Source organism: Mucilaginibacter pedocola (genome assembly GCF_002013915.1).
Lineage (GTDB): Bacteria > Bacteroidota > Bacteroidia > Sphingobacteriales > Sphingobacteriaceae > Mucilaginibacter > Mucilaginibacter pedocola.
Genome location: NZ_MBTF01000012.1, coordinates 345,843 through 576,528, shown reverse-complemented (window position 1 = coordinate 576,528; position 230,686 = coordinate 345,843). Strand labels below are relative to the sequence as shown.

The window sequence follows — 230,686 nt, the reverse complement described above, 5'->3', positions numbered from 1 at the left end:
TTTTTACATAGCTCAGGTCGCCCATATCGGTTACAGGTACTTGGTAAATACCGTTGGATAGCGCGAAGTACAGGTTGTTATGATAAAAAGCACTTGCATACCCGGCGGCATCGTTAAAAATGCCGGGGCTAATGTGCTTAACGGCATTGTTGTAACTGATGAAATCGATACCATTATCCAGCCCCAACCAAACATTGTGGTTGGCATCGTTAAAAATGGTGCGTACAAATACGTTTTGCAACCCTTCTTTTTTGGCAATGTTCTCTATCACCTGCCCGTTACGGTCCACCTGGTAAACGCCGTTTAAAAAGGTGCTGAACAGGTAGGTGCCATCATCCAAGGGTAGCGCGGCCGAAAAATGCTGGTGATTATCTATCCCGATAAGGTTAAAATTCCGCAGTGTATTGCCGCTTAGCAGATATATCCCATCCTTAGAGGTGGTGACGATGCTGAAGGATGTACTGTATTTGGATATCGAGGTAACGTAAAACCCATTGGGCAAGTCTTTTTTATCGATAAAGGGTTGCCAATTGTTGTTCACGTACTCTACTAATCCTTTTTGCTCATCGTGCGCCAGCAGTTTGTTTTGATATAATCCCAAAAACAACCACGAGCGGGTGTGGTAAACGGCCATTTTACCTTTACTGTATTTAAATATCTTATCGTTAGAGCGGAAGAATATATCGTCGCCATAGCTTATGATATCCCATAGGTCGGAGAATATCTGGTCGGCTTTTGGTATCAAACCCTTCAGGGAGGTAAATACTAACGAGCCATTACTGCCCGGCGAGAAGTAGCCTATCTCGTCCTGCCCGCCTACGTATAATTTCTTATCGGCACCAAACTCCAGCGAGCGCACAATGGTGCGGTTGGGTAGGGGATACAGCTGCCAGGCCGAGCCATCGAACACCAAAACCCCCTCGTTATTGGCAAAGTACATACGCCCCTGTGCATCCTGCCTTATTTTCCAGTTTTGAGTACCTGCGTTGTACTGCCGTTTCTCGTAATTAACGGTTTTGCGTTGCGCAATATAGGCTTGCGGCAGGGCTTTGTTTGCTACTATACTACACAATGTAATAAATAAAATCCTTAAATACAGGTAGTTAGTAAAATTGCGCAGCATGGTTACTTAGGGTATAAATTGGTAAATCAAATATCGCTTTTTTATTGGCTTTTTTGAGGCTTGTTGTAGTAGTGATGTAGTGCATTATTTGTTTAATGGCTGCTTTGGGGCATACTTTTGAACCCATAAACCAGGCGCCTCTTGCGCTTTTTTATAAACCAATTTAACCCGTACTAAAAACTTATGGACAAAATGTAACCATGTGCATTGGCATGCGCATTAAAACCTAATTATGGAGAAACCTTTACAACCAACCCCGGGCAAAGCCCCAATTCAATTAATTATAAACTAATCATCCAATCCTTATGCAATTCAAACTCAAGTTTCTTGCGTGCATTGCTTTGCTGTTTTGTTTGGTGAGCTCAGCCTACGCGCAATCGCTCCGCATTACAGGTAAAGTAACACAAAAGTCCGACGGGCAGGGCGTCCCCGGCGCCACCGTTGCCCTCAAAGGCACAACCATTGGCACCGTTACCGATATTAACGGTAATTATACCTTAACCCTTAACCAAAATACAAGCGCTACCCTGGTAGTATCTTTTATTGGTATGGTAACCGTTGAGCGCACTGTAAGCGCTACTGGTGTACAAAATTTTGTTTTAGACGACGCCTCCAAAGCGCTGGAAGAAGTTGTGGTAGTAGGTTACGGCACACAAAAAGTAACCAACATATCGGGCGCTATATCAGTAGTAAAAGCATCCGACATTAAAAAGCTGAACGCCGTACGTACCGAGGAAGCCCTGCAGGGCCAGGTATCGGGTGTTACGGTGGTTCAATCAGGTTCACCGGGTGCAAAGCCAACCGTATTGGTAAGGGGTATCCCTTCTTTCTCGGGTAACGACCCTACCGTGGTTGTTGACGGTTCTATCCAATCGCTGGATGACCTTAATTCGATAAACCCTAACGATATCGAATCCATCAACGTACTTAAAGACCCTGCTACAACCGCTATTTACGGTTTGAAGGGTGGTAACGGCGTTATTGTGGTAACCACCAAAGCCGGCCGCCCAAATCAAAAAACCGAGTTTTCTATCAACAGCAACTATGGTGTTCAGGATGTATCGCGCAGAATGGGCGTGCTTAACGCATCGGAGTATGGCGCTATGGTAAACGAAGGTAGCGTAGCTGCAGGTGGTAATATCATTTTCCCCGATCTTTCTATACTGGGTACCGGTACCGATTGGCAGAAAGAGATATTCCACACTGCGCCTATGCAGTCGCACAACCTGTCGGCACGTGGTGGCAGCGAAAAAATGTCATACTTCCTATCGGCAGGCTACCTTAGCCAGGGCGGTATAGTTGGCGGTTACGATAAATCGCACTTCAACCGTGGTACATTTACAGCTAACTTAACTTACGACCTTACCCCGAAACTGAAGTTCATTATGAACACTACCGGTGTTCTGCTGAACAATAAAGGCGTAGCCGAAAACTCGTTCAACAGTATAATAGGTAATGCACTTAACTTTGACCCAACCGTACCGGTTTACAATACCGATCCATCGGTAAACACCAAATATGGTTACAGCAACCTGTTGCTATCAGAGATATTTAACCCGATAAACAGGTTAGATAATACCTTCAATACCAACACCGGCAGCAAAATATACGGTAAATTTGAGGCGCAATACACCGTTATAAAAGGCCTAAAGCTGAACAGCCGTTTTGGTTACACCAAATACGACGACCGCTCTAAAAGCTTCACCCCGTTGATGTTTTACGGTCCGCTTAACGTAGAGAACAGCCAGGATGCAGCAGGCAACCAGATCACCGGCAGGCACAATAGTGTTAACCAAAGCAAAAGCAGCAACTTTAATTACACCTGGGAAAACTTTGCCAACTACAACTTCAGCGTAGCAAAAGACCACAACTTTGAAACCGTTGTAGGTTTTTCGATGGCGAAAATAAGTGGTAATGGCATGAACGTTGGCCGCCAGGATGTTCCGTTTAACTCATGGGAGTTTGCAGATTACAGCGCAGCTACCGGTACAAATACAGCCGATAACCCTAACGCGCAAACCGGTGGTGCATACCAGTACTTCCGCAGAAACCTATCGTACTTTGGCCGTGTTAACTACGATTACAAAAACAAATACCTGGCATCGTTCTCAGCACGCCGCGATGGTTCTTACGCCTTCGGTGTAAACAATAAGTTTGGTAACTTCTACGCAGGTTCCTTAGGCTGGGTAGTTACGCAGGAAGATTTCTTCAAACCGGCTTTCATCGATTACCTGAAAATTCGCGGTAGCTATGGTGTTACCGGTAATGAGAATGTGTCGCCGCAGTACAACAAAATTGCCACCGGCGGGCCTGATTATGGCTCAATGGCCAACAGTAATGGTTACAACTTCGGCAACGTGTTCTATACCGGCTCAACCCTTGCTTCGTTACGTAACGATGACCTGGCATGGGAAAAGCAAAAACAAGGCAACTTCGGTTTCGACCTTACGATGGCTCATAACAAGATATCCATCTCGGCCGATTATTACCAAAAACGCGTAAGCGGCTTGTTGTTCACCCCAACCGCACCGTTGGTTATGGGTACCATCCCGGTTCCGGTTTACAACATCGGTTCTACCAAAAGCAGCGGTTTTGATATTACCGTTAGCTACAACGAACGTATAGGCGGGTTTAAATTGAACAACAGTTTCAATGTAACCACCATCAAAAACATGGTAAGGGCCACCAACTCCGATGGTACTGCACGTATCTTGGGTGGTGGTTTCTTCAACGGCCAATCACAAACGGTTACCGTGTTCGAGAAAGGCCAAACGCCTGCTTACTTCTACGGTTACAAAACAGCAGGCTTGTTCCAAAATGCAGCAGAAATTGCAGCAGCCCCAACACAGGCAGGTGCGCAACCCGGCGATATACGCTTTGTTGACGTAAATGGCGATGGCGTAATTACCGCTGCCGACCAAACCAAAATTGGCGACCCGTTCCCTAACGTAACTTTAGGCTGGAACCTGGGCATGTCTTACAAAGGCTTCGACTTTAGTGCGCTTACTTACGCTTCACTTGGCGGCGATATTTACCGCGCTTACGAGCGTAACGCCAACTTTAGCAACAAATACCGTGGCGTGTTGGCCCGCTGGACCGGCGAAGGCACCACTAACGATGCCCGCTACCCACGTTATTCTTTCCTGGATCCTAACAGCAATATCCGCGTATCTGACCGCTACGTAGAGGATGGCTCATTTGTAAAAGTGAAGAACATTCAATTAGGCTATACTTTCTCTAAAGCCATGCTGAAGAACGTATTCAAATCGGTACGTATATACGCGCAGGTTAAAAACGCATTCACCTTTACCAAATACACCGGTTACGACCCTGAGATATCGGGCGGCAGCAACCTGCTGGAAACCGGCGTTGACCGCGGCGCATACCCGCAGGCACGTATTTACTCGGTAGGGTTGGATATAAACTTGTAATAACACAAAAACAGGAAAACAATGAAAAAGATATATATAAAGATGGTGGGCCTGGCAGTTGTTGCAACGCTGATGGGCTCATGCAAAAAATTTATCGATTATAACCCGCACGAGGATTTCGTGACTACGGACCTCGATTACTTTAAATCGGAAACAGATTACCGCACTATAGTGGTTAGTGCCTACTCACCTGTGCAATGGCTAAACCAGGTAACCGCAATTGGCGATATCGCATCGGATAACTCGGCTGCAGGCGGCGAAAGCGCATCAGATGTGCTGGCACTACAGCAAATGGACGATTTTACGCTTACACCGGTAAACTCTACCCTTGAGGACCTTTACCGCGTGGCTTATGAAGGCGTGAACCGTACCAACTACCTGATGCAGTATAAGGATAAGAACCCCGCAGGCGAAACCATCAGCTTCAATGGCAAAGATGCCTTGTATGGCGAAGTTTACTTCCTGCGTGCCTACTATTACTTCACATTAGTGAAAATGTGGGGCGATGTGCCGTTTTTCTTAGATAAACGCATCAGCTTAACAGAAGGCCGCGCACTGGCACGTTCGCCTAAAGCCGAAGTTTATGCACAGATAGAGAAAGACCTTCAGGCTGCAGTTGCTGTATTGCCAACTACCAGCACACAGCCGGGCCGCATTACCAAATATGCTGCACAAGGTTTATTGGGTAAAGTTTATTTGTACGAAAATAAGTTTGCCGAAGCTGATGCAGTGTTAGAACCCATCATTACATCAGGCGCGTTTACACTGGTGGCAGATTACGCTTCTATCTACCTGGCATCGGGCGAGAACGGTACCGAATCGTTATTCGAGGTGCAGTACACCAATGGTTCGCCATACTACAACTGGGGCGGTGCAACCCGTGGCCAGGGGAACTATGCTGTACAGCAAAATGGTATAAGGGGTATTAGCGGCAGTGGCGCTATGCCATACGCAGCAGGCTGGAGCACCAACCTGCCTACGCAAAACCTCGCCAATGCCTATGCAGCGGGCGACCAGCGTAAAGATGTTACCTGCTTCAACATAGAGGCTTACAAAACCGCGCACCCCGAATACGGCATTCAATACCAGGTTGCGCCTTACAAAAATAGCGGGCTTTACAACGGTAAATACCTGCCGCGCAAAGGCGAATCATCGGGCCAAATAGAGCTGAACTACCTTAACAATATCCGCGTAATGCGCTATTCTGAAGTATTGCTGATGGCTGCAGAAGCCCTTACCCGTGGAGCTGGCGATGTTACCAAAGCGCAAAACTACCTTAACCAGGTGCGCCGCCGTGCATTTAAAGATAATGCCCATGATATTACGGCAACAGGCGATGCCCTCAAAACCGCTATTTGGGACGAGCGCAGGCTGGAACTGGCCATGGATGGCGACCGCTTCTTTGATTTGGTGCGTACCGGGCAGGCAGCCTCTAAACTTACCGGCTTTACTACCGGCAAGCACGAGGTGTTCCCTATACCGCAGCAAGAAGTTACCATTACAGGTATTACACAAAACCCCGGCTATTAACCTTTTATCATTCATAAAAATATGAAGGCAATAAAATATTACTTAGGATTAACCCTTGTACTTGCCGCAGCAGCGGGTTGTAAGAAGGATTATATAGATACATCTTTTGTAAGCCAGGCCGCAGCGCCGGGCAAACTGGGTGTACTGTTCAGCATTACGCAGGACAATACCGGCATGGTAACCATTACGCCAAACGGCGAAGGCGTTACCAGCTACGATGTTTATTTTGGCGACGGCGGCGACACCTACAACAAAGTAGGCGCAGGCAAAAGCATTGAGCATAAATATGCAGAAGGCATTTACACCGTAAAACTGGTGGGGCACAACATTGGCGGCAAAACCGTTGAGTTTACCCAGCAGCTTACGGTATCGTTCCGCGCGCCGGAAAACCTTACACCGGCCATCAGCACCAACGGCTTAACGGTTACCGTAGATGCCAAAGCCGATTACGAAACCATGTACCACGTGTACTATGGCGACGAAGCGGGCACCACGCCCGAGCCTTTCGATACCTTTATTGAAGGCGTGCCGGCATCGCATATTTACAAAACTGCCGGTACTTATATCGTGCGCGTAGTAGCGCTAAGCGGGGGCGCAGCAACTACAACAGCTACGCAAACTATAAAAGTGGGTAAGCAGATAGACCTGCCCCTTACTTTTGACGACCCTAATTACGATTACACTACCAGCGATTTTGGCAACAACCAAAGCGGCGTAGCGGTTGACCCTGCCGACCCTGCCAATAAAGTGCTAAAAGTTACCAAACCAGGCGGTGCCGAAGTTTGGGCCGGTACCACTTTAGGTACAGCTACCGGCTTTGCAACAAAAGTGGGCATCAGCGCGGCTAACTCAAAAATGACTGCAAGGGTTTACTCGCCTGCGGCAGGCCTTACCATTAAACTAAAACTGGAAGACCACACCAATGGCAACAACGCCGTTGAAACCGATGCGGTAACTACCAAAGCCAACCAATGGGAAACGCTTACTTTCGATTTCAACAACAACTCGGCAGGTACACCGGCGCTTAACCCGGCCTTTACTTACGATAAAGCTTCGATGTTCTTCGACTTTGGTAACGGTGGCAGTGGCAAGGTGTTTTATATGGACGACCTGAAAATGACCACGCCGATACAGGCCATAAGCCTGCCGGTAACATTTGATGCACCGAATACCGACTACACCGTAACCGATTTTGGTAACAACGCCACAGTTGACGCGGTTGACCCTACCAACCCGGCCAACAAGGTTAAAAAGACCACCAAGCAAAACGGTGCCGAAACCTGGGCCGGTACCACAGTAGGTACTGCGGCAGGCTTTGCAACACCGGTGCCTGTTACGGCCGATTTTGCGCAGATGTCGTTACGCGTATACTCTCCTGCAGCAGGCCTAACCATCAAACTGAAATTGGAAGACCATACCAATGGCGCCAAATCTGTTGAAACCGATGCAGTAACTACCGTTGCCAATGGTTGGGAAACCTTAACCTTCAACTTCCTGAATAACTCGGCAGGTACGCCGGCATTTAATGCTGCTACGGTTTACGACAAAGCTTCGATATTCTTCGACTTTGGCGCGGGTGGCACAGGTAAGGTATTCTACTGGGACGACCTGAAAATGGTTCCGGCTCCATCATCGGTGTTGAACATCCCGTTAACCTTCCAGTCATCAACCCTGAATTATGCATTCACTGATTTTGAAGGCGGTAACGTTACCGTGGTTAACAACCCGGCAGCGGGCGGTATAAACACCAGCACCAAAGTTGCCAAAATGGTTAAGAACCCGGGCGCAACCTACGGTGGTAGCTTTATAGCGCTTGATGGCCCTATTGATTTCAGTAAGAAGATCTTCAAAATGAAAGTTTACTCGCCAAGGGTAGGAGCCAAAGTATTGCTGAAAGTTGAGAACCTTACCAACGGCGGTATCAGCTTCGAAAAAGAAGTTGCTACCACAAAAGCCGGCGAATGGGAAGAGCTAACTTTCGATTACAGCGCCATCAATCCAGCAAACTCTTACCAAAAAGTGGTGCTGATATTTGATAACGGCACTTCGGGCGATGGCTCGGCCAACTACACCTTCTATTTTGATGATATAACCCTTAACTAATTAACAGCAATGAAAACCAATATAAAAATATCGATAGCTGCTTTTATGGCAGCGGTTATAGCGGTGGCGAGCTGCAAAAAGCCCGAATATACTTTCGGGGAGATAAAAACCCCTACTGATGTAACCCTTACCACCACTATTGAAGGCGCCGATGCTGCAAACCCTGCGGGGGGCGGCAGCGGCAACGTAGCCATTGCGGCAACGGCCAACAACGTAGTGTCGTATAAAATAGACTATGGCGACGGCAGTACCGAAGTGGTGCCTACCGGCAAAATAACCCACAAGTATACTAACCCGGGCACTGCCGATTATACCGTAATTGTAAGTGCCATAGGTACCGGTGGTGTAACATCAACTACATCTAAAAAGATAACTGTTTTTGTTGCCTTCGAGATACCGGCTGAGATAATGGCCAACCTCACAGGCGGAAGCTCTAAAACCTGGGTTATAGCCCGCGAAACCCCCGGCCACGTAGGTGTAGGCCCTAATAATACCTATGCATCAGACTATTACAGTGCCGACCCCAATCAGCGCGACCCCTGTTTATATGATGATGAGGTTACCTTCACTAAAGATGGCAGCAGCATTAGCATGGTTGTTAATAACAAAGGCCAATCGTTCTCTATCGGTGCAGCTACTACATTTTACGGTGCATCAGGCCCCGATGGTTGCTACAACCTGGACCTGAGTGCAGCACGTAAGCTTGTTTTCATGAATGCTACCTCGGGCTCTACCACTGCAAACTCTACCCGTATACAATTCGTAGTTCCGGGTAATGGCTTAATTAGCTTTGGTACAGGTGGTAACACTTATGAGATACTGGCCATAACCGCCAGCACCATCACCCTGCGTAACATAGGTATAGATGGTTTGGCCTGGTACCAAAAATTTACAGTTAAATAATGAAAGATATGAGACATTTAGGCACCTATATCATTATAGCGCTTGTAGCACTGCTGGCAAGCTGCACTAAGGACGAGAACAAGTCGGACCCGAATAAGCCGTCCAACATCGAGATAAAATACGTATCAAGCACAGATAACAGCGGCAACGTAAGCTTTACGGTTACGGCCACCAACGCGGCCTCGTACGAGTTCGATTTTGGTAACGGCGTATACCAAACATCAACCACCGGCACCGTTACCTACAAATACCCGGTTGCCGGCGTTTATACCGTAAAAGTTACTGCCAAAAGCAGCACAGGCTCTGTAACTACCCAGTCGGCACAAGTTAATGTATCTGCCAGTGAGACGCTGGTATGGTCAGACGAGTTTGAGAAAGCCGGCGCACCCGACCCGGGCAACTGGGGTTACGATTTGGGTAATAACAACGGCTGGGGCAATAACGAGCTGGAGTACTACACCAACAGCAGCAATAATGTTATTGTGGCCGATGGTAAGCTAAAAATAACCCTGAAGAAAGAAGCAATGGCTGGCTTTAACTACACCTCGTCGCGTTTGCTATCGAAAGGTAAATTCAACTTTAAGTATGGCCGTGTAGAGTTCAAGGCAAAACTGCCTTCGGGGCGTGGCACCTGGCCTGCATTGTGGGCCTTAGGCAGCAATGTTGATACTACGCCTTGGCCAGCCTGCGGCGAGATTGACATTATGGAGCACGTGGGTAACCAACAGAACAAGATATTTTCTACACTGCATTACCCCGGCCACTCGGGTGGCAACGGTGTAAGCCAAACCGTAATGAACCCTACGGCTTCTACCGAGTTCCACGTTTACAGCCTGGAATGGACAGATAAGCAACTGAAGTTTGCGGTTGACGGCGTGGTGTACCACACCTTTGCTAACGATGCCAGCACACCATTCAATGCCAATTTCTTCCTTATCATGAACGTGGCTATGGGCGGTAATTTTGGCGGCGAGGTAGACCCAAGCATCACCAGCGCAACCATGGAAGTGGAGTACGTGAGAGTTTACAGATAATCTATAATGAAAAAGAGTGTCCGCTAAGGTGGGCGCTCTTTTATTACAATCCCCTACGGAGTTTATGCACTCAAAAAAAACTTTTTTTGCTGCCGCAATGGCCGCAATGCTGGCATTGCCTGCTTTTGCGCAAACCAAAAAAGCCCCCACAAAGCAAACCGGCAAGGTTATCTTTTTTGATGACTTCTCCACCGGCAAGCTCGACCGTACCAAATGGACGCCCATAGTAACCGGCTTCCATACCAATGGCGAACTGCAGGCCTATGTAGATTCAGCCAATGTAATATCCTTTGCCAAAGGTGCAGCTGCCGAAGGCGCAAGCAATGGCGCACTGGTGTTGAGCCCAAGGTATTCGCCGGGTTTTAAAACCTTCGATAACCAAACTTTCGATTTTATTTCGGGCAGGATAACCACCGTTAATAAATTCGATTTTACTTACGGAACCGCCGAGGCACGTATAAAAGTTGTTGCTGCCGATGGGCTTTGGCCTGCCTGGTGGATGCTGGGCTACCCCGAATGGCCCGCAGGAGGCGAAACTGATATTATGGAATTTATTGGCGAGGCAGATTGGGTAAGCGCAGCCGTACACGGCCCGGGATATAGCGGCGAAACACCATTTGTGAACCGCCTGTACATGCCCAAAAACAACGACGCGACCAAATGGCATACCTACGCCGTAGAATGGACACCCGATGCCCTCAATTTTAAGTACGACGGCGTATTGATGTTCCGCGTAACCAAAACCATGGCAGAACATTACGGCAAATGGATATTTAACGATAAGCAATACCTGCTGCTCAATTTTGCAGTTGGAGGCATTTACCCCTACAAAATAAACCAGATCAAAAAGCCTTACTACGGTTTATCAGAAAAAGCTTTGGACCTTATCAAAACCAATAAAGCCAAAATGCTGGTAGATTGGGTGAGGGTTACCCAAAATAGCAAATAAATTAAGTTTTAGGTTTTAATTAAATGTTGAGAAGCTTCGGGCAAATTGCCCGGGGCTTTTTTTGTTTTAAGGTAGAGGCAACAAGCCTTCCATATTTATTTTTTTATTTCAAATAAAAGCCTAATATTGCATTCGTGTACGTACACGAATGCAATAAACCATGAAAGCTGCCGCTTTAAAAAACACCATATCCTTGCTCATCATCTGCGTGGTGTTTTTTGTATTCGGGTTTGCCACCTGGATAAATGCCGTGCTGATACCGTATTTTAAGCTGGCCTGTGAGCTTACTAATTTCAAGGCCTACCTGGTAACCTTTGCTTTTTACATATCCTATTTTGTTATCTCGGTACCGGCATCGTTCCTGCTCAAAAAAATAGGGCTGAAGAACGGCATGACGGTGGGTTTCTTCATAATGGCCACCGGTGCCTTTATCTTTATACCTGCCGCCAACTACCGTTCGTACCCCATATTTTTAACGGGCCTGTTTATCATCGGCACCGGGCTCGCCTTACTGCAAACAGCTGCCAACCCTTTTGTTACCACCTTAGGCCCCGAGGAAAGCGCTGCCCGGCGTATCAGCATCATGGGTATCTGCAACAAAACTGCCGGCATTATTGCGCCCCTGTTGCTGGCCGCCTTCATCATCAAACCAACCGATGGCCAGCTTTTCAAGGATGTTCAGCTGATGGATGAAGCACACAAAACCATGGTGCTGGATGAACTCATTAAGCGAGTGATCACTCCTTATACTGCTGTAGGCTGCGTGCTGATATTAATGGGCCTGCTCATCCGCCTGTTGCCTCCGCCTGATATTGATAAACTGGATGCCACTGCGTCGAAAGATAAAGCCGAAACCTGCATCTTTCAATATCCGCATTTGATATTGGGAGCAGTAGCTATTTTCTTCCATGTGGGTTCGCAGGTTATTGCTATTGATAGCATTATACCCTATGCACAAAGTATGGGGCTGTCGTTACCCGAGGCGAAGGTTTTTCCGTCGTACACGCTGTTCGCCACCATTTGCGGGTACTTGCTGGGCATTAGTTTAATACCCTGGGCCATTTCGCAACGCACGGCATTGCGTATTTGCACGGTGTTGGGTATTACTTTTTCGCTGTTGGTGATCATGAGTAAAGGTTGGGTTACTTTGTTGGGCCACCATACCGATATTTCGCTGTGGTTTATGGTGCTGCTGGGGTTTGCCAACTCTATGATATGGGCAGGCATATGGCCTTTGGCATTGCACAATTTAGGCCGCCATCTTAAGCTGGGGGCATCTCTGCTCATCATGGGCCTTTGCGGTAATGCCATATTGCCATTGTTTTACGGCTACTTTGCCGACCACCTGGGGCTGCGCGAGGGGTATTGGGTTTTACTACCCTGCTACTTTTACCTAAGCTACTATGCGTTTTACGGGCATAAGGTTAAAACATGGCGCTTTAAATTAAAAACTGTTTAGGATGGATGCATCATCGCTCAAAATAATAAAGGCGCGGGCCATTACACCACAAGGGATACTGGATAACGCTACGGTGGTTGTTAAGGATGGTAAAATAGCTTCGGTAGGGGTGGATGACCTGTATGAAACTGCTACTATCATTGATGCCGTTGGTAAATACCTATCGCCGGGGTTTATTGATATACATGTGCATGGCGGCGGCGGGCACGATTTTATGGATAACACCATAGAAGCCTACCTGGAGATAGCCAAATTACACGCGAGCTACGGCACCACTGCCTTTACGCCAACTACCCTAAGCTGCGAGCACGAGGAACTATTGAAAACGCTCGCCTTATATGAAGAAGCTGAGCCTTTGAATGCGGATGGGGCACGTTTTATAGGGATGCACATAGAGGGCCCATATTTTTCGATGGAGCAACGCGGTGCGCAGGATCCGCGCTTTATCCGTAAGGCTGATGCCGCCGAGTATACCGATGTACTGAACAAGAGCAAAATCATCACCCGCTGGAGTGCTGCCCCAGAGGTGGAAGGCGCCATAGAACTGGGCTGCTACCTTACCGAGCGTGGCATATTACCATCTATAGCGCATACCAATGCCGTTTACGATGATGTGGTTACTGCTTATGAAGTGGGGTATACGCATATGACGCATTTTTACTCGTGCATGTCGGGCGTTACTCGTAAAAACGCGTTCAGGTACGCCGGGGTGGTGGAGAGCGGGTATCTGCTGGATGGCATGACGGTAGAGATAATAGCTGACGGCAGGCATTTGCCGCCATCGCTACTGAAACTGGTATACAAAATAAAGGGTGCCGATAAAATAGCCTTAGTTACCGATGCCATGCGCGCGGCCGGTATGCCCCCGGGCGAAAGCGTATTAGGCAGGCTAACCGACGGACTAAAAGTAATTGTAGAGGATGATGTAGCCAAATTACCTGATCGCTCTGCCTTTGCAGGCAGCGTGGCCACCACCATACAGCTGGTAAAAAATATGGTAACACTGGCCGAAGTACCGCTTACCGATGCTATAAAAATGATGACGGCAACCCCTGCAAAGATCGCCGGCGTGGCCGATAAGATGGGTACGCTTGAAGTTGGAAAATATGCCGATATGGTATTGTTTGATGATGATATAAACCTGCACACCACCATTATTGGCGGCAAAGTAGTGCACACTGTTTAATAAGATATTTATAAAATGTTACAACAAATAAAGAAAGATAAACTGGACGTATTGGTGGCCGAAAACCGCGCCGCATTGGGGCACCTTGCCGCCGGTATGGCTGCCAATAAAATTAAGGAGTTATTACCGGTTAAGCCCGAGTTGAACATCATCTTCGCCGCGGCACCATCGCAGAACGAATTTTTAGCGGCGCTGGTAGCCGATGAAAGCATAGAGTGGAGGAGGATAAACGCCTTCCACATGGATGAGTATTTGGGCCTGTCCGAAGGTGCTCCGCAATTGTTCAGCAGTTTTTTAAAAGAAAGCATATTTGATAAGGTGCCCTTTAAATCCGTTAACTGTATAAACGGTAGCAGCGCCGATGCTTTGGACGAGTGCGAACGCTACGCTGCTTTGCTAAAGACAAACCCTGCCGATATAGTTTGCATGGGCATTGGCGAGAACACCCACATTGCGTTTAACGACCCGCACGTGGCCAACTTTAAGGATTCACAATTGGTAAAGATAGTAGAACTCGACACAGCCTGTCGCCGGCAGCAAGTGAACGATGGCTGCTTTGCCACCCTGGCCGACGTACCGCAATATGCACTTACGTTGACCGTGCCTGCATTGATCGCTGCACCTTACATCTTCTGTATGGTGCCGGGCAAAAACAAAGCACGTGCTATAGCCCACACGTTAAGCACTCCTGTTACCGAATTATACCCATCTACCATATTAAGGCAACATCCTAATGCGGTTTTATTTACCGATGCGGATAGCTTTAGTTTGATGGATTAAATTAATAGGTAAGCGAGGGGGAAACTTCGCTCCGCTGATTGTTTCAGTTGTTTTAATATGATCAGCGCCGCTATAGGTGGCGTATTACTAAATAACATTGCTAATGAAAAACTATTTTAAAACACAGGTGCTGCTACTACTTTTATTGGTAAGTGTTACCGCAAAAGCTTGGGCAAGCCAGGTGCCACCGGCAGATTCGGTGGCCGTGAAAGGGTTCCATTTAGATATGCGGATACAGGTAATGCAGTTGCCTGCGCTCAAAAAATTTGCGGCCAAACTTGCCGGCAAGGGCATCAATACCATTGTGATGGAATGGGAGGGCAGTTACCCGTTTAAGAACGAACCCTTGATTGCAAACCGCTACGCCTATACACCCGCGCAGGTGGCCGAGTTCATCAGCTATTGCAAGCAGCTGAAAATACAGGTGATACCGCTGCAGCAAAGCTTCGGGCATGTGGAGTACATTCTGCGCAACTACAAATACGCCGCCCAGAGAGAAGACCAAAAAGATTTTAGCCAGGTATGCCCCAGCGAACCCGAACTGAATAAAAAACTGTTTACCACGCTGTTTGCCGAACTGATAGCCACACACAACTCGCCCTACCTGCACATCGGCGGCGACGAAACTTACCTGCTTGGCCATTGCGAAAAATGTAAAAAGAGGGCTGCCGAAATTGGTTTATCCCGCCTTTACTTCGACCATATAAAAATGCTTTGCGATATTGTGGTGAGCATGGGCAAACGCCCCATTGTTTGGGCGGATATTGCGCTAAAATACCCCGACTACATCAACCTGCTGCCCAAACAAACCATTTTTATTGATTGGAACTATGGCTGGGATGTAAACCACTTTGGCGACCATGCCAAGCTGCTTAAATCGGGTTACGAGATATGGGGTTCGCCATCTATCCGCAGTTATCCTGACAATTTCTTCTTAACCGATTGGCAGAAGCATTTTAAAAACATTCACGATTTTATTCCGCTATCGAGAAGCCTGAATTATAAAGGAATTGTAATGACCTCCTGGTCAACCTCCGGCGTTTACTCTTCGCTCTTCGAGTCGGAAGGCGATTTAATAGACCTTTATGCCATTCGCCATGTTTACCCGCTGAGCGGTTTTAATATTTTAGTTGACTATTACCTGCAAACGCTCGGTACTAATAAAGTGAAGCCGGTTGATGACTTTATAGCAGATTATTGCCACGATACTTTTGGCTTTGATAAGAGCAAGGCAGAGCAATTTAAAAAGACACTGTTTGCCGCGCCGTATAGTGTACAGCGGGGCAAAGTGGTATCCAACACGCCGCTTACTGTAAGTAACCTGCTGGATACTGCCGAGAATACGTTGAAGGTGTTCAAATCACTCGCGCCTGCTAAGGGTGCGCAGGAGTATAGGCATTTTTTGCTGATGGCGAGGATACGGGTTTATTATTTAACCTTTATGGAGATAGAAGCGGAAGTAAATGCGCCGACTTTTACGCTGGATAAAGCCCCTGCTTATGCGGCAAAAGTAAAGAAGCTGATGGCAGATGAACACGCACTGAGCGCTGAATTTAATGCTTTGAACGGTGGTTTTATACACCCCGCCGCTATTGCCGAGGAGAACCTTTTGCGCAGCCAGAAAGTGCATGTGATGTATGATAGATTAGCCAAGATAAAATGACGCTGCTGAACATTCCGTATATACCGTTAAGCCAACCAACTGATACCGCGCCGCCCCATAAAATTGAAAACGAACCCTGGGCGAAGGGCGGTGTGCTATCATGCTCTGCAGCATTCGCTGTTTCGCATTTTGATGAGGGTATACGCTTGCGTTTCGTGGTGAATGAGCCGCACCTGAATGCCCGTAAAAGGCCCATCAACAGCGATGTGCATAACGATAACTGCGTAGAGTTTTTTATTGCCTTTGGCGATGAGGAGGGTTACTACAATATCGAATTCAATTGCCTTGGCTCTATCAAAGCTGCTTATGGCAAAAACCGGTTTGGCCGCGAATTTGTCCCCGCGGAACTGCTTAATCCCATAGTGGAAACCATGGTGCTGGACCTGAATAACAACGTGCCTAAAGGCGGAATCAGCTGGGATATATCCGCGGTGCTTCCCCTTTCAGTATTTTGCTACAGCAGCCTGCCAACGTTGAGTGGCACGGAGTGTGCAGTAAACTTTACCAAATGCGGCGACCAACTGCCCGTGCCTCATTTTTTAAGCTGGGTGAAACTCGACGGCGATACACCCGATTTTCATCAGCCCCAATGTTTCGCCAAAGTAGTTTTCGACAGGAAACCTGTATTAGTGTCTGTATAAATCATGAAAAGATATTTGTTGGCCTTTGCTATGCTGCCTCATGGCAAACCCGATGGGCAGGATTAACCATTGTAGAACTGGTAGTTCTCTTTGGTGATGATATCGATAGGCATATAGACAAAACGCTCCACCTCGCTCACGTTGTAGAGGTGTTTATACAGCGCCATAATGCCCAGATAGCCTTGTTCTTTCGGGCGTTGGCATATCAGGTATTTTATCTGCCCGCTTTTGAGGTAATCGATGTTCTTCTCCAAAAAGTCGTAACCAACCAATAGGTCATTACGTCTGTGTTTCTTCAATATTTCGGCAACAATATTTACGCGCGAGTTGGTTACAAAAATGGCTTTGATAGTGTTGTCGGCATTCAGCGTCCTTGTTAGCGCCTCTTCCACAACGCATACTTTGGTTTCGCTGATGTTGAGGGTGGATATATGCGTGGCGCTCCTTGTTTCTTCAAAGAATTTCTTAAAGCCATGTTCTTTGCGTACCAAATGGTGGTCGTTGCGCAGGTCGGCAGATATATTGATGATCAAAACCTTATCCAGCGGTTTCAGCGAAAAACTCACGAGCTGTGCCGCCAACCGGCCGCTTTGATACAGGTCAGGCCCAATGTAGGTAAGGTTATCCTGCCCGGCAAGGTCCGAGTTGATGAAGGCAAGGGGTAAGCCCAGTTCATTAATTCTCTTTGCTAACACCTGCGAATCTTCCACAAATGATGGTGCCAGCAATACGGCATGCGGCTCATCCTTCAGCATTTCTTCGGCAACCCTATTAAAGCTTTCTTTCGAATCAAGCGCGTAGAAATAAGGCTTTACCGTAACGCCAAACTGGTTGGTTTCGGCAGCGGCCTGGTTAATGCCGTTGAGCGGGTAGCTCCAGTAGTCGGTTTCTTCCGACACGGCGGGTATCAGCACTGCAAAATTCATGTTTTTGCGCGTGGCCAACAGGCTGGCCATTTTATTGGGCTGAAAGTTCAGTTCCTTAATAATGGCCTCTATCTTCAGCCGCGTAGCGTCAGACACGCCCTTACGGTTATGCATCACCCTATCCACCGTACCGATAGATACATTTGCCCTGCGCGCTATTTCCTTAACGCCGTTTAGTTCGCTTGCTGTTTTCTTCATCTGGGTAGACGCCAAAGATAGAACATTTTGTATGAGGTGGGGGCGCAAAAAAGAGCAGGGGAAGTGCGATTCCTTCCCTTGGGAAGGGGGAGGAAGGGGTTAATGGATATGCAAGGCCACAAGGCATATCGGCTAAACCCCTCCCTGCATTTGCGCACACCCTGCCGCACCCCTCCCCAAGAAGGGAATTTTAAAGGCCTGCAAAGAAGAGCGAGGGGAATGTGTGATTCCTTCCCTGGGGAAGGAGGAGGAAAGGGCTAAAAACGAACAAGCCGCCTGCGGGCGCAGGACGGCTTGAAGCAACTGATTTAACCAACAAAATTTAATCAGCGTATTTGTTTGGGTGGTTGGCCATATTGTCTTTATAATTCGGTCCTTTCGGGAAAACCTGGTGCGAGTTGGCCCAATCCTGCCATTTTTTGTCTAATGCGGTTACTATATCTGCGTGTTCCGCGGCCAGGTTGTGGCGTTCGGTGCGGTCGGCATCCAGGTCGTACAGTTCCCATTTATTGGCGAGGGCGGCTTTTACTATCTTCCAATTTTTGTAGATAACGGCGCAGTGCCCCTCGTGTTCCCAATAAAAGTACTCATGCGTTTCGCCCTTGCCGGCTTTTAATGCAGGTAACATGCTTAGCCCCTCGGTAGGCGTTATTTGCCTGCCATTGTAGTTGGTAGGGTAGGTAGCTTTCGCCGCATCTGCCACGGTAGCCATCAGGTCGGTAATGTGGAAGGGTGTACCGTTAAACTTACCCGACTGCCCCTTGAACATAGCCGGCCAGTAAGCCACCAATGGTGCCGCTATGCCACCCTCAAAGGTTTGGTTCTTGTATTTTTTGAAGGGCGTGTTAGATACATTGGCCCAACCCATCCCGTAGGAAATGGCGCCATATTTCAGCCCGTCGTTGATAGATGCCATTGGTCCGCCGCCCAATTCCTGGTACGGTTCGGCACAGGCGCCGTTATCGCTCATGAACATAATGAGCGTGTTATCCAGTTTCTTTTGCTGTTTCAAGGTGGCTAATACCTTTCCTATATTCAGGTCCATGCGGTAAACCATGGCGGCATAAACCGTCATGCGGTAGCTTACATCCTTTTGTTGTTGCTCGGTTAGCTGGTTCCAGGGGCGCATTTCGCGTTCGGCGGTTGCCCAGCCGGGTTTGGCAAGCCCCATGGCAACTTGTTTTTTCACCCGCTCGTACCGTATCGAATCCCATCCTTTTTGGTATTTACCTTCCATTAGCTTAATGTCCTGCTGGCGAGCCTGCAAAGGCCAGTGCGGTGCATTAAAGGCCAGGTACAAAAAGAATGGTTTGGCATCGCGCTGCTCGCTGATGAATTTTACGGCATTGTCGCCAAAGGCATCGGTAGTATAATAATCATCCGGGAAATCGTATTGCGTATCGCCGTTATCGGTCGTAATGCCGCGCGGCGGGAAGGGATGCAGGTAGCTCGATGCGCCCGAAAGAATACCATAATACCGCTCAAACCCGCGCTGCAATGGCCATTTCTCTTTCCCATGCATACCTACGTGCCATTTACCCGTCATGTAGGTGTGGTAGCCGGCCGTCTTCAATACTTCGGCCATGGTTACGGTGTTGGGCGTTAAAAAGCCGCGGTAGCCGGGCACACCCTCTTCGTTCACGCCGTTATCATTCGGGTCTTCCGACATATCGCCTATGCCCGCCTGGTGCGGGTACAAACCCGTTAGTAACGATGCACGGCTTGGGCAGCAGCGGCTGTTGTTATAAAAACTGCTAAGCCTTACACCATTTTTGGCCAGCATATCAATATTGGGCGTGGGTATTTCGCCGCCGTAGCAGCCAACATCCGAAAAGCCCATATCATCTGCCAGTATAATAATGATGTTTGGCTTCTTGCCTGTTGCAGCACGTATTTTTACGGGCGATTGTGCAAGAGTTTGCAAGCTTTGGGTAGCTAATACAGCGCAGGCGAGCAGCGCTAATGTACCTTTTCTCATAAGTATAGTTTTGAAAGGGGCGACATGCATCGCCCCCTTAGGTTATTAATAGCCGGTATTTTGCACCAGTTTTTTATTAGCATCCACTTCCGATTGCGGGAAGGGGAACCGCACCTGGAAGTCTTTAGCAGGCAGGCCACGGTCGGTAGCGTTTTTCAGGAACAGGCCGTTGCGCAGCAGGTCCTCGCGGCGTTTGCCTTCACTGTAAAATTCCCAGCCGCGTTCTTTAACCAAGGCAGTGATGAAGGTGTTTTTATCGGGCAGGTCGGTAAGGGTAAAGGCGGTTAGGCCGGCGCGGGTGTGTACCATGTTCAGCAGGTCTACGGCTTCTTGTGTAACGGCACCTTCCTGCACCAATGCTTCGGCGCGGCTCAGTAATATATCGGCATAGCGTATCAGCGGGAAATCGTTACCGTGGTGGCGCTCATCCGCAGCAGGGTCTGTGGGGTATTTCAGGCTGCGCGGATTTTGATATTCCACGCCCGTTGTTAGGTCGATAAGCGCCCCTGTAGTGCTGGTGTACGATGTCAGTATCAAATTGCGGCGCTTATCTGCAGCGGCAAAGGTTTTGTAAAATGCCAACGGCATACATACCTGTGTTGCGGTGTTAAATACGGTGGTTGGGTATTGCGGCGGTAAAGCATTAGCCGTCCACACGTTACCGAAGCCTATTTTATTAAGCGCAGGGTAAACAAATATCATCTCGGGGTTACCCTTGTTGGCCCTATCGAACAGCGCCACATAATCTGTTTGCAGTTTGTAGATGTTCATATCCATTACCTGTTTGGCCGTTGCTGTTGCTTTTTGCCAGTTTTTGGTTTGCAGGTAAAACTTGGTGAGTACCCCCAATGCAGCACCTTTTGTGGCTTTGCCTGTAGTGATAATGGTACCGGGCAGGTCGTTAGCCGAGGCTATCAGTTCACTCTCAATGAAATTTAGCAGCTCGGTTTCTTCTGCTTTTGGTACGTTAAAATCGTCGGTAGCGCTGGTGAAGGGCTTGGTTATCATGGGCACGGGGCCAAACCAGCCGTAGAGGTAGTAATACGCCAATCCGCGTAAAAAGCGGGCTTCTGCGGTCATTAACTTTTTCTCATCGGCACTAAGCTCCGGGTTGTTAGGGATGTTCGATAACAGGATATTGGCGTCCCTGATGGTAGTATAGTTTTTGCTGTAGAATTGCGACAGGAACGGCGCGGTAGGCAACCAGTTGAAGCTCTGGAATGGCAGAACATCAATATTCAGAGCACCGCGGTAATTCACCAGCACGTCGGTAACAGCTTCTTCAACATATATACGGTTTACGCCGGCATCAGCAATAAACTGACCGTCGGCATAAACGCCGTTCAGCAGGGCAGTTGCGCCCTTTTTGGTGAGCAGGAAAGAATCGGATAACTCGGAAGCAGGCGCTATATCAAGCCCTTTTTTGCATCCCGTACCCAGCACCAGTGCAAGGCAAAGTATCCAAAATTTATAATAGGTTTTCATTGTTGTTGATGGTTAAAGTTTCACATTAAGCCCTAAAGAGAATATCCTTGCCGAAGGATAGGAGTTACGGTCTACCCTGATGATGGACGAACTTGTGGAGTTTACATCAGGGTCGTAACCGGCGTATTTGCTAAACGTTTTGAGGTTTTGCCCGCTCACAAAAATGCTTGCCGAACGCAGGAACTTTACGTTTTTAACCGGCAGTCGGTACGATAGCATCACGTTTTTAATACGCACGAAGGAGGCATCGGTAACGGTATAAGAGTTAACCATGCCGCCGCCATACTTGGTAAAATCAATGCTCGATGGCCATGCATTGCTGTTGTTATCGGCCGTCCAGCGGTTTAGTAATGGCTCGGCAAGGCGGTTGCGGTATGGGTCGTTAGGGTAAAGGGCATCAACCACGCCGTAATTAAATAGCGAGAAATTTTGCGCACCATCAATAAATACGCTCAGGTCAAGCGGGCCGTAGCTAAAGGTGTTATTGATACCGAAGGTGTAGTCGGGGAAGGTTTTGCCTAATACCACACGGTCGTTAGCATCAATTTTGCCATCGTTGTTCACATCCTTCCAGCGCGGTGCACCGGGTACGGCCACGCCTTTTTGTGCCGATGCGGCTACTTCTTCGGCAGTTTGGAAGATGCCGGTACTTTGGTAACCGAAGTAGGCGAACAGCGGGTCGCCGGGGCGGGCAATGGCCGATGTAGAATACAGGCTGCTGATTATAGATGGAACCGGCCCTGTGCTTATCACCTCGTTTTTAAGCGTGGCGATGTTGAAGGTGGTGTTCCATTTGAATTTGCCTGTGAGGTTGGCCGATTGCAACAGCAACTCAAAACCGCTGTTGCGCACCTTACCCACGTTGGTGGTAATAGCGCCAAAACCTGTAGAAATAGGGATAGGCAGGCTAATGAGCAGGTCGCGGGTGTTTTTAACAAAGTATTCTGCCGAACCGCTCAACCTTCCGCCGAAGAAACCGAAATCTAAACCTACGTTATATTGCTCCGTAGTTTCCCATTTCAGATCGGGGTTAGGTATGCGGGTAGGGGCTACGGTCGATGTTTGGGTGTTGCCGAAATTCACCAATGCGCCGCTGCCGTAGGTTGCAAAGGCATTACCCACACCAATATCATCGTTACCTATCTGGCCGTAACCGAGGCGCAGTTTCAGGTCGGAGAATACGCCGGTGTTTTTAATGAAATCTTCCTGCACCATGCGCCATGCTGCCGAAAACGACGGGAAGTAACCATAAGGATGGTTTTGCCCGAAGTTAGACGAGCCATCGGCACGGAAGGATGCAGTAAGTAAATACTTTTCGGCATAGTTGTAGTTCACACGGCCGAGGTACGATATCAGCCTGCGTTTGGTGGTTAGGCTATTCAGGTCATCCAGGTTGGTATCACCTAATTGCAAGCTATTGGTTTCGGTAAGGTCCGAAGGAAAGCCCCTGATGCTGCCGTTAAAGCGGCGCAGGTCGAACTGCTGGTAAGTATAACCACCCACAGCGCTGATGCTGCTTTTACCGAATGATTTTTGATAGTTCAGCAAGCCCTCTACCAGCGAGGTATTCAGTTCGCCGGTAAGGATACTGGCGCCGCCGTTAAAGCTTTTGCCGCGTTGGGTAATGGTGCTTTGGTAAACATCGCGCCGGGTAGTGCTACGGTCGGAACCCAGGGTAACTTTTGCCGATAGCCCCGGAGCCAGCGTATACTCGCCGAAGATGTTACCGAAGGTGCGGTTGTTTACGCCTTTAGCTGTTGTACCGCGCAGCAAGGCCAGCGGGTTATCAACCGTTACCGAAACTATTTGGCCACTCTCCGGCCTCACATACGTACCATCGGTATTATACACCTGGAAAACGGGCGGGATAACAATGGCCGAGTTAATAACGTCGGCATCCTGGTTTATCACATCGCTGCCGGTGGGTACCTGCTGGTCGTTTATGGTGGAGGTGTTAAAGTTCAGCCCCAGTTTAAATTTATCGCTGGCTTTGTGCTCTAAATTTACACGGCCCTGGTAACGCTTAAAGTAAGTGTTGCGCAATACGCCATCCTGGTTGTTGTAGTTGAAGGAGGTAAAGAAAGTTGTTTTACCCGAACCGCCCGACATGGACAGGTTATGGTCCTGCGTAAAGGCGCGGCGGTAAATAACATCCTGCCAGTCGGTACCGGCACCAATAGCGCTGATGGCCGAGGCCGAGAAGGGCTGTACCGCATTACGCGATGCAGCCAGTTGGTTCATTACGTTAATATAATCTTGCGTGCCCAGCAGTTTCAGCTTCTTCTGTACGGTGGCCTGCGAGGCAGTAACATTGTACTCCACGTTCAGCCTGCCATCCTTGCCTTTTTTGGTGGTGATAAGCACCACGCCGTTGGCACCACGAGAACCGTAAATGGCCGTTGCCGATGCATCTTTCAGTATCTCTATCGATTCGATGTCAGCAGGGTTCATGGCATTCAGCGGGTTGGCCGGAGGTGGCGCGCCGCCAAAACCAATACCGTTGGCTACTACCGGCGCAGCGTTATTGATAGGGAAGCCATCTATCACATACAAAGGCTCGTTACCGGCATTGATAGAGCCCGAACCCCTGATGCGGATAGAAACGCCGCCACCAGGTGCCGCACTCGATTGGGTTACCTGCACGCCCGGCGCATGCCCCTGTATCAGTTGCGCTACCGAAGTATTGGTACCGCCCTTGTTAAAATCGGCACTCTTGAGCGATACTACCGAACCTGTTAAGTCGCTTTTGCGCTGGGTACCGTAGCCGATAACCACTACGCTGTTCAGGTCCTGAATAATTTCTTTCAGTACAATGGTGACTTCCGCTCTACCATCCAGGCTTATTTCCTGCGTAGAAAAACCGGTGAACGAAACGACCAGCACCGCGTTTTTATCGATACCGTTGAGGCTGAAATCGCCGTTGGCATCCGTCATTACGCCTTTGGTGGTGCCTTTTACCAATATGCTGGCACCGGGCAGTGGCTGGTTGCGGCTGTCGCGGATGTGGCCTTTTACATCGGCAAGCTGGGCTGCATCTTTTGAGCCGCCGTTCGGCGATGCATTGGTTTCGGCATTGACCGTGGTTACAATAATTACCTTATTCTTTATCTCGTAATTGAGGTGGTATTGTTTGCAAATAGCGGGCAGTACCGTTTTCAGGTCCTGGTTAGTAAAGTGCGCTTCTACCGACTGGGTTTGGGCCACCACGCTGCGGTCGTACAGGAAATAATAGCCTGTTTGGCGGCGCATCTCGTTCAGTAGTTCTTTTAAACTGCCGCTTTTTATATTGATGGTTACGTTTTGCGCATAGGTTGATGCGCTTACCTTAAACGTAAGAGCCAACAATATGATGCAGGTTAATTTCATGAGCAGCAGGTATCTAAGAAGCTGTTTTTTAATTTCGGGGAGCGCATAAGCATTCCCCCACTGCAAAGGCAGTGCTTTGCAATGTATAGTTACTTTCATACATTTGATCGTTTAATGGTTGGTTATAATTGGCGGGATGTTTACCATCCCCATTCGCTTTTAGCCCCGGCCAAAACATTATGGCTTGCCGGCTGGTACCCGGCGAGCTTATTTTTTATGGGGCGATGTGTGGGTAGGGGTATCGCTTTATCTCATAGTTTACTTCTTTTTAAATTCGGGTTTATAGTTGAAATTGGTTAATTAGCTTTTTCAATAATGATGGTTTCGCCATCGGCACGGCACTTCAATACGCGGGTGCTGGATAGCCAGTCGAGCACGGTTTGTATATCGCTGCTGCGCGGCAATACGCCCGTGAAGCCCGTTGCAGGGATAGAACCCTTATACACAACTTTGGCATTGTACCAACGCGCTATATCTTTCATGGCCGAAGATATATCCGTGTTATCGAATGAGAACAACCCGTCCTTCCAGGCCATTACGTTCTCAATGTTGGCTTTGCCCACCAGTATGCCTGCATTGCCGCCGGCCATGGTTGCCTGCTGCCCCGGCACTATACGGGCCGACCTACCACCGCGGCTTACCTTAACGGCACCTTCTAACAGGGTAACCTCGTGGCTGCCATTATCGGCATAGGCCGAAACGTTAAAATGCGTGCCCAATACTTCTACTTTAGAGGCTCCTGCATTAACAATAAATGGCAGCCTGCCGGTAGCAGTGGTTTTCTTTGCTACTTCAAAATAAGCCTCGCCGGTCAGTTTCACATTGCGGCTTGTATTATCAAAGCGGGTAGGGAAGGTGATGGACGATGCTGCATTGAGCCAAACCTTAGTGCCATCGGGCAGGGTAAGCTGATAGGTGCCACCGTTGGGTGTTGCTACGGTGTTGTAGGCAAGTGCTGTGGCATTAGCATCGCCACCTGCATACTGTAACTGCCCATCGCCGGTTTTGGTGATGCGGGTATTGCCTTGCAGCGCCACCAATCCATTGCCGGCACTATCCAATACTACTACGCTGCCATCGGCAAGGGTAAGCGAGGCTTTGTTGCCACCAGCATGCAATTTCTTTTGGGCAGATGTTGTTGCAATAGTAGGTGTTTGAGGTTTTCCGGGCTGTTTGTAAAATATAGCGGTAAGGCCAATAAACACAAGTAGTATGGCCGCGGCTGCCCATTTATAGTTAAGCCTGAATACTTTGCGCTGCGGCGGCTCAGCATATGCCATCAAGTTGCTCAGCATACGCTCACGCAGTTCGTCGCGCTCGGTATCGGTCATATCGGGTTCGCCTGCAGTGCTTTCGTAGCTATCCAGCAGTCGTTTTACCAGTTCGTCCTCTTCGGCGGTTGCCTGCCCCGAGGTGTACTTTTCCAGTAAGGCTTTAAATTCGGTCGGTTCCAATTGGTCGGTTTTAGGGATAAGAGTAAAAAAGAGGCCCTATCCCTACCTCCGTTCGAAAATTATTTTTTCAGCAGGTAAAAAAATATTTCAATGGTAACCAGGTCGCGTAGGTTGAGGCGCAATACGCGCAGCGCTTTGGTGAGGTGTTTTTCTACCGCTTTGGTGGATATGTGCAATTGCTCGGCAATTTGCTTGTGCGAAAGGTGTTCTTCGCGGCTTAGCTTATAAACGGTTTTGCATTGCGGCGGCAGTTGCTCTACCACATCTTCAATGCGGTTTTTTAGTTCGCGCAGTTCAAAATCCTGCAGGGCAGGGGTGGTAAGCAAATGGTGGTAAAGTTCGTCGAAGATATCCTCGTGCAGCCGTCTGTCTTTAATGGTGCGGAAGGCCTGGAACCTTACCGATGCATAAAGGTAAGCGTTAAGGGAATGCCCAATGCTCAGCCGCCCGCGCAGGTTCCAAAGCTGCATAAATACTTCCTGTACTACATCTTCGGCAAGTTCTTTCGATTTGAGGAGCGCCCAGGCACTTTTATAAAGTTTATACCAATAGGCCTCATAAATAGCAGCCAGTGCGCCGGTATCGCCGTCGTTCAAACGGCCCACCAGTGACTCATCGTCCTGAAGAAGGGCAGCGCACATAGTTTATTAAATTGGTTGGGGCTAATATAATAAGTTTTATGTGCTTGTCAAGTTGCGGCGTGCTGTGGTTAGCACGCACTTCGTGTATCGGAGGTATAGCTGAGCTTAGTCCGAATCGGGGTTTCCCTTATTACGCCGGCATTTATCCGAACAGTATTTTACCTCGTCCCAATGCCTTTCCCATTTTTTGCGCCAGCTGAATGGCCGCCCGCAAGCCACACAAGTTTTTTGCGGCAAATGTTGTTTTTTAATGCCTTGCACTTGTGTGGTTTGCCGGGTACCTAAATTTAGCTGACAATGGCATCGGCCGCAGGTTTGGTAATATCTTTTGATACACCTGTTTTTCTGCTGATGAAGTTAGCTGCCAGGTCTTTGCCTTTTTCTTTCAGGCTTGTTTTCCAGCCATCTAATACATTAGCGCCGCTATCTGTGAAAAATAGCCAGGCCAAACCGCCTGCTACAGCTACACCCGCTACACTTGCGCCTATAATTACGCTGTTGTCTTTTTTTACAAATGGATTTTTCATACTTATTTAACTCATAAACAAGCCTGATGTTTAATAAAATTGAATTATTAGGGTTGAGTAAGTGTATGTTGCGGACCGGTTAAGCTGTCACTTTATGCTCCCTGCGGCTCTGAATGATCGTTTTTGAATACGATATGGATAGATACGCCTTCGGTGTGCGTAAAGTTGAAAGTGCCGCTAAGTTGTTTGGTTAAGCCCCGCATTAAACTCATCCCCATTGATTTGTTTGCAACCGTACCGCTTATACCCACACCTTCATCTTCAATTACCAATTCATTTTTGCCCTCGGCCTTATTACTAAAAGTAACCCTGATGTTGCCCTGCCCGCCGTTAGGGTAAGCATATTTTATGGCGTTGGTAACGGCTTCGTTTATAATAAGCCCCAGCGGAACCGCCTGTGCTACATGCAGGTATATATTATCGATCTCTTTTATAAAAACTATATGGCTGTCGGCATCGGTAGTGTCTTTCAGGTGCAAAAGCAGTTCTTCGATATACTCGCGCATGTTTATCAGTGCCAGGCCTTCCGATTGATAGAGTTTTTGATGGATCAGCGCAATAGCATGTATACGGTGCTCGCTGTTACGTATGGCCTTTAGGGCGGCGGTATTGCTGATGTATGACGACTGGCGCTGCAGCAGCCCCATTACAATTTGCAGGTTATTTTTTACCCTGTGGTGTACTTCTTTCATCAGCCATTCTTTTTCCTCCAGCAATGCACTTAACGAAAGGTTCTTTTCGTTTATCTCCCGGGTTTTGCCTATGCTAATGCGGTAGCTGTTATAAAGTAAAGCAATGGCCGCTATGAGCAGTACAACACCACCAAATGTGAGGTTGCGGATATGTTCCGACTGTTTAAGCTGGTTCTTTTGCAATTGTGCATTCTTCTTCAGCATCTTAATGTCGGCCTCTTTTTGTGCCGTTTCGTATTTCAACTGCAGTTCGGCTATTTCTTTCGATTTTGATTCATTAAAAAGCGAATCTTTTGCCCGTTGCGAATTGCCGTAATGAATTAATGCCGAGCGGTAATTACCCAGGGCGGAATCTATCTGAAATTGGAGATGCTCGTAATTTTTATACGTGTCTAACGACGTTTTTCGTAATTTGGAAGCATATTGTTGCGCTTTTATTGCCATTCCGTTTTTTATATAAAACGCGCTGATATCATAATAAGCCGAGCCTTCGATCTCGTCATTATTTATGCCGATCACCAGTTCAACCGCCTGCTTATAAAACTTTTCGGCGTTAGTGTAATCATTCAATGCCTCGTAGCAATAGGCTTTATTTTGGGCGCAAAAGCCTTTCCCTTCCCTGGTTGTTGGCGGGTGGTGGGCCTCGTAAGCTATCGTTTCGGCCAGCCCCTCTTTCGCGCGGCCTAATTTGATAAGGCCTTTTATGATAAAGCCGAGCGTACGAAACCGAAAGCGGTCCTGCATTAACATCCTGTCGCGTGCGGCAAGCGTTTTCCGGAAATAAAATATGCTTTGCTCCGTACTCCCTAACGCTTGATATATCAATGCCAACTCTCCATAAGTATTATGGCTTTCAACAGTATCGTGGAATGCCTCAATATCTTTTAATGATAGTAATGCATACTTAAGCGCGGTTTTAAGGTCGCCCTTATATCTGCTTGGCCCGGCCGCGTTAAAATAAGCCCTGGCAAGGTTTTGATGTTTGTTTTTGTAATAGGCAATGATGTTTGCATTTTCCCTAAGGGCCGTTTCGTCGTCACCCATATCAACGGTAGCCAACACTATCGTCATTTTTAAGGGGACATCGTAGGTGCTTATTTTATAAGTTTTTGCCGCATTTAGCCCCTTGCGGGCGAAATTGATGCTAATAGCATTATGGCTCCAGCGGTAAGCTGCACGGGCAAAATAAAGGTAGGTGGCAAGCTGTTTCTCAAAAGCCTTTTGTCCTTGCCTGTAAGCAAGTACTTTGTTTATGGCGGTAACGGCATTTACGGTATCGTTCAAGGCCAAATAGGTGTAGGCACTCACCTTTATACTCTCAAACTTATATTCGTTATTTTTTGCAGTTTCGGCAAGTTGAATGCATTGGCCAAGGGTTTCCAGCGCTTTATGCAGGTTAGTTTTATTCGAATCGATATAAAACTTGTTGTTGTAATACTGGGCAACTTTATTAAGCGCAGCTATCTTTTCGGTATCCACCCGGGCGATTCGTACTTCGCGCAGCAATGCCTTAAAATACGCCGAATCGATACGTTGTGCATTTGCGGGCATAGTAGCCAGCATCACAAAAAAACAAATAAGGTAGCTTAGCTTTCTCAAACCGTCCGCTTTAACATGGTATACTAAGCTAATTATTTTAACCAAAACATCTAAATGGCATTTATGCCGCACCTATCCGGCCAACCCCCGCTAAATATAGTGCCTGAATTGTTCCGGCGGGATATTTAGTGCGTTATAGCGGCTTATTACTACTAAAACCGCTATTAATTTTTTAGGCAACGAAATATCGTTGCCTAAAAACAACGGTATTTCGTTGCATCGTTGCCCCAATGATCTGTAAGCACGGCCAAAGATGGCGCTTGCGGAGTGCTGAAGCTATAACAAAGGCGAAAGGAAGGCCTTTTATCAATTTGGCAATATTATAGATATCAAAATCCCTTATCGCAATTATTGCTGCGCTGCAAACATGGCGGCGGCAATACCCGATCCAATAAACCATATATGATCAATTTAAAAGCCTGGGCTATTTTGATTGTTTTGGCAGCCCCCTGCCTTTGTTTTGGCCAAACCTTGCCCGGCCCTAAAACTATAGATAGTTTGCGGCGCATTTGCGAAGGCGCCCGGGAGGATACCGCGTGCCTTAATGCGCTGGGCCAAATGGGCCGGTATTATTTGCTAAGGCGCTTTAAAGCCGATAGTGCAGATGTTGATACAGCGGGGCTTTATTTTAATAAACAATTGGCCCTTGGGCAAAAGATGGGCGCAGCAGGCAGGATCGGCCGGGCCGAAGCCTGGTGTAATTTGGGCGAAGTTACCTTTGCTCGTAAGAGTTTTGCGGGCGGGAAAGTTTACTTTATGCAAGCGGTTAATTACTACAATACTACGGGTAATAAAATAATGGCCGGCCGGATGCTGCTGAGGTTTGGTAAAACCGCCGCCGAAAATAAATGGGGCCTTTTTCCGGATGCCTTACTGGCCGATGTAACCGAAGCATATAACAAAGCCCTTGCACTTTTTGCCGCAGCCGGCGCGGTGGGCGACCAGGTGGTTGCCTACACCAACTTTGCCATGCTGCATTTTACCTATGGCCAATATGCACAGGCCGAAGAAGACTGCATGGCGGCCATAAAGAAATTCCCGACGGAGGGGCACCCCGAATTTGTAAAGCTGTACTACGTGCTTGCGCACATACAGCGGTACCATGGCAACCTCAACAAGGCCCTTAGGTATAGTTTAGAAAGCTTGCGGTTGATGGAACAGGCTACCCTCATGCCCGATAAACTTTATCTGAAATCGATGTTGTTTGGCGAGATAGCTTTGATATACGATGCTATGGGCCAAACAGAAAATAGTATAGTATGGTACAAAAGAACATTGGCACTACGCGAGGGTATGCACATAAAACTGGAGTTTAAATACCGCACGGCCGGTTTTATAGCGCAGGGCCTGATAAAGCAAAAGAAGGTAAAAGAGGCCATTAGCATTGTACTTGGTGTAGAAAAGCGGCACCCGACCGATAATGATTATAACAAGGCCATTATGAGCCAGATAAAGGCCTATTGCTACGACGCCGTGGGTAACAACGCTAAAGCTGAAGAAATGTACTTGTTGGCCCTGAAACTTTTTGGAAAACAAAAAACCGACGAAATTATATCGTTGGCTAAGTACGATATGGCCAAATTCTATATCAAAAGAAATGACTTTAAAAAAGCTGCCTTTTATTTTGACGAAGGAATAATTGCCGGTATGGCCGTTACACGGTCCCGGGACTGGAATATGATCGCCTACAAGATTGATTCGGCGAGGGGGAATTACCTTACTGCATTGCAGCACCATATTCAATACAAGGCCTTTAACGATTCTATCTTCAATATCGAAAAGAATAAGCAATTGCAGGAGCTACAGGTAAGTTACGAAACCGATCAAAAAGAAAGCGATATACGCTCCTTGAAAAAAGACAGCGCCTTTGAGCACGAAAAAACAATACAGGCAAATAATATGCGTAATTTAACGCTTGCGGCCTGTGCCTTGTTGGTAATATTATTAATGTTGATATTTAATAACTACAAGGCCAAGCAACGCAGCAATGTAGTGCTTAACGCACTGGTGGCCGAAAAAGATGAACTACTGATAGAGAAAGAGTGGTTGATTAAAGAGATACACCACCGGGTAAAAAACAACCTGCAGATAGTAATGGGTTTGCTGCAGCGCCAATCGGCCTATATCGATAACGAAGCTGCCCTGCAGGCCATACAAATAAGCGAGGCCCGCATGCACTCTATTGCCCTTATTCATCAAAAGCTATATCAGTCGGAAAGCCTTGGGCTGATAAGTATGCCCGATTATATTGAAGAGATGGCAAGGTATTTAAAAGAGAGCAGCGATTTGGGCAGCCGCATATTATTTGAAAAACATGTGGATGAGATAAGTTTAGATGTAGGGCAGGCCGTGCCGCTTGGCCTTATACTTAACGAGGCCGTTACCAATGCTATTAAATATGCTTACACGCCTTACGAAAACGGCGTAATTTATATTACACTTGTAGAGAATGAGGCAGGCCATAACCAGTTGATCATAGCTGACGATGGCCCGGGTTTGCCGGAAGGCTTCAAGACAGAGAAGGTAGAAACCTTGGGCATTAACTTAATGCGCGGGCTGGCCAAACAGCTGTGCGGAACATTTGAAATAACCAGCGACCAAGGTTGCACCATTTGTGTAACCTTTAAAACAGAGATATTTAATAAGGGCAAAGCGTAACCGGTAATTGTTAAAGTAATGGGTAGTAAAAAGATACTTATTGTAGAAGATGAATTTATTATTGCCGATGTTTTAAGCAATATACTCGAAACGGCCGGTTATGAAGTTTGCGGCATTGCAGATAGTGTTGCCGAGGCCCTGGGCATGATAACCAGGTTTAAACCCGATTTTGTACTGCTGGATATTTACCTTAAAGGCAGGCAAACGGGCATAGACCTGGCAAAGCGCCTTGGCCAAATGAATATCCCGTTCATCTACATATCGGCAAACAGCAACCAAAAGGTGCTTGATGATGCCAAGCTAACCAACCCTTATGGCTTTGTGGTGAAACCGTTTAGGGAAAAGGATGTGCTTGTTGCGCTTGATATTGCCATATACAGGCACCAAAACCAGTTAGAGCAGGGCGTACGACAGAATGCCCTGCTGCAAAAGAAAGCCGCAGAGATATTAGCTTCGGCACAGGGCTGGGAGCAAAAATTGCTGCAAATGGGCAAAACCCTGCAGCCATACATACCATTCGAGTTTTTAACGGTAGGGCAGCAGCAAACGGCAGAACAGGCCTTTTACGAGATATGCTTTTTGCGTGTTGGTTTCGACGAATACCAACTGATACGCCCAACAGAACTGATGGTGATAACCAACAGGAAGCAAAACGAACTGGCAGCGTTAAAAATTGCGGAGAACGAAAGCGTGATGGCCACCTGGTACGACGAGCAGGAGTTTAATGAGTTGGTGAAAAGGAGCCCGCTAAAAAAACTGCTGGCCGATACGTACGGATTGCGCTCGCACCTGCAATTACCTGTACCGGCGGCCGATGGCAAAATATGCCATTTTAATTTCTACAGCCGCCGCCCTGATGTTTACCAACCCGAGCATTTAGCACAATGCGGGAATTTACTGCCGCCATTGGCTGCCTTTACTGAAGCTATGCTGCGCCAGGCTGATAGCCCCTTGCAAGGCGCAGGCAATAATTATGCTGTTGTAAGGGAAGTTTCGGCGAGGGAGGCCTCAAACCCCTTTAACGGGATCATTGGCAACAGTAATTTATTACTCACGGTTTTTGACCATGTGATGCAGGTGGCCCCGGCCGATTGCTCGGTGCTGATATTGGGAGAAAGTGGTACCGGTAAAGAGAGGATAGGCGAGCGCATACACGCACTATCGCCCCGGCGCGATAAGCCATACATACGTATCAATTGCGCAGCATTGCCCACTACACTGATAGATTCAGAATTATTCGGGCACGAGAAAGGAGCTTTTACGGGTGCACACGAACGTAAAATTGGTAAGTTCGAACAGGCTCACGGGGGCACCATATTTTTAGATGAGATAGGCGAGTTGCCGCTCGAGTCGCAATCGAAATTACTACGGGTTTTGCAGGAAAAAGAGATAGAGCGCATTGGCGGGCGCAGTACCATTAAAACCGATGTGCGCATAATTGCCGCTACCAACCGTAATTTGGATAAGGAAGTGGCCGAAGGGCGTTTTCGGCTCGATCTTTTTTACCGTATTAATGTATTCCCCATACACATGCCCCCGCTGCGCGACAGGATAGAAGATATACCCGCGCTTGCCGACCACTTCCTGAAGATATATGCGCGGAAATCGGGGAAGGACATCATCGGCATAACGCCTGCTGTGCTGGAGAGCATGATGCATTACCACTGGCCCGGCAACATTCGCGAACTGGAGAATATGATAGAGCGCAATGTATTGCTCACCCGTGATAATTTGATAAGCAACATGGCGCTGCCCACACAGTTAGAGCAGCCTGTAGTGGCTATGCCGGCTACGGTAAGCGCTATAACCATGCGCGACGGAGAGCGAGCGCATATACTGGCCGCCTTGAAAAAATGCAACGGCAAAATATGGGGCGAGGGTGGCGCCGCCAGTTTATTGAACCTGCCACCCACCACGCTAAACTCTAAAATGAAAAAATTGGGTATACGCAAAGACTACGGTGTGTAGCGCGATGTACTTGTTGAACCACCCCATCGGGGTGAAAGGTCGGTAGCGATACAATCAACAACATAAGGCCGCGCCGTCAGGTGCGAAACTAACAAAGTTGCATACCTGACGGCATGCCAAAGAGTTTTCCTTTTTTTATCTACCAACCTGTTGCACCGCTGGCGCAAGATGTGCTTGTCCTAAATAGCGTCAAACCTCTTAAAACCTAAGCGTAGCTGTAGTCCCTGCCATAAAAATATTTTTGCCCGGGCCAGCCTGTTTTAAATAATCTGCTGCCATAAACCAGGTGAACTCCTGCCTGAAGGATAGGTATTTATTGGGCGTGTAATTCAGTTCAGTGCCCAATTGCCCGCCTATCTTTTTGGCATTGCCATCTTTGGCGGGGTAAAGTATCCTTCCGTTTACCGCATATAGTCCGTCGTTACGGTTCATGCGCCAAAACAGGTCATAATCTGTACTCAGTAATAATTTCTTGCTGAGGCTTAGTTCTAAATAAGGGTGTATATCCAGTAAGTTGTAAGGTCCTATCAATGCGGCTAAACCAAAATATGCTCCTTTAGGAAACAGCGGATTAAAAGTGTTGAGGCGGCCGTCGCCGGGGTGCTTGTCGCCACTGATGGCTTCGGTCTTTATGCCCAGTTTGGGTTGAAGCGCAGCCTGCCTAAATATGTAAGAAACGTTCGCAGATGCCGTCCATGCCCTGATGACAGAACCCGCTAAATCGCCGAATTGGTAAAGCCCCTCAATATCATACTGAAACGGCGCTGTGGTTTTCCAAACCCTTGCCCCAACAGAATGCCGGGTTTCTAACCCTTTACCATCATCAAATACGGCTGTTTTTTTTCGGAATCCTAAATAATATAGGTCTATGTTTTGCAGTAGAGGGATATTATTGATCACCGCATAAGTACCCCATAGCTTGGTGCCGCTGTTTACTCCATCATCAAATATCCCGGGCCTCGCAGGTACGTAATAAGAATAGAAGGCATCGAGCTTGAGCCGTTTGTTACCATACATCAGTTTGGCAGCATCGAAGGCCTGACGGTTATTTGGCGCCTCGCGGACGGCGATGAGGCGTTGCGAACCGTAAGAAAGTTCCTGCCGGCCAAACCTGAAAGTAAGCTGCGTGCCGGGTTTGGTGGAGAAAGCATAGTCCATAAAAGCCTGGTGTAATTCCAGCGGGTTTTGGTCAACCGGCGATGGCGTTTCGGCCTGGCCGTCGGCCAGGCTGCTTTGTAGCTGCACAAACGTGCGGAAGTGGCTGCCCAGGTGCAGGTCGGCATGCGCTAAAAAACGGTTGAGTATAAAGCCGTCCTTGTCAGCAGGTGCCTCGCCCCAATCCTGGTTACGGAAACGGAAGTATTGGTAACGCACTTCGCCGCCAATGCTGATGTAATTGGCCTTGTTGTGGGATAGTGGTGTAAACTTCAATTGGTGGTACCAGTCGGCCGCAGTATCGTGCCCAAGGTTGGCGTAGTTCTCATCGTACCTAAGCGGTTTAAAAGATGGGCTTTGTGCAAGGCTGCTGCCGCAAGCCATTATAGCGATAAGGGTAAGGATATGTTTCACAGAGTTGAATTTTCAACCGCACATTCAATAGCCATGCCCGCCCCGATATTGCCTTGTTTTTGACGTGTTTACGGCATTTCGCCAAAAAAAGGCTTCGTAATTTCGGGGTACCAGAAAGTTGTATCACGAAATAACGTTGTATGTCACGTTATAAAAGCCTTTTCTGCCAATGGTTCTGCCTTTGGAACGGCGCTTGCCAATGCCTGCCCAAACTTTATCGGCATGGAACAATATCAAACTAAAAAAGTTAACAGCTGCCTTACCCGGCGGGTGATAGGGCTGCACCAGGCAGGCTACACCGAAGATTTTTATGTAGCAACCAACGGCAACATACGATGCCTGCAAAACGGCGAATGCTTTAACCTTGATGCTCTGCAGATATGCCTGGTTGATTGCGACTACGACCTGCTCACCAACACCTATAAATACATCCACACCATTGATACCGAAACCGGTTGCAGGGGCCTGCTTGTCATCAATGGCATATTGCCGCTCAGCGCTTCGGCAACGGTAAACAGCAACTTCATTTCGTTGCCGGTTATACTTCCTTCAACGAAATACAGCGAGCGAAAAATAGCCTTATCTATTTAATGTATTGATAGTTAGTTGTTTGTGATATGTGGCTTGCCGCTTGCCAATAGCATTTGCAAATAACCTTACAACATGGCACGATTAACACAACTCACAACTCTTATTACCGGCGGTAATAGCGGCATTGGCTACGCAACGGCTAAAAAATTTAAAGAAGAAGGCGCAGTGGTCATCATAACCGGCCGCAATGCCCATGCGGTAGCACAGGCAGCCGAAGAACTTGATGCCGTAGGGCTGATATCCGACCAAGCGGACCTCAGTTCGCTCGACGGCCTGGTAGCGGCCTTGAATGTAGCAGAATCCAAGCTGGATGCCATTTTCCTGAATGCGGGTATAGCCACCTTTGCGCCCTTTGAGCAAATGACAGAGGCGCATTACGACGAAATAATGAATGTGAACGTAAAAGGCGTGCTGTTCACCTTGCAAAAGCTGCTGCCGTTGCTCAACAACGGCGGCTCTATCATTTTCAATACGTCGGTAAATGCTACGCTGGGTATGCCCAACTCGGGCGTTTACGCCGCCAGTAAAGCCGCGCTTATTGCACTAAGCCGTGTTTTGGCTACCGAGCTTGCCCCAAGGCAGATAAGGGTAAACTGCATATCACCGGGGCCTGTAGAAACGCCTGTTTACGAAAAGCTGGGTATGGATAGCGAGCAGATAGCCGGTTTCAGCAAACTGTTGAGCGAGAAAATATTACTGAAACGCTTTGCCCAGGCCGAAGAGATAGCCCAACTGGCGGTTTTCCTGGCGGGGAAAGAATCATCATTTATTACCGGGACCGAGATAGTAGTAGACGGCGGCATCACCGTAAATGCAGTACTCAATTAAAACAAAAACCTAAACCATGGAAACTTCAAAACCCAAAACCATTGTTTTTATTACAGGAGCCTTTGTAAGCAGCGATTGCTGGAACCCATGGCGCGCCTATTTTGAAGAGCACGGCTACACCACGCTGGCGCCCGCCTGGCCTTATAAAGATGCACCCGCCTGCACGCTGCGCCAAAGGCACCCCGATGCCGATGTAGCAGGCATACGCCTCGAAAAATTAACGGCCCACTTTTCGGCCATAGTGGCGGGGCTGCCCGATAAGCCTATTTTGATAGGGCATTCCATGGGCGGGCTTATCACGCAATTGCTGGTGCAGAAAGGGCAGGCGCTGATGGGGGTAGCTATCCACTCCCTGCAGCCAAAGGGGATATTCACCTTTAAATTCTCTTTCTACAAGGCGGGTTGGAAGGCACTGGGCTTTTTTACCGACGCTAAGAAAACCTACCTGATGTCGTTCCCCGAATGGCAATATGCTTTTACCAATGGTATGCCTTACGAAGAACAAAAGGAGGCATACTACAAACTGCTGATACCCGAATCGAAACTTGTGGTGCGCGATGCCACAACCGATGCCGCCAAGATAGATTTTACGCAACCGCACGCGCCATTACTTTTTATCGCTGGTAGTACCGACCGCTTTATCCCCGCCTCGCTCAATTACAGCAATTACAAAAAATACAGCCACGAAGGCTCGGTAACTACCTACCGCGAGTTTGCAGGCCGTAACCACTTTGTGCTTGGCCAGCCCGGCTGGGAAGAAATTGCGGGCTACATATCGGCTTGGCTTTCTAAACATTAAACCCTACCAAACCCTATGAAAACCTTTGAAATGATATTTAAGCGGCTGCTATTTTTGCTCTGCCTTGCGAGCGTCTACGTGGCATCTGCCCAGCAAAAGGCCGACCTTATTATTTACAATGCCAAAATTGCCACTATGGTCAATGCCGGCGAGTTTAAGCAGGCCATTGCCATGCAGAACGGATTGATACTGGCCACGGGCGACTCTAAAAGCATCCTGAAAACCTACAAAAGCGCTGCTACTAAACTTGTTGATGCAGGTGGCAAAACCGTTATCCCCGGGCTGAACGATAGCCACATGCACGCCATCCGCGAGGGGCTTAACTTTAATATGGAGTTACGCTGGGACGGCGTTAAAACCCTGAAACGCGCCATGGAGATGCTGAAAGAGCAAGCCGCGCGCACACCGCCCGGTGCCTGGGTAAAAGTTGTAGGCGGCTGGAATGAGTTTCAGTTCGAGGAAAAGCGGCAACCTACTATTGATGAAATAAACGCCGCCGTGCCCGATAAGCCTGTGTTTATCACCTACCTGTATGGCAAAGCCTTTGTGAACCAAAAGGGCATTGAGGTGCTGGGGTACGATAAAAATACCAATTACCCCGGCAGCCTGATAGAGTTGGATAAGGATGGCAAACCCACCGGGCTTTTGTACGCCAAAGAAACGCCCATGGCCATTTACCGCACGCTGGCACTTACAGGCAAGCTAACGCCGGAGGAGCGCATTAACAGTTCGGAACATTTTTACCGCGAGATAAACAGCTTTGGCATTACCAGCGTGGTTGATGCGGCGGGTGGCTCTCAAAATTATGATGCCGATTACCAGGCTTCGTTGGCGCTGGCCAAGTCCGGGAAGCTGACCGTGCGCACTGCCTATTACCTTTTTGCCCAACAGAAGGGGAAAGAGCTGACCGATTACGAGAAATGGGTAACACAAACGCATCCCAATAAAAACGACCACCTGCTGATGGCTAACGGTTATGCCATGGAAGGAGCGGGAGAGAACCTGATAGCCACCGGTGCCGATTTTGAGAACTTTTTGGAGCCACGCATTGTGCTGCCATCCGAAATGGAAACCGATCTGGAACCCATCATCAGGCTGCTGGTGAAAAACCGCTGGCCCTTTCGCCTGCATGCTACCTACGGCGAATCGATAGACAGGATGCTGAACGTTTTTGAAAAGGTGAATAAAGACACGCCTTTTAACGGTCTGCGCTGGTTTTTCGACCATGCCGAAACCATTACCGATGCCGAACTGGCTCGGGTAAAGGCTTTGGGAGGGGGCGTGGCAGTGCAGTTCAGGATGTATTACCAGGGCGAACTTTATACCAAAATGTACGGGCAACCCAAAACGCAGCTGCCGCCTATTAAAAAGATGCTGGCCATGGGTATACCTGTGGGTATGGGTACCGATGCGCCGCGTATATCTACCTACAACCCATGGATGGCCTTGCATTGGCTGCTAACCGGCCAAACCATTGGCGGGCTACAGTTTTGGCCTAAAGAAGAGGTGCTGGATAAGTTTACTGCTCTGCAACTATATACCTCAGGTAGTGCCTGGTGCTCGGGCGAGCAGGATGTGAAAGGGAAGCTGGTAAAAGGCATGTATGCGGATATGGCCATCCTGTCCGACGATTATTTTACCGCTGTGCCCGACGATGTGAAAAAGATAACATCTGTAATGACTATTGTAAACGGCAAGGTGGTGTATGCCGCCGGACCTTACGCCGCGCAATGTCCGCCAATTGATGAGCCAATACCGGCATGGTCGCCGGTGAAGTGTTATGGCGGATACCAGAAATAAAAACATCAACCCCTATATCTAACCTTTAACCAAATGAAAAACTATTATTTAAAACTGGCTGGTATTTGCCTGTTGCTGCAAAGTTTTTGCACGGTGGCCTTGGCCCAAATGCCAATGCCCCCGCAGGTGCCCATTTGGGACGCCAACAAGGTAACCTTAGGCCTCAAAAAAGTAAGCGAAGATGTTTATGCCATTATCCCCACTACGGCAGATGCGGAAACCACCAAAGGCATTCCGCAGGCTACCACGGGCGGCTTCATTGTAGGCGATAAAGGCGTGCTACTCATCGAAGTAATGATGGCCAAACAGCTTTACGACCAGGAGGTAAAACTCATTCGCTCGGTAACCGATAAGCCCATTATTTATGCCGTAAACACCAGCGACCACGGCGACCATTGCTTTAGCAATTACCTGCTGCCGCCATCGACTGTAATTATCCAGAACCAATTCGCAAAGGAAAACCTCGCCAAAAATTACGAGGGGATAAAGCAGTTTATGGTAATGCTGTTCGGCGCGGGCCGGGGTATCGAGCCTTCGGTATACCGCCCTGCCGATATTACTATCCCCAAAAATGGCAGCCTGCAGATAGATATGGGCGGCGGTAAGGTGGTGGAATTAATGAACATTTCGCCCGCACAATCCATGGCGGACCTTTTTGTATGGATGCCTAAGCAAAAGGTGTTTTGGGCGGGCAACCCCTTTATTGCCGAAAGCCCCGCTATTCCCTGGCTGTTCGATGGCGTTTTTTTGGAGCCTGTAGCCAACCTCAGGAAGGTGTACGATTTTCTGCCCGATGATTCCATCGTTATCCCCGGGCACGGGCGTATCACCAACAAGGCGGGCATCAAATATACAATTGACTATGTTGATGAGCTGAAGAAGGAAGTACAGGCGGCTGTGGATAAAGGGCTAACGCTGGAGCAAGCCAAGTCTGCGGTAACTATGAAGAACTTCGATAAAGGCTATGTGCTATTCAACTGGCTGCATTATGGTTTTAACCTGCCCAATGCCTACAAGGATATCAGCGCCGCTAAAAAGAACTAATTATTAACACTTTAAAAGATAAAACATGAAAACAAAACAACTATTTATTGCCCTGCTACTCACGCTGTATGCAGGTAGCCTTTTTGCAGCAACGCCGGCCAATCCGCCCGCCAATTTTAAACACCAATATGCTACGGTACATGGCGTAAAACTACATTACGTAATAGGTGGCAAGGGCGAACCATTGCTGTTGGTGCACGGCTTCGGCCAAAATTGGTACATGTGGAATCGCCTGCTGCCCGAACTGTCAAAACATTTTACCGTAATAGCGCCCGACATGCGCGGCGTGGGAGAATCGCAAAAAACGCCCGCAGGTTACGATAAAAAGAATATGGCCGTTGATATGCACGAACTGATGAGGAAACTGGGTTATCAAAAGGTAAACATAGCCGGGCACGATATTGGCCTGATGGTGGCTTATGCCTACGCGGCGCAGTTCCCGGGCGAAGTGAAGAAACTGGCGCTGATGGATGCCTTATTGCCGGGGATAGAACCTGTTTGGAGCCAGGTAAAAGCACAGGCATGGTGGTTCGGCTTTTTTGCGCAGCCCCACGCCGGCGAACTGGTATCGGGCAAAGTGAACCTTTTCTTTACCGATTTTTGGCCGGTAGTAGGCTTTAAAAAAGATGCCTTTTCGGCTGCGGAGCGTAACGAATTTATCCGTGCATATTCGGTGCCGGGCGCTACCACAGGTGCTTTCCACTGGTTCGGTTATTTTGAGCAGGATGCTAAAGATAACCTGGAGTTTGCCAAACACAAACTTCCTATGCCGGTACTGGCTATGGGTTCCGACCATTTTGCAGGTGCCTTCCTGGCAGCCCACACCAAATTGGTTGCCAACGATGTTTCAGAATCTATCATCAAAGATTCGGGGCACTGGGTGGTGCAGGAAAATACGCCGCAGGTACAAAAAGACCTGTTGGCCTTCTTTTTAAAATAACCAATGGCCACGGTTTTTATTTGTACACACTTGCTCATGGCGGGGTGTATGGCCATTATAGCTTCGGCGTGGACGAGGCGGAGAAAAACTTAATACTGATCTGAAAAAACGGTTTCTGCAGAAATGCGGAAGCCGTTTATTTATTAAACCGAACGTGCCGATTTTGCCCGCAGTTTGGCGATTAGCGAACCGGTAAGCAATATGGTAAGGGTGCCAATTACAATGATCATGTTTTTATGGAAAGGGCTTCGCAGAAAGCAGAAACGGTCGGGGATGAAGGATGGGAGAGTCATCCAAAGTATTACAAGGGTGCCTATCAATGTGGCTGTTATGGCATCGGCATTGCGGCTGGTTTTAGAGATAAGCCCTAACAGGAACAACCCCAGCATACCACCTGCAAATATGCCCGATAGTTCCCACCAAATATCCAGCACGCTTTTAGCGCCTATCATGGCCAGCCCTGTACACATCCCCAGCAAACCGAAAGCAACGGTGGCTATGTAAAGTACTTTCATGTCTTTCTTCCCGGTGGTGTTTGGTTGTATGTAGCGTTTAAAGATATCTTCGGTAAATACCGTTGCCGATGAGTTCATGCTTGAGCTTATGGAACTCATGGCTGCTGATAGTATCGCCGAAATGATCAATCCCAACAGTCCCGCCGGTATTTTGCGCACCATAAAATCGGGCATTACTTTATCGCCGTATTCGTTGGGTTTTAACGAGGTGGCAATATCAGCAACCGATCCCGCCACATGCCCGGCATTATGTTTTTCTGCCGCTGCCAGTTGGCGTATATCATTCAACATGCCGGGGTGCAAATTGTAGTAGGCATAAAGCGATGTGCCTATGAAAAAGAACAGGAGCGAGGCGGGTACGTAAATATAAACACAAAGCCAAACTGAGCGGCGTGCCTGTTTTTCGGATGGGGCGGCATGGTAGCGCTGCACGTAGTTTTGGTCCATGCCGAAGTTGTTGAGGTTGATGAAAAAGCCATAGAACAGCACTACCCAAAAACTCGACTCGGTAAAGTTGAGGCTGAGGGTGCCCAGGCTGAATTTATGGTCGGTAGTACCTACACTAATAACATCCCGAAAGCCGCCGGGCAGGTCGCGCACAATAAGGTACAGGATAAGCCCCGCGCCGAAGGTTTTGATAACGCCTTGTACCACCTCCGTCCATATCACAGCCTCAATGCCACCCATTACCGTGTAAATAATAATGCAGATACCCATCAAGATCATGATTGTTGACATAGGAACCTGCGTTAACGCCTGCAAACTAATGGCTATGCCGAAGAATACCGAACCCATGCGCGCCAGTTGGGTAAGCAGAAAGCAAACAACGGCATAAGTGCGTGCCCAGGTACCAAAACGTTGCTCGAGGTTGGTATAGGCGGAAACTGCCCCCTGGCTGCGGTAAAAGGGCACAAAGTATTTGGAGGCTATCCATGCGGCTAACGGCATGGAGAGGCTGAACACATAAGCGTTCCAGTTACTGCCGAAGGCTTTGCCTGGTACGCCCAAAAAGGTGTTGCTGCTTAAAAACGTAGCATAAAGCGATAGGCCCAGCGCCCATCCCGGTATTTTGCCCGAAGCTTTGGTGAACTGGCTGGCGGTTTTATTTTTTCGGGAAAAGTAAAAACCAACACCTATCATCCCAACGAGGTAAATAAAAATAATTACAATATCGGGTAAGTGCAGGTTGCTCACGTTTAATTATCAGGGTTATAATGGTTGGTTCGTAACTTCAAACATATTTTAAATAAGGCAATGTTGCTTCCTTACTCTTAACATAGTTTTATATGAATTTATCAGGAAATTAACATTGCAGGCTTGGTTAACAGGCAATGTTGCTATGTTTTAGTTTAAAATCGGCTGGTAAATATCGGTAAGTTTTTTCTCTAAATACTGCTTTTTAAATTCGGCAGGGGTAGTGTTTTTAATGCGGACGAAGTAGCGGTAAAAGTTAGATACGTTCCCAAAACCGCACTCGTAGCAAATAGCGTTTATTGATAGGTTATCCTCAATTAGTAACCTGCAGGCATGGCTTATCCTTATCTCCATCAAAAACTCATGGTACGATTTGTTGGTCATCATTTTAAAATAGCGGCAAAACGAGGTTACACTCAGGTTGGCCACCTTTGCTATCTCTTCCAGCGGCAAGGCCTCTTTAAAATTGGCCATAGTATGGGCATATATCCTGTTTAACCGCACCGATTCTGCCTCGTTCGACTTGTAAAAATTGGTGGAATTGGCAATATAGCTCACATCATTACTTTGCGAGAGCACATTCAGGATGGATAACAGCGAAAGTATCCGGCTCATGCCTGTTTCCTCAATCACTTTCAGCATCAGCTCGTGTACGATGGTTTTGGTTTTGCCGGTGATGAGCAATCCCCGTTTGGCTTTATCGAAGAGCAAACGGATGGGCAAAGCTTCGGGTATGGAGAGGAAGGGTTTACCCAAAAACTCGGGAAGAAATTGTATCACTATTGCTTCGGTATTGTCCTCCTTGTCCTCGGTATACAGGTCTTCGCGGCAGCGCCAGGTGTGCGGCAGGTTCTCGCCAAGTAATACCAATTCGGTTTCCTCAAAGTTGCCAATGCTGTCGCCCACAAAGCGTACGCCCTGGCCTTTTACTACATAATGCAATTCCAGTTCGGGATGGTAGTGCCATAGTTTGCCAAAATTTGGCTGTATGCGTACGCCCGCGCTGAACGAGTTTTCGTCTTTTACAATGATCTTATAAAAATGAGGTTTCATGGCGCCTGGGTTTACAGCTATTGCCGGTTTATAATAAATGGCTTAAGGCAATTATAAGTAAAAATTATGCAAAAGTTTTCATGGTGGTTTTTTGGTGCCGATGCGAAGCCTCTGTATGAGAGAGGTATTAGTAATTGGATTTTACCTCTATTGGAGTTGTTTTATTAATTATTGAGATAATTATTGCTTATTAATTGTAATGGTTGGCGCGTTTTATAGGTGCCGGGCAATTATTTCCTTAATATGGCTGAAGTTATATATGATAAGAACGTATAATACTCAGGTAAAAACCGACAAGCATTAGTGGCTCTGCAAAGGCATTTTTGGGCTTCCTGTTTTAAGCTTTAAACCCTGTTCATATGTCCTCATCGCAAAAAATAAACAAAGTTATCCTTGTGGCCAGCGGCGATTCGCGCTTGCCCGCTAACCAGCAATGCTGGGATGCGCAGCAAAATATGGAAAGCCTGCTTGGTGCCGCCTTTGAGAAGTTCGGTGTAAAAGTAGAGCGTGCGCATCAATACAATCCTACGCTTGGGCATGGCTTCATCGATTCGCAGAAGATGGGCTTAGACGTGTTCCGCAACATCGATCCCGATACTCCGCTTGTTGTTGCCGAAAACGTTTGGCAGTATTCGCACCACGTGTTGCCGGGTATGACGACCCACCGTGCGCCTATACTGACCGTAGCCAATTGGGATGGCACCTGGCCCGGGCTGGTGGGTATGCTCAACCTCAACGGATCGCTTACCAAAGCAGGCGTAAAATACAGCACGCTGTGGAGCGAGAATTTTGATGATGAGTTTTTTCTTAATAAGCTGGAAGAATGGCTTTTTACGGGAGATATAGCGCATGATAAGTCGCACGTGCGAAGCTATGAGCAGGTGAACATCCCTTTTGAACTGCGTAGTGCGGGTGCTGCATTCGCCAAAAAGTTCCGTGCGGATAAAGCTATTATGGGTGTTTTTGATGAAGGATGTATGGGGATGTATAATGCCATTCTTCCCGATCATTTGTTGCACGCTACGGGGCTGTTCAAAGAGAGGCTGAGCCAGTCGGCTTTGTATGCCGCTATGCTACAGGTTACTAACGAGGAGGCCGAAGAGGTGTTTGATTGGCTGCTGAACCAGGGTATGGCCTTTGACTGGGGCACCAACCCGGCAACAGAACTAACACGCGAACAAACCCTGGAGCAATGCAAAATGTACATAGCTGCCGGCCGCATGGCCGACGATTTTGGCTGCAGCACCATAGGCATACAATACCAGCAGGGTCTTAAAGAACTTACTGCGGTAAGCGATTTGGCAGAGGGCTTACTGAATGCCACGCATCGACCGCCTATATACAACAAAACGGGCTCCGAGCTATTTGCAGGCCGAGCAATCCCTCATTTTAACGAGGTGGATGAATGTGCCGGCCTGGATGGCCTGCTTACTTACCAGTTGTGGCAGGAGCTGGGGATGGAAGGCGATAATACGCTGCATGATATCCGCTGGGGCGAGCATTATAAAGGGGATGGAATTGACGAGTTCGTTTGGGTTTTCATGATATCGGGCGCAGTACCGGCCTCGCATTTAAAAGGTGGCTACAAAGGAGCCAAAAGTATGCGGCAGCCGCCCATGTTCTTCCCGAAGGGTGGTGGCACGTTGCGCGGCGTAAGCAAGGCCGGCGATTTGGTTTGGAGCCGCGTTTACGTAAAGGATAATGCCGTGCACTGCGACCTTGGTATAGGCAAAGCTGTTGAACTGCCCGAAGAAGAAACCAACCGCCGCTGGGCCAAAACCAATATGCAATGGCCCATGATGCACGGCGTACTAAGTGGCGTAACCCGCGATCAGTTGATGGCGCAACACCAGTCGAACCATATACATGTGGTGTATGCCACCAATAAGGAAGCCGCTATAAAAGCCTGCTTTACCAAAGCCGCTGCCTTTAACGAGCTGGGTTTGCAGGTACATTTTTGTGGCGATCTGCAATAGTCCTGTAAATGGCTAAGAGTGTGGGTTTGGCGAGATAAAGCCCGTGTTAAGTTTATGATAATTTTGTATAAAACATTGGCTATTTCATACAAATAATAACCATGGCTATTATTTAAGTTTGTATAAATGAGGGAGATGAAGTACTCGTGCTCTGAATGTAGTATGGAAACTTCGCATCGCTTAAATTAATAAAACTGAAACTTAATTTTAGTTAATGATATAAAACTTTACTAAAAATCAAATAGAACTTATTTACAAAACCTGGCATATGCCTTTGGTGCTTTTGTTGAAAAAGCAACCAAAAGTATGTGGGTTGGCAAATATTGCCCAAAGTTATCCTGCACTTAACCGATGCAGGTAACACCAAAATACTACTAATGATAACTACTGATAAAAAATTTATACCCGTAATGTTAACGCCCTTTGATGAAAAGGGAGCTATTGATAAAGATGCCCTGGCAAGGCTTACCGAATATTACATCCAAAGCGGTGCTAAAGGTTTGTTCGCCAATTGCCTCTCCAGCGAGATGTATGAGCTGACGCCCGATGAGCGCGTAATGGCCACCCGCCTTATTACTCAAACCGTGAACGGCCGCGTACCGGTGGTAGCAACAGGCATATTTGAGCGGGATGCGGCGGCCAATGTGGAGTTTATAAAACGCATACACGATACCGGGGTAGATAGCGTGATACTCACCACCAGCCTGCTTGCTGATGAAGAGCAGCCCGATAGCGTTTTAGAAGCGGCCTTTGATGAGATATTGAACAGAACGGAAGGCATAAACTTTGGCTTTTATGAGTGCCCGTTGCCTTATAAGCGCATTGTATCGCCGGCCTTGTTGGGGCGCCTGTTGCAGTGGGGCAGGGTGACATATTTTAAAGATACCTCGCTCAATTTGGAGCAGGTGACGGAGAAGATAGCAGTGGGCGAGGGGTACCAATTCGGGCTGTACGATGCCTACATGGTGAACGCGGTGGCTTCGCTTAGGGCGGGTGCTGCGGGGTTATCGTGCATACAGGGTAATTACTTCCCGGAGCTGGTGGCCTGGCTGTGCGAGAATTATAACAAACCGCGTTTGGCACCGCAGGTATTGCGTGCGCAACAGTTCTTTACTGATAATATGGACATTATGCACGACTATTACCCCACCAGCGCCAAAGAGATGCTGGAGCTGCGCGGTTTTGCCATCAATACCTTTTCGCGTAAAGGCACGCCACGCCCAAGCCCGGAAGATGCGCAGAAATTCGCACAGCTTTACCGCGCATACCGCGAGATAGAAGAAGAACTATTACTAAACACTGTGCTATAACCTAATTATTATTTAAACATTCAAAACCCCATGATATGATAAAAACGATACTCGAACAGTAAACCTACCATCCGCGCCATCCCACAGGCTCGGATGCCTGAAAAATTAAACCTTTTATTAACCAAATTTCAATGTGCAAAAAGAATGAGATCTTATTGTAACGGAAGGAGTACGTCCTTTTCCCAAACCTTAAAACGAGGCAAAATGCAACTGGCTACAAAGCAGTTGGCCGTTTTGCTGGCATTTACCGCGCTGCTGGCCGGTACAAATGCCGGGGCTTATGCCGCCCCCCTGGCCCATGCCACACATGCGGCAGAAATTAAAATTCATGGTACCATTACCGACTCGAAAGGCAACACGCTTCCCGGCGTAAGCATACGGGTTAAGGGCAGCACCAAAGGCACCATATCCGATCTTAACGGTAACTACACACTGGCCGTTACCACGCCTGCTGTGGTAGTTTACTCTTTTGTGGGTTTTACCACACAAGAAGTGAACGTTACCGACCAAACTACCGTGAATGTTAAATTACTGGAAGGTGCCAACGCGCTTAGCCAGGTAGTCGTAGTAGGTTACGGTACACAATCTAAACGTAACGTAACCGGTTCAGTAGCCAAGGTAGACCTTTCGCAAACGCGCGATTTGCCCAACACCAACGTTACCGAGTCTATCCGTGGCCGTGTGCCGGGTGTGCAGTTCAATTCTAACGGCAGGCCGGGGCAAAACGGTACCATTTTGGTACGTGGTGCGCGCTCGCTGGGCGGTAATAACAACCCGCTTATTGTGGTTGATGGCGTTTTCTTCAACGGTAGCCTGAGCGATATCAACCCTAACGATATCGAATCGATAGACATTTTGAAGGATGCCAGCGCGGCAGCCATTTACGGTTCGCGCGCAGCTAACGGCGTTTTGCTCATTACTTCTAAAAAAGGTACTACCGAAAAGCCCATCATCAGGTTTAACTTATACACCGGCGTATCTGATGCGGCACATACTATCAAATTATTATCGGCAGATAGGTATTTAGAAAAAACGCTTGATTACCAGAAAGAGATAGCTACAGCTACCAGTCCTGCTATAAAAACGGCGCCGGAGTATTTAACCACTGCCGAGAAAGCCAACTACGATGCAGGCAAGGTGATAGACCCATGGAAAGAGGCCTCGCAAAACGCCATATTCTCATCAGCCGATGTGAGCGTATCTGCAAAGGCGGGTAAAACATCGTTCTATAACTCTGCATCGTACACCAACGAGAAAGGTATTTTATATAACGATAACCAAAAACGTGTAACCCTGCGCTCGAACATCGAAACCTCGGTTACCGATTGGCTGAAGATAGGTATGGCCAGCACCTTTGTAAACCGCGACCTATCGGGTATAGCCTCCGACCTGAACAGCCTTTACTACAGCAGCCCTTACGGCACCTGGCGCTACGCCGATGGCGAGCCTACGCAGTTCTCGGTACCTACCGAAACTATTTCGGGTAACCCCATACGCTCATCCATATTAACCAAAAACGAAGAGATCGCACGTAACCTGTTCGCTAACTTCTATGGCATCTTGAATATTCCGCAGGTGCCGGGTTTGGCTTACCGTGTTAACTTCTCGCCAAACTACCGTTGGGATCATACCTACAATGCTACCCGCCAGGATCTGCATTTGGCAAACAATACCAAATCGGCCAGCAAATTTAATCAGGAGAGCTACGATTACGTGATAGAAAACATCCTGACCTACAACAAATACATCGGCACCGATCATTACTTTGATGTTACCTTGTTGTACGGCCGTAACCGCAGCGGTTTCGAGAGCACTACTGCCAGCGGCGCACAATTAACCAGTGATGCCCTGGGTTGGAACAGCCTGCAATTTGCCGGTACGCCAACCATAGCATCAAGCGCGCAATTGGTAAACGGTATATCGTCAATGGCAAGGTTAAATTACCGCTTTAAAGAGCGTTACCTGTTAACCCTCACCGCCCGCCGCGATGGTAGCTCAGTATTTGCCAAAAATAATAAGTACGCAACCTTCCCATCGGCATCGTTAGCCTGGATAATTTCGGATGAACCATTCCTGAAGAACAACGAGACACTCAGTTCGTTAAAATTGCGCCTTTCGTATGGTTCGGTGGGTAACCAGGCTATCAGCCCATACCAATCGTTAAGTTTATCAAACACCAACAACTATGTTTATGGCAACCCGGGTGTTACCGCTTTGGGTGTATTCCCTGCAAATATTGCTAATGACAACCTGAAATGGGAAACCACTTATACTACCAACCTTGGTTTAGAGTTCGGTTTATTTAAAAACCGCATTACCGGTACGTTGGAGCTTTATAACAGCAAAACCAAAGACCTGCTGGTTACCCGTGCCATACCTGTTATGACGGGCTTCACCAGTGTACTTACCAACCTTGGCGAAACCAACAATAAGGGTATAGAGCTTGCCCTGAATATCGAAAACATTAAAGGCCGCAAATTCACCTGGACAACCAACATTACCGCATCAGCAAATGCCAATAAGATTGTTCACCTATACGGTTCGGACGTTAACAACGACGGTAAAGAAGACGACGATGTAGCCAACAACTGGTTCATTGGTAAGCCTATCACTTCGTTCTACGGCTACCAGTTCGATGGTATTTACCAGCAGGGCGATGTTATCCCCGCAGGCTCACAACCGGGCTTTATCCGCTTTAAAGATTTGAACGGCGACGGCGTTATCAACGCATCTGACCGTTCGGTAGTGGCATCGGGCGGCTTGCCAAAATTTATGGGCGGTTTGGGTAACACCTTCACCTATGGCGGTTTTTCGTTGAACATTTTTGTGAACACCATGCTGGGCTGGAAAACGCCTTTCATCCTGTTGGATCCCAACTCGTCTATCAGCGAGAACTCGCCGGGGCGTGCGCTTAACCAGATTGATGCCGGCTGGTGGACACCAGAGAACAAATCTACCACCCGCCCGTCGCTGGTTTACACCAACCCATTGGGTTACCAATACTACGTAAGCCGCAATTTTGTAAGGATACAGGATGTAACACTGGGTTACAATATACCAAAAAGCATAGTAGAGAAACTAAAAATGGCCAACCTGAGGGTGTATGTAAGCGGCAAAAACCTGCATACGTTCACCAACTACCCGGGCTCGGACCCTGAGATAAACCCCGGCACTTCGGCGGCTACCATCAAATCCAATATGTATCCGCTGGTGCGCACTATTTCGTTCGGCGTAAATGCGGGTTTTTAATAAACAGTAAATCATTGTTAGATAAAACGATATGAAAAGAATTAATAAAAGGATCTTTGCAGCCGCACTGCTGATAGCAGTAGCTGCAGGGGCCTGCAAAAAATCTGTTTTGGATGAAACAGCTTTGGCAAGGCTTTCCTCGGATGTGAATTTTAAAACCAAAACCGGTTTTGATAACGCCGCCACCGCCCTCATTTTTGCCGCCCGCGACGAGTTCAACGGCGAAGACCTGGGCCGCTGGTACGATATGGACTTGGGTACCGACCTGGGCACAACAGGGCAGGAGCAAACCGTTAACTTCCGTAATTACACCACCTTCCTTACACCAACAGCATCGGCAACATCAAGCTACTGGAACTGGGCGTACACGCAAATGGTATTAAGGGCCAACACGATCATCGAGTATGCCTCTAAGCCTGAGTCGGCTGCATTGTTCGCCAACGAGGCCGAGCAAAATGCCTACATAGCCGAGGCCCGTTTTTTCCGGGCGTACACTTACAATACGCTTGCTGAATTGTATGGTGGCGTGCCTATTGTTGACCGTACTTACCAATCCCCTAAAACGGATTTTACCAGATCGACGCGTGAGCAAACCTACGATTTTGCCCGCCAGGATGCCGAGTTTGCATCGCAATGGCTGCCTGCAACCGTTGCTAATGATAAACAGGGGCATATTGTAAAAGGCGCCGCCGACCATTTGCTTACCGAGATATACATCAACCTTAAGCAATACGATAAGGCCATAGCCAGTGCATCGGCAGTAATTAACAGTGGTTTGTATAGGCTCATGACCACACGCTTTGGTGTGAATGCAGCCCAACCCGGCGATGTGTATTCGGACTTGTTTTTAGAAGGCAATCAAAACCGTAGCACAGGCAACCAGGAATCTATCTACGTATGGCAATTTGAGAACCTCATCACCGGTGGTGGCGGCTCTACAGGCCGTAACAACCTTATCCGCGGCTGGACACCCGCGCTGTGGAACCTGTTGGCACCCGATAGTAAAAGCGGTATGGCCATTACCGATAGCCTTGGCCGTGGTGTAGCGTACTCGCGCCCAACCACCTGGTATTTGTTCGACTTGTTCCGCGATGATTGGAACAACGATATCCGTAACTCTAAATACAATATCCGCCGCACGTTTTACTATAACAATACCGGCACAACGTATTTTGGTAAGCAGGTAGAAAAACGTACCACGCAGGAGGATACCATGCGTAACGTTTACCCGTACTTGCGCAAGGTAGAAGGTAAACCGTGGAACGGCGATGCAACATCGGGCGGTACCGGGAAGGATTTTGTAGTATATCGCTTGGCTGAAACCTACCTGCTACGCGCCGAGGCATACCTTGGCAAAGGCGACCTGGCCAATGCTGCCGCAGATATTAACGCCGTACGCGCCCGCTCTAACGCAAAACCGGTTGATGCTTCAGCTGTAAATATCGACTATATATTAGATGAGCGCGCCCGCGAGCTGATCACTGAGGAACGCAGACGGTTAACGCTAAGCCGCCTTGGTAAACTGGTAGAACGCGTAGGCAAATACCAAACAAGGGCCGATGTAAAGGCAACCATAAAAAGCTACCATGAATTGTACCCTATACCACAATCGGCAATTGATGCTAACTTTGGTGCCAAGCTCGAACAAAACCCCGGTTACTAAGAATAATGTACATGATAAAAAGAACTGTTATTTGTTTGCTACTTGCCGCAGGCAGCTATAAGGCCGTTGCGCAAAGCAAATGGACCAAATTACACGAGGGGCTGGTGTTTGCCGATGCCCCGTTTAAAAATTGCCATGCATCAACCATTGTAGAGGCTAAAACAGGCGAGCTTTTGCTCGCTTGTTTTGGCGGCTCGCAGGAGGGAAAGAATGATGTGGTGATATGGGCAGGCAAAATAAATGCTGAAGGTAAAGTTGCCCCGGTACAAGTGGCCGATGGCAAGGGTAAAGACAGTACCCAATTCCCCTGCTGGAACCCCGTGTTGCTGAAAAAGAAAGACGGGCAGATGGTGCTTTTCTACAAAATTGGCCCTAACCCGCGTGAGTGGTGGGGGATGTACAAAACATCTAACGACGAGGGCGCTACCTGGTCGGCAGCTACGCGATTGCCCGATGGCATATTGGGGCCTATTAAAAACAAGGCTGTGCAGTTGAAGAATGGTACCATACTATGCCCATCGAGCGTAGAGCTGGCCAACGGGCATTGGAAGGTGCTGATGGAGCAAACAGATGCTGATTTTAAAAAATGGATTTCTACCCCGGTAGATACAGCCTCTAAATTTGATGTGATACAACCCAGCGTATTGTTCTACGGTGGCCGAAAATTGCAGATACTTTGCCGCAGTAAGCAGGGCACGGTGGTGCAGGCATGGTCTAAAAACAATGGCAAGGCGTGGTCGGCATTAGCTAAGACTACTTTGCTTAACCCCAACTCGGGTACGGATGCCGTTACCCTGAAGAATGGCAAACAGCTTATAGTTTATAACCCTGATGTACCCGGGAAAGACTGGTGGAACGGGCGCGCTAACCTCCGCGTAGCCATATCATCCGACGGGCAAAAATGGGAAGACATTATGGAGCTGGAGCACGGCACAAAAGAAGAATACAGTTACCCGGCCATCATCCAAACTAAGGATGGGCTGGTGCATATCACCTACACTTACGACCGTAAGAATATCAAATACGTTGTTATCAAAGAGGGGTAACAGAAATAGTTGATTCGGGGGCTGCTTCATTTGAGGCAGCCTTTTTTGTTTTAAGGCCGTACGGACGAGCTTCTGCAATTAATGAGCCTTTAAACAAAGTTAATTGAGCTTGTGAACAAAGTGCGGGGGCTTAAAGCCATATAGTTTTGCATAAAAAAAGTAATTATGTCGAAAATATGGTTTATAACAGGCGCGTCCCGCGGATTGGGCCGCAGCCTTACCGAAGCGGTATTGGCCACAGGCGATAAAGTAGCCGCAACTGCACGTAATATTGATAGTTTTAAAAGCCTGCGAGAGCAGTATAAGGATACATTATACCCCTTGCAACTTGACGTTACCGATTATGCAGGCGTACACCAAGCGGTAGCAGATGCGGTTGCGCATTTTGGCGGTATTGATGTTTTGGTTAACAATGCCGGTTTTGGTATTACCGGGGCGGTCGAGGCTTTTAGCGATGAACAGGTACGCGGCCAGTTAGAAACAAACTTGTATGCGCCTATAGAAATTACCCGCGCGGTATTGCCTTACATGCGTAAACAACGCTCGGGCCACATTTTGCAGATAAGTTCAATAGGTGGGCGCGTAGGCAGTGGCGGCGTTACCGTTTACCAGGCGGCAAAATTTGGCCTGAGCGGTTTTAGCGAAGGGCTTGCCATAGAAGTTGCCGATTTTAACATTAAAGTTACCTGTATAGAACCGGGCGGTTTCCGTACAGATTGGGCTGGCGATTCGATGACCTACGCACCTGCAATAGATGGGTACGATACCGTTAACAAGCGGATGGAGCTATTCCAATCAGGCTCGTTTAAACCCATTGGCGACCCCGATAAGGCAGCTAAAGTAATGATAGATGTAGTAGGCCAAACCGAACCGCCTCTACACTTGTTATTGGGCAGCGAGGCTGTAGGTATTGTAAAGTATTCGGAAGCTGCTAAGCTGCGCGAACTGGAGAAATGGGAAGAGGTAAGCATGTCGACAGACAGTGATGATGCCGAAAATTTCTTTGAATCGGAAGCCGGCAAACGTTTCCTTAACCTTAAAAAATAAAGCAACCGGGCGGCAGGGTAAAATGCCCTGCCGTTTTGTTTAAATACTAATTTTGTAATCATGACCACCGGGGAAAGGCCACACATCGCTTATTCGTGCTATCACACGCGCAGCAGGGGAGGCGAGCAATTTGTTGCCGAGCATGTATTCAGTTTACAAATATCGGGCAGGCTTACCATTACTGATGGCCAGCAAACCAACGTTTTTAACGAGGGTGACCTGAGGCTGATCAAGCGCAATAACCTGGTGAAATATGTAAAGGAGCCCCCGGCAATAGGCGGCGTGTTTAAATCGGTATCGGTATACCTCGATCAGCAATCGTTACGCAATTTTGCTATGCAGCATGGTTATCCGCAAGCTGTGCATCAGCGCTCGCCTGCCATCCTCAGTTTGCGGCCGCATGTGCTTTACAAAAGCTTTATGGAGTCGATACTACCCTACGTACAAAACGATTTAGATGTAGGCGAAGAGCTGCAGCAGCTTAAAGTAAACGAGGCCATATTGCTGTTGTTGCAGGTTCAACCCTCGCTGGCCGATATTCTTTTTGATTTTAGCGAACCCGGCAAAATAGACCTGGAGAGTTTTATGGAGAAGAACTTTCATTTTAACGTACAGATGAAACGCTTTGCCTACCTCACCGGCCGCAGCCTTGCCACCTTTAAACGCGATTTTGAAAAGATATTTAATACCTCTCCCGGCAATTGGCTTTTGCAACGCCGCTTGCAGGAAGCTTACTATCTCATCAAAGAAAAAGGCTGCGCGGTTTCTGATGTTTACCTGGATGTGGGGTTTGAAGACCTCTCGCACTTTTCGTACGCTTTCAAAAATAAATTTGGGTCGGCTCCTTCTAAATTAACTGCGCAGGTTAAATAAGTGGCTGTAAACTACAGCCATGTGCCCATCCGCCGGAGCCTTCCAAATTAGATGTTTAAATATGGAATAACTTAACAGCTTGTTAATATGGCTATATCCCGGGCTTGCTACCTTTGGCATGTTTCATATATAACAATATGCCATTGCAACAGTATACCGACCAGCAACTCTTAGCGCAATGGAAGAAGGGCAGCAAACGTGCTTTTGATGTATTGTTTAACCGCTATTTTTATAAACTTCATCAATACACGCTAAAGCGCTTAAATAACCGCGAACTGGCGGAGGAACTGGTTATGGATGTGCTGTTGCGGTTATGGCAGCATAAGGATAACCTGAGCGAGGATAACTCCCTTAATGCTTATTTGTTCCGCTCGGTGATGAACGCCATAGTAGACCATTTGCGGAAGAACGCCATTCAAACTTTAACAATGGAAGGCCTGAACCTCGATCATTTGAGCGTTCCGGGCCACGAAGATCATCTCCATCAACAAGACCTTAACAATATTTACCTCGAAACACTTAATGGCCTTAGTACTAAACGCAAACGCTCGTTTGAGCTTAGCAGGCACGAGGGCATGAGCCATAAAGAAATTGCTGCGGAGATGGATATATCTGTAAGTACCGTTAAACAGCATATTAACGCCACGCTTGGCGTATTAAGAGAAACCATGAAAGAACATACCGACGTTGCTTTCACGCTTTTCTTTGCCGTTTTTATTTTCTGACACCCATCCCCGGGCACTTTTTAAAAAGAATTTCTTTTCTGATTAGTACCATGCACCGCTGCTTACGTATTAGATAGTAAGACAACAGGCATGCAGGACACAGAAGCTAAAGTTTTATTAAAAAAATACATCAACGGACAATGCTCTGCAGAAGAACTTGCCTTTGTGTTGAAGTATATTCAGCTTCCTGAAGGAAAGCAAGCGCTGGAAAACCTGTTGCTGGAAGATTGGAATGAATTTGAAAGTACAGAAACCGCGCCCACCGATTCCGCACTTTGGTACGAGCGGTTTAATAACCGGGCCGGTACACAGCCGACAATTCCTATTTTACGCAGGTACAGCTGGCTAAAATATGCCGCCATATTATTATTGGTTACCGGTATTGGTGCTGGTTTGCTACTCAGGCAACCATCCGGTAAAACAACCTTGCAACCTGCCATGGCAGAAAAGTATAATTTACGCGGAAGCCGCACGCGCATTATGTTGCAGGATAGCTCGGTTGTTTACCTCGGCCCTGATAGCAAGTTGCGTTACCCCGAACAACTGAACGGAGCCACCCGCGAAATTTACCTTGAAGGCGAAGCTTTTTTTGAGGTGAAGCACGAGAGCAAACGCCCGTTTATTGTGCATACCGGCAATGCGCAGACACAGGTACTGGGAACATCCTTTAAAATTGAGGCATTTGCTAACCAACAGCTTGCAGTGGCCGTGGCAACCGGTAAAGTAAGCGTGGGTTATCGCGGGCAAAATCATCAAATAAAATCGATAGCCGTACTTACACCCGGTAAAAAAGTGAACTGGGACCCAGTGACCCACCAATCTGGAATAACAACATTAGCCACGGGGGATATAAATGGCTGGAAAGACGGCAATCTGGCTTTCACGGATGCCCGGCTTGATGATATAGCCCTTTGCCTGGAAAGGTGGTACAATGCAAAAATTATTATTAAGGGCGATAAGCCTAAAGCCTATAGTTTAAGCCTGAATGTTAACGGTAAAGCGCCAATAAACCTGGCGTTGGATGCTATTACCGGCGCCACGGGCTTAAAGTACAGCATCAACCAAAATCAAATCATCATATCTAAAAAGTAAAACCTGTAACGGAGGGAGTATATGCAAAAGTAGGTTTACTTAAAAAAAGAAATCCACTCCCGGAAGCCGGGAGCAGATCTGATCAGATTAACCTTAAGCCAAAAGTTTTCGACGACGCAGGCTTAAAGCAATCAACCCGCAGGTTTTAAACCGGCGGCATTAACATAATTATGCCTTTACAGACACAAAACATCAATGTTCAAATTTATGCAAAAATCAGCAGAACCCTGTTTTGCTGACAGAATTATATTAACCCCTTGTCATGGTCAACGTATATCATTACTGCCCAATACTACCAAACAAGAACGTAAACCCGGATTTAATTGGCGTTTCCTGATGAAATGCTCGTTTATTGCGCTTGTTATACAAATCACTTTCGCGGGGCTGCTTTTAGCTTTTACCGTTAAAGGGCAAAACCTTAACGAAGTTAAAGTGGCGCTTAACCTAAACAACGCCACCGTAAAAGAAAGCTTGCTACAGCTGCAAAAGAACAGCGCTATAAAGTTTACGCTCTTTAACCAGCTATTAGCACAGGAAGAAAAGAAAGTAACATTAAACACACCCGATATATCGGTAGCCGATGCGCTGAAAAAGATATTGGCCGGTACCCGGTTAAGCTACAAGCTTGTTAACGAATTTATTGTTATAGAGGCAAAGGCAGTGCCACCAAAGCCCGGCCGTGTTTTGGGTAAAATTGTAGATGAGAAGGGGTTGCCATTACCCGGCGCATCTGTTAGGGTAATAGAAACGGGCAGCGGCGTTATGAGTGCTGTTGATGGTACTTACGCCCTAAGCTTGCCTCCCGGCACTTATACCATCGAGGTTAGTTTCGTATCGTTCCAAACCCAACGGGTTACCGGTGTTTTGGTTACGGAAAATAAAAGTACGCCGTTGGATATTGCCCTTAAAACCGATGCAAAGGGTTTAAAAGAAGTAGTGGTTACCACGGGTTACAGAAAGGCTTCTGTTGCAGGTTTATATGCACAGCAAAAAAATACATCAAACCTTTCGGATGGTATCTCTGGCGACCAGATAGGTGCCACACCGGATAAGCATGTGGGCGAAACACTGAAGCGAATAGCAGGCGTATCTACAAACGAAAACAGGAAAGTAGTTATACGCGGTATTGCCGAGCGCTACAACGTATCGCTGCTAAACGGAAGCTCGTTGCCAAGTACAGATGTGCAGGAACGCGATTTTGAGTTTAACCTTATCCCCACCAACCTGGTAGAAAACATTGTTGTGGCTAAATCAATCACCCCGGATATGCCTTATGGCTTTGCAGGTGGGCTTGTCCAGATAACCACCAAATCGGTTCCCGAAAGTGATTTTATTTCTATCACCGTAGGTAACTCGTTCAATAGCCGCACCACCGGGAAGGATTTTTTAGGCTACGGGCGCGGTAAATACGATTATTTAGGCTTTGATGATGGCACCCGTAACCACTTCCCAAGTGGGTTGCTGAACCTGATTGGCCAATTTGACCCTACAAAAACCGACGAACAGAATAAAATTACGGCAGCACAGGTTGGCGAACAAAACAAACGCATTGGTGGTACAGAGCGCTTGGGCGCGCGCGTTTTTCAATCATTGCCATCGCAAAATTACCAGTTGAGTTTAGGAAGGGCGTATTCGCTCAGCGCCGATAAAGTGCGTAAGCTTGGCTTTGTAGGCTCGTTGAGTTACCGTAATACCCAAACTAATGATTATGTGCCGAACATGCGCCGGGGCGATTGGTCGCACGAGCCTGCCCGCGCGAACGATCCTACTGACGTAAATACCGGTAATATATATGGTTTTAACACCACGTTAGGGTTATTGTTAAACGGTGGCTTTAAAACAGAAAAACATCAAATAAACACGTATAACCTGTATACCCGCATATTTGATAACCGGTTTAGCCGATACACCGGGTGGACGTTTGAAAGCCCGAAGAATGATGCGGATATGAAATACCCAAGCATACAGGAGGATGACAGGCCTAAATTTATAGACTTGCTGCAAAACAAAGTAAGCGGTACGCATCGTTTAAATTCATTCACTATTGAATGGGGCCTGGCGCGCACCGCTTTAAATTCGATAGAAAGGGATGCCGTGTCGGCCTCGCAAACATCCAAAGAAATTTCGAACACGGTACTTTATACTTATAATACCGGTACCATAAGCGACCCAGGATCTGGCCCATTGCACCGCGACGAGTACATTTATAAAGAAAAAAATATAGATGCCGTGTTTAGCACTGCCTATGACTTTAAACTCGGCGAAACCAGGCACACCTTTAAAACCGGGGCCAACTATTTAAAAAAGCATGCTTTTTACGATTGGCAAATATTGCCTATAGCCAAAGGCCCAAATTCTACCGTGCCTATAGAAACCATCCCGGTACAAGAGTGGGGCAACTATATGGGTATGGAAGACCCGGGGCATAGTTTGTTCTATTTTAAGCAGGATTATACCTCCAACCAGTTTGAGGCTAAAAGCATAAACGGCGGCGCATTTATTATGTTAGATCATAAGCTGCTGCCGGGGCTGCGCATAGTATGGGGCGGCAGGGCCGAATATTTTAAACTGGATACTATAAAAAACTCAGCCAGTTTGCTGAGAGACAAAAACAGCAGGATATTTTTTGCAGAAAAGAAGGATTGGTATTTCCTGCCATCGGCAAATATTACTTACTCGCCGGTTAAGGATGTTAATGTGCGTGCTTCTTATGCAAAAGCTGCTGTGCGCCCCGGCATGATGGAAAATTCGAGGTTCTCGCGTTTCAACCCCAACTACGGCTCGTTGGTAAGGAGCCAGGGCGTTAGCAGCACTCTTATTGATAATATCGACGCCAAAATAGAGCTGTTTCCGGGTGCCGGTGAGTTATTGTCGGTAGCTTACTTTTATAAATATTTTGATAAGCCTGCCGAGTTTTACCGGATAGATAACGAAAACAATGGCAGAGGGTACATTACCATCTCTAATTCTGATTGGGCCAAGGTAAAAGGCTGGGAGTTTCAGCTTCGTAAAAGTTTAGGTTTTGTATATAGCGGGCTTCCTTTTTTAAAGGATGTGTATGTAAGCGGTAACCTTACCCTGCAAAATTCGCAGGTGAGGGCGCGCGAATTACAGTACGAAAAAACAGCCGCGGGTGCCGATACCGTGTATTATAAATACCTGAAATACCCACGCGCCCTATACGGCCAGGTGCCGTTATTGTACAATGCCGGCATACAATACGCCGGCAAAAAACTTGGCGTGAACATTACGCTGAACCATGCAGGCAACAAAACCTTTATCACAGGGATAGAGCCCTTGTTTGTTGAATACGAGAGGCCCCGCACGCAAATGGATGCCCAGGTAAGTTACAGGTTCCTAAAAAGCAAAATGGAAGCGAAATTGAATATGAGTAACCTGCTCGATGCGCCTTTCCGCTACTTCATTAACGACCCAACAACCTATGAGTTGAAGCCCGGGAACGAAGGCAAACTAAACCTGGAGTGGAACGATAAATATGCCTACAAATTTGGTTTCTCGGAAAAGTTTGAAGAAGGGTACATAGACCCCGCCACCAACAGGCTGGTGGGCGACAGGCAAACAGCTACCCGCTACGTTGGCCGCACATTCAGCCTTTCTTTATCCTATAACTTTTAACGCATGCATATCATGATAAAAACATATAAAATAATTTACCTGGCAGCAATATTACCCATATTACTATTGTATAGCTGCCAAAAGGATGGTGTACACATTACGCCAACTATAAAAGCCATCAACAAAAACTTCAGCATCAGTGGGTTTGTGTTGGGCGATACGCTTGAACAATACTTTGATGGTGTTAAAATGCGCGACTATTACGGGCAGGTAAGGGTAACGTATAACCAAAATCAAATGGCCTTTGTGACAGACGAAGTAAATATGGAGCTGCGGAAAAAGAGTACAGGTGAAACTGTTTACAGGCAGAAGTTCAGCATCAAGGATGAAGAAAACGTGGTGCCCAAATTTTATTTCAACGGGTTGCAGTTTAGTAATGGGTACACTTACCCGGCGCCGCAAGGGGATGATTATACGGCTAATTTTTATGTAGATAAAAAAGGAGGCGCTGGCCTTGTAGACATAAACATTGAGGTGCTTGAATATTACTACGATAGCACCAAGCCCGACCCGATAGTGGTTGTAAATACTACCGTTTTGCCACTGGCACAAAATGTTAAGCCCGGGGAATGGACACCTTACGTAAAAATGCCGGTACCTGTTGCAACACCACAACAAAGCGGTACCGACCTGTACCCCATTGTAGTGGTGAGAGACGCACAAACTAAAGAGTACTACGTAAACAAAAACAGGGATTACAGTACCATTAATATGGAGCTTCCGTATGACGGCGTTTCTCCGGGTAAAGTGCAAAGTATGTACATGAACAAGAAGCCTGCTGATGCCAATAGTTTCTTCCTGGAGTACCTTGATCTTGTACAGTTGTTTCCGCAATAGTAAACAGCTTACAGCGTGTTCATAATGTGTTTTTTTTCAGGAGGGCGGTGTTTTTGCACCGCCTTTTTATTCAAACTCATGTACAATTCTAAAAACGAACCCGAGTATCAAAGAGGGCTGCTTACGCTTGGCTTAATTACTGCCACTGCCGGCTTGCTTATCTTCTTTGTTTTGTGGTGGCAATTATTGGGGCCTTTAGTTTCATAAGCTATCGGTATGCCCGGCATTCTGATGAGTACACTTTTCTGTATTTTTTTAAAAAGGAGCACACATAAAAATAATTGATGAGCAGATGGCTTTTTGGTTGCCCCTAAACCAAACGCAAGGGGCGAATAACTTTTACTATTTCAATATTCTAAACTTAAGCGGAAAGTATTGCAATTCTATTCTCTTTTCAGCGATCGCATAAATTGCAGTGGCGACTTACCATATTCTTTTTTAAATGCCCGCGAAAAGTTGGAATTGCTTTGTAAACCTATTCTGTCGGCAACTTCGTTCATGGCAACATCTTCATGTGTCATTATCTGGATGGCTTTTTTGAGGCGGATAGTCCGGATGAACTCTGCTACCGATTGATCGGAGATGCTTTTTATTTTTTGATAAAGTTTTGTGCGGCTGATGTATAAATGGTCGCACAGGAAATCTACATCAAGGTCCACGTCCTGTATGTTATCCTCAATAACCTTCAATAACTTATTCAGAAACTCTTTATCTTTTTCGGAATGAACTAATTCGGTAGCTTCAGACAGGTAATCTTTTGCGTACCGCTGCTTCATTTTTTCGCCCTGTTCAAAGATATTGTTAACGGTTAAAAGCAATAGGTCAACGCTAAGTGGTTTTGCAAAATAGTAGTCAGCGCCCGATTCCATTCCCTCTATTTTTGTATCGAGCGCATCTTTGGCCGATAGTATCACGAAAGGTATATGGCAGGTTTCAAACTGCTCTTTAACCAGTTTGCAAAACTCTATACCATTCATGCCGGGCATCATTACATCGCTGATGATCAGGTCGGGTACTTTATCTATGGCCAATTCGAGGCCCTGCTGCCCGTCTTCGGCTTCATAAATAGTGTAATAATTTTCGAAGGCTTGCTTTAAAAACAGGCGCAGTTCCTGGTTATCCTCTACCAATAAAATGCGTTTGCGTGTTTTTGGCGTGGTATTAACAGCCGTGTTTTCCGGCTCGGGGAGGGGCAATAAAGTGGCATTATCTATCACCTCCAGTTGTGTTTCTACTGCAGCCCCAGAGGTGTTCTTTTCAGTATCGCTGTAGTTTTCTTCGCCCCAGGGGATGCCGATGATGATCTCGGTACCTTTATAGCGATCGCTGTACACATAAATGTCGCCTTTATGCAGTTCGGTAAGGCTTTTTACAATGGATAACCCCACGCCCGAGCCAAGGTGGTTTTTGCTGATGCGGTAATAGCGGTCGAATATGCGGGTGATAGATTCGCTGCTGATGCCTATGCCGGTATCTGCCACCCTGAAATAGATGTACTTTTTCGCCCTGTATTCCTTGTTCAAGAGTTCGAAACCTGTGTTGAACGATGGCTTGAACTGTTCCATATCAAAAAACAGATCGAAGGAGATGCTGCCCCCCGTGTTGGTGTATTTAAACGAGTTGTTTAGCAGGTTGAAGAGTATTTTTTCCAGTATCTGCACATCAAAATAGCCGGTGAGAGGTTGCCCGTCGGTATTTGCAGTATTATCATTCAGTTCGAAGCTGATGCGTTTGCTTACCGCCATGTTTTGAAACTCCCAGGCCAAATCTTTACAAAATTTATTGATGCCCAACGGCTGCACTTGCAGGCGTATAATGCTATCGGCCACCTTCTTAAAGTTCATCAATTCGCCAATGAGGTTGATAAGACGTTTGGCGTTGCGGTACATCAATTGGTATGAGTAATCGAGCGCGGTATTCTTATTTTGGCTGATCAGGCTTTCCAGCGGCCCCAATATCAGGGTAAGCGGTGTGCGGAACTCATGCGAAACATTGGTAAAGAACATCAGTTGCTGCTGGTAAAGTTCCTCGCGCTGTTTGTGCATTTCCTCCCGTTTCTTTTCGTTTACGGCGCCAACGGCCAGCTCTCTTTTTAGCCTGTACCACCTGGCCTGGTAAATGTATACACCCGCCAAAGCCGAAAGCACGAGCAGCACATAAAACAATTTTGCCGCTGCAGATTTCCACCAGGGCGGGGTAATAATAATGGAGGTTTGTGCTTGTGCCTTGCTCCATATGCCATCATTATTGGTGCCCTCTACCACAAACTGGTAACTATTATAATCAAGGTTGTTATAGGCCGCCGTAGGGTTTTTGCCGTCGGTATACTTCCAGTCTTTATCAAAACCGATAAGCTTATAGCGGTATTTGCATTTTAGAGGGTTGGCAAAATGCATGGACGAAAACGAGATGACGAAATTGTTTTGCAGGTAATTGAGCGTAAGGTTGGTGCAGTAGCCAATAGCTTCTTTGATAGTGTTTTGCGATGTGCCCGCCTCGCCAAATTGGGGCTTTTGATTGTTAATGAGGATATCTGTAAGCACGGGGCTGGCTGCAATTGCGTTAGCCCTTATTTGGGCCGGGTAAAAGTAGTTTAGCCCGCTTATGCCACCAAAAAACAGCCGTCCATCATCGCCCTTGCTTGATGAACCTACTTTAAAGCTGTTGCCCTGCAATCCGTCGTTCTTATCATACCTGATGAGTTTGCCCGTTGCGGTATTGAGGCATTCCAGCCCGTTGCCGCCCATCCAGATGTTGCCAGCATCATCTATCTCCATGCTTTCCACATCTTTAAAAACGCCATAGCTATCGGCGTAAGTTTTAAAGCTGTAGGCATTGGTTTGCGTGTTTAGCGTGAACTTATCCAACCCGCCGCCAATGGTGCCTATCCAGTACGTGCTATCGTTTTGTTTTACAATAGGGTAGGTGTAATTGCTGCTAAGCGCATTTGGCTTTGTAGATGCATTATACTGAAAGCTTTGGGTGATATTGCCGGTTTTATCAAATATCATCCGTTTTAGCCCATGCGTGCTGGAGATGAGCAGTTGCGGTTTATCCTTATCGGCAAAAATAAAAAAGCCTTCGCCATAGTATTTTACCTGGTAGCGGCCTTTATCGTCTTTCCATATCACGCCAAATTTATCGGAGTGGTTGCCAAACCAAATGTTGCCATAGTAGTCTTTCACAAAAGTGTCTATCACATAATTGGGGAAGTTCTCATAACCGGGCGGACGCCACAGGCTTTTACCATCGGCACGCAGTATCTCTATCCCGGCCGAGCTGCCTATCCATAAATTATGCTCATCATCAAATACAAGGGCGGTAATTACATCGTTTTTTAACCTTACCGGGGTGTTGTAGGTGTTATAGTAGCTAAAAGCTTGCGTTTTAATGTTATACTTATTAAGCCCGTTAGCTGTTGTACCTATCCATACATTATGGCCATCGGCTAATACCGAGCGGATATGATTGCCGCTGAGTGAGTTTGAGTTCGCAGGATCTTTCTGCAGCGTGTAAAAAAGCTTTTCGTTCAGGTCGCAATAATTAATGCCACCGCCAAAGGTGCATACCCACAGGCAGTCGGTACGGTCAATAAAAACTCTGCTTAATGCGTTGGAATTTAGGCCATGAGGCGAACTGTGCGGCTTTTCGGCCTGTATAAAATTTAAGTCCTTATCCAGCCTAAATAATGCCGAGCCGGTATTGAGCCAGTAATTCTGTTTGCTATCGCACAAAATATCCCTTACCGACTGATAGCCCGTGCAAGCGAAACTTTTGCCTACTGCTAACAATACGCCATTGCTGCCCTGTTTTTTATCTATCCGCAATACGCTGTTGCCGCTGCTTAAAAGCATATTATTGAACCGGTCGAAGCAAACACGTGCTACGTCGCGCCCTCCAAGCCCGGCAATGCTAAGTGCTTTGAATCTGCCTTGCCTATCGAGCGTATAAACGCCTTTGCTACTTGCAATATGCAGCAAACCATTTCTATCTGCCTCCATCGACGAAAACTGCGCCCCCGCGGGCGGCGTTAACGGCAGCTCTTTTATGGTATTACCACTTAGCCTGTACATTTTAACCTGGCGGTTAGCATAGGTATAAATAATATCGCCGGCCGGCTTATATAGTTTCCAAAAAAAACTGGTGCTGGCTTTGCCGTTCTCAATAATATCGGTATAGGTTTCTGTACGGGTGTTAAAGCGTTGCAGGCCACCCTCGCTGCCTATCCATATGTTGCCATCGCTATCGGGGTAAATGCAGCCAATGCGGTTTTTAAAAGCATTGTTTAGCGGGGTGTTGGTGTTGTAGTATTTTTTTACCGAGTAGCCGTCGTACCTGTCGAGCCCGAAGTAGGTGCCCGCCCAAATATAGCCTTGCTTATCCTGTGCAATATCGTTGGCATCGGTGTGCGATAGGCCCTCATCAACCGTGAGGTAACTGAATTTGTAGGGGTAAGCCTGCCCGGCGGCAATTTGCGGCTTTATAAAATTCGCTGCCATTACCAGCAACACGGCCGTAAGCCGGTAGTTCGGTAAACATCCAATAATGCCCTTAATTGTCATCAGAACAAGATCAAAATTAATATTAGTAAAAAAATGGCAGGCACGTGGCGTGTAACGCTGCAGGCCTATAATATACCGGTTTAATAATTGGTGAGCAGGCAATTACAGAAGAAAATACCCGCATGTTTTTAAACAATAACAAAAATGGTTTTATATGCCGGATAACAGCAATGTACAATTATTAAATGTACGGCAGGCCAACTAATATGTACAATTTGGCAAAGCATTTCAATGGAGCAAGCATGGCGCTTTAACCCGCGCATGTTCTAATGCTGCTATATACTATAATTTCTCGCGGTTAGCATCGCCTCATCCTTTTTCTGAAGGGAAGGCCTGATATGTATTATATGTCAAAAAGTATGTATGCTGTGGCAACCTCCCGCCTCAATTAAGCAAGTCTTTTGTACCAGCCAATTACTGAACTGAATAACGCATAAAACTGCGGCTTTTGCCAACAATGCTTAACGTACCATTTACCGGCCTAACCGGTAATGTAATGCCCACGCCATTGTAAAAGCTGCGGCGCGGCCACACATGTAAACCAATAACAAACCAAGTATAAACCTAAAAACGCAATTGCTAAGAAACAGACAAAAACCTATTAACCTCCATTAAATCAACCTCTAATTATGTGTAATTAAAAGTTTAATTATGAAAAAGACTTTACTCAAAAAAAAATCTATTGTTATAAAGCCCCAGTTTTACCTGGGCAGTATTGCTCTTTTACTTTTCCCCGGCCTAAGTTCTGCTAACAATTTAATCGGCGCCGCCAATAACCACCCTTATGCGGTTATTAAGGCAGCCAAACAAAATGTAGTAACTATAAAAGGCAAGGTTACCGACCAAGCCGACGGGCAAAGCCTGCCGGGTGTTTCGGTAAAAGTAAAAGGCACGGCAATTGCCACCGTTACCGACCTTAATGGTAACTTCACCATACAGGCAGATGATAATGCAGTGCTTGTGTTTTCGTACATAGGTTACGACGCTGCGGAAGTTTCGGTAGGCGGCAAAACAAGTATTAACGTTAGCCTGCGATCGGCCTCCAAAAACCTAAACGAGGTAGTTGTTGTAGGTTACGGTACGCAAAAGAAAACATCTACCACGTCGGCAGTATCAACGCTGGCGGTAAAGGATATAGCACAAAAACCGGTGGTAAACTTAACCAACTCGCTGGTTGGCCGTGTATCTGGTATCATAGCACGCCAGGGTAACGGCGAACCCGGACAGGATGCTTCGCAAATCACCATAAGGGGTGCTGCCACCACCGGCCGTACAGGTGCCCTTACTATTGTTGATGGTGTACCACGCGATTTTAGCCGTTTAGACCCTAACTCGATTGCTACTTTAACGGTATTAAAAGATGCTGCCGCGGTAGCCCCTTATGGTGTGGCCGGTGCTAACGGTGTAATACTCATTACCACAAAGCAAGGTAAATCGGGTAAGCCTCAATTAACTTATAATGGGTACTACGGTTTTCAGAACCCTACCATCATTCCCAAATTTGTTGATGCCGTGCAATACGCCAGGCTGAAGAATGAAGCCGCCGTTAACGATGCTGCTATAGGCGCAACCGTTAACCTGCCGTATACCGAGCGGGATATTGAGTTATACGGCAACGGACAGGACCCCGACGGGCACGCCAATGTGCAGCCGCTTGAAGGTATCATCCGCAAAAACTCGCCGATGCAATACCACAACTTAACGTTATCGGGTGGTACCGATGACATTAAGTACTTTGCCTCTGTTGGCTATAACCGGCAAGATGGTATGTGGCGTACCACTTACGTTAATAAATTTAACGGGTCGTTGGGTTTAACGGCTAAGGCTACACAGTCAACCACGGTAGATCTTAAAGTAAACGGGTATCAGGAAGACCAGCATTACCCTGCTCAGGGAGCCGGTACCATATTCAGGCAGGCATACAGGCAGCCGCCAATTAGCCCTGTGCGCTACAGCAATGGCTTAGCAGCGGCTTACATTGGCCAATCGTTATACGGCGAGATCTACGATAGCGGCTATCAACTCAATAAAAATAACGCCTTGTTAACGCAGTTATCTATTGATCAGAAATTACCGATCAAAGGTTTAAGCGTAAAAGGTATAGTGAGTTACGATAAAGGGCCCGATCCGTTGGGTTTTAGCCCGGTTCAGAATACCATTACCCGTAAATACGACAAACCTATTGCTTTTGCTACTGTACAGTTGCCTCCGGGTGTTACGCAATACGGCCCGGGTGTAGATTACCTGTATCCTATAAGCTACCAGGGGCAGGCCAAGCCGCTGTTCAGGCAAACATCCAGCGAGAACGTGATGACCACCTATCAGGGTATATTAAATTACAATAACACTTTTGGTAAAAGCGAAATTACAGGCCTTTTTGTAACAGAGTACCGCAAGGTAAGATGGCAGAGCTTTTATGCAGAACGCGTAAACTATGACCTGAGCTTTGATGAGTTGGATTATGGTGGTACAGCCCCTGCAGATTCACGTGTTGGTGGTTCTTCGGGTGGCCAAAAGCAACTGGGCTATGTATACAAGTTTATTTACGGCTATGCAGGCAAATATTTTGCAGAAGCCGCAGGCCGTTACGATGGTAGTTACGTGTTTGCTCCGGGGCACCGTTTTGGTTTCTTCCCGGCGTTCTCGGTTGCATGGCGCTTATCCGAAGAGAAATTCATCAAAAATAATTTTAGCTGGATAGATAACTTAAAGCTTCGTGCCTCATACGGCCAGGTGGGTAACTATCCTAACGGTGGCCAGTACCAATATTTAAGCCAGTTTGGTGTTAATGCCAACTCTGCTGTACTTGGCAATAGCACAACACAAGGCGTATCGGAAAACTTACAGGGTAACCCTGCCATTACATGGGAAAGAGCTAAGAAAACAGACGTTGGTATCGAAGGTACTTTCTGGAATGGCGCTTTAGGTATAGAGGCTGATTACTTTTACGAGAAACGCTCTAACTTCCTGGTTAACCAGTCGGGCGTTATACCGTCGGAGTATGGTGTTACTTTAGGCCAGGTAAACGGTGGTATATTATCTAACCAGGGTGTCGACCTAACGCTTTCAACGTTCAAGCAATTCGAGAATGGCTTGCGTTTAGATGTACGAGGCACTTTCACCTTTGCAAAGAGCAAGGTTATACAGAAGTTTGAGAACGCTTCTACATTCAACAACCCTAACAGGAGGGAAACAGGCCGCCCATTGGGTGAGCAGTTCGGTTTGATCTCTGAGGGTTATTACACTATCGACGATTTTGTTGACCCCACGCTTAAAAGCCTAACTTTAAAACCGGGCATACCTGTGCCTAACTACGGAGCCGTTAAGCCGGGCGATATAAAATATGCCGACATAAACAGTGCTTCTTTTGATGGCAAGCCCGATGGTAAGGTTGATGCGAATGACAGAACAGATATAGGTAACCCCGAAGTGCCGCAAATTATTTATTCACTTGCGCCGCACATCACTTACAAAAACTTCGACTTGGATCTGCTTTTCCAGGGTACTGCCAGAAGTAACCTTCAACTTGGCGGCTTTTTCTCGTTCCCGTTCAACGAGTCGGGTTCTGCAAGCCAGGCAGTGTATCTTGACCATTGGACACCCTCTACGCCAAACGCTACCTATCCGCGCATACAGGCTACGCCAAGTGCAAATAACACGCAGTTCTCAACACATTGGATGAGGAATAACTCATACATCCGCCTGAAGAGTGCAGAGCTGGGGTACACTTTCTCTAAAAACTTGTTAGGCAAGGCCTTCAGTTCGCTGAGGATATACACCGCGGGCCAAAACCTGTTTTTATGGACCCCATGGATGAAAGAGAAGATAGACCCTGAGAACTCCGGGAATTTCCAGAATTACTTCCAGCAAAAAGTAATAACGTTCGGACTTAATGCAACCTTTTAAACTTTAAGAACATGAAATTTAAATACAGTAAAAATATAGCAAAGATCTTTTTGGCTGTGCTGGTTGTAAGTACTGGTGCTTGTAAAAAAGATAACTTTCTGGATGTACCTGCAAGCGGTACGTTAACCAGCAAGTCGACCTTTGAAACACAGGCCAACGCCAACCTTTTTATAAACGATATATACGATCGTTTGCCCGATGGTAATAACGCGACCGACCAAACCCTTGAAGGCTGGACAGATAACAATAACTGTACAGCAACGGGCCACACCGGGCAGGCCGTAATACGCAATAACGGCCTTAGCGCAGGCAACTCTACCGACGGGCCTTCGGGCCAATTAGGCTGGGTGCGCAATTTTGAGCAGATAAGAAGATGCAATGTGTTTTTGAAAGAAGGCGAGGCCAACAAAGCCGCCTACGATGCTACCTGGTATGCCCAGCGCGTTGCAGAGGTAAGAACCCTTAGAGCGTTCTTCTACTCCATCTTATTTAGGAATTATGGCGGCGTGCCCATCATCACTACGCCTTTGAATAATTTAGATGGAAGCGATATTTTATATCCCCGATCTACAATTGAGCAAACGGTTGCCTTTATAGAAGCAGAGTGCGATGCGGCGGCTGCAGTTTTGCCTACCACACAAACCGGTGCAAATACCGGCAGGATGACAAAAGGCGCCGCTTTGATGATAAAAGGCGACGTGCAGCTATTTGCTGCCAGCCCTTTGGTTAATAAAGCCAACGATGCTGCCAAATGGGCAAAGGCTGCCGCTACTTTTAAGGCCATAACAGATCTGAACGTGTACAGCCTGTTCAAGACTTCGAACGGGCCTACTACTGGCCCGGGTCCTTTGGCTATCAACTCTACCACAGGTTCGGGTACTACATCTACCGCTTACCGCGACCAGTTTTTAGCGATAAACAACTGGAACTCTGAAACCATTATGGCTCGTGGTTATGCCATGCCAAGCAAAGGCCACAGGAGAGAAGGCTTTATGGGCCCCGTTGTGGTTAACGGCGGCACGCAGGCTTGGGGAGGTTTTTCGCCTACGCAAACCCTGGTTGATGATTATGATATGGATAACGGTTTGCCAATAACCGATCCGGCATCTGGTTACGATCCGCAACATCCTTATATGCACAGGAGTTCGAGGTTCGAGCAATCTATTATTTACGATGGCTCTTACTGGCAGGGGTACCTGATCACCACCAGGGTGGGCGGTAACAACGCTATCGACCTTGGTTCGGCGGGTGATATTTCAAATACAGGCTATTATGGCCGTAAAACACTGGACGAATCTATTAAAGGGCAGGCCAGCTTTGGTGCTATCAATACCTCTAACTACATATTTTACCGTTATGCCGAAACATTGTTAAGCTATGCCGAGGCACAAAATGAGGCCGTTGGCCCCGATGCAAGCGTTTACGATGCTATGAAGCAGGTTAGGGCGCGTGTTTTATTACCCGCGCTTACCCCCGGCATGTCACAGGCTACTATGCGGGCAACTATCCGCAGGGAGCGCCACGTAGAGCTTGCCTTTGAAGACAGGCGCTGGTACGATATCCGCAGGTGGGAAATTACCACTAAAGGTGACGCCGTTTTAACCAAACCAATGATGGGTATGAAGATAACCGGTACCGATGGCAGTTTGGTGTACACCCCGGTTGCCGGTTTCCAAAACAAGTATTCCGACTACATGAACTGGTTACCTATACCTGCAGATGTTTTGACCAAAAACTCTAAACTGGTACAAAACCCCGGTTACTGATCCACTTGAACCGGTTGTTTTATCACAGCTCGCGGCTTTGCCGGGGCTGTGATTTTTTCGTTTTTGAAGTTTTGTGCAGATCATACCCCTAATTATTAAACTTATTGAAATGAGACTAAAGCACAGCATACACCTATTGTCCATCCCCGCGCTGTTGGCAGCCATATTGGCCACGGGCTGCGGCTCCGCCGGTACGGGTGGTGCATCGGGCCAGGCAACAGATACTTTGTTTAAACTGCTGCCTGCAGCGCAAACGCACATTGACTTTAGCAACACACTAACCGAAGGGCTGAATACCAACGTGCTGATGTACGAGTACTTTTATAACGGCGGCGGCGTAGCTATTGGCGACCTGAATAACGATGGCTTGCAGGATGTTTATTTCACCGGCAATATGGTGGATAATAAGTTGTACCTCAACCGCGGCCAAATGCGATTTGATGATATTACCGCCGAAGCAGGTGCAGCGGGCCGCCCCGGCCCATGGAAAACGGGGGTGAGCATAGCCGATGTAAATGGCGATGGCAAGCTTGATATCTATATATGTTACTCGGGCAAGCTGCGGGGCGAAAAGCGCATTAACCAATTGCTGATAAACCAGGGTAACAATAGCAGGGGCGTACCGCTTTTTAAGGATATGGCTGCAGAATATGGGCTGGCTTTCCCATCCTACAGTACGCAAGCTTATTTTTTTGACCACGACCGCGATGGCGACCTGGACCTGTTGCTTGTTAACCATAACCCCGCCCGCATCAGCAACGTAGATGATATATCGGTAAAAGAGATGATGGGCAAACCGGATGCCGAAGCGGGTATACGGCTGTTGCAAAACAACAAAGGACATTTTGATGATATCACAGCAAAGGCGGGCATCATCAACACCTCGTTCTCCTACGGGTTGGCAGCGGGTATTGCCGATATCAACGGCGATGGCTGGCCGGATATTTACGTATCGAACGATTATAGCGCGCCCGACAGGCTGTACATTAATAACGGCAGGGGGGGCTATACCGACCAACTGCAGAAACAGATAGGGCACACTTCTTTTTACTCGATGGGTAACGATGTTGCCGATATCAATAACGATGGCAAACCCGATATCTACACGCTGGATATGCTGCCCGAGGATAACAAACGGCAGAAATTGCTATTCGGGGCGGATAATTACGACGCCTTCGACCTTAACCTGCGCGTGGGGTTTTACTATCAGTATATGCGCAATATGCTGCACATCAATAATGGCAACAATACTTTTAGCGAGGTTGGCCAAATGGCGGGCATCTCTAATACCGATTGGAGCTGGGCGCCTTTATTTGCCGACTATGATAACGATGGCTGGAAAGACCTTTTTGTGACTAACGGTTACACGCGCGATTACACCAATATGGATTTCCTGAAATACATGGGCGATAACCTGCGCAACCGCAATGTGATGCGCGAGGACCTGCTGAACATTGTGAGCCAGATGCCGTCCTCAGAAATGAAGAGCTACTTTTTTAGGAACAACGGGGACGCCAATTTTACCAATACCAGCGCCGGCTGGGGCATCAGCCAAACATCTAACAGCAACGGTGCCGCCTACGCCGACCTGGACAACGATGGCGATCTGGACCTGGTGGTGAACAACATAAACCAACCTGCCTTTGTATACCAAAACCGGGCTGACAAGCAAAGCAATAACCACTACTTATCAATCAAACTAAATGGCAGCGATGCCAATACACAGGGAATAGGCGCAAAGCTCATCCTTTATAAAGGCAACAAAACGCAATACCTGGAGCAGATGCCTACGCGCGGTTTCCAATCGGGTGTATCGCCTGTTTTGCACTTTGGGCTGGGGAAAGATAAGGAGGCAGACTCGTTACGAATAACATGGCAGCGGGGTGCATCGCAATTACTAAAAAATATAAAAGCCGACCAAACTATCACGTTAAATGAAAAAGATGCTGCTTTAATAAGCGCCCCGAAAATATTACAGAAACCAATTTTTACTGAGGTAACTTCGCCCATCTCCTCCGGCGGAAGTGAGGATACCAATAACGATTTTAAGCGCCAGCCGCTAATGGCCAATTCTATATCGTTCGCCGGCTCCTGCCTGGCAAAAGGCGATGTGAACGGCGATGGTTTAGAAGATGTTTACTTGGGTGGGCACGATGGCGTAGCGGCCACTTTGTATTTGCAGCAAAAAGGCGGCAAATTCATTAGAAAGCCCAACGCGGCCTTCGATGCAGATAAAGCCTGTACCGATGCCGCCGCGATATTTTTTGATGCCAACGGCGATGGTAAAGCCGACCTATACGTGGCTTCGGGTGGCTACGCCGATTTGTTGCCCGACGACCCAAAACTGCAGGACAGGTTATACCTTAACGATGGTAAAGGCAATTTTACCAAAGCAAAACAAGCCCTGCCCGCAATGCTGAGCAGCAAAAGTTGTGTAAAGGCTGCCGATATAAACGGCGATGGCTTTGCCGACTTGTTTGTAGGCGGCAGAGTAATACCCGGCCGTTACCCCGAAACACCCGAAAGTTATCTATTGATAAACGACGGTAAAGGGCATTTTACTGATGTTACCGCACGATACAACCCCGCGCTGAAAAACATAGGAATGGTAACCGATGCCACCTGGGCAGATATGAATGGCGATAAAAAGCCTGACCTTATTTTGGCAGGCGAGTGGATGCCGATATGCGTTTTTGAGAACGTCAACGGTAAACTGGTGGATGCCACGCTGAAATACTTTGATAAAAAATACAGCGGCTGGTGGAACAGCTTGAGCGTTGCCGACCTTAACCACGATGGCCGCCCGGATATTATTGCGGGCAACCTGGGCCTCAACAGCCAGTGCCGGGCAAGCGATGCCGAACCCATAGAAATGCTTTATAAAGATTTTGATGATAACGGCTCTGTGGATCCCATCCTGTGCATGTACATCCAACACCAAACCTATCCTTATGTAACCCGCGATGAACTGCTCGACCAGATTAGCATGATGCGCACACGTTTCCCTGATTATAAAAGTTATGCCGATGCCACTTTGGATAAAGTTTTTACTCCCGAAGAACTGAAGGATGCCAAACACCTTAGCGCAACCCATTTGGCAACAAACCTTTTCATCAGCAACGCAAGCGGTAAACTACACCAAACTAAATTACCGCTTCAGGCTCAATATGCGCCGGTGCATACCATCACCGTGGCTGATCTTAACCACGACGGTAATACCGACTTGCTTTTGTGTGGCAACAGCAACCATAGCCGCATACGCTTTGGTAAATACGATGCTAACTATGGCGTGCTGCTGGTTGGCGATGGCAAGGGCGGCTTCGCGTATGTGGGTCAGCAGCGGTCGGGTTTTAATTTATGGGGCGATGTAAGGGCGGTGCTGCCGCTTAATGATCAATTGCTTTTTAGTATGGATAAAGGCAGTATAAAAGCCTATAAACAACAAGGAAAATGAGAAAGGGCCTGATAACCATATTAACGATAATAAGCCTGTTGCTGGTAGTACGCTGTGCCGAAAACAAGCGGCAGCCGGTATTGCGCGACACGGATATTAGCAAGGTAATAGCCCGCATGACGGATGTAATGGTGCATGATGTTACCAACCCGCCGCTGGCCTCCCGCTTTTTTGCCTACACCTGCCTGGCGGGTTACGAAGTAATGGCGCAAAACGATAAGCAGGTAAAAAGCATGCATGCCGTTTTGAACCAATATCCCACTATAAGTAAGCCCGGGAAGAATGACAAATACGACACGCAATTGAGCGCCGTACTGGCCATGTACCTAACAGCCGCCAAACTGCAACCATCAGGTACTTTGATGACTAAATACAAGGATACGTTTTTAGATTCGTGCCGTAAGATAGGCTTCGATGATGAAGTAATAGATAGTTCGCAAAATTATGCGCAGTTCATCAGCAAGCAGATATTAGCTTATGCCAAGGCGGACGGGTACCGTAAAATAAATAACTATCCGCGTTATAAGCTTAAAACCACTCCCGGCAGTTGGGACCTAACCCCGCCGGCTTACATGGTGCCCGTTGAGCCTTATTTTAACACGGTGCGCACTTTGGCGGTCGATTCTGCCTCGCAATTTGTGCCCGATGAGCCGATACCTTTTTCTACCGACAAAAATTCGGCGTTCTACAAATTCCTGCAGATGAATTACAATAAAAGTGGCGATAGGCTTACGCAGCAGGAAAAAGATGTGGCCAATTTTTGGGATTGTAACCCTTTCGCCGTGCAAAACGACGGGCATATGCTTATCGGCCTCAAAAAAATATCGCCCGGTGCGCATTGGATGGGGATAACTGCCATCGCCTGCAAAAGATCGAACGCAAGCTTCGCCAAAACCATTGAAGTGAACACTGCAGTGGCCATCGGCCTGATGGATGCCTTTATTTGCTGCTGGGACGATAAGTACCGCACCAACCGCATCCGCCCCGAAACTGCCATCCGCAGGTATATCGATCCGCATTGGAAGCCCCTGCTGCAAACCCCGCCCTTCCCCGAATATATCAGCGGGCATTCGGTAATTTCTTCCACTTCGGCTGTTATACTCACGCATTACTTCGGTAATAACTTTAGTTATACTGATGATGTAGAAACAACATTTGGCGTACCGCCAAGGCAATTCAACTCGTTTACACAGGCCGCAAAAGAGGCTGCCATCTCGCGTTTTTGGGGCGGTATTCACTTTATGGATGCTATTGATAACGGCGTTTTGCAGGGCAACAAGGTAGGCAACTGGGTGGTTGATAAAGTAAGCGCGCGCAAACAACAACGGTAGGTGAAAGAAGCTTATGCACAGCATACATTTCTCTTTCCAAATAGCAATAAACGGCCATTTACAGCACGCTACGCCAATAAATATGCATGTATTGGCAATTTGCCGGGCCAAAAATTATAGTCCTTTGCCGTAGTGCGCAGCCAATGCACGCGCACCCTCGGCATTTTAATTTATGATAACGATATATGAATAAAACCTTATTTGGTAAAAAAACGGCCTGTGCTTTATTAGGCTTGTTTTTTGTTTTTAGCTACAGAACAAGTTCGGCGCAGCAGGACGCGGAAAACTTCCTTTCGAAGAATGACACCGCATCTGTGCCGAAAGAAATAGAAGACCCCGAGAATATCGGCATAAACAAAGAGGCCAGCCATGCTACGCTGATGCCCTATGGCAGCCTGAAGGAAGCACTGGCCGCTAACCGTGGCGCATCTTCGTTCAGCCGTAGCTTAAACGGCTTGTGGAAGTTTAATTGGGTAGACTGGCCGCAGAAACGCCCGGTGAATTTTTACAAACCGGATTACGATGTATCTAAGTGGAAGGATATTAAAGTGCCATCGAATTTTCAGGTAGAGGGTTACGGAACGCCTTATTACAGCAATTTTAATTTCATCTTTCAGAAAGATTTCCCGCGCATAATGAGCACCCCGCCCGAAAAGTTCACGGCTTACAAAGAGCGCAACCCGGTGGGCAGTTACCGCAGAGATTTTACGGTGCCGGCAGACTGGAGCGGCCGCCGCATATTCATCACTTTTGATGGGGTAGATGCAGGCTTTTTCATATGGGTGAATGGCAAAAAAGTAGGTTACAGCGTAAACAGCCGCAACGCTGCCGAATTCGACCTGACCAAATATGTAAAACCGGGCAAGAACACGCTTGCCGTAGAGGTGTATCGTTTTACATCGGGCAGTTACCTGGAAGACCAGGATATGTGGCGCCTGAGCGGTATCTTCCGCAATGTAACGCTGTGGAGTAGCCCGCAACAACACATCAGGGACTATTTTATTAAAACCGACCTTGATGATCAATACAAAAATGCTGATGTAACGGTTACCGCCAAAGTGAAAAATTACGGTACGGTAATAGTAAAAGCCCGCGAACTGGAAGTTTGCTTATTTAACGGTGCGGTGCTGGTACCGGGTGCGGTTGCCAAAAAGGCCATCCCGGCGTTAAAACCCGGCGAGGAGGTTGTGGTAGATGCTACCTTCCATGTAAATAACCCGCAAAAATGGACCGCAGAAACACCTAAACTTTATACCACAGTTATTAATATAAAAGATGGGGCTAAAACCCTGGAAACGCTATCCTCGCGCACCGGTATCCGCGAGATCGAGATAAAAGGGCGTTTGTTTTTGGTAAATGGCGTGCCGATAAAGCTAAAAGGTGTGAACCGCCACGAAAACTGGCCTGACGACGGTCACGCCGTTACCGAAGCGCAAATGATACGCGACCTGGTACTGATAAAACAAACCAACAGCAACCATGTGCGTACCTGCCACTATTCCGACGATCCGCGCTGGTACGAGCTGTGCGACCTTTACGGCATCTATCTGGTTGCCGAGGCTAACGTAGAGTGCCATGGCGCCATGAATGAATTTAACGATGAACCGCGTATTAAAGCTGCCATTGTTGACCGTAACGTAGCCAATACCGAAAACTTCAAAAACCATCCCTCGGTTGTGATATGGTCTTTAGGTAATGAGAATGGCAGTGGCGGCGGCAACTTTAGGGCGGCGCTGAAAGCTATAAAAGAAATTGACCCTACAAGGCCTTCGCATTACGAAGGCTTCGGTACAGGCAACGACCGCAACCCCGCCGATATGGATAGCCAGATGTACACCAACGTAAAAAGCCTTGAAAATGCTGCGCTGGATACTAAACTTACCAAGCCTTTCTATTTGTGCGAATATGCGCACGCCATGTTCAATTCAATGGGTTCGGTAGATATTTACAACGAACTGTTCGATAAGTACCCGGCCCTGCTGGGCGGCGCTATATGGGAATGGCAAGATCAGGGGATATACAATAACCGCGACCCCAAACATCCCATTACGGCCTTTGGCGGCGGTTTTGGCGAGTACCCTAACGACCGTTATTTTATTCATAAAGGCGTCGTATTTTCTGATAGGTCGCCCAAGCCTCATTTCCCGGAGTTAAAGCATGCTTACCAGTGGATAACCATTAAAGCCAAGGATATTAAAAGCCAAACCTTCAGCGTAAAAAACCGCTACCAGTTTACTAACCTAAGCAGCTTTACAGGCAAATGGGAGTTAAGCGAGAACGGCGTAAACATAGCATCAGGTAATTTAACGGTAGGCTCAATTACGCCGTTTGCCGAAAAGGAAATTAAGCTTCCGTATAAAATAACACCGAAACCCGGTGCAGAATATTTTGTGCGCGTGTCGTTCCAACTGGGGGCAGATAAGCTTTGGGCCAAAAAAGGTTTCGAGGTAGCCTCGCAGCAATTTGCATTAGGAATACCTGTGCCTGCGGTTACAGACAAGTCGCAGGGCGGTAGCTTGACGCTTAGCCAGTCGAAAAATATTATCGATATAAAAGGCAGCGACTTTGATATCAGCTTCGATAAAGAAAAAGGCACATTCACCAAACTACAAAAGGGCGGCGAAAATATGCTGCGCGGCGATGGCGGGCCAAAGCTGCATTTGTGGCGTGCGCCGCACCAAAAAGATGATATGTGGGCCTATGAGAACTGGGATAAATACGGGCTGCAGAACATTGCCTGGGTTGCCGATAGCGTGAACGCAAAACAGGTAGCCGCCAACGTGGTAGAGATAGGCGTACGCCTGACCGGTACCGGGAAACAAAATTTCAAAGTTCACCATAAAGCGGTTTATACAATTAACGGCAATGGTTTAATAACTGCCGTTAACAACATCACCTTTGATAACCCCGACCCTAAGTTGATACTGGCCAGGATAGGGGTACGTATGTTCCTTGATAAGGATATGGACCGGTTCGATTACCTGGGCCGTGGCCCCATGGAAAATTATGCCGACCGTAAAAGCGGCTTTGATGTAGGGCATTATGCCAGCAGCGTTGCGCAACAACTAACCCCGTACGAAAAACCGATGGAATGCGGTAACCACGAGGACGTACGCTGGGCAAACGTAAACTCGGCTAAAGGCCCGGGGCTTTGTGTAAAAAAGGTAGACTCGATGCTACAGGTAGCTGCCTTGCCTTACAGCGATGAAGAAATGACGCCGGTAGAGTACAAAATAGATCTGCCGAAAAGCAAAGGTACCGTACTGTGCATCAGTAGCAAAACGTTAGGCGTAGGTTCTAACGGTTGCGGGCCAAGGCCATTGGAGCCTTATATGGTGCATGCCGCTGCTACTACTTTTTGCTACCAGCTGCAGCTTACTAAAAAGAAGTAAAAAGACAATTTAGTTGGTAAATTGGTTCGAAGAAGCCTGATGGGGGGCGCAGTACGTGCCGCAAGGGCCCGTAGCCCCCTGCCTGCGCTTTTTAGATAAGCCGGTTAGCAACAATATCAATACAAATTAGGCCGGTGAGTTTTTTATTGGCTTGTTTTAAAACCTATTGTGTAGTTTTAGTTGACGAGTATTAAACAGCTCCGCCTGTTTACATTTACCACCAAACGCCTGCCATAAATATGAAAAAACTACTGCTGCAACTATTGTTGTTATCGGCCTGCGCCGATGCATTTTCCCAACAAACCATTACAAGATACCTATCCGGTACAGATAAGGACCATACAGTGCAATGGGATTTTTATTGTACCGAGGGCAGAAAGAGCGGCAGCTGGACAAAAATTGCCGTGCCTTCTAACTGGGAGCAGCAAGGCTTTGGTACCTACAATTACGGGCACGATAAAGTGAAAGCCAACGAGCAGGGGCTTTATAAATTTCAATTTGCTTCGCCGGCTTTGACCGGTAAAAAAGTATTCATCGTTTTTGAGGGCTCCATGACCGATACCAAGGTTGTTATAAATGGTAAGCAAGCGGGGCCTGTGCACCAGGGCTCTTTTTACCGTTTCAAATACGATGTAACCGATCTGCTTAAGCCCGGCGGCAAAAACCTGCTGGAGGTTACGGTTGATAAAACATCAGCAAATTCATCTGTAAACGATGCGGAGAGAAGGAATAGCGATTTTTGGGTGCTTGGCGGTATTTTCCGCCCGGTTTACCTGGAGATAGTACCCGAAACCTTTATCGATCGTACATCTATAAACGCCAAAGCCGATGGCTCCTTTTTGCTGAACGTATTTGCCCGAAACCTGAAAGGGAACGAAACCATTACAGCGCAGGTACAAAAACTGAACGGTCAAAATGTGGGGGCAGCAATAACAGTTAAGGCCAACCCAACTGCCGACAGCCTCCAATTGAAAGGCAATTTTAATAAGCCTTTACTGTGGAGTGCCGAGTTCCCTAATTTATACAAGGTCATCGTCAGCATTAAAAACAAGCAGGGGGTAGTTCACCGCATTCAGCAAAAGTTCGGTTTCCGTACGGTGGAATTGCGGGTTAATGATGGTTTTTATGTTAATGGTGCCAAAGTGATCTTAAAGGGCACCAACCGCCACAGCTTTTGGCCCGAAACCGGGCGTACGCTAAGCAAGTCCGTTCATTTGATGGATGCCCGCTTGATGAAGGAGATGAACAACAACGCGGTACGCATGTCGCATTACCCGCCCGATCAGGAGTTTTTGAACGTTTGCGACTCCATTGGGCTTTATGTGTTGGATGAACTTACCGGCTGGCAGGCAAAATACGATACCATTGTAGGGCACAAGCTGGTAAAAGAATTGGTGCTGCGCGATGTGAACCACCCATCCATTGTTTTTTGGGATAACGGTAACGAGGGAGGATGGAACCGAGGGCTGGATAACGATTATGCCCTTTACGATCCGCAGAAGCGCACCGTAATACATCCCTGGGAAAAGTTCAACGGCACCGATACCAAGCATTACCCCGACTATAACTACATGGTTAAAGCAGCAGCTACCGGGCAGGAAGTATTCTTCCCAACCGAGTTTATGCACGGGCTTTACGATGGCGGTGCGGGAGCTGCCCTCGATGATTTTTGGGCGGCCAGCATGAAGCATCCTCATAGTGCAGGCGGCTTTATCTGGGCTTTTTTAGATGAGGCTATCATCCGTACCGATAAGAATGGTGCTTATGATGCCGACGGTAACCATGCTCCCGATGGTATTGTTGGACCGCACAGAGAAAAGGAGGCAAGCTTTTATACCATTAAAGAAATATGGTCGCCGGTGTATATTGATGCTAAGCCAATTGATGAGAGCTTTGATGGGAAGATACCCGTAGAGAACAGGTATGCTTTTACCAATTTTAACCAGTGCAGCTTTAAATGGAAGCTGGTTAAATTCCCATCTGCAAAAAGCAAAACTACGGCAGCAGTGGTACAAGCGGCAGGCAGCCCGGCAGTTTTGAACCTTAAACCCGGCGAAAAAGGCGCACTTAACTTAGGCTTACCCGCCTCATGGAAACAAAATGATGCTCTTTACCTGAGCGCTTATGGTCCCGATAAAAAAGAAATATTCACCTGGAGCTGGGCCATTCAGTCGCCTGTAGCACCTCATAATAACACGGCACCAGCAAATGCTGATGCAGTAAAAATTACCGAGACCGCTAATTCGTTAGCCGTTAAATGCGATGGCGTCAGCTATTATTTTGATAAAGCTACAGGCTATATTCAACAGGTAGTTAAACCGGCGGGTACCGTTTCGCTTTCGGGCGGACCTGTGTTGGCGGGTGTTCATACCTCGTTAAAGCAATTCGCGCACAAGGCGGATAAGGCCGGGTATGTTGTGGAAGCCAATTACGAGGGCGATGCACCGCTACACATTAAATGGACCTTTACGCCCGGCCAACCGGTAAAGCTGGAATACAACTACGCGCAACAAGGCGACGTGAGCTTTATGGGCATCACCTTTAATTACCCCGAAGAAAAAGTAACCGGATTGAAATGGCTTGGGCGCGGCCCTTTCCGTGTGTGGAAGAACCGCTTAAAAGGGCAGCAATTCGGCGTATGGCACAAGGCATATAACAACACCATAACCGGCGAAACCTGGGGCTATCCCGAGTTTAAAGGCTACCATGCCGAGTTGAACTGGGCGGTTATCGAAAATAAAGAAGCTCCATTCACGGTTTATACCAGCGATAAAAACATATACCTGCAAATGTACCGCCCGGCAAGGGAACAGGCCGCATTATCCAACAATAATGTGGAGCCAGCCTTCCCCGATGGCAGCATAGGGTTCATGACGGCCATTGCACCTATCGGCACCAAATTCCAGTCGGCAGATGTAATGGGCCCGCAAAGCCAAAAGAACCATGCCGATGGCAAGCCGGTAAGCGGCACGCTTTGGTTCGATTTTACCAACTGATACTATAAAAACTAAACCCAATACAAACCACAGAATGAAAATTAGAAGCAGTTTTAACACTTTGCCAGTCCTGTTCGGCACCTTGTTCTCTTTGGGTTTTGCCGCCTTGCTATTCTTATCCTTTACTAATGCCGCAACCGGTGGCGACGCCGGTATGCCGGTAGTTACGGCAAAAGTTAGTGTAATTGCTAATGGCTTACATTCGCCAACAGCTATCACTTTTCCGGGGAACGGCGATGTTTGGGTAACTGAACAAACCGGGTTTATACGCGTTATAAAAAACGGCAAACTGCTGGCCGACCCACTATTAGACCTTAGGGATAAGATGATAAAGGTGAACGGTGGTTACGAGGAGCGTGGTTTGCTCGGTATTGCCCTTCATCCAAAATTTAAACAGAACAAAAAATTTTACGTGTTTTACAGCGCGCCGGCCGCCAAAGGTTTAGACCATAAGGGCGTAGTTGCTGAGTACAAGCTAAGTGCTAACGGATCGGTTAACCCGGGTAGCGGCCGCGTTATTCTGAGTATCGACGAACCCGAAGGCAACCACAACGGTGGATGCATTCAGTTCGGCCCCGATGGGTATTTATACATTTCGTCGGGAGATGGTGGTGGCCAGGGCGATAAGCACGGTGAGTTTGGCAACGGGCAAAATTTAAATACCTGGTTGGGTAAAATACTGCGGGTTGATGTTAATACCGCAAACGGTTATTTGGTGCCGAAAAGTAATCCGTTTGTAGGTAAGGCCGATAGAAAGCCCGAGATATGGGCCTATGGCTTCCGCAACCCTTACCGTTTGTCTTTCGATAAACTAACCGGGCAATTGTTTGCAGGCGACGTTGGGCAAGACCAATGGGAAGAGGTGGATCTTATTACAAAAGGTGCCAACTATGGCTGGAAGATAGTAGAGGCTGAGCAATGCTACAGTCCTGCAACAGGCTGCGATATTAAAGGCATAACCATGCCCATAAGCGCCTACAGCCATAAAGAGGGGATAAGCGTAATTGGCGGTTATGTTTACAACGGAAAAACGGTTACAGCCCTAAAACGCAAATACCTTTTTGCTGATTGGGTAGGCAAAGTTTATTATTTGCAAAAGGCCGGTAAAGCCTGGCAACGGGGCGATGTTAAATTACAGGGCCTGCCGGAAAACATCAGGATACTGGGTTTTGGCGAAGACCCTGCCGGTGAGTTATACATGCTCACTAACGAAGAGATGGGGCCGGCAAACGCCAAAGGAACCGTTTATAAAGTGCAAAAGAATTAATTATACATATAGCTAAACTACATTAATATGAGAGGTCCACTCAGAAAAATTGTAGGTATTGCAGCCGTGTTTTTTGTTGCGATACCGCTGGCCAAAAGCCAGCCAAAACCCGTTTATACAAAGTTTGTAAATACTTTTATAGGCACCGCCCCGCTTAACGATCCCAAAATACTGGGTTACGAATTGCCTAAGGGATGGCGTTCGTGGGCCGGTTTAACCTTCCCCGGTAGCTCGGTACCCAATGCCATGGTGCAGCTGAGCCCGATGACGGCCTACGGTTCGGGCGCGGGTTACCAGTACGAAGATTCGGTTATTTTAGGCTTTACACATACAAATAAAGGGCACTGGAATTTGTGCAACATCCCCATTCTTCCGGTCTCGGGCGGAAGCGATAAGTTTGGCTCGCGGTTCTCTCACAAAAAAGAAAGCTCGGCACCGGGCTTTTACCAGGTGTATCTGGATGATTACCATGTTGACGTGAGGCTAACCTCTACCTTGCGCAGCGGGTATCATCAATATAAATTTCAAAACAATACCAACAGGCAGGTCCTCTTCGATCTGGGCAAGGCCAACAGCCGCGTATCAACCTGGAATATAAAACAAGTTGGCGATAACGCCGTGGAGGGTTTTCAGGGTGGCGAAAATGTATACTTCTACGCCGTACTGAATACCAAGATCGCAAAGTTGGTTAATACCGATGAAGGCAAGCGCACCGGTTATTCGCTTATTACTTTGGCCGATGGCGGTACCGGACCGGTAGAACTTAAAATTGGCTTATCATTCGTAAGCGCCGAAAACGCTAAGCAAAACCTGGAGACGGAAATAGGCGGGAAGTCGTTCGAGGCCATCCGTTCGGCAGCTACACAAACCTGGGAGAAACTGTTATCATCTATACAGGTAAAAGGCGGCACGGCGAAGCAAAAACAAATGTTTTATTCCTGCCTTTACCGCTCATTTTTATGGCCGGCCCTACGTAGCGATGTGAACGGCGAATTTACAGATGCTAAGAAGAACGTGGTAAAAACCGGCTTTAACTACTATACCGAGCCTTCGTTATGGGATACCTACCGTAATAAAGATGTGCTGTTGGGTTTAGTAAGCCCGCAGGTTACGCTTGATGTGATCAAGTCGATGAAGGATGTGGGGGAGAAGAAGGGCTTTATTCCCACCTTTTTTCATGGCGACCATGGTGCGTCGTCCATCGCCGGGGCCTACCTCAGGGGAATTGACGATTTCGATATAAAGGCGACTTATCAAATACTGCTCAGAAATGCGAATGTTGAAGGCGGCGCAAGGCCGTACGTTAAAGAGTATATCGAGAAAGGTTATATATCCGACCCCGATATTCCCAACCCTCAGGTAGAAACCAAGGCCAAAGCGGGAGTATCTAAAACACTGGAATATTCTTATGATGATTATTCGGTAGCACAGATAGCAAAAAAACTGGGCGATACAGCTAATTACCGCATCCTGATGGCACGGTCTAAAAACTATAAAAACATGTTCGACCCTGCCACTCGTTTTATGCGTGGCCGGCTGGAGAACGGTGAATGGATAAAACCTTTCAATCCGCAATTTCCCTATTACGAATATATGTACCGGGAGGCCAACGCCTGGCAGGTATCCTTTTTCGCCCCGCACGATATGCCGGGCTTAATTCAGCTTTACGGCGGTCCAAAAGGCTTCGAGTCTAAACTCGATTCGTTGTTCACTCTGCCCTGGAACCCTACTTACATAGCCCGTAACGTAGAGACCATGATAGGCCAGTATTGCCAGGGCAACCAGCCCGACCACGAGGCGCCTTTCGCATACATATTCATCAATAAACCCGAGAAGTCGCAGAAGATCTTAGACCATATCATGAATGATCTTTATGGCATAGGCGACGAAGGTTTGGAGCTTAGTGGTATGGATGACGCCGGTGAGATGTCGGCCTGGTATGTATTTAGCTCGCTGGGTTTATATCCCTTCTCCGCTACCGACCCCGAGTATATTGTAACCGCACCGCTTTTTGATGAGGTAAAATGGCGTACCAGTAACGGCAAATTCATAACCATTACCAAACCCGGAAAAGGCCGTGCCATAACCTCCGTTAACGTGAACGGGAAAAAATTAAAGGGCTATTTTGTGAAACACGATCTGTTTAAGCAGGGTGGGAACATAGCCATAGTAACAAAATAATAGGATAGTACTGAAATTATGACTTTAAAAAATAACGTGTTCAAGTTGTTGCTTTTATTTCTGGCGTTTTCAACAAAGGGGTATGCGCAAAACAAACCCATAGAATTGGTATCGCCCAACGGGCAGGTAAAAGTGGCCATTAATTTGCGCGACAAGATCTACTATTCGGTAAGCGGCGGCAACCGCGAATTATTATCAAATAACCATTTAGGCTTAACGCTTGGTAATGGCTCCCTCGGCGCAAACCCTAAATTGATCTCCGCCAAAAGATCAAAGGTTGATGAACAAATAAAGCCTTACATCACATTGAAGTTCGCCGATGTGAAAAATAGCTACAATGATCTGCTGCTTAAATTTAAAGGAGATTATTCCGTAGAGTTTCGCGCTTTCGATGATGGTATCGCCTATCGTTTTATAACCGGCAAAAAAGGCGACGTGGAGGTAATGAACGAGGATATCTCCATCAATTTCCCATCGGAGTATTTATTACATTTTCAGCTCAATGGCGATTTTAAAACCTCTTATGAGGAGCCATATCAGCATATTGCCTCTACGGCCTGGAAAGAGGCCGATAAGATGGCTAATCTACCGGTGTTGATAGATACAAAAGATCAATACAAGATCCTCGTCAGCGAATCAGATTTAGCTGATTATCCCGGCATATTCTTAAAAGGCACCGGAAGCGGTGCTTTCGGCACCTTTCCTAAAGCCCCTCTCGAAGCAGTTCCGGATGGCGATCGTAGTCAGAATATCATAAAGTCAGCGGAGTATATCGCTAAAACAAAGGGCACCCGCAGTTTCCCGTGGCGCTACTTTGTTGTCACTAAAGATGATAAACAGCTTTTAGAAAATACCATGACCCTGAGGCTTGCCTCCAAGAGCGAAATTCAGGACCCCTCCTGGATAAAACCCGGGCAGGCAAGCTGGGAATGGTGGAACGATGCTACACCTTACGGCGATGACGTGAACTTTGTATCGGGTTATAACCTGGATACTTATAAATACTATATCGACTTTGCTTCCAAATTCGGCATCAAATATATCGTAATGGATGAAGGCTGGGCTAAAAGCACTACCGACCCTTATACGCCTAATCCGAAAGTAGATGTTAAAGAACTGATCCGCTATGGTAAAACTAAGAATGTGAACATTATTCTCTGGCTCACTTGGCTTACCGTGCACAACAATATGGATCTTTTCAAAACCTTCCGCGAATGGGGCATTAAAGGGGTTAAGATCGATTTTATGGATCGCAGCGATCAGTGGATGGTCAATTTTTATGAGAACGTAATTAAGGAAGCGGCTAAGAACCAGATCTTCGTTGATTATCATGGGGCGTTCAAACCATCGGGCTTAGAATACAAATACCCCAATCTCCTTTCGTACGAGGGCGTTCGCGGGCTGGAACAAATGGGCGGCTGTACGCCAGATAACAGTATTTACCTGCCATTTATACGGAATGCTGTTGGCCCGATGGATTTTACGCCGGGGGCCATGATCAATATGCAGCCTAACGTGAACAGGGCCGCACGGCCCAATGCCTCGGGGGTAGGTACCAGGGCCTATCAGCTTGCACTGTATGTAGTATTTGAGAGCGGATTGCAAATGCTGGCCGATAACCCCACCCTTTATTACCGCAACCCCGATTGCACAAGCTTTATCGCAAGTGTGCCCACCACCTGGGACGATACAAAAGTATTAGCAGCTACTGTGGGCGAATTAGCAGTTGTGGCCAAACGAAAAGGTGCCCAATGGTTTATAGGCGGCATAACCAATGGTAAAGAGCAAACCAGGAATGTAGAACTGAATTTCGACTTTTTAGAGAAAGGCAAAACCTACACCATGACCTATTTTGAAGATGGAATAAACGCCGGTAAACAAGCAATGGACTACCGTAAGAAAACTATGCAGGTTAAAGCCGGTGATAAGTTAAACATCAAAATGGTGCGCAACGGTGGCTGGGCAGCAGTGTTGAACTAAGTAACCAATGTTTGTATGCCCGCGCAGGCTTATTTAACATATCTGTAAGTTCGTATACACCCTAAATTCCCCGCTATAACAGAAAGAGGCTGTTCTCGCACTTAGGAGACAGCCTCTTTCTGTTACACTTAATTGTGCTGGGGGCATTATCTATGGGTGTGATGCCGCAGCAACGCCGTAAGTTTTGCCGGGTTTTGAACCCATGTAGAAAACCAGGTTACCGCCCGCTACCAGTTTTTTGTGCAAAATATAGGTGTAGGGGTAAGGCTTGCCATTTAATTCAACTTTTTGGATGTATTTATTTTGCCTGCTGTTGTTTTTTGCCGTGATGGTGAAGGTTTTGTTGTTCTCCAATTTCAGCGTGGCCTTATCAAACAAAGGCGAGCCAAACACATACTTTCCTTCCATTGGGTTTACCGAATATAGGCCCAGAGAGCTAAATGCATACCAGGCACTCATTTGCCCCACATCTTCGTTGCCCGGAAGCCCGTCGGTTTTGGTGGAGTAAAACTTGTCGAATACCTCGCGTACGCGGTCGGCAGTTTTCCAGGGCTGGCCAAGGTAGTTGTATAAGTAGGCAATGTGGTGGCTTGGTTCGTTACCATGTGCGTATTGGCCAATTAAACCTGCTACATCCGGTGCTGTACCCTCGCGCAGTTCTGATGAAATGCTAAATAAGCTATCCAGCCTTTTGGTAAAGGTTTGCTGGCCGCCAAGTAAGTTTATAAGGCCGTGTACATCCTGCGGTGCCAGGAAAAGGTATTGCCATGCGTTACCCTCGGTGTAATCAGATGTTTCCGGCTTAGAAAATACCGGGTCGAATGGGCGGTGGTACTGCCCGTTGGCTAAGCGGCCGTTAAAAAAGCCCACTTGTTTATCGTAATACAATTGGTATAATTTACTGCGTTTGGTAAAGTATTCGGCATCTGCTTTTTTACCAAGCTGCGCTGCTACTTTAGCTATGCCTCCATCGGCAATGGCATACTCCATAGCCCAGGCAACAGATTCGTGCATTTTATCGGCAGGTATGTAGCTGAGTTTTTGAAGGTATTGCAAGCCCGATGAATCGCGCATAGCGGTATGCTTCATGGCCTGGTAAATTTCTTCGGCTTGTTTAGGGTCAATAAGCCCTTTGCCAAATGCATCAGCAATAATAATAATTGCCGGGTTGCCTACCATACAATCAGTCTCGCTGCCAACCAGCGGCCAAACCGGCAAGCGGCCCTGTTGCTGATGAATAGCCAGCATCGATTTTACAATATCTTTCACCAGGGTAGGGCGGGTAATGCTCATGAATGGCGCCCAGCCGCGGTATATATCCCATAACGACATGGTGGTATAATTCTTAAACGCCGCATTCTTGTAAACCTCTTTGTTGGTGCCGCGGTAATCGTTATTGGCATCGTTAAACAACGAGGGGCCAAAGTACATGTGGTAAAGCGCCGTGTAAAAAACGGTTTGGTCGGCTTTGTTGGTGGTTTCTATTTTTACCCTGTCCAGTGCTTTTTCCCAGGTAGCATCAGCTTTTTTGCGGAAGCTATCAAATGTGCCTGCAGGTGCTTCGGCTTTCATGTTGGCCAGTGCATTTTCCTCGCTAACCGGCGATATGGCTACGCGCAGCATCATATCCGGGTTTTTGGCAGCATCAAAAAACAAAGCTACTTTAGCGTGTAAACCCTCGGCTTGTGCCGTATTCAGCAAGGTGCTATCGCTGTAAAATTGCGCCTTTGTAATAGGTTGCGATGTACGGATAGAGAAGTACAAGCGCTGATCTTTAGACCAACCGGTAGAGAAACGGTAACCCGTAAAGGTAGAATCGTTAACCCTTTTGATGAAGGTTTTTATCGGCCTATCCCAATTCATGGCAAATCCCAGGTCGACTAAGATATGCGCATTATCGGTTTTATTGTAGTGGTACTGGTGTATGCCTACTCTTTCTGTTGCGGTTAGTTTGGCATCAACATCGTATTTATCCAAGTGCGCCGCGTAAAAGCCCGGTTGGCAAACTTCTGATTTTTTTGAGAACAGCGAGCCGTAACCGGTATTGGGTTTGTTAAACTGCATAGGGTAGAGTTGCAGCGGGCCGTTAGCGGGTACTATTATTACATCGTTAAGGTCGCCAATGCCTGTTCCGCTGAGGTGGGTATGCGTGAAACCCAGTATTTCTTCGCTGATGTAGTTATAGCCTGAGCACCAGTCCCAGCCGTTGAACTTATCCCATCCGCGCCCAATTTGGGTAGGGCCCAGTTGCACGGCACCAAAAGGCACATTGGCACCTACAAATACGTGCCCATGATCTTTAGAACCTATGAACGGATCTACTTTGCTGGTTAGTTTAGTGGTTTGAGCGTTTAAGGTAGCGCTTAATATTACGGAGAGTGCGGCTGATGCGATTGTTTTCCTGATCATCGAACATTAAATAGAGGCCCGAAAGTTATTGATTTTATGAGGGCGCTGCAATTTTTTTTCGTCCGCTAAGTATCCGGTCATATCTGCGTACCGGCACTAAGTGGAAAGTACCGGCGAGCTCGCTTGCCAATGTGAAAATTGTGATTGCAAAAGCTAAAAATTAATTGTTATTTTAACAATCATTATAAACTGAGTTCAACTTATATTATTTGCCCTGTTTGCTGATAACTGCCTGCCTTTTTGTGGTACGGTAGCCCGGCCACTTTGTAAATATTACTGTATACCCCTACTATGAGATGTGTTGCTAATTCGCTTGGGATGAAGTGCTTTTGTTTATCGGCTTTACTGTTGTTTGCCGTAGTTTTTTGCCGCGCGCAGGATCCTGTAAAAAACAAGGTGCTTAAATACGCGTTGAAAGACGGGCTGTCGTTCGGCATAGTAAACAGTATTACGCAGGATGCAGATGGCTTTATGTGGTTTGCTACAAGCGATGGTTTAAACCGTTTTGATGGCTCGGTATTTAAGGTTTTCAAAGCAAAACCCGGCGACGCTACAGGCTTAACAAGTAATTACGTTCAAAACATTTTTAGCGATGGCACCGGTTGTATTTGGGTATCATCCAGAGACGGCTTAAGCAAGCTTGATACACGGACCGAGAAATTTACGCACTATAACTTCAGAACAGGCGGTGCCATTAAAAACGATGTGGATAACATTGTAAACGCCGATAACGGTAACCTTTGGGTAGCCTCATACGGTTCGGGCTTTTCCTACTTCAGCCCCCAAAGCGGCAAATTCAATAATTATAGCCGCACTAATTTACCACAGCTGAGTAGCAACCTTATTGTATCCATAATGGAAGACTCTAAAGGTTTACTGTGGATAGGAACCAACGACGGCGGCATTAATATTTTTCGCCAGCAAAACGGGCGGGTGCTTGGCAATGGGATAAACACCTTGCCGCCCGATAATAGGGTAACCGGGCGGGTAAACGGTTTTTTTGAGGACCATTTGCACAATGTGTGGATAGCCACCGCTACCGGGCTGCTTTATTACGACAGGGCTAAAAGCACCTTCACCCGTTTTCAAACACAGCAAAAAGATGTAAGAAGCAATACCTATATCTCGCTGAATGAAGACCAGGAAGGAAACTTGCTTATTGGCGTTCAGGATGGTGGGCTTTACAAACTATCGCTTCATAAATTTGCCGGTAACGCCGCCGATTTTAAATTGATGCCTGTAGTGGGCGATGATGGTTATAACATAACGCAACGGTCGGTTCAGGCCATTTACCGCGACCGCCATCATAACATTTGGGTAGGCACCTACGGCGAAGGCGTATACATGGTGAGCAGTAACAGCGAGAAATTTACCCGTATACAAAAGGTGCATGAAGACCCTTCGGGCAAGAGTTTGGTAAGGTTTTACGGCATGTGCCGCGATAGCAAAGGTTTTTTGTGGTTTGGTACCGATGGCGATGGTATTTACAAGTCGCGCCCCGATGGCAGCGTAGTTAAACGTTATTATGCAGATGGCCGCCCGGGCAGCTTAACGGATAATGCTATTTTATCCGGCTACTGCGATAGGGAAGGCAATTTATGGTTTGGTACCTATGCAAAGGGGCTGTTCAGGTATAACGCCGGTAGCGATTCATTTACCAATTACGGCCACAAAGCAGGCGATGCCAAAAGCCTTGGTGCCAACGATGTTAGGGTGATATTTCAGGATAGCCATAAAAACCTGTGGGTAGGTACTAACGGCGGAGGTCTTAGCCTTTTTGACCCGGCCACGGGCGGCTTTACCAACTACACACCGGCCAATAGCTCTTTAAATTCTTTCGATGTGAGGGCGATAGCTGAAGATGCAAAAGGGAATTTGTTATTGGGCACTTATGGCGGCAGCGTGAACTACCTTGATGTTAAATCAAAAAAATTCAGCAGGTTTTTTACCGTTGCCGAAGAAAAACGTTTTATGCCAAGCCAGGTAATATTTGCGCTGCAATTATACCAAAACAAGCTATGGATAGGTACCGAGGGAGATGGCTTATGGGTGTACGATACTGATAAACATACCTTCGGGTATTTTAACGAGCAGAATAAACTGGCCAACAATACTGTTTATGCCATACAACAGGGGGCCAACCAATCTTTATGGGTGAGCACCAATAAAGGCATATCTAACATACAGCCCCAAAAGCAGACGGTAACTAACTTTGATGGCTCCGACGGATTGCAGGCAGGCCAGTTTAACGTTGGTTCGGCAATTTACGACAGGCAAAACAGCACTATGTATTTTGGCGGAACAGAAGGGCTTAATATTTTTAACCCCCAAGCCGTAAGCAAAAGTAATTTTAAGCCTAAAGTAGTAATAACAGGCTTCCAGGTTTTTGGTAACCGGCAAGAGAACCAGCAACAGCCGGGAAGCGGCAGCGAACTCTCAAAAGCCATTAATGAAACCCACGAACTGGTTTTGCAGCCCGACCAATCAGTTTTTTCTATCCAATATACTTCGCTGAATTATGCCTATCCTCAAAAGGGCGAGTTTGCCTACAAACTGGAGGGGCTCGATAAAACCTGGAACTTTGTGGGCGATCAGCGTTTGGCCGTATACCGTTACCTGCCGCCCGGTAACTACACTTTTAAAGTAAAGTGCGCCAACCAGGATGGGGTGTGGTTTAATGATCAGGCAACGCTGCAGGTAAAAATACTGCCGCCCTGGTACAAAACCTGGTGGGCTTATTTATGCTATGCATTGGCACTGGGGCTGCTTATTTATTATTACCTGTTGTACCGCTCAACACAGGCACACTTAAAGTACGAGGTTAAGCTTGCACAACTATCGGCAGAGAAGGATAAAGAATTGAATGAACGTAAACTGTCGTTTTTTACCAATATTTCGCACGAGTTCCGCACGCCGTTAACATTGATCATCAACCCGATAAAAGAGTTGCTTTATCACGAAAGGGAGGTAGATACCAGCAGCCTGAATATAGTTTACCGTAACGCAAAACGCTTGCTGAGCTTGGTAGACCAGCTGCTGCTGTTCCGCAAAGCCGATTCGGATGCAGGCAACTTAACCATTTGCAAGCTTAACATTGTGGAGCTTTGTAAAGAAGTTTTCCTGTGTTTCACTCATCAGGCCAAAGCCAAGGGGCTCAATTTCGAGTTTGTTTGCAGCGCTCAAAATATCGATCTGTTTGTTGATAGGGAGAAAATGGAGATAGTGCTGTTCAATCTCATATCTAACGCCATGAAATTTACACCAGCAGGCGGCTGTATAAAAGTGGAGCTTACCACGCATCAGCACGAGGTTACTATTGAGGTGGCAGATACCGGCTATGGCATTAAAAAAGAAGATGAAGAGAAACTTTATTCGCGGTTTTACCAGCAGGAGAGTGGCAAAGGCCCATCGGTAGGTGGCTTTGGCATAGGGCTGTTCCTGGTCAAAAAATTTGTCGAAAGCCATTCCGGTACTATTCGCCACCAGGATAATGAAGGCGGCGGCACCAGGTTTGTTGTTACACTACTTATGGGGAGCGGCCATTTGGCAAGCCATACCATTTACGAAGATAGCGCCGCACCCTCTGTTTTACTGCAGGAATTAGTAGCAACCGAGATGGTAGAAAATTCCATTGACGACGTTATAGCGCTTGCTGATGAACCCGATACCACTGCCGACCAAAAATCGATACTGATCATAGACGATAATGACGATATAAGGGAGTATTTGAAACTCCTTTTCAGAAACGACTATAAAGTTCATTCCGCTATTAACGGCAGATATGGTTTGGAGCTTGTTAAAGAGGTGCTGCCTGATATTGTTATAAGCGATGTAATGATGGACGAAATGAACGGGATAGAGCTATGTAACGCCATTAGGGAAGATATCAGTATCAGCCACATACCGGTTATATTGCTTACCTCCAGCGCCTCGCCCGAAATTAAACTAAGGGGTATAGAGGGCGGTGCCGACGATTACATTAGTAAGCCCTTTGATAAAGAGTTGTTAAAGGCCCGCGTAGCAGGTATACTCCGCAATAAAAATAACCTGCAGAAGTATTTTTATAACGAAATAACCCTAAACGCCACCAACCAGAAAATACCGGCAGAGTATAAAACCTTCCTTGATAATTGTATAAAGGTTGTAGAAAAACACCTGATGGATCCCGACTTTAATATCCAAACATTGGCGGGAGAATTGGGGATCTCGCATTCCTCCTTATACAAAAAAATAAAGTTCATTTCTGGTCAGTCTGCAAGCGGGTTCATCAGGTTTATCAGGCTGCGTAAGGCTGCCGAAATACTCATCAACAGCCGCCACAATATTTTCGAAACCTCGTATTTGGTAGGGATAAATGATATCAAATACTTCAGAGAGCAATTTAAAAAGGTGTTTGGCGTCAACCCATCGCAGTACATGAAAAAGTACCGCAAAAACCTTGCGGAAGATATGGTAACTAATGAGTTTATAGGCAGAACGGGTAATTAAGGCGGCCATTTTTAACACCGCTTGGCAAGTTGGTGTTACGATATTACCCCGTAAATTATCACGATTTGCCCCCGCAGGCCTAAGCATGCTAAGGGTATATTGCCCTACCAATTATAATGTAAACTATACGCCGCTGTAAAAGCCGGCTACCCCTTATTTATGAAACGGCAATACCCGGGGTATACGCCCCGCCCCATTAACCTTATTTGCGCAGGCCTGTGTTTTTGTGCGCTTTTCCTGTCGGCATGCAAAGGTGGCTCCTCCGGCAACAATGGCGACACGGCAACACTTTTTAATGAATTAGATACTGCCAAAACGCATATAGGTTTTATTAATGAACTTACCGAGGGCTTAAATACCAACGTGTTGGTGTACGAGTATTTTTACAATGGCGGCGGTGTTGCCATTGGCGATTTTAATAGCGACGGGCTGCAGGATATTTATTTCACCGGTAATATGGTGGATAATAAAATGTACCTCAACAAAGGCAATATGGCATTTGAGGATATTACGACAATAGCCGGTGTTGCGGGCCGCCCCGGGCCATGGAAAACCAGTACTACCGTGGCCGATATAAACGGCGACGGGCTACCCGACCTTTACCTTTGCTACTCCGGAAAGTTGCGCCCCGAAAAACGGGTGAACCAGCTGATGATAAACCAGGGCAATAACGCGCAAGGCATACCGCAGTTTAAAGACCAAACGAACGAATACGGGCTCAACTTCCCATCTTACAGCACCCAGGGTTATTTTTTTGATTACGATAACGATGGCGACCTTGACCTGCTATTGGTTAACCACAGCCCCGAACGCCTGAATAATATTGATGTATACGCCCTTAAAGATTTGGTGAAAACCAAGGATACGGAGCGGGGGGCAAGGCTATTAAAAAACAATAACGACAGGTTTGAAGATGTTACCGCCGCAACGGGTATAGAGAACGGAACCATATCCTACGGGCTGGCGGCGGGTATAGCAGATATTAACGGCGACGGCTGGCCCGATATTTATATGGATAATGATTACAGTGTACCCGATAAACTGTATATAAACAACCGCGACGGAACCTTTACCAATAAATTAACGCAAACACTGGGGCACACCTCGTTCTATTCGATGGGGAACGAGGTTAGCGATATTAATAACGACGGGCACCCGGATATTTACACGCTCGACATGCTGCCCGAAGATAATTACCGCCAAAAGTTATTAATGGGTACCGATAATTACGAGTACTTTAACATGAACGTAAAGGCGGGTTTTTACTACCAGTACATGCGTAACATGCTGCATGTAAACAACGGTAACGGCACTTTTAGTGAGGTAGGGCAGTTGGCGGGAGTATCTAATACCGATTGGAGTTGGGCACCGCTATTTGCCGATTATGATAACGACGGCTGGAAGGACCTTTTTGTATCTAACGGTTTTCTGCGCGATTATACTAATATGGATTTCCTGAAGTATATGGGCGATAACTTGAAAGACCGCAGCGTAATGCGCCAGGACTTGCTTAACCTGGTAAAAGAGATGCCCGCTTCGGATGTTAAAAACTACCTGTTTCAAAACACGGGCGGGTTTACCTATCAAGATGTATCTGCCAAATGGGGCATTACCCGGCCATCTAACAGCAATGGCAGCGCCTACGCCGATTTGGATAACGATGGCGATTTGGACCTGGTGATCAACAACGTTAACCAACCTGCATCCATATTTCAAAACAACGCCAACGCAACAACCGGCAACAATTACCTGGATGTTAAACTAAAAGGCAACAATAAAAATACCGACGGAATAGGGGCAAAGGTTACAGTTTATGCGCAGGGTAAACAGCAAACCATTCAGCAAATGCCGGCGCGTGGGTACCAATCAACAGTTACCACAATTATCCATTTTGGCTTGGGCAAAACTAAAGCGGTGGATACCTTAAAAATACAATGGCCAACCGGAAGGACACAAATTATTGAGCGGCCTGTACTTAACCATACGCTTAATGTTTCGGAGAAAGATGCAACGGTAACAACTGCTAATGTACCTTCATCACGCCCTGCTTTTTCTGAGATTGCCAGCCCGGTTAACTTTACTTCGTCAATTACCGAAATTAATGATTTTAAGAGGCAGCCCCTCTTAACCAATGCGCTATCATTTTCGGGGCCACGTACGGCAAAGGCTGATGTGAATGGCGATGGGCTCGAAGATATTTTGATAGGCGGAGGCAGCGGCCAGCCATCCGCACTTTTTATACAGAATGCAGCCGGTGGTTTTGTAAAGAAAAGCCTTTCGGTTTTTGATGGCGACAAGCTGAAAAGCGAAGTTATCCCCTTGTTTTTTGATGCGAATAATGATGGGCACCCCGACCTGCTTTGTGCATCGGGCGGTTACCACGATTTGCAACCCGGCGATGAGGTCCTCGGTGATGACTTATATTTAAACGATGGCAAAGGCAATTTTATAAAAGCCTTAAATACCTTGCCCGCGCTTCATACCAGTAAAAGCTGTGCAAAGGCGGCGGACATAAACGGCGATGGCTTTGCCGATATTTTCCTGGGTGGGAGGGTTGTTCCCGGCCGTTACCCCGAGGCACCGCAAAGTTATTTACTGCTTAACGATGGTAAGGGCCATTTTAAGGATGTTACCGTGCAATACCTTCCACAATTGGCAAAGTTGGGCATGATTACCGATGCCGCCTGGGCAGATATGAACGGCGATAAGCGGCCCGATCTGATCGTAGTAGGCGAGTGGCTACCCGTGACAATTTATATCAATAAAGGCAATAGCTTTGAAGACCAAACCGCTAAGTACGTCTCCAAAAAACATTCGGGATGGTGGAATTGCATAAGCGTAGCAGACCTGAATAACGATGGGCATCCCGACCTGGTATTGGGCAATCAGGGTACCAACACGCAATGCAAAGCTAGTGATGCCGAGCCTGCTGAATTGTATTTTAAAGATTTTGATAAGAATGGCGCTATTGACCCCATCTTGTGCTTTTACATTAACCATAAAAGCTACCCCTTTGTAACCCGGGATGAGTTACTGGAGCAGATGAGCATGATGCGGGGCCGCTTTACCGATTATAAATCGTATGCCGATGCCGCCCTTAATGATATATTTTCTGCTGAAGAATTACAGGGCGCAGGCCGCCTTACCGCTAACACGCTGGCCACAACACTTTTCTTAAGCGATGTCAAGGGCGAATTGCATGAGGCGAAATTACCTGCAGAGGCTCAGTTTTCGCCGGTATTTACTATAACACAATTAGATTACGATAGTGATGGCATTACCGACCTGTTGTTGTGCGGAAATACTAATAACGCCAGGTTACGTTTCGGCAAGGCTGATGCCAATTTTGGGCTGCTGTTAAAGGGCGGTAAAAATGGAAGCTTTACAACCATAAGCCAAAAAGCGTCGGGCTTTAACCTGTGGGGAGATGTGCGGAGTGTTACCACCGTTGGCAATAAAATTCTGTTCGGTATTAATCAACAGCCTATGCGTGCTTATCAACTAAACCGGCGATGAAAAATTTATACAATTTTCTTGCTTTTATTTTTGTTGCCGTTGCTATAACGGCTTGTAGGTCGGCAAGGGTTGCGCCGCAATTAACATCGGTTGATGTTACAAAAGTTATCAACCAGATGGCGGATAGAATGGTGCATGATGTAACCAACCCGCCGCTGGCTGCTCGTTTTTTTTCGTATACCTGCATTTCGGGTTATGAGGTTTTGTGCGCCAATAATCCCAAATTGCGCAAGCTCGATGGGGTGTTGAATAACTATCCCGTTATTAAAAAGCCTGCAACCAAAGGTTTCGATACCCGGCTGAGTGCCATATTTGCCATGATAGCTACTGCATCAAAATTACAGCCATCGGGGGCAGCCTTACAGGAGTTTCGGCAAAAGTTGATAGATTCTTGCCTAAACGAGGGCTTTTCTCAAAGTTGCATTGATAGTTCCGCTAAATTCGCGCAGCAAATAAGCGCGCAGATAATTGCCTATGCTAAAAGCGATGGTTACAACAAAATAAGTAATTACAAACGCTATACATTAAAGGGTACTCCCGGTTCCTGGGATCCTACGCCGCCGGCATATATTGCCGCTGTAGAACCTTATTTTAACACAGTAAGGCCGCTTACGCTAACATCTGCTGCGCAATTTGTCCCTGCTCCGCCGGCTCGGTTTTCTACCGATACATCTTCAGAATTTCATAAGTATCTGCTGCAGTGCCACAGTTTTGATGCCGATTCGTTATCCGAAGAGCAGAGAACTGTAGCCGCTTTTTGGGATTGCAACCCCTTTGCCGTGCAGGATAACGGGCACATGCAAATAGGGCTTAAAAAGATATCGCCCGGTGCCCATTGGATGGGTATAACCGGTATCGCCTGCAAAAAAGCCGGGGTCGACTTTGAAAAGTCGGTGCAGGTACATACCATGGTGGCCATTGGGCTAATGGATAGCTTTATAAGCTGCTGGAACGAAAAGTATAAAACCAACCGCATCCGCCCGGAAACGGCCATTCATAAATATATGGATCCGAGGTGGCACTCCTTTTTGCAAACACCGCCATTTCCCGAGTACCTCAGCGGGCATTCGTTTATCTCGGCAACGGCTGCCGCTATACTTACTTCTTTTTTTGGCGATAAGTTTAGCTATACCGATGACGTGGAAGTGTCGTTCGGCATTAAGCCCCGCAATTTTAGCTCATTCAACAGTGCGGCTACCGAAGCCGGGTATTCCAGGTTACTGGGGGGCATCCACTTTCAGGATGGTATTACCAATGGTAAAAAACAAGGCGAGTTGGTTGGTGCGTGGGTACTCGGCAAGTTTAACGGCAAAAAGTAAACCCAAAATCAAGCTAAGTTTCTGCCCGGTGTTTTTAGAGATCACTCGTCAATAATACCTCGTGTTACTATCGTTTTCAAAAGCCGCGGACATAGTAAAACAAAAACTTTGTTTATGTGGGCATTTACCGGCTTTTTTTAATGATTTACCTATAAAAATACGTTTTTACCCCTTTTAATTTGAGAATTAACCACCCTTGTTATTACATCTTTCACTCGACCTTAGCAACATAAACCAATTGTACGCGCCTTACTGTTTTTGCTTAATGTAAAAGATCTGCAGGTTTTTTACCCGGCTTATCACCAGCGGCACGTACGCAACTTAACCAACTATTATTTAACCTTAATTAAAAAAACATGAGAAAAGATCTACTGAAGAGATTTTCACCACATGGACGCGCAGGGGCAGCTTTTGGCTTATTGCTCATCTCTGCCATACCATTTGCCTCTCCGGCTATGGCAAACGGTGCCGCCCATGGCCTTTCCATTAAGTTTGCCAAAAGTGCAGACCAATCGGTAACGGGTATTGTGACAGACGAGAAAGGCCTGCCGCTACCCGGAGTAACCGTTGCTATTAAAGGTACTTCGCAAGGCGTTGTTACTGATGTGAACGGTAAGTTCACCCTTGTTGTAAAAGACCCTAACGGCTCGCTGGTATTTTCGTTCATCGGTTACATTACGCGGGAGGTTGCCATAAACGGGCGCTCTACCGTTAATGTGCAACTGAGCGAGGATTCTAAATCGCTAAGCGAAGTAGTTGTGGTAGGTTACGGAACGCAAAAGAAGGCCACTGTAACGGGCTCTATTTCGCAGGTAAAAGGTGCCGATCTGGTAAAAAGCCCGCAGCCCAACCTTTCTAACTCATTTGCCGGCCGTTTCTCGGGTGTAATTGTAAATAACCGCAGTGGCGAACCGGGCTACGATGGTTCGGGTATTACCATAAGGGGTTTGGCCACAACAGGCAGCAACAATGTACTGGTAGTGGTAGATGGTGTTCCGGGCCAGATAGGTGGCTTGGAAAGGCTCGATCCTAACGATATCGAAAGTGTATCGGTACTGAAGGATGCATCTGCGGCCATTTACGGTAACCGCGCTGCAAACGGTGTTATATTGGTTACCACCAAACGCGGTAAAACAGGCAAGCCAACCATCAATTATTCATTTAACCAGGGTTTCAGTTCGCCAACCCGTTTGCCAAAAATGGCCGACGCGGCAACTTACGCGCAGCTGATGAACGAGGTTGCCCTTGATGCCAACAGCGCCGGCGGCCCTAACCAGGCTTATACCGCCGAGCAGATAGAGAAATTCAGGAACGGTTCTGACCCGATCAATTACCCTAATACCGATTGGTTGAAGACAACTTTAAAATCGCAGGCGCTGCAAAACCAGCAAAGCCTATCGGTAAGTGGCGGTAACGATGATGTTAAGTATTTTGTGTCCTTAGGTAGCATTTACCAGGATGGTATTTATAAAGACGGGGCAACCAAGTACAAGCAATACAACTTCCGCTCAAACATTGATGCTAATGTTACCAGCAAATTAAAAGTAGGCTTATCACTTTCGGGCCGCGACGAAAGGCGCCAGTTCCCGATGGTTGGGGCCGATGGTATCTTCAGGTCGATATACCGTTCAAAACCTATCGTAGCTGCCTTTTATCCGAATGGCTTGCCAACAAGGGGTATCGAAGATAACAACCCTGCCGTACAGGTAACTGATATCGGCGGCACCGCAAATAATCCGCTTCAAACGCTGAATGCTATTTTACGCGGTAGCTACCAGCTTCCTTTAAAAGGGCTTTCGCTTGATGGTTTCTTCTCGGTAGATAGGTCTTACAACTTTGCCAAAAACTTCAATAAGCCGTATAACCTTTATACCTACAACCAGGGGAGCGATACTTATACCGCTACTGTTGTTGGGGGTAACAATCAAAAAGCAACCCTATTTCAATCGCAAAGAAACGAGTCGCTCATAACCTCTAACATTAAACTAAACTATGCCCGCCGTTTTGGTGCGCATGATATAAATGCATTTGTAGGCTACGAGCAAAGTAAAAACCACCTCGATTATTTTGACGCTACCCGTTTTAACTACCTATCGTCGCAATTGCCGGAGCTTTCGCAGGGCGGCAGCGCAGCTACTGATTACCTTAACTCGGGCTACAGCTCAAACTACACCCGCCGAAGCATCATCAGCAGGCTTGCTTACAGCTACGACGAGAAATACTTGTTCGAGGGCCAGTTCAGGGCAGATGGTAGCTCTATTTTCCCTGCAGGCAAACAATGGGGTTACTTCCCATCGGCTTCGGTAGGTTACCGTATCTCAAAAGAAGACTGGTTTAAAGACAACGTGAGGTTTTTTGATGACCTGAAGATAAGGGCATCATACGGTTCGTTGGGTAACGATGCCGTGAACGGTTTCCAGTATTTTAACAACTACGTAATTGTAGGCAACGGCTTTGTGGCTTATGATACTAACGCAGGCGCACCGGTTATTCAGCCGAACATTAACCTGGTAAAATTGGCTAACCCTAATATTACCTGGGAGGTTGCCCGGAAATTGGATATCGGTATCAACGCAACTTTCCTGAAGAATTTCACCTTCGAGGGTATATACTTCCAACAAAAGCGCTCGGGTATATTGGCCACACGTAACGCATCATTGCCGGCAACATCGGGTATAGTAAACCCTTACAACGCCGATCCGCTGGTGCCATCTGAAAACATTGGTAAAGTAAACAGCACCGGTTTTGAGGCTACGCTGGGTTACAACAAAAGCGGTAACGACTTTAGCTGGGGTGTATCGGGCAACATGACCTACGCAAAAAGCAAGATCATATTTATTGACGAAGCCAAAGGTACGCTTGATTACCAAAGCCAAACCGGGCATCCGCTAAATACCTATTTGCTGTATAACAGCATCGGTATTTTCCGCACCCAGGCAGATTTAGATAGTTATCCGCACGTAACCGGCGCTAAAGTGGGCGACCTGAAGTATGAAGACTATAACGGTGATGGCAAAATTACTGCCGACGACCGTGTACGTACCAAATATGGTAACATCCCATTAATAACCTTCGGCTTCAACGTAAATGCAGCCTACAAAAACTTCGACCTTTCGATGTTGTTCTCGGGCCAATCGCAGGTTAGCCAATATGTGCTGCCCGAAACCGGTACCATTGGTAACTTTTACAGCAGTTGGGCCGATAACCGCTTTAGTGCCAGCAACCCTAACGGAACTTATCCGCGCGTAACAGAGCGTGCATCAAGCGCCATTAGCGGCGGGCAGTATGCCAACACCTTCTGGCTTAACAACGCGGCCTTCCTGAGGCTGAAAAACGTGCAGTTGGGCTACAATTTTGGTTCATCTGTGCTGTCGAAACTCCGTATATCGGGCCTGCGTGTGTATGCAAGCGCATTCAACCTTTTCACGGTTACAAAAATTAAAGACTACGACCCTGAGGGTGTGAATGGCAGCGGCCAGTTTTACCCGCAACAGCGTATTATCAACTTAGGTGCAAACGTGAAATTTTAATATAAAGGATCATGAAAAGAAATTATAAAAATACATTTTACTTTTTTGCACTAACGGCGCTTGTTGCAAGCGGGTGTAAAAAAGATTTTCTATCGGTACAGCCAACCGATAGGATAGCAACATCGGCTATAGAAGCAGATACCGCCGTGTTTGAGGCTTATGTAACCAACAGGTACTTGGGTACCCAATTACAAAATAAAGAAGGCGATGGTACCGTACCGGGTTTTGGCCGCGGCTTTGAGTACAGCATGTGGAGCTCGCTTACCGATGAATCTATCTACAATAACGATGATGATACCTGGTTGATCCAACGCGGGCAACTGGCCCCCGAGAATTTGGGTGGTGCCGGTGTATTGTGGGCACGCAGCTATCGCGGCATCCGCGAGTGTAACTATGCACTCAGCATTTTGCCTAAGATTACCATGAGCGCAGGCCACAAAGCACGTATAGAAGGCGAATTGAAGTTTATCAGGGCTTTCAGGTACCAGGATATCATTCGTAACTATGGCGGCGCGGTTTTGATTGGCGATAAAGTATACGAACTAACCGACAATTTGCAGGATCCTGCGTTGTTTAAACGCGCGAGTATTAAAGAAAGCCTTGATTATACCTTGGCCCAGCTCGACGATGCAGCTGCTAAACTACCTGTGAGTAACGATGGCAGCTGGATGCTTGGCCGCGCTACAAAAGGTGCTGCTTTGGCCCTCAAATCGCGCCTGGCATTGTATGCAGCAAGTCCTTTGTATGAAGGTGCCGGTACCTGGGCCGATGCGGAAAAAGCTGCGCAAGCTGTAATAAGCCTTAATAAATATGGCATATACACAGGCGGCTATAATAACATGTTTTTGGTGAACGAAACCAACGAGATGATATTTGAGCGCCTTTACACTAAAAACGATAATCATACCCACTTGGAGATAGCCAACGGGCCAAATGGCTATGGTGGCTGGGCAGGCAATACGCCGTTGCAGAACCTGGTAGACGATTATGAGATGGATAACGGTAAAGCTATTACCGACCCAACATCGGGCTACGACCCTACACACCCTTATGACCACCGCGACCCGCGCTTTAATGCAACCGTGCTACACAATGGTTCGGCATACAGGGAACGTACTATCGAGGCCTTTATACCGGGCGGTAAGGATAGTAAAGATGGCGACAGCAACTGGAATACTACTAAAACAGGTTACTACCTGCGTAAGTACATGAACGATGCCTACCCGTTGCAAAACCCATGGGGCAACGCAGGTTTCCAGCCTTGGATCTACTTCCGCTATGCCGAGATATTGTTGAACTTTGCTGAGGCCTCTAACGAAGCTAATGGCCCGGATGTTATCCCGGCAGGGGCAACCCTAAGCGCGCGTACTGCTATTAACCTGATCCGTTCTCGCCCGGGTATTAATATGCCGGCTTTGGCTGCAGGTTTAACGCAATCGCAAATGCGCGATGCTGTACGTTACGAGCGCCGCGTGGAGCTGGCCTTTGAAGAGCACCGCTTTTACGATGTGCGCCGTTGGAAAATTGCCGACGTGACCGAAAATAAACCGGCTGGCGGTGTTATTATCACCAAAGCATCAGACGGTAGCTTTGTGTACACGCCAAAAGTGGCACTGGATGGGCGCAGTTTCCAAACTAAACATTACTGGTTGCCTATACCACGCACCGAGATACAAGCTTCGGGCGGGCAATTACAGCAAAACGCGGGTTACTAACCCATATATCATCATATAGGGGGGAGGGCTTTCTCTTCCCCCTTTTTCAAACTTTTTATCTAACTCCTTATGAAAACACGGCAGGTATGGTGTTTGGTTTTGTGTTGCCTTATGGCGGCGTGTAAAAAGGATAAAGTTGCGACTTCGGCAACTACAGAGACAGTACCGGCTGTAGACGAACCGGTAACCACAACTGCTATTGTTAAGGCAGATGCTACCGCTGCCAGCGCATTAAAAGGCATAAACTGGGCAGCAGATGGCGATAATTTTGCCGACGGTATATTAGTGCTTAGCGGCTTATCATCTGCTGATACCTATGCCACCGTATCTTCAAAAGCAAGCTACGTATTAACGGGCGTGCAAAACAATACCGGCGCTAATACTGTAAGGCTGCCGGTAAATTACCCAACGGTGTCTCAAACCTGGTGGAATTCATACACCGGGCTTATTGATAAGGCACTTGCAAAAAATATGAATGTGATACTGGCCTGTTGGGAGAGCAAATCTGCCGCAGATGGCCGTATTGATGATATGGCTCAATTTTGGGCCATGTGGCAAACTGTTGTTGCTAAATACGGTAGCAATGCCCGTGTGTATTTCGAAATTTTTAACGAGCCGCATGGTTACTCACTTACCGAATGGACAACCATTTGTGCTCAATGGCTGAGTAATTACCCTACAGTGCCGCAAGCAAGGATACTGATAGGCGGCACCTCTTATTCGCAAGACCTTAACGGTGTAGGCGCTGATAGCCGTTTTTCGGGCTGTTTGTTGTCTATCCACGATTATACTTTTTTTAGCAACGGTACCAATACAACGGCTGCCCAATGGGAGAGCCGGTTTAAAGCTAATATTGGCAATTATGCCAACCGCGCTGTACTTACCGAGTTTGGCGTACCCATGACGGGCGGAAAAAATTACACCGGGGCCATAGGCGGCGACCAGGAGATAGCTTACCTGCAGGGTCTAACCAACCAGGTGCGGGCCTTCGGCATGGGCAGTGTGTACTGGCCCGGTATACGGACCGGCGATAGTTATGCTATGCAGCAAATAAACGGCAGCGGCACAAGCCTTACCATATCAAACACCAATGCAACCGGTTTAAGCCGCCTTACTTATGCCTGGGGCGTAGGTGCCGGCGGTACCGATGTGTTTTACACGGGTGCCTTTTACCGCTTTTTAAACCAAAACAGTGGCCAGGCGCTGGATGTTAACGCAGCCTCTACAGCTGATGGTGCAAACCTTATTCAATGGCCGCAAAATGGTGGCAATAACCAGCAATGGGTTATAGCAGATAACGATGCCGGCTTTTATAAAATTACCAACCGTAACAGCAGCAAGGCGCTTGATGTAGATATGAGTTCTGCAACGGCCGGCGCAGGCATTATACAACAGGCCTGGAACGGGGGCAATAGCCAGCAATGGCAACTAATGGCTGTTAGCCCCGGCGTATATAAGGCCATAAACCGTAACAGCGGTTTTGCGCTTGATGTGAATGGTGCCTCTGTGGCCAATGGCGCAGGCATTATCCAGTGGAATACCAATACCGGTACAAACCAGCAATGGCAAATTATACAACAATAAATTTCATATAAGCAAGTATAGCCAGTTGGCATATATGCTCTATTTTTTAACCATGACAAGCACTTCTAAATTAAAATTTGCCCTGTTAGGCATCGCTTTTATGGCATTAGGCGGGCAGGTTGCCAATGGGCAGTCCGGGGAAGCGACTGTTAGTATCGATATATCAAAAACTTATCAAACCATCAGCAACTTTGCTGCTTCGGATGCATGGGCCTGCCAGTTTGTAGGCAACTGGCCCGATAGCAAACGCGATAAAATTGCCGACCTGCTATTTAGCATGGATAGCAACCCCGATGGCTCGCCCAAGGGGATAGGCTTATCGCTGTGGCGCTTTAATATTGGCGGAGGCAGCACACAACAAGGTGATGCAAGCGGCATAAAAGATGAATGGCGCCGTGCCGAATCGTTCCTTAACGAGGATGGAAGTTACAACTGGCAAAATCAGGCCGGGCAGGTTTGGTTTTTAAAAGCTGCTAAGCAACGCGGCGTTAACCAATTTTTAGGTTTCACTAACACGCCGCCGGTACAGTTCACAACCAACGGCAAAGCGTTTGCCAACGGCGGCAAGGTTAATATCGCCCCTGATAAATACGATGCCTTTGCGGCATTTTTGGCTAATACCGTAAAGGGTATCAAAAAGGTTAGTAATGTAAACCTCAATTATATAAGCCCGGTAAACGAACCCCAATGGGATTGGAGCGATGGTGGCCAGGAAGGCTGCCCCTACACCAATACCGAAATAGCCGGGCTTGCAAGGGCAATAGACAAGAAATTTAGCGAAGCTAACATCGGCTCAAAAGTATTACTGGCCGAGGCAGGGAGCATAAACTATTTATTTACCGCAGGCGACAAACCCGGTAAGGGCAGCCAGGTAGCCGATTTTTTTAGGAGCGGATCGCCGAACTATATTGGTGCGCTGCCCAACGTTAGCCCTGTAATAGCGGCCCACAGCTATTTCAGCACATCGCCCATGGCATCATCTGTAGAAGCAAGGAGGAAACTGGCCGATACCATTGCAACAATAAAAGGCCTCAGTTTCTGGCAATCGGAATATTGTATACTCGGAGATAATGCCGGTGAGATAGATGGTAATAAACGCGATCTGGGTATCAATTCTGCATTATATCTGGCATCGGTAATTCATACCGACCTGGCTGTTGCCAATGCTTCGGCATGGCAATGGTGGACGGCGTTATCCGCGTATGATTATAAAGACGGGCTTATCTACGTAGATAAAAATAAAACCGACGGAACCTTTTATACCAGCAAAATGCTGTGGGCCTTCGGCAACTATAGCCGCTTTGTAAGGCCCGGAGCCGTTCGCGTAAATGCCGAAGTATCGGCAGAGGCAGGTAAAGGGCTAATGGTATCGGCCTTTAAAAAAGACAAGGCCTTAACGGTTGTTATAATAAACCCAACTGCCAATGCAATAGCAGTAAACTTAAATTCCGGCACGGCTAAGGTGCAATTCGGGGCATCGTACCTCACATCGCAAACTGCCGAACTAAAGCCCGGCAAAATAACTGGGAATAACAGCGTGATACCCCCGCGCTCGGTGTTGACCATTACAGGCATTATTAAATAAAGCATATAAACTCGTATGGATATAAATAAAACGATCTTCAGGTTTGCAGCGCTGCTGGTTTTGATAATGCCATTAAGCGTTTTAAAGGCTCAGGATAAATGGGCCCCCGCATCATTTAATGCTTCCTGGAGTTTTCACAAGGGCGACATACCCGGCGGCATTGATGGTATTGATGCGGGGAAGGCCTGGAAAACTGTTGATCTGCCGCACGATTGGAGCATCGAGGGCCCCTTTAGCGACGAATGGGCCAGCGCCACAGGCTACCTACCCGGCGGCATAGGCTGGTATAAAAAGAGTTTTGCCGGCGATGCAAAATGGCGCGGAAAACAGGTGTTCATTTATTTCGACGGTGTTTACAAGAACAGTGAAGTATGGCTTAACGGTCACTTGCTGGGCAAACGGCCGAATGGCTTTATCTCGTTTCAATACAACCTCAGCCCATACCTAAAGCTAAATGGCACAAATACCATCGCAGTAAAAGCCGACCATAGCGACTTTGCAGATTCGCGCTGGTATACAGGTTCGGGTATCTACCGTAATGTTTACCTTGTCGTGAAAGATGCGGTGCATGTAAACACCTGGGGAGTGGCTTTTTCTACCCCGCAGGTTTCGGCAACCCGGGCCGCTGTTAAAGTTAAAATATCCGTTAACAACAGCAGCAAAACAGTGGCACCTATTTTAGTAAAGGCCAGTTTGCTTGATAATGCCGGCCGGGTAGCCTCATCATCACAAAAAACAATGCAGCTTAAACCCGGCAACGGCGATGTGGAATTTGATCAGGCGGTGTCATCACCCCGGCTATGGTCTGCCGAAAAGCCCGACATGTATAAGCTTATTGTTGCAATAATGCGCAATGGGCAAAAGATTGACGAGGTGGTGCAAAATGTGGGTATCCGCAGCATCAGGTTTGATAAGAATGATGGCTTCTTTTTAAATGATAAAAGTACCAAACTTAAAGGCGTTTGCGTACACGACGATGCCGGAGCGCTGGGTGTTGCCGTGCCGCCCGAAGTTTGGGTGCGCCGGTTGACCATATTAAAAGAAGCAGGGGTAAACTCGTTAAGGCTTAGCCATAACCCGCATGCCGACTACCTGTACGATCTGTGCGATAAAATGGGCTTCTTGGTAATGGATGAGGCTTTTGACGAGTGGGAGATAGGCAAAAACAAGTGGGTGGCCGGCTGGAATGTGGGCACTCCCTCCAAAAACGGTTACCACGAATATTTTAAAGAATGGGCCGATAGGGATGTTGCCGATATGGTATTGCGCGTGCGTAACCACCCATCCATCATCATGTGGAGCATTGGTAACGAAATAGATTACCCTAACGACCCATACACCCACGAGGTACTCAACACCGGTCGTAACCAGCAGATATACGGCAAAGGCTACCTGCCCGATCACCCGGCGGCAAGCGGGCTTACGCCTATAGCTAAACAATTGGTGGCTGCTGTAAAGGCGGTTGATACCACACGGCCGGTAACTGCTGCGCTTGCCGGAGTGGTAATGTCTAACGAGGTGGGCTATCCCGAGGTATTGGATGTAGTAGGGTATAATTACCAGGAGTACCGTTATGCCGACGACCATAAAAAGTACCCCAACCGCATTATTTATGGCAGCGAAAATGGCATGGCGCACCAAGCCTGGAATGCTGTTGACAGTAACGAGTATATATCGGCCCAATACCTGTGGACGGGTATAGATTACCTTGGCGAGGCCGGCAAATGGCCGCAACGCAGCAATGGCGCAGGGCTTATTGATCTGGCTGGCTTTAAAAAGCCCGAATACTTTTACAGGCAAAGTTTATGGGCCGATAAGCCGATGGTTTACATAGGCGCACGGGAGATAAACAGTGCCGAAGATAAAGGCATTTGGAGCCATAGAAATGCTTTACCGACATGGAACTGGAAGCCCGGCAGTAAGATAAAAATAGATTGCTACACCAATTGTCCGGAAGCTGAACTTTTCCTGAATGGGCGTTCGCTTGGCAAACAATCACGTAACGCCACGCCGGGCCGCATACCTTCATGGCTGGTTGATTTTGAACCCGGCGAACTGGTAGTAAAAGCTTACAACAACGGTGCTGAGGTTTGCAGCAATAGTATTAAAACATCGGCAAATGCTTATCAGCTTATAGCATCAGCAGATAAAAAACTATTTACCGCAAAAGCAAAAGGCTTAAGCCAGGTGGAGATATCGGTGCTGGATGAAAACAACATCCCGGTTTTCAATGCAGATAACGAAATAGCGGTATCAGTAAAAGGCCCTGCTAAACTTATCGGTTTGGAAAGCGGAAGCACAAGCAGCCACGAAGATTACCAGGGAAGCCAACGCAAAGCCCTTAACGGCCGCTTATTAGCCTTTATTCAAACTAATGGTAATCCTGGTATCATAACGGTAACGGTAAGTTCGCCCGGTTTAAAAGCAACAGTACTAACCCTAAATGTAAAATAGATCATTTTTCGCTTATATATGAATTTTATTAAACTAACACTGCTTTCGGTTACGCTATTCATTGTCGGTACAGTGCAGGCGCAACAGGCAAAGCACAGTTTTTCGCTCAGCGATACCTCGTTCGTGCTCGACGGCAAACCACTACAGATCATCTCCGGCGAAATACACTACACCCGCGTACCGCGCGAGGCCTGGCGGCAACGCATGAAAATGGCAAAGGCCATGGGCTTAAATACTATTGGTACCTATGTGTTTTGGAACGTGCACGAGCCGCAAAAAGGCCAGTACGATTTTACAGGGAACAATGATATTGCGGCTTTTGTAAAAACCGCACAGGAAGAGGGGCTTTGGGTAATACTGCGCCCCAGCCCTTACGTATGCGCCGAATGGGAATTTGGCGGTTACCCTTATTGGCTGGAGAATGAAGATGGGCTGGTGGTGCGTAGCACCGAGCCTAAATACCTGGCCGCCTACAAAAAGTACCTTACGCAGGTAGGTAAGCAACTATCGCCACTACTGGTAAACCATGGCGGTAATATTTTAATGGTGCAGATAGAGAACGAATACGGCTCTTATGGTAGCGACAAAGCCTACCTGGAACTAAACCGTAAAATGTTTGTAGATGCCGGTTTCGACGGGCTGCTTTACACCTGCGACCCTGAAGCCGCTATAAAAAACGGCCATTTGCCAGGCTTGCTACCTGCCATAAACGGTGTAGACGATGTGGCAAAAGTTAAAAAGCTTATTGGCGATAACCACGCGGGCAAAGGCCCTTATTTTATAGCAGAATGGTACCCCGCATGGTTCGATTGGTGGGGAACAAAACACCATACCGTACCTGCCGAAAAATACCTTGGTCCGCTGGATGCTGTGTTGGGCGCAGGCATATCTATCAATATGTACATGTTCCATGGTGGTAGCACGCGCGGTTTTATGAATGGTGCCAATTATAACGACAAGGACCCTTACGAACCGCAAATAAGCAGTTACGATTATGATGCACCGCTTGACGAGGCCGGCAACGCTACCGATAAATTCATGAAGTTTAGGGCTGTGATAGCCAAACATCTGCCCGCAGGCCAAACCCTGCCCGATGTGCCTGCTGCAAAACCATCAATGGCCATACCCGCAATTAAGCTAACACATACCGCAAGCGTTTTTGATATTCTGCCTGCTCCAAAATTGAACCCGAAGCCGCTTACTTTTGAGGATCTGAATCAGGATTATGGCTTTGTGTTGTACCGCACAACGCTTGATGGAGGTAAATTAGGTTTGCTCAAAATTAACGGCCTGCGCGATTACGGGCTGGTGTACGTTAACGGCAAGCGCGTGGCCATACTGGATAGGCGTTTGAAACAGGATAGCGTTAACATTAGCCTGCCAAAAGGTAAGGTAGTGCTTGACGTACTGGTAGAAAACCTTGGCCGCATCAACTTTGGCCCGTACCTGCTTAAAAACAAAAAAGGTATTACCGATAAGGTAGTATTTGCCGGCAAAGAGGTAAACAATTGGAAAATGTACGGGCTGCCCTTCAATAATATATCTAAAATTGGTTTAAAAGCGGGTAAGCCGGCCGTAAACCAGCCCGTAATAAAAAGCGGCACGTTCACCTTAGCCAAAGCAGCCGACTCTTATTTCGATATGAGCAATTGGGGTAAGGGCATTGTTTGGGTAAATGGGCATAATTTGGGCCGTTACTGGTATATTGGCCCGCAGCAAACACTTTACGTACCGGCCGAATGGTTAAAGGCCGGCCGTAACGAAGTGAAAGTGCTGGAACTGATAAAGCCGGGGCAAACTGAACTCAAAGGAATAGATCACCCGGTTTTGGACGCCTTAACTGATCAAAAAAATTAAATAATAGCCCGAATATGAATTTTAAAATGCAAAAGATTGCCTCTATCACGTTTCTTTTTCTATGTATCGTTTCATTCAGGATATCGGCACAGCCGGGTTCAGAAAAGAATTTGGACGGCTATCTTTTTGCTTATTTTGAAGGCTCGGGCGATGGTAATAAACAGGAGCAGTTACGTTTTGCAACCAGCCAAAACGGTATTAACTGGTACGCGCTGAACGATAACCAACCCATTATTCCGTCGAAAGATATCAGCCATACCGGCGGTATCCGCGACCCTCATATTTTGCGCGGTGCGGATGGTAATACTTTTTATATTACCGCAACCGATATGTTCACCGTTAAAGACGGCTGGGGAAGCAATCCGGGCTTTGTGATGATGAAGTCGGGCGATCTGATCAACTGGCAGCATAGCTATATTGATATAGCCAAAGCATATCCCAAAAAGTTCGGTAACGTGAAGTGGGTGTGGGCACCGCAAACTATTTACGACCCTAAGGCAAAAAAATACCTGGTGTACTTTACTATAGCTCTTAAAGGCAGCGATAAACTCGATCTTTACGCGGCCTATGCCACCAAAAATTTCGACGGGTTAGAAAGCGAGCCGCAATTATTATTCAGGGCAAAGTATGGATCGATAGACGCCGACATTGTATACAAGGACGGAATATACCATCTTTTTTATAAGGGCAATACCAAAGATGCTGATGGAAAGGAGTTTAAAAACGGTATTCAGCAGGCAACCAGCAAATCGCTAAAGGGACCTTGGAAAGAAGATTTCAAATACCTTGATGCTTACTCGGACAAAAAAGTACCGGTAGAAGGCTCCAGCGTGTTCAAACTGAATAATGTAAACGAGTACATATTGATGTACGACCTGTATGCCGACCGCCGCTATGAGTTTCAACGCAGTACCGATCTGTTCCAATTTACAGATAAGCCCGAAACGTTCACCAAGAATTTTAACCCGCGGCATGGCAGTGTTATCGGTATCACCAAAGAGGAGGCGAGGCGTTTGCAGAATAAGTGGGGAGGCGTACCCGCATCAATGGTGCAGCCTGTGGCACCCGGCGATAACTTTCATTTCACGGCCAAGGGAAACCCCATCATTACGCATCACTACACCGCCGACCCCGCAGCTATGGTTAATAATGACACGCTTTGGCTATTTGCCGGGCACGATTTTGAAGGCGGCCAACGCGGTTATAAAATGAAAGATTGGCTGGCGTTTTCTACCGTGGATATGAAAACCTGGACAGAATACCCGGTACCTATGAAAATAACAGATTTTGCATGGGCTAAAAGCGGCGATGCCTATGCCGGGCAGGTAATTGCACGCAACGGTAAATATTACTGGTATATCAGTACCAATACGTATGGTATTGGCGTGGGTGTAGCAGATAGGCCGGAAGGGCCGTATAAGGATGCCATTGGGAAACCCTTATTAACCAATAAGGATTGTTTTGCTTCGAACCATTCCTGGGCTTGTATAGACCCGGCAGTTTTTATTGACGACGACGGGCAGGCCTGGTTGTTTTGGGGTAACCAGCAATGTTATTATGCCAAGCTGAAAGCTAACATGACCGAAATTGATGGCGAAGTGAAGCAAATACAGTTCGAGGGCATGCGCTTTACCGAAGCACCATGGGTACATAAATACCAGGGAAAATATTACCTGAGTTACGCTACCGAGTTTCCTGAAAAGACCGCTTATGCTATAGCGGATAATATTGGCGGGCCATACGTTTATAAAGGCATTTTAAACGACCTTGCAGGCAACAGCAATACCAACCACCAAGCGATACTGGAGTTTAAAAACCAATGGTATTTTATTTACCACAACGGCGGAATAAACACCGATGGCGGCAGCTTCAGCCGTTCTGTTTGTATCGATAAATTATTTTACAACACCGATGGTACTATTAAACGGATAGTGATGACCACGGAAGGTGTTGCCGGGAATTGAGCAATTACCAACTATGATTTACTTAATTTAGTAATGGCCGGGCTATCAAGAGCGGCTTGTAGAGCAATAAGCTAACCAAATAAGCCAACGATATTAAGTGTTTAAATAACGATTAATAATTTATTTTTATATTGCGCGCTGCTAATACTGTTGAGCATTTAGGGTTTGCTGATCCACCGCCGAAATAACAGTATTTTAATACCATCGCAACATTATATGCTATGGCTTATCCCCCAATACTACATGAAGAAAAAAATCTTCCTTTACAGTTTTGTCGCACTGTTTATTACAATTAAAGCCCATGCCCAGGAGCATTACAGCGCTTATCTTTTCACCTATTTTACAAGTGGAAAAGGCGGGGAGCATATCCGCTTTGCACTTAGCAAAGATGGTTATCACTTTAGGGCGCTGAACAAAAACCAGTCGGTTATTAATTCAAAAGATATTAGTGCTACGGGCGGTGTGCGCGACCCCCATATACTACGCGGGGCCGATGGTAAAACATTTTACATGGTAGCCACTGATATGAATACCGAAAAGTATCAGTGGGGACCCGATTCGGGTATGGTGTTAATGCGATCTGCCGATCTTGTGCACTGGACATCGAAAGTGGTGAATGTGCCGCTGGCTTTTAAGAAATTTGCCGGGGTTAACAGGGTTTGGGCACCGCAAACCATTTACGATGAGCAGGCGGGCAAGTATATGCTCTACTGGTCGATGCGGTTTGGTAACGAGGCGGATAAAATTTATTATGCTTACGCTAATAAAGATTTTACAGGCCTGGAAACAGAACCCAAACAGCTTTTTTTTAAACCCGACGGTGGCGCCTGTATAGATGGTGATATAGTTCATAAAGACAAAAAGTATTACTTGTTTTTTAAAACAGAAGGGAGCGGGGCCGGCATTAAAATAGCGGTTTCAGATAAGCTTACCTCGGGTTATGTTTTGCGCGATACGTACGTGCAGCAAACAAAAGACCCTGTAGAAGGCGCCGGTACATTTAAATTGAATAACACCAACAGTTATGTTTTAATGTACGACATGTATACGCAGGGCAAGTACCAGTTTACGCGGACTAATGATTTGCAGCATTTTACCCGTATAGACGACCAGGTAAGCATGAACTTTCATCCGCGCCATGGTACCGTGATCCCTATTACCGCAAAAGAGGCGGCGCGTTTGAGCGCGGAGTGGGAAACCCCGGAGGACGTGCTGCTATCGGCCGGTAATAAACAAATCAAAAGCATTAACATAACTTTTAACGATGCTGAAAAAAAGCTTTATCTGCCCGTAGTGCCGGGTACTGATCTTCGCTCGTTCGATCCTGCGTTTGTTTTGTTTCCGGGTGTTACGGTAAGCCCTTCCAAACCGCAGAATTTTAGTAACGGACCGGTTAAGTATACAGTTACCATAGCCGGTAAAAAGCCTGATGTTTTTAACGTTACTGCACAAGAAACTCATAACCCCGCGCTAACAGGTTACTACGCCGACCCCGAAGTACTGTATGCCGAAAAAACAGGTAAGTTTTATATTTACCCCACAAGCGATGGCTTTGATGGCTGGTCGGGTAATTATTTTAAAACATTTTCTTCGCCCGATCTGGTGAATTGGAAAGATGAAGGGAAGATACTTGATCTGCCTGCCGATGTGAGCTGGGCTAACCGGAATGCCTGGGCACCCTGTATCATTGAGAAGAAGATGGATGGTAAATACCAATATTTCTATTACTTCACCGGCGCTCAAAAAATTGGCGTAGCGGTAGCTGATGATCCTGCAGGCCCTTTTAAAGATTCGGGTAAGCCTTTGCTGGCGCAATTGCCGGAAGGGGTGAAGGGTGGCCAGCAAATAGATCCTGATGTTTTTGCCGACCCAATATCGGGCAAAACCTATTTGTATTGGGGCAACAGCTATATGGCAGTAGCCGAGTTAAGCGCCGACATGCTTTCTATAGTGCCCGGTACTACCAAAATTTTAACCCCCACCAAAACTTACAACGAAGGTACCTATGTTTTTTACCGTAAGGGCACCTATTATTTTATGTGGTCGGAAAACGATACCCGCGACCCTAACTACACCGTACGTTACGGAACTTCTAAATCGCCTACGGGCCCCATCGAAGTATCAGAGCATAATACGGTTATTGCAAAAGATGAAAAGGCAGGCATTTACGGCACGGGGCATAACTCGGTAATACAAGTACCGGGCACCGATGATTGGTTTATTGTTTACCATCGTTTCAATTACCCTAAAGGCATAACCATGGGCGATGCGGCCGGTTACAACCGCGAGGTTTGTATAGATAAACTGGACTTCAACACCGACGGAACCATTAAGCAGGTTACACCAACCCATGCAGGAATTAAACCTGTGCTTTTGCGCAGCAATAAATAGGAAAGAAAATTACATGCCTATTTCGGGGGGAGTAAACTAATTGCTTCCTAAGCTATCGGTAGAGATGTTTAATTTATTGATAAGCGGATTAATGCGTTTTGTTAACCAACCTTGCCAGCGATACCGAAGCATCGTTAACATACGGAACACCAGGCAAAACAAAGCGCCCGTTTTACAGTTTCCTGTTCAACTTGAAAGTCCACAAACAAATATGGCTTAAAACCGCTGCCGACACGGCTCAATACCTAAATACCACCGAATGGGATATCGCTGTCAGCTGCAATTATAACAGCAAAATATCTGCCTGTGGCATTATTGTTAAGGTAGATACAGATTATGGCCAGGTAACCGATGCACCATCAGACCAAACCTTTGCCCAAAGTACCATTACAAAAGTGGGCCGTGCAGCATCTGCCGTTGGCCCGGATGGTATAATTATAGCCTTTGCTCGCACATTATGCAAGCAATAAAAAACCGTACTTATGTTATAAAATTAAGTTCGGGTAAATACGTTAAATTAGAACTCATTAGTATTTACAAGGACAACCCACCCGCCGTAAACGATCTTTACTGGCCTACACCTTATCTTACTTTTTGTTACTTTGTGCAAGAGTATGGGAGCAAAACCTGAGCACAAAATGATTAAAGGATACATCAACTTAAAACTGAAAGAACCATGCTAAGCGCAAAAATTAAAGACGCCACACAAACCCCGCACCAGCAACTCGAAAAAAAGGTGGTACTGCAACTGAAGTCGATCCGCAGTAATGCCGACTATGCTAACGTATTGAAGAATTTCTACGCCTATTTCAGCGCCCTGGAAACTGCCATAAAACCCTACATCACTACCGGAGTTCTACCCGACTATGCCGAACGCCGTAACTCCAGCTACCTGAAAGCCGATATTGAAGAACTTGGCTCGGATGTGAACGATTTGCCACCGGTAACCGTACCAACTATTACTAATGCGGTTGAAGCCATGGGTGCCCTGTACGTAATGGAAGGATCTATTATGGGCGGGCAGTATATTGTACAGATGCTGCAAAAGCACGGCATGGACAAAGGGTTCTCGTTTTTCTCGGGCTACGGTGCCGATACCGGCCGTATTTGGGGCGCATTTGTAGCCCAACTGAATGCCGTAGCACAAACTGAAGCTGATGAAGACGCGGCCATTAATTCAGCTAATGAAACCTTCGCAAATTTTGGTGAGTTGTTCGAGAGCAAAATGGTTTGATCAACGTGATGCTGATCAAATTTTAAAGTATTCAAGGTTGCCCTGAAAAAGCTCCCGAAGCATAAGCGCCAACTTAGATCTGTTTTGCGGGCGCTGATATGGATAGAATGAAGTTATAACGATGAGAGCAGTTGGGTGGCGCCCGGTTGAGCCGGGGCCTAATGTTGGTAGAGAGTGGCCTCACTTTGGCCGATATTGCCCGGTTCACCAATATGTTCTGCATCGGCCGTACTAAAAATGGAGCTTTATTGGGGGAAGCCACTGTTCAAATGCCGCTTTTAGAAAATGATGTTGTGCGTATTCTTGATCTCGGCCATTACGAAGGTGCTGTGCGTACTTCCGATGCTCTCTACCGAACCCAGTTTATTGAATACGAAATCCTGGTAGTGCTTCATGTCCCGGGCATACACTTTCAGAAAGAAGTCATAATCGCCGGAGATGTTATAACATTCCACAACCTCGTCTATCTTCAGAATATCCTCTACAAAGCTGTGGCCCACCTTGCGGTCGTGCTGTTTTAGGCGGATGTTACAGAACACAATAAAACCCTGGTTAAACTTTTCCGAGTCCAGTAGCGCAATGTACTTCTTGATATACCCACTGGTTTCTAAACGTTTTACACGTTGTACCACCGGCGATGGCGTCAAATTTACCTTCTCCGCAAGTTCTTTAATGGTATGGCTCGAGTTGTTACCCAGTATCCTTAATAATTTCAGATCTATCTCGTCCAATTGCTCCATAGCATAAATTACTTTTACAAGCCGCAAAGGTATAGCCTATCAGCATAAAAAGTTAATTAAAATGTAATTTAAAGCAATTTTAGTTGAAGTTTTATATTATTTGCAGCGTTAATAACTGTTTATTTAACTTTGGACAGAGTTTAAAACTCAGGTTCTTTGCATATTTCAAGCAATTGGTAAAGGTTTTACTTAGCGGTGAATTAATAGGGAATCGTGTGCAAATCACGAGCTGTCGCGCAACTGTAAGTAACACAATAAGTTTTTACCCATAATGGCCACTGTGCAAACGGGAAGGCCGGTAAAAACCGTTACAAGTCAGGATACCTGCCTTTACTGAATTGACGATACTTCCGCGTAAAGAGGTTATTGGTCATATTGTACAGCTAAGGTGCCTGCCCGCAAGGGTTGGTTGTGCCCGCCTGTGCCTATATTTCATCCATTAAAGCTTTCTTTTCCTGGCGTATCCGGAATAACCAAGACCTTTTTAATGATCATTAACCAATTAACAGGGGAACGATCATGCCGGCAGATTCGAAACAAACGAAAGGAAATACATGGAAAATACCCAAAATACCATCAAGAATGATTTTGTGTTCTCGCTAAAGAGCACCTGTTTAGATGAAAATTATCATCCCTCAAGTCAAACGCGCCTGACGACCAATTTTGCGAACCTGGCCAGGGGAGCTGATCGCCAACAAAACTTACGCAATGCCTTGAATATGATCAACAATCGATTCAATGCATTAGCTCATTGGGATAACCCCAAAGCTGACCGTTACCTGGTAGAGCTGGAGATCATCACGGTAACGATGCATATTGATGATAAAAATGGCGTGAATAATCTTCCGTTGATCGAAGTTTTGAAAACGAATATTTTCGATCGTAAGACCAATCAGCATATCGAAGGTGTCGCCGGAAACAATTTTTCTTCTTATGTCCGCGATTATGATTTCAGTATTTTATTGACCGAGTACAATAAAAACAAACCCAATTTTTCTGTCCCTGAAAATTTCGGTGATCTGCACGGAAAGCTTTATCAATGCTTTGTGAGTTCGGTAACTTATAAAGAGCACTTTAAGATGTCGCCGATCATTTGCCTAAGTGTATCGAGTAACAAAACGTATACCCGTACGGAGTATCAGCATCCGGTTTTGGGTTTTGAGTATCTGCAGGATCAGTATTCACTCACTGATGAATACTTCGGTAAAATGGGCTTAAAAGTGCGTTTTTTCATGCCTGCGAATAGTGTGGCACCGATGGCTTTTTATCATTCGGGTGATCTGCTTGCTGATTATACTGATCTCGGACTAATCAGTTCGATCAGCACGATGGAGACTTTCCAGAAGATCTATCGCCCTGAAATTTATAATGCCAACTCAGTGGCGGCAGAGATCTATCAACCAAGCCTTAAACACGAAGATTATTCACTGACCCGCGTGGTTTATGACCGCGAAGAACGCAGCCGGCTGGCTGTTGAACAGGGTAAATATGCTGAAGAGCATTTTATAAAGCCTTACAGAAACCTGTTAGAGCAGTGGTCTGCCAGTTTCGCACTTTAATTCTATTACACAACAACATTATTTTATGATCAAAACATTATTGCCCACTTCTATTGTGGGAAGTTTACCCAAACCTGCCTGGCTTGCACCCCCCGAAAAACTATGGTCGCCCTGGAAATTAGAAGGCGATCAGTTATTGGAGGGGAAACAGGATGCCTTGCGTATCTCTTTGCAGGAACAGCAACTGGCCGGCGTGGATATCATTAGTGACGGGGAGCAAACACGCCAGCATTTCGTAACCACTTTTATTGAGCATTTAAGTGGTGTGGATTTTGAGAACCGAAAGACCGTAAGGATTCGTAACCGCTACGATGCGAGCGTTCCGGTGGTTGTAGGTGAGGTTGCACGCCAAAAAGCAGTTTTTGTTGACGATGCTAAATTCTTGCGGAAACAAACAGCTCAGCCTATAAAGTGGGCATTGCCGGGGCCCATGACCATGGTGGATACCTTGTACGATGCCCATTACAAAAACCGTGAAAAACTGGCCTGGGAATTTGCGAAAGCACTCAATGAAGAAGCCAAAGAATTACAGGATGCAGGGGTAGATATTATTCAGTTTGATGAACCTGCGTTTAATGTTTTTTTTGATGAGGTGAACGATTGGGGAATGGCCGCATTAGAAAGAGCCATTGAGGGCTTACAATGCGAAACTGCCGTACATGTTTGCTATGGCTACGGCATACAGGCTAACACCGACTGGAAAAAGACATTGGGGTCGGAGTGGCGCCAATACGAAGAGATATTCCCGAAGATCCAAACTTCCAATATCGATATCGTATCCTTAGAATGCCACAACTCCAAAGTGCCTTTAAATTTGATCGAACTTGTCCGCGGGAAGAAAGTAATGGTAGGCGCGATAGATGTGGCGTCAAACACGATAGAAACACCCGAGGAGGTAGCTGATACGCTACGTAAAACGCTGGAATTTGTTGATATCGAAAACCTTTACCCGAGTACCAACTGTGGTATGGCACCCTTGGCTCGTAATGTGGCACGAGGTAAGCTAAGTGCTTTAAGCGCCGGTGCGGAGATCATACGCAGAGAATTTTCAGTTTAATTTAGGCCCTACATTGAAGAAGTTATTAGGAATATTAAGTAAAGCAGGTTTCGACGGTTTCCTGTTAATGATAGGCACCATGATACTGCTGGCCTACTTTTTACCGCAGCCGGGCATGGTTAAAGAACCTGTTTCGCTGGAGCAGATAGCCAATGCAGGCGTATCGCTGATCTTTTTGTTTTATGGCCTGCGATTGAGCGTGGAGAAACTGAAAGCCGGGCTTGCTAACTGGAAAATGCACATCATCGTGCAGTTGACAACCTTTTTGTTTTTCCCTCTTATCGTTCTGGCATGCCGCTCATTGTTCGTGGGCACCCAATTCGAGTTGCTTTGGTTGGGTATATTTTTCCTGGCGGCTTTACCGTCAACCGTTTCCTCTTCGGTGGTAATGGTTTCTATCGCCGGGGGCAACATTCCCGCTGCCATTTTCAACGCGAGCATTTCCAGTCTGATCGGGGTAGTGGTTACGCCGCTTTGGGTTGGGTTGTTCATCGCCTCGGCAACGGGCCATTTTGATGTTACAGATATCGTCATCAAATTAACTCTTCAAGTTTTGTTGCCGGTTGTCATCGGCATCAGCCTTAATTCCCGTTTTGGGGCTATTGCCGAAAAATATAAGAAACAACTCAAGTATTTCGATCAGGCAATTATCCTCACCATCATTTACACATCATTCTGTAAGTCGTTCTCCGAACATCTTTTTGCAGGCTTCACCGCCCTTGAACTCGCCGGGCTCGCCGCAGGGATGATGGCTTTGTTCTTCGCCGTATTCTTTTGTGTTGGGCTACTCAGCCGTTTGTTCGGCTTTTCAGCTGAAGATCGTATCACGGTATTATTTTGTGGGTCAAAAAAATCTTTGGTACACGGCACCGTTATGTCAAAAGTGCTCTTTCAGCACAGCACCATCACCGGTATCATATTGCTGCCACTCATGCTTTACCATGCCTTACAATTGATCGCTGCCAGCATCATCGCTCAGGGTATGGCCCGGCGAAAGGAAAAAGAATAGCCGTATGAAGCTTTTAGAAAAAACACAGTTAGGCGGCATGAGCCTAAAAAATAGAATAGCCATAGCAGCGATGACGAGGGGCCGGGCAGATAGCAATGGTCTGGTAGGTGATATGACGGTAGAATACTATGCCCAAAGGGCAAGCGCAGGTTTGCTGTTCAGCGAAGCTATAAGGATAAGTGAAGAAGCTACCGGCAGTCCGCTCACGCCGGGCATTTTTACGGATGAACAAATAGCAGCCTGGAAGAAGGTTACCAAAGCGGTACACCATAAAGGCGGTGTTATTGTAGCCCAGCTTTGGCATACCGGCCGTATAGGGCATTCTGTAGACAGGAACGGTAAACTGCCTCTTGCGCCATCAGCCTTGCCTATACATGGGATGCAGCATTTTACCTCTCAGGGCAGGAGGGATTACGAGACACCCCGGGAAATGACGATTACGGAGATCGGGCAAACCATAAAGGACTATGGCCAGGCCGCGAAAAACGCCATTGCGGCAGGGTTCGACGGGGTTACACTTCACGCTTCTAATGGCTATCTTCCTAACCAGTTCCTGGCTGAAAGTGCCAACCAACGGACGGATGCTTACGGCGGCAGCATCCCTAACAAAGTGCGTTTTATAGTGGAGGTGATGCAGGAATTGATCAGTGCGGTTGGTGGCGAAAGGGTGGGCATTAAAATATCTCCTTTTCATTGCTATGGAGATATGGTACTGGATGACCCTGCCGCTACCTATACCTACCTTATCGAAAAACTGAACGAAATGGATTTTGCCTATGTAGAACTCATGAGATGCAGCCCCAATTTCGCCGCGCCTGGACATTATGCCGTTAAAGACGAGGTCGAGTTCTTTGGCAGGAAGATTCGCCAGGCAGTAATTGCGAATGCCGGGTATGATAAGGCTTCCGCCGAAGCAGAGCTTGAAAAAGGCATTGCTAAGTTGATTTCCTTTGGCAAACTTTACATCGCAAACCCCGACCTGCCTGAACGGTTTGAGAAAAATGCCCCGCTTAATGAACCCGACAGGGCGACGATGTATGGCGGCGGAAAACAAGGTTATATTGATTATCCGATGTGGAACGAATAAAACGCTGCACAAACAAAGGGTAGTTAAATATTATTAAATGATAATGACTTTAACAGAACGTATTCAAGCTTCAGAAACCCGGGTATTCAAAACCGTTTTCCCCAATACCACTAATCACTACGATACGCTTTTTGGCGGTACGGCCATGGCCATGATGGATGAAGTGGCCTTTATGGCCGCCACCCGCTTTAGCCGCCAGGTGATGGTAACCGTTAGCAGCGATAAGATAGATTTTAAAAGATCTATTGCCGCCGGAACGATCATCGAATTGGTGGGGCGCGTTAAACATGTTGGCAATACCAGCCTGAAAGTGGCCGTAGAAATTTATGTAGAGCAGATGTATGCCGAAGGCCGGGAACTGGCGGTGCATGGCGAGTTCACGTTTGTGGCTATTGATGAACATAAAAAGCCGGTGCGGATCATCAGGTAATTACCAATTTGCTGCGCGCCATATCGTAAAGATATCAAAACAAAAACGCCTTAAACTTATCGTTTAAGGCGTTTTTGTTTTCTTGCGGAGAGTTAGGGATTCGAACCCCAGGACCTGTTACAGTCAACAGTTTTCAAGACTGCCGCAATCGACCACTCTGCCAACTCTCCGGGGACAAAAGTACAAATCCGGGGCGAATTGGCAAATTTGATGTTAACTTTTTTTTAATTACTTGTAAACTGTTGTGTGCCAAAAAATTACCTGTGGTGTTGGCTTATTTTAGGGCGTGTATTGTCGGTTTTTGGGGCTCGGAAGCTGTTATAACGCGGCTTAACAATGCGTATATTCCGCTTAGAGAGGTCAACACTGGCATTTAATTCAAAACCGATGAGCAATATTAGCGAGTTAAGGTAAAGGTATATCATCACCACAATGAGGGTACCTATTGAACCGTATACTTTATTGTATGATGAGAAGTTGTTGGTGTAGTACGTAAACCCTACCGATGTTAAAACTGCCAGCGATGTGGCCAGTATAGAGCCGGGGTTAATAAAGTTCCATTTCCGTTTGTTAGAAGGCCCGTAGCGGTACAGTATGCATATACTCACAAAGAATATTACCAATACAATTATCCAGCGCGAAAAAGCGAAAACGTAGAACCAAAAGTGCGCCGTGCTAAATATCTTATCCTGAAGGAAGCCTAATACAGCTTGCCCGGCTATCATGATGGTGATGGCCACCAATAACGATAAACTCACTGCTACGGTAAGCGCCAAAGCCACCAAACGGCGTTTTAGCCAGGTACGTGTCTCCAATATCAACGATGATTTGTTGAAGGCCTGCATCAGGTTGCTCACACCGTTGGTTGCAAAGTACAATGCGGTTGCAAAACCCACCGAGAGTAGCTTGCCGTTTTGGTTTTTAATAATATCCTCAATGGTTGATTTAAAGGCAAGGTAAGCGTTAGTTGGCAGCACGGTTTGAAATACGCTGAGCAAGTCGCCCTGGAAATCTTTCACAGGAATGTAGGCTATCAGCGTAAACAAAAATATAATGGCAGGGAAAAGTGCCAGCATGAAATTGTAGGCCAAAGCCGCCGCCCTGTTAGTAAGCGCCGATTTTTGAATTTCTTCGATAAAGAAAACCACCACCGTGTACAATGGGAGAGGGCGGAACCCGGGAATGTAAACGGATTTTGCCCAGTCGGTTATGCGGTGATAAAATTCAAAATGGCTTAAAAAGCGGTGTATCCATTTCATTATGGATAAAATTACTCAAAAAAAGGCTTCAGTTTATCAATAAATTCCTGCGGGGGCAGGCAGGGGCGGTTAGTTTTCATATTAATAAAGGCCAACAGGGTTTCGCCCACGTGTATCAGCTCTTGCTTTGGGTTATAAAGCTCGTATTTGAAGTGGATCTTCACGCCCGGCATTTTAGCCATAGTAACGGCCACGGTAATTTCTTCGTCGTAACGGGCGGGTTTAAGGTACTTGCAATTCAGCTCCAGCACGGGCATCATAATGCCCGATTCTTCCATGCCTGCATAAGTTAGCCCCAGGCTGCGCAGCATCTCTACGCGGCCAACTTCAAAAAACTCGGCGTAGTTGCCGTAGTACATATAGCCCATCTGGTCGGTTTCGCCGTAGCGCACCCGTATCTTAGTATCGTGCCTGAACATTAGCGGTAAATGTGCCTTTGGTTTAACGCCTCTTGAAACTTGCGGGCATTTACCTTGTGGTCGGCTTCGTTGTTAGCAAAGTTGTGGTAGCCCGAAAAGTCTTCTTTTGCGCACATGTACAGGTAATCGTTATGCTGGTAATCGAGCACCGAGTTGATGGCGTTTACCGATGGCATCATGATAGGGCCGGGAGGGAGGCCTGCGTACATGTAGGTATTGTACGGCGAATCCTTCATCAGATCTTTATGCAGTACACGTTTTATGGTAAAATCGCCTACGGCAAATATTACGGTAGGGTCGGTTTCCAGTTTCATGCCTTTTTTAAGGCGGTTGAGGTATAGGCCGGCAACAGCGGGCATATCATCATCGTGTAAGGCCTCGGCGTCAACAACGGCGGCTAATATCGATACCTGCGGCAGGGTTAAGTTGATAGCGGCTGCTTTGGCCTTACGCTCTGGCGTCCAAAATTTTTGGTAGTTGGTGTACATCTTCTCGAAGAATTTTTCGGGCGTGGTGTTCCAGTAAAATTCGTACGAGTTGGGGATGAACATAGTGTATACGTTCTCGGTAGTAAAACCGTATTTCTCTACAAAAGCGGCCGAATCTAACAAGCGCAGCATTGCTACCGAATCCATCTCGAGCTTTTTAGATACAAAGCCGCAGAACTGTTGTTTCAGCCTGATGTTGTGGATGGAAAGCGTCACAGGTTCCTGGTTACCGGCCTTCAGCATATTGATGAAAGCGCGGTTGCTCATGCCTTCTTTCAAACGGTATTTACCGGGTTTTACGCGGTTAACGTAATTCATGTTATGCGCTGCCCACATAAAAGTGGTGGTATCTTTCACCATATCTTCTTTTACAATGGTGCTGTAAACGTCGTTGAAGGTTGATCCCGTGTGGATGTACAGGTATTGCTGCTTATCGGTTACGTTGGGGCCAAAGTAGCGCAGGTAATAAAATACGCCGGTGCCTGCAAGCGATATAATGATAATCACCACAAGCGCGATGATGAATTTTTTGAACGTCCCGCCCGAGGGCTTTTGTTGTGCTGACATGGATAGATGTATGTTGGGATGTGTTTTACTTGTTGTTAATTTTCCGCAAAGCTATTAAACCGCCTTTTAAATTCAGCACGTTTTGGTAGCCCAGTTCGCTTAATATACCGCGGGCGTTCTCGCTGCGGATACCCGCGGTACAGATAACGATTATCTCGTCGGTTTTGTTGTAATTAAGCTGTTCGATGCTTGCCGTAAGTTTTGATACAGGAATATTTTGCCCGCCAATGTTATAGGTAGCAAACTCAAATGTCTCGCGCACATCAAGTAGGTTCAGCTTTTCGCCGTTCAGGATGCGCTGCTGCAGGGTAGCCGCATTAATTTGGCACATCGTTTTTTTCGCCTTGTTTTACGGTAAGGTTTATGCGCGTACCAATGCTGGTTTGGCTCAGCGAGTCGGATTTCATAGGCGACTGGCTAACCACTACTACGTTGGTAGAATCAGTAATGGTGCCTTCATATGTTATGGTACCCACCGTTAGGCCTGCGCCTTTAATAGAAAATTTGGCGGCATCAAGGTCAAGGTTGATCAGCTCGGGGATATCTACCTCGCTGGCACCCTCGCCGTTACCCAATACCAGGTCGAGTTTAGAGCCTTTAGGCAGTTTAAAGCCTGGTTTGATGATCTGTCCGTTAAAGTGCACTTCCAGTACACGGTCGCGGGCTATATCGCTGCGGTAAATGGTATCGCCAACCTTTAGGCCGTAATTAGATAGTACGGCAACGGCTTCGCGGTAAATGCTTTGTTCGGTAATAATATCGGGCAGGGCCACATTGGGAGCCTGTTGGGTAACCATGGTAAGGTAAATGGTACGGCCTTCTTTTACGTTGGTGCCGGCATCGGGGTCCTGTTCTACAATGGCGCCGGGCTGCTGATCGGGTACGTAAACGGAATCTATTTTATAGGCAAAGCCCTGCTCTTTCAGTATGGCCATGGCCTTATCTACATCAAGCCCCTTTAGGCGCGGAACGGGGATGCCGCTGCCGTGGCGGGTATAGTAACTGAGGCTAAAAAAGGCTATCAGCACAATGCCGATAACGGACGAAATAACCAATAAAATAGTGTTCCTGAACTGCCTCGACTTTAAATAAGCCCCAAATTTACTCATACCTGGTGATGCGATATTAAACTCAAACATAGCGGAAAAATTTTAGAAATGCAGTCCGAAAGTCGGAAAAGTCCGAAAGTCAGCAAGATGGGTTTGCTTAGTCGGCATTCAAAGCTTCAGTTTTTGTCTTTCTGCGGACTTTCCGACTTCCGGACTTGCGGACTATCAAAAAAAACTATCTTTGGCTACATGAAACCTCTCAACGTAGCCCTTTTGGCCGGTGGATATTCCGGCGAATACGAAGTATCGCTAAACAGTGCCAAAAACATAGCCGCCAACCTGGCCGAGCTAAATAAATATAATGTGTACACCGTGCTTATCAACCGCGATAGCTGGGTGCACCAGGCCGATGGCGAAACGGTTGCCGTTGATAAAAACGATTTCAGCATTACGCTTAATGGCGAAAAAATAAAGTTCGATTTTGCATTTATTACCGTGCACGGTACCCCGGGCGAGGATGGTAAGCTGCAAGGCTACTTTGATATGCTGGGTGTGCCATACAACACCTGCGATGCCACCACATCCGCCATTACCATGAACAAGGCATACACCAAGGCTATTGTGAACGGTATACACGGGTTGCACACCGCAAAATCGATGCAGTTGCACCAGCGCGATATGCACGATACAGCTACCATTGCTTCCGCGCTGAAATTCCCCTTGTTTATTAAACCAAATAACGGCGGCAGCAGTGTAGGCATGAGTAAAGTGCACAACGTAGGTGGCCTGCAAGCTGCTTTGGATAAAGCCTTCCACGAGGATAGCCAGATACTGGTAGAGGAGTTTATAAAAGGCCGGGAGTTTAGCATAGGTATTGCCCGCCTTAATGGCAAAATAACCGTGCTGCCCGCTACCGAGCTGATCACTATCAAAGAGTTTTTTGATTACGAAGCTAAATACAGCCCCGGCTTTACCGAAGAAATTACCCCCGCCGACCTGCCCGCCGAAAAGGTGCACGAGATAGGAGAGATAGTAACCCAGGCCTACCTGCGCCTCAATTGCCGCGGCATGGTACGTATAGATTTTATATTGCTGGAAGGCACCCAGGATTTCTACTTCATTGAGGTAAACACCACCCCGGGCCAATCCTCGGCCAGCCTGATACCGCAGCAGGTACGCGCCGCCGGCATGAGCGTGCCCGAGTTTTACGGTAGCTTAATAGAGGGAGCCAGATGAGTGAACACGAATTGTACTAATAGAATTAAACGAATTTCACAAATCGTAGCGGATAGCCATATCTACAGCGATTTGTGAAATTCGAATAAATTAGTGCAATTCGTGTTCATTCAATTTGTGATTTTACTTATAGGGCTCGCGTTTCTACGTTTTAAGGCACAATGTATTGTATTATGTTCTTCATAGGGCATAAACCCCCGCGTTATCTAAACCCTTTTTTATTTCTCGGATAACTTTCCTACCTGTTCAACTGTTATTTTTAATTTCTAATGCCTCACCAATTTATTGGTACGTATATTGTTGTGTTATAATTTCGTTTTAAATAGCTCATTTGTAACTATTTGAAACAGCCGAGCGTCCTATTAACTGAAAAACTCACAACACCTATGAATGCGCTAAGAAACAACGCCCGTAAACTCAATAACGACTTAACCAAAAGCGTTATAGCCCTGCACGACAAAGGCTACACCCACGATTTCCTGCCCATGCAAAACCAGCATTTCCTGTGCCTGCAGGATGATGTTGATTTCGGCATAGAAGACCTCAACATCCAGGTGGCCAGCGAAGGTTTCGATCAGTTAACCAAAACTTACAAATACATCCACATCATCGAAACGGTAAATGGCTCTAAAGGCTTGTTGGTATGGGATAGAAATTGCTGCGACGGAATAATGGCGAATTAAGCTGCGGATGTGCAGGTGTGCAAATTTCAAATGTGCAGATGAAGCTCGCTTGAGGTGGGGTGACCACGGCGCGATAACTCTATTCGTAGTGATCGAAGAATATATCCAATACGTCGTATTCAAATCCCCAACCTATGTTTTGGCTTTGTTGAAGTATATGCGCGGCACGTTTCTCAAACGATTCGAGTATGCCTTCTGTACGAGCTAATTTTAGTGCATTTTTGAATGTGCTTGCCAAGCTATTGTAAAACGCCTCGTTAATGTCGCCAAAGTCATTGGTGAATTCTACGCCTGTTTCCACGTATAAAAGCATGAGGCTTATCAACGATTCGGCCGATGTTCCTAATTTTTTAAAATCAGCTATTGCATCTTTTCCGGCTTTAAGGCTATAGGTGTAGCCGCGTTTCGGATAAAATGATTCACGTACTTTTGCCGAGTACCGCTCCAGTAAGCCGGCCTCATCTTCCGGTTTAATATATAAGCCAAGGTACTCCTGCACTTGTTTGTTTTTCTTATACAGGTCGGCCAGTATCTCAACCAGCGCTTTTTTATCAAGATTTGTTAGTTCCCGTTTAACATTCATCTATCAAAACAAATTTTATATCATCTGCATATTTGCACATTTGAAATCTGCACATCAAATCGTATAATGCTCAATAACATCCTCAGGCACTTTAGTGCCGCGGCCGGTTGCCATATCTATCATCACATAATCAAAGTACCCATCGCAACAAACTTTTTTGGTGGTTTTGTTGGTAATGGTGAAGGCTACGCGGCAACCTTTATCGTTAATGCTTTCTATACCTGTGCGCACTAAAAAGTAGTCGCCCATTACCAGGGCGCGTTTATAGTCCATATATACGCTGCGTACTACCCAGCCAAAGCCGCGTTTCATAAACTCTTCCATGGCCATGCCGTAACAGGTCTCCATTTGTTCGTAACGGGCAGCCAGCACATAATCAAAATACTTGCTGTTATGCACATGCTGAAACATATCGATATCATCGGGGCGCACACGGTGCTCGGTTTCGAAGGTAGAATAGGGCATTTTAAGTCAAAAGTTGGAAGTCAAAAGTAAAAAGTAAAATCGACTTAATTGTTTCGCCACCGGTTATCATGTAACAAAGCTTTTGCGTGTTAAATCAACAATAATTATTTTTTGTTTTGCTACCTTCGGGCAAACCTGTTTGCAAAAATGAAACTACTCTCTAAATTGTTTATCCCCGCGCTGTTGTTAGCTGCAGCAACAGTTAATGCACAACAAAAATCGGCAAACCTGCAATACGCTGTTACCATGGAAAAAGCTGCCGAGCACCTTTACCATGTAGAACTCAATAGTACAGCCCCCGGTAAAACGCTCGATTTTAAAATGTGCGTTTGGACGCCCGGCTACTACCAACTGATAGATTTTGCCGCCGCCGTGCAAAACTTTACGGTTACCGATGCTAAGGGAGCGGCGGTGAAATGGGAGCAACCTATAAAAAGCGTTTGGCGCGTTTACAACAACAACGCACCGGTTAAAATAAGCTACGATGTTAAAGCCACCGTGCCATTTGTAGGCAACGTTTACCTCGACGAAACCCGCGGCTACGTTACCCCGGGAGGCTTATTTATGTACCTGGATGCCGAGCTGCGCCACCCCGTAACGGTGCAAATGAAACCCTACAGCAAATGGAATAACCTTGTTGCCACCGGCTTAGATACCATACCGGGGAAATACCACACTTTTAAAGCCGATGATTTTGATGTGTTGTACGATAGCCCTTTTTTAATGGGCGAACTGGAAGTACTGCCCCCCTTTATGGTACAAAATAAGCCGCATAATTTTGTTGGCTACAAACTACCGGCCTTCGATAGGCAGGGCTTTATGGACGACCTGAAAAGGATAGTTGAAACAGGCGCCGGCATTATCGGCGATATTCCGTATACGCACTACACCTTTCTATCGATAGGTGCAGGCGGCGGCGGTATAGAGCATTTGAACTCGTCATCGTTAAGCTTTAGTGGCGGCGAGGGTTTCAATACTCCAGAGGCCCGCAAGAAGTTGTATAACTTTATTGCGCACGAGTATTTTCACCATTACAACGTTAAGCGCATCAGGCCGATTGAGCTTGGGCCTTTCGATTATTCTAAAGAGAACCATACCAATATGCTTTGGGTGAGCGAAGGTTTTACCGTGTATTACGAATACCTGGTAACCCGCCGCGCCGGTATCATGACACCTGAGGATATGTTTGGCGATTTTCAGCAGAACCTGAAGAATTACGAAAATAAACCAGGTCACCTTTATCAATCGGCTACGCAGGCCAGCTACTACACCTGGGGCGATGGGCCTAACGGGCGCGTTAACGACGATTTTAATAAAACCATTTCTTACTACGACAAAGGTCCTATCCTTGGCCTGATGTTGGATTTTAACATCCGCCACGTAACCAAAAACAAGAAATCGTTAGATGATGTAATGCGTTTGCTTTACTACAAGTATTACAAAAAGCTGAATAGGGGTTTTACCGAGCAGGAGTTTAGGGACGAATGCGAGAAGATGGCAGGCACCAAATTGCCGGAGCTGTTTAATTATGCTTCAACCGTTACGCCGCCAAACTATCCAAAATATTTTGCTTACGGAGGCCTGAGCGTTGATACCTCAACCGTAGTAACATCAAAAGTATGGGATGGCCTTAACGTAAGGCAGCAAAAAGATACTTTAAGGATAGGTACGGTAGATTACCAATCGCCGGGCTGGAATGCCGGCGTACGTGGCCGCAGTAAAATTTTAACCGTTAACGGCGAGGCCGCCAGCCGCGACTTGCTTTATAAAACTTACGAAAAGCACAAGGCCGGAGATACCATTACCCTCGGGATAGAAAAAGATGGCGTTAAAAAAGATGTTGCCATAGTGTTGACTGAAAAACGCGAAAAGAGCTTTAAAATAACCCCGATGGCCAAACCCGACGCGTTGCAGGCAGAAATATATAAGAGTTGGGTAGGGAAGTAGAGTAATAAGCCTAAAGCCTTGATTTCAAAGTATAAAGTCTTAAGTTTAAAGTAGAAAGCCCGTTTTTTAGTTCGATAAAACTTTTTGCTAAACACTTCCTACTTCGCACTTTAATACTTACCTTTGCGCCACAATTAATAGAATTTATAACCGCTTTAGTATTATTCAAGTAATGTATTTAAGTAACGAAGTAAAGGCAGAGATCTTTGCAAAACACGGTAAAAGTGCCGCTGATACAGGTACAACCGAAGGACAGGTAGCATTGTTTACTTATCGTATAGCCCACTTAACAGGCCACCTTAAGAAAAACAAACACGATTACTCAACTCAATTGGCACTGCAAAAATTAGTAGGTAAACGCCGTGGTTTGTTAGCATACCTGTACAAAAAAGATATCGAAAGGTATCGTGCTATCATCAAAGCGCTTTCGCTGAGGGATATCATCAAATAATCTTTCTAAGGATTTTAAAAAAGGCCGTCCGCATTATGCTGGATGGCTTTTTTACTTTTTGAAACCATTATTTGCCGCCGCTGTAAACCCCTAATTAATAGGGCAGATACGTTGGCCCGCCGCCTGGGAAACGGCAATTATACCAATAAAAACCATATACATACACACATAGATCCGGGGTGCTCCCGAAGACGAAAAGTACCCCACAACACAAACAAGATGAGTTTAAACGTAATTAAAAAAGTAATTGATCTGGGCGATGGCCGTACCATCGAGATCGAGACCGGTAAATTGGCCAAACAAGCCGATGGCTCGGTAGTAGTAAAAATGGGTGATACCATGTTACTGGCTACTGTAGTATCATCACCGGAAGCAAAAGAGGGCGTTGATTTCTTACCTCTTTCTGTTGATTATCAAGAGAAATACGCCGCCACCGGCCGCATTCCGGGTGGTTTCCTTCGCCGCGAGGCCCGTTTGTCAGACTACGAGGTTTTGATCTCGCGTTTGGTTGACCGTGCTTTGCGCCCATTGTTCCCTGAAGATTATCACGCAGATACCCAGGTAATGATATCGTTGATATCTGCCGATAAAGATATTATGCCTGATGCATTGGCAGGTTTGGCAGCATCAGCTGCTTTAGCTGTTTCGGATATCCCTTTCAATGGCCCTATATCTGAAGTGCGCGTTGCAAAAATTGATGGCCAGTTGGTTATTAACCCAACCCTGAGCCAACTTAAAAATGCAACTTTAGAGTTTATAGTTGCCGGTAGCGAGCACGACATAAACATGGTGGAAGGCGAAGCTGCTGAAATTGCAGAAGAAGAATTGGTTGAGGCCATTAAATTTGCCCACGCTGCTATTAAAGTTCAGTGCTTTGTTCAGAAAGAACTGGCTATTGAAGTTGGCAAAACCGAAAAACGTACCTACAGCCACGAGCATAGCAACGAAGACCTGAAAAAGGCTATCTACGAAGCTACTTACCAAAAAGTGTACGATGTTGCATCTTCGGCTTCGGCTAAAGATGAGCGTGCTGTTAAATTTAAAGCCGTACGCGATGAGTACATCGAAACCCTTGGCGAGATAGACGATATCACTAAATCGTTAGCCAAAAAATACTACCACGATGTAGAGTACGATGCCATCCGTAACCTGGTTTTGGATGAAGGCAAACGCCTAGACGGCCGTACTACCAAACAAATTCGCCCTATATGGAGCGAAGTTGGCTACCTGCCTGCTGCTCACGGTTCGGCAGTTTTCACCCGTGGCGAAACCCAATCGTTAACTTCGGTTACTTTGGGTGCTAAGGATGATGAGCAAATGATTGATGGTGCCTTTATTAACGGCTACCAGAAATTTATGCTGCACTACAACTTCCCTGGTTTCTCTACCGGTGAGGTTCGCCCTAACAGGGGTGCCGGCCGCCGTGAGATAGGCCACGGTAACCTGGCTCAACGCTCGTTAAAACGCGTATTGCCTGCTGAAGACGAGAACCCATACACTATCCGTATTGTTTCTGATATTTTGGAATCTAACGGTTCATCATCAATGGCAACTGTTTGCGCAGGTACATTGGCGCTGATGGATGCAGGTGTTAAGATAACCAACCCGGTATCGGGTATTGCAATGGGCCTCATCACTAACGAAATGGGTACCAAATACGCTATCCTTTCGGATATTTTGGGCGATGAAGACCACTTAGGCGATATGGACTTTAAAGTTACAGGTACTAAAAATGGTATCGTAGCTGTACAGATGGACTTGAAGATAAACGGTTTATCGTACGAAGTATTAGCTAACGCTTTGGAGCAGGCAAAAGAAGGCCGCTTACACATCCTTGGCGAAATGGCTAAAACCATTACCGCACCGCGCGAAGACTACAAACCACACGCTCCACGTATTGTTACCATTAAAATCGACAAAGAATTTATTGGTGCAGTAATTGGCCCCGGTGGTAAAATTATCCAGGAAATGCAACGCGAAACCGGCGCTACCATCTCTATCGAAGAGGTTAACAACGTTGGTATCGTTCAGGTATTTGCCGATAACAAAGCTTCTATTGATGCTGCTTTAGGCCGTATCCGCGCTATTGCTTCTAAACCGGAAGTTGGCGAGATATACGAAGGTAAAGTAAAATCGATAATGCCGTTTGGTGCATTTGTTGAAATTATGCCGGGTAAAGATGGCTTGCTGCACATCTCGGAAATTGACCACCGCCGCATAGAAACTATGGACGGTATCTTCCAGATAGGCGACGAAGTACGTGTGAAACTACTTGATGTAGATAAACAAGGTAAACTGAAACTTTCGCGCAAAGTTTTATTGCCTAAACCAGAGCCAAAACAATAGTTTATAACTATACAATACAGCAAAACCCTCCCAAAAAGAGGGTTTTGCCGTTTAATTTAAAATTTTTGCAAAAAATTAAAACAATTTGCAAACCTTCGCGGTATACTATTCTTGAGAAGCATAAAAAGGGAAAAACTAAAGCCGGTCCTGTATATTGAAAATGACATCTACCACTAATGGTCCTTTAGGTTTTCTCGATAACTCGCAGGGAATGGGCGGCGAAAACACCGACCTGATACAGCAGTTATTGTATGAGATTATAAGGGTTAAAGAGCTTATTACTTATTACGACTCCATCCCCAACGGGGCCGGGCAGCTTGGTTCGTCTATACTTAACGAGCTGGTTACCGAGGCCTACAACTCCCTTGTGAACTACGATACCGTTTTAATGAAAAAGTATTACGACCTATTATTAAACTGCGATTAGGTGTTTTTTTAAAATTTAATTCTATTTAAATTTTTATTTCAGAATTATGTATTGTATTTTCGAATTATAAATCGAAAATATTCTGCCATGTTCAAATTCTACAAAACATTCTTCCTTTTATTGGTTACTGCTACTTGCAGCTTTGCGCAATCACCTAATTTAAGTTGGATAAATACGCATGCTACACCTATCGACAGCAGTGGCAAAAACGACAAAAACTTTTACGCAGCACTAAGCACCGAACTAAAAGGCAATACCATAGTTGGGCTGGCCGAAGCATCGCACGGTACGCGCGAGTTTTCGATAGAGAAAACACGCATCATCAAATATCTCATCGAGCACGAAAATTATAAGGCTGTAGGGTTCGAGTTCGGTTATTCGCCCATGGCGGCCATTAACAGCTACGTACAAACCGGTAAAGGTAATTTAACCGAACTGATGCAGCCGCTGCGCTTGTTTAAAACACAAGAGTTTTTAGAGCTTTTCAAAACTATTAAAGCCTACAACGATGGGCAGCCTGCCGCTAACAAGGTTACAGTATTTGGTTTCGATACCGATTACTTCCCTACGGACATAAAGGCCTCTGCTGCTTATTGCAAAAAATATCTTATAGAGCATGCCGGCGTTTACAAGAACGAGAAAACCGCTGCTACAGCCTTAGAGAGCATTGCCCGCCCCGATGCAGGTGCGCTATATGAATTAGCCGACGGCGATGTGGAAGGACTTGCTGCATTGCTGGAAGAACTGAAGGCAAAAGGCGTAACCGGCGAATTTGTAAAGCGCCTGTCGCTTTTATACCAGGGCACACTATTGGGTAACCCGCTGGCGCGCGATGAGTTTATGGCGCAAAACCTGGCGGGTATACAAGGCGAGAGTAAAGCCAAAACCATTATTTGGGGCCACAATATGCATTTGGCAAAAGATACCACAATGGCGGCCTGTAAAGGCATGGGTTATTACGTGAAGAAAAAGTACGCCGAAAAGTATTATGCCGTAGCCTTTGATACCTTCACGGGCACGGTGAACGTGTTAGATGAAGATGATTTTGTGGAACACCCGTTCACCACCCAGGCCAATTCATATTCGGCGGTATTTGCAACTGCTAAGTACCCGGAGTTTTTCCTGCCCTTAAAGAATATCGACAACAACCCGCTATTCGGCCAGACCAACAATATCACCAACATTTACGCCAGTTGGAACAGAAGCGGCGTACTCCCCATGCGCCCGGGAATTGATTATGATGGGGTAGTGTTTATCAGGGATACAAGGTCGAGCGTGCCGTTGAAATAGCGTAAAGCAATAAAGCCGTCCTTTTAGGGGACGGCTTTATGTTTAACGTTTACTTATATTGGCTATTTTACTTCCCAAACACCTTTTCCCGTAACTCGGCCGAAATTTGGTCGGTTACTTTGATGATGTCATCGGCAACTGCGCCGTTGTTTATCACTACTTTGTCGCATTTTTCGCGGTGGGGAAGCAGATACTCTTTATAGGCCGGTACAACGTGGTTTACCCATTTGTAATACGCATCTTCGTTAGAGTAGCCGCGCTCAGCCAGGTCGCGTTTTAGGCGGCGCTGCAGGGCAACTTCTTCATCGGCATCAATAAAGATGGTCATGTCCAAATCGGCAGCCACCTTTTTGAAGTGGAGGATAAACAGGCCTTCTACGATAATGATAGGGGCAGGCTTTATCTCCAGTATTTTGGGGACAATGTTGGGGTTGTTAAAAGTGTACTCTTTCTGGTATACGGTTTCCCAGCGCATCAGCTTGCTAATGTCGCTCTCAAACAGGTCGGCATCAATGGTGCTTGGCAGGTCGAAGTTATAGAGTTTGTTTTCCTCCTTGGTCATGGTATGGGCCACGGGGATATAGTAATCATCCTGCGATACCAGGCAAACTTCGTCGGGCGTGAAATGCGCTAAAAACGACTTCAAAAAAAAGGTTTTGCCGCTTCCGCTTCCGCCGGCAACGCCTATTACATAAGGTTTATTCATTAGGAGTACCGTAGCTAATGGTTACATGAAAGCGTTTATCGATAGCGCCAAGGGCTTCGGCAACATTTTTGGTCATCACAACCGATACGCCCTGGGTTGATTGGTTATCAGTAAAACGGCCAACTACTTTGGCAAAAGTGCTTTTACCCGTCATGGTGTTGGTTAGGCGCATTACGGTGCCAATAGGGGCAGTGCGGTGCAATATCAGCTTTTTATTAGGGTCGAGGCTCGAATCGTCTATCCAGGTGGCTACGCCTTTCTCGTTCTTTTCGAACAGGCCGTATTTGTTAGCGCCATGTTTATCAGCCAGCGAATCGGCAGGCGAGGCTACATAAGTACTGTCGCGTTTAGCCAAAGCACTATCTACCGGTGCCGAAACAGGCGGCGCTGGTGGCGGCGTTGCAGGTGCGCCAGAGCGTATGGTTAAAACCTGGCCGGGCACAATGCTGCCGGTAAGTTTGTTGGTGGCTACAATATCATCAACAGTAGTACCAAAGCGCTTGGCTATAGAATATAGTGTTTCGCCAGATGATACTTTGTATTGCTGCGTAGTAATGCCGCTTACATTGCTGTTGGCTACTTCCTGCGCGGTTTTTTGTTCTTGTTTTTGCTCGGCAGGTTTGCTGGCCGGTACGTTAGCGGGTGGGGTAATGGCTACTGCCGGTGTTGTTGTTGCAGGTGTAGTAGTCGCTGCAGGCTGCTGCGTTACCGGTTTTGTTTGTGGCTGCTGTGCCGGTGTGGTAGTTACTGCTGCCGGGGCAGGGGCATCGCCGCTAAAGGGGCGGTCGGTTGGTACTTTTATTACCTTGCCAATTTGCATGCTGGCGTTGGCATTGAAATCGATAATTGCTTTTGCGCTTACACCGTATTTACGGCCAAGCGAGTAAAAATTATCCTTGGGGTCCAATTTGTGCAGTATCACCTTTTTGCCGTTTAGGTTTTCCACGCCAATAGAATCTACTATAGGGCTGGCGAACGATGATACGGAAAGCGGCAGGAGGATGGAGGATAATAAAAAGATCTTTAACTTCATAATAGTTTATTATACAGTATTTTAGAGGGCTAATACGATAATATTGGTCCTGTTTTTAACGTATACTAATGCGTTTTTATGTATTACAAACGCCTCGGGTTGTAATTTTTGTATATCCTCATTCAATAAATCGGTATACCGTATCGTTTCACCATCTAAAATATAAATGCGCTGTTGCAGCCCACCATTTTTTAACGTGTGCAAAGATACAATTCTATAACCATTGTGATTAAGGGAATGGACTATATTTCCAAACGGAGCTTCCGGCAGGCTGCCCTCAACAAAATCGCTCGCCGGTAGTAACGAGGGTATGACTATGCTATTGGCCAAAGGTTTATCCTCGGGCGATGCATTGCGTAGCGTTTGCCCGGTTTGCGCATCAATAAGCACTAACTTTTTTGGTTGCAGGGCGGTATTATAAACTATTGGCCCGTTAATGCTGAGGTGGCTGAGCGCCAGGCTGTAGTTGTTCCATACTGGGGCAGATGTACCGGCATCAATAGCGGTAATGCCTTTATGCTCCGGCCCATTCTCGTGCTTGTAGTAATGCAGTAATGCTACATTGTTATACAAGGCATCCACACCGGCAAGCCAGCGCTCGTCGGTAGTGAAGCCCTCGAAATTTAACTGACCGGTTGTTAAGCTTACCGATGCAAAGCTTACCTGTTTTTCGGTTTCGTTACGTACCTCAAGCACAAGGGTATCGGTAAGTTCGTCTATCTCCATCCGCCAGATGGTGGCAGCAAACTGGTGGCTTAATAATGGTTGCAGCATTGTCATTTTCAGGGCAAATATGGTTAATAATATCAAATGTGTTTAACTTTACGGAACAATGCCGCCGGAGGCATGTTATCAACCCAAACACACATACAAATACCTACTACTATGGACGCAAAAGAAATTAGCCTGGAAGAAAAGGCCGTAAAACCCGTTGTTGACCACCTGAACGACCTATTGGCCAACTACCACATCCACTATCAAAAACTGCGCGGCTGCCACTGGAACGTAAAAGGCCAAAGCTTTTTCACCCTTCACGTAAAATTTGAAGAATTATACACCGCTGCGTTAACTACTATAGACGAACTGGCCGAGCGTATACTCACCCTGGGCAAAGCGCCATACAGCACTTTTAACGACTACATCAGCACTTCAACCCTAAAAGAGATACAAACCATCGGCCTTAAAGATACCGACATGGTGAAAGCCCTGATAGAAGACATGGCCACCCTCATAGAAATGGAACGCGAACTGCTGGAGATAACCGATAAAGCCGGCGACGATGGCACCAACGATATGGTGAACCGCTTTATGCAATTCAAAGAAAAGAACACCTGGATGCTGCGTTCTTTTGTGAATGAAGATTAAGGTGTTGGTGAATAGTTATTAGAGAGTGGTGAATGGTTGTAAGACCGATCTACTCACATCTATAAAACAAACGAGGCGATGAAAATTTTCATCGCCTCGTTTGTTTATTTAAATCTCTGTGTGCCTCCGCGTAACCTCTGAGGCCTCTGTGGTTAAATAGCCACTAACAGATTTTAAAACCTATATCCCAAAGTTAAATAACCATTGTTGTAAGTTTTATCAAGTAATGCGCCCGGGCTGGCTGTACCAATTTCGTAAGGGAAAATGGTTTGTGTGCCGGTTGAGCGGCTGTAAGTGGCATCTAAATAATAATCGCCAAAGCGCAGGCCTAAGCCACCGCTAACGGTTTTAATATCGCTGGCATTGTTATCCCTGCGAGCTTTACCTTGTATGCCGTAACCACCACGCAACAGGAAAAAGTTAGTCAGCCTTGCTTCGGCACCAATACGGTAGTTCACGGCCGATTGGTACAGGCTCTTGATAGTGTTATTATCATAAGTAGCATCAAAGTTGGCATCGCTGCTGATGTGGGTGCTGCTGTAATCGATGTACTCCACATCGCCGGTAATAAAGCCGAACGATTTGATGAATACCGCTGCACCGCCACCAACTTTCAATGGCGTACGCATATTATAAGTAAGCGGGTAGTTTTGCGGGCCATCTTCGTAGCGGCTGCCGTTGCTTATAGATGTACCAAGGCTTTCGGCATAAGTATCATCAATGGTATAATAAGTTGGCGAGGTGAAGGTAGCTGCCAGGCGTAACTCGTTAACAGGTTTAAATATCACACCTAAACGGCCGGTGAAGCCATTGCCTCGGGTAATTTGATCCTGCGTAAAATTAGAACTGTAATCGCGGTTAACGGCAACAGGGGTAGGGCTGCCTTCCAGTACCGAAAGGGCACCATCCTCGTAAAAGTTACTGAACGAATTATAGCGTAGCGTATTAAAGCTTAAGCCCAAACCAATATAAAATTTATTGCTGTAGTTGGCGCCAAAGGCAAAATCGAGTGCCGATTGGCCGCCGGTACGGGTAATGATGGCTTTTTGATCTACCCCAGGGAAGGCATTGCTGCGATAAGTAGGGTTAGCGGTTGTGCCGTAATTATCTATCAGGTTATGATCGTACGCGTTGCCGGCCAGGGTGCCTACATCTATACCATATTGATTGGCCTGCGCAGCATAATAATCGTTAATAGAGTTTGTGCCGTTACTGCCCCCGTAGGTAATGTTCTCGTAAAAGTTATTGTTACGGCTGTACGATATACCGTAGTTAAAACTTAGCCAGCCCTGGCTTTTGTCGGCACCTTTGGGGCGGTTAAGCTGCTGGTAAATTACGAACGCCGCATGGTTTAAATTACCCGAGCTGCGGCTATCAGTACCCGGGTTGGTTTGGTAGGTAGAGTTTACCTTAAGGTTGTTATATTCGGGCGTAATGCTTAATTCTGAGCGGGTGAAGAAACCCAAACCTGCGGGGTTGCCGCTTACCGAACTAAGGTCGCCACCAATGGCCATGCCAGCGTTGCCTACGCCTTTTATACGTGCGGTAGAGCCGCTTTGTGCTCCCGAAAAACGCACGGCATCCTGCGCGTATTGGGCGTAACTATTTTGAGCGAACGCTACTATAGCGGCCGCACTGAGTAGATGTTTTATTTTCATAAACTTTAGGTGTAGTAGTATTTAAGAAATTATGGGCGTGCCGGCCTTCCGCCGCCACCTCCACCGCCGCCACTATTGCCACCGCCGCCGCCACCACCGCGTGATGATGATGAAGATGGAGTGTAAGAAGGCTGCCTATCCGGAACGCGGTCTTGTGTAGCCGGCCTCATTTGCGGCTGTTGCCTTTGTGGTTGGTAGCTTTGTCCATCGCCGCGTGCAGCGCGGGTTGGGCGTGTGCTGCTATAGCCGCCATTGCCATTGTAGCTGCGGGTGTAACCACCGCTATAACCTGATGCTCTGCTTGGCCTGTTGGCGCCATAGCCTATGCCATTATTTGCTGTGCCGGTGTAGCCAATGCCATTGCGGCCATAACCTATACCTCCACGGCCGGGTACACCTGCCGGGCTGCCGGTACCCCTAACCGGGCGTGGGTTGCCACTGTAGGCAGAAACACCGCCCCAATAACCGCCACCGTAACCAATGCCTGTACCCCAGTATGAGTATGGAGAGTATCCGTAACCATATGGATAACCGAACCCGTAGCCACCATAAAAATTGTTGTAGAAACCGCCGTAGCCGTAGTAGCCACCAAGGCCGTAACCGCCCCAGCCACCCCATGCGTATGGCGAAAAGGCACCATAACCATAGCCAATGCCGCCATAGTAGCCGCCGTAACCATAACCAAGGCCCAGGCCAAGCCCGAAACCATAGTTGCCGTAGCTGTATGGGTTATAGTAACCCGAGTAGCCATCATAATAGCTAAACGGAGAATAATAAGCAAAGCGGTTTATACGCGATGAGTAATCGTCGTAATAGTAATAATCGTCATCAGGGTCCTGGTCGTTATAGGCCACATCCTCTTCCTGTTGGTAAGGTTTTGGTGCAACATAGTCGGGTGTTTCGCCGGCTCGTGCGTTTGAGAAGTACACATCATCGCTGTTTTTGGCGGTTGATGCAGTTTTGTTAACCGAGCAGGAACTCAGCGCCATAGCGCCGATCAATGTGATTCCTAATAGCAGGTTCCTTTTCATTTTTGCAGAGTGTAAAAAGTTCGAGTTCAAATAAACGTATAAATTTATAAATTTGGCGGTTAGTTATATTAATAATAAGGTCAAATTCTATTCCAAAATACAGTATATGAGCAAAGGTGTCATCAGTAAAGACGAAGATTATTCGCAATGGTTTAACGACTTAATAATTAAATCTGATATGGCCGAATATTCGCCTGTCAGAGGGTGTATGATCATTAAACCATACGGCTATTCTATATGGGAAAAGATTCAGGCTACGCTCGATAAAATGTTTAAAGATACCGGGCACGTTAACGCTTACTTCCCGCTGCTCATACCAAAATCTTTCTTCTCTAAAGAAGCAAGCCACGTAGATGGTTTCGCTAAGGAATGCGCCGTTGTCACGCATTATCGCCTTAAGAACGATGGAGAGGGCCAAATTGTTGTGGACCCCGAGGCACAATTAGAAGAAGAATTAATTATTCGTCCAACATCCGAAACCATTATATGGAATACCTACCGCGGCTGGATACAAAGCTACCGCGACCTGCCTATTTTGGTGAACCAATGGGCAAACGTAATGCGTTGGGAAATGCGCACGCGTTTGTTTTTGCGCACCAGCGAATTTTTATGGCAGGAAGGGCACACCGCCCATGCCACATCAGAAGAAGCTATTGCCGAAACCGAGCAGATGCTGGATGTATACGCCGAATTTGCCGAAAACTGGATGGCGCTACCGGTTGTGAAAGGCCGCAAAACAGCTAACGAGCGCTTTGCAGGTGCTTTGGATACCTATTGCATAGAAGCTTTAATGCAGGATGGTAAAGCATTGCAGGCAGGTACCTCGCACTTTTTGGGCCAGAACTTTGCCAAAGCGTTTGATGTGAAATTTACTACGCGCGATAACAAGCAGGATTTTGTTTGGGCTACCTCATGGGGCGTATCAACCCGTTTGATAGGTGCCTTAATTATGGCTCACTCAGATGATGCCGGTTTGGTATTGCCTCCAAAATTGGCGCCAATACAGGTAGTAGTGGTGCCTATTTACAAACACCAGGAAGAACTGGATGCCATTACCGAATACGTAAAAGGCTTAACTAAAGAATTGCGTGCGAAAGATATCAGCGTGAAATTTGATAACCGCGATACCCACCGCCCCGGTGCAAAATTTGCAGAGTACGAACTGAAGGGCGTACCATTGCGCGTTGCCATTGGCAGCCGCGACATGCAGAACGGCACTGTAGAGCTTGCCCGTCGCGATACCAAAACCAAAGAAACTGTTCAGCAGGATGGTTTGGTGAATACGATAGCAAATCTTTTGGAAGAGATACAAACCAACATCTACACCAAAGCATCAATCTTCCGTGCGGAAAATACCACCGAGGTAGATACCTACGAAGAATTTAAACGCATGCTTGATGAGCAGCCGGGTTTTATTTCGGCACACTGGGATGGTACCTCGGAAACCGAACAAAAGATAAAAGATGAAACTAAGGCTACAATACGTTGTATACCTTTGAACAATAAGCAGGAAGAAGGCAAATGCATCCTGACGGGTAAACCGTCGACGCAGAGGGTGTTGTTTGCAAGGGCATATTAATGTTTGGTGAGCCCCCCAGCCCCCTAAAGGGGGAGCTTTTGATTTGCATGAGGGGAATAAATAAATTATTAAATAACAACCTTTGGCTCCCCCTTCAGGGGGCTGGGGGGCTGGACTATATGGGCATATGAAATTCGCAACTAAAGCAATACACGCAGGGCAGGAGCCCGACCCAACTACAGGCGCTATCATGACGCCGATATACCAAACCTCTACCTACTGGCAAAAGTCGCCGGGAGATAATAAGGGGTACGAATATTCGCGCGGTACCAACCCAACCCGTAAGGCGCTGGAGGATTGTTTAGCTGCCTTGGAGAATGCTAAGCACGGCTTAGCTTTTTCGAGCGGTATGGGTGCTACGGATGCGGTAATGAAGCTGCTGGCGCCGGGCGATGAAGTGATCACCGGTAACGATCTCTACGGTGGCTCGTACCGTATCTTCACCAAGATATTTGCTAACTACGGCGTTAAATTCCACTTTTTAGACTTGAGCAACCCCGATATCGTAAGCGAATACATCAACGATAAAACCAAACTTATTTGGATAGAAACGCCTACCAACCCAACCATGCAGGTGGTGGATATCGAGGCCATCGGCAAGATCAGCAAGGCCAATAATTTGCTTTTTGTGGTTGATAATACCTTTGCATCGCCATACCTGCAAAACCCTATCGACCTGGGTGCTGATATTGTAATGCATTCGGTAACCAAATACATAGGCGGCCATAGCGATGTGGTAATGGGTGCCCTGATGATGAACGACCATGAGCTTTACAAAAAGCTTTGGTTCATCTATAATGCCTGTGGTGCCACTCCCGGCCCAATGGATAGCTTTTTGGTGCTGCGTGGTATAAAAACACTGCACCTGCGCATGAAGGCCCATTGCGAGAACGGCCGTGCGGTTGCTGAGTTTCTGAAGAACCACCCAAGGGTAGAGAAAATATACTGGCCGGGTTTCCCGGATTCGCCAAACCACGAAGTAGCCAAAAAACAAATGCGCGATTTTGGTGGCATGATATCTATTGTACTGAAAGATGCCACGTTGGAAGATACCTTCCGCATTGCAGGTTCGTTCAAAGTATTCTCGCTGGCCGAATCATTAGGCGGTGTAGAGTCGCTAATAAACCACCCCGTGAGCATGACTCACGGCAGCATCCCCAAAGCCGAACGCGACAAAGCCGGCGTGGTAGATAACCTACTGCGCCTTAGCGTAGGTGTAGAGGATATTGAGGATTTGCTGGAAGATTTGAAACAGGCGTTGGCGTAAATTAGAGCCAAGAAATAAGAGTCAAGAATCTAGACGATCATGTAGCTATCTTGATTCTTGACTCTTTCATCTTGATTCTCACGATATGAACGATAATCTCAAAGCCTTCCTCGACGAAAAAGTTTCTCAATACAACCGGCCCGAGTTTATTGCCAACGACCCGGTGAGCATTCCGCACCTGTTTACCAAAAAGCAGGATATCGAGATCATGGGCTTTTGGGCAGCTACACTGGCATGGGGGCAGCGCGTAACCATCATTAACAAATGCAAAGAATTGATCGCCCTGATGGACGGCGCGCCTTACGATTTTATCATCAACCACGAAGAACCCGACCTGAAGAAGCTGCTTAGTTTTAAGCACCGCACTTTTAACGATATAGATACGCTGTATTTTATCTCGTTCTTCAGGTATCATTACGAAAGGTTCGATAGTTTAGAGGAGGCGTTCAACGCCCAAAATAACTTTGTCATCCTGAGCAAGAGCGAAGGATCTATAAGCAATACATGCTCTCGGTTTGTTCAACCCGAAAGCACTGTTGAAACGGCTCTCAATTATTTTAGAAACTATTTCACCTCCCTGCCCGATTTCCCTAATCGCACCAAAAAGCACGTTTCCTCACCGTCACAAAAATCTACCTGCAAACGGCTTTGCATGTTCTTGCGTTGGATGGTTCGGAAAGACAGCCAAGGTGTAGATTTCGGCATTTGGAACAAACTAAAACCTGCCGACTTAATTTGCCCCTGCGACCTGCATGTTGACCGTGTGGCCCGAAAACTAAAACTCATCACCCGCAAACAAACCGACTGGCAAACAGCCGTAGAACTCACCCAAAACCTCCGCGAATTGGATCCATTAGACCCTGTGAAGTACGACTTTGCGCTGTTTGGTTTAGGGATAGAAGAACGCTGGGGGATAGAAGGGGTATTGCCGGAATTTTAATGGAAATACCTAAACCGCCTCAGCCCACCCTGTCATCGAACGAGCGGGGAGGCAAAGAGTGCAGGGGCGAGGAGAGAACTTGTTCGACATGCAAAGGCACTGTGCAATACGGTAATGCAAAGCGTTCATGCTTCAGCGTTCAGGATTTCTCGTCGCTTCGCTCGCTCGAAATAACATTTTTTTTGGGCTTAATCCTAAAAATCCTCATTCACCAACTGGTGGTTGATCATTGCCCCAGCTTTATTCCCCTGTGCCACTGCCGATGGTACCGACCGCATCATGGTGGTATTATCTCCCGCAGCATATACGCCTTTTACCGTTGTGGCCTGCATTTCATCTATCTTAATAAAACCCGCATCAGTAAACTCGCAGCCCAAAGTTTGCAATAGCGGGCAAGTCTGTATAAAGGGTAACTTGGCGTACATTACGGTTAACTTCAGGTTGCTGCCGTCCTCGAAACAAATATTATTCATGTAACCATCTTCGTGGCTGATGCTTTTTATCGGCTTTGGATTGATGGTAATGTTATGCTTTTCTAACTCAGCTATTTGCTCTTCTTTAAGTGTGGATGGCCCGTTGGTTAGCAGGGTTATTTCCTGCGTCCAGTTAGTTATGATCTTCGAAAACTCGAAGCCAATATCGCCATTGGCTAAAATAGCTGTAGGGCGGTTGCGCACTTCGTAGCCATGGCAGTAGGGGCAATGCAGTACCGAAATACCCCAGCATTCGGCAGTACCCGCTATATCCGGCATTACATCCACAATACCTGTGGCGAAAAGTAGCTTGCGCCCTGTGTAGGTTTCCTCGCCATCTGTTTCTATAATAAACAAACCGTCCTGCTGCAATGCGTTTATTGCTGTGCCTGTTTTAAAAGTAATGGTTGGATACTCTAACACCTGTTCTTTAGCTTTCGCGCTAATGGCTGCAGGTGTTTCGCCATCGTGCGTTATAAAGTTATGCGCATGCGGCGTTTGCCTGTTGGCGGGTTTGCCTGCATCCAATACCAAAACCTTACGCAAGGCGCGCCCCAACGCCATGGCTGCCGATAGGCCAGCGTAACTGCCGCCAATTATAATTGCATCAAAATTTGCTTCCATAGCAGCAAATGTAGAGGAAGAAATTACAAAAGCAACATTGTTGCATTTGTAAAATGTAAAGATGATATTTCTTTGATATATTTAACCTCATGACAACACCCGGCGGAGAATTAGCCCTATCTGCTTTCCTCACAGGCAAAAGCGAACATACTTTAATGCTGTTCCATCATTTTATCGCGGTGTTTAAAACGATAGGGGATATCAAGGTAGAAGCTACCAAAAGCATGATAGGCATCTCCAACAATCATAAGCGTATTGCCTGGGTTACGCAATTGGGTAGAAACTTTGTGCACGTGGTTTTCCCCTTCAAGCAGGAATATCCCGATAATTTATGCTTCCAAAAAATAGCGCAAGTGCCCGGGCAAGAACAATACAACCACCATTTCAGGATGCTGCAAGCGGAGGATTTAAATGAGGAGGTAATGGAATTTATGAGGCTGGCTTATCAGGAAGAAAGCGCAGGGTAAAAAAATAGCCCCGCGAAACGCGGAGCTATCGGTATTGATGAAATAATGATTAGAAACCTAAACCTAAAGTAAACCCGGTATAGTTACCATTAAGCGTTGCGCCTGCTGTGGCCGCGCCGGTGGTAAGGTTTATGGTATAAATTTTAGTAACACCGCCTACGATTAACACAGCATAAGCAGTGCCGCTGGTGCTACCAATATCAAAGCCATTGGCAGTGCTTGCTGTTACACCAAGTGCGCCAACGTCTGATAATGTGCCGTTATTTGGCGGATCTTGTTTAACTAACCTGCCTGCACCTGCATCAATATTGTATAAAACAGTTGCGGTTGCTCCCGCAAAGTTGTTAGTATAGGCCGAAGCACTTACCGATGAGGTGATCGGGTTAATTGTGCCGTCTACCGCTGCAACAGTACCATCGTTAGGGTTAAGGCGTAGGTTTTGCCCTAAATTGCTCACCACGCGTATCCTGTCGACAGTTGGGTTAAAGTCGAACCCGAAATCAGTACCTAAAAGTGGCGTGGTTAAAGTGCCTGTACCAACTTGTGTAGCAGCTCCCGATGATGCGTTAAGAGTATACAGCCGGCTTGTACTACCAAGCGCGAACAATTGGCCGTTTACAGGGCGCATATCTATACCCAATATGGTTTCGCCCGCTTGTAAACCGGAGATAGCTTTCAGTACCGGTGCCGGGCTTGCCGGGTTAAAAATGGCAAGTTCGGTGTTTGTGGTTACGGCGTAAGCCACGGGTTCGGTTGGTATGGCAAAACCAATGATGCTTGCCGGCAGGTCGCCTTTAATGCGTACGGCTTTTCCGGTGGTAAGGTCGATGGTGTAAAGGGCTTTTTTGCTTTCTACTGTCAATATAGCCAGCGCTTTGCTGCCGTCGGGGCTAATGTCGAAGCCGCCGGTGGCTTCGGCGTTTACGGTCAATGAACCCACTTCAACCAATTTGCCATCGTTTGGCGGGTCTTGTTTGTATAGCTTATCGTTATTCAGGTCAATGTCGTACAAAATAGTGCTTGTAGCGCCCGCTCGATTTTCGGTGTATGCGGCGGCGCTAACTCCCGGTGCCAGGGTAGAACCACTGATGCTACCATCAGTAAATGCAACTGCGCCGGTTTCGGGGTGCAGGCGCAGGTTTTGCCCGTTGTAGCCTATATAGCGTATTCTATCAACCGTTGGGTTAAAATCGAAACCAGCCCCATAAATTGAGGCAGTAATGGCAGGCGTAAATGGTGCTGCGTTTACAGCACGAGCCGCACCCGTCGCAGTGTTGATAATGTACAGGCGACTGGTGCTGCCAATGGCATAAAGCTGCCCTGTTGCTGGCCTAAAATCCATCCCTAAAATGGTTTCGCCGGCTTGCAAGCCTGTAACCGGCACGGCCGCAATTACGGTTGCTACCGCTTTTGCATTCAACGTCAGCAAGCGGTTATCAGATGTAAGGGCAAAAAAGTTTACATCCGGCCCGTCGGTTTCTTCCATGTTTACGGGATTTGGGAACGGGCCGGTTTCGTTTTTACAAGATGATGCGAATATTAAAATGGCAGCAGCGCATACTATGCCCAGCTTAACAGAAATGTTAAATGTTTTCATAATAGATTTTTATTTACAGTAAATGTTTATTCCATTGCCGGGTGGGGCAATTTTTTAGCAGATAGGGTGTAAATAAAAATCCGGAGGGGGCGATGTGATTTTAAGAAAATGGGTGGTTTGGTAGTTGTTGTAATAACCGGTAAAATGAATTACCTGCGTATACCAAAACAGGTGTGTTGATTGAAGGGTTGCGGCATCGGTAAATTCTTTTTCTTTTTCGATGGAGGAATTGTTTTCTGCTTTCTTTTCGCCTTCATCATCGTTTTCGGTAGCCGAAGAAGTTTCTTTACCAACGGATCTCAGGCTGACAAATACCGGTGCCGCAGCTTTAAGGGCTATTAATAATATTAATAGCATGCCCATGGCAATACGCACATAAATATGTTTTTGGTATAAAGCAGCTATCACAAAATATTTAACAATGGGTAGATTGTTATTGATAACTACGCAAAAAGGGGATAAGGGGTTTTAAATAGGGCTTAGCTAACCTATTCGATTTGGGAGTGAGGTGCATAGAGAGTGTTACCCCCTGCAAAGGAAGCTTTTGAGTAGCTTATTTTCGTTGGTCCAATTCTTTGAGGAGTTCATCCAAAGTTTGGAGCTTTAATTTCTCCTTTTTTGCGAGATTTACTTCTCTTATAGATTCCTTTAGTTCTCTTAAAAAGGTGAACTTTTCAGTATTTAGGTTTTTAATTTTCATTTTTTTTCCTTGCCGATCTTATCGTCACGCAAATCAAAAGTTCCCCCTTCAGGGGGCGGAGGGGGCTCGCCGGTTTACCTTTTCATCGCCCTGTCCATCTCCACTTTGGTATCGCGCTCTTTCAAGGTTTCGCGTTTATCAAAGGTTTTCTTGCCCTGGGCCAATGCTATCTCTAATTTGGCAAAGCCGCGTTCGCTAATGAACAAGGCAAGGGGGACAATGGTTAATCCTTTCTCTTCGCCGCGGGTTTGGAGTTTTTTTAGTTCCTTTTTGTTCAGCAGCAGCACACGGTCGCGCTTGGCCTCGTGGTTATAGAACGAGCCGAACGAATACTCGGAAATATGCAGGTTACGCACATACAGCTGGCTGCCAACAAAGGTGCAAAAGGCATCATTTACGTTTGCTTTACCATCGCGGATAGATTTTATTTCGGTACCGAGCAATTGTATGCCCGCCACGTATTTATCCAGTATGTGGTACTCAAAGTATGCCTTTTTATTTTTTATATATACGTCCTGTTTCATTACGGTGCAAATATGCAAATTATTTTCGTGCACCGGGTTTCACTACCAGCACCGGTACATTCACCTTGTGGCGTACGGTGTTTACGGTAGTGCCGAAGATCAGGTCCTTTAACGCCTTGTGCCCGTGAGAGCCCATCACAATAAAATCAATACCCTCGGTATTCACAATTTCGGCAATGGCCGTTGCGGGGCCGCCGTAGCCTATGCGCGCTTCTGCTTTGTAGTGCAGTTTGGTTAGTGCATCAACATATTTGTCGAGGTTGTTTACGTCGCTTTGGGTTTCGTTATCCATTACCTGCTTGCCATAATAGCGCGCGCCGGCGGTTTCTACCACGTGTATGAGCGTGTAGGTGGCCTTTTTGCCGCCCTGCATCAGCGCATGGCGTATACAATCCTCATCGTTTTTCGAAAAATCAATGGTGACCGCAATATGGTTATAATGCACCGCCTCCAAATTATCAAGCGATGCAGCCAGTCCGTGCGGCACGTAAGATGGTTGGCCCGCGTGTTTAAACAGTAGAGGACGGATAAACACGTATAACAATAGCAAACCAATAGCACCCGCAATAGGCGTGGCCACATAATTTACTATATCTGCCGAGCCGGGGTTTTCTGCCGCCCAACTGCTTATCTCTTCTATCACCAGTCGTACGTTCAAGCCAACTATTACTACTGCAAACAGCCATGCCAGTATCCTTAAGGGTACATTAATGGCAAATTTGCCCATGCGCTTTTTGTCGGATGTGAAGTGGATGAGCGGGATAATGGCAAAGCCTAACTGCAGGCTTAACACCACCTGGCTTAATATCAATAGTTTCCCTAAGCCTTCTTCGCCTGCGTGCAGTATGGTAAAGAAAGCCGGCACAATAGCAAATATCCGCGTAAGCAAACGACGCAGCCATGGGGCAATGCGCAGGTTAAGGTGCCCTTCCATAATAATTTGCCCGGCAAGCGTACCGGTTACGGTAGAGCTTTGCCCGGCGGCTATCAGCGCAATGGCAAACAGCGCGGGTGCCAGTTTACCGAAGATATTGGTAAGCAGTTTATGGGCATCCTGTATTTCGGCAACCTCGTGATAGCCACGGCCGAAGAAAGCGCTGGCGGCCAGTATCAGTATCGCAGCATTTACAAAAAAAGCCAGGTTAAGGGCAATGGTGGTGTCCCAAAAATTGTAACGGATGGCGTTTTTGATGCCTTCGTCGCTGCGGTCTATCTTGCGGGTTTGCACCAGTGAGGAATGCAGGTAGAGGTTATGCGGCATCACGGTAGCGCCAATAATACCTATGGCCAGGTAAAGCGAACGCTGATTTAATTCGGTAGGGATAAAGCCTTTGGCAACTTCTAATGCCACAGGCTTTACAATAAACATCTCCAGCAAAAAGGCCAGCCCCACTATAAATATCAGCGAGATAATAAAGCCTTCCAATTTGCGCATACCCTTATTCATCAGGAACAAAAGCAGCAAGGTGTCCAGCATGGTTATAGATACGCCCCATATCAGCGGCAAGCCGAACAATAGGTTCAAACCAATGGCCATACCAATAACCTCTGCCAAATCGCAGGCTATAATGGAGATTTGGGCCAGTATGTACAGGCAGAAGTTTACAAAGCGGGGGTAGGAGTGTTTAGATGCCTGCGCTAAATCCAGCCCGCGCACTATTCCCAGCCTTACGCAAAGGTTTTGCAGCAACAGGGCTATCATGTTGCTCAGCAACAGCACCCAAATTAGTTTATAACCAAACTGGCTGCCGGCGGCTAAGTCTGTAGCCCAGTTGCCCGGGTCCATATAACCAACGCTTACCAGGTAGGCGGGGCCCAAAAATGAAAGTAGTTTGCGCCAGCCCGTTTTATTTTCGGTGCTTACGGTATTGTGAACGTTTCCTAAGGATTCGTTTGTTATCATATCGCTATCAGGAGGTTATTGGCCACCTCGCGGCTTATTTGTAAAACTTTGTTGTCCATTTGCAGCACTACGGTATTATCATAACTGATAACCTCTTTCACCGCTATTTTTTTACCGATGGTGAGGCCTTGTTTTTCGAGGTATTGCAGAAACACGGCCGAATGATCGCGCACGCCCGAAATAACCCCCGCGCTACTAACCGCCAGTGCCGAAATTGGTTTAAGATCGTTCGTCTTAAAATGGCCATTACTATCGGGTATCGGGTCGCCATGCGGGTCGCGGCGGGGGAAACCCATAAATTCGTCGAGCCTATCTATCAATTCGTTCGATGAGATATGTTCCATTTCTTCGGCCATATCGTGCACCTCGTCCCACTTAAAGTTTAGCTTTTCTACCAAAAAGTATTCCCAAAGCCGGTGTTTGCGGATGATGTTGATGGCCACCTTTTCGCCGCTCTGTGTAAGGCTTACGCCCTGGTAACGCTGATAGTTAATGAGCATTTTGTCGGCAAGCTTGCGCAACATATCGGTAACCGACGAAGCCTTTGTATCCAGCGAAGCCGCAATTTGGTTGGTGCTTACGCTTGGATTGGTGGCGGCCAGCTTGTAAATGGCCTTTAAATAGTTCTCCTCGGCTAATGTGTGCATTTAGCCAAATATAATAATTTTTTTAGACAAGCCTAAAAATACACGCTCTAAATTGTTCGGTTAAACGATATTTGTGTGGAATTATATTTTGCGTGATAGAGATTATCATATATTTGCATGTACCATGGCAGCTGAATTAGATAAGATAGACCTCCAAATACTCAAGATATTACAAGAAAACGGGCGTATAACCAACCTGCAGCTTTCTAACGAAATCGGGCTTTCACCGGCACCGACCTTAGAACGCGTGCGCAAACTGGAGAACGCCGAGTACATAAAAAGCTACCATGCTTTGGTAGACGAAGAGAAACTGGGGCTGGGCATAAAAACCTTCATACAGATATCGCTGGATTTTCACCAGAAGAACACCATCCAAACTTTTTTGGACGAGATACAAACCATTAAGGAGGTGACCGAGTGCCACCACGTAACCGGCCAGTGCGATTTTCTGCTGAAGGTTTACGTGCGCGACATTAAATCGTACGAGCGCCTCATTATGGAAAAAATAAGCCGCATTACGGTGGTAAAAACTTTCCAAACCATGATGATAATGAGCACCAGTAAGAAGGAGCCGATAGTGCCGCTGGAATACTAAAGTTAGAGTCAAGAGGTAAGAATCAAGAGACAAGAATTAGGAGCCTGTGATCAAATGTTTTGATCACAGGCTCTTTTTGTTTTATGCGGCGCTTCCTGTCTTGACTCTTGATTCTCGCCTGTTGCTTCTAACTACTCGATCTGCCAATCAATCTCCTCTTTACCTTCTTGCTTCAAAAACTCATTGGCTTTAGAGAATGGTTTAGATCCCCAGAAACCGCGCTCTACTGATAGGGGTGAGGGATGTACCGATTTAATGATGTGATGTTTTGCGGTGTCTATCAATGCTATTTTTGATTGGGCATGTGCTCCCCACAAAATGAAGACTATGCCTTTAGCATCCTGCGAGAGTTTTTTGATCACCGCATCAGTAAAATGTTCCCAACCTTTTTTAGAGTGCGATGCCGCTTCGTTGGCGCGTACCGTTAACGAGGTGTTAAGCAGCAATACGCCCTGCTCTGCCCATTTTTCGAGGTTGCCGTGAGTAGGGATGGTAAAGCCGGGGATGTCGGTTTTTAACTCTTTATAGATATTATTGAGCGAACGTGGTATGGCAATGCCGCGCTGTACTGAAAATGATAGCCCGTGTGCTTGGTGTTCGCCGTGGTATGGGTCCTGGCCCAATATTACCACCTTTACTTTATCATAAGGCGTTTTGTTAAAGGCGTTGAATATCTCGGCGCTTTTGGGGTATATTTTATGCCCTGCCGCTTTCTCCTGCATTAAAAAAGCCTTCAGTTGTGCCATGTAGGGCTTGTTGAGTTCGTCGCCTATTTCGCGCATCCACGATGCTTCTAATTCTCCTGCCATAAATATTTATCAGATGTTTTATTGTAGCTTACAAATAACGATATTCGCACTTTCATAATACTAATACAAATTATGTCGAATATAGTTAGGCTGATCATAGCCTGTGTGATAATGGGTGCAGGTGTTACTTTGTGCGCATTTGGTTTTTGGGGCTGGGGCATTACCACGTTCATTTTTGGCGGCATGGTGCTGCTAACGTTCTTCTTTAACGAGAACATGATCATATCGCAGTACTACCTGCGTAAAGAGAAAAGCGAAGAATCGGAAAAGTGGTTGATGAAGATCACCGATTACGAAAAACAATTATACAAAGGCCAGCATGGTTACTACAACCTGCTTATCGGCTTGATAGAGTCGCGCAAGTCGCCATTAAAATCTGAGAAATACTTCAAGAAGGCCCTGCAGTTAGGCATGAGCATGAGCCACAACACGGCTTTGGCAAAACTAAGCCTGGCGGGTATATCAATGGCAAAACGCAACAAGCGCGAAGCCGAGATGTATTTGAAAGAAGCTGCTAAAGACGACACGAACAAGCTACTTGCCGAGCAGATAAAAATGATGAAGGGTCAAATGGCGCAGATGGATAAGCAGCAGGTGGTACGCGGCGGCTTCCGTCAGCAAAGGTTCTAAAAAAGAATTCCTTTTATTTATCGTCTAACGAACTGAAATAGTCAGGCTCCGGCGAGTTACTGTGATTCGCGTTGATATGCCTGTCAACCAATTTCGGTTCGTTATCTGTTGATGGTTCGGCAACTTCTACCATCTTCAATATACTGCGGATGAACGACAGGTTAAAATTGCTCCTGTTTAGCTTTATCAGGTATTCGTTCTCCGTTATCTCAAGGATCGAATTTGTCATGGGTGTTCGCATTAGTGTATTTGATATAAAGCTAAACAAGTTAATTTTAACGAAAGTTTCATAATTTTTATCATTGCGTTAAGGAATTGTGAAGGAAACAGTCGGTTTCTTTTCACATTTGTGGATGACGTGTGTTGATAAAACCAACAGGAGTACAATTAGTTACGAGATTCAATTTTAGTTTAAAAGGATTGCGTTTTGGGGTGATTGTTTTAACCTTTTGTTTAGTGGGTTAATTTTACCACAGAGAACACTGAGGGAGGTACACAAAGAGCACAGAGAGCTTGTGTTTAGCTAATTGAGTGAACACGAATATCACCAATTAAGTCGAATTGCACGAATTTTTGCTTTGTCCTTCTAGCTAATTTATTCGAATTTGATTTGTGAAATTTGATTCAATTCGAAATTATTCGTGTTCACTCAATAAGCTTTACAGGTTTAAGAATAGCTTTAAAATAGAAAAGGCCCTTATCGGGCCTTTCGTTGTTTTATATAAAGATGGTTTTATTCGAACCATTTCATTACCTCATCCTTGGTAGGCATAGTAATGTCCAGTTTCATTTTTTTGCGCATGCCGCCAAGGTCGTTAAATACCTTGTTGGGGTTGCCTGCTTTTAGTTCTTCAGGGGTGTTGAAGCCCATTTTGTTTATTACGGGCACCCATTCTGCCGGTACGCCTATCGCAATAAAATCTTCAACCGTAGCAACTTTAGCTTTTTTCTCGGGGCGCATTTGCGGGAAGAACAGTACTTCCTGTATGGTGCTTTGGTTGGTCATCAGCATCACCAAACGGTCGATACCGATACCTAAGCCCGATGTTGGCGGCATACCGTATTCTAAGGCACGCAGGAAATCCTCGTCCATTGCCATCGCTTCATCATCGCCGCGACCCGCCAGTATCAGTTGCTCTTCAAGGCGTTCGCGCTGATCGATCGGGTCGTTCAGTTCCGAGTAAGCGTTAGCGATCTCTTTACCGTTCACGAACAACTCAAAGCGCTCTACCAAACCGTCTTTTGTACGGTGCTTTTTGGCAAGCGGCGTCATTTCGATGGGGTAGTCGGTAATGTAAGTAGGCTGTATCAGGTTCGCCTCAACTTTGGCGCTGAAGATCTCATCTACCAGTTTACCTTTACCCATGGTCGAGTTGGTTTCGATACCCAGGTCGGCACAAACTTTTAGTAAACCGGCTTCGTCCATGGCAGATACATCTATACCGGTGTATTTCAGGATAGAATCGTACATGCTCAGTTTCTCGTATGGGCCGGCAAAGTTTATCTCGTTTTTGCCAACCTGTACAACCGGTACGCCGTGTACGGCTTTGGCAACGGTTTCTAAACATTCCTCAACCATGGCCATCATCCAGATATAATCTTTATAGGCCACGTAAATTTCCATTGCGGTAAATTCCGGGTTGTGGGTGCGGTCCATACCCTCGTTACGGAACATTTTACCGAACTCGTAAACACCATCAAAACCGGCAACGATCAATCTTTTCAGGTAAAGCTCGTTAGCGATACGCAAAAATAGCGGCATATCCAGCGTGTTGTGGTGGGTGTTGAACGGACGAGCCGCTGCACCACCATGCACTGCCTGCAGGATAGGGGTTTCTACCTCCATCCAGCCTTGCCCGTTAAAGTAATTACGCATAGCGCTGATCACTTTAGAGCGGTTGATGAAGATGTTTTTATACTCGGGGTTAACCGTTAGGTCAACATAGCGCTGGCGGTAACGCAGTTCCGGGTCGGTAAAGCCATCGTGTACGGTACCATCATCTTCGCGTTTTACAACCGGAAGTGGTTTTAATGATTTCGAGAGGATGGTTAACTCTTCGGTATGGACCGATATTTCGCCGGTCTGCGTACGGAAAACAAATCCTTTTACGCCAACATAATCGCCAATATCCAATAGTTTTTTGAATACGGTATTGTAAAGGGTTTTATCCTCGCAGGGGCAAATATCATCGCGTTTGATGTAAACTTGTACGCGGCCGGTGGTGTCTTGTATCTCGAAGAAAGAAGCGCTGCCCATAATACGGCGCGTCATGATGCGGCCGGCTATGGTAACCTGTTTATACTTATCCGGTGCAGCATCAAAATTGTTGTTAATATCCTGCGCCCATGCAGTTACATCATAGGCTTCGGCAGGGTAAGGGTTGATGCCCAGGGCACGTAAGTCTTGTAGCGACTTGCGGCGGAAAAGTTCCTGTTCGGATAGCGCAATACTCATATTAAAAGCGTTGTATTTTAAGGCTGCAAAAATAGGGTTTTTATTTAGATATGGGATTTGAGATGTGAGATTTGAGATGTGTTATATCAACAATGCAAAATTTGATCATTATATTTGTTTATGGAGACAAAAGAATTAATATCTGATTCTTTAAATGAACAGCAATTGCTCATGTTGCGTTTGTTGAAAAAGCCTATGCCCGAAGGTTCCTTCAAGAAGATCAAACAGCTTGTTGTGAAACTTTTGGCTGAACAGATCGACGAGAACATAGAGCAATGGGAGAATACCAATGCTATAACCACGGAACATTACGAAAAATTAAGTAAAGGGCATTTTAGGTCTTCTTCCCGCAAATCTTAATGAGAGTCGTTTTAGATTCTAATATACTTCTCGTTGCGCTTGGAAAGCGAAGTCGTTATCGGCCAATTTGGACCGATTTTTTAAGTGAGGCATACGAATTGGTGATCTCTGAAGAAGTGCTTCACGAGTACGAGGAGATATTGCAACTCTATTCAGCTCCTGGAGTATCTGACCTGGTAATGGAAGTTTTTGTGGAAGCAACGAACATACTTTATCAAAAGGTCTATTATCAATGGGAGGCAATAAAGAGTGACCCCGATGATAATAAGTTTTTCGATATTGCAGTAGCGGGTAACGCCGATTACATAGTTACCAATGACGCACATTTTAATGTTTTAAAGCAGTTGGCCTTCCCCTCGGTTAAAATAATCTCCGGTGAAGAATTTCTAAGTATTTTACAAAGCAACTCGGAACTGTAAAGTTTCATTACGCTTACCCTACGGCAATAAACGCCCCTTGTCACATCTGTTGCCAATATTTCGTCATCAAATAAATACCTTTACCGCATGGATATAAAAGTTATCGCATTTGATGCCGATGATACCCTTTGGGTGAACGAACCCTATTTCAGGCAAACAGAAGAACGCTTTTGCGAACTGCTGAGCGGCTACCTTTCGCGGCACGACCTGGAGCGCGAATTGCTGCGTATAGAGATAGATAACCTTGCCCTTTACGGCTATGGCATAAAAGGTTTTATCCTCTCGATGATAGAAGCCGCCATGAAAATTACAGGCGACACGCTAAGCATCGATATTATAAAACAAATAATGGACCTGGGCAAGCAAATGCTGAACCAACCTATAGAACTGCTGGATGGGGTGGAGGAAGTATTGGAATCCCTTAAAGATAAATACCGCCTGGTAGTGGCCACCAAAGGCGACCTGCTCGACCAGGAGCGCAAGCTGCGTAAATCGGGACTGAGCGCATATTTCCACCATATCGAGATCATGAGCGAGAAGGACGATGCCAATTACCTGAAACTGCTGAAGCATTTGGATATCCAGCCATCGGAACTGCTGATGATAGGCAACTCGCTGAAAAGCGACATACTGCCTGTGTTGAATATTGGCGGTTATGCGGTGCATGTGCCATACCACATTACCTGGGCGCACGAGCAAATTGAAGATAGTATAGATAACGAGCGTTTTAAAAGTATAGAACGCATAAAAGAAGTTTTGGAGTTGCTGAAATAGCCATCATGAGGACTAAAATAGAGATAGCCGGCTGGCTGCGCGAAGACCATTTTAATTTATTCAACAGTTTTGACGAGCCTTATTACAGCATCAACGTTGATATCGACGTTACTGCGGCCTATGCAAAGGCAAAAGAGCTTGGCGTAACATTTTATAATTACTACCTGTACAGCGCCATTACGGCCATTAACAGCCACGAGAACTTCAGGCTTAGGGCTATAAACGATGAAGTTTTTTTATACGATAAAATAAATGTTACCCACGTAGTGCTTCGCCCTAACGGTACTTTTGGCTTCGGGTATATTCCGTTTGTGCCTACGCTGGAAGAGTTTGTAGCACTGGCCAAAGTGGAAACCGAACGCATACTGGCCACCAAAGGGCTCGATCTGAGCATCCCGAACGAAAACATCATCCATTTTTCAGCCATGCCAAGCATTAAGTTTACCGGGCTTACGCATGCGCGTAGTTTTGGGTTTAAAGATAGCTCCACCAAACTATCGGTAGGTAAAGTTACCGAAGTGCACGGCCGTAAAATGATGCCGCTATCCATCACCGTACACCACGGACTGATAGATGGCCTGCATGTTGGGCAGTTTATAGAGTTGTACCAGCAGGTGCTGAATGGGTGATCAAAGCAACCGCCCGCCCCATAATTGCGTATTTATAAGGCAGATATGCCCTTGCAATAAATGTAAACGGTATATTTACTTTATTGCGCAGCACCAATTATGCCTTTTAAAAAAGCCTTCCTGTTAATATTTGCTTTTGCAACGCTCGCCGCTTGTAAAAAAGAGCCATTTGTGCCTAATTACGAGAACGCGTTACCGGGCTTGTGGAAACAATTGGCCGACTTCCCCGGCGCAGGGCGAGTACGTGCCTATGGTTTCAGTATTGGGGGAAAGGGGTATATAGTTGGAGGCAATGCCGGTTCGGGCTTCAACGTAATCCCTCTATACGACCTATGGGAATACGACCCTGCCACCGATCAGTGGACACAAAAGTCCGATTATCCCGGCCAGGCGGCAGAATACCTGCGTGGGTTCACTATAAATGGCAAAGCCTATATGGGCACAGGTTACGGTATGCAGTATTACGGCGGACCCGACGCCATCCCGCAAAACAAAGACTTTTGGGAGTATAACCCCAGCACCGATACGTGGACACAGAAAGCCGACCTGCCCGCAATAGGCCGCGAAAATGTTATCGCCTTCGAAATAAATGGCAGCGGCTATTTGGGCCTGGGCACCAATAATAATTACGACGCCAACTACAAAGACTTTTGGAAGTACGATGCTACTGCAGACAAATGGACACGCATGGCCGATTACCCCGGCGATGGCAGCTTCGGCGTGGCGGCGTTCGCGTAGGCGGCAAAGGCTATGCAGGCATGGGCGGTGCATCGCCGGATGTTATCAAAAAAGATTTTTGGGGATACGACCCGGTGACAGATAAATGGACAGCCAAAGCAGATTTTACCGGCCCTGTGCGAGCTTTCAGCAGCCCGTTCGTTATTGCGAGCGATGGCTATGTAGGCCTCGGCACTACCACCACCTCATCTGCCGATGACTTTTATAAGTACGACCCCGCAAAGAATAGCTGGATAAAGATCACCCCATACGGCGGCGACCCGCGTTACGATGCCGTAAGTTTTGTAATAGATGGCATTGCCTATGTTGGTACGGGCAATCCCGGTTTGAAGAAAGACTTTTGGAAGTATACGCCTACTAAAAAGCCGTAGGCGCATACTTTTGGTGTTAATCTGCCTCTGTTTCCTGTAAATAAAGGTCGTCTATTGCTTCTGCGTATTTCTTCTCTATCACCTTGCGTTTGGCTTTCATGGTAGGGGTTATTTCGCCTTCTTCCATGCTGAAGGGCACGCGTTTTAGTTTGAAATTTTTAATACGCTCGAATTTGGCCAGTTCGTTAGAGTATTTCTTTACGTCCTGGTTCACCCAGTCGATAATTTCCTGGTCGTTTATAAAAACATCGGGTTTCTCGAAGTAATCGTTACCCAGTTTAAAGGTTTCCTGTAGCAGTTCGCGGCTTGGTACCAGTATGGCTGTGATGTATTCGCGTTTGTCGCCCAGTAAAAATACATGCTCTATCTTAGGGCTTTTCAGGTAGGTGTTCTCTACTGGTGTTGGGTAAATGTTTTTACCATAAGCATTCACCAGCATGTTCTTCAGCCTGTCGGTAATTTGCAGGTTGCCTTTGTAAAAGCGGCCAATATCGCCAGTATGGAACCAGCCCTCGCTATCTATAACCGCAGCGGTTTCTTCGGGTTTGCGCCAGTAGCCTTTCATTACGCAATGCCCGCGAACAATGATCTCGCCTTCTTCCGATGTAAAATCGGGCTTAAAGTTATCGTGCGTTTGTATGGTGTATATTTTCTTGGTGTCCACATTTTGTATGGCCACCTCAATGCCGGGGATAATGCGGCCCACGGTACCAATGATGATGCGGTCGTTTTCGGTTACGGCCATTACCGGCGAGGTTTCGGTAAGCCCGAAGCCTTCGAGCACCTTTACACCTATATCGCCAAAAAATGCGCCGATGTTTTTGGGCAGCGCACCACCGCCCGATACCAGTATTTTAAGCCTTCCGCCTGTCTTCTCCTTTATTTTACTAAATACCAGTTTATCGGCCAGTTTATGTTGAGTGCCCAATACCAGGCCGGGGTTTTTGCCTTCTTCATGCGCCTCGCGCACTTTTTTGCCCACTTCCATGGCCCAGGTGAAAATTTTTGTTTTCATGCCCCCTGCAGATAAACCATTCTTCATGGCCTTATCATGTATGCGCTCCAACAGGCGCGGTACGCAGCACATCACGGTAGGTTTTACCTCCATCATGTTCTTGGCCAACAGTTCCAGGCTTTGGGCAAAGGCTATGGTGCAGCCCTTGTTCAGGCAGATGTAGTATGTGGCCATGCGCTCGAAAACGTGCGACAGCGGCAGGAACGACAGGAACAGATCGGTGTTTTCGATGACCGGTATCTGCACTAAACTCCAGCGCACGTTTTGGGTGAGGTTGCTATGCGTAAGCATTACACCTTTTGGCGTGCCTGTAGTGCCCGATGTATAAATGAGGCAAGATATATCCGAAGGCAAAATAGCCTCGCGTGCGGCATTGATGGCGTGGGTTTGCTTGCCCACCAGCGCCAGCCCTTCTTCTATCACTTTTTTAAAGCCGATAACCCCGGCATTGAGGCTAAGCTTATCGCTGAACTTTTCGAAATCGTCAAAAGCAGGAATAATGCGGATAAGCGAACTCACATTATTGGCAACCTTCAGCACCTTGCGGAACAGGAAGGGGTTGCCGCAAAGGATGGTACGCGCTTCCGAATCGTTCAGGATGTATTCTACCTCCGCCTCCGAAAGGGTGGGGTATATGGAAGTATTTACCGCGCCTATTTGCTGCAGGGCCTGGTCGTAATAAACATAGTCGGGGCCGTTCTCGATGATGAGGGCCAGCCGGTCGCCTTTTTGTATACCGATATCAAGGAACCAGGCCGATATGGCGTCGATCTTTTCGAGGGCCTCTTTGTAGGATATTTCTACCCAGGTATCCTTCACTTTGTGCATCATGAAGGTGTGGGTATCGGGGTGTATATTGGCCACAACGTTCCGGATAAGGCCCGGTACGGTTGGTTGCTCGGCAATAATATTCATTAAGATCAAATCAGGTTTATACTAAAACAAAGCTAAATTAATTTTGAGAATAAAACCAACAGGGAATTTTGGAAGAGCATTACGTTTAACACACCCCTAACCCCTCTCAAGAGGGGAACTATAGTTTGCGAGGTGCGCGCAATTGTTGCAGCTAAAAATTCCCCTCTAGAGAGGGGGCGCGAAGGAAAGCGCGGCTGCAGGGGTGTGTTAGCCCGCTTTGCCTATCCGCTTTGCATTAACGCTAACACACCCCTAACCCCTCTCAAGAGGGGAACTATAGTTTGCGAGGTGCGCGCAATTGGTGCAGCTAAAAATTCCCCTTTTGAGAGGGGGCGCGAAGGAAAGTGCGGCTGCAGGGGTGTGTTAGTCCGCTTTGCCTATCCGCTTTGCATTAACGCTAACACACCCCTAACCCCTCTCAAGCGGGGAACCATAGTTTGCGAGCTGTGCGTAATTGGCGCAGCTAAAAATTTCCCTCTTGAGAGGGGGCGCGAAGGAAAGTGTGGCTGCAGGGGTGTGTTAGCCCGCTTTGCAGATTCGCTTTGCGTTAACCCTAACACACCCCTAACCCCTCTCGAGAGGGGAACTATAGTTTGCGAGGTGCGCGCAATTGGTGCAGCTAAAAATTCCCCTCTTGAGAGGGGGCGCGGAGGAATGTGCGGCTGCAGGGGTGTGTTAGCCCACTTTGCATTAACGCTAACACACCCCTAACCCCTCTCTCCGAAGGAGTCCTATGGACAAGAGGGGAACCATAGTTTGCAAGCAAAAGTTCTTCTCTCCAAGGAAAATTTTCTTTAATTGTGATTTCAACACTTATAATATCCTGTAAATTTTCTACATTGTTGCCTCGTCGAAACCAATTATGAAAAAGCTTTTCTGCCTGCTAATACTCTGCATGTTATGCGTTAAAACCTACGCGCAAAAAACACCTGCATCCATCAATGTAAACCTTAACCGCGATTTAGGCAAGATGCGGCCGATATGGGCATGGTTCGGGTACGATGAACCGAATTATACGTACATGAAGGATGGGCGTAAACTCCTCAGCGAACTTGCCGGCTTAAGCCCTGTACCGGTTTACGTCCGCGCGCATAACCTGCTCACCACCGGCGACGGTACGCCGGCGCTAAAGTGGGGCTCCACTAATATTTATACCGAAGATGCCGACGGTAAACCCATTTACAATTACCGCATAGTAGATAGTATTTTTGATACCTATGTAAAACGGGGCATGAAACCGCTGGCGCAGATAGGTTTTATGCCTAAGGCGCTGTCTACGCACCCCGAGCCCTATCAGCACAACTGGAAACCGGGTATGCGCTACGAAGTCATTGAGACCGGCTGGGCCTACCCGCCAAAAGATTATAAGAAATGGGGCGAACTGGTATACCAATGGGTAAGCCATTGTGTTGAGCGCTACGGAAAAAAAGAGGTAGAAACCTGGTACTGGGAGGTATGGAACGAAGCGAACGGCGCTTACTGGAAAGGGACGCCTGCCGAGTTTTATAAACTGTACGACTATGCCGCCGATGGCGTGAAACGTGCGCTGCCAACTGCCCGCATAGGTGGCCCAAATGTAACAGGCGGCGGCGAAAAATGGCTCGACGGATTTTTACGCCATTGCCTTACCGATACCAATTACGTAACCGGCCGCATCGGCTCCCCGCTGGATATGGTTTTGTTCCATGCCAAGGGTGCGCCGCGGGTGGTGAACGATACGGTGGTAATGAGCATCAAGAGGCAGTTGAATGATATTGCCGGGCATTTTAAAAAGATAAACTCTTTTGATAAACTAAAGAATATCCCCATCATCATTGGCGAATCGGACCCGGAAGGTTGCGCAGCCTGCGGTATGAGTACCAACCCCGAGAATGCTTACCGTAACGGTACCATGTATTCGAGCTATACGGCTGCGTCGTTCGCGCGGGTGTACGAATTGATGGATCTCTATAAAATGAATTTGATAGGGGCAGTAAGCTGGTCGTTCGAGTTTGAGAACCAGCCTTGGTTCGCCGGTTTCCGAGACCTGGCAACAAATGGTGTAGATAAGCCTGTACTGAACGTTTTCCGGATGCTTGGCAGGATGAAGGGCAACAGGGTAGAGGTAAGCGGTAATCGCATGTACCCGCTGCAAACCATACTCGATTCGAGCATACGCGGCCCGCAAAGCGATATTGGCGCAATAGCCGCAACCGACAAAAAACTAATAAATGTGATGGTGTGGAACTATGCCGACAAAGACAAGCTGGACGAAACCGAACTGGTAACCATCAATCTCTCGGGCCTGAATAAAAAGGCAAAACGGCTCAAACTTATCCAATACCGTATCGACGAAAACTACAGCAACTCCTACACCGCCTGGAAAGAAATGGGCTCACCCGCATCCCCTTCGCCCCAGCAGGTAGAAGAACTGGAGCAAGCCGGCCGTTTGAAAATTGCAGGACACCCTAAAGTACTATTCGCCAAAGGCGGGAAGTTAAGTACCATCATTAATATGCCAAGCCAGGCGGTGGCATTATTGAAGTTTACTTACGATTAATTATTTATTGCTTATTATGAAGTTGCTTTATGAAGTCCATATTTAGGCTGTATTGTTCCTCAACAGGAACCGCTTTTCGGCTCGATCTCAGAATGTCTTTGCCTTCTTTGGTCCAGGCGGGCGGATAGAAATTATAAACCCGTGATCCATTTAACTGGCTTACATCTTGTTCCCAATTCTGCCAGCGTGTGCCCTCGTAAAACCCATTTAAGTTACCGTTGAAACAAAAGTCAAGGAAATCGGAATAGCCGCGTTCGAGAGATTCCCATTCTAAGTTATCGGGAGAAAGATAATATACCATTCCTACGTCTTTGCCTAAGGCGCCGGAATTTATGGCGAAAAAGCCACCAATTGCATCGTCTCCTATGAGCAAGAAACCCGGTTGTTCGCCATACTCTTTAAAGGTTTTGCCTTTGTTCCAACTCATAAGAGTTCTTGGTAGTTTATCGCAACCTGAACCTAATAAGCGTATCCAGCCATTGTCGACCATAACACCACCTGTGAAATAAACTATTGCGCCCATTAACGAATGTGTGGTCACCTGCGTTTGGTGCAGTGCTTCTATTGCATTGGCATGGTTGACAGGCAGTAGCTCTACTTTATTTTTTGCCGAAGCAGCCATTTGTTTTACAATGTCCCAACCGGAGGTGTCTGCTGTGAGGGTTTCTATAGTACGCATTTTGTTTTGGGCGAATCCTGTTAAAGCAATTATCTGAAATAAAACAAATATCGTTGTGATCTTAAGTATAGGTTTCATGCACTAAATATACACGTATCTATTAAAAGCGAAAGGCCCCAAGATCGGGGCCTTTTGCTTTTTTATTTTATTGCTGATACTTAAAAGATTTATCCGGGAACTTCGGCACTGCTACCTTTTCTACCGGGTGTTCCTTTATTTGTTGCTGCAAGTATTTCAAGGCAGCATCCAGTTGGGCGTCTTTACCTTTGTAGCTTTCGTAGGGGAGGTTATCTACTTCTATATCCGGTTCCACGCCGCGGCCTTCTATCAGCCATTTGCCTTCGGGGCCAAAAACGCCCATTTCGGCGGCGCTGGCTATACCGTTGTCTACCATCGTATTATCTGACGATAGCCAAATTTCGCCGCCCCAGGTGCGCATGCCTATTACCTTGCCCAGGCCCAGCCTGCGGAAGCCTTCGCTAACGGCCTCGCCGTCGGATGCAGTTTGCTGGTCGCAAAGTAGTACCATGTGGCCACGGAATGCGTACTGCATATTCCAGGTAGGCCCGCCGGTGCGGCCCTGCCAATACATCCATGCCTTGCGCAACAGTTTTTCGAGCACCCAGCTATCAATGTTACCACCAAAGTTCTGGCGCACATCCAGTATCAGCCCTTTGCGGTTGAAGATGGGGTAAAACTGTTTCACAAAATCGTCCATATCGCCGCCCCCCATGGCTTTCAGGTGTATGTAGCCTATATCATTATTGCCGGCGCTATCTACTTTCAGCCTGCGCGAATATTCCCATTCGCCGTAGCGCAGGTTATAATCATCGCGCGAGGAAATGGGTTTCACCACCTGCTCGTAGCTTTTTTTGCCTTTATCTAACAGGGTAAGCTTCACGGGGATGTTCACTTTGTTGGCCAGTAGTTCACCCACATTTGCCACATCTTTTAGGGGTACGTTGTTCACTTCGGTAATTACATCGCCTTCTTTTATGCGCAGTTCGGGTTTTGCCAGGGGCGATGAAAAATCATAATCCGGGTCCGATTTGTAGATATGCCCGATAGCAAAGCCGTTGGCTGTTTTATTAAGGGAGGCGCCCAGCAAGCCGGTCTGCGTCCTATCGGGCGAGGTGCGTTTATCACCGCCATAAACAAAGGTGTGCAGGGCTGATAGTTCGCCCACCATTTGGCTCAGCAGGTCGTCAAGTTCGTAGCGGTCGGTTACGCGTGGCAATAGGGGCTCGTATTGTTTTTTAACGGATGCCCAATCAACCTTGTGCATATCGCGGTCGTAAAAATAATCGCGCATCATACGCCAGGCATCGTTAAACATCTCCTCCCAATCTTTGGGCGGGTCTATGGCAAAGCTCCAGTTGTTCAGTTCTACTTTGGCCTTATCCATATCTACCTTGCCGCCATCGGCATCGGCAATGGCCAGGTTCTTATTGGTGTAGCTTATCAGTATTTTTTTGCCATTGGCCGATACATCAAAACCACCCACGCCCGATGCTACCTCGGTAGGTGTTTGCTTTTTGCTTTCGGCTATCTTCAGCGCAAATATTTTGCCGCCCTCGTTGTCGCCGCCGGCGTCGCCCATATCCAGCCAGTATAGGTAGCCGTTGGCCACGTTCAGGTTAATGAGGTTGCCGCTTTTTACAGGTGTTTTATACAAAGCCTTTTGCGCGGCCGCCCAATCGTAAACTACGGCGGGTGCAACGGCAGGCTTTTTCTTACTTACGGTTTTTGTTTTAGCAACGCCTTGCTTATCAACCGTGGTAAATACCGAATCCGTCAGCCACGAATCTGTTTGCAGGAAAGGGAATTTAGCAGCCGTATCCAGTGCCATGGCATAGATATTCACCGTGTTGGTATAATACGGCTCGGGTTGCCTTGGCCCCCATGGTGAGGTAACTATCGAGTGCAGGTTACGCTCGCTCAAAAAGTATAGCCATTTGCCATCGGCCGTCCACGCGGGGTTATAGCTGCTGAGGCGGGTGGTGGTAACGGCGGTCATCTTCATGCTGCGGGTATCTATCACGCTTATCTGCGCGTTCAGGTTCTCCAGGTTTTGCGAGATGTTAAGGAAAGTGCTGTTAGGCGACCACGACAATTCGTTTATCCCTGCATACGCATTTTTATACTCAAATTTGATATCGCCTGTAGCAGCTTCGGCAATCCGCAGGGCATCGTTCTTATCATTATAGGCTATGTATTTACCATTTGGCGATACCGCGAACGAAGAGATAATTACCTTGCTGCCTTTGGTAAGTTGCTTGGCTTCGCCGCTGCCGTCGGCATTTACTTTCCATATTTCGTATTCGCCGCCTTCGTCAGATAGTACGGCAATGCTTTTATCATCAATAAAATGTACATCCTTTACGCGGATACCGCTTTTGCGGGTTATCTCCACCCAGCGGTCGCTTTTGGCAGGAGATACGAACAAACGGCCGCGGCTAACAATTGCCACGTAAGTACCCTTTGGCGAAAGCGCCGAGTAGGTAATACTGTTCACCGGGCTTTTTATCCATTTTGCCTTACGCTGGTCGAAATCCGATGCAAGGCTAATGTTCAATAGTTTTTCGGCATTCGCGGCGATGTCGTATATCCAAATGTCGGCACCTTTCTGGTACACTATCTTCGAACCGTCGATAGCAGGCGTTTGCAGGTCCCATCCTTTGGAGAAGGTTTGTTGCTTCACGTTCTTACCATCTTTATCTGCCGACCAGATGTTCATGGTGCCATCCCTGTCCGAAAGGAAGTAAACCCTGCCGTTATAATACATAGGGTTAGTGCTGGTACCTTCAAAATCGCCGGTGATGGCTATGGCTTCGCTCTTGCCATCGAATTTCCATATCTGCTCTATCAGTCCGCCTTTGTAGCGTTTGGTTTTGCTGCCCTGGTTGGGGAAACGGGTGAAGTATAACACGCCCGCCTCATCGTACGAGCCGATGGAGGCCTGCCACAAAGGGATAGTTTCGGTTTTGAGCGTTACAGGGTCGATTTTTATGAGTTGAGGCTGGGGGAGGGCGGTATGGGCCTCGCTACGGTACAGTATTTTGCCGTCGGCCGTCCAGCCCGAAATAAGCAGTCCGCTGCCCAGGCTGTAGGTAAGCCTGCGTGGCACGCCGCCGTTTATATCCATTAAGTAAATTTCTGAAACACCTTCGTACTGGCCGAGGAAGGCCACCTGTTTTCCATCAGGCGAAATAGCCGGGTTTTGCTCCACACCATCGTTGGTTGTAAGGCGGGTACTCAGGCTGGTGCCGGTGTCGTACTTCCACAAATCGCCTTCGGCGGTGAACACCACAGTGTTGCCATGAAGGGCGGGTGTGCGGTAATAACCTTTTTGCTGGGCAAAGGAAAATGATGCGCAAAACAGGGCGCAAAATGTTAATAAGGGCTTGATAGGCATTGTTTTAAGATTGATGCCCTAAGATATGGAAATGCGGGGAGGGAAGCAAATGTGGCAAATTATGTAGCCTGTTTTGTTGCGCGACGCCCGTGGGTTGAAACCCACGGCTACAATATTTGCCGAGGCTACGCCTCTATTGGGCGGGTGATAGTTAGGTGTGTTTATAGTCGCGTAGCGACGAATCATTTTGTAGCCGTGGGTTTCAACCCACGGCGGGTTACGCCGGGCGATATAGCCAGTTTAAACAAAAAAGGCCCCGCAAGCGGAGCCTTTTAATATTGTTAGCAAACAGTGTTTTAAACCGAGAAGCTTTCGCCGCAACCGCAGGTGCGGGTAGCATTTGGGTTGTGGAAGTTGAAGCCTTTGCCGTTAAGGCCGTCGCTGAAATCGAGTTCGGTACCGGCAAGGTACAGGAACGATTTCATGTCTAAAGCCATGCGTACGCCTTTGTCTTCAAAAAACTGGTCGCCTTTTTTTTCTTCGTTATCAAAATCGAGGTTATACGACAAGCCCGAGCAGCCGCCACCCTGAACAGATACGCGCAGGAAGTAAGAGGCATCAAGCCCGCTATCCTGCATCAGGTTATCTATTTTCGATTTTGCTTTATCTGTTACTGTTACCATGGTAGTGAATGGTTGCTTAAGTGAGTGGTGAGTGGTTGCTGAGACGGTTAAAACTATTCTCTATTCAACTACTCTCTACTCACTAACAATTAGTGATGCGATTTTTCAAGCGCGATTGGCTCCATGCCGTTTTTCACGCGGAAATCGTTGATAGCTGCTTTGATAGCATCTTCTGCCAATACCGAGCAGTGAATTTTCACCGGTGGCAGGGCAAGTTCTTCTACGATGTCCATGTTATCTATCTTCATGGCATCATCTACGCTTTTGCCTTTAAGCCATTCGGTAGCCAATGATGACGATGCGATAGCCGAACCGCAACCAAATGTTTTGAATTTTGCATCGGTGATGATGTTGTTATCATCAACCTGTATTTGTAAACGCATTACGTCGCCGCACTCCGGTGCGCCAACCAAACCTGTACCCACTTTGTGGCTGCTTTTATCAAGCGTACCCACGTTGCGGGGGTTGGTGTAATGGTCGATAACTTTATCTGAATAAGCCATTTTCTTAATGTTTGCCCCCTAACCCCCTGAAGGGGGAATAGAAGTTGTTTATGTATTTTATTCTTTGATCAATTTATTCTTGCTCCCCCTTCAGGGGGCCGGGGGGCGGCTTAGTGTTCCGCCCACTCTATCGAGTTAAGGTCGATGCCTTCTTTAAACATCTCCCAAAGTGGTGATAGCTCGCGCAGGTGGGTAACCGCTTTTTTGGTTACTTCTACAGCGTAATCAACTTCCTCTTCGGTTGTGAAACGGCCAAGGCCGAAACGGATAGAAGAGTGAGCCAGGTCGTCAGACAAGCCTAAGCTTTTCAATACGTACGATGGCTCTAACGATGCCGAAGTACAAGCCGAACCTGAAGATACCGCTAAATCCTTCATGGCCATCATCAAACCTTCACCTTCTACGTATTTGAAAGAGATGTTGGCTACGTGTGGCAAGCGGTGGTCAACGTTACCGTTAACATAGCTTTCTTCCAGCACGGTTAACGCGCTTTGCAATTTGTCGCGCAGGGCAGATAAACGTTTTGCTTCGCTTTCCATTTCCTGGCCGGCAATTTCGCAGGCTTTACCCAAACCAACTATGCCCGGTACGTTCAAGGTACCCGAACGCATACCGCGCTCGTGGCCACCACCGTCCATTTGGGCGGTAACTTTAACCCTTGGGCCTTTGCGGCGAACGTATAATGCGCCAACACCTTTAGGTCCGTACATTTTGTGAGCCGATAGAGCCAGCAGGTCAATACCATCAGCGTTAACATCTACCGGTATTTTACCAACTGCCTGGGTTGCATCTGTCATGAACAGGGCACCGTATTTATGGGCAATGGCAGCAATGTCTTTAACGGGCTGTATAACACCTATCTCGTTGTTACCATACATGATTGAAACCAGGATGGTCTCTTTAGTCATGGCAGCTTCCAATACTTCAAGGTCAACCAAGCCGTCTTCTTTCACGGGCAGGTAAGTAACCTTACCACCAAGTTTTTCAACGTGTTTGCAAGCGTCTAAAACGGCTTTATGTTCGGTAACCGCGGTGATGATGTGGTTACCTTTATCTTTATACATTTCAAACACGCCTTTAATGGCCAGGTTGTCAGATTCGGTAGCACCCGAAGTAAAGATGATCTCTTTTTCGGAAGCGCCAATCAGTTTGGCAACCTGTTCGCGTGCGTAATCAACGCCTTCTTCGGCTACCCAGCCAAAGTGGTGGTTACGGCTGGCCGCGTTACCAAATTTTTGAGTAAAATAAGGTATCATAGCTTCCAGTACCCGCGGGTCCATGGGGGTAGTAGCGTTGTTATCTAAATAAATTGGGATGTTCATGGTCAAGAATTAACATTACAAATATACGCAAAGTTTTACTTTTACACTTTGTGCGTGCTATAAAATACGCAGCTGCGCCAATAATTTACAATATTTGGACATGAACAAGATAGAGCACATCGGCATTGCGGTAAAGGATATGGCGGAAGCTAAAAATACTTACGAACTGCTGCTGGGTACGGTTGCCTATAAAACCGAAGCAGTGCCATCGGAAGGCGTGAATACGGTGTTCCTGCAAAGCGGGCCCAATAAAATAGAACTGCTGGAAGCCACCTCGCCCGATAGCCCCATAGCCAAATACCTGGAGAAAAGGGGAGAGGGTATACATCACATTGCTTTTGATGTAGATAATATTGAAGCCGAAATGGCACGCCTAAAAGCCGAAGGTTTTGTTCTGCTGAATGATGTACCTAAGCGAGGGGCGGATAATAAACTGGTTTGCTTTGTGCACCCGAAGACGGCTAATGGCGTGTTGGTGGAGTTGTGCCAAAGTATTGGTTAGCAGTTTGCAGTGGGCAGTTTGCAGTGGGTAGTTAGCAGTTTGAATTCGTTCGTATCAGGTAAATCTTTCAATCAAGCGCATCATGGTTCAGGCAAAACGCGATAGGGATAGGAGCGGAAACCCCACAGCCGCGGAAGCCTATGTGAGGGAAAGGGCGAGGAGTTGCAACGTATAGCCCGGCCCGCAGGGATCGCCATAATTATTCTTTAAGTAAAACCTTCCCGCTTATTTTTAGTTACATGTTAGAACAACAAATTCCCAAAACGCGCGTATAAGTACCCGGTTGTGAAATATTTTACTTTGATATAGCTAAATATTGTATTTTGTAAAGCCTTTTGCAACAGGTGTTTGATACGGCGGGAATGAAAAAAACTACTTACATAATGCGTGGAATAGCTTTATTAATGATGGTATCATCGTTTACGATGTGCGCCAAAAAAATAGATGTTACCACCACGCCAACTACCAAGCCGGGCGAGGTTGCCGTTGTTGATACCGCTAAAGAAACTACCTCGACACCCTCTACGCCTCCAACTACGCCAACAACTCCGACCGCCACGTATACAATAAAACCTACCGACTGGCAGTTTGATGGGGCGAAAGTTCCTGCAGGTGCCGTTATATACATTCCGGCGGGTACACGTAGCTCGTTGCTTATAAAAAACTTAAAAGGCAACCCCGAAGCACCCATAACCATTGTTAACCAAGGGGGGCAGGTGCATATTGATGTTGCCTCAACGGCGTCTTACGCGTTTAAAACCACCAACTGCCAGTTTTTTAAAGTACTGGGCAACGGCGTTTCGTCCGTAAAATATGGTATTAACCTGAGTGGTGGCAATATAGGTGTAACGTTCGACGACCTGAGTACCGATTTTGAGGTGGCTAATATTGAGGTACGCAATTGCGCTTTCGCCGGTATTATGGCTAAAACCGACCCCAGCTGCGATGCTGCCACCCAGCGTGGGCATTTTACCATGGCCAATGTAAAGGTACACGATAACTATGTGCACAAAACAGGCGGCGAAGGGTATTATATAGGCAACTCGTTTTATAAAGATGGAGTTTCGCTTAGCTGCGGCAGGGTGATGCCCCACGATGTGCTTAACCTGAAAGTATATAACAACGTAGCCGATTCTACCGGTTGCGAGGGTATACAGGTGGGCGCCGCTATTTCGGGTGCCGAGGTCTACAATAATACGGTAACTAACCCCGGCCTGTCGCCATTTGCCAGTGGGCAAAACAATGGCATACAGCTTGGCGAGGGCACAGGTGGCAAATGCTACAATAATCTGATAAAAAATGCGCCCGGCAATGGTATTATATTGCTTGGGCTGGGCGATAACCTGCTTTACAATAATATTATCATCAGCGCGGGCGGGCACGGCATTTTTGCCGATTCGCGGTACACGCCGGGGCCTAACTTCCAGTTTATTAATAATACCATCATCTCTCCGGGGCAGGACGGCATTAAATTAAACTCGGAAACCATACCAATGAATACGGCGATAAATAACCTTATTATTATCACCGGCTCGGGCACGGCCATTAACCGCATGAGCCGCAACGTAAAACTCACCAGCCTGAATAATTATACCGGCCGCGATATCAGCGCGGTTAAATTTGTAGACTTTGCCGGCGGCGATTACCGCTTGCAACCCGGCTCGCCATTGTTAGGCGCCGGTGCTTTGGTGCTTACCTACGGCATCACCCTGGATTTTTATGGTAAGCAGCGCAGTGGCAGCACTGCTGTTACTATTGGCGCTACCGAATAAGGCACTGCAATTCCTTCGCTTTGCTGCTTAATTCCCCGGCTGTTTAGTTGCGGTAATATTGGCTTTTTGCTGCCAATTCAACTACTGCTAAATTTTATTTCTAACACGCTGTATGTGTGGCTTTTTTATTTAACAGCCGCGAAAGAAAACCACAACTATTTATAAGCCGCGCCGTATAAACCTCTATAGCTATTAGTTGTACAATAGCCGCTTTTGTTTTCTACCCCTACTAATTAATTTAAAAATGAAGATTAAGCTTTACATCGCGCGTGTAATTGTGGCTGCCGGTATTGTGTCGTTATTTGCGATGTGTACAAAACAGGTAAGCATTCCCGAAAAAACTGCCCTTCCGGCATCAAAACGCTTAGCCCTATCGCCCGATGGGGAAGATATTGGAGGTGCCGATACCTACACGGTGCAGCCTAACCAGTGGATGGTAGACGGCGCAAACATGGCCCCCGGCACCATAATTTACATACCCGCAGGTACCCGCGGTGCTTTACTTCTCAGGAATTTACAGGGCACCGCACAAAACCCCATTATAGTTGTGAACCAGGGCGGCCGGGTAACGTTTACTACCGGTGTAACCGCTTCCTACGGTTTTAAAACGCAAAATTGCAGTAATTTTAAGGTAATGGGCAACGGCGACCCCGATGTTAAATACGGCTTTGAAGTAGTAGGCGGTAATATAGGCATGACGATGGACGACCTGAGCTCGGATTTTGAGATAGCTTATGTGGAAGTACACGATAGCGGCTTTGCCGGTATAATGGCCAAAACCGACCCAACTTGCGATGAAGCCACCTGGAGGGGTAACTTTACCATGCGGAATGTACTAATACACCACAACTATGTACATAACACCGGGGGCGAAGGCTTATACATTGGCAATTCTTTTTATGCCGATGGCAGGCAGGTGGCTTGTGGTACGGTGTTTCCGCATGATATTGTAAGGCTTAAAGTATATTGGAACAGGGTAGACTCTACCGGTTGCGAAGGTATACAAGTAGGCAGCGCCATTTCGGGCGCCTACATATATAATAACACCGTGCGCTATTCGGGCCTATCGCCTTTTGCCAGCGGGCAAAATAATGGCATACAATTAGGCGAGGGTACCGGCGGGAAGTGTTATAACAACATGATAAAGAATGCGCCGGGCAACGGTATAATTGTGTTGGGCTATGGCGATAACCAGGTTTATAACAATTTTATAATTAATGCCGGCGAGCATGGCATTTTTGCCGATTCGAGGTTTACGCCGGGGCTTAATTTCCAGTTTATTAATAATACCATTATTTACCCCGGGCGCGATGGCATAAAAATGAATTCGGAACTTATACCGCTAAATACGGTTATTAATAATGCCATCATTATTCGCGGGCCGGGTATAGCTATAAACCGTAAAAGCAGCCTGGTTAAAATACTTAATTTAAATAATTTTGTAGCCAATGATATTGCCGCCTGCCAGTTTGTGGATGCGCAATCGGCCAATTACCGTTTGCAGGCAACGTCGCCACTGGTTGATGCGGGGCTTAATGTGTTGTTGTATGGCATAAATGCCGATTTTTACGGAAAGGCCCGCCCGGCAGGCAGTGGTTTTGATATTGGCGCAACGGAGTATTAAAGCCAAAAATGGTAGCTTTATAAAGCAAATTGAAACTGCCAACACGATGTTAAAAACTTTTTAGTTTATCATTTAGTATTTAGAAAGTTATTACTATATTTGCACCTCTTTTATAGGAAGTAATATTAACAATGAAAAAAGATCTGCATCCATCAAACTATAGGTTAGTTGTTTTCAAAGACATGTCTAACGACTACTCTTTCATAACCAAATCATGCATCGATAGCCGCGAAACCGTAAAATGGGAAGATGGCAATGAGTATCCATTGGTTAAATTAGAAATTTCTCACACTTCGCACCCGTTCTACACAGGTAAGATGAAGTTGGTAGATACTGCCGGCCGTATCGATAAATTCCGTAGCCGTTACAACAAAAAATAAGTGTTTTTTCAATAAAAATATTTACGAGTCTCCCACCAAACGGGGGACTTTTTTTATTTTTGACACATGGCAATCATTCTGTTCGACGATAACGCCCGCAATACGCTCCTGCCTTTAACGTTTACCCGCCCGGTTGCCGACTTGCGTTTGGGTATACTTACCATCGCCGAAAAATGGGGTAAACACCTTGGCCAAAACTATTCGTTTTTAACAGAGGCTTATTTGCAGCCGAAGTTTCCGATTGCTTACGAGGGGGATAACCTGTTCGTCAACGGTTCGGTTTGCCCGGATGCCGATTTGGTGGCCATTATTGCCGAACTGCAAATTGGCGAGGCTATAGCACTTGATGATGTGCTGATAGCGACGAGGCTAAACATGGCCGATGCCAAAGCGTTTTCGATAGAAACATATTTACCCGATGCCCTTAAGTACGACCGCGAATTTGTGCGTATAGTGTACCCCGAGCATATTTTTAAAAAGAACGATACCGAACTGCGTAAAGATTTTAAACTGCTTACAGATGGCCGCGAGAGCGCCGAAATGAGCAGCACTAACACCATTATAGGCGATGACTTTTTTGCCGAAGAAGGTGCGCAGGCCGAATGCTGTACTTTTAGTACTATAAACGGGCCTATATACCTATCGGCCAATACCGAAATTTGGGAGGGCACCAACATACGCGGGCCATTTGCTATCTGCGAGCATTCGCAACTTAAAATGGGAACTAAAGTATACGGTGCTACCACCGTTGGCCCTTATTGTCGCGTAGGCGGGGAGGTAAACAATGCCGTAATTTGGGGATACTCCAACAAAGGGCACGAGGGTTACCTGGGTAATTCGGTAATTGGCGAGTGGTGCAATTTAGGGGCCGATACCAATAACTCTAACCTGAAGAATAACTACGCTAACGTGAAGCTTTGGGATTATACCACTAACGGCTACCGCGACACCGGTTTGCAGTTTTGCGGGCTGATAATGGCCGACCATGCTAAAAGCGGTATAAACACCATGTTTAACACCGGTACCGTAGTAGGTGTAAACGCCAATATTTTTGGAGGCGGTTACCCCAAAACGCATGTGCCCGATTTCGCATGGGGCGGGAGCGAAGGGATGGAAGAATACCAGTTTGATAAAGCTATGGAAACCACTGCCCGTGTATTTGCCCGCCGCGAACACCGAAGTTTCGACGAAGCAGAGCGGGGGATATTGACGGAGGTGTTCGAGAGAACTCGGTAGTAGTAAGAAGTCAATAGTCCATGGTCGATAGTCTATGGAAGAAAAGAACATATAAAGTAAAACACAATAAACATACTATGGACCATCGATTATGGCCCATGGACTAAACTAAAAAGCAATGAGAAAAAAGATCGTAGCCGGCAACTGGAAAATGAACCTTGATTACAACGAAGGCCTGGCCTTATTTTCGGAAGTGATTAACATGGTTAAAGATGAAGCCACCGGCAACCAGCAAGTGGTTGTTTGCAGCCCGTTTATCCACCTGCACAGCCTGGCGGCTTTGGCAAAAGGCTATGCTAACGTAGCTGTAGGCGCACAAAACGCCCACCAGGCAGAAGCAGGCGCTTACACCGGCGAAATTTCGGCAAAACAGGTAAAATCAACCGGTGCCGAGTACGTGATACTGGGCCACTCGGAGCGCCGCCAGTACTTTGGCGAAAGCAACGAATTGCTTGCCAAAAAAACTGATACCGCTTTAGCTAATGGTTTAAAACCGATCTTCTGCATCGGCGAAACTTTGGCAGAGCGCGAAGCTAATACCCACTTTGGCATCATCAAAAGCCAGTTAGAAGAAGGCGTTTTCCATTTATCGGCTGAGGCTTTCGGTACTATCGTTTTGGCTTACGAGCCGGTTTGGGCCATTGGTACAGGTGTAACTGCTACATCGGCACAGGCACAAGAGATACACGAGTTCATCCGCAAAGAAATTGCTGCTAAATACAGCCAGGAAGTTGCTGATGCTACAACCATCCTTTACGGCGGTAGCTGCAACGCTAAAAACGCTGCCGAGCTATTTGCCCAGGCAGATATAGATGGCGGCCTTATCGGCGGCGCTTCCTTAAAGTCGCGCGACTTTACCGATATCGTTAAAGCGTTTAATTAATTATCAGAGGTTAGAGGATAAAGGTTAGAGGTTAGTTATAAGCTGGCCTTTAACCTTTGTTATTATATTTCTTTTCTAACCTCTGACCTCTGTCCTCCAACCTCTAATCTCTGACCCCATGAACTACTACGAACTCCTTTTTACCACCATCACTACCGAAGATTACCAGCAGGATCTGCTGATAGGCGCTTTGGGTGAGATCGGTTTTGATACTTTTGAAGAGGTTGACCTGGGCTTTAAAGCCTACATCCCTGTGGATGATTTTAACCCCGAATTACTGGAGGAAACACTTGCGCAATACCGCGATATGTTCACCTTTAGCTACGATATTAACCTCATCCCGCAAAAGAACTGGAACGAGGTATGGGAAAGTAATTTTGAGCCGATAGAGGTAAGCGGTCAGGTTTTCGTAAGGGCTACCTTTCACGAGCCAAGGCCGGAGTTTAAGTACGAGATAGTTATCGACCCTAAGATGGCTTTTGGTACCGGGCACCACCAAACCACCGCCATGATGATGCAACTGATGCTGGAGAACGAATTTGCCGGCAAAAAGGTATTGGATATGGGCTGCGGCACAGGCATACTGGCCATATTGGCTGCTAAGTTAGGTGCAACGGAATTGGTAGCGATTGATTACGACCCGGTTTGCTACGAAAGTACCATAGAAAACTCGGCGCTGAATGGTGTAGATAATATCACCGCCCTTTGTGGTTCTAAAGAGGTTATCCCTGATGAGCAGTACGATACCATTTTAGCCAACATCAACCGCAATATCCTGCTCGACCAGATGGAGAGCTACGCCAAAGCGTTAAAACCCGGCGGCGAGATATACTTCAGCGGCTTCTACGAATCGCCCGACCTCGATATTATTACCGACGAGGCACGTAAATACAACCTTAAATACATCACCCATAAAAAAGATAAGGAATGGGTGGCGGCGAAATTTATTTTGTAGTTTTCACCGATTACACCGATTTAAATGATTTCACCGATCCCATGTTGAAGTAATCGGTGAAATCAAAATAATCTGTGAAATCGGTGCAAAAATTAATAGCCTAATGTAAACCTGCTTTTCACAAACTGGTTATTCTCTAACTCGTTAAATATAGCTACGGCTAAGTCGGCTACCGAGATATCGTTTTTGCCGTGCTCGTCAAATACCGGGTTTTCGGTACCTAAGCGGAAGGTGCCTGTGCGTTCGCCGGGGTGAAGGTTAATGGCAGGGCTTAGGAAGGTCCAGTCCAGTTCTTCTTCTTTACGCAGGGCGGCTAAGTAATCGCGAGCGGCGGTTGCGCCTGCGTAGTATTCTTTAGGGAACTGCGGCGAATCTACCAGTTGGTGCTCACCTATATACAAGCTACCTGCGCCACCTACGGTGATGTAACGTTTTACGCCCGCTTTCTTTGTAGCTTCCTGTATGCTGTTGCAGCCTTTGGTGAAATCGTTGTACAGATTAGGGTTGCTCCATCCTGCGTTAAAGGTGTTTATAACGGCATCGTGGCCGGCTATAACGGCTGCCAGCGCATCGGTATCGTAAACATCGGCCGCTACGGCGGTTACACCTGCTGCTTTTTCTATTTTAGAGGTATCGCGTGCTACAGCGGTTACGTCATATCCGCGCGAAATGCCTTCTGCTACTACTGCGCTGCCTACAAAGCCTGTTGCGCCTATTACTGCTACTTTCATGGTTATTTGTTTTAATTGTAATTAAATATGTTACAGTTTTGTTTAAATTTTTTTAATGGAATTTTGCCATAAAATCTTTCAGGGTAGTGCTGCCCAATTTCTCTAACAGAGCTTTGTCTACATCATCGTATAAGGTGGCAATATGCTGGTTTATTTGCTTGCCTATAGGGCAGGCGGGGTTGGGCTGGTTTTTAGCTTGACCTAATATAGCCTCTGGCTTTACAGTTTGGTATATCTGCGCCAGCGTAATATCGGCAGCAGGGCGGGCCAGGGCGTAACCTCCGCTTTTGCCTGTTTGGCTGCTTACCAGTTTGTTTTTGATGAGGTTGCTCAGCTCTTTACGCACCAGCACAGCATTCATGTTCATGCTCCCCGCCAAAAACTCCGATGCCACCAGGCCGTCTGCATCGCAAAGCAGCGTCATGATGTGGAGTGCTATGGGGAAACGGCCGTTCATGTTTTCTTATTTGTAATAATTTTTATTACAATACAAATGTAGCTATGTTTCACAACAAATCAATAACTTTATTAAACCAATTATAAATATGAACGCCGGCTGACAATGCCGCCCCACATGCTCCGTAAATTTGCATAGTACTAACTTTTAGACCAAAAAGGTCAGATTTTATAATTTATAGCGATATGAAAACCTATCTTATTCCTATCGACTTCTCGGAAGCCGCCTTTAATGCCGCCGACCTTGCCGCCCGGTTAACCCACCAAACCGATGCTGCCCGCATTATACTGATGAATGCCTATTACATTTCGCCCTACGAATCGTTACTGCCCAACCCGGATATGATGATGCTGCGCGAGAGCGAAATAGAAGAGGAGGCTGGCACACGTGTAAAACAGCTGGAAGTATTAAAGCACAAATTGAAAAATGTAGTGCGCGAGGGTGTTACTATTGAAGTGCGCCTGCACCGTTCGCACCTGGTGCGCGCCGTGGTTGATGCTGTTGCCGAGAACGACATTAGCCTTGTGGTACTGGGCAGTATTGGCAACAGCACCGTGCGCGAAAACAACGTAGGCATTGGCAGCCACGTAATTGCTATATCAAAAGCCTGCCCGGTGCCCGTTATGGTAGTTCCACCAGCTTACCATTATCAATTGATTGATACGGCCGTTATTGCCTGCGATTTTAAAAAGGTAAAAGAAAGTGTGCCCGCCGAGGCTCTGCATAAGCTATTGCACAAGCGAGCCATTAACTTAATGGTGGTGCATGCCGTACCGGGTGGGCAGGAGCTTGATACCCAAAAGCTTGCCGAGCAAACCGCACTGCACGATATGCTGAAAGAGCTAAAACCGGAATACTATTCGGTAACCGACCCGCAAATTATAAAAGGCGTGTTAAACTTTGCAGTAGAAAAAGGTGCGCAAATGGTAATAGCCCTGCCGCATACTTACAGCTTTTTGCAATCGTTGTTACATAACAGTATATCGCAGCAATTGGCCAGTAGCTCACCAGTACCGGTTTTATTGTTGAAGTAATTGCTGATCCAGTAAAATGAAAAAGAGAAACATAGCAAGAGCCATTCTTTTAGTAGCTTTTGCTGCTTTTGTTATTCATGAGTTTACGGATGACACGCCGGACCCGAACAATAAATTCCTGAAGAATAAAGTAGTATTCAGTGGGCACGTTTTAAGTACCAAAGTGTCGGGAAACCATGCATTCGGTGTGATGTTGTTACAGGTTGATAGTTCAAATGTCGAGTCCTTTACCGATACCCTTAAAAAAGGCATTTATCCGTATAAAATAAAAGATGGGAAAGCAGAACTGTACGTGCGCGTGCATGATATAGACAAGGGCGATGTAGTTAAAGTAATATCGGATAGCCTGGCCTACTATTACGTTAACAAGCACGAGAAGCTTGTGGGCGATCTGGGTGTTATTACCTATAATGGCGATATTGAATTTGCAAAAGAGAATAGCATTTTAAGCAATAATAGCGGCATATATCAGGGCAGGAGTTAATCCGGATACACTTTATCAATAGGACATTACTTGGCTTAGTTGTTAACATACTTGCTTTTAACAATAGTTTATTAACATCACTTGCTAAACTGCATACAATTGTATACATTTATACCGTTCGACAGGAAGTTTTAGAGGCGAGGCGTTGTTTTTAATGCATTCGCTTTAATTCTTTATAAACCTATTGGGGGTAAAGCGAGTATACCTGCCTTCAGGGTGCCTATAAAATGTACGGTGTATAAACTATCCTAAGGTTTTTTACGTCCCGGAAACCTCCTCAGAACCAATTTGAATGATTAAGAAAATAATTATTATAAATTACTATTCTAATTAGTTTATTATTCAAATTTGTCATAACTTTATTAACTATTGAGAAACCCTATCCCTAATTAAGCATATATGAAGACACTTGGAAAAAAGATCCGGTTGTTGCGTCACCAGAAAGGTTGGAGCCAGGAGGAAGTAGCTAAGCGATTAGATATTTCGATACCAGCTTTCTCGAAGATCGAAACCGGCATCACCGACATTAACCTCTCTCGTTTAGAGCAGATAGCTGCTTTGTTCGAGATGTCGGTTGTACAGTTACTTACTTATAACGAAACTGAGCAAGACCAAAAAATTGCCAGCGAGTTAGAAAGTGTTAACAAGAAACTGATGGACAGGGAAACCGAGGTTATAGACCTGCAAAAGAAAGTTATTGAGCTTTTTGAAGAATTAAGGCACAAAAAAGTAACTGCATAATTTTAGGCCCGGGATGCGAGTTCCGGGCTAAAAAATACAGCGCATAGTTAAGTGCCTTTTGCCAAATGTGGCGCCCACTGCCGCATGCATGGCTATCATTTTCTCGTTAAAATCGCCCACCCACGATAGTTCCAGCTCATCGTATTGTTTTAACGGCAGAACATACTCCTTCAGTTTGATAAATATTGCCGACTCCAGCCCATGGTTTTGGAAGCGCTGTTTTGTGCCCATTACAATGGCCCGCATACGCGATACGCCGCGCCATCTGCGGTAAACAAATACCAGCTTGCCCCACAAATTCAGTTTGCCGTTCAGCGGTTTTATCATTTGGTTGGCATCGGGCAGTATTACAATGAATGATGCCGGCTCGTTATTAACGTAGGCGAACCATATCAACCGCTCATCCATAATGGCCTTCATTTTTTCGAAGCTCTCTAAGATGGTGGCCTGGTTTATGGGGACAAAGTTTTCAAAATCCTGCCAGCCATCATTGTATATCTCAATAAAGTCGGCGGCATACTTTTCAATTTCCTTTGCTTTAAAATGCTCGAAGCTGTAGCCCGGCTTTTTAATTACCCAGTTGGCTATTTTGGTAAACCGCTCCGAAAAGGGCTTATGCACATCCAAATGATTGGTAATTTGCTCGTACTGGGTTTTAAAGCCATAATCCTCAAAAAAAGCTTTGTAATAGGGCAGGTGGTAATTCATGCCATAGCTTGGCGGCGTAAAACCTTCTACAAGTAATCCCCAAAAGTTATCATTCTCGCCAAAGTTAATAGGCCCATCCATTGCCTGCATGCCGCGGCCCTGTAGCCAGGCCTTTGCTGTATCGAAAAGTAGAAAGGCAGCCTCGCGGTCGTCTATACATTCAAAAAAGCCCATGCCGCCGGTAGGCTGCTCGTAGTTGTAGGCTTTCTTTTCGTTCACAAACGCTGCCACACGGCCAATAAGCTTATTGTTGTCATCCGTTAATATCCAACGGGTAGCGGTGCCATGGGTATGGAAGTTATTGCGTGCGGGGTCAAAAACGGCTTCTATATCGTTATCTAACGGGCATACCCAATTTGGGTCGGCTGCGTAAATAATGCGGGCAACATCTAAAAAGGCTTTTTTATCGGCCGCGGTTTTTACTTCGGTTATTTTCATGGGGCAATGTAAAATAAAAAAGCACCCGGCGTATCCGCTGGATGCTTCAATAATATGGTTATACGGCGGTGTTAGTCGTCGTCTTCGTCGTCGTAAGGGTCGTAAGAGTCGTATCTGCCCAGGTCGTCATCCAGCGGGACATCTTCATCGTAATCGTCGTCATCGTCTGCTACCTTCTTGCTCGGTGTTACATCATCATCCAAGTCGTCATCTTCGTCGGCTGCTTTCTTCGTAACAGGTTTTTTTGGAGTTGCCATTTTAATAAATGTTTATTTGTTAAAACTTTTTCGGTTAACCTAATTGTTATTAATGTAAGGGTTGGTTTTGTGTTGAATAATTGCCTTATTCAATTGTAAAAATAGTCAAAATCATATTTAATAAAAATATCTTTTGAATTTATTCAGTGGCTTCGCCAATGGTGCTGCTGCCATCGGTAACCTCCTTTAATTGTGGAAGTTCGGCAATGCTATTGATGCCAAAATAATCCATAAAAAGGCTGCTGGTGCCGTATAAAATGGGTTTTCCCACACTTTCCGACTTCCCTGTAATGGCAATTAGCTCTTTCTCCAGCAGCTTTTGTATCGAGTAATCGCAGTTTACGCCGCGTATCTGCTCCACATCTAATTTGGTTACCGGTTGCTTGTAGGCAATAATGGCCAGGGTCTCTAAAGCGGCCTGGCTAAGCTTCTTTTTAGAGCGCTGCAATTGCAATAAACTAATAACCGGATGGTACTGCTTTTTAGTGAGGAACTGGTAGCCGTTGTTTAGTTTAACCAGCTCTATTCCGAATTGCTCATCGCTGTATTTTGCCTTGATGGTTTCGATATGCGCTTCCACTTCTTCGGCATTAAAATCATGCTCGAAGGCCGCCTGCAGGCAATACAGAATTTCTTCCATACGGATGCCCTGCTCCGATGCAAAAATAAGCGCTTCGATATGTTGCCCGATGTTTTCCATTGTGGGGCAAATATAAAATTAAGTCGGAAAGTCTGAAGGGGGAAGTCAGAAAGTCTGAAGTCAGAAAGTCCGAAAGACGGAGAAGTATGAAGTTTTAAGTCGTAGAGATGGAATTAAGCTCTATTAGTTAGAAACGGTCGAACGGGTATACTACCCAATTGTGGGCCTCTATTTCATCGGCAAGCATGCTGAGTACTTCGGGGTCAACCAGGCCGGCATCATTGCAGATGTGCAGGGTAAGGTGCTCGTCGGGCTCGAAGCCGGTAACAAATATACCATCCTGGTACACCTCAAATTTACAATGCCCGTACGAGTGGTGCGGGTAATCGGCTATCTCAAAGTTGTAGGTAGCCTCATCTTTTATAATGCTGAGCCTATGGCGTTCCATAGCTTAGTAACGATGGTGAGGGGAGAATTGTTTTACCCAAGAGTATTGCGATTACATCCCTTTTGTTCATACCGAAGCGACGAGGAATCTTGTACGGCTGGATACGAGCGTTATGCATTACCGCTTAGCATGCGGTAATGCCTTGTGTCGAAGTTTTCTCTTCGCCCTCCCTCGCTTTTCCACCCTGCTGCTCATCGAAATGACATGGGGGCAAGCCCAATCAAAAACTCCCCCTTCAGCGGGGCTGGGGGGCTAATAATCTATCACCTGCTCCTCAATCTCGGCAGGTATATCGCGCCAATCGTAGCGTTGAGTGCGTAGTTGCGGCTCAAAACCGGCCTCTTTGATAGAATCCTGTATGCCTTTGGCGGTGAAGCGGTGTGGCGCACCGGCAGCCGAAACTACGTTCTCCTCTATCATGATAGATCCAAAATCGTTTGCGCCGGCGTGCAGGCATATTTGAGCTACCTGCTTACCAACAGTAAGCCAGCTGGCTTGTATGTTTTTAACGTTAGGCAGCATAATACGGCTGAGGGCAATCATGCGGATGTATTCGTCGCCGGTTACGTTGTTGGTAATGCCACGCACTTTACGCAACAGGGTGCCATCGTCCTGGAACGGCCAGGGGATAAAGGCGATGAAACCGTAGTGCCCTTCGGGTTTTTCGGCTTGTACTTCGCGTATCCAAACCAAATGCTCAAAACGCTCCTCAATGGTTTCTATGTGGCCGAACATCATGGTGGCCGATGACGGCAGGTTTAGCTGGTGCGCCGCACGCATTACATCTAACCATTCTTTACCGCCGCATTTACCTTTAGAGATGAGGCGGCGTACACGGTCGTTCAGTATTTCGGCACCGGCACCGGGTAGCGAATCAAGCCCCGCTTCTTTCATTGCTTTCAGTACATCGTAATGGCTCATGCCTTCCAGTTTGGCCACGTGGGCAATTTCGGGCGGGCCAAGCGAATGCAGCTTTAATTTAGGGTAAAGCTGTTTTAGTTCGCGGAACAGGTCGGTATAAAACTGAAGGCCTAAGTCAGGGTGGTGGCCGCCTTGCAGTAAAAGCTGGTCGCCGCCGTAACGGAAGGTTTCTTCAATTTTGCGTTTGTAGGTTTCAATATCGGTGATGTAACTATCCTCGTGGCCCGGTCGGCGGAAGAAGTTACAGAATTTGCAGTTGGCAATACAAACGTTGGTGGTGTTTACGTTACGGTCTATCTGCCAGGTAACTTTGCCGTGGGGCACCTGTATTTTGCGCAGTTCGTTAGCGGTGTACATCAAATCGGCAGTAGAGGCGTTGTGGTAAAGGTAAACGCCTTCCTCAATGCTCAGGAAATCGAAAGCTAAAGCGCGCTGTAACAGTTCGGCTGTATTCATGTACAAATATACGTGGATGTAGCGGAAAGGTGAAAGCCTAAAGCAGAAAGGTGGTAATGGGTTGACAAAGTATACACCGAACCCGCAAAAAATCGCTATATTTCCAGAGTAAAACCTACTTATCGCATGATCTTCGATATTATCCAATTATTGATAAAAGGCATTATACACCTTATAACGCCTACCCAGCCATCAGAAAACTATAATATGGGTTTGAAACAGTATGGTAAAGCGTACTTCGACGAATATTACCCATTTTTGTTTCACAAAGTAACCATAACTGACCATCCAACCGATATTAACTGGTACCAAAACGCTATTGGCCACATTACGCTGATAAAACGCGGTTCCTCTAAGTTTTTCGAGATATACGAGAGCAATATTATCAGCGATGAAGAACTGGCCATGAATGTGCGTTTGAGCTACGAAGATTTTGTGATGACAGGGCTGGACAGCCACAAAAACTCGGTGGTGACCCAAAACCAGGTGTTTATTTTATTTATTAATCATAAAATGAACCGGCTGGAAGTAAGGTCGTCGTTGGATGAACATATCACCGATAAAATGATCAAGAAAGATTTCGGCGAATATTTGTTTAGCCACCTGGCGCAGCAAAAAAAGGCGGGGGTGTAATTTAACAGGATAGCAATATATTAATAATGCCTCGCTGTTGAAGTTTGTCAACGTCATGTTGAATTTATTTCAACACCCCATCATATAAGTCACCAATATGTATAGCCGCTTTGCATCGCCAATACCTGCCATGTGGGGTGCTGAAATTAATTCAGCATGACGTGAGGGGCTGATCTTTAATTCTGATTCAGACTACCACTTCCCCCTTATCCAACTTTAAAACCTTATCCACGCTATTGGGTATCTCGTGTTGGTAGTGGGTAACATATATGAGCGTTACATTGCTTATACTGCAAATGGTATCAACCACGGCCTTAAAATGCGCTTGTTGATGGCTATCGAGGCCTTGGCAAGGTTCATCAAATATCAATAGCGCGGGGTTTTTGATGAGCGCACGGGCTAATAAACAAAGTCGTTGCGCGCTGGCGGGGACGTTTTTTAACAGTACGCGTGCATATTTATCTATCTCCAACGCCTTCATCCATTGCAGGGCAAGACCCGCTCTCGCCGGTATGCTTTGGCGGAAAAGCCCCAGGGTATCGTAATAGCCCGATTCGATCACCTGCAGGCAGGAGTTATCTGCCGGGAAGTATTGGTACAACTCGGGCGATACAAAACCTATTTTGTTTTTAATATCCCATATGCTCTCGCCGCTGCCACGTTTACGGTCGAACAATACAATATCATTAGCGTAGGCCTGCGGGTTATCGCCGTTAATGAGGCTCAGCAGGGTTGATTTACCCGCGCCGTTTGCGCCCAGTAATGCCCAATGCTCACCGGGGTTTATGTTCCAGTTAACGTGGTTGAGGATGGTTTTTTCGCCATAGCGGATCACCACATCATTCATGGCTACAATTTTTTGGAAGTTGTGTTGCGATGTGCCCACAAGGCTTTTTAGGGCTTCGGCATCCACTTGTGGTTTTTCGGGGTGCGAGGCAAGGTTTTCCAAAAACTTTTTTTTGTTTAGCGTTTGGCTGATGGCACCGTTATCCAATACAGCTACGTTATGGATAACATCGGGTATCTCGTGTGCCGAGGTCGCCATTATCAGTGTTATGCCCGATGCACTTATTTGCGTAATAAGCTGGTTGAAGTATGCACGGGTGTTTACATCTAAACCTGTCAAAGGGTTATCTAACAACAATAGCGTTGGGTTTTTAAGCAGCGCGGCGGCTATCATCAGGCGTTTGGTTTCGCCGTTCGATAGTTTTATCACCTGCTTATCGCGCAGGTGCTGCAGGTTAAGTGCCTCTATAGTTTTCTCCAGTTCCCAGCGGATGGGGGAGTGGGTGTTGGTTTTTATGGTGCGCAGGTATTGCTCGGCCGTTAAAGCATCTTCCGAATCGGACGAGTTATAGCGTTGCTGGTAATAAAAATTGGCTGTGTTTGATAAGTTCTTAAAATGATGCTTCGACCCCGCAAAAGCAATATAGGGGTGGAAATCGGTTGCGGGCAAGCCCTTCTCATCTAAAAAGTAATGATCTATTTTGCCGCTGCTAATACTTTGGTTGCCTGCAATAACCTGTAACAACACGCTCTTTCCCGAGCCACTTGGCCCGGTTAATGCCCAATGCTGGCCGTTAGCTGCCGAGAAGCTGAGATTGTTGATTACGGTGTTGCCGCTTAATTTTACCGAGATGCTGTTTAACGAGAATAGAGTATCCATAGTATGGCGGCTAAGTTAGCCTTTTGTATGGCTTGCGGCGGTAATTATGCGGTTACATTTATTAAATGTTTAATTTACATTAATTAGAAGGTTTGTAATTTTCTTAGAAATTACATTTAACGAAATATTTCATATTTTTTTCATAGAACAGTTTTATTTATCGAAACCAATTTTTACATTAGTAAAACCTATCTGAAAAACAGCTTTTTTGAGCTGGGGAACAACCAACCTGAGTTAATTATAAACGGTGCCCTGCACTGCTAAATTTCTTGTTATGGATTTACTATCAGTAGTCGAAACAGTTGTTCCGCTGTTTATGATGAGTTTGTTTATTGTATTAATTGCTGTACGGTTTTTACCTGCCAGCCCCAGGAATATTGAAGAAAACTAAGCTTTTTGAGCTTGGTACTATTTAGGTGCGATTATTGCATTAGGTTTTTCACTAAAATCTATCAATCATCTGCCATGAAAAAGACTAACTTTTTACTCCTCGCATTACTATCATTTTTAACATTATCGCTTAGCAGCTGCTCCGCTATTGAGGGCATTTTTAAAGCCGGGTTTGCAGTAGGCATCATAGTGGTTGTTATTGTTATCGGGCTTATTTTGTGGGCGGTTTCATCGTTCAGGAAATAAATTACTATAAGCTTTTACCCTTTGGGGTTTAATTTGAAAATATTGTTTTTTAACCGAAACAATATTTTTTTTATGCGGTTTTTTCTATAAAAGGAGGCGACAACCATGGAAAATACACAAGCAACCATAGAAACATTAAACGATTTGATCCTGATTAATAACGACCGCATTGCGGGGTTTGAGCGTGCTACAGTTGATTTAAAAGAAGCCGACAGCGAGCTGAAATACACTTTTACCAACCTGATAGCCGAAAGCCATCGCTTTAAAATGGAGCTGGCTACAGAGGTAGCAGCCTTGGGGCACGATATTGAAACGGGTACATCAACCAGTGGTAAATTACACCGCACCTGGCTCGATCTAAAGGCTGCCTTTACCGGCCACAGCACGCACAGTATTTTAGAGGAGTGTGAGTTTGGCGAAGATGCCATTAAAAAGGCCTATAAAACTGCGTTGGACGAAGAATCGTTACCGGCCTACATCCGCCAGATGCTTAACAACCAATACACCGATCTGCAAGCTGCGCACGATACCGTAAAGGCCCTGCGCGACGGTGTACTACATTAAGAACTTGTTAGTTGAATATTTGTATGGAAGAGCATCTGCCGGTATTGCGGCAGGTGCTTTTTTATTTACCTTGTAACGTTAGGCTATTTACATGCCAGCTCAAAGTATCTGCCCAATCGCCACCGGTGTAAGAAAGGTTTACCTGCCAGGCTTTTTTTACAAATTGGCCTGTACTATCCTGCGCGTTTAGCGTTGATGAAATGCTGTACAGGTTTTTGGCGGTATCTATCTGCGCATCGAATTTATTGGTAGGGAAGGTTACCTGCCGGGGAAATTTATTTTTCACAATGCTCTTAGCTGTGTTAAACGCTTCGGCGGCGTTAGGCTGCCGGTTTACATGTACGCGTTTATTCTTAAATATCCGCAGCAGCGCCACGCCAAAAACAATGGCAAACAATACAGTAAAAATGGTGCCCACCCTTACATGCGGATGTTTACGCCAATGAGTGTTCTTCTTTTCTTCGTCGGTAAGTTTATTCCATTCGCTGTATTTCATTTTAAACGGGCTTTCAGCAATAAACAAACCTTAATGAAAATGTTTTTTAAGAAAAATCGGGGCAACAAAAAAGCTCTTTGGAGTAAACCAAAGAGCTTTTTTTGCTTTTGAAAAAATGAATTACATTTTTTTAGTAGTGTCAGCAGCAGTAGTGTCCATTTTAGTGGTATCCATTTTAGTGGTATCCATTTTAGAGGTGTCAACTGCAGTAGTGTCCATTTTGGTAGTGTCACCAGAACCTTCAGCAGATTTACCTTTGCAAGCAGCAGCAGAAACAGCGATAGCTAAAGCTAAGAAAGCAACTTTGAATGAGTTTTTCATTTTTGTGTTTTTTTAAGTGATTTAATAGTTTTCACCTATTAATACCACAAACAGAAAAAGGTAACCCAATAATTTTCGAAAAAATTAAAAGGATTACCTTTTTCTTTAAATACTAATAATTTTTATGCCCTTAAAGGGCTAAAATTATTTTTTAGTTGTGTCAACAACAGTAGTATCTTTTTTCACAGTGTCAACAACAGTAGTGTCTTTTTTAGTAGTGTCAACTACAGTAGTGTCAGTTTTAGTAGTGTCAGTACCTTCAGTAGCAGATTTGCCTTTGCAAGCAACAGCAGAAACAGCGATAGCTAAAGCTAAGAAAGCAACTTTGAATGAATTTTTCATTTTTGTGTGATTTTGGGAGTTATATAAAAGTGTTTATTAATTCTTGTTTTCGGTTGTTAATACCCCAACTCCAAAAAGGTAACCCGAAAAAAATAAATTATTTTTTAACTGTGTCTTTTTTCACTGTATCAACTACAACAGTGTCTTTTTTTACGGTGTCAACCACGGTAGTTTTGTTAATGGTAGAGTCAACTACAGTAGTTGTAGTATCACCGTCGGTTTTTTTGGCATCGCCACCGCAGGCAGCAGCAGAAACAGCAATAGCTAAAGTTACAAGAGCTAATTTGAATGAATTTTTCATGGTTTTTGTTTTTATTGTTAGTGTTTAACTTTAATACATGTTATCGGAAAAGGTAACCCATTTAATTAGAAATTTATTATGACACCTGATTTTTACTCTTTTTAATTTCTGAATTAAATAGGTCGGTCTTTTAGCTTGATTTTATTTTTTAACGGTATCGCTTTTTAGTGTATCGGCTTTGGTAATTATTGTATCGGCCTTAGTAGTGTCGGGCACCGTTTTCAGTGTATCGGCTTCAGAGCTTTCAGCGGGTTTTGCCGGGTCGCAAGCAATAATGGTGGCCGAAACTGTAAATGCCACCAGGCTAAGTTTAATTAAATTTTTCATGTTCGTTTTGTTTTTCTATTGATATCGCGAACATGAAAAAGGTAACCCTACAAAGAATATCGAACATCGAATGCCCAATATCGAATGCTGAAGTTTGGAGAAAAGAAAGTGTTTGGAGGTAAGGTGTATAGCGCGGGTGCAAGGGTTTTTCTGAAAACTACTGCCGCCCCTTTGCCTAAAAAAACCGATATTGCAGGTTGAGGCGGCGCGATACTGCATTATTGCCGGTGCCGGGCAAGGCTATTTTCGACCCTCAAAAAAATAGTTTACAATATTGGGTTACAATTTAATATAAAGCGTATTAAGGAGTGAATAATCATTACAATGTGGAAATACCGTCGGATAGTGAAGTAATACTGGGTATACTTAATAATTCCGATGTTGTTCTTAAAAAGCTTTACCTGGCTTACTTCCCCATGATATTGCAGTTGGTAATAAATAACAATGGCAACGAGGATGAGGCGAAGGATATTTACCAGGAAGCGATAATAGTTCTTTATAACAAGGTAAAACGGGGCGATTTTGAACTGAGCAGCAAGCTCAAAACCTTTATTTATTCGGTATGCCGCAGGCTTTGGCTAAAGCGGTTGAAACAGATGGACCGCTACGGCGGCGATATAAAGGATTTTGAGGATTACCTGCCGGTAGAAGAAGACGTAGAACGCCACCAGGAACGCGACCTTCAGCTTAACAAAATGGGCGAGGCGCTAAAACTGCTTGGCGAACCCTGTAAAACCATTATGGAAGATTTTTACATGCACAACAAATCGATGCAGGATATTTGCGAGCGGTTTGGATATACTAACGCGGATAACGCGAAAACGCAGAAATACAAATGCCTGCAAAGGCTAAAAAAATTGTTTTTTCAGCAGCAATAGAAAGAGGGGCGCACCATGAAAAATGATCAGCTGTTAGAGATGATCGAACGTTACCTGGCCGGGGAAATGAACCCCGAGGAACGTGGAGAGTTTGAAGCATTACGTACTAAGGATGCCAATGTAGAGGCAAAACTGGAAGAGCACAGGCACTTTACGGGTTTGCTGAAGCAGTTTAATGAGAGGCATAACATGGAGTTGAGGCTGAACGCCATCCATGATGAGATAGATGTGCACACCATGGCCGAAGACCTGATGGCGCACCCATCCCTGATTGTCCGCCTGTGGCGCCAGCATCACTCTAAAATATCGGTAGCAGCTTCTATAGCTATTTTTGCGATGTTGTTAACGCTGTTCTTTACCGGGAATTTAACTAATAAAGACCCGCGCGTAGAACAATTGAAGAGAGAAGTTGATAAGGTAAAGAGCGACCAGCAAATTTTGAAAAACGGTGGCAACCGGTTATTTCCAAAGCAGCCTAAAGCAGGTCCTACAATAATTGCCAAATACCGTGGTACCGGTTTTGCCCTTTCATCTAACGGGTACATCTTAACCAACTTCCACGTGGTAAATGGTGCCGATTCGGTTTATGTGCAAAATGCTGACGGCGAATCGTTCCACACTAAAATTATTGCTACTGATGCCGAGCACGATATGGCTGTGCTGCAAATAAATGACCCTGCATTCAAAAACCTTGGCGCCGTTCCTTACGGTTTCAAGAAAGGTAAGAGTGATTTAGCTGAAGATGTTTACACGCTGGGTTATCCTACAGATGCGGCCGTTTTTGGTGAAGGCGCACTTACATCAGATGCCGGTTTCCATGGCGATACTGCCGAATATATGGTATCGGTTCCGGTTAACCCGGGTAATAGCGGTGGTCCGCTGTTCGATTCGAAAGGTAACGTTATAGGTATCATCAGCGGCAGGCAAACCCAAACACAGGGTGTTGCATTTGCTAAAAAGTCGGCATTTATCTTAAAAGCGATCAAAGATATCCCTGCCGATTCGTTGAAGACCAAAGATATAACGCTTAACGCTAAAGGTACCTTAGCAGGTCTGAGCCGCAAAGACCAGGTTAAAAAGCTGAAGAATTACGTATTCATTGTAAAGGTTTACAACCAGTAAGAGCACTCCAAAAATCTACTATATACAAAGGAGAAGTAAGAAATTGCTTCTCCTTTTTTGTGTTTAAGAAACCCGCCAGTTGGAAGATCGAAACATTGTCATACTTGAGGGGACGAAGCATCTATTCGCCGATTTGCATAACGGTTATAGCTTTGTGGCTAATAGATCCTTCGCTCTCGCTCAGGATGACAAAGGGGCTTTAGGTTGCCTACTAACCTCTAATCTCGAAACATTGTCATGCTGAGGGACGAAGCATCTATTCGCCGATATGCATAACGGTTATAACATTGTGGTTAACAGATCCTTCGCTCTCGCTCAGGATGACAAAGGGGCTTTGAGATCGCTTTAACCTCTAACAACCTACCTATCCACTTCCCCCAATACAAAATCAAGGGAGCCAATGGTGGCTATCAGGTCGGCTATTAAAACGCCTTTGCCTAATTCTTCTAACACGGATAGGTTGCAGAAACTTGGGCCGCGCGATTTTACGCGGAAAGGTATCTCTTTACGGTCGCTATCATGAATGAAGTAGAAGCCCAGTTCGCCTTTGGTGCCTTCGCAACGGATGTAATAGTCCTGCGCCTTTGGGGTAAGCTTGCGGGGAAGTTTAGCGCGCGGGTCAAAGTCAGGGGTGCGTTTCAGTTCTTTCTGCAGGCGGTCCAGGCATTGTTCAATGATGCGGACGGATTGGTCAACTTCATCCACGCGCACTTTATAGCGGTCCCAGCAATCGCCGGTGGTACCCATTTGGCCGGTGCCGATGGGTATGTCAAATTCCAGTTCGGGGTAGGCCGAATAATTATCAATGCGGCGCAAGTCGTACTTCAATCCCGAACCACGCAGCACAGGGCCGCTACATCCGTAATTAATGGCTACATCTAAAGGTAATACGCCTACGTTGGCGGTGCGGCTGATGAATATCTGGTTATCGGTAAGGAGGCGGTTAAGCTCTACCATTTTGGGTTTAAAGTAATCAACAAACTCGCGGCAGCGTTCTTCAAAACCAACAGGTAAATCGTAAAACAAACCGCCCACCCATATATAGTTATACAGCATACGCGAGCCGGAGGCCCACTCCAGCATACCCATAATATGCTCGCGGTCGCGGAAACACCACAGGAAAGGGGTGAAGGCGCCAATATCGATACCGTAAGTACCAATGGCTATCAAATGCGATGCAATGCGGTTAAGCTCGCAAACCAGAACGCGGATGTATTCGATGCGTTTCGGGATATCCTTATCGATGCCCAGCATGCGTTCAATCCCCATTACCCAGGCATGGCTGTTATTCATTGATGCCAGGTAATCCATCCTATCGGTAAACGGGATGGTTTGTTGGTAGGTGAGTGCTTCGGCATGTTTCTCAAAACAGCGGTGCAGGTAACCAATATGCGGAATAACTTCTTTTACTATCTCGCCATCGGTGATTAATTCCAGGCGCAAAACACCGTGGGTAGATGGGTGCTGTGGACCCATGTTCAATACCATGTCTTCCACAGAAGCGTCAGCTATTTTCTTCTGATAGCGCTCGAGAGCAAGGTTGTATTTTGAAGTTTGTAGTTCCAAAGTTTTATGTCTTGTCCAAATTAACAAAAATGTCATTTCGAGGGAAGCGAAGCGACGAGAAATCTTGAACGGCTATTTATTACCGCTTGTATGACCGTAATGCAGTTGTGCCGAAGTTTTCTCTTCGCCCTCCCGCGCTTTTCCCCCGCGTGTGCTCATCGAAATGACAGAGCTGGTTGAAGGTTTGCGTTTTACGGCTCCCCCTTCAGGGGGCTGGGGGGCTCAATCTATTTTAATTCCCTTATAATATTCCGCATTAGCGTAATCCTTCCTAAGCGGATATCCTTCCCAATCATCAGGCATTAAAAGCCTACGTAAATCCGGGTGCCCTTCAAAGTATATCCCAAGCATATCAAAGGCTTCGCGTTCGTGCCAATCGGCGGCGCGGTAAACCGATGTAATGCTGGGGAAAGAGGGAAGTTCTTCCAAATCGCGGCCGGCCTCTTTGCTCACCTTTAATACCAATTGCAAATTGTAAGGGATAGATGACAGGTGGTAAACCACACCGAAACGGTCGGCTTCCACACCATAATCCACCCCGCTCAAGCAGCTCAAAAAATCGAAATATGTTTTTGGGTTATTGCGCAGCTCCAGGCATACATCGGCTATCCTTTCGGCATCTATCAGCAGGGCAGGTTGCATGCCTGTACGCTCTTCGCCAACAATAACGGCTTCGCCAAACTTGTCAATAAGCAGTTGTTTAATATCGTCGAAACTCATGGGGCCAGGCGTACTATCTTCCAGTTTTTATTGTCGGTTTTTTTGTAAACAATCCTGTCGTGCAGGCGGCTGCGGCGGCCTTGCCAAAACTCTATCAGGCGTGGCTTTAAAATGTAGCCACCCCACGATGATGGCTTCGGTACATCCTTATCGGCATATTCGGCTTCCAGTTCGGCCATGCGTTTTTCCAGCAACTCGCGGCCTTCAATTTCCTGGCTTTGCGGCGATGCTATTGCACCAAGCTGGCTTGCCTTAGGGCGCGAGTGAAAATATTTTTCAGAATAACTTTTATCGAGTTTTTCAATAGTGCCCTCTATTCGTACCTGGCGTTCCATATCGCCCCAAAAGAAAATAAGCGCCCCCATAGGGTTTTTAGCTATCTCTTTCCCCTTGCGGCTGAGGTAGTTGGTGTAAAACTTAAAACCATCGTCGCTAAAGCCTTTCAGCAACACTATGCGTGCCGAGGGGCGGCCATCGGTGGTGGCGGTGGCTAAAGTCATGGCATTAGGTTCGTAAACCTTTGCGTTAATGGCTTCGTTAAACCATTTGTCGAACTGGCGCATGGGGTTCTCGTGCACATCGTCCTCGTTAAGCGAGGCGGCGCTGTAGTCCTGCCTCAAGTTTTGTATATCCTGCTCGTTCATCACAGCAAACTTACAAATTAATTATACCGTACATATTGTACAACTGTTCAAATTAAATGATATTGAACATAATTTTACAAAAGGCGTTTATACAATAAAATTTTACACCCATGCTTAGCGAGATACCTGCCGCCTCAGGGCGTTTATTAATATCCGAACCTTTTATGCCCGACCCAAACTTTAAACGGTCGGTAATTATTTTAGTTGATTACTCGGAGGCGGGTGCCATGGGCTTTATCCTTAACCACCAAACCGAGCATATGCTGGGCGATATTTTGCCCGATGTATCGTACTCGGAGATACCCGTTTACATGGGCGGCCCCGTTGCCGAAAATACGCTGCATTACATACACCGATGCCCCGAAAAAATTGACGGCGGCATAGAAATAGCCGATGGTATTTTTTGGGGTGGCGATTTTGAACAAATAAAAGAGCTGATAACCAATTACCAGCTGACCGAAGATGAGATAAAATTTTTTATGGGCTACAGCGGCTGGACACCCGACCAACTGGATAACGAGCTGCGCGAAGATGCCTGGATAGTTACCGGCAAGTACGAAGCCGATGCCGTATTTAGCAACAACGAGCAAAATATGTGGCGCGAAACCGTCATCAGCCTCGGCCAGCGCTACGCCCACATCGCCAACTTCCCCGAGAACCCTACGTTGAATTAAATTGGTTCATTAGTTCATTGGTTCACTTGTTTATTGGTGGTTTGTGCCCTATAAACCATGGAATATCCTTTGGTCAAACGATACTTGGCAGATAAGCCGCGTTTTCGCCCACACCAAATCGGTGGAATCTTTTTCATATCGGTGAAATCATCAAAAAATCGGTGCAATCGGTGGCAAAATTTATTAAATTCACCACCTTAATAATAACCCGGTTAATTTTCTGCTATGTTAAAAAGATTCCCCCTGTTGTTCTGTGCGCTCTTTATTTCTGCAACTGTTTCCGTTCACGCCCAGGATGCCGACCCTTATATGGGCATCATCCCGGCACCTGTATCCGTAAAAAAATCCATTGGCGAGTTCGTCCTAAGCCAGGAGACCCGTGTATTGGCCGATACACCTAATAACAAAGCCGTGCAGTTCTTTTCGGCATACCTTTCTAACAATATGGCCTACAACAAGCAGGTAGGTTTACGCAACGCCAATTCGGGCTCTAACATCATCTATTTAACATCAACCGGTACCGAAGGCCTTGCGCCGGAGGGTTACCGCCTTACCATAACCCCGCAGCAAATTACCGTGGCCGGTAAAGGGGCTGGGCTTTTCTACGGTATACAAACCCTGCTGCAATTAATGCCGCTGGAGCGTGCCGCTACCGCCAAACTACCTTGCGCCACTATAGAAGATTTTCCGCGCTTTGGTTACCGCGGGCTGATGTTGGACGTTTGCCGCCACTTTTTCTCGGTAAATATGGTGAAACGCTATATCGACCTGATGGCGGGCTATAAACTGAACACCTTTCACTGGCACCTGACCGACGACCAGGGCTGGCGCATCGAAATAAAAAAATACCCGCGCTTAACACAAGTGGCCAGCGTACGTGCGCAAAGCGTTATCGGCGTATACCGCGACCGTAACCCGCAGCAATTTGATAACACCCCGCACGGTGGTTTTTACACGCAGGATGAGATACGCGACGTTATTAAATACGCCGCCGACCGCTACATTACCATAGTGCCCGAAATTGAAATGCCGGGCCACGCGCAGGCTGCATTGGCTGCTTTCCCCGAGCTAAGCTGCGACCCTAAAATTGATTACAAGGTAGCCGAAACCTGGGGCGTGTTCAATAACATCTTCTGCCCGTCGGAAAAAACCTTCCACTTTTTAGAGGATGTGCTTACCGAGGTGATCGACCTGTTCCCGAGCAAATACATACACATAGGCGGAGACGAAGCACCAAAAACCGTTTGGAAGAACTCTAAATTTTGCCAGGACCTGATCAAAAAACTGAAGCTGAAAGATGAGCACGAACTGCAAAGCTACTTCATACAACGGATGGAAAAGTTTGTGAACAGCAAAGGCCGTAGCATTATTGGCTGGGATGAAATTTTAGAGGGTGGGTTGGCACCTAACGCTACCGTGATGAGCTGGAGGGGCGAAGAAGGCGGTATTGCCGCAGCACAGCAAAACCACGATGTTATCATGACTCCCGGTAGCCATGGCCTATACATCGACCATGGGCAGGGCCGTCTTAACCAGGAGCCATTGAGCATTGGCGGTAACGAGCCTCTGTCTAAAATATACAGCTATAACCCAACGCCGGCCAGTTTAACTCCTGCACAGCAGGCCCACGTTAAGGGCGTACAGGCAAACCTGTGGACGGAGTACATCACTACTGATAAAAAAGTAGAGTTTATGCTGCTGCCGAGGATGCTGGCGCTATCAGAGATCGCATGGTCGCCCCTGGCTAATAAAAACTATAAGGATTTTGCTGAAACCCGTATCCCGGGGCATTTGGCATGGCTGGATAAGGCAGGTTACGAGTACCATGTGCCAAACGCTATTGGCTCGGCCGATACTACTATTATTGGCTCGCAGTATACGGTTAACCTGAAATCGCCGGTGCAGGGCGCTACCATTTATTACACCATTGATGGTTACACCCCGCGCGAAACCGAAATGGCCTACACCAAACCCATGACGTATTTGGTGCCTATTGACCAGTACCGCGAGATACAAACCATTGTGGTAACACCTGCCGGCAAACGCAGCAACGTTACCAAAACTACCATTTACAATAAAGCGCCAATGCCTGCCGTTGATTTTACCGGGACAAACACCGGCATGAAATACCAGGCATCGCAAGGCTCGTATGTAAACACCACACAGATAAATTCGGCAGCGGTGATAGATACGGGCATTGCTAAAAGCTTCCAGATAGCTAATTCGGCGTTTAAGAAAGCTTTTGTGAAGTATGGCGTGGTTTACACCGGTTACCTGAAGGCGGATATGGATGGAACTTATGGTTTCTCTACGCAATCGTACAATGGATCGATGCTTTACATCGACGATATACCTGTAGTTGATAACGATGGCCGCAAAGGCAATAACGAAACTACGGGCTATGTGCCGTTGTTAAAGGGCTTCCATAAAGTGACGGTTAAATATGTGGATGCTTTGCCAACGAATAGTATGCTGCGTGTTTACATGACCATTCCCGGTAAGCCAAAAGGAGAAGTTTCGCCCGATATGCTTTACTATTAAGCCGATACTATAAACATGAATGCAAGATATTTTATACTGATAGCGGCAGCTTGCACCTTATTTACAGCATGCAGCAGCGACCAACAGCAAAAGGTGGCGGCCAAAGCAGCACCCGATAAACCTGTTGTGCAGGAGCCTTTCCGTTTCCATAAAGCGATAGAGGTATCGCCGGGGCAAACTTATGATGTATTGAGTTGGGGCAGGGGAGCCAAAGAGTTTGGTGCCTTTATGATACTGCACTCCGACTCGGCCGCCGCCAAATACACCACCACAACCGGCGATCTGGATGGCGCCATAACCGATGTATACAACGCCGACATGGATACCGATGGCAACCCCGAGGTATTGATACAGGCCAAGGGGAAAGACACCGTTAACTATGCCAAAATTTACGCCTTTGAGTTTAGTAACAGCAATGCCAATAAGCTCGACTTCCCGAGGCTGAACAACTCGCAACGCAAGGGCTACCGCGGTAACGATAATTTTTATATTAAAGACGGCCTGCTGATACGCGAGTTCCCGATATACAGCAGTAACGATAGCCTGGCCAAGCCAACCGGTGCCAAGCGTGTACTGCAATACGGCCTAAGCCGCAATAGCTTTACCGTTACACAATTGAGTAAAGATTCGGTATCGGTAAAAGAGCCAGTTGCCGCACAGCCCGAAAAGAAAACAGAGGTTAAAAGATCTTTGAAGAAAAAAACGGAGACCAAAAAGAAGAAGCGTAGGAGGAGAGGGTAAGCCCCCAACTCAAGTTTATCTTTCCAAAAAAATATACTCCACAAAGAAAGCCGCCCATTACAGGCGGCTTTTCAACTTTAAAAACAATTCAACCTCACAGATCCATCAGTTCTTGGCGGGCGCGGTTTTTATTTCGCTGCCGTCTCTTATTTCTTCGCTGGCTACATTCACTACTTTGTCGCCTTCGTTTAATTGTGCAAATACTTCGGTTTTACCATCTGCCGAGCGGCCTGTAGTTGCAGGCACCCATTTGGCTTTACCGTCGGCAACGGTAATTAAATACACACCCAATGTAGAGTTGAGTATAGCTTTGTTGGGCACTACAAAAGCACCGCTATTGCCCGATACCGGTATATGCACTTCGGCCACCATGCCGGGCAACAGTTTTTTGTTGGCATTAAAAACGTCCATCTCTATGCGCTGCGCACGCAGTTTGGCATCTAAAGCGCCCGACATACGGTTTACTTTGGCATTGAATACTTGGCCCGGCATTGCTTTTACCGTAAATGTTACTTCGCTTTTATCGCTCAGGGCACCGGTGTAATTTTCGGGTACGCTGACGGCAAGGCGCAATTTCTTTTGCTCCTGCAGGGTAAACACCGGCAGTTCCGAGCCTTTACCCGACGGGCCCACATAGGCGCCTGCGCTTACGTTACGCGCGGTGATGATACCATCGAAAGGGGCGCGTATTAGCAGGTAATCGCGGTTAGCGCCAACCTCTTTGTAAGCGGCACGGGCTGCCTGGAGTTGAGAAAAGTCGGAGTTTTGTTTGGCAAGGGCCAGGTCAAGCTCGTTTGGCGATACCGTGCCCGGTGTTTTACTGGTCTCCAGCAGGCGTTTGTAAGTTGCCTTGCTGGCCTGGTATAGCGCCTCCTGCGATTGCAGCCTCGATTCGGCACCCGATAATTGGGAATTTACCTCGGGAGCCTGCAGGGTAGCCAAAAGCTCGCCGGCGTGTACTTCGCTACCTATATCGGCATTTAATTTGGTTACAAAGCTGTTCACCTTGGCATAAAGGTCAACCTGTTGAAAGGCAACCAGTTCGCCCGGTACGTTGAACGAGGTGCTGATGGTACCTTTTTGCAGGCCGATAACTTCTACAGGAGGGGCTTCCTGTACTGCTTCGGCTTTTTTCTCTTCTTTATTTTCCGGTGAGCCGCATGATTGCAGCGCCACGGCAAGCGCAGTTACACTTAAAAATTTTATGATGGATGGCTTATTCATATAGCGTTGGTGACAGGTGTGTTTGTGTTGATATAAAATTTACTTTCTTCGTCTTCAGGGTCGAGCGATACGCTTACGGTGGTGGCTTTTTCCTGCCCCCATGCAAAGGCAAGCGGCAGGATGAACAATGCGGCAAAGGTTGACATGATAAGCCCGCCTACTACAGCACGGCCTAACGGCGATGATTGGTCGCCTGCTTCGCCAAGCCCGCTGGCCATAGGTATCATACCCACAACCATTGCCAAAGCCGTCATCACAATAGGGCGCATACGCAGGGCGGCGGCTTCTTTGGCCGATAACAGCGCATTGCCGTTATGCTTGCGCAATTGCTCGGCATTGGTAATAAGCAGTACCGCGTTGGAGATGGATATCCCTACAGACATGATCATACCCATGTACGATTGCAAATTAAGCGTAGAGCCGCAAATAATAAGCAGCAGCAACGACCCCAATATAACCGCAGGTACCGTTACCAATACCACGCCCGATACTTTGAACGACTGGAAGTTGGCCGCCAGCATCAGGAATATTACCACAATGGCCACGATCAAACCGTTCTCTAAACTGCTCATGGTATCGGTAAGCGTATTGCTCATACCTATCATTTCCACGTTCAGGCCGCGGGGCAGTTCGCCAAGGTCTTTGATGGCTTTTTGTACATCTTTTGACGCCGAGCCTAAATCGTGGTTGTTTAAGTTGGCGGTTACCGATAGCACCGGCATGGCGCCCAGGTTGTCGTTTTCGCCATAGGTGGTACCGGGAGTGATGGTGGCCACATCGCTCAGTACAGGGCGGCTGGAGTTGCGCAGAATCGGCGTTTCGCCAATATCGTTTATGCTGGCCATTTTACTTTCGGGCACCTGTATCTGTACGCTGTAGCTGTAGCCGGCCTTTTCATCAACCCAAATATTCTTTTCGGTAAAGCGGGATGACGATGTTGCGGCAATGAGCGAGCGCGAGATATCATTCATATCCACACCTAATTGTGCGGCGCGTGTACGGTCCACCTCGACGTTTAACGACGGGTACTTGGTAGATTGCCCCAACTGTACATCGCGCAGGTAATTGATCTTGGTAAGCTCGGCTATGAGTTTGTTGGCATACTGCTCGTTAAGTACCTTGTTCCTGCCCGATACACGTACCTCTACCGGCGTTGGCGAACCCTGGCTTAATATCTTATCGGTAAGCTCTATCGGCTCAAAGGATAGTTTAATATCAGGTATCTCCTTGCTTATTTTGGCGCGTATCTTTTCTTTCAGCTCGTCCAGGTTGGCCTTGTAATCTTCTTTCAGGGCCACCTGTATAACGGCCTCGTGCGGTTGTGCCATCCACAAAAATATAGGGCTGATAGAGAACAGTGCAGGGTGTGTACCCACATAGGCCGAACTGATGGCCACATTCTCTTTTCCGGTTATGCTGCTGATGGCGTTGATAGCAGCAAGGGTTTTCTTTTCGGTACTTTCTATACGGGTACCTTCGGCCGCCCTTATGCGTAGCTGGAATTGCCCGCCATTTACCTTAGGCAACACGTCGCGGCCAATGCTGCTCATCAGGAAGGCGGCAATTGCCACGCTAATTATTATGTAACCCGTTACAATAGGTTTGCGGTAGGGCACCATACGGTCGATAAAGCGCATATAGCTCATGCGGATGCGTTCGAAACGGCTTACTTTGCCATCGCGGTCGCTATCGGCACGCTCAACCAAAGTACCTTTTTGCGCCCAGGTATCGTGCTCGCCTGCAGCATCAAGGCCGGCGGCTTTAAACTCTTCGGCATCGGTCATTTCCTGTCCGTTTGGTTTGTGGTGATGTTTTATCTTCATCAGCCAGTTGGCCATAACCGGTACAAAGGTTTGCGCCAAAAAGTACGATACCACCATGCTGAAACCAATGGCCAATGCCAGCGGCAGGAACAATGAGCCCGGTATACCGCCCATGCTGAATGCCGGCGCAAACACTGCCAAAATACAGAACAGGATAAGCAATTTAGGGAAGGCTATCTCTTTACAGGCATCCCATATAGCCAGGGCCTTGGGCTTGCCCATATCAAAGTGCTGGTGAATATTCTCTATCGTAACCGTACTTTCATCCACCAAAATACCAATGGCCAATGCCAAGCCGCTCAGTGTCATGATATTGATGGTTTGCCCGAACAGGCTCAGGAACAGCACTGCCGAAATAATGGCTATCGGGATGGTGAGTATCACAATACAGGCCCCGCGCACGTCGCCCAGGAACATCATTACCATTAAGCCCGTTAGTATAGCACCAAGGGCACCCTCGGTCAATAAGCTTTTTACGGAGTTGATCACGTAGGTAGATTGGTCGAACTCGTAGCTCAACTTCACATCCTCGGGTAAGTTAGCCTGTATTTTAGGCAGCGACTTTTTAAGCGTTTGTACCACTTCCCAGGTGGAGGCATCGGCACTTTTGGCAATGTTGAGGTAGACCGAACGGCGGCCGTTCACCAGGGCATAGCCCGATGTTACGTCGGCACCGTCTTCTACCGTGGCCACATCTTTAAGGTAAAGGTTTTGCACGCCGCCTTTAAACAGGGGGATGTTCTCAAAATCTTTTATACCGTGCTCGGTGGTGTTGGTTGGGGTGATGTAGTTTTTGTCGCCTATGCGTACGTTACCCGATGGAGCGGTAAGGTTATTCACGCGCAGGGCCTCCACCAATTGGTCGGGCGTTAAGTTGTGCGAGCGTAGTTGCTGCGGGTCTACCTTTACTACCACGGTACGCACGTTACCACCAAAGGGCGGCGGGCCAACCAGGCCGGGTATTTGGGTGAACGATGCACGCACGTATACGTTGGCCAAATCGGCCAGTTCGTTATTGCTGCGCTTGTTGCTGCTCAGTACTATTTGGCCAACGGGCAGGGTAGAGGCATCAAACCTTACAATAAAGGGTGGATTGGAGCCGGGAGGGAAGATAGCCTGTATCCTGTTGGCAAATGCGCTTACCTCGGCAGCTGCCTGCGCCATATTGGTGCCGGGGTAAAAGTTTATCTTCATGAGGGTAAGGCCCTGTATGTTTTTGGTTTCGATGCTTTTTACACCATTAACGAACAGCAGGATGTTGATGTATTGCTTACCGAACATAGCCTCCATTTGCGAAGGCGTGTAGCCCGAAAAAGGGTGTGAAAGGTAAATAACGGGCAGATCGAGCTTGGGGAAAATATCAACCTTTATGGTAGTGGCCGATTTGATGCCGAAGAACAGCATACCGGCAACCAGCACCATAATGGTGATAGGTTTACGCAGCGCAAAACGAATTAAATTCATCAGTATATATTAAAGTTCAGTTACAAATAAGTTAAGGTCGCCGGTGGCGGCAGCTTTCAGCAGCAGGGCTTGCCATACGTTGTTAAAGGCTATGTCGCGGTCGGTTTCGGCGCGGATGAGGGTGTAGCGCGCCTGTGTTACATCAACCAAATTGGTTAACCCGTTTTTATACAGTACCGATTTTTGCACCCAGGCATCGCCCGCGGCCTTTATTTGCACGGGCACTTCGCGGTAGCTGGTTAGGGCATTCAGTATTTTCCTGTCAGATAGGTTCACCTGTGCGGTCAATTCCTGTTTAGCAAGCGTAAGCTCGTCGGTAAGACCCCGGCTTATAAAGCGCTGCGCTTTCACTTGTTTAGCAGTGCGGAAGGGCTGCGTAAAGTTCCAGGTAACGCTAAAACCCACCAGGTAATTGCTACGGGTAGGGTTTATGCCATCCCAGTAATTGCCGGTGTAAGAAGTTTGATCGTTAACGTAATTGCTGCCGAAACCAGAAGCACGCGACTGGAACACGCTGAACAGCGAGAACGTTGGGTAGCTGAACGTGCGGAAATAATCGGCTTGTTTATCGCTCAAAGCAATGCGGCTTTTATAGAGGCCAAGCACAGGGTGTTTGCCCGATATGCTATCCGCAGCGGCGGCAGCGGCAATATCTGCCGGTATGCGCGTGGTGAAAGTGGTATCCAAAACAAAATCGGCAGTGGGCGAGCCTATCAGTACCGACAGGTTTTTGGCTTGTTCCTGCTCGGTGTTGAGTGCCTGTACCAATAATATGCGTGCGCCTGATATTTCGGCATTGGCCTGTGATGAATCTACGCCCGCTATCAAGCCGCCTTTTGCACGGGCCTGCACTACCAGGCGCGAGGTATCGGCACGCAGCAGGTTTTTACGGTACGATATGGTGATGCGTTGTGCGGCTACCAAATTGAGGTAAGCTGCCGCGGTGCGCACTTTTTGCTGGAAAATTTCCTGCTGGTAATCGCTGCTATCGCGGTGGGCGGTGGCTTGTGCCGTCCTGATACGTTCTTTGGCGCGGCCGAAAGCGAAAAAGTCCCAGTTCATGTTGGCGAGGTAGAGGGCGCCAAAGGCAGCGTTCCAGTTTTGCTGTGCCAGCGCCGGGCCTGCCGAACCTGCGGTACCCGCCATAGGGTAAAGCGGGCCGTTTATACCGTTGATGGTGCCGTAGGCCTGTTGTATGCCGAGATTCAGATTTGGCAGGTATTCGCGTTTGGCCTGGCTGATGCCTTCGGTAGAGGCGGCGGCGTAGTTGGCTTTTGCCTTTATGGTGCCATAATTGTCGGTGGCCATTTGCAGGGCCTCCTTTAAGCTGAGGTGTTGTTGTGCGTTCGCGCTATTGGCCAGCAGAAAGGCCGACAGGCAAACGAAGAGGGCTGGTGATTTCATTTACGTCAAAAAAGCATCGTTAACCCGGTTGGCTAACGTAGTGCAAGACTACCGCAGCTTTTTGAAGCAAATTTGAAGTATCGTTACAGAATTGCCGTTCATTGTGTATTTCTGACAATAATATTACGCAAGGGCAGTATCGGCCGCAAAAAATGTTTCCTCAACGGTGATTGCCTGCTCGGTTTGTAATGCTTCTTCGGCAAATATCACCTGTAAAATGTGCTCGTTGTTTTGGTAGGTGTAACTCACTTCAAAATTGTTCACCGAGCATATTTGCTGCACTATAGAAAGGCCCAAGCCAATGCTATCGGCACATTGGTTGGATTTTTTGAAACGCTGGAAAAGCATTTCAGGTTCCACCACAGGCGGCTGGCCAGGGTTTTTCACCATTAAGCGGTTAGGGGTAAGCGTAATATCGATGTAACCATCGGGCGCGTTGTAGCGGATGGCGTTGCTCAGCAGGTTGTTCAGCAATATTTCGGCCAGTACGGGGTGTATCAGTACCGGTATGTTGCTACCAATGTGGTTGCGCAACGTAATCCCCTTCATCTCCATGTGCGGCTCCATATCGCGCACCATATCTTTGGCTATGCGGCAAAGTTTTACCTGCTCGGTAGTGTGGTATTCGGCATTGTTCAACTTGGTAAGCAGCAGCAGCGAGCGGTTTATTTTCACCAGCTTTTCTATCGACGATTGCATATCGCCTATTAGCAAGGCCTGGTCCTCATTTATCGGCGTTTCCGAAAGTAATTCCAGTTTGGTGCGGATAACGGCCAGCGGGGTTTGCACCTCGTGCGAGGCGTTCTCGCTAAACTCCTTCACGGCCGAATACTCCTGCAGGGCGCGGTCGGTCATGTTTTTCAGGAAGCTGTTCAGCTCTTTAAACTCAGCAGTGGTGGTGGCGGGCAGTACCAATTTTTCGCGGTTGCCCAGCGTGAATTGCCCAATGCTCTTAAGCGTTTGGTTAAATGGCGAAAGGATATATTTAGACAGCAGCCTGCCCGTGATGAGCACGCTGATGGTGAGCAGCCCCATCTTCCAGGCCAGGGCGTATATCATACCCATAATAATTTGCCTGCCCTGGGTAACGTAGTTGTAAGTGTAAACCGCGTACACCTTGCCGTTGATGTTATAATACGATGTTACATCCATGCGGCACTCGTTGCGCTTAAGTTCTGTGTTGTAGAAATTGTAGTTGTGCGGTTGTGTTTTAACGGTAGGCATGGCCGCAACAGTTTTTACCGTAATGGGCCTATCCAGCATGTACTGGTGCGGCGGCTGGCCTGCCTTCAGCTGGGCGGCCACCTTATCGGTAACCTGCGTAAGGCGGGCAATTTCGGCGTTGTTGATGTTATCTTTTATGCTGCGGTAGCTGATAACCATGGTGAACGGCGTTACCAGGAACACCACGCCCAATATCCAGTAAGTGAGTTTGTTAATTAATTTCATATTGCTGCCTCTGTGGCTTTAAAACGGTAGCCAAGCCCGTACACCGTGTCTATGTAGTCGGTGCCGTTTAGCTGCGCTATTTTGCGCCTCAGGTTTTTAACGTGCTGATAAACAAAATCTAAGTTATCTAAATTATCGGTATAATCGCCCCAAAGGTGGGTGGCAATGGCCTGTTTTGACAATACCCTGTTTTTATTCACCACAAAATACATCAGCAGGTCAAATTCCTTGCGGGTAATATCCAGTAATTGGTTGTTAATGAAGGCCTCCAGCGTATCGGTATTCAGGCTTATCTCGTTAAAACTGATGATGCTGCCGCTGCTGCCAGCCGGGTTTTTGCGGCGATAAATGGCCCGCAGCCGGGCATGCAATTCCGACAGGTGGAAAGGTTTGGTAATATAATCGTCCGCACCGCCTTCCAGTCCGCGTATTTTATCGTCAAGCGCCTCCTTTGCCGAAATAATGAGCACCCCGCTGGCAATGTTCTCCTGCTTAATAATACGCAACAGATCAAGCCCATTACCATCCGGCAGCATAATATCCAGCAGGATAAGGTCGTACCCCGACGAAAGTATTTTGTCCTTTGCTTTAGCGTAAGTATCGGCCACCTCGCACAGGTACCCCTCACGGGTTAAAAACTCCCTGATGCTGGCGCCCAACTGCGGATTATCTTCAAGCACAAGTACTTTCATGCTGCAAATATACAAGGGAATTTTGAAGTGAATTTGAAGGGGGGGGATGTTCGCTAAAATCTCTATCTTGTTTTGATAATGAGACTAATATTAAGAAGCGATATTGAAAGATGGGCCAACGAGTTCGAAAGTAAAGGTTATTTCCCAGTAATGATTTCTCGATTGGTTAGAGCAACCGCTCCAAAGGAGGCGTACATTGATTTCCCTTCGGGAAATGCCGTATTCATTGGAGGCTATGATGGTTTGGTAAATAGCCCAATAGGTAATGGTTTTGTCCCACAGGACGTATCGGTATGGGAATTTGGCACTGAACCAAAAATAAAAGGTAAGGCGGAAAAAGACTTTTTAAAAAGAATAAAAAATCCCGAAGGATATATCTGTGCAGAATCGACATTTATTTTTGTCACCCCTCGTTTTTGGCGATACAAAGAAAAATGGCGACAAAGTAAATTAGCAGAAGGCAAATGGAAGGATATTCGCGTTTACGATTCATCTAATTTAGAGCAATGGCTTGATCAGTGCGCCGTTGTTTCAAGATGGTTTTCCGCATTCATTGGTAAGTCCCCCGCGGATGGAATTCTCACCGTTGAAGAATACTGGAAAAGTTGGTCGGTAGGACCTATGGGTAAGTTGCCTATTGAAACTATTATTTCAGGACGAACTTCCGAGATAAATACCCTTAAAAATAGTTTAAACGGCACTCCTGAAATAATTGCAGTTAAGGCAGCGTCCAAAAACGAAGCAGCTGCATTTATTTTAGCCTCTGCTTTTACATTCGATGAAGCTTCATGCGAACGTTTTTTATCTCGTACTTTAATAATTGATACAATTGACAATTTTAGAAAACTTCATCTAAGTGATTCAAATTTAAATCTAATTATTCGTTTTGAGGAACGCGATGGGCTTTATACAGGCGTTATCGAGAACCACCATGTTTTGGTGCCGCTTGGGCCAGAAGATGATTTAAATCAAAAAACGATTACTCTTCCAACAATTGATAGAGAAGGACAGATTAACGGACTCGTACAAATGGGATTGTCCAAAACAGACTCTGAAAGATTTTCGCGCGAGGCTGGACGCAATATTACAATATTGAAGCGATTGTTAAGATTTCCACAAAATAGATTAGCATGGTTTGTCGATGAATATGTTAGACAGCTTATACCGAGTATGTTAATTGGGAGGTGGCATGCCTCAAAAAAGGGGGATCATATGTTGTTGGAACAATTAGCGAATCAACCTTATGAAGAATATCTTGAAAAAGTAATTCGATTAGTCAATGTTGAGGAATCACCACTTTTGAAAATTGGAGATCTTTTTCGATTGTTGTCGCCATTAGATATATGGTCATCCATTGCTAAATACATAACGCCGAAAGATATAAAATTGTTAGGTGAATGTTTTCAGACAGCATTTGCAGGAGGGAATCCGTTGGAAGTGCCGGCCAATGAAAAAGAGCGTTGGATTATTGAATTTAACAACGAAAAGACCTATTCAAGTTGGGTTAGAGAAGGAATTATTCAGTCACTCATTTTGGTGGCTTTTTATGGGGATAATCTGAAGCTTACCGGAATGCGTAATTCACAGGTATGGGTGGATTCTCAAGTATCGAAATTATTCAGCGAGGCAGATAGAAATTTGTGGCGTTCCTTGGAACGGGAGTTGCCTCTATTAGCGGAAGCGGCACCGCAGTCTTTTTTGGATATACTAAATAAGGATTTAGAAGGTGACAATCCTATGGTAATGGAATTGTTCGAAGAAAAAGATGGGTTATTTCATAAAATAAGCTACCATTCGGGACTTTTATGGGCACTAGAAAGCTTGGCATGGTTGCCCGAATATTTACACGACGCGAGTTTGATTTTAGCGAAACTCGCAAAACTTGACCCTGGTGGGCAATTAGCTAATCGACCAATTAATAGCTTAAACGAGATATTTAAAACTTGGCATTACCAAACTTTAGCCTCATTTGATGAACGAGTAAGTGTTCTCAGGTTAATTTGTGATAAAGAACCAGATGTTGGTTGGGAGTTGCTCATTAAACTACTTCCTAACCATCACGGAGTTGCATTCCACACTCATAAAATGCGTTGGCGGGTATTTGATCGAAACTTCAATATTCAACATACATATCAGGACATATGGGAAATGAATAGTGCTATCGTTGATATACTAATTGAAATTTTCGACAACTCAGATGTCAAACTCGCTGAAATGCTTACAAAATCAGTTGATTTAAGTGACTTGGATCGACAAAAAATTTTTGACAGAAGTATTTCAACTGCTAAATCCTTTAAAAATGGTGGGTCGGAAAGTTGGAGCGCAGTTAGGAGGATACTATCGCATCACCGCTCTCATCCTCAGACCGATTGGGCACTGCCTGAATCCACTCTTGAGAAGTATCAAGAGTTATACGATTTGCTCACTCCTGACGATTTAATAGAAAAGAACTGTTGGCTTTTTGATGAATGGCCTGATTTTCCTGAAGGTGGCGAAGACGACGAAAGGAAAGATCATAAAATTGCTCGCCGTAGAAAGGAATTTATTGATACAATGATGAATCAATACGGATTGGAGGCTATTATCACTTTGAGTGGTAAAATAAAAGAGTCTTGGTCGTTGGGAAACGCGTTGGCCGAAGTATTAGTGGATGAGTTAAAAATTGAAGAGTTGCTATCTTTAGTTGACTTTGATAGCGTCTCGCAATCAAAATTTATTCGAAGTTTTTTAGGTTTTCAAAAAGAGGACCGCGATATCAATTGGATAAAACATTTCTATCAATACTTAGAAGATAATCGGTGTTCTGTTAAAGTGAAGATTGATTATCTGACATCATTTGCACCATCCAATGAACTTTGGGATATGATTGATATATTGCCAAATGACATACGCGATGGGTACTGGCAGAATACAAGTCCGTGGTTTTATCAATTGACTAATGAGGAAAAAATTCGTGGTTTAAAAAACCTAATTGAATATTCTAGATTTTTTACAGCAGTTCACCAAGCTTATTTTTTTATAGATGATGTTCCATCTTCTTTATTATCAGAATTGCTTGAAAAAGCTGCTATGATTGAAGCTAATGAACAGGGTAACTTTGGACATCACCTTGAGAGACTGTTAGATAAAATGGAAGATCGGGTAGATATCAGTCATGAACAGAAAATTAAATTAGAATGGCTATATATGCCAATGCTTGGGGGATTTAATGCTGTGCGTAAACCGGAGAATCTTCATAACGAACTTCAGAAAAGCCCTCAGTTTTTCGTAGAAGTTTTGACTTGGGTTTATAGACCAGAAGGTAAGAAGGAAATAACAGGAAATAACGAAGGATATACAAAAGAAATGATAATCAATAGAGCAAGAGCTGCCCATGAATTATTGGACTCTTGGACAAAAATTCCTGGAACTGATGATAGCAGTCAAATCGACAGCGAGTATTTGAAAAACTGGATAAGTGAGGTGAGGTCATTAGCGAAAATGGTTGGTCGTCAAAACGTTGCAGATATGGAAATTGGCAAAATCTTGGGACACTTCCCTGAACGCGAAGACGACTGGCCTCCTTTACCAATTTGTGAATTGATTGAAGAACTTAATAGCGATGCTATCAATCGCAATTTCATTACTCAAGTGTTCAACAATCATGGATCTTCCAGTAGAGGGCCATTTGATGGTGGCAATATTGAGCGGCAACTTGCCGCAAATTTCAATAGATTCGCTAACCTCCACAAAAACAAGCATAGAAAATTGAGCAGGCTTTTTAGCGATTTAGCAAAGCGTTACGAGTTGGAGGCATTACGAATGGACGAGGAAGCAGAGCGAGACCGTTTAGAATATTGAAATTTTCTTTCGTCACCGCAGGGTCTCCTGATAAGGGACCCTGCGGCAACGGATGCCGTCAAAAGACGTATATTCAGCCATGGCAATTAGGACACGGCATTCAACTGAAGAAAATACCTGGTTTATTACTTTTACGTGCTATAACTGGTTGCCTTTGTTTGAGAAAACCGAATCGTACGATCTGGTTTATAATTGGTTAAAGCTGATCGATGTGAAATATCATATCAAAACTTTTGCCTTTGTAATAATGCCTAACCATGTTCACGCAATTTTACACCTGCCGAACGATGGGTTGGACTTGAATAAGGTCGTTTCAAATGGGAAAAGGTTCATGGCCTATGCGTTGATCGACCGGTTGAAATCACAAAAGGAAGATGGTTTGTTAAGTAAACTTTCCGCGGCTTGTAGTGAACTGGAAAGGGCTAAGGGGCAAATACATAAAGTCTTCGAAAGTTCCTTTGATGCTAAACCAATTTTCACCCTGCCATTCCTGCATCAAAAGCTGGATTATATACACCATAACCCGGTAAGCGGGAAATGGCGTTTATGCGAGGAGTATACAGATTACGCGCACAGCAGCGCAGCTTTTTATATAGATGGTAAGGTCCATGAGCAGATAGCAATTGCCGATTACCGGGAGTACTGGTTTTGATGGCTTCGCTTTTTTTAACGGGTATTCGTTTCCGCAGGGTCCCTTTCAGGAGACCCTGCGGTGACGGGGGGATTGCCGATTATAGGGAGTACTGGTTTTGATGGCTTCGCGTTCGTTTCCGCAGGGTCCCTTTTAGGAGACCCTGCGGTGACGGGAATATAGCAATTGCTGATTATAGGGAATATTGGTTTTGATGGCTTCGCGTATTTTAACGGGCATTCGTTGCCTCAGGGTCCCTTTCAGGAGACCCTGCGGTGACGGAAAACAAAACCCACCATCCGCCACCACCGCCTATCACCCTCTACTACTAATAATATTTTCTATTTGCCTCAACTGCTCGGCGGTTAGGCTGTCCAGGTTTTCCTGGCTCAGGATGGTGTTGTTTATCTGGATATAGTTGTTTTGCGCGTTCAGCTTGTTGCCCGCCCCGGCGGGCTGCTCGCCGATGCTGCCTACCATCTCGAAGTAGAGTTTAGCCGCGCGTATGTCGCCCTCGCTGGCGCGCTTAAATACCATGCCCAATACGCTGTGGCTCATAAATTTAAATTGCTCTATTTCGGCAGCAAATTCGGGATGTTCTTTATATTCCTTAATATGGCCGGCAACGGTTTGGCGGCTGATGCCGGTTTCGCGGGCTATTTGGTTTTTGGTGGGCATAACGGCATGCTGTTGCAGATGCCTGGCAATGGCATTGCTTATCAGCATGTGGTTGCGTTCCCATAGGTCGTTCTTGGTGTCTTCCTGCATAACGGGTTCGATCTTTTCTAAGAACCGGTCGCGCTCGGTATCTTTCGATCCTTGCAAAATTTCGGACAGCTTGTTTTCTAATAGTGTTTTTTCCTGCTCGCTAAGGCCACCCACATCTGCCGGCGTAATTCTTTCGCGTGCCAGCAGCTTTTCTATCTTTTGGATAATACCACTCAGCGGCATAGAGGGCCTTGTTTTTGTCTTCGCCATGGTTCTTAACTTTTGAAGCAAGTTAGCGAATTGTATTTATAAATACTAATATTTTTAGTAATTTATAACTTTTTAATGACTTTTTATAACTATTTGATTATTAGTTTTTTATAAAATTTATAACTTAAAATGTGTTAAGTTATGTTAACCCTGTATTGGTTATTTGGCCGTTAAAGGTGGGGGAGAGCCTTGCAATTTTAGGATAGTGTCAAAGGGTTTAAACCTATTTATCTGCACATAAAATAAAGCAAGCCCGTTAGGGGGTGAACGCGATATGTTGAGTACCTACGGCACTCAAAACCTGGAGCCGGGTGTTCTACAAAGCTCTTACCCCTAACGGGGTAGTACAAAGTTTCACTTAACAGCATTGAGTTACCGGGGCACAGAACGGTGCCGGTATAGAGAGAGCTACCCGGGGAGTGGCAACGGGTGCCGTTAAAAGATTCCTTTGTAAACCTGTTCAGGCTTTCTTTACAAACTCGGATTTGAGCGCCATAGCACCGAACCCTTCTATCTTACAATCGATATTATGATCGCTATCAACCAAACGAATGTTTTTGACTTTGGTGCCGGCTTTTATTGGTTGGGCACTGCCTTTCACCGGCAGGTTTTTTATTGTTATCACCGTATCCCCATCCTGCAGGATATTCCCGTTACTGTCTTTCACTACAAACGTGTCATCACTTGTGGTTGCTTCTACTGTACTCCATTCGTGCCCGCATTCCGGGCAAACCAGTTGGTTATTGAGCGCATAAGTATAAGGAGAATGGCATATCGGACAAGGGGCAAATTCACTCATTGAAGTTTAAATTAAAGGCGCAAAGATAAAAAATGCCGCCCTTGCCCTTGAATATATTTTGAGGGCTTTATTGGGGATAAACTCCTTTGGGAAGTTTAAAGGATTGCGTGAAATAGGTAGTTAAAATTTCTCTGCCTTACTCTTTACTCCACTACCAACCTCACCGTATGCCACTTGCTCAGCTTGTTCATCAGCTCGTCCAGTTTTACGGGTTTGCAGATGTAGTCGTCCATGCCGGCCTGGTAGCATAGTTGCTGGTCGGTGTCCATGGCGTTGGCGGTGAGGGCTATGATAACGGGTTGGGTAATGTTGCTTGCGCGGATGGCGCGGGTAGCTTCGAGCCCGTCCATTACGGGCATTTGCATATCCATCAGGATGAGGCCGTAGCTGCCGCCGTACATGGCATCCAGGGCTTCCTGCCCGTTCTTTACGATGGTGGGTTGGTAGCCCATTTTGCGCAGGATGTGTTTGATCACATGCTGGTTCACCTCGTTATCTTCGGCTATCAAAATATCGAAGGGGTATTTATCGCCAAAGGTGGTTGATAGTTTGGTTTTTGCCACAACCTCATCGTGCGATACCGGCCTGTTGCGCAGGGCGGTAAATACCTGCTTGCTCAACTGCTGCTGCTTGATGGGTTTCGACATAATGGAGGTGAACAGCTGGCGCTCATCGTTCTTAAACTCTTCGCCTATGGAGCTGAGCAGGATGATAGGCAACTGCGGGTAGCTGTCTTTGATCAGTTTGGCCACCATAGCGCCGTCCATAACGGGCATTTCCATATCGGTTATCACCAGGTCGATGTGTTTATCTTTTTGCAGGGCCACCAGGGCTTCGGCACCCGAGCTGGTGAGTATGGGCTTCAGGTTCCAGCTTTCGAACTGGCGGCGTAATATGGCCAGGTTTGTTTCGTTGTCATCTATCACCAGTATCTTTTTGCCCTTCAGGTCCTGTATGTCGGCGCTGTTGGTAGAAACCGGCTTGCTGCTGCCCGCTATGGTTTTTATGGTGAAGTAGAACGATGAGCCTTCGCCGTAGGTGCTTTTTACGCCCACTTCGCCACCCATTAGTTTTACCAGTTTTTCGCAAATAGCCAGGCCCAAACCGGTACCACCATACTTGCGCGTGGTAGACGAATCTACCTGCGAGAATGCCTTGAAAAGCCTGGTGATCTTATCCTGCGGTATACCTATGCCGGTATCCCAAACATCAAACTTTAGCGAAAGGCGGCCATCGGCACCAATATCAATAATGTCTACCTTAATGCCTATTTCGCCTTTTTCGGTAAACTTCATGGCGTTGCTCAGCAGGTTTATCAGTATCTGCTTTAAGCGTAATGGGTCGCCTATAATGTTGGCGGGGATACCTTCGGCAATTTCGTAAACCAGGTCGAGCTTCAATTGCCCGGCCTTTATGGCGAACATATCCAATACGTCTTCCACGCATTGGCGCAGGTTAAAGTCGTCGCCCTCCAGCTCCAGATTGCCCGATTCTATTTTAGAGAAATCGAGGATGTTGTTGATCACATGTATCAGCGTTTCGCCGCAATTGATAATGGTATCGGTGAACATGCGCTGCTCATCGGTAAGCGCGGTTTCGCTCAACAGGCTCGACATACCTATAACCCCGTTCATAGGCGTACGTATCTCGTGGCTCATGGTGGCCAAAAAGATGCTCTTCTCCTGGTTGGCGCGGTCAGCAGCCTCGCGGGCCTCGGTTAAGCCTTCGTTCAGCACCATCAGCTCTTCGTTGGCTTGCTCAAGCACCTCCTGGTGTTGTTTGCGCTCTAACGATAGGGCGGCCTCCTGCTGCAGTTCTACCATTTGCAGGGCCTGCACTACCTGCAACTCGTTATACTTACGTAACTGGTAGCTCCACAGGCCGCAGGTGAACATAATGACGCCCGTAAGCAATACGTGGATAATGAAAGTCTGCAGATCGAAGTAATTGAGTTGCGTAAAGTAGATGCCGCCGTAGCCGATATCCTGCAGGTAACTAAAAGTGGCATGGTGCACCACCACCACAATAAGCAGGGGCAGTTGCAGTTTCCATTTTTGGTAGGTAATGAGGATGGCACTGCTGATAAAGGCAAAAAAGTGCATCTCGAACAGCCCGTGCATCTGGTAGATGAACTGGGCCATAAATATGCCCAGCACAGCACTTAGTACGTATTGATACAGGTCAGAATCGGGGAGGAGGAACTTGGTAGAATAATAGGCCAGTACGCAAATGCCGCCTACGCCAATGGCAATGAGCCAGGTATCGTAAAAAAAGGCGATGCCCAGGCCCACTACAAAGTAGAAGGCCATGAAGTAGTTCATCAGCTTATCTGACCTCTCCTTCACTTCCGACTGGAATAACAAATTTTGTGTTATAGATGCTTGCACTATGTTTTTCTGAGGTGATAGGTTAATACTTACAATCGGTGAGTTTACAGCCGTAAGACGTGAGGGCCAGCTTGCCGAAGGTTAATTTATCGTTATTGATGAGCAGCCCGTTAATGGCCTGTTTGGCGAAATTCGTTTTTTCGTCGGTACAGTAACGGGTAATGTTGTAATTGCCGCGGTAGTATAGTTTAGAGTCGGCGTTTATTAAAGCAACTTGCGGGGTAGAGTACACACCGCATTTGGCCGCCAGCGAATGGTCGAACGTTACGGGGATATCCAGACCGAACTTCTCCTGGATCTCATCTTCGTCGTAATCTTTATCGCTTATTACTACAATTTTAAAGTCGACTTTTTTGCCATACTCTGCCACCAGCGACTTAAACATTTTAATATTGAATTTGGAGCAGGGGCAGGCAGGATTAAAGAAATGTAGGAAGAGCGGTTTGTGTAGGCCTGCACTAAATTCCGGTCCCAGTTTTACCAACTCGCCGGGTTTAACGGGCTTGTAATTTTGCGGTACAGGTGTGGGTAATTGGTACTGCAATTCGTTATACCAAAATAGCGCTCCAACTACGCTAAATAGCAGCACGATCCACACAATTACCAACAGTTTTTTCATTAGAGAGAGTTCTACGCATAAAAATAACGAATGTTGTAACGCAATGCGTGAATTGCTATGTTTTAAACAATATAGGAATGCTATTTTTATGAAAAATGCATTCTGATTAAAAAATCAAACTAATTACGAAAATTTAGTAAGCGACTTTTTACGAATGGCGGCGAGGAGGGGTATAAAAAAGATATTTTAAATTGATAAACGCATGTTTATCAATTAATAAAAGAGAGCTTGGTGCTTTCTTACCGGTTAAACATCGGCTGGCAAGCGCAATAATTTGGCGACAAAGCTTTGCCACTTATTCAGCTTCTTGTCGAACTCCACCACACGCAATTCGTCAAGCGGAATTTTAATACTGATGTGCGCCCCATGGTTATTTTGGATGCTAAGCTCGCCGTTCAGTTTCTCTACCCGCGAGCGCATGTTGCCCAGCCCCATGCCGTGCCCGTCGCCTTTGGTGGGTGCCTGTGCGGCATCTATACCCACGCCATTGTCGTTAACGGCAATTAAAAGCTTGTCGCCCTCAATTATCGTACGTAGCTGTATAGTTGTGGCTTGCGAGTGTTTGATGGCGTTGTGTACTATCTCTTTCACCAGCAGGTATACGGTGCGGCGGCTTTGCACGGTTATCTTTATAGCGGGTATCTCATCCGGCAATTCCGAATCGAAGACGATCTCGGTAGGCTCCAAAAGTTTCTCTATCTGTACGTGTATGTAGTAAAGCAGCATCTCCAGGTTATCGTTACCTACGTTGGTGCTCCATATCACATCGTGTATCTTGGCGGATAGTTCAACTACCTGTGTTTTTATCTGATGGAGTTCGGGTGCCGCATTCTCGTGTTTAATGGCTTTGTTGGCCAGGTTTTGTATGGCAAATACACCCGGGCCAATATCGTCGTGCATTTCTGATGCAATGCGCTGCCGCTCGGATAAGATGAGTTGCTGCTGGGTATCAAAGGCGCGTTTTAGGGCCAGCCGTTTGCGCAGCATTATTACGTATCCGTAAAATATGGCCAATGCAGCCGCTAACGTCAGAGCTAATTTAAAAGCAGTGCTGCGCCACCAGGGTTCTTGTATGGTGAAGGAGTAATTTATTACGCTGCCGGCTTCTCCAACCCGTGGGTCTACAGCTATGGCTTTTAAAGTGTATTTACCCGGCATTAACGATGAGAAGTGTATGCTGCGTTCGCCGGGCTCGGTGGTTTGCCAGGTGCTGTCGCCTTTGGTGGCCAGGCAGTATTTTATATAAATATCTTTTGCTTTGAGGTAGGCGGGTACCCCTATGTTAAAGATGATGTTATTTTCTGCGTATGATAGTTTTCGTGCTGTGCTTTCTTCAACGGCCTGGTTGTTCACTTTTACGTATAACAGGTAGTTTTTCAGCTTTTTATCGCCGGTGCTTTTTACCAGCGGGAAGTTGTCAAGCCCGCTCGAAGTCACCATATAAATGCTTTGCCCCACGCCATCCAAATCGAAAACTTCGGATGCATTACGGTCGGGGAACTCGTAATCATCCACCAGCGCTCGTTTTTCGGTATTGAATATCTGCAGCGGGCCCGAGCCTAATATCCACAGGTTTTTGTCTACTGCCTTCAGTTTAAATATGGATTTGGAGAACAATCCGTTTTGTACCGATATGTGCTTAATGCCATCTTGCTCAACTATCAGCATGCCATTGCTGATGGTACCCACATACAGGCGGTGCCCAAGGTAAGCGAGGGAGGCCGCGTAAACCGGTTGGCCATTGAACAGGAAGGGGTTCATGCCTGTTTTATCGATTTTATACAGCGTATTCTTGAAAGTGACGAACAGCGCGGCCTGCTCGGGGTAATAGGCAATAGCCCTCGCACGCATACGCAGATAAAAATTATTATCCGCCTCGCTGTACTTAAGTGCATTACCAAAAGTGGCGGCAATTTGTTTATTTAAGGCTTCCGATCTTTGGCGCGGCAACACATACAGCCCGCTGGTAGAGGCTATGTATATCTTCTCGCTGTCGTAACAAAACTGCTTGGCCGTTTTTATGCTGGTAAGTTCGGTAATGGTTTTGGTAAGTGCGTTAACCCGATAAGTAGCTACGGATGATGCTGCAATAAACTCGTCGCCGCCTACCCATGCTAAATTGTTTATAGGCGCTGCAATGGCGGCCAGTTTGCTCTTGAAGTTTACCTTGTTGCTCGCAGGATCGTAAAGCACCAGGTAGCCTTTTTGGGTACCTAACATTAGTTGGTTTTTGTAGCTGCGCAGGCTCACTACCAAATCGTCGGCATCAAGGCCGGGGATGGTGGTTTTATGGGCAATATCCTTTTTATACTGTATAAGCAAGCCGTGGTACAAACTGCTGAACCAGCGGTTGCCCTCCATATCGGTAACCGTACACGATAAATTTAGCCCTTTTATTTCTTCGCCGGTATTAAGCGAGTAGCTGCTGCCGTTGGTGTTTACCCATTGGTTATCGGGCGTAATGGTGATGGTGTTGATGAAGGTATTATACGCTGTTTGGCTAACCTGCTTTACGGTATCGTTCTGCAGAACCAGTTTTTTAACAACGCCTGCGGGGTTTATAAGCATATAGGCTGTATCGCGGTAAGCTTTATTGGCCAAAGCATATACAATGCCCTTTGATTCATCGTCGCCTTTGTAGGATAATTTTTTTAGGGTGGGGGTGCCGTTGTAGGCATACCATTTGTTGTTGCCGCGAATAAGTACTTGTTTACTCATAACCGCCAGGCTGGAAGTATAGGTACTATCGCCAATGTATTTGCCCGTTAAGGTTTTAGTATCGAGCACAAAAAGCCCATGATCAGATGTGGCAAGCAATTGGTTGCCGAACAACACCATGCGGGGGTAATTGCCCTCTTTTTTATAATCGTAGCTTTCCAGCAGGTTCACCTTCTCGTGGTCGATATAGAATATCTGGCCGTTGAAGTTGTTGAACCAGATGCGGCCGTAGCTGTCTTCGAGCAGGTTGCTGCAGCCTAATGATATTTGGTTGGGGTTGCTGTAATGCACGCAATTTATACCATCGTACCGTGCCACGCCAAAATCGCTGGCTATCCAAATAAAGCCGTGCTTATCAACATGGAGGTCGTATACTTCTTTTGTAGGGAAATCAAAGGCCGGTTTAATGGGGTTCTGCTGCGCGCACAGGCTCGCACAAAATAACAGGAACGGAACCACGAGCGAAAATTTGAACAACAGCAGCTTGCGCATTAACCAGGGAAATGATACGTAATGTAGCCATTTTAACGGAAAAGCGAAACAAAGGGTTCAAACACACATTAATTATCTTAAAAAATAAATAACACTAACGCTTGCTTTATTTATTTGCTGTGTTGCAACGCTAAGGCGCGGGCAATTTTAATTACAGGCATTAACTATAGCCATAGCGTCAGCTGTGCTGGTTACACCGCCGTTGCCGGTTAATGTTGCCACAGGTTGTGAAATTTTTATGGTGGCACCGTTGCCAAATATGGGTTTGGCTGTAAAGTTAAAATTGGGTAATGCGCTTAGTGCTTTAATTTGCGCTTTCATTGGGCAAAAATCGGTGAGCAGGGCGTTGTTGCTAAGGTATATCACAGGAACATCACTTATGTTTTCCAGCCCGGCCAGGGAGGTTAATTTGGCATTATTTTGTATGAATATACCGTTTAATCTGTAGTAGAGTACCGGGGTGGTAGAAGCATTGACAACAGCAGGGCTGGTTAGTTTGGTTAAATGGTTTAAGCCCTGCAAATTCTCTAACGAAGGGTTGTTGAGCAACAACAGCGCACCCACCGTGCTGAGCTTATTGAACCCGTTTAGGTTACTTAAGGAAGTGCCCCAAATGGATAATTTACCGCTGATTTCGGTTAAGGCGCTAAAATCGGCTTCGGTTAAATTTTTTGTTAACAAGTTAAGCGAACCCGTAACCGACCGGAGCGATTTAAAGCTTATACTGGTTTGCTCATCATTCAATTGCAGCCCGCCCGTACTTTGCAGTTTATCCATTGTTACCGACGTAGCGCCAACGCCCGAAAAGAATACAGAGCCTGCATAAGTGATGTTGGCAAAGGGAGAGAGGTCGGTAACTTTTGGGCAATAGATGATAGTGAGCGCCCCGTTGATAGTGGTTATGTTTGATAACCCCTTCAACGATGAGATATCCATATTAGGGTTGGTAGCGCCTGAGATGATCAGGTCGCCATTAATGGTTAGGCTATTACCCTTGTATTTTTCGGCAAAGGCATCCACCTCTGCCTGTGAGGTAAGCGTTTCGCCTGCAATGCTAATGGGTACCAACGGCGGATCTACCGGGGCGGTTTTATTATCTTTTTTGCAACCTGCGGCAAATATCAAAAACAGGAGGGCGGTTAACAGTTTTTTCATGATGTAAATTTACATCTACAGGTTGTGCCCCTCAATCCCGCAGATTGGGGGATTTTTCAGATAGTGTGCCACCCGCGTTACAAAAGGCCTAAATTAGTTCCGTATGCAATTCGATAAAATTGTCAGCTTTTTTTTGCCCGCCGGGCTGCGGGATAACAAGGCTCATCCTCAATACCACGAGCTTAGGGTGGTGGTAAGCACCTGCTTAATTGGTTTGCCGCTGGTGTTGCTTTTCCCTGTAGTGCTCTATTATGTGGGTAAACCCATGGCCGGTTACCTCATCAATGGTGCCTTAGTAACAATCACCCTTTTCAGTGTAAAGTTATCGGGGCACTACAGGGTCCCCATGAGTATAACTGCATTGGTAACTTATTACATCATTTACGATTGGATACGGGGCTCGGGCCTTATTTATTCGCCTAATATGAGTGTGTTGCACATGTACCTTCTGGCTGCTATATGGGCCGATAAACGGTATGGCTGGTGGGCAATTTTTAGTAACCTGGGCTGGTTTGTTTTTATTTATTATCAAACTTTGCACGCCGGGCTGGCCACACCCATACACAGTACGTTGGGTGGCCCACTTTACGCATTGATGATGAACTGCCTCATTACGCTATTCTTCGGGGGCTTTTTGGCTTACCTGCAATTTGATCAGGAACGCGACCGCTTACAAATAAAGCAACTGCAGGAGAAACGTATAACGGTATTAGACGATGCCGTAAAAAAACGTACAGAGCAATTGAATAATATGCGCGAATCCATAGCTACCGACTTTCACGACGAAACCGGCAATATGCTATCTGCCATTACCCGGCAGGCGGCGCTGCTGAAACAAAAGCTGGCAGGGCAGGCGGAAGTGCAGCCGGTGATAGAGCACATCATCCGCAACAGCAATAACTTGTATGCCAGCAGTAAGGATTTTTTGTGGCACCTTAACCATAACAGCGACGACCCCTTGGAACTTTTCAATTACCTCACCGGGTACGGGCAAACATTCTACAATCAGTTTGATATTGCTTTTTCATCAAAAGGGACAGATGTAAAGCTAACCATGCTATCGCCATCCGCAGCGCTCAATATCATTTATATATTTAAGGAAGCCATGACTAACGTGGCCAAGCATGCTGATGCGACGGAGGTTTGGTTTGAAATGGGTTTATACGGTGATACCATACGCTACAGTTTGCAGGATAATGGCCGATGGAAAGAGCCGGATACCGATGCCAACCATTTTGGGTTGGAGAACATGAAGCGCCGTTGCCAAAAAAATGGTTTTGTATGTAAGATATCTACCGAGCCAACAAAAATAGAAATTGCCGTGCCCGTAATTAATTTAAGCTGATACATGAAGAAAAGGATAACCATTATTGAAGATAACCCCATTATACGCGAAGGCTTTGCAGCTGTGGTAAATAGCTCGGCGCTGTACGAGGTTTGCGGACAATACGCTTGTTGCGAAGACGCCCTGAAAAACCTGCATGCCGATGCCCCTCAATTGGTGCTGATGGATATTGACCTGCCCGGGACGAACGGTATTGAGGGCACTATCCAGATAAAGAAGAAACGGCCTGATTGCATTGTGCTTATTATTACTGTGCTGGAAGGCAGCGACAAGGTGTTTCAATCGCTTTGTGCCGGGGCGGGCGGGTATATTGTGAAAAATTCGGATACGGAGGATATTGTAAAGGATACTAACGAGGCCTTTAGCGGCGGGGCTCCAATGAGTTTGCACATCGCCAAAATGGTAGTGCAATCTTTCAACCGCGCGCAGGATTCGCCATTGTCTGAAAGGGAAACCTCCGTTTTACGCGGCATAGCGGAAGGCAAAAGCTATTCAAAAATAGCGCTCGATCTTTTTATCAGCAAAGAAACCGTGCGCAGCCATATTAAAAACATCTACCAAAAACTGGCTGTAAACAGTAAGGCCGATGCCCTGAAGGTTGCGGGCAGCCATAAGTGGATAAGTTAGCAAGCAAAAAAGGCCGCACCCACCGGTACGGCCTAAACTAAAATCAGAGGCGGTATCTACAACGCATCCTGCCTTGTACCCGCTTTGTAATAAAGCTCGGCAAGGGTTTTTTGGTAGCCGGCTACCATGCTCTCGCGTTTTATTTTCATATCAATCAGCTTGGTTTCGCGGCTGTTGATGAGGAAGAGGGTACTCTCGCCCAGCTCAAACTTTTGGGCTTCACCTTTAAGGAGCGTTTGCTGGTTGTTTATGCTTTGTATTTGCACGGCAAGCTGATCGGCATAAGCGGTTAAGTCGTTATATGCGGATGTAATATTTGTTTGCACCTCGCGGCCGGTTTGCTGCAACTCGTATTGGTTATCCAGTTGCTTTAGCTTCACCTCGCGCAGTTTCCCCCGTTCAGATCTTAGGAACAGCGGGAACGAAAAATCGAACCCGAACTTGTAGTTGTTCCGGTTGAAATCGTAATAGGAGGGTACATACCCGCCAAAACTGTTGCGTGCACTTATCAGCGTTCCGCTAATGTTCAGCTTGGGTTTTAATGCTTCTTGCCTGTAGCTGCGTTCAATGGCCAACTGGCTGCTTTTGCTGCGCAGTTTAAGCAGTTCGGGGTGGCTATCAGCAGCGCGCCCGGTAAGGCTATCCAGTAACAAGCGGTTGGGGCGGCCCATGCTTTCGGCAATATCCTGCGGGCGGGCATCGGCGGGCAGTTCCATTGGGTTGCCGTCTTCGCTCCACAGGTGGTTTGATAGTACGAGGCTGGCGTTTTGCAACTCAATAGCCATTTTGGCCTTCTGTATCATACGTTCCTGCACGGTAATATAAGCCTCTACCGAATCTATAGGCGGTTTATCGCCAAGCCCGGTTTGTTTGGCAACGGCATCAAAACGGCGCTGTGCTAACTGCACGCCCTCGTTTATCAACTGGTACTGCTTATAGGCGTAATACCAGCCCCAATAGTCTTTAGCTATTTGGTACCAGGTGGCGTTTATTTGTTTAACCTGTTCGGCTTCGGCATATTGCACCATGGCCTTCGATTGCCGTAGGGTGCTTCTCCTGGCATCAATAATTAAACCCTGCCCCAGGGGGATGGTTAAGCCAACGCCCGATAGCCCCGGCAAGCCGGTACGTGTTTCGGGGTTGGTGTATGTGCCCACGCTACGGTCGTAACCTACTTTCAGGTCGGCGCCGGCCAGCCATAGGGGTATCTTCAACTCACTGTTCCAGTTATTATAGTAATCGGTATTTCCGAACATCTTCTGCGCAAAGCTTGCCTTCAGCGTAGGATCGAAGTAACCAAGCGACTGCAATACATTAGCCCTTGCCGTTTCGCTAAGCAGGCGGGCCTGTTTCACAATGGGGTGGTATCTGAACACCAACCCCTGCAGATCGTTAAGCGAGAAAGCTTTGGCGGTATCGGCAACGGGTTTGCTTTGTGCCGAAGCCGCTATGGCCATCATAATCATGGAAAGGGTTACCAAAAAAGCGGCAAACCATTTTATATTAATTTTCATGGTTGTGCCTCCTTACTTCTTTTTCTCCTTGCCATCGGTGGCAGGTTCTTCTTCCAAACTTGGCGGGAAGCCGTTCAACTGCCGCCATATCTCGTACCAAAGCGGTACCGAGCGCAATATAATGCGCCCGTATACACCCGAACCCTGGCGCAATTGCACCGGCCACGGGTCGTCGTTAGTAGGAACGGGGCTGGTAGGCCTTATCAGCAAACGGTACTTACCACCCGAACTGCTCACCCTATCGATAGCTGATATTTTACCCGCGAAGGTACCCACCGCTACCGATGGCCATCCCGAGAACTGAACCGATGGCCAGCCTTCAAATTGCAGGCGCACATCGCTGGTATCTAATATCAGCGGCACATCCATAGCACTCACATACAAATCAACAGCTACCATAGGGTTACTCGGTTGCAGCGTAGCTACCGATTCGCCCTCCTTGATGTTTTCGCCAATACCTGCCTTCATAGTTTTTACCACATAGCCATCCTGCGGTGCACGCACAATGTATAGCCCGCGGCGAACGCCTATGTTGGCAATATCGTTACGTAGCTTGGCTACATCGCCCTGCGCACTTGCCTTACTGGAGATAGCCGAGCTCATGTCCGACTGTGCCTTGGCGTACGATTCCTGGTATTTTGCCCTGATGTTATCCAGATCTATTTTGGCATTCAGCAACGCCTGGGTTGAGTTATCCAGTTTATTATGCTGGGCAATTACCTTGGCAATATCTTCTTGTAACTTCAGGCGGCGGGTTTCAATGTCGGTTAGCGAGAATAAGCCGTTTTTGTAACCATCCTCATAACGAACCAAACGCGCTTTGCTGGTTTCGTAAAACTTTTGTACGGCATGCAAATCCGCGCTATCAATTTTTACATAGTTGCGCGCCTGTTTTACTTTGTTTTCGGCGGCTTGCAACTGCAGCTTTAAACCGCTGTTCAGTGCGCTTATCTGCAGGTTTGTAGCATCAATTTTTTGCCCGGCGGCGGTTTCGCTGGTGCGTTTGGCAGCCAACTGCTCGTTCAAGCGGCTTGGCAGTTCCGGGTCGAAGTACGATTGGCTGGTTTCAGATATCACCAAAATAGTGTCGCCTTTCTTTACTTCCTGGCCTTCGCGTACGGCCCAGCGCTCTATACGGCCACCAATTTGGTTCTGCACGGTTTGGGGCCTGTCTTCGGGCCTTAGCGCCGTTACGCTCCCCTTGCCGGCAATAGTTTGCCTCCACGGAAACATTAATATAGCTATAAGCAATACCAATACAATAAGCATAATGCGGCCCAGCATGCGCGAGCCTTTTGCCTTGCGCATGTGTGCGTTCGATAGCGTTGCCATGCCTTCCCAGTGCTTTAATTGCTCCAGGCTTTCGTTTTTCTTACCCATGGTGTGCGCCTCCTTCCTCCAACTCCAGGTCGGTTACTACGGCCAGTTTTTCAACGCCGGTCACCATATCAAACACCGTGTTTAGGTTGGTCATTAGTTTTTCAATAGCGTAGCTTATCTGTACAATAATTACCTCGGCAGCAACAAACTGCCCAAAGGTCATCTGGCGCTCTACTACAAAAAAAGAGCCCAGCAGCAGTAATGCACCCATCAAAATGGTACGCAGGGCAACTGCACTGGCGAAGAAACGCTTCAGCAGGCTAAAGTGGTCGTTACGTGCCTGCAGGTAGTTAGCGGTAATTTCATCTGTGCGCTTTACCACCTCGTTGCATTTATCAACACTGGCGCGGTAGGTATCAAGGTCGCCGGCCACTTCTTCCAGGTAGGCCACCACCTCGTATTTGTAGCCCGATTCTTCTATGCTGGTTTCCACGCCACGACGGAAGTATAGGCCCAACACAAATATCATGGCCAGCAGCACAAAAATGCCGAAGGCCATAAAAACGGGATGGTAAAAGGATAACAATATCACGCTAAAGAATATCAGCACCACCGCGGCCACAATATCAACAAGTAGTTTGGTAAGGCCTTTTTGTATGGTTAATATATCAAAGAAGCGGTTAACCAGTTCGGCGGGGTTCTCGCCCTCTAAGGCCGATTTTTTGATGCGCGGCAGGCGGAAAGCAAACTCGATGGCCGCTTTGGCAAATATTTTTTGTTCTATAACCTCAACCAGCGTTAACTGCCCAATAAGCAGCGCACCACCGATAACGATGCCGATAAGCACCACAGCAATGAGGATATAGGTAGAGCTGTACATAGCCCCGTTTGATAGCAGGTTGAAAACTGCCGTTGTACCCAAAGGCAGGGTAAGGCCAATAAGGCCTATAATACCTGCATACAGGTATATGTAATTGATGGTGGCACGCTCGTAATGCAGCATGCTTACCAAACGTTGCCAGGGCGTTTGCGCACCGGCAGCATGTTTTTTCGTCATAATGATTTTAGAAAGAAATAATTGAAATTGTAGCGTATTTAACGCAACAGGGGCTTAATTACAATTTGCGCGGAAGGGTAGCACTAAAACAGTTTTGGCAAAAAATTACCACACTGCATAATAACGCGGTGTTTATTTGTAAGTAATTGCTTAATAGTATTTTAGATGCAGTATGTGCCCGCACGCAGTTTATGCGCAGTAATTTGGAGGGGGGGTAGGTACGGTTTGGTGCGGCTCTGCCGGTTGCTGCATTTTGTAACGGCAAACAGGCTTTATGTGGCTAACCCAAGAGTAGTTGAGGTGTTCGGCAAAGAGGCGTTTATCGGCAAAGAATTTCTTCTTGCCATCCACATCTTCCTTTTTATCGTCTTTACCTTCTTCTGATGATTTTTCTATCGATACAGATTCGTTACAGGTGTTGATGCGATTAAAAATAGTAACGCACATTTTTAACCCTATGGTGCAAAGCAGCAACAGGGCAAGTATGCCGGTAATTCTATTTTTCTTTAACGATCTCATGTATCCTATTCCGCAAAGATAACGCATGAACGCTAAAGCAAGGGAATTTGTTCGTCATGCCGAGGTAATGCTTATATTAGAAACTGATTAGAGTTTTGGGTGGCTTCCCCGCTAACATTAAAGGATATGGATAGAACGGCTGAAATATTACATCGCTTTGAGGCATCGTGGAGCGAGACAGAACTGCATTATAAAGATTTGCTCGATAACTATCCGGGGTGGGAGCGTACAAGGCCTGTTTTGAAATTTATTGAAGAATTGCGGGCTGCGGGTTGGGGCAAATATTTCCGCCTCGGAACCTCGATACATAGGTTGATAATATCCCGCTCGGTAAATTTCGGGCTACGGGCGGATCAAAAATATGTGATGATAGAAGCTTACGATAACCAATTTGAAGTAACCTTACGGGATGGGTATAAATCCTACCGGAA

At 46.6% G+C, this 230,686-nt stretch carries 175 protein-coding genes, 1 tRNA gene and 1 riboswitch (2 of these 177 only partly in view); of the genes, 101 read left to right on the top strand and 75 right to left on the bottom strand.

The features are described 5' to 3' along the window. Positions 1 to 1,123, bottom strand: partial view of a triple tyrosine motif-containing protein gene (locus tag BC343_RS14750; RefSeq protein WP_078348547.1) — the beginning only. The gene continues 1,811 nt to the left of window position 1, outside the view; only the first 1,123 of its 2,934 coding nucleotides appear in the window; its start codon is at positions 1,121 to 1,123; the stop codon falls past the left edge of the window. 305 nt (positions 1,124 to 1,428) lie between these two features. On the opposite strand from BC343_RS14750, the gene BC343_RS14745 reads away from it, so the two are divergent. The 11 genes from BC343_RS14745 (at position 1,429) to BC343_RS14695 (ending at position 16,802) form a co-directional block, all read left to right on the top strand. Further along, positions 1,429 to 4,554, top strand: a complete 3,126-nt coding sequence (locus BC343_RS14745; protein WP_078348546.1) for a SusC/RagA family TonB-linked outer membrane protein — start codon at positions 1,429 to 1,431, stop codon at positions 4,552 to 4,554. A 21-nt stretch (positions 4,555 to 4,575) separates the two neighbouring features. After that, a complete protein-coding gene (locus BC343_RS14740) occupies positions 4,576 to 6,084 on the top strand; it encodes a RagB/SusD family nutrient uptake outer membrane protein (protein ID WP_078348545.1) in 1,509 nt (502 codons plus the stop codon). A 21-nt stretch (positions 6,085 to 6,105) separates the two neighbouring features. Beyond that, positions 6,106 to 8,187, top strand: coding sequence for a hypothetical protein (locus BC343_RS14735; protein ID WP_078348544.1), 2,082 nt, complete (start codon positions 6,106 to 6,108; stop codon positions 8,185 to 8,187). Between the two features lie 9 nt (positions 8,188 to 8,196). Continuing rightward, positions 8,197 to 9,090, top strand: coding sequence for a PKD domain-containing protein (locus BC343_RS14730; protein WP_078348543.1), 894 nt, complete (start codon positions 8,197 to 8,199; stop codon positions 9,088 to 9,090). Positions 9,091 to 9,098: 8 nt separating this feature from the next. Next, positions 9,099 to 10,124: a family 16 glycosylhydrolase gene (locus tag BC343_RS14725; protein ID WP_078348643.1), complete on the top strand. Its 1,026-nt coding sequence runs from the start codon at positions 9,099 to 9,101 to the stop codon at positions 10,122 to 10,124. Between the two features lie 64 nt (positions 10,125 to 10,188). Then, positions 10,189 to 11,073, top strand: a complete 885-nt coding sequence (locus tag BC343_RS14720; RefSeq protein ID WP_202909795.1) for a glycoside hydrolase family 16 protein — start codon at positions 10,189 to 10,191, stop codon at positions 11,071 to 11,073. 160 nt (positions 11,074 to 11,233) lie between these two features. Further along, on the top strand, positions 11,234 to 12,532 hold the full coding sequence (locus BC343_RS14715; RefSeq protein ID WP_078348542.1) for a sugar MFS transporter: 1,299 nt from the start codon (positions 11,234 to 11,236) through the stop codon (positions 12,530 to 12,532). 1 nt (position 12,533) lies between these two features. Further along, a complete protein-coding gene (nagA, locus tag BC343_RS14710) occupies positions 12,534 to 13,718 on the top strand; it encodes an N-acetylglucosamine-6-phosphate deacetylase (protein ID WP_078348541.1) in 1,185 nt (394 codons plus the stop codon). Positions 13,719 to 13,733: 15 nt separating this feature from the next. Then, positions 13,734 to 14,498 carry a glucosamine-6-phosphate deaminase gene (locus tag BC343_RS14705; RefSeq protein ID WP_202909794.1) on the top strand — a complete coding sequence of 255 codons (765 nt, stop codon included), beginning with the start codon at positions 13,734 to 13,736 and terminating at the stop codon, positions 14,496 to 14,498. Between the two features lie 103 nt (positions 14,499 to 14,601). After that, on the top strand, positions 14,602 to 16,161 hold the full coding sequence (locus BC343_RS14700) for a beta-N-acetylhexosaminidase (protein ID WP_078348540.1): 1,560 nt from the start codon (positions 14,602 to 14,604) through the stop codon (positions 16,159 to 16,161). Beyond that, positions 16,158 to 16,802, top strand: coding sequence for a carbohydrate-binding family 9-like protein (locus BC343_RS14695; protein WP_078348539.1), 645 nt, complete (start codon positions 16,158 to 16,160; stop codon positions 16,800 to 16,802). The genes BC343_RS14700 and BC343_RS14695 overlap by 4 nt, the downstream gene beginning before the upstream one ends. Positions 16,803 to 16,864: 62 nt before the next feature. Here BC343_RS14695 and BC343_RS14690 read toward each other — a convergent pair whose 3' ends face one another. The 9 genes from BC343_RS14690 to BC343_RS14645 form a co-directional block, all read right to left on the bottom strand. Next, entirely contained in the window at positions 16,865 to 17,926 is a 1,062-nt protein-coding gene (locus BC343_RS14690; protein WP_078348538.1) for a LacI family DNA-binding transcriptional regulator, read from the bottom strand. 322 nt (positions 17,927 to 18,248) lie between these two features. Then, on the bottom strand, positions 18,249 to 19,904 hold the full coding sequence (locus BC343_RS14685) for an arylsulfatase (RefSeq protein ID WP_078348640.1): 1,656 nt from the start codon (positions 19,902 to 19,904) through the stop codon (positions 18,249 to 18,251). 45 nt (positions 19,905 to 19,949) lie between these two features. Then, positions 19,950 to 21,389 carry a RagB/SusD family nutrient uptake outer membrane protein gene (locus tag BC343_RS14680; protein ID WP_078348537.1) on the bottom strand — a complete coding sequence of 480 codons (1,440 nt, stop codon included), beginning with the start codon at positions 21,387 to 21,389 and terminating at the stop codon, positions 19,950 to 19,952. A 12-nt stretch (positions 21,390 to 21,401) separates the two neighbouring features. Further along, the gene (locus tag BC343_RS14675) at positions 21,402 to 24,854 is read right to left on the bottom strand and encodes a SusC/RagA family TonB-linked outer membrane protein (RefSeq protein WP_078348536.1); all 3,453 of its coding nucleotides are present in this window, start codon (positions 24,852 to 24,854) and stop codon (positions 21,402 to 21,404) included. A 197-nt stretch (positions 24,855 to 25,051) separates the two neighbouring features. Next, positions 25,052 to 26,209, bottom strand: a complete 1,158-nt coding sequence (locus tag BC343_RS14665; protein ID WP_078348534.1) for a FecR family protein — start codon at positions 26,207 to 26,209, stop codon at positions 25,052 to 25,054. 59 nt (positions 26,210 to 26,268) lie between these two features. After that, on the bottom strand, positions 26,269 to 26,850 hold the full coding sequence (locus BC343_RS14660; protein WP_078348533.1) for an RNA polymerase sigma-70 factor: 582 nt from the start codon (positions 26,848 to 26,850) through the stop codon (positions 26,269 to 26,271). 105 nt (positions 26,851 to 26,955) lie between these two features. Further along, on the bottom strand, positions 26,956 to 27,111 hold the full coding sequence (locus BC343_RS14655) for a DUF2256 domain-containing protein (protein WP_143822188.1): 156 nt from the start codon (positions 27,109 to 27,111) through the stop codon (positions 26,956 to 26,958). 26 nt (positions 27,112 to 27,137) lie between these two features. Continuing rightward, a complete protein-coding gene (locus BC343_RS14650; RefSeq protein WP_078348532.1) occupies positions 27,138 to 27,377 on the bottom strand; it encodes a hypothetical protein in 240 nt (79 codons plus the stop codon). Between the two features lie 92 nt (positions 27,378 to 27,469). Next, positions 27,470 to 29,668, bottom strand: coding sequence for a sensor histidine kinase (locus BC343_RS14645; protein WP_143822187.1), 2,199 nt, complete (start codon positions 29,666 to 29,668; stop codon positions 27,470 to 27,472). A 402-nt stretch (positions 29,669 to 30,070) separates the two neighbouring features. Between BC343_RS14645 and BC343_RS14640 the strand changes: the two genes are divergently transcribed. Together BC343_RS14640 and BC343_RS14635 are read left to right on the top strand one after the other, a co-directional pair. Next, on the top strand, positions 30,071 to 32,326 hold the full coding sequence (locus BC343_RS14640) for a tetratricopeptide repeat-containing sensor histidine kinase (protein WP_143822186.1): 2,256 nt from the start codon (positions 30,071 to 30,073) through the stop codon (positions 32,324 to 32,326). A gap of 18 nt (positions 32,327 to 32,344) precedes the next feature. Further along, on the top strand, positions 32,345 to 34,294 hold the full coding sequence (locus BC343_RS14635; RefSeq protein ID WP_078348529.1) for a sigma 54-interacting transcriptional regulator: 1,950 nt from the start codon (positions 32,345 to 32,347) through the stop codon (positions 34,292 to 34,294). Positions 34,295 to 34,492: 198 nt separating this feature from the next. On the opposite strand, the gene BC343_RS14630 is transcribed toward BC343_RS14635, so the two are convergent. Continuing rightward, on the bottom strand, positions 34,493 to 35,863 hold the full coding sequence (locus BC343_RS14630) for an alginate export family protein (RefSeq protein WP_078348528.1): 1,371 nt from the start codon (positions 35,861 to 35,863) through the stop codon (positions 34,493 to 34,495). Between the two features lie 222 nt (positions 35,864 to 36,085). Between BC343_RS14630 and BC343_RS14625 the strand changes: the two genes are divergently transcribed. The 6 genes from BC343_RS14625 to BC343_RS14600 all read left to right on the top strand — a co-directional run bounded on the left by BC343_RS14625 (position 36,086) and on the right by BC343_RS14600 (position 41,865). Then, positions 36,086 to 36,454, top strand: a complete 369-nt coding sequence (locus BC343_RS14625; protein ID WP_078348527.1) for a hypothetical protein — start codon at positions 36,086 to 36,088, stop codon at positions 36,452 to 36,454. Positions 36,455 to 36,526: 72 nt separating this feature from the next. Next, complete coding sequence (locus BC343_RS14620; RefSeq protein WP_078348526.1) at positions 36,527 to 37,282, top strand: SDR family oxidoreductase; 756 nt, start codon at positions 36,527 to 36,529, stop codon at positions 37,280 to 37,282. Positions 37,283 to 37,298: 16 nt separating this feature from the next. Further along, positions 37,299 to 38,081: an alpha/beta hydrolase gene (locus BC343_RS14615; protein WP_078348525.1), complete on the top strand. Its 783-nt coding sequence runs from the start codon at positions 37,299 to 37,301 to the stop codon at positions 38,079 to 38,081. A gap of 15 nt (positions 38,082 to 38,096) precedes the next feature. Next, complete coding sequence (locus BC343_RS14610) at positions 38,097 to 39,881, top strand: amidohydrolase (RefSeq protein ID WP_202909793.1); 1,785 nt, start codon at positions 38,097 to 38,099, stop codon at positions 39,879 to 39,881. Between the two features lie 33 nt (positions 39,882 to 39,914). Then, positions 39,915 to 40,925, top strand: coding sequence for an MBL fold metallo-hydrolase (locus BC343_RS14605; protein WP_078348524.1), 1,011 nt, complete (start codon positions 39,915 to 39,917; stop codon positions 40,923 to 40,925). 25 nt (positions 40,926 to 40,950) lie between these two features. Continuing rightward, a complete protein-coding gene (locus tag BC343_RS14600; protein ID WP_078348523.1) occupies positions 40,951 to 41,865 on the top strand; it encodes an alpha/beta fold hydrolase in 915 nt (304 codons plus the stop codon). A gap of 143 nt (positions 41,866 to 42,008) precedes the next feature. Here BC343_RS14600 and BC343_RS14595 read toward each other — a convergent pair whose 3' ends face one another. Together BC343_RS14595 and BC343_RS14590 are read right to left on the bottom strand one after the other, a co-directional pair. Then, positions 42,009 to 43,574, bottom strand: coding sequence for a sodium:solute symporter (locus tag BC343_RS14595; RefSeq protein WP_078348522.1), 1,566 nt, complete (start codon positions 43,572 to 43,574; stop codon positions 42,009 to 42,011). A 150-nt stretch (positions 43,575 to 43,724) separates the two neighbouring features. Beyond that, entirely contained in the window at positions 43,725 to 44,627 is a 903-nt protein-coding gene (locus tag BC343_RS14590) for an AraC family transcriptional regulator (RefSeq protein WP_078348521.1), read from the bottom strand. 359 nt (positions 44,628 to 44,986) lie between these two features. Here BC343_RS14590 and BC343_RS14585 point away from each other — a divergent pair, with 359 nt between their 5' ends. The 11 genes from BC343_RS14585 to BC343_RS14535 all read left to right on the top strand — a co-directional run bounded on the left by BC343_RS14585 (position 44,987) and on the right by BC343_RS14535 (position 62,081). After that, positions 44,987 to 46,603 carry a fucose isomerase gene (locus BC343_RS14585; protein WP_078348520.1) on the top strand — a complete coding sequence of 539 codons (1,617 nt, stop codon included), beginning with the start codon at positions 44,987 to 44,989 and terminating at the stop codon, positions 46,601 to 46,603. Positions 46,604 to 46,911: 308 nt separating this feature from the next. After that, the gene (locus tag BC343_RS14580; RefSeq protein WP_202909792.1) at positions 46,912 to 47,913 is read left to right on the top strand and encodes a dihydrodipicolinate synthase family protein; all 1,002 of its coding nucleotides are present in this window, start codon (positions 46,912 to 46,914) and stop codon (positions 47,911 to 47,913) included. A 204-nt stretch (positions 47,914 to 48,117) separates the two neighbouring features. Further along, on the top strand, positions 48,118 to 51,162 hold the full coding sequence (locus BC343_RS14575) for a SusC/RagA family TonB-linked outer membrane protein (protein WP_162276875.1): 3,045 nt from the start codon (positions 48,118 to 48,120) through the stop codon (positions 51,160 to 51,162). A 31-nt stretch (positions 51,163 to 51,193) separates the two neighbouring features. Then, the gene (locus tag BC343_RS14570) at positions 51,194 to 52,825 is read left to right on the top strand and encodes a RagB/SusD family nutrient uptake outer membrane protein (RefSeq protein WP_078348518.1); all 1,632 of its coding nucleotides are present in this window, start codon (positions 51,194 to 51,196) and stop codon (positions 52,823 to 52,825) included. 11 nt (positions 52,826 to 52,836) lie between these two features. After that, a complete protein-coding gene (locus BC343_RS14565; protein ID WP_078348517.1) occupies positions 52,837 to 53,871 on the top strand; it encodes a sialidase family protein in 1,035 nt (344 codons plus the stop codon). 165 nt (positions 53,872 to 54,036) lie between these two features. Next, the gene (locus tag BC343_RS14560; protein ID WP_078348516.1) at positions 54,037 to 54,918 is read left to right on the top strand and encodes an oxidoreductase; all 882 of its coding nucleotides are present in this window, start codon (positions 54,037 to 54,039) and stop codon (positions 54,916 to 54,918) included. 60 nt (positions 54,919 to 54,978) lie between these two features. Beyond that, positions 54,979 to 55,791 carry a helix-turn-helix domain-containing protein gene (locus BC343_RS14555; RefSeq protein WP_078348515.1) on the top strand — a complete coding sequence of 271 codons (813 nt, stop codon included), beginning with the start codon at positions 54,979 to 54,981 and terminating at the stop codon, positions 55,789 to 55,791. Between the two features lie 137 nt (positions 55,792 to 55,928). Then, entirely contained in the window at positions 55,929 to 56,516 is a 588-nt protein-coding gene (locus BC343_RS14550) for an RNA polymerase sigma factor (protein ID WP_078348514.1), read from the top strand. Between the two features lie 90 nt (positions 56,517 to 56,606). Then, positions 56,607 to 57,608 carry a FecR family protein gene (locus tag BC343_RS14545; protein WP_078348513.1) on the top strand — a complete coding sequence of 334 codons (1,002 nt, stop codon included), beginning with the start codon at positions 56,607 to 56,609 and terminating at the stop codon, positions 57,606 to 57,608. A gap of 336 nt (positions 57,609 to 57,944) precedes the next feature. Beyond that, positions 57,945 to 61,244, top strand: coding sequence for a TonB-dependent receptor (locus BC343_RS14540; RefSeq protein WP_162276874.1), 3,300 nt, complete (start codon positions 57,945 to 57,947; stop codon positions 61,242 to 61,244). Positions 61,245 to 61,256: 12 nt separating this feature from the next. Then, the gene (locus BC343_RS14535; protein ID WP_143822185.1) at positions 61,257 to 62,081 is read left to right on the top strand and encodes a hypothetical protein; all 825 of its coding nucleotides are present in this window, start codon (positions 61,257 to 61,259) and stop codon (positions 62,079 to 62,081) included. A gap of 383 nt (positions 62,082 to 62,464) precedes the next feature. On the opposite strand, the gene BC343_RS14530 is transcribed toward BC343_RS14535, so the two are convergent. Next, a complete protein-coding gene (locus BC343_RS14530) occupies positions 62,465 to 66,643 on the bottom strand; it encodes a hybrid sensor histidine kinase/response regulator transcription factor (protein WP_078348510.1) in 4,179 nt (1,392 codons plus the stop codon). A gap of 651 nt (positions 66,644 to 67,294) precedes the next feature. On the opposite strand from BC343_RS14530, the gene BC343_RS14525 reads away from it, so the two are divergent. The 9 genes from BC343_RS14525 (at position 67,295) to BC343_RS14485 (ending at position 88,916) form a co-directional block, all read left to right on the top strand. Continuing rightward, positions 67,295 to 70,549: a SusC/RagA family TonB-linked outer membrane protein gene (locus tag BC343_RS14525; protein WP_078348509.1), complete on the top strand. Its 3,255-nt coding sequence runs from the start codon at positions 67,295 to 67,297 to the stop codon at positions 70,547 to 70,549. Positions 70,550 to 70,560: 11 nt separating this feature from the next. After that, positions 70,561 to 72,315: a RagB/SusD family nutrient uptake outer membrane protein gene (locus BC343_RS14520; RefSeq protein ID WP_078348508.1), complete on the top strand. Its 1,755-nt coding sequence runs from the start codon at positions 70,561 to 70,563 to the stop codon at positions 72,313 to 72,315. Between the two features lie 109 nt (positions 72,316 to 72,424). Then, entirely contained in the window at positions 72,425 to 75,769 is a 3,345-nt protein-coding gene (locus BC343_RS14515; RefSeq protein ID WP_078348507.1) for a VCBS repeat-containing protein, read from the top strand. Beyond that, positions 75,766 to 77,100 (top strand): vanadium-dependent haloperoxidase, encoded by a 1,335-nt coding sequence (locus BC343_RS14510; protein WP_078348506.1) that lies wholly within the window; start codon positions 75,766 to 75,768, stop codon positions 77,098 to 77,100. The genes BC343_RS14515 and BC343_RS14510 overlap by 4 nt, the downstream gene beginning before the upstream one ends. Positions 77,101 to 77,285: 185 nt before the next feature. Beyond that, the gene (locus tag BC343_RS14505; RefSeq protein WP_078348505.1) at positions 77,286 to 80,492 is read left to right on the top strand and encodes a glycoside hydrolase family 2 TIM barrel-domain containing protein; all 3,207 of its coding nucleotides are present in this window, start codon (positions 77,286 to 77,288) and stop codon (positions 80,490 to 80,492) included. A 239-nt stretch (positions 80,493 to 80,731) separates the two neighbouring features. Further along, positions 80,732 to 83,488, top strand: a complete 2,757-nt coding sequence (locus BC343_RS14500) for a glycoside hydrolase family 2 TIM barrel-domain containing protein (RefSeq protein WP_078348504.1) — start codon at positions 80,732 to 80,734, stop codon at positions 83,486 to 83,488. A gap of 34 nt (positions 83,489 to 83,522) precedes the next feature. Continuing rightward, positions 83,523 to 84,755, top strand: coding sequence for a PQQ-dependent sugar dehydrogenase (locus tag BC343_RS14495; protein WP_238381776.1), 1,233 nt, complete (start codon positions 83,523 to 83,525; stop codon positions 84,753 to 84,755). A gap of 27 nt (positions 84,756 to 84,782) precedes the next feature. After that, the gene (locus BC343_RS14490; protein WP_078348503.1) at positions 84,783 to 86,936 is read left to right on the top strand and encodes a GH92 family glycosyl hydrolase; all 2,154 of its coding nucleotides are present in this window, start codon (positions 84,783 to 84,785) and stop codon (positions 86,934 to 86,936) included. A gap of 18 nt (positions 86,937 to 86,954) precedes the next feature. Continuing rightward, complete coding sequence (locus BC343_RS14485; protein WP_078348502.1) at positions 86,955 to 88,916, top strand: glycoside hydrolase family 97 protein; 1,962 nt, start codon at positions 86,955 to 86,957, stop codon at positions 88,914 to 88,916. Positions 88,917 to 89,066: 150 nt separating this feature from the next. On the opposite strand, the gene BC343_RS14480 is transcribed toward BC343_RS14485, so the two are convergent. Next, entirely contained in the window at positions 89,067 to 91,325 is a 2,259-nt protein-coding gene (locus BC343_RS14480) for a GH92 family glycosyl hydrolase (RefSeq protein ID WP_078348501.1), read from the bottom strand. A 291-nt stretch (positions 91,326 to 91,616) separates the two neighbouring features. Between BC343_RS14480 and BC343_RS14475 the strand changes: the two genes are divergently transcribed. The 13 genes from BC343_RS14475 (at position 91,617) to BC343_RS14415 (ending at position 118,962) form a co-directional block, all read left to right on the top strand. Further along, complete coding sequence (locus tag BC343_RS14475) at positions 91,617 to 95,813, top strand: hybrid sensor histidine kinase/response regulator transcription factor (RefSeq protein WP_078348500.1); 4,197 nt, start codon at positions 91,617 to 91,619, stop codon at positions 95,811 to 95,813. A gap of 159 nt (positions 95,814 to 95,972) precedes the next feature. Continuing rightward, positions 95,973 to 99,329 carry a VCBS repeat-containing protein gene (locus tag BC343_RS14470; RefSeq protein WP_078348499.1) on the top strand — a complete coding sequence of 1,119 codons (3,357 nt, stop codon included), beginning with the start codon at positions 95,973 to 95,975 and terminating at the stop codon, positions 99,327 to 99,329. Continuing rightward, the gene (locus tag BC343_RS14465) at positions 99,326 to 100,648 is read left to right on the top strand and encodes a vanadium-dependent haloperoxidase (protein WP_078348498.1); all 1,323 of its coding nucleotides are present in this window, start codon (positions 99,326 to 99,328) and stop codon (positions 100,646 to 100,648) included. Before BC343_RS14470 ends, BC343_RS14465 begins: the two co-directional genes overlap by 4 nt. 356 nt (positions 100,649 to 101,004) lie before the next feature. Then, a complete protein-coding gene (locus tag BC343_RS14460; protein WP_078348497.1) occupies positions 101,005 to 104,178 on the top strand; it encodes a SusC/RagA family TonB-linked outer membrane protein in 3,174 nt (1,057 codons plus the stop codon). A gap of 11 nt (positions 104,179 to 104,189) precedes the next feature. Then, positions 104,190 to 105,893 (top strand): RagB/SusD family nutrient uptake outer membrane protein, encoded by a 1,704-nt coding sequence (locus BC343_RS14455; protein ID WP_078348496.1) that lies wholly within the window; start codon positions 104,190 to 104,192, stop codon positions 105,891 to 105,893. A gap of 69 nt (positions 105,894 to 105,962) precedes the next feature. Continuing rightward, complete coding sequence (locus BC343_RS14450) at positions 105,963 to 107,477, top strand: RICIN domain-containing protein (protein WP_078348495.1); 1,515 nt, start codon at positions 105,963 to 105,965, stop codon at positions 107,475 to 107,477. A gap of 52 nt (positions 107,478 to 107,529) precedes the next feature. Further along, positions 107,530 to 109,062 (top strand): glycoside hydrolase, encoded by a 1,533-nt coding sequence (locus BC343_RS14445; RefSeq protein ID WP_078348635.1) that lies wholly within the window; start codon positions 107,530 to 107,532, stop codon positions 109,060 to 109,062. Positions 109,063 to 109,077: 15 nt separating this feature from the next. Then, positions 109,078 to 111,516, top strand: coding sequence for a sugar-binding domain-containing protein (locus BC343_RS14440; protein ID WP_078348494.1), 2,439 nt, complete (start codon positions 109,078 to 109,080; stop codon positions 111,514 to 111,516). A gap of 18 nt (positions 111,517 to 111,534) precedes the next feature. Beyond that, a complete protein-coding gene (locus BC343_RS14435; RefSeq protein WP_078348493.1) occupies positions 111,535 to 113,373 on the top strand; it encodes a glycoside hydrolase family 35 protein in 1,839 nt (612 codons plus the stop codon). A 26-nt stretch (positions 113,374 to 113,399) separates the two neighbouring features. Next, positions 113,400 to 115,337, top strand: coding sequence for a family 43 glycosylhydrolase (locus BC343_RS14430; protein WP_078348634.1), 1,938 nt, complete (start codon positions 113,400 to 113,402; stop codon positions 115,335 to 115,337). A gap of 243 nt (positions 115,338 to 115,580) precedes the next feature. Further along, positions 115,581 to 117,728, top strand: a complete 2,148-nt coding sequence (locus BC343_RS14425) for a family 43 glycosylhydrolase (RefSeq protein WP_078348633.1) — start codon at positions 115,581 to 115,583, stop codon at positions 117,726 to 117,728. 98 nt (positions 117,729 to 117,826) lie between these two features. Next, complete coding sequence (locus tag BC343_RS14420; RefSeq protein WP_078348492.1) at positions 117,827 to 118,198, top strand: hypothetical protein; 372 nt, start codon at positions 117,827 to 117,829, stop codon at positions 118,196 to 118,198. 206 nt (positions 118,199 to 118,404) lie between these two features. Beyond that, positions 118,405 to 118,962, top strand: coding sequence for a biliverdin-producing heme oxygenase (locus BC343_RS14415; protein ID WP_078348491.1), 558 nt, complete (start codon positions 118,405 to 118,407; stop codon positions 118,960 to 118,962). Between the two features lie 278 nt (positions 118,963 to 119,240). Here BC343_RS14415 and BC343_RS14410 read toward each other — a convergent pair whose 3' ends face one another. Beyond that, positions 119,241 to 119,729 carry an Lrp/AsnC family transcriptional regulator gene (locus tag BC343_RS14410; RefSeq protein ID WP_238381775.1) on the bottom strand — a complete coding sequence of 163 codons (489 nt, stop codon included), beginning with the start codon at positions 119,727 to 119,729 and terminating at the stop codon, positions 119,241 to 119,243. Between the two features lie 136 nt (positions 119,730 to 119,865). After that, a riboswitch (cobalamin riboswitch) is annotated at positions 119,866 to 120,048 on the top strand. A gap of 208 nt (positions 120,049 to 120,256) precedes the next feature. Here BC343_RS14410 and BC343_RS14405 point away from each other — a divergent pair. The 5 genes from BC343_RS14405 to BC343_RS14385 are packed head-to-tail and all read left to right on the top strand — an operon-like array spanning position 120,257 to position 124,844. Further along, positions 120,257 to 121,261: a DUF1852 domain-containing protein gene (locus tag BC343_RS14405; RefSeq protein ID WP_202909791.1), complete on the top strand. Its 1,005-nt coding sequence runs from the start codon at positions 120,257 to 120,259 to the stop codon at positions 121,259 to 121,261. Between the two features lie 25 nt (positions 121,262 to 121,286). Beyond that, the gene (locus BC343_RS14400) at positions 121,287 to 122,318 is read left to right on the top strand and encodes a methionine synthase (RefSeq protein ID WP_202909790.1); all 1,032 of its coding nucleotides are present in this window, start codon (positions 121,287 to 121,289) and stop codon (positions 122,316 to 122,318) included. Then, on the top strand, positions 122,284 to 123,327 hold the full coding sequence (locus tag BC343_RS14395; protein ID WP_394333380.1) for a bile acid:sodium symporter family protein: 1,044 nt from the start codon (positions 122,284 to 122,286) through the stop codon (positions 123,325 to 123,327). The genes BC343_RS14400 and BC343_RS14395 overlap by 35 nt, the downstream gene beginning before the upstream one ends. A gap of 4 nt (positions 123,328 to 123,331) precedes the next feature. After that, on the top strand, positions 123,332 to 124,414 hold the full coding sequence (locus tag BC343_RS14390; RefSeq protein ID WP_078348488.1) for an alkene reductase: 1,083 nt from the start codon (positions 123,332 to 123,334) through the stop codon (positions 124,412 to 124,414). A gap of 43 nt (positions 124,415 to 124,457) precedes the next feature. Further along, the gene (locus BC343_RS14385) at positions 124,458 to 124,844 is read left to right on the top strand and encodes an acyl-CoA thioesterase (RefSeq protein ID WP_078348487.1); all 387 of its coding nucleotides are present in this window, start codon (positions 124,458 to 124,460) and stop codon (positions 124,842 to 124,844) included. A gap of 85 nt (positions 124,845 to 124,929) precedes the next feature. On the opposite strand, the gene BC343_RS14380 is transcribed toward BC343_RS14385, so the two are convergent. The 6 genes from BC343_RS14380 to BC343_RS14355 form a co-directional block, all read right to left on the bottom strand. Beyond that, a tRNA-Ser gene (locus tag BC343_RS14380) sits at positions 124,930 to 125,014 on the bottom strand. 87 nt (positions 125,015 to 125,101) lie between these two features. Next, positions 125,102 to 126,103 carry a YihY/virulence factor BrkB family protein gene (locus tag BC343_RS14375; protein ID WP_078348486.1) on the bottom strand — a complete coding sequence of 334 codons (1,002 nt, stop codon included), beginning with the start codon at positions 126,101 to 126,103 and terminating at the stop codon, positions 125,102 to 125,104. A gap of 11 nt (positions 126,104 to 126,114) precedes the next feature. After that, entirely contained in the window at positions 126,115 to 126,522 is a 408-nt protein-coding gene (locus BC343_RS14370; protein ID WP_078348485.1) for an acyl-CoA thioesterase, read from the bottom strand. Beyond that, the gene (gene mltG, locus BC343_RS14365; protein ID WP_078348484.1) at positions 126,522 to 127,577 is read right to left on the bottom strand and encodes an endolytic transglycosylase MltG; all 1,056 of its coding nucleotides are present in this window, start codon (positions 127,575 to 127,577) and stop codon (positions 126,522 to 126,524) included. The genes BC343_RS14370 and mltG overlap by 1 nt, the downstream gene beginning before the upstream one ends. Positions 127,578 to 127,602: 25 nt before the next feature. Beyond that, positions 127,603 to 127,908 (bottom strand): rhodanese-like domain-containing protein, encoded by a 306-nt coding sequence (locus BC343_RS14360; RefSeq protein ID WP_078348483.1) that lies wholly within the window; start codon positions 127,906 to 127,908, stop codon positions 127,603 to 127,605. Then, positions 127,895 to 128,686, bottom strand: a complete 792-nt coding sequence (locus tag BC343_RS14355; protein ID WP_078348630.1) for a PASTA domain-containing protein — start codon at positions 128,684 to 128,686, stop codon at positions 127,895 to 127,897. The genes BC343_RS14360 and BC343_RS14355 overlap by 14 nt, the downstream gene beginning before the upstream one ends. 189 nt (positions 128,687 to 128,875) lie before the next feature. Here BC343_RS14355 and BC343_RS14350 point away from each other — a divergent pair, with 189 nt between their 5' ends. After that, positions 128,876 to 129,862, top strand: a complete 987-nt coding sequence (locus BC343_RS14350; protein ID WP_078348482.1) for a D-alanine--D-alanine ligase — start codon at positions 128,876 to 128,878, stop codon at positions 129,860 to 129,862. A gap of 386 nt (positions 129,863 to 130,248) precedes the next feature. Then, complete coding sequence (locus tag BC343_RS14345; RefSeq protein WP_078348481.1) at positions 130,249 to 130,545, top strand: hypothetical protein; 297 nt, start codon at positions 130,249 to 130,251, stop codon at positions 130,543 to 130,545. 79 nt (positions 130,546 to 130,624) lie between these two features. On the opposite strand, the gene BC343_RS14340 is transcribed toward BC343_RS14345, so the two are convergent. Together BC343_RS14340 and BC343_RS14335 are read right to left on the bottom strand one after the other, a co-directional pair. Continuing rightward, the gene (locus tag BC343_RS14340) at positions 130,625 to 131,128 is read right to left on the bottom strand and encodes a DUF6155 family protein (protein ID WP_078348480.1); all 504 of its coding nucleotides are present in this window, start codon (positions 131,126 to 131,128) and stop codon (positions 130,625 to 130,627) included. Positions 131,129 to 131,182: 54 nt separating this feature from the next. Next, on the bottom strand, positions 131,183 to 131,593 hold the full coding sequence (locus tag BC343_RS14335) for an acyl-CoA thioesterase (RefSeq protein WP_078348479.1): 411 nt from the start codon (positions 131,591 to 131,593) through the stop codon (positions 131,183 to 131,185). A gap of 147 nt (positions 131,594 to 131,740) precedes the next feature. Here BC343_RS14335 and BC343_RS14330 point away from each other — a divergent pair, with 147 nt between their 5' ends. From BC343_RS14330 to BC343_RS14310, 5 genes are all read left to right on the top strand, one after another. Beyond that, positions 131,741 to 133,540: a M61 family metallopeptidase gene (locus tag BC343_RS14330; RefSeq protein WP_078348478.1), complete on the top strand. Its 1,800-nt coding sequence runs from the start codon at positions 131,741 to 131,743 to the stop codon at positions 133,538 to 133,540. Positions 133,541 to 133,712: 172 nt separating this feature from the next. Continuing rightward, positions 133,713 to 133,991 (top strand): 30S ribosomal protein S15, encoded by a 279-nt coding sequence (gene rpsO, locus BC343_RS14325; RefSeq protein ID WP_078348477.1) that lies wholly within the window; start codon positions 133,713 to 133,715, stop codon positions 133,989 to 133,991. Between the two features lie 219 nt (positions 133,992 to 134,210). After that, positions 134,211 to 136,337, top strand: coding sequence for a polyribonucleotide nucleotidyltransferase (pnp, locus tag BC343_RS14320; RefSeq protein ID WP_078348629.1), 2,127 nt, complete (start codon positions 134,211 to 134,213; stop codon positions 136,335 to 136,337). 160 nt (positions 136,338 to 136,497) lie between these two features. Then, on the top strand, positions 136,498 to 136,764 hold the full coding sequence (locus BC343_RS14315) for a hypothetical protein (RefSeq protein WP_143822182.1): 267 nt from the start codon (positions 136,498 to 136,500) through the stop codon (positions 136,762 to 136,764). A gap of 87 nt (positions 136,765 to 136,851) precedes the next feature. Continuing rightward, a complete protein-coding gene (locus BC343_RS14310) occupies positions 136,852 to 138,054 on the top strand; it encodes an erythromycin esterase family protein (protein WP_078348475.1) in 1,203 nt (400 codons plus the stop codon). Between the two features lie 67 nt (positions 138,055 to 138,121). Here the strand turns inward: BC343_RS14310 and BC343_RS14305 are convergent, their stop codons facing one another. From BC343_RS14305 to BC343_RS14295, 3 genes are read right to left on the bottom strand one after another with little or no spacing between them, the layout of a single operon-like run. Further along, positions 138,122 to 138,760 (bottom strand): uridine kinase family protein, encoded by a 639-nt coding sequence (locus BC343_RS14305; RefSeq protein ID WP_078348474.1) that lies wholly within the window; start codon positions 138,758 to 138,760, stop codon positions 138,122 to 138,124. Beyond that, a complete protein-coding gene (locus BC343_RS14300) occupies positions 138,753 to 139,793 on the bottom strand; it encodes a DPBB and LysM peptidoglycan-binding domain-containing protein (RefSeq protein WP_078348473.1) in 1,041 nt (346 codons plus the stop codon). Before BC343_RS14300 ends, BC343_RS14305 begins: the two co-directional genes overlap by 8 nt. Positions 139,794 to 139,814: 21 nt before the next feature. Then, positions 139,815 to 140,573, bottom strand: a complete 759-nt coding sequence (locus BC343_RS14295) for a DUF4905 domain-containing protein (protein ID WP_078348472.1) — start codon at positions 140,571 to 140,573, stop codon at positions 139,815 to 139,817. 105 nt (positions 140,574 to 140,678) lie between these two features. Here BC343_RS14295 and BC343_RS14290 point away from each other — a divergent pair, with 105 nt between their 5' ends. After that, positions 140,679 to 141,158, top strand: coding sequence for a Dps family protein (locus BC343_RS14290; RefSeq protein ID WP_078348628.1), 480 nt, complete (start codon positions 140,679 to 140,681; stop codon positions 141,156 to 141,158). Between the two features lie 173 nt (positions 141,159 to 141,331). Here the strand turns inward: BC343_RS14290 and BC343_RS14285 are convergent, their stop codons facing one another. Next, positions 141,332 to 142,816, bottom strand: a complete 1,485-nt coding sequence (locus BC343_RS14285) for an OmpP1/FadL family transporter (protein WP_078348471.1) — start codon at positions 142,814 to 142,816, stop codon at positions 141,332 to 141,334. Positions 142,817 to 142,845: 29 nt separating this feature from the next. Next, positions 142,846 to 143,847 carry a hypothetical protein gene (locus BC343_RS31025; RefSeq protein ID WP_078348470.1) on the bottom strand — a complete coding sequence of 334 codons (1,002 nt, stop codon included), beginning with the start codon at positions 143,845 to 143,847 and terminating at the stop codon, positions 142,846 to 142,848. A 106-nt stretch (positions 143,848 to 143,953) separates the two neighbouring features. Here BC343_RS31025 and proS point away from each other — a divergent pair, with 106 nt between their 5' ends. The 3 genes from proS (at position 143,954) to BC343_RS14265 (ending at position 147,633) form a co-directional block, all read left to right on the top strand. Continuing rightward, a complete protein-coding gene (gene proS / locus BC343_RS14275) occupies positions 143,954 to 145,426 on the top strand; it encodes a proline--tRNA ligase (protein WP_078348469.1) in 1,473 nt (490 codons plus the stop codon). 127 nt (positions 145,427 to 145,553) lie between these two features. Further along, positions 145,554 to 146,693, top strand: a complete 1,140-nt coding sequence (locus BC343_RS14270; protein WP_078348468.1) for a cystathionine gamma-synthase — start codon at positions 145,554 to 145,556, stop codon at positions 146,691 to 146,693. An 85-nt stretch (positions 146,694 to 146,778) separates the two neighbouring features. Continuing rightward, entirely contained in the window at positions 146,779 to 147,633 is an 855-nt protein-coding gene (locus BC343_RS14265; RefSeq protein ID WP_078348467.1) for a TIGR02757 family protein, read from the top strand. 194 nt (positions 147,634 to 147,827) lie between these two features. On the opposite strand, the gene BC343_RS14260 is transcribed toward BC343_RS14265, so the two are convergent. Continuing rightward, positions 147,828 to 148,730, bottom strand: a complete 903-nt coding sequence (locus BC343_RS14260; RefSeq protein WP_078348466.1) for an NAD(P)/FAD-dependent oxidoreductase — start codon at positions 148,728 to 148,730, stop codon at positions 147,828 to 147,830. Between the two features lie 89 nt (positions 148,731 to 148,819). Here BC343_RS14260 and BC343_RS14255 point away from each other — a divergent pair, with 89 nt between their 5' ends. Then, positions 148,820 to 149,197 carry a DUF5655 domain-containing protein gene (locus tag BC343_RS14255; RefSeq protein WP_078348465.1) on the top strand — a complete coding sequence of 126 codons (378 nt, stop codon included), beginning with the start codon at positions 148,820 to 148,822 and terminating at the stop codon, positions 149,195 to 149,197. Between the two features lie 49 nt (positions 149,198 to 149,246). On the opposite strand, the gene BC343_RS14250 is transcribed toward BC343_RS14255, so the two are convergent. The 5 genes from BC343_RS14250 to BC343_RS14230 form a co-directional block, all read right to left on the bottom strand. After that, on the bottom strand, positions 149,247 to 150,794 hold the full coding sequence (locus BC343_RS14250) for a DUF4394 domain-containing protein (protein WP_078348464.1): 1,548 nt from the start codon (positions 150,792 to 150,794) through the stop codon (positions 149,247 to 149,249). Between the two features lie 54 nt (positions 150,795 to 150,848). Next, positions 150,849 to 151,202 (bottom strand): hypothetical protein, encoded by a 354-nt coding sequence (locus tag BC343_RS14245; RefSeq protein WP_078348463.1) that lies wholly within the window; start codon positions 151,200 to 151,202, stop codon positions 150,849 to 150,851. A gap of 366 nt (positions 151,203 to 151,568) precedes the next feature. Further along, entirely contained in the window at positions 151,569 to 152,018 is a 450-nt protein-coding gene (smpB, locus tag BC343_RS14240; RefSeq protein WP_078348462.1) for an SsrA-binding protein SmpB, read from the bottom strand. 19 nt (positions 152,019 to 152,037) lie between these two features. After that, positions 152,038 to 153,921 carry an Nramp family divalent metal transporter gene (locus BC343_RS14235; protein ID WP_078348461.1) on the bottom strand — a complete coding sequence of 628 codons (1,884 nt, stop codon included), beginning with the start codon at positions 153,919 to 153,921 and terminating at the stop codon, positions 152,038 to 152,040. Next, a complete protein-coding gene (locus BC343_RS14230; RefSeq protein WP_078348460.1) occupies positions 153,918 to 154,568 on the bottom strand; it encodes a metal-dependent transcriptional regulator in 651 nt (216 codons plus the stop codon). Before BC343_RS14230 ends, BC343_RS14235 begins: the two co-directional genes overlap by 4 nt. A gap of 124 nt (positions 154,569 to 154,692) precedes the next feature. Between BC343_RS14230 and BC343_RS14225 the strand changes: the two genes are divergently transcribed. Further along, positions 154,693 to 155,163, top strand: coding sequence for an Lrp/AsnC family transcriptional regulator (locus BC343_RS14225; RefSeq protein ID WP_078348459.1), 471 nt, complete (start codon positions 154,693 to 154,695; stop codon positions 155,161 to 155,163). Positions 155,164 to 155,294: 131 nt separating this feature from the next. On the opposite strand, the gene ung is transcribed toward BC343_RS14225, so the two are convergent. Further along, on the bottom strand, positions 155,295 to 155,972 hold the full coding sequence (ung, locus tag BC343_RS14220; RefSeq protein ID WP_078348458.1) for a uracil-DNA glycosylase: 678 nt from the start codon (positions 155,970 to 155,972) through the stop codon (positions 155,295 to 155,297). Between the two features lie 72 nt (positions 155,973 to 156,044). Between ung and BC343_RS14215 the strand changes: the two genes are divergently transcribed. Continuing rightward, on the top strand, positions 156,045 to 156,602 hold the full coding sequence (locus BC343_RS14215) for a hypothetical protein (protein WP_078348457.1): 558 nt from the start codon (positions 156,045 to 156,047) through the stop codon (positions 156,600 to 156,602). 13 nt (positions 156,603 to 156,615) lie between these two features. On the opposite strand, the gene BC343_RS14210 is transcribed toward BC343_RS14215, so the two are convergent. Both BC343_RS14210 and lysS read right to left on the bottom strand, forming a co-directional pair. Next, the gene (locus BC343_RS14210; protein WP_078348456.1) at positions 156,616 to 156,831 is read right to left on the bottom strand and encodes a hypothetical protein; all 216 of its coding nucleotides are present in this window, start codon (positions 156,829 to 156,831) and stop codon (positions 156,616 to 156,618) included. A 504-nt stretch (positions 156,832 to 157,335) separates the two neighbouring features. Further along, positions 157,336 to 159,057: a lysine--tRNA ligase gene (lysS, locus tag BC343_RS14205; RefSeq protein ID WP_078348455.1), complete on the bottom strand. Its 1,722-nt coding sequence runs from the start codon at positions 159,055 to 159,057 to the stop codon at positions 157,336 to 157,338. Positions 159,058 to 159,177: 120 nt separating this feature from the next. Between lysS and BC343_RS14200 the strand changes: the two genes are divergently transcribed. The 6 genes from BC343_RS14200 to BC343_RS14175 all read left to right on the top strand — a co-directional run bounded on the left by BC343_RS14200 (position 159,178) and on the right by BC343_RS14175 (position 162,348). Continuing rightward, positions 159,178 to 159,417, top strand: a complete 240-nt coding sequence (locus BC343_RS14200; protein ID WP_078348454.1) for a hypothetical protein — start codon at positions 159,178 to 159,180, stop codon at positions 159,415 to 159,417. Beyond that, positions 159,417 to 159,836, top strand: coding sequence for a putative toxin-antitoxin system toxin component, PIN family (locus BC343_RS14195; RefSeq protein WP_078348453.1), 420 nt, complete (start codon positions 159,417 to 159,419; stop codon positions 159,834 to 159,836). The genes BC343_RS14200 and BC343_RS14195 overlap by 1 nt, the downstream gene beginning before the upstream one ends. Before the next feature lie 87 nt (positions 159,837 to 159,923). After that, complete coding sequence (locus tag BC343_RS14190) at positions 159,924 to 160,610, top strand: HAD family hydrolase (RefSeq protein WP_078348452.1); 687 nt, start codon at positions 159,924 to 159,926, stop codon at positions 160,608 to 160,610. 5 nt (positions 160,611 to 160,615) lie between these two features. Further along, a complete protein-coding gene (locus BC343_RS14185) occupies positions 160,616 to 161,239 on the top strand; it encodes a CatA-like O-acetyltransferase (RefSeq protein WP_078348451.1) in 624 nt (207 codons plus the stop codon). A gap of 99 nt (positions 161,240 to 161,338) precedes the next feature. Beyond that, the gene (locus tag BC343_RS14180; RefSeq protein WP_078348450.1) at positions 161,339 to 161,977 is read left to right on the top strand and encodes a Kelch repeat-containing protein; all 639 of its coding nucleotides are present in this window, start codon (positions 161,339 to 161,341) and stop codon (positions 161,975 to 161,977) included. Next, complete coding sequence (locus BC343_RS14175; RefSeq protein WP_143822181.1) at positions 161,917 to 162,348, top strand: Kelch repeat-containing protein; 432 nt, start codon at positions 161,917 to 161,919, stop codon at positions 162,346 to 162,348. Before BC343_RS14180 ends, BC343_RS14175 begins: the two co-directional genes overlap by 61 nt. 16 nt (positions 162,349 to 162,364) lie before the next feature. Here the strand turns inward: BC343_RS14175 and BC343_RS14170 are convergent, their stop codons facing one another. Beyond that, positions 162,365 to 164,278 (bottom strand): AMP-dependent synthetase/ligase, encoded by a 1,914-nt coding sequence (locus BC343_RS14170; RefSeq protein WP_078348448.1) that lies wholly within the window; start codon positions 164,276 to 164,278, stop codon positions 162,365 to 162,367. 862 nt (positions 164,279 to 165,140) lie between these two features. Between BC343_RS14170 and BC343_RS14165 the strand changes: the two genes are divergently transcribed. Then, positions 165,141 to 166,817: a GH39 family glycosyl hydrolase gene (locus tag BC343_RS14165; RefSeq protein WP_078348447.1), complete on the top strand. Its 1,677-nt coding sequence runs from the start codon at positions 165,141 to 165,143 to the stop codon at positions 166,815 to 166,817. Positions 166,818 to 166,821: 4 nt separating this feature from the next. Here the strand turns inward: BC343_RS14165 and BC343_RS14160 are convergent, their stop codons facing one another. The 5 genes from BC343_RS14160 to BC343_RS14140 form a co-directional block, all read right to left on the bottom strand. Then, positions 166,822 to 167,574, bottom strand: coding sequence for a DUF2625 domain-containing protein (locus tag BC343_RS14160; RefSeq protein ID WP_202909789.1), 753 nt, complete (start codon positions 167,572 to 167,574; stop codon positions 166,822 to 166,824). 67 nt (positions 167,575 to 167,641) lie between these two features. Continuing rightward, the gene (locus BC343_RS14155; RefSeq protein WP_078348446.1) at positions 167,642 to 170,911 is read right to left on the bottom strand and encodes a S41 family peptidase; all 3,270 of its coding nucleotides are present in this window, start codon (positions 170,909 to 170,911) and stop codon (positions 167,642 to 167,644) included. Between the two features lie 296 nt (positions 170,912 to 171,207). Further along, the gene (locus BC343_RS14150; protein WP_078348445.1) at positions 171,208 to 171,534 is read right to left on the bottom strand and encodes a HesB/IscA family protein; all 327 of its coding nucleotides are present in this window, start codon (positions 171,532 to 171,534) and stop codon (positions 171,208 to 171,210) included. A gap of 89 nt (positions 171,535 to 171,623) precedes the next feature. Further along, positions 171,624 to 172,037, bottom strand: coding sequence for a Fe-S cluster assembly scaffold IscU (gene iscU, locus BC343_RS14145; protein WP_067059246.1), 414 nt, complete (start codon positions 172,035 to 172,037; stop codon positions 171,624 to 171,626). A 110-nt stretch (positions 172,038 to 172,147) separates the two neighbouring features. Beyond that, on the bottom strand, positions 172,148 to 173,359 hold the full coding sequence (locus tag BC343_RS14140) for an IscS subfamily cysteine desulfurase (RefSeq protein WP_078348444.1): 1,212 nt from the start codon (positions 173,357 to 173,359) through the stop codon (positions 172,148 to 172,150). A 100-nt stretch (positions 173,360 to 173,459) separates the two neighbouring features. Between BC343_RS14140 and mce the strand changes: the two genes are divergently transcribed. The 7 genes from mce to prmA all read left to right on the top strand — a co-directional run bounded on the left by mce (position 173,460) and on the right by prmA (position 180,711). Continuing rightward, positions 173,460 to 173,861, top strand: coding sequence for a methylmalonyl-CoA epimerase (gene mce, locus BC343_RS14135; protein ID WP_078348443.1), 402 nt, complete (start codon positions 173,460 to 173,462; stop codon positions 173,859 to 173,861). 383 nt (positions 173,862 to 174,244) lie between these two features. Next, positions 174,245 to 175,633 carry a right-handed parallel beta-helix repeat-containing protein gene (locus BC343_RS14130; protein WP_162276873.1) on the top strand — a complete coding sequence of 463 codons (1,389 nt, stop codon included), beginning with the start codon at positions 174,245 to 174,247 and terminating at the stop codon, positions 175,631 to 175,633. Between the two features lie 244 nt (positions 175,634 to 175,877). Continuing rightward, complete coding sequence (locus BC343_RS14125; protein WP_078348441.1) at positions 175,878 to 177,257, top strand: right-handed parallel beta-helix repeat-containing protein; 1,380 nt, start codon at positions 175,878 to 175,880, stop codon at positions 177,255 to 177,257. A gap of 131 nt (positions 177,258 to 177,388) precedes the next feature. Beyond that, positions 177,389 to 177,637 (top strand): type B 50S ribosomal protein L31, encoded by a 249-nt coding sequence (locus BC343_RS14120; protein ID WP_078348440.1) that lies wholly within the window; start codon positions 177,389 to 177,391, stop codon positions 177,635 to 177,637. A 66-nt stretch (positions 177,638 to 177,703) separates the two neighbouring features. Beyond that, the gene (locus BC343_RS14115; protein WP_078348439.1) at positions 177,704 to 178,873 is read left to right on the top strand and encodes a putative sugar nucleotidyl transferase; all 1,170 of its coding nucleotides are present in this window, start codon (positions 177,704 to 177,706) and stop codon (positions 178,871 to 178,873) included. 118 nt (positions 178,874 to 178,991) lie between these two features. Continuing rightward, positions 178,992 to 179,756, top strand: a complete 765-nt coding sequence (tpiA, locus tag BC343_RS14110) for a triose-phosphate isomerase (RefSeq protein ID WP_078348438.1) — start codon at positions 178,992 to 178,994, stop codon at positions 179,754 to 179,756. Between the two features lie 118 nt (positions 179,757 to 179,874). After that, the gene (gene prmA / locus BC343_RS14105) at positions 179,875 to 180,711 is read left to right on the top strand and encodes a 50S ribosomal protein L11 methyltransferase (protein ID WP_078348437.1); all 837 of its coding nucleotides are present in this window, start codon (positions 179,875 to 179,877) and stop codon (positions 180,709 to 180,711) included. 92 nt (positions 180,712 to 180,803) lie between these two features. Here the strand turns inward: prmA and BC343_RS14100 are convergent, their stop codons facing one another. Together BC343_RS14100 and BC343_RS14095 are read right to left on the bottom strand one after the other, a co-directional pair. Beyond that, entirely contained in the window at positions 180,804 to 181,442 is a 639-nt protein-coding gene (locus BC343_RS14100) for an NAD(P)-dependent oxidoreductase (protein WP_078348436.1), read from the bottom strand. A 52-nt stretch (positions 181,443 to 181,494) separates the two neighbouring features. Further along, the gene (locus BC343_RS14095; RefSeq protein ID WP_078348435.1) at positions 181,495 to 181,899 is read right to left on the bottom strand and encodes an Rrf2 family transcriptional regulator; all 405 of its coding nucleotides are present in this window, start codon (positions 181,897 to 181,899) and stop codon (positions 181,495 to 181,497) included. 185 nt (positions 181,900 to 182,084) lie between these two features. Here BC343_RS14095 and BC343_RS14090 point away from each other — a divergent pair, with 185 nt between their 5' ends. The 3 genes from BC343_RS14090 to BC343_RS14080 all read left to right on the top strand — a co-directional run bounded on the left by BC343_RS14090 (position 182,085) and on the right by BC343_RS14080 (position 184,158). After that, a complete protein-coding gene (locus tag BC343_RS14090; protein ID WP_078348434.1) occupies positions 182,085 to 182,933 on the top strand; it encodes a universal stress protein in 849 nt (282 codons plus the stop codon). Between the two features lie 16 nt (positions 182,934 to 182,949). Continuing rightward, positions 182,950 to 183,417 (top strand): hypothetical protein, encoded by a 468-nt coding sequence (locus tag BC343_RS14085; RefSeq protein WP_078348433.1) that lies wholly within the window; start codon positions 182,950 to 182,952, stop codon positions 183,415 to 183,417. Positions 183,418 to 183,816: 399 nt separating this feature from the next. Further along, entirely contained in the window at positions 183,817 to 184,158 is a 342-nt protein-coding gene (locus BC343_RS14080; protein ID WP_078348432.1) for a helix-turn-helix domain-containing protein, read from the top strand. A gap of 27 nt (positions 184,159 to 184,185) precedes the next feature. Here BC343_RS14080 and BC343_RS14075 read toward each other — a convergent pair whose 3' ends face one another. The 5 genes from BC343_RS14075 to mqnC form a co-directional block, all read right to left on the bottom strand. Next, the gene (locus BC343_RS14075) at positions 184,186 to 185,304 is read right to left on the bottom strand and encodes an N-acetyltransferase (RefSeq protein WP_078348431.1); all 1,119 of its coding nucleotides are present in this window, start codon (positions 185,302 to 185,304) and stop codon (positions 184,186 to 184,188) included. 71 nt (positions 185,305 to 185,375) lie between these two features. Then, complete coding sequence (locus BC343_RS14070) at positions 185,376 to 185,561, bottom strand: hypothetical protein (RefSeq protein WP_078348430.1); 186 nt, start codon at positions 185,559 to 185,561, stop codon at positions 185,376 to 185,378. Between the two features lie 139 nt (positions 185,562 to 185,700). Next, positions 185,701 to 186,261, bottom strand: coding sequence for an SMC-Scp complex subunit ScpB (gene scpB / locus BC343_RS14065; protein ID WP_078348429.1), 561 nt, complete (start codon positions 186,259 to 186,261; stop codon positions 185,701 to 185,703). Between the two features lie 127 nt (positions 186,262 to 186,388). Continuing rightward, complete coding sequence (locus BC343_RS14060) at positions 186,389 to 186,649, bottom strand: hypothetical protein (protein ID WP_078348428.1); 261 nt, start codon at positions 186,647 to 186,649, stop codon at positions 186,389 to 186,391. Positions 186,650 to 186,901: 252 nt separating this feature from the next. Continuing rightward, on the bottom strand, positions 186,902 to 188,026 hold the full coding sequence (gene mqnC, locus BC343_RS14055; RefSeq protein ID WP_078348427.1) for a cyclic dehypoxanthinyl futalosine synthase: 1,125 nt from the start codon (positions 188,024 to 188,026) through the stop codon (positions 186,902 to 186,904). A gap of 126 nt (positions 188,027 to 188,152) precedes the next feature. Between mqnC and BC343_RS14050 the strand changes: the two genes are divergently transcribed. Beyond that, positions 188,153 to 188,659 (top strand): hypothetical protein, encoded by a 507-nt coding sequence (locus BC343_RS14050; RefSeq protein WP_078348426.1) that lies wholly within the window; start codon positions 188,153 to 188,155, stop codon positions 188,657 to 188,659. A gap of 187 nt (positions 188,660 to 188,846) precedes the next feature. Here BC343_RS14050 and BC343_RS14045 read toward each other — a convergent pair whose 3' ends face one another. Continuing rightward, positions 188,847 to 190,325 carry an ATP-binding cassette domain-containing protein gene (locus BC343_RS14045; protein WP_078348425.1) on the bottom strand — a complete coding sequence of 493 codons (1,479 nt, stop codon included), beginning with the start codon at positions 190,323 to 190,325 and terminating at the stop codon, positions 188,847 to 188,849. A gap of 465 nt (positions 190,326 to 190,790) precedes the next feature. On the opposite strand from BC343_RS14045, the gene BC343_RS30770 reads away from it, so the two are divergent. Further along, on the top strand, positions 190,791 to 190,961 hold the full coding sequence (locus BC343_RS30770) for a phosphatidate cytidylyltransferase (protein WP_143822180.1): 171 nt from the start codon (positions 190,791 to 190,793) through the stop codon (positions 190,959 to 190,961). Positions 190,962 to 191,066: 105 nt separating this feature from the next. Continuing rightward, positions 191,067 to 191,525 carry a PA2169 family four-helix-bundle protein gene (locus BC343_RS14040; protein ID WP_078348424.1) on the top strand — a complete coding sequence of 153 codons (459 nt, stop codon included), beginning with the start codon at positions 191,067 to 191,069 and terminating at the stop codon, positions 191,523 to 191,525. A 61-nt stretch (positions 191,526 to 191,586) separates the two neighbouring features. Here BC343_RS14040 and BC343_RS14035 read toward each other — a convergent pair whose 3' ends face one another. The 5 genes from BC343_RS14035 to BC343_RS14015 form a co-directional block, all read right to left on the bottom strand. Then, a complete protein-coding gene (locus tag BC343_RS14035) occupies positions 191,587 to 192,021 on the bottom strand; it encodes a hypothetical protein (RefSeq protein ID WP_143822179.1) in 435 nt (144 codons plus the stop codon). Positions 192,022 to 192,141: 120 nt separating this feature from the next. Next, on the bottom strand, positions 192,142 to 192,342 hold the full coding sequence (locus BC343_RS14030; RefSeq protein ID WP_078348422.1) for a hypothetical protein: 201 nt from the start codon (positions 192,340 to 192,342) through the stop codon (positions 192,142 to 192,144). 144 nt (positions 192,343 to 192,486) lie between these two features. After that, positions 192,487 to 192,684 carry a hypothetical protein gene (locus BC343_RS14025; RefSeq protein WP_078348421.1) on the bottom strand — a complete coding sequence of 66 codons (198 nt, stop codon included), beginning with the start codon at positions 192,682 to 192,684 and terminating at the stop codon, positions 192,487 to 192,489. Positions 192,685 to 192,781: 97 nt separating this feature from the next. Further along, positions 192,782 to 192,985 carry a hypothetical protein gene (locus BC343_RS14020; protein WP_078348420.1) on the bottom strand — a complete coding sequence of 68 codons (204 nt, stop codon included), beginning with the start codon at positions 192,983 to 192,985 and terminating at the stop codon, positions 192,782 to 192,784. A gap of 141 nt (positions 192,986 to 193,126) precedes the next feature. After that, positions 193,127 to 193,312 carry a hypothetical protein gene (locus BC343_RS14015; RefSeq protein WP_078348419.1) on the bottom strand — a complete coding sequence of 62 codons (186 nt, stop codon included), beginning with the start codon at positions 193,310 to 193,312 and terminating at the stop codon, positions 193,127 to 193,129. A 308-nt stretch (positions 193,313 to 193,620) separates the two neighbouring features. On the opposite strand from BC343_RS14015, the gene BC343_RS14010 reads away from it, so the two are divergent. Together BC343_RS14010 and BC343_RS14005 are read left to right on the top strand one after the other, a co-directional pair. After that, the gene (locus BC343_RS14010; RefSeq protein ID WP_078348418.1) at positions 193,621 to 194,190 is read left to right on the top strand and encodes an RNA polymerase sigma factor; all 570 of its coding nucleotides are present in this window, start codon (positions 193,621 to 193,623) and stop codon (positions 194,188 to 194,190) included. Positions 194,191 to 194,205: 15 nt separating this feature from the next. Beyond that, the gene (locus BC343_RS14005) at positions 194,206 to 195,312 is read left to right on the top strand and encodes a S1C family serine protease (protein ID WP_078348417.1); all 1,107 of its coding nucleotides are present in this window, start codon (positions 194,206 to 194,208) and stop codon (positions 195,310 to 195,312) included. 360 nt (positions 195,313 to 195,672) lie between these two features. Here the strand turns inward: BC343_RS14005 and BC343_RS14000 are convergent, their stop codons facing one another. The 3 genes from BC343_RS14000 to pdxH form a co-directional block, all read right to left on the bottom strand. Continuing rightward, positions 195,673 to 196,800, bottom strand: coding sequence for an NADH-quinone oxidoreductase subunit D (locus BC343_RS14000; RefSeq protein WP_238381783.1), 1,128 nt, complete (start codon positions 196,798 to 196,800; stop codon positions 195,673 to 195,675). 300 nt (positions 196,801 to 197,100) lie between these two features. Next, positions 197,101 to 197,598: an NADH-quinone oxidoreductase subunit C gene (locus BC343_RS13995; RefSeq protein WP_078348415.1), complete on the bottom strand. Its 498-nt coding sequence runs from the start codon at positions 197,596 to 197,598 to the stop codon at positions 197,101 to 197,103. Continuing rightward, complete coding sequence (gene pdxH, locus BC343_RS13990; RefSeq protein ID WP_078348414.1) at positions 197,595 to 198,242, bottom strand: pyridoxamine 5'-phosphate oxidase; 648 nt, start codon at positions 198,240 to 198,242, stop codon at positions 197,595 to 197,597. The genes BC343_RS13995 and pdxH overlap by 4 nt, the downstream gene beginning before the upstream one ends. Before the next feature lie 110 nt (positions 198,243 to 198,352). Here pdxH and BC343_RS13985 point away from each other — a divergent pair, with 110 nt between their 5' ends. From BC343_RS13985 to BC343_RS13975, 3 genes are all read left to right on the top strand, one after another. Further along, positions 198,353 to 198,916 carry a YqgE/AlgH family protein gene (locus BC343_RS13985; protein ID WP_078348413.1) on the top strand — a complete coding sequence of 188 codons (564 nt, stop codon included), beginning with the start codon at positions 198,353 to 198,355 and terminating at the stop codon, positions 198,914 to 198,916. 225 nt (positions 198,917 to 199,141) lie between these two features. Next, a complete protein-coding gene (locus tag BC343_RS13980; protein WP_078348412.1) occupies positions 199,142 to 201,457 on the top strand; it encodes a family 20 glycosylhydrolase in 2,316 nt (771 codons plus the stop codon). A 15-nt stretch (positions 201,458 to 201,472) separates the two neighbouring features. Next, positions 201,473 to 202,198, top strand: a complete 726-nt coding sequence (locus BC343_RS13975; RefSeq protein ID WP_078348411.1) for a hypothetical protein — start codon at positions 201,473 to 201,475, stop codon at positions 202,196 to 202,198. A 105-nt stretch (positions 202,199 to 202,303) separates the two neighbouring features. Here BC343_RS13975 and BC343_RS13970 read toward each other — a convergent pair whose 3' ends face one another. The 5 genes from BC343_RS13970 to BC343_RS13950 all read right to left on the bottom strand — a co-directional run bounded on the left by BC343_RS13970 (position 202,304) and on the right by BC343_RS13950 (position 210,254). Next, the gene (locus BC343_RS13970) at positions 202,304 to 203,422 is read right to left on the bottom strand and encodes an efflux RND transporter periplasmic adaptor subunit (protein ID WP_078348410.1); all 1,119 of its coding nucleotides are present in this window, start codon (positions 203,420 to 203,422) and stop codon (positions 202,304 to 202,306) included. Beyond that, positions 203,419 to 206,709, bottom strand: a complete 3,291-nt coding sequence (locus BC343_RS13965; protein WP_078348409.1) for an efflux RND transporter permease subunit — start codon at positions 206,707 to 206,709, stop codon at positions 203,419 to 203,421. Before BC343_RS13965 ends, BC343_RS13970 begins: the two co-directional genes overlap by 4 nt. Positions 206,710 to 206,718: 9 nt before the next feature. Then, a complete protein-coding gene (locus BC343_RS13960) occupies positions 206,719 to 208,113 on the bottom strand; it encodes a TolC family protein (RefSeq protein WP_078348408.1) in 1,395 nt (464 codons plus the stop codon). 123 nt (positions 208,114 to 208,236) lie between these two features. Continuing rightward, on the bottom strand, positions 208,237 to 209,562 hold the full coding sequence (locus BC343_RS13955) for a sensor histidine kinase (RefSeq protein ID WP_078348407.1): 1,326 nt from the start codon (positions 209,560 to 209,562) through the stop codon (positions 208,237 to 208,239). After that, the gene (locus tag BC343_RS13950; protein ID WP_078348406.1) at positions 209,559 to 210,254 is read right to left on the bottom strand and encodes a response regulator transcription factor; all 696 of its coding nucleotides are present in this window, start codon (positions 210,252 to 210,254) and stop codon (positions 209,559 to 209,561) included. Before BC343_RS13950 ends, BC343_RS13955 begins: the two co-directional genes overlap by 4 nt. 78 nt (positions 210,255 to 210,332) lie before the next feature. On the opposite strand from BC343_RS13950, the gene BC343_RS13945 reads away from it, so the two are divergent. Further along, positions 210,333 to 214,094, top strand: a complete 3,762-nt coding sequence (locus BC343_RS13945) for a hypothetical protein (protein ID WP_078348405.1) — start codon at positions 210,333 to 210,335, stop codon at positions 214,092 to 214,094. 79 nt (positions 214,095 to 214,173) lie between these two features. Further along, positions 214,174 to 214,746, top strand: coding sequence for an REP-associated tyrosine transposase (locus BC343_RS13940; RefSeq protein WP_162276872.1), 573 nt, complete (start codon positions 214,174 to 214,176; stop codon positions 214,744 to 214,746). Positions 214,747 to 215,040: 294 nt separating this feature from the next. Here BC343_RS13940 and BC343_RS13935 read toward each other — a convergent pair whose 3' ends face one another. From BC343_RS13935 to BC343_RS13910, 6 genes are all read right to left on the bottom strand, one after another. Beyond that, positions 215,041 to 215,703 (bottom strand): hypothetical protein, encoded by a 663-nt coding sequence (locus BC343_RS13935; RefSeq protein ID WP_078348403.1) that lies wholly within the window; start codon positions 215,701 to 215,703, stop codon positions 215,041 to 215,043. A 460-nt stretch (positions 215,704 to 216,163) separates the two neighbouring features. After that, the gene (locus BC343_RS13930) at positions 216,164 to 216,502 is read right to left on the bottom strand and encodes a zinc ribbon domain-containing protein YjdM (protein WP_078348402.1); all 339 of its coding nucleotides are present in this window, start codon (positions 216,500 to 216,502) and stop codon (positions 216,164 to 216,166) included. 143 nt (positions 216,503 to 216,645) lie between these two features. After that, on the bottom strand, positions 216,646 to 218,889 hold the full coding sequence (locus tag BC343_RS13925) for a response regulator (protein ID WP_143822177.1): 2,244 nt from the start codon (positions 218,887 to 218,889) through the stop codon (positions 216,646 to 216,648). A gap of 22 nt (positions 218,890 to 218,911) precedes the next feature. Beyond that, positions 218,912 to 219,508, bottom strand: coding sequence for a TlpA family protein disulfide reductase (locus tag BC343_RS13920; protein ID WP_078348400.1), 597 nt, complete (start codon positions 219,506 to 219,508; stop codon positions 218,912 to 218,914). A 246-nt stretch (positions 219,509 to 219,754) separates the two neighbouring features. Then, complete coding sequence (locus tag BC343_RS13915) at positions 219,755 to 222,718, bottom strand: sensor histidine kinase (protein ID WP_078348399.1); 2,964 nt, start codon at positions 222,716 to 222,718, stop codon at positions 219,755 to 219,757. A gap of 147 nt (positions 222,719 to 222,865) precedes the next feature. Beyond that, positions 222,866 to 223,873: a receptor L domain-containing protein gene (locus BC343_RS13910; protein WP_078348398.1), complete on the bottom strand. Its 1,008-nt coding sequence runs from the start codon at positions 223,871 to 223,873 to the stop codon at positions 222,866 to 222,868. A gap of 103 nt (positions 223,874 to 223,976) precedes the next feature. Between BC343_RS13910 and BC343_RS13905 the strand changes: the two genes are divergently transcribed. Beyond that, on the top strand, positions 223,977 to 225,218 hold the full coding sequence (locus tag BC343_RS13905; protein WP_078348397.1) for a sensor histidine kinase: 1,242 nt from the start codon (positions 223,977 to 223,979) through the stop codon (positions 225,216 to 225,218). A 3-nt stretch (positions 225,219 to 225,221) separates the two neighbouring features. Next, complete coding sequence (locus BC343_RS13900) at positions 225,222 to 225,845, top strand: response regulator transcription factor (protein WP_078348396.1); 624 nt, start codon at positions 225,222 to 225,224, stop codon at positions 225,843 to 225,845. A 56-nt stretch (positions 225,846 to 225,901) separates the two neighbouring features. Here BC343_RS13900 and BC343_RS13895 read toward each other — a convergent pair whose 3' ends face one another. The 4 genes from BC343_RS13895 to BC343_RS13880 all read right to left on the bottom strand — a co-directional run bounded on the left by BC343_RS13895 (position 225,902) and on the right by BC343_RS13880 (position 230,255). Further along, positions 225,902 to 227,359 carry a TolC family protein gene (locus BC343_RS13895; protein ID WP_078348395.1) on the bottom strand — a complete coding sequence of 486 codons (1,458 nt, stop codon included), beginning with the start codon at positions 227,357 to 227,359 and terminating at the stop codon, positions 225,902 to 225,904. A 12-nt stretch (positions 227,360 to 227,371) separates the two neighbouring features. Next, positions 227,372 to 228,739 (bottom strand): HlyD family secretion protein, encoded by a 1,368-nt coding sequence (locus tag BC343_RS13890; RefSeq protein ID WP_078348394.1) that lies wholly within the window; start codon positions 228,737 to 228,739, stop codon positions 227,372 to 227,374. After that, positions 228,732 to 229,736 carry an ABC transporter transmembrane domain-containing protein gene (locus BC343_RS13885; protein ID WP_078348393.1) on the bottom strand — a complete coding sequence of 335 codons (1,005 nt, stop codon included), beginning with the start codon at positions 229,734 to 229,736 and terminating at the stop codon, positions 228,732 to 228,734. The genes BC343_RS13890 and BC343_RS13885 overlap by 8 nt, the downstream gene beginning before the upstream one ends. Positions 229,737 to 229,925: 189 nt before the next feature. Further along, positions 229,926 to 230,255 (bottom strand): hypothetical protein, encoded by a 330-nt coding sequence (locus BC343_RS13880; protein ID WP_078348392.1) that lies wholly within the window; start codon positions 230,253 to 230,255, stop codon positions 229,926 to 229,928. Positions 230,256 to 230,381: 126 nt separating this feature from the next. Between BC343_RS13880 and BC343_RS13875 the strand changes: the two genes are divergently transcribed. Continuing rightward, a protein-coding gene (locus BC343_RS13875) for a hypothetical protein (protein ID WP_078348391.1) crosses the window boundary here: on the top strand, positions 230,382 to 230,686 show its 5' portion. Its footprint extends 76 nt past the window's final position; 305 of the gene's 381 nt are visible here — the first part of the coding sequence; its start codon is at positions 230,382 to 230,384; its stop codon lies beyond the right edge, outside the window.

What these genes read in the sequence shown, in the direction of transcription:
- BC343_RS14495 (WP_238381776.1), top strand. Translation starts at nt 83,523, where the DNA reads ATGAAAATTAGAAGCAGTTTTAACACTTTGCCAGTCCTGTTCGGCACC.
- BC343_RS14100 (WP_078348436.1), bottom strand. Translation starts at nt 181,442, where the DNA reads ATGAAAGTAGCAGTAATAGGCGCAACAGGCTTTGTAGGCAGCGCAGTA.
- BC343_RS13965 (WP_078348409.1), bottom strand. Translation starts at nt 206,709, where the DNA reads ATGAATTTAATTCGTTTTGCGCTGCGTAAACCTATCACCATTATGGTG.
- BC343_RS14015 (WP_078348419.1), bottom strand. Translation starts at nt 193,312, where the DNA reads ATGAAAAATTTAATTAAACTTAGCCTGGTGGCATTTACAGTTTCGGCC.
- BC343_RS13880 (WP_078348392.1), bottom strand. Translation starts at nt 230,255, where the DNA reads ATGAGATCGTTAAAGAAAAATAGAATTACCGGCATACTTGCCCTGTTG.
- BC343_RS14425 (WP_078348633.1), top strand. Translation starts at nt 115,581, where the DNA reads ATGAAGAAAAAAATCTTCCTTTACAGTTTTGTCGCACTGTTTATTACA.
- BC343_RS14215 (WP_078348457.1), top strand. Translation starts at nt 156,045, where the DNA reads ATGTCGAATATAGTTAGGCTGATCATAGCCTGTGTGATAATGGGTGCA.
- BC343_RS14540 (WP_162276874.1), top strand. Translation starts at nt 57,945, where the DNA reads ATGAAATGCTCGTTTATTGCGCTTGTTATACAAATCACTTTCGCGGGG.
- BC343_RS14190 (WP_078348452.1), top strand. Translation starts at nt 159,924, where the DNA reads ATGGATATAAAAGTTATCGCATTTGATGCCGATGATACCCTTTGGGTG.
- proS (WP_078348469.1), top strand. Translation starts at nt 143,954, where the DNA reads ATGAGCAAAGGTGTCATCAGTAAAGACGAAGATTATTCGCAATGGTTT.
- BC343_RS14310 (WP_078348475.1), top strand. Translation starts at nt 136,852, where the DNA reads ATGTTCAAATTCTACAAAACATTCTTCCTTTTATTGGTTACTGCTACT.
- BC343_RS14175 (WP_143822181.1), top strand. Translation starts at nt 161,917, where the DNA reads ATGGACACGCATGGCCGATTACCCCGGCGATGGCAGCTTCGGCGTGGC.
- rpsO (WP_078348477.1), top strand. Translation starts at nt 133,713, where the DNA reads ATGTATTTAAGTAACGAAGTAAAGGCAGAGATCTTTGCAAAACACGGT.
- BC343_RS14575 (WP_162276875.1), top strand. Translation starts at nt 48,118, where the DNA reads ATGCAACTGGCTACAAAGCAGTTGGCCGTTTTGCTGGCATTTACCGCG.
- BC343_RS14590 (WP_078348521.1), bottom strand. Translation starts at nt 44,627, where the DNA reads ATGAAACCTCATTTTTATAAGATCATTGTAAAAGACGAAAACTCGTTC.
- BC343_RS14330 (WP_078348478.1), top strand. Translation starts at nt 131,741, where the DNA reads ATGAAACTACTCTCTAAATTGTTTATCCCCGCGCTGTTGTTAGCTGCA.
- BC343_RS14225 (WP_078348459.1), top strand. Translation starts at nt 154,693, where the DNA reads ATGGCAGCTGAATTAGATAAGATAGACCTCCAAATACTCAAGATATTA.
- BC343_RS14715 (WP_078348542.1), top strand. Translation starts at nt 11,234, where the DNA reads ATGAAAGCTGCCGCTTTAAAAAACACCATATCCTTGCTCATCATCTGC.
- BC343_RS14465 (WP_078348498.1), top strand. Translation starts at nt 99,326, where the DNA reads ATGAAAAATTTATACAATTTTCTTGCTTTTATTTTTGTTGCCGTTGCT.
- BC343_RS14740 (WP_078348545.1), top strand. Translation starts at nt 4,576, where the DNA reads ATGAAAAAGATATATATAAAGATGGTGGGCCTGGCAGTTGTTGCAACG.
- BC343_RS13980 (WP_078348412.1), top strand. Translation starts at nt 199,142, where the DNA reads ATGTTAAAAAGATTCCCCCTGTTGTTCTGTGCGCTCTTTATTTCTGCA.
- BC343_RS14375 (WP_078348486.1), bottom strand. Translation starts at nt 126,103, where the DNA reads ATGAAATGGATACACCGCTTTTTAAGCCATTTTGAATTTTATCACCGC.
- pdxH (WP_078348414.1), bottom strand. Translation starts at nt 198,242, where the DNA reads ATGAACGAGCAGGATATACAAAACTTGAGGCAGGACTACAGCGCCGCC.
- BC343_RS14295 (WP_078348472.1), bottom strand. Translation starts at nt 140,573, where the DNA reads ATGACAATGCTGCAACCATTATTAAGCCACCAGTTTGCTGCCACCATC.
- BC343_RS14160 (WP_202909789.1), bottom strand. Translation starts at nt 167,574, where the DNA reads ATGAAACCTATACTTAAGATCACAACGATATTTGTTTTATTTCAGATA.
- BC343_RS14335 (WP_078348479.1), bottom strand. Translation starts at nt 131,593, where the DNA reads ATGCCCTATTCTACCTTCGAAACCGAGCACCGTGTGCGCCCCGATGAT.
- BC343_RS14155 (WP_078348446.1), bottom strand. Translation starts at nt 170,911, where the DNA reads ATGCCTATCAAGCCCTTATTAACATTTTGCGCCCTGTTTTGCGCATCA.
- BC343_RS13930 (WP_078348402.1), bottom strand. Translation starts at nt 216,502, where the DNA reads ATGAGTGAATTTGCCCCTTGTCCGATATGCCATTCTCCTTATACTTAT.
- BC343_RS14070 (WP_078348430.1), bottom strand. Translation starts at nt 185,561, where the DNA reads ATGGCAACTCCAAAAAAACCTGTTACGAAGAAAGCAGCCGACGAAGAT.
- BC343_RS13915 (WP_078348399.1), bottom strand. Translation starts at nt 222,718, where the DNA reads ATGCGCAAGCTGCTGTTGTTCAAATTTTCGCTCGTGGTTCCGTTCCTG.
- BC343_RS14505 (WP_078348505.1), top strand. Translation starts at nt 77,286, where the DNA reads ATGAATAAAACCTTATTTGGTAAAAAAACGGCCTGTGCTTTATTAGGC.
- BC343_RS13935 (WP_078348403.1), bottom strand. Translation starts at nt 215,703, where the DNA reads ATGGCGAAGACAAAAACAAGGCCCTCTATGCCGCTGAGTGGTATTATC.
- BC343_RS14385 (WP_078348487.1), top strand. Translation starts at nt 124,458, where the DNA reads ATGACTTTAACAGAACGTATTCAAGCTTCAGAAACCCGGGTATTCAAA.
- mltG (WP_078348484.1), bottom strand. Translation starts at nt 127,577, where the DNA reads ATGTCAGCACAACAAAAGCCCTCGGGCGGGACGTTCAAAAAATTCATC.
- BC343_RS14685 (WP_078348640.1), bottom strand. Translation starts at nt 19,904, where the DNA reads ATGAGAAAAGGTACATTAGCGCTGCTCGCCTGCGCTGTATTAGCTACC.
- BC343_RS14560 (WP_078348516.1), top strand. Translation starts at nt 54,037, where the DNA reads ATGTCGAAAATATGGTTTATAACAGGCGCGTCCCGCGGATTGGGCCGC.
- BC343_RS14510 (WP_078348506.1), top strand. Translation starts at nt 75,766, where the DNA reads ATGAGAAAGGGCCTGATAACCATATTAACGATAATAAGCCTGTTGCTG.
- BC343_RS14430 (WP_078348634.1), top strand. Translation starts at nt 113,400, where the DNA reads ATGCAAAAGATTGCCTCTATCACGTTTCTTTTTCTATGTATCGTTTCA.
- BC343_RS14235 (WP_078348461.1), bottom strand. Translation starts at nt 153,921, where the DNA reads ATGATAACAAACGAATCCTTAGGAAACGTTCACAATACCGTAAGCACC.
- prmA (WP_078348437.1), top strand. Translation starts at nt 179,875, where the DNA reads ATGAACTACTACGAACTCCTTTTTACCACCATCACTACCGAAGATTAC.
- BC343_RS14615 (WP_078348525.1), top strand. Translation starts at nt 37,299, where the DNA reads ATGGAAACTTCAAAACCCAAAACCATTGTTTTTATTACAGGAGCCTTT.
- BC343_RS14745 (WP_078348546.1), top strand. Translation starts at nt 1,429, where the DNA reads ATGCAATTCAAACTCAAGTTTCTTGCGTGCATTGCTTTGCTGTTTTGT.
- BC343_RS14085 (WP_078348433.1), top strand. Translation starts at nt 182,950, where the DNA reads ATGAAAAAGAGAAACATAGCAAGAGCCATTCTTTTAGTAGCTTTTGCT.
- BC343_RS14265 (WP_078348467.1), top strand. Translation starts at nt 146,779, where the DNA reads ATGAACGATAATCTCAAAGCCTTCCTCGACGAAAAAGTTTCTCAATAC.
- BC343_RS14115 (WP_078348439.1), top strand. Translation starts at nt 177,704, where the DNA reads ATGGCAATCATTCTGTTCGACGATAACGCCCGCAATACGCTCCTGCCT.
- BC343_RS14415 (WP_078348491.1), top strand. Translation starts at nt 118,405, where the DNA reads ATGCTAAGCGCAAAAATTAAAGACGCCACACAAACCCCGCACCAGCAA.
- BC343_RS14120 (WP_078348440.1), top strand. Translation starts at nt 177,389, where the DNA reads ATGAAAAAAGATCTGCATCCATCAAACTATAGGTTAGTTGTTTTCAAA.
- BC343_RS14725 (WP_078348643.1), top strand. Translation starts at nt 9,099, where the DNA reads ATGAGACATTTAGGCACCTATATCATTATAGCGCTTGTAGCACTGCTG.
- BC343_RS14500 (WP_078348504.1), top strand. Translation starts at nt 80,732, where the DNA reads ATGAAAAAACTACTGCTGCAACTATTGTTGTTATCGGCCTGCGCCGAT.
- BC343_RS14530 (WP_078348510.1), bottom strand. Translation starts at nt 66,643, where the DNA reads ATGACAATTAAGGGCATTATTGGATGTTTACCGAACTACCGGCTTACG.
- BC343_RS14150 (WP_078348445.1), bottom strand. Translation starts at nt 171,534, where the DNA reads ATGGTAACAGTAACAGATAAAGCAAAATCGAAAATAGATAACCTGATG.
- BC343_RS14300 (WP_078348473.1), bottom strand. Translation starts at nt 139,793, where the DNA reads ATGAAGTTAAAGATCTTTTTATTATCCTCCATCCTCCTGCCGCTTTCC.
- BC343_RS14570 (WP_078348518.1), top strand. Translation starts at nt 51,194, where the DNA reads ATGAAAAGAATTAATAAAAGGATCTTTGCAGCCGCACTGCTGATAGCA.
- BC343_RS14730 (WP_078348543.1), top strand. Translation starts at nt 8,197, where the DNA reads ATGAAAACCAATATAAAAATATCGATAGCTGCTTTTATGGCAGCGGTT.
- BC343_RS14045 (WP_078348425.1), bottom strand. Translation starts at nt 190,325, where the DNA reads ATGGATACTCTATTCTCGTTAAACAGCATCTCGGTAAAATTAAGCGGC.
- BC343_RS14080 (WP_078348432.1), top strand. Translation starts at nt 183,817, where the DNA reads ATGAAGACACTTGGAAAAAAGATCCGGTTGTTGCGTCACCAGAAAGGT.
- BC343_RS13895 (WP_078348395.1), bottom strand. Translation starts at nt 227,359, where the DNA reads ATGAAAATTAATATAAAATGGTTTGCCGCTTTTTTGGTAACCCTTTCC.
- BC343_RS14470 (WP_078348499.1), top strand. Translation starts at nt 95,973, where the DNA reads ATGAAACGGCAATACCCGGGGTATACGCCCCGCCCCATTAACCTTATT.
- mqnC (WP_078348427.1), bottom strand. Translation starts at nt 188,026, where the DNA reads ATGAATACAGCCGAACTGTTACAGCGCGCTTTAGCTTTCGATTTCCTG.
- BC343_RS14165 (WP_078348447.1), top strand. Translation starts at nt 165,141, where the DNA reads ATGAAAAAGCTTTTCTGCCTGCTAATACTCTGCATGTTATGCGTTAAA.
- BC343_RS14130 (WP_162276873.1), top strand. Translation starts at nt 174,245, where the DNA reads ATGCGTGGAATAGCTTTATTAATGATGGTATCATCGTTTACGATGTGC.
- BC343_RS14605 (WP_078348524.1), top strand. Translation starts at nt 39,915, where the DNA reads ATGAAAAACTATTATTTAAAACTGGCTGGTATTTGCCTGTTGCTGCAA.
- BC343_RS14030 (WP_078348422.1), bottom strand. Translation starts at nt 192,342, where the DNA reads ATGAAAAACTCATTCAAAGTTGCTTTCTTAGCTTTAGCTATCGCTGTT.
- BC343_RS14170 (WP_078348448.1), bottom strand. Translation starts at nt 164,278, where the DNA reads ATGAATATTATTGCCGAGCAACCAACCGTACCGGGCCTTATCCGGAAC.
- BC343_RS13985 (WP_078348413.1), top strand. Translation starts at nt 198,353, where the DNA reads ATGCTTAGCGAGATACCTGCCGCCTCAGGGCGTTTATTAATATCCGAA.
- BC343_RS14090 (WP_078348434.1), top strand. Translation starts at nt 182,085, where the DNA reads ATGAAAACCTATCTTATTCCTATCGACTTCTCGGAAGCCGCCTTTAAT.
- BC343_RS14660 (WP_078348533.1), bottom strand. Translation starts at nt 26,850, where the DNA reads ATGTGCGCTGCCCTTCTTCAGGACGATGAGTCACTGGTGGGCCGTTTG.
- BC343_RS14400 (WP_202909790.1), top strand. Translation starts at nt 121,287, where the DNA reads ATGATCAAAACATTATTGCCCACTTCTATTGTGGGAAGTTTACCCAAA.
- BC343_RS14260 (WP_078348466.1), bottom strand. Translation starts at nt 148,730, where the DNA reads ATGGAAGCAAATTTTGATGCAATTATAATTGGCGGCAGTTACGCTGGC.
- BC343_RS14675 (WP_078348536.1), bottom strand. Translation starts at nt 24,854, where the DNA reads ATGAAAGTAACTATACATTGCAAAGCACTGCCTTTGCAGTGGGGGAAT.
- BC343_RS14230 (WP_078348460.1), bottom strand. Translation starts at nt 154,568, where the DNA reads ATGCACACATTAGCCGAGGAGAACTATTTAAAGGCCATTTACAAGCTG.
- tpiA (WP_078348438.1), top strand. Translation starts at nt 178,992, where the DNA reads ATGAGAAAAAAGATCGTAGCCGGCAACTGGAAAATGAACCTTGATTAC.
- BC343_RS14020 (WP_078348420.1), bottom strand. Translation starts at nt 192,985, where the DNA reads ATGAAAAATTCATTCAAATTAGCTCTTGTAACTTTAGCTATTGCTGTT.
- BC343_RS14475 (WP_078348500.1), top strand. Translation starts at nt 91,617, where the DNA reads ATGAGATGTGTTGCTAATTCGCTTGGGATGAAGTGCTTTTGTTTATCG.
- BC343_RS14455 (WP_078348496.1), top strand. Translation starts at nt 104,190, where the DNA reads ATGAAAAGAAATTATAAAAATACATTTTACTTTTTTGCACTAACGGCG.
- BC343_RS13950 (WP_078348406.1), bottom strand. Translation starts at nt 210,254, where the DNA reads ATGAAAGTACTTGTGCTTGAAGATAATCCGCAGTTGGGCGCCAGCATC.
- lysS (WP_078348455.1), bottom strand. Translation starts at nt 159,057, where the DNA reads ATGAGTATTGCGCTATCCGAACAGGAACTTTTCCGCCGCAAGTCGCTA.
- BC343_RS14000 (WP_238381783.1), bottom strand. Translation starts at nt 196,800, where the DNA reads ATGGTATTGAACATGGGTCCACAGCACCCATCTACCCACGGTGTTTTG.
- BC343_RS13890 (WP_078348394.1), bottom strand. Translation starts at nt 228,739, where the DNA reads ATGGGTAAGAAAAACGAAAGCCTGGAGCAATTAAAGCACTGGGAAGGC.
- BC343_RS14440 (WP_078348494.1), top strand. Translation starts at nt 109,078, where the DNA reads ATGGATATAAATAAAACGATCTTCAGGTTTGCAGCGCTGCTGGTTTTG.
- BC343_RS14515 (WP_078348507.1), top strand. Translation starts at nt 72,425, where the DNA reads ATGAGACTAAAGCACAGCATACACCTATTGTCCATCCCCGCGCTGTTG.
- BC343_RS14640 (WP_143822186.1), top strand. Translation starts at nt 30,071, where the DNA reads ATGATCAATTTAAAAGCCTGGGCTATTTTGATTGTTTTGGCAGCCCCC.
- BC343_RS14370 (WP_078348485.1), bottom strand. Translation starts at nt 126,522, where the DNA reads ATGTTCAGGCACGATACTAAGATACGGGTGCGCTACGGCGAAACCGAC.
- ung (WP_078348458.1), bottom strand. Translation starts at nt 155,972, where the DNA reads ATGGCAGGAGAATTAGAAGCATCGTGGATGCGCGAAATAGGCGACGAA.
- BC343_RS14390 (WP_078348488.1), top strand. Translation starts at nt 123,332, where the DNA reads ATGAAGCTTTTAGAAAAAACACAGTTAGGCGGCATGAGCCTAAAAAAT.
- BC343_RS14195 (WP_078348453.1), top strand. Translation starts at nt 159,417, where the DNA reads ATGAGAGTCGTTTTAGATTCTAATATACTTCTCGTTGCGCTTGGAAAG.
- pnp (WP_078348629.1), top strand. Translation starts at nt 134,211, where the DNA reads ATGAGTTTAAACGTAATTAAAAAAGTAATTGATCTGGGCGATGGCCGT.
- BC343_RS14695 (WP_078348539.1), top strand. Translation starts at nt 16,158, where the DNA reads ATGACGCTGCTGAACATTCCGTATATACCGTTAAGCCAACCAACTGAT.
- BC343_RS14480 (WP_078348501.1), bottom strand. Translation starts at nt 91,325, where the DNA reads ATGATCAGGAAAACAATCGCATCAGCCGCACTCTCCGTAATATTAAGC.
- BC343_RS14555 (WP_078348515.1), top strand. Translation starts at nt 54,979, where the DNA reads ATGACCACCGGGGAAAGGCCACACATCGCTTATTCGTGCTATCACACG.
- BC343_RS13945 (WP_078348405.1), top strand. Translation starts at nt 210,333, where the DNA reads ATGAGACTAATATTAAGAAGCGATATTGAAAGATGGGCCAACGAGTTC.
- BC343_RS14680 (WP_078348537.1), bottom strand. Translation starts at nt 21,389, where the DNA reads ATGAAAACCTATTATAAATTTTGGATACTTTGCCTTGCACTGGTGCTG.
- BC343_RS14460 (WP_078348497.1), top strand. Translation starts at nt 101,005, where the DNA reads ATGAGAAAAGATCTACTGAAGAGATTTTCACCACATGGACGCGCAGGG.
- BC343_RS14490 (WP_078348503.1), top strand. Translation starts at nt 84,783, where the DNA reads ATGAGAGGTCCACTCAGAAAAATTGTAGGTATTGCAGCCGTGTTTTTT.
- BC343_RS14185 (WP_078348451.1), top strand. Translation starts at nt 160,616, where the DNA reads ATGAGGACTAAAATAGAGATAGCCGGCTGGCTGCGCGAAGACCATTTT.
- BC343_RS14060 (WP_078348428.1), bottom strand. Translation starts at nt 186,649, where the DNA reads ATGGAACGCCATAGGCTCAGCATTATAAAAGATGAGGCTACCTACAAC.
- BC343_RS13920 (WP_078348400.1), bottom strand. Translation starts at nt 219,508, where the DNA reads ATGAAAAAACTGTTGGTAATTGTGTGGATCGTGCTGCTATTTAGCGTA.
- BC343_RS14485 (WP_078348502.1), top strand. Translation starts at nt 86,955, where the DNA reads ATGACTTTAAAAAATAACGTGTTCAAGTTGTTGCTTTTATTTCTGGCG.
- BC343_RS13955 (WP_078348407.1), bottom strand. Translation starts at nt 209,562, where the DNA reads ATGAAATTAATTAACAAACTCACTTACTGGATATTGGGCGTGGTGTTC.
- BC343_RS14350 (WP_078348482.1), top strand. Translation starts at nt 128,876, where the DNA reads ATGAAACCTCTCAACGTAGCCCTTTTGGCCGGTGGATATTCCGGCGAA.
- BC343_RS13970 (WP_078348410.1), bottom strand. Translation starts at nt 203,422, where the DNA reads ATGAATAAGCCATCCATCATAAAATTTTTAAGTGTAACTGCGCTTGCC.
- BC343_RS14340 (WP_078348480.1), bottom strand. Translation starts at nt 131,128, where the DNA reads ATGAATGTTAAACGGGAACTAACAAATCTTGATAAAAAAGCGCTGGTT.
- BC343_RS14140 (WP_078348444.1), bottom strand. Translation starts at nt 173,359, where the DNA reads ATGAACATCCCAATTTATTTAGATAACAACGCTACTACCCCCATGGAC.
- BC343_RS14405 (WP_202909791.1), top strand. Translation starts at nt 120,257, where the DNA reads ATGGAAAATACCCAAAATACCATCAAGAATGATTTTGTGTTCTCGCTA.
- BC343_RS14535 (WP_143822185.1), top strand. Translation starts at nt 61,257, where the DNA reads ATGATAAAAACATATAAAATAATTTACCTGGCAGCAATATTACCCATA.
- BC343_RS14035 (WP_143822179.1), bottom strand. Translation starts at nt 192,021, where the DNA reads ATGAAATACAGCGAATGGAATAAACTTACCGACGAAGAAAAGAAGAAC.
- BC343_RS14650 (WP_078348532.1), bottom strand. Translation starts at nt 27,377, where the DNA reads ATGAAAAATCCATTTGTAAAAAAAGACAACAGCGTAATTATAGGCGCA.
- BC343_RS14040 (WP_078348424.1), top strand. Translation starts at nt 191,067, where the DNA reads ATGGAAAATACACAAGCAACCATAGAAACATTAAACGATTTGATCCTG.
- BC343_RS14250 (WP_078348464.1), bottom strand. Translation starts at nt 150,794, where the DNA reads ATGAAAACATTTAACATTTCTGTTAAGCTGGGCATAGTATGCGCTGCT.
- BC343_RS30770 (WP_143822180.1), top strand. Translation starts at nt 190,791, where the DNA reads ATGAAAAAGACTAACTTTTTACTCCTCGCATTACTATCATTTTTAACA.
- BC343_RS14315 (WP_143822182.1), top strand. Translation starts at nt 136,498, where the DNA reads ATGACATCTACCACTAATGGTCCTTTAGGTTTTCTCGATAACTCGCAG.
- BC343_RS14200 (WP_078348454.1), top strand. Translation starts at nt 159,178, where the DNA reads ATGGAGACAAAAGAATTAATATCTGATTCTTTAAATGAACAGCAATTG.
- BC343_RS14520 (WP_078348508.1), top strand. Translation starts at nt 70,561, where the DNA reads ATGAAATTTAAATACAGTAAAAATATAGCAAAGATCTTTTTGGCTGTG.
- BC343_RS14545 (WP_078348513.1), top strand. Translation starts at nt 56,607, where the DNA reads ATGCAGGACACAGAAGCTAAAGTTTTATTAAAAAAATACATCAACGGA.
- smpB (WP_078348462.1), bottom strand. Translation starts at nt 152,018, where the DNA reads ATGAAACAGGACGTATATATAAAAAATAAAAAGGCATACTTTGAGTAC.
- BC343_RS14210 (WP_078348456.1), bottom strand. Translation starts at nt 156,831, where the DNA reads ATGACAAATTCGATCCTTGAGATAACGGAGAACGAATACCTGATAAAG.
- iscU (WP_067059246.1), bottom strand. Translation starts at nt 172,037, where the DNA reads ATGGCTTATTCAGATAAAGTTATCGACCATTACACCAACCCCCGCAAC.
- BC343_RS14565 (WP_078348517.1), top strand. Translation starts at nt 52,837, where the DNA reads ATGATAAAAAGAACTGTTATTTGTTTGCTACTTGCCGCAGGCAGCTAT.
- BC343_RS14620 (WP_078348526.1), top strand. Translation starts at nt 36,527, where the DNA reads ATGGCACGATTAACACAACTCACAACTCTTATTACCGGCGGTAATAGC.
- BC343_RS14450 (WP_078348495.1), top strand. Translation starts at nt 105,963, where the DNA reads ATGAAAACACGGCAGGTATGGTGTTTGGTTTTGTGTTGCCTTATGGCG.
- BC343_RS14050 (WP_078348426.1), top strand. Translation starts at nt 188,153, where the DNA reads ATGATCTTCGATATTATCCAATTATTGATAAAAGGCATTATACACCTT.
- BC343_RS14290 (WP_078348628.1), top strand. Translation starts at nt 140,679, where the DNA reads ATGGACGCAAAAGAAATTAGCCTGGAAGAAAAGGCCGTAAAACCCGTT.
- BC343_RS13885 (WP_078348393.1), bottom strand. Translation starts at nt 229,736, where the DNA reads ATGACGAAAAAACATGCTGCCGGTGCGCAAACGCCCTGGCAACGTTTG.
- BC343_RS13910 (WP_078348398.1), bottom strand. Translation starts at nt 223,873, where the DNA reads ATGAAAAAACTGTTAACCGCCCTCCTGTTTTTGATATTTGCCGCAGGT.
- BC343_RS14125 (WP_078348441.1), top strand. Translation starts at nt 175,878, where the DNA reads ATGAAGATTAAGCTTTACATCGCGCGTGTAATTGTGGCTGCCGGTATT.
- BC343_RS14735 (WP_078348544.1), top strand. Translation starts at nt 6,106, where the DNA reads ATGAAGGCAATAAAATATTACTTAGGATTAACCCTTGTACTTGCCGCA.
- BC343_RS14635 (WP_078348529.1), top strand. Translation starts at nt 32,345, where the DNA reads ATGGGTAGTAAAAAGATACTTATTGTAGAAGATGAATTTATTATTGCC.
- scpB (WP_078348429.1), bottom strand. Translation starts at nt 186,261, where the DNA reads ATGGAAAACATCGGGCAACATATCGAAGCGCTTATTTTTGCATCGGAG.
- BC343_RS13940 (WP_162276872.1), top strand. Translation starts at nt 214,174, where the DNA reads ATGGCAATTAGGACACGGCATTCAACTGAAGAAAATACCTGGTTTATT.
- BC343_RS14355 (WP_078348630.1), bottom strand. Translation starts at nt 128,686, where the DNA reads ATGAGTAAATTTGGGGCTTATTTAAAGTCGAGGCAGTTCAGGAACACT.
- BC343_RS14600 (WP_078348523.1), top strand. Translation starts at nt 40,951, where the DNA reads ATGAAAACAAAACAACTATTTATTGCCCTGCTACTCACGCTGTATGCA.
- BC343_RS13995 (WP_078348415.1), bottom strand. Translation starts at nt 197,598, where the DNA reads ATGAGTTTCGACGATATTAAACAACTGCTTATTGACAAGTTTGGCGAA.
- BC343_RS31025 (WP_078348470.1), bottom strand. Translation starts at nt 143,847, where the DNA reads ATGAAAAGGAACCTGCTATTAGGAATCACATTGATCGGCGCTATGGCG.
- BC343_RS14075 (WP_078348431.1), bottom strand. Translation starts at nt 185,304, where the DNA reads ATGAAAATAACCGAAGTAAAAACCGCGGCCGATAAAAAAGCCTTTTTA.
- mce (WP_078348443.1), top strand. Translation starts at nt 173,460, where the DNA reads ATGAACAAGATAGAGCACATCGGCATTGCGGTAAAGGATATGGCGGAA.
- BC343_RS13905 (WP_078348397.1), top strand. Translation starts at nt 223,977, where the DNA reads ATGCAATTCGATAAAATTGTCAGCTTTTTTTTGCCCGCCGGGCTGCGG.
- nagA (WP_078348541.1), top strand. Translation starts at nt 12,534, where the DNA reads ATGGATGCATCATCGCTCAAAATAATAAAGGCGCGGGCCATTACACCA.
- BC343_RS14025 (WP_078348421.1), bottom strand. Translation starts at nt 192,684, where the DNA reads ATGAAAAATTCATTCAAAGTTGCTTTCTTAGCTTTAGCTATCGCTGTT.
- BC343_RS13900 (WP_078348396.1), top strand. Translation starts at nt 225,222, where the DNA reads ATGAAGAAAAGGATAACCATTATTGAAGATAACCCCATTATACGCGAA.
- BC343_RS14445 (WP_078348635.1), top strand. Translation starts at nt 107,530, where the DNA reads ATGACAAGCACTTCTAAATTAAAATTTGCCCTGTTAGGCATCGCTTTT.
- BC343_RS14345 (WP_078348481.1), top strand. Translation starts at nt 130,249, where the DNA reads ATGAATGCGCTAAGAAACAACGCCCGTAAACTCAATAACGACTTAACC.
- BC343_RS14550 (WP_078348514.1), top strand. Translation starts at nt 55,929, where the DNA reads ATGCCATTGCAACAGTATACCGACCAGCAACTCTTAGCGCAATGGAAG.
- BC343_RS14285 (WP_078348471.1), bottom strand. Translation starts at nt 142,816, where the DNA reads ATGAAAATAAAACATCTACTCAGTGCGGCCGCTATAGTAGCGTTCGCT.
- BC343_RS13960 (WP_078348408.1), bottom strand. Translation starts at nt 208,113, where the DNA reads ATGAAATCACCAGCCCTCTTCGTTTGCCTGTCGGCCTTTCTGCTGGCC.
- BC343_RS14435 (WP_078348493.1), top strand. Translation starts at nt 111,535, where the DNA reads ATGAATTTTATTAAACTAACACTGCTTTCGGTTACGCTATTCATTGTC.
- BC343_RS13975 (WP_078348411.1), top strand. Translation starts at nt 201,473, where the DNA reads ATGAATGCAAGATATTTTATACTGATAGCGGCAGCTTGCACCTTATTT.
- BC343_RS14180 (WP_078348450.1), top strand. Translation starts at nt 161,339, where the DNA reads ATGCCTTTTAAAAAAGCCTTCCTGTTAATATTTGCTTTTGCAACGCTC.
- BC343_RS14360 (WP_078348483.1), bottom strand. Translation starts at nt 127,908, where the DNA reads ATGTGCCAAATTAATGCGGCTACCCTGCAGCAGCGCATCCTGAACGGC.
- BC343_RS14585 (WP_078348520.1), top strand. Translation starts at nt 44,987, where the DNA reads ATGTCCTCATCGCAAAAAATAAACAAAGTTATCCTTGTGGCCAGCGGC.
- BC343_RS14255 (WP_078348465.1), top strand. Translation starts at nt 148,820, where the DNA reads ATGACAACACCCGGCGGAGAATTAGCCCTATCTGCTTTCCTCACAGGC.
- BC343_RS14705 (WP_202909794.1), top strand. Translation starts at nt 13,734, where the DNA reads ATGTTACAACAAATAAAGAAAGATAAACTGGACGTATTGGTGGCCGAA.
- BC343_RS14095 (WP_078348435.1), bottom strand. Translation starts at nt 181,899, where the DNA reads ATGAACGGCCGTTTCCCCATAGCACTCCACATCATGACGCTGCTTTGC.
- BC343_RS14720 (WP_202909795.1), top strand. Translation starts at nt 10,189, where the DNA reads ATGCACTCAAAAAAAACTTTTTTTGCTGCCGCAATGGCCGCAATGCTG.
- BC343_RS14700 (WP_078348540.1), top strand. Translation starts at nt 14,602, where the DNA reads ATGAAAAACTATTTTAAAACACAGGTGCTGCTACTACTTTTATTGGTA.
- BC343_RS14525 (WP_078348509.1), top strand. Translation starts at nt 67,295, where the DNA reads ATGAAAAAGACTTTACTCAAAAAAAAATCTATTGTTATAAAGCCCCAG.
- BC343_RS14690 (WP_078348538.1), bottom strand. Translation starts at nt 17,926, where the DNA reads ATGAAGAAAACAGCAAGCGAACTAAACGGCGTTAAGGAAATAGCGCGC.
- BC343_RS14005 (WP_078348417.1), top strand. Translation starts at nt 194,206, where the DNA reads ATGAAAAATGATCAGCTGTTAGAGATGATCGAACGTTACCTGGCCGGG.
- BC343_RS14625 (WP_078348527.1), top strand. Translation starts at nt 36,086, where the DNA reads ATGGAACAATATCAAACTAAAAAAGTTAACAGCTGCCTTACCCGGCGG.
- BC343_RS14610 (WP_202909793.1), top strand. Translation starts at nt 38,097, where the DNA reads ATGAAAACCTTTGAAATGATATTTAAGCGGCTGCTATTTTTGCTCTGC.
- BC343_RS14270 (WP_078348468.1), top strand. Translation starts at nt 145,554, where the DNA reads ATGAAATTCGCAACTAAAGCAATACACGCAGGGCAGGAGCCCGACCCA.
- BC343_RS14305 (WP_078348474.1), bottom strand. Translation starts at nt 138,760, where the DNA reads ATGAATAAACCTTATGTAATAGGCGTTGCCGGCGGAAGCGGAAGCGGC.